This is a genomic window from Kocuria sp. ChxB (assembly GCF_044359605.1).
Taxonomy (GTDB): domain Bacteria; phylum Actinomycetota; class Actinomycetes; order Actinomycetales; family Micrococcaceae; genus Kocuria; species Kocuria rhizophila.
Window position 1 is genome coordinate 632,964 of record NZ_CP121123.1, and the last position, 230,686, is coordinate 863,649.

Genomic DNA, 230,686 nt, shown 5'->3' on the forward strand with positions numbered 1-230,686 from the left:
CGGCGCACGTGATCACCAGCCCGCCCACCGACACGAGCTCCACGTTGAGCTCGAAGCGCAGCAGCACGGCCACCCACAGCGCCAGGATCCACGCGGCCGAGTCCAGGATCATCTGGATCCACAGCCATGCGACCGGTTTCTCGGCTCGGGGGGTGGGACTGAGGGGGTTGACCATGGGGCCGTTGTCCTTTCGGGTGCGCGCGGGTCAGCCGTTGCGGTGGCCCACCATGAGCCGGTAGGCCGTCTCGCGCACCCGCAGGGGCACGAACCGGTAGCCGCCGCGCACCATGACGTTCACGGCCCATTGTAGGAACCCCACGTGCCCCAGGGCCCGCAACCTGGCCTGCAGCGCGAGCTCCGCCTTCAGGACCCGGTACCCGCCGCGGCGTTCGTAGGACCCGGAGGAGACGCGGTACCCGACCAGCGGCTCACCCACGTTGCGCACGTCCGCCCCCGCGTGGAGCATGCGCGCCCACAGCCAGTAGTCCTCCGCCATGGGCACGTCCTCGTAGCCTCCCACGGCCTCCACGGCGCTGCGGCGCAGCACCACCGTGGGGTGGGACAGCGGGTTGCGGCGACGGCTCACGGCCGCGATGCGTTCCGCGCCCACGGGTGCCGCGCGCAGTGCCACGGGGTTCTGCTCGTCGTCCCCGATCTCGTGCATGGACGCGCCCACGACGTCCGCGCCGTCCTCGATCAGGGGAAGCTGCTGCTCGAAGCGCCGGGGGTAGGCGACGTCGTCCGCGTCCGCCCGCGCCACGACGTCGTGCGCGCACCGCGGCAGGGCGGTGTGCAGGGCGCGAGCCAGACCGCCGTTCTGGGCGAGCCGCAGCACACGGACCGGAATCTGCGAGTCCGCCTCGAGACGGCGCAGCTCGGTCTCCAGCGGGGGCGACACGGGGCCGTCCTGGACGAGGACCACCTCGGCCGGCGGCCGGGTCTGGTCCACGGTGTTGGACTCCACCGCGCGCCGCAGCCGCTCGGGCGTGTCCCCGTGGTAGACGGGGAGCAGGACCGAGAACGGGACGGGGATCCCCGCAGCGTCCAGCGGCTCAGCGAGGGCCACCGAAACCCCGCCCGCGCATGCCGTCGGTGTAGAGCCGCGCCCACGTGCGCAGGCCCTTGAGATCCCTGGTCTTGATGTAGTGGGCCGGGTAGCCGATCGCGTCCGCCCCCAGCTGCACCACGCGCTTGTAGTGCCACGAGACGTACCCGCGGTTGCGGAAGAAGTGGCGCTGCTTGAACTCCCCCGGCGGGATCAGCACCTGCAGCTTGCCGGGAACCACCACGTGCTCCTCGTCCCACCCCGGGGGGTGGGAGACCGCCGTGGTGGTCACGGTGCCGAACGGCAGACCGCTGCGGCGAAGCCGCACCAGGAAGTCCACCTCGTCCCCGCGCAGGAACAGCTTGAGGTCCGGCAGCCCCACGCGGAAGAACACGGACTCGTCCACCAGGGCGCCGTTGAAGAAGTTGGCGTAGGAGTCGAGGAAGCCCAGGGGTTCGAGGTCCGCCCGCCGGTGCGTGATGCCGCCCTCCAGCCGGTACGGGAAGGAGAGCAGCGAGTGATCCTGCGGTGCCACGATCAGGGGTGAGACCACCGCGAGGTCGCGCTCCCGCGCGGCGGTGCGCAGCACGGCGAGGCACTCGGGGTCCTCGGGGTGGGCGTCGTCGTCCATAAGCCAGACCTGCTCCGAGCCGGCCGCGAGCGCCGTGAGGATCGCGAGCGCGAAGCCGCCCGCGCCACCCAGGTTCGCCTCCGAGCGGCGGTAGTGCAACGCGAACGCTCCCCCGATCCGCTGGCGCAGCCGGTCCTCGTCCAGAGCGGCGCGCCCCGCGTCCACGAGGCACAGGCTCGCCACGGGCTCGGTCTGGACGCGCAGCGCGTCGATCAGGGTGTCGACGTCGCCGGGCCGGTCCTGCGTGACGCACGCCACACCCACGCGCGCGCCCTCGTGGTCGGTGGCCCTGGCACTGTTCTCCGTCATTGACGCCCCCGAGACGACTCGTGATTCTGGCGGTGTTCGCTCACCCCGTGCCGGAGAGCGTCGCGGCAGCGGCACCCGGGCGCGGATGAACTCCCGGAGTCTATCAACGCCCACCCGGACGACGCCTCGGTGTCCGCTGGACGCCCGCGGCTCGGTCACGGCATCCACCCTGCCCGGCCGGGCGCTACCGTACGATGGTCGAACCACCATGGGAGGAGACACACAGTGACGGTTCACAGCTGGCGCGTTCTCGGGGCGACGGGTTTCATCGGCTCCGCGATCACCACGGCCCTGCAGGCCCGGAGCATCCCGGTCACGCCCGTGGCCTCACCCCGCCTGGCCTCCCCGGCCACCACCGTCCACCACCTCGTGGAGCACGCCCAGCGGCTCGAGTCCGTGATCGACTACCTGGCCGACTCCTTCGCCGGCGCAGACACCGTGGTCAACGCGGCCGGCCTGGCCGCACCGGACCAGACCCACCAGCAGTCCCTGACGGGTGCCAACGCCCTGCTGCCGGTGCTGGTGGCGCTCGCGGCGCACCGCACCGGTGTCCGGCGGGTCATCCACATGAGTTCCGCGTCCGTGCAGGCGGACGCCCCCGTGCTGGACGAGTCCATCCGCACCGCGCCGTTCTCCCCGTACTCGTTCTCCAAGGCGCTCGGAGAATCCGCGCTGTACCGGCTGCACTCCGAGTGGCGCTCCGAGAAGGGCGCACCCCAGCTCACCGTGATCCGCGCCACGTCCGTGATGGGCAGCGAGCGGCGGACCACGCGCAGGCTCGCGCGCTTCGCCTCCTCGCCGCTGAGCTCGGTGGCGGGGGACGGCTCCGCACCCACGCCCGTCACCTCGGTGACCGCGCTCGCGCAGTTCACCGTGGCCGTGGGCGAATTCCCCCGGGCCCTGCCGCCCGTGATCCTGCAGCCCTGGGAGGGCGCCACCACCGGCTCCGTCCTGCGCGACGCCGGACGCCGGGAGCCGCTGTCCATCCCGCCCTGGCTGTGCCGCGCCGCGATCGCTTCCGCGCGTTTCCTCTCGCAGGCATCGGGGCACCGCTACGCCGGCGCCATCCGGCGGCTCGAGGTCACGTGGTTCGGCCAGCAGCAGGTTCCGGGCTGGGCGCACGAGAACGGTGTGCTGCCGGAGCCGCACGTGCAGGAAGTGCTGCGCCAGGCCCACCTGGCCCTCGGCCGCTGAGACGCGCTCCCGCGCACTCCCCCGCGACGACGCCGCCCGGCCCGCACCGCCGCGCCGAAACCGTCGGCGCCAGGGACGGCCTCCGGGCGAACTGCGCCTGCGCCGCGCGCTTGCGGGGGTGCCGGGGCAGGGTCAGGCCTGCGGGTCCTGGGTGCCGTCGGCCACGAGCCGTTCGGCGTCCGCCATGCTCAGCGCACTCGTGCCACCCCAGCGGGGCTCGTGCCGGTGGTTGCGGTCCCGCACCTGGTCCACCGGGCGTGCATCCTGTGACGGGCCGTCCCACACCATGGCGGTGATGAGCTCCTCGTCGGACGTCTCGTCACCCTCCTCGGCGTCTCCGTTCACGGGAGCGGGCCGGCCGGTCCGCACGGCGCTGCCCGCCAGGCCGGCGGCCACCGCGCCAGTGGGCTCCACGCCGTTCTGCTTGGCACGTTCTTCACAGTCCCGCGCGGACGACGCCGCCGCTGCCGTGCCAGCACCGCCCGTTGCGCCGTCCTCGTGGGCACGGCCGTCCCCGGCCGACGCGGAGGGACGCTGCGAGGTGGTCTGGGCCGCGGCGTCGTCGAGCCCGCCGCCGTGGACCGCGGGGACGACCTCGCGCAGCCGCTGCAGGGGGATGGCGCCGTGGCGCAGCACCACCGGCGTCTCCCCCGTGCAGTCGACGATGGTGGAGGCGGTGTCCCGTGCGTCCTCCGCGGGCTCCTCGACCGGCCGGGGACCGTCGTCGAGGTAGAGCGGCACCCGGTCCTGGAGCATGTCCTGGGCCGCCTGCGCCGTGCGGGCGGCGGGCATCCCTGTGCGGTTCGCCGAGGAGACCGCCATGGGACCCACCCGCTCGAGCACGGCCCGCGCGGCGGCGTCGTCCGGCACGCGCAGCGCCACCGTGCCGTGCGTCTCGCCGAGGTCCCAGCCGAGGGACGGCTGGGCCCAGCACACCAGCGTCAGGGCCCCGGGCCAGAAGGCCTCGGCGAGGGCGCGGGCGTCCTCGCTGACCTGGTCCGCGAGTGCCTCCATGACCTCGGGGCGGGCGATCAGCACCGGCGGCGGCATCTCGCGGGTGCGGCCCTTGGCGCCCAGCAGGCCCTGCACGCCCGGTGCGGAGAAGGCGTCGCAGCCGATGCCGTACACCGTGTCCGTGGGAAGCACGACGCACTCGCCGTCGGCCACCACCTCCGCGGCCCGCGCCACAGCGGTCTCCCGCTCCTCCTCGGTCCCGCAGGGCAAGATCTCGCTCACGAGCAGCTCCTCAGCTCATCGTCCGGGTGTGCGTCCGGCACGCGGGCCGTGGTGGCCCGGGGCCGGTCGGTCAGGTCGTGGTGGACGCGGACGTCCTGGAACCCGCGCTCGGTCAGAGCCAGCGCCACGGGCTCCACCTGGGACTCCGCGTGCTCCATGATGAGGGATCCCCCGGGTCGCAGCACCCGCAGAGCCGTCTCCATCACGGCGATCGGGTGGCGCATCCCCGCCCGGTCACCACCGTAGAGCGCGGTGGGCGGGTCGTAGTCGCGCACCTCCGGGTCCCGGGGAATCTCGCCGTCCGGAACGTAGGGCGGGTTGCTCACGACCACGCAGAAGCGCCCGGCAGTGTCCGGGGTGACGTCCCGGTAGTCGCACTCCAGCAGTCGCACGCGCGAACCGGACAGGTTGCGGCGGGCCCACTCCAGGGCACCGGGTTCCCGCTCCACGGCGGTGACCCGGCACGCGGGGTCCTCGCTCGCCACGGCCAGGGCGATCGCCCCGGTGCCGGTGCCCAGGTCAATCACGGCAGGGCGGGTCTCGCCCGCCTCGCGCCAGAGCCGCGCGTCGTCGAGCGCGAGCTGCACGAGCAGCTCCGTCTCGGGACGGGGCACGAAGACCCCGGGGCCCACGGCGAGCTCCAGATCGCGGAAGGGCGCGGTGCCCGTGATGTGCTGCAGCGGTTCCCGGGCGGCCCTGCGCCGGACGAGGTCGCGGTAGCCCGTGGGCTCGGGGGCCCCCAAGATGGCGCGGGCCTCGGTCTCACCGCGCGATAGCCCCAGCGCGTGGGCGGCGAGCAGAGCGGCGTCGGCGTCCGGGGACGCGACACCCGCGGCGGCGAGCTCCGCTCGACCCCACGCGATGGCCTGCGCCAGAGTGCTGCTCACCGGGCTCAGCTCTTCCGGCCCGCGGACCCCTGCTCCGCTGAGTCCTGGCCCAGCTGCTCCAGGCGGGCCCTCTCGTCGAGCTCGACCGCCGAGGCGATCACCGGTTCCAGCGCGCCGTCCAGGACGTGGTCCAGGTTGTAGGCCTTGTAGCCGGTGCGGTGGTCCGCGATCCGGTTCTCCGGGAAGTTGTAGGTGCGGATCCGCTCCGAGCGGTCCACGGTGCGGACCTGGGACTTGCGGGCCGCGGCGTTCTCCGCGTCGATCTGCTCCTGCTGGTGCGCGAGCAGCCGGGCGCGCAGCACGCGCATGGCCGCCTCGCGGTTCTGCAGCTGGGACTTCTCGTTCTGCATGGAGACCACGATCCCCGTGGGGACGTGGGTGATGCGCACGGCCGAGTCCGTGGTGTTCACGGACTGACCGCCGGGACCGGAGGAGCGGTAGACGTCGATCTTGAGGTCGTTCTGGCTGATGTCGATCTCGTCCGGCTCGTCCACCTCGGGGAACACGAGGACACCCGCGGCGGACGTGTGCACCCGACCCTGGGACTCGGTCACGGGAACTCGCTGCACACGGTGGACCCCGCCCTCGTACTTGAAGCGGGCCCATGCCCCCTCGGACGGGTCCGAGGAGCTGCCCTTGACGGCGAGCTGGACGTCCTTGTAGCCGCCCAGCTCGGTGGGGGTCGAGGAGAGGATCTCGGTCTTGAGACCGGACTGCTCCGCGAAGCGCACGTACATGCGCAGCAGGTCCCCGGCGAAGAGCGCGGACTCGTCCCCGCCCTCCCCCGCCTTGACCTCGAGGATCACGTTGCGGCCGTCGTCCGGGTCGCGCGGGACGAGCTTGCGGCGCAGCGCCTCACGGGCCTCCACGAGCTCGTCCTCGAGGGGCTTGACCTCCGCCGCGAGCTCGGGATCCATGCTCCCGAGCTCGCGCGCGGCCTCGAGGTCCTCGGACAGCCGTTCCACCCGACGGTGTGCCTCCACGATCCCGTTGAGCTCGGAGTAGCGCCGCCCGAGCTTCCGGGCCCGGCCCGCGTCCGCGTGCACGGCGGGATCCGCCAGTTCGCGCTGCAGCTGAGCGTGCTCATCCAGCAGCGGCTGAACGGGGTCGGACATGTGGGGCACTCCTTGATCGACGGGTGGAACGAGCGGACCGCGGGTGCGGTTCCTAGTGGCCGGCCAGCGTGGTCTTCTGGACCTGCATCAGGAACTCGGCGTTGGACTGGGTGTCCCGCAGCTTGCTGGTGAGCAGCTCGAGCGCCTGCTGCTGCTCCAGACCGGAGAGCACGCGGCGCAGGCGCCACATGATCTTGATCTCCTCGGAGGACAGCAGGTTCTCCTCGCGGCGGGTGCCGGAGGAGTTGACGTCCACGGCCGGGAAGATGCGACGGTCCGCGAGCTGGCGGGAGAGCCGCAGCTCCATGTTGCCCGTGCCCTTGAACTCCTCGAAGATGACCTCGTCCATCTTGGACCCGGTCTCCACGAGCGCGGTGGCCAGGATGGTGAGCGAGCCGCCATTCTCGATGTTGCGGGCGGCGCCGAAGAACTTCTTGGGCGGGTACAGCGCCGCGGAGTCGACACCACCGGACAGGATGCGCCCGGAGGCGGGGGCCGACAGGTTGTACGCACGGCCCAGACGCGTCATGGAGTCCAGCAGGACCACCACGTCCATGCCCATCTCCACGAGGCGCTTGGCGCGCTCGATCGCGAGCTCCGCGACCGTGGTGTGGTCGTCCGCGGGACGGTCGAAGGTCGAGGCGATGACCTCGCCCTTCACCGTGCGCTGCATGTCGGTGACCTCCTCGGGGCGCTCGTCCACGAGCACCATCATGAGGTGCACCTCGGGGTTGTTGGTGGTGATCGCGTTGGCGATCGACTGCAGCATGAGGGTCTTGCCCGCCTTGGGCGGGGAGACGATCAGGCCGCGCTGGCCCTTGCCGATCGGTGCCACGAGGTCCACCACGCGGGGACCGATCTTCTTGGGGTCGGTCTCCAGGCGCAGCCGCTCCTGCGGGTAGAGCGGGACGAGCTTGTTGAACTCCACCCGCTCCTTGTTCTCCTCGGGCGTGCGACCGTTGACCGAGGTCAGCTGCACGAGCGCGGAGAACTTCTGGCGGGAGCTGTTGTGCTGCTCCCCCTCGCGCGGGGCACGGATGGCGCCCACCACGGCGTCGCCCTTGCGCAGGTTGTTCTTCTTGACCTGCGAGAGGCTCACGTAGACGTCCGAGGGACCCGGGAGGTAGCCGGAGGTGCGCACGAAGGCGTAGTTGTCCAGCACGTCCAGGATGCCCGCCACGGGCAGCAGGACGTCGTCCTCGGTGATCTCCACGTCGTCCACGTCCGGGCCGTTGTTCCGGTTGCGGCGGTTGCGACGCTCGTTGCGGTCGTTGCGGTCCCCGCGCTCGCCGCGGTCATTGCGGTCGTTGCGGTTGCGGTTGCGCCGGTTGCGGCGCGAGCCGCCCTCGCCGTCCCCGCCGTTGTTGCCGCGGTCGTTGCGGTTGCGGTTGCGGTCGTTGCGGTTCTGGCCGTCCTGGCCGTTGCCGCCGTCCCCGGACCCGTTGTCCTTGGACCCGTTGTCCTTGCCGCCGCGGCGGTTCCCCTGGTCCTGGCCGTTGTCCTTGGCATCGCCCTGCTGGCGCTGACGGCCGCCCTCGGAGCGGTTGTCCTGGCCGGACTTCTGGTCCTGCTTGCCCTCGCGGGACTTCTCGTCCTGCGAGGAGGCGTCGCGGTCCTGCGGCGAGGACTTCTCGTTGCGGTTGCCGCGGCCGCGCTGGTTGCGGTTGCCGCGGCCGTCCTTGGACTCGTCGGACTGCTGCTCGGAGCCGTCCTGGGCGGAGCTCTGCTCGGCCGACTGCTCCGCATCGTTCTTGTCCTGGCCGGAGCGGGCGCCGTGGCGGTCCCCGGAGGCCGTGGCGCGGCGGGAGCGCCGCGAACCGGACTGGCGCTTGCCGCCCTGGTCCCCGGACTCGTCCTCGGCGGACTCGGTGGACTTCTGCTGCGAGCCCTCGGCGGGCTCAGCGGCGTCGTCGGAGCCGGTGTGGCGCTGGGAGGCCTTGCGGGCGGTCTGCTGGATCTTCTCCTCGACGGCCTTGTCGCGCTCGGCGACGGCGCCGCCGCGCTGGTGGGCCTCGATGGCCTCCACGAGGAGGGACTTGCGCATGCGGCGCGCGCCCGTGATGCCGAGCTGCGCGGCGAGCGCCTGCAGCTGGGCGAGCTTGAGACCGGACAGTCCGGTGCTCTGCGCGGTGGAGGATTCCGTTCCCTGTTCGGGGGCGGTGGATTCTGTCACGAAGGTTCCTTCTGACTCGGTGGGGGCTGCGGCATTCAGATCGCCGGCAGCCCGGCGTTGTGGGTGTGGGCCGCGCGCGGCGGGCCACGAGAGGCACGCGCGGTGAGCACGCGTGATCAGCAATGAAGTCCCCCGAATCCCCCGCTCGAGCGAACTGCCACATCACAGAGGTGGCGGGGCTTCACGGGAGAGGATCGCAGAGAGGCGACGCCTTCGAACACCTGCGGTGGGTCACTGCGCACGGGGCTCAACTGCGGGGCTGCGTCATCCGACAGGCGGACGCTCACCCGGGGCCTATTGCGTGGATGCCTCCACTTTAGCACCCTCGCCGGGCACCCGCAGGGCAAGCACCCGCCACGACACGGGCTCGCCCCCGTGGCGGCGGGTCGACGACGCCGGGTCCGCGGTGATCTCCCCGATCGCCTCCTGCGCCGCTCGCGCCCGCTGCCCACCGTTCGCGAGCGTCAGCACCGTGGGGCCCGCACCGGAGATCAGAGCGGCGTGACCGCGCTCGCGCAGCCCGGTCACGAGCTCCCAGCTGGGCGCCATGGCCTGCGCGCGGTAGGGCTGGTGGAGCAGGTCGTGCGTGGCGTCCAGCAGCAGCTCGGGGTGCTGCCCGAGGGCCGCCACGAGCAGCGCGGCCCGGCCCGCGGTGACCGCCGCGCTGCGGTGGGCCACGGTCTCGGGAAGCAGCCCGCGTGCCACCGCAGTGGCCACCTCGAAGTCCGGAACAGCCACCACCGGCACCACGTCCGGGTGCACGGCCATCGGAACACTGTGGAAATGCCCTTCCGTCTCCCAGGAGATCGTCAGACCGCCCAGGAGGGTGGGGGCCACGTTGTCCGGGTGTCCCTCGAGCCGCGAGCACACCTGCAGCAGGGCGTCGTCGGAGAGCCGCGCGGATGCCGGCAGCAGGGCGTTGCCCGCGAGCACACCCGCCACCACCGCGGAGGCGGACGATCCCATCCCGCGCCCGTGCGGGATCACGTTGTGGGCCGTGAGCCGCACCGGGGGCAGGACGCCGGCCCCGGCGGCGTCGAACGCGGCCTGCGCGGCACGCAGCACCAGGTGCTCGCCCGTGCGCGGGACGTCCTGGGAACCCTCGCCGTGCAGCTCGAACTCCAGGCCCTCGCGGATGCGGGTGAGGCTAACGGTGTCACGGTGCTCCAGTGCGAGGCCCAGGGAGTCGAAGCCGGGACCCACGTTGCCCGTGGACGCCGGCACCGTGACGCGCACGGTGGCGCCCACCGGTGCCACGCCGCCGTCCACGCGCCCTGCCCCGTGGGCCGCCGGGCGCGCCGATTCCCGGGCGCTCACGCGAGACCGAGGGCCGCCGCGACGGACACCACGTCGAAGGGAACCCGCGTGGGCTCCGCCGCCTGCGGATCCTCCGCCTCGGCACCCTTGACGGCCCACTGCGGGTCCTTGAGCCCGTGGCCCGTGACGGTCGCGACGATCGTCGCACCGGAGGGCACCTCCCCCGCGCGCGCCTTCTTGAGCAGTCCCGCGACGCTCGCGGCGGAGCCCGGCTCCACGAACACGCCCTCGCGCGAGGACAGCCAGCGGTGCGCCTCCAGGATCTGCTCGTCCGTGACGGCGTCGATGAGTCCGCCGGACTCGTCCCGGGCCGCGACCGCCGTGTCCCACGAGGCCGGGTTGCCGATCCGGATGGCCGTGGCGATGGTCTCCGGCTCCGTCACGGGGTGGCCCAGCACGAGGGGCGCTGCGCCCTCCGCCTGGAAGCCCCACATGGCCGGGGTGCGCGTGGCCACGGCGGGCAGCACCTCACCGGACGTGGCCGGGGTGTCCTGCGCGTACTCGCGGTAGCCCTTCCAGTACGCGGTGATGTTCCCGGCGTTGCCCACGGGCAGCACGTGGATGTCCGGGGCGTCGCCCAGGGTGTCCACCACCTCGAACGCCGCGGTCTTCTGGCCCTCGATGCGGTACGGGTTCACGGAGTTCACCAGGAACACCGGGTAGGACTCGGAGAGCTTGCGGGCGACCTCCAGGCAGTTGTCGAAGTTGCCGTCCACCTGGATGATGTCCGCTCCGTGGGCCACGGCCTGGGACATCTTGCCCATGGAGATCTTGCCCTCGGGCACCAGCACCGCGCTGCGCATCCCGGCCTGCTTGGCGTAGGCGGCCGCGGACGCGGACGTGTTGCCGGTGGACGCGCACACCACGGCCTGCGCCCCGGCCTCCTTGGCCTTGGTGATGGCCATGGTCATGCCGCGGTCCTTGAAGGAGCCCGTGGGGTTCATGCCCTCGAACTTGAGCCACACGGTGGAGCCCGTGAGCTCGGACAGCGCCCGCGCACGGATCAGCGGGGTGCCGCCCTCCCCCATGGTCACGACCTCGGTCTGCTCCGTCACCGGCAGCCGGTCCCTGTACTCGTTGATGACGCCCCGCCAGACGTGTGCCATGCCGTGTTGCTCCTCGGGTCAAGTGCTTGCAGTTCAGCTCGTGCTCCGACCGCCTCCGGGCGGTCACCGGTTGCCGGGCGACGACGCCGCCGCCCGGTTCGCGCTCTATTCTCCCGTCTCCACCGGGGTCACGGACACCACGTCCCGGACCGCGTCGAGGCCGCGCAGCGTCTCGACCGTGGCCATGAGGTCCTCGTGGCGGCCCTCGTGCGTGACCAGGCGCAGCATCGAGGTTCCGGTCACCCGGGGGTCCTCGCTCTGCTGCATGGTGGAGATGGAGACCCCGTGGTCCGCGAAGACCTGGGCGAGCCGCGCGAGCACACCCAGCCGGTCGGACACGGCCAGGGTCACGGCCAGCCGGGTGCGGACGTCGGCCATGCTCACCGCGGGCAGTCCCGCGTGGTCCGCGAGCGGGATCCCCTGGGCCCCCAGGGCGATCGCGCGTGCCGCGGAGACCAGGTCCCCCAGCACCGCGGACGCCGTGGGCTCACCGCCGGCACCCTGTCCGTAGAACATCAGGGACCCGGCCGAGGCCGCCTCCACGAACACCGCGTTGTAGGCCCCGCGCACCCCGCCGAGCACGTGCTGGCGCGGGATCATCACGGGACTCACGCGCAGGTTCACGCCCTCCCCGCAGCGCTCCCCCACCGACAGCAGCTTGATCACGTACCCGGCTTCCCGTGCGGCCGCGACGTCCTCCGCCGTGACACCCCGGATGCCCTCGCAGTGGACGTCGTCGATCGTGTAGCTGGAGTGGAACGCCAGGGACGCCAGCACGGCGGTCTTGGCGGCGGCGTCGTGGCCCTCCACGTCCGCGGTGGGGTCCGCCTCCGCGTAGCCCAGGCGCTGGGCCTCGGCCAGGGCGTCGTCGAACGCGGCACCCGTGGTGTCCATCTGGTCCAGGACGAAGTTGGTGGTGCCGTTCATGATGCCCAGGAACCGGTCCACGCGGTCGCCCGCGAGCGAGTCCCGCATGGGGCGCACGATCGGGATGGCCCCGGCCACCGCGGCCTCGTAGGACAGCTGGGCGCCCGAGGCACCCGCGGCGTCCTGCAGCTGCCGTCCGGACTCCGCGAGCAGCGCCTTGTTGCCCGTGATCACGGACTTGCCCGCGTCCAGAGCGCGCAGCACGCGCGTGCGGGTGGGCTCGATCCCGCCCGTGAGCTCCACGACGACGTCCGCGGCGTCGATCACGGCATCCGCGTCCGTGGTCAGCAGCTCGGCGGGCAGCTCGACGTCCCGCGGGGCGGCCGTGTCCCGCACCGCGATCCCGCTCAGTTCCAGGCGCACCCCGCTGCGCAGGGCCAGCTCGTCCCCACGCGTGAGCAGGACGTGGGCCACCTGGGAGCCCACGGTGCCCGCGCCGAGCAGGCCGACCTTCAGGACGGGAGTCTCGTGGGTGGTCGTCGCAGTGGTGGTCATGGCTCCTGTGCTCCTCCGTGGTCTCACGGGTGTCGGTGACATGGGGTGGGCCGCCGCCGTGGTGCGCTGCGGCCCCGGGCGGGCTGCCCGCGCCGTGCTCCGGCCGGGCGGTGGTCCAGCTGGGCAGGGCGGGTGTTCGCGGGATGCCCGCCCCATCATGGCAAGGACGACGACGCCGCGCAGGTTCGTGACGGCTGCCCGCGGTTGGTGCGCACGCCGTCGTCGTCGATCTCGCCGAGCGGTCAGATTTCGCAGTCCCGGGCCAGCAGATCCGCCACGGACTCGCGGCGCACGATCTCCCGGGAGGTGCCGCCCTCGCCCACGGCCACGATGCCCGGGCGCGGGAGCCAGTTGTAGTTGCTCGACAGGGACCAGCAGTAGGCGCCGGTCACGGGCACCACCAGGAGGTCGCCCCGCTGGACGTCCCCGGGGAGGTAGACGTCCTTGACCACCACGTCACCGGACTCGCAGTGCTTGCCCACCACGCGGGACAGCACGGGGGCCTCGTGGGAGACCCTGTTGGCGAGCACCGCGGTGTAGTCCGCCCCGTAGAGCACGGGACGGGCATTGTCGCTCATCCCGCCGTCCACGGAGACGTAGCGGCGCTGCACACCCTGCTCGACCGTCACGGTCTTGACGGTGCCCACGGTGTACACCGTGCAGCCCGCGGGCCCCGCGATGTATCGACCGGGCTCGAAGGACAGGTGCGGTGCCGGCAGCGCGGAGGACTCCAGGACGGCCGGGAGCAGGGCGGCGAGGTCCGCCGCGATCTCCTCGACACCGCGCGGGGAGTCCGCGGCGGTGTAGGCGACCCCGTGTCCTCCGCCGAGGTCCACCTCGGGCAGCACCACGTCCCAGCGGGAGGCCACGGCCTCCCGCAGCGCCAGGACGCGCTGGGCCGCCTGGGCGAATCCCTCGGCCGCGAAGATCTGGGAGCCGATGTGGCAGTGCAGACCGCGCAGGTCCAGGGCGTCGGCGGCGTCGAGGCACGAGACCACCGCCTGCAGGGCCGGGGAGTCCTCGCCCTCTGCGCCGGCGGCGAGCGAGAGACCGAACTTCTGGTCCTCGTGCGCCGTGGCGATGAACTCGTGCGTGGAGGCGTGCACCCCCGGGGTCACGCGGACCATCACGGGGGCCCGGGTGCCGAGCTCCCGCGCGAGCGCGGCCACCAGCTCGATCTCCGCGAGGGAGTCCACCACGATGCGCCCCACACCGGCGCGCAGCGCGGTGGTGATCTCCGCGGCGGACTTGTTGTTGCCGTGCAGGGCGATGCGCTCACCGGGAACCCCGGCTGCGAGTGCAACGGCCAGCTCCCCACCGGAGGCGGTGTCGATGCTGAGTCCCTCGGCCAGTGCCCAGCGGGCCACCGCCGAGGTGAGCAGGGCCTTGGACGCGTAGTACACGGCCACGTCCACCCCGAGCGGTGACAGGGCGCGTTCGAACGCCTCCCGGAAGCCACGGGCACGGGACCGGAACGTGCGCTCCGAGACCACGTACGCCGGGGACCCGTGCCGCCGCGCGAGCTCCGTGACCGGGACCCCGTCCACCGTGACGCACCCGGAAGCGTCCCGGGCGTACTGGGACGTGAAGACCACGGGATCCAGAGTGGCGGCGTCCGGCGGGACGGGCAGCCATGCGGGGGCGAGCGGGTGGCCGCTCACGCTCTGCTCGGGCACCGGATCACATCCGCTCGGGAGCGGAGACGCCAAGCAGGTCCAGCCCGTTGGCCAGGACCTGGCGCACGGCGTCGTTGAGCCACAGCCGGGTGTGGTGCACGAGTTCCACCTCGCCGTCGCCCTGCGGGGTCACGCGGCACGCGTCGTACCAGCGATGGTACGCACCGGCCAGCGCCTCGAGGTGCCGGGCCACGCGGTGCGGTTCACGGAACTCGGCGGCCTGCGCGACGACCGACGGGTACTGCCCCAGGGCCGCGAGCAGGTCCGCCTCGCGGGGGTGCTCCAGCAGGGCGGCGTCGAACTGCGGGGCCCCCGCCTCGTCCAGACGACGGACGCCGGCGGCCTCCGCGTTGCGCGCGACCGCGCACGTGCGGGCGTGCGCGTACTGCACGTAGAACACGGGGTTCTCGTTGGACCGCTTGGTGAGCACGTCCAGGTCGATGTCGATGTTGGAGTCCACCGAGTAGCGCGTGAGGGAGTAGCGGGCGGCGTCCACGCCCACGACCTCCACGAGGTCCTCCATGGTCACCACCGTGCCCGCACGCTTGGACATCCGCACGGCGGTGCCGTCCTTGACAAGGTTGACCATCTGGCCGATCAGCACCTCCACGGCCTCCGGGGAGTCCCCGAGGGCGGCGGCCGCGGCCTTGAGCCGGGCCACGTAGCCGTGGTGGTCCGCACCCAGCATGTAGATGCACAGGTCCGCGCCGCGGTCCCGCTTGTTCTTGAAGTACGCGATGTCACCGGCGATGTAGGCGGCGTTGCCGTCCGACTTGATGACCACGCGGTCCTTGTCGTCCCCGTGCTCCGTGGAGCGCAGCCACCACGCGCCGTCCTCGAAGTACAGCGAGTCCGAGGAGCGCAGCTGCTCCAGCAGGGTCTCCACCTGACCGCCCTGGAACAGGGAGTCCTCGTGGAAGAAGACGTCGAAGTCCACGCCGAACTCGTGCAGCGAGGACTTGATCTGGGAGAACATCAGCTCCACGCCCGCCGCGCGGAAGACCTCCTGCGGATCCTCCGCCTCCAGCGCGTCCGGGTGCAGCGCCAGGACCTCCTGGGCGATGTCCGAGATGTACTGCCCGCCGTAGCCGTCCTCCGGGGCGGCCTCGCCCCGGGCACGGGCCAGCAGGGACCGGGCGAAGCGGTCGATCTGGTTGCCGTGGTCGTTGAAGTAGTACTCGCGCACCACGTCCGCGCCCTGGGCCTGCAGCACGCGCGCCAGCGAGTCCCCCACGGCGGCCCAGCGGGTGCCGCCCAGGTGGATGGGGCCCGTGGGGTTGGCGGAGACGAACTCCAGGTTGATGGTGGTTCCGGCCAGCGTCTGCCCGGTGCCGAACGCGCGGCCCTGCTCCACGACCGACTGCGCCAGCTCACCCGCGGCGGCGGCGTCGAGCGTGATGTTGAGGAAGCCCGGCCCGGCGATGTCCACGGCCTTCACACCGGGTACCCCGCACAGGTGCTGCGAGAGGATCTGGGCGACGTCCCGCGGGGGGCGCCCGACCTTCTTGGCCACCTGCATGGCCACCGTGGTGGCCCAGTCCCCGTGCTCGCGGTTCTTGGGTCGCTCCACCCGCGCCTGCGGGAGGTCGACGCCGTCCGCCACGGTGAGCTCACCGGCGGTCACGGCGTCCTGCAGACATGCGGACACAGCGGAGGAAAGTTCTTCAGGAGTCACCGTGCCAGTGTAGCCGGGCGGGTTCTGCCGCACCGACTCCCGCTGATTGGTGCACCCGCGCAACCTGGTAGTATCGTCGAGTTGTCGTCGCGAGCCGAGCAGTTGGTGAACGGCACGGCACGCCCGCGTAGCTCAGTGGATAGAGCGTCTGCCTCCGGAGCAGAAGGTCGTAGGTTCGAATCCTGTCGCGGGCACCCTGAAAGCTCCACCCGTTGACGACGGCCCCGGTGACCCCGGGGCCGTTGTCATGTCCGGGCCTGTCGTCCTGTCCGGGCCCGCAGCACCTCTCAGCGCCGACCGCGCCGCTGCTCGCGGATCCTGTAGTTCGGGTTCAGCTCGAGCGGGTCGTACTCGTTCATGACGGACTCGGAGCCGTACTGCTCCTCGAGCAGCGCGTCCTCCGCCACCGGCTCGGGCGGCGCGGTGCGCCGCAGGACGACCCCCACGATCGTGAGGATCCCTCCCACGAACAGGGTGCCGAATCCCACGATGGTCATCACCCAGCCGCGCTCGGTGAGCGGCTGGCCCCCGTGGTCCGCGGCCGCCTGGCTGAGCGCCGCGAGACCCTCCGGCAGGGAGAAGCAGCACACGAAGAGCAGAATCAGCCCCACCGCAGTGATGACGGACGTCATGCGCTGTCTGCGGCGGGGCTGACTCATGGTGATCACTGACCTTCCGGTGCCACCTCCGCGGCGGAGGAGCCACCCGTGGGAGCGCCACCGGCGGGGACGCCCCGGGAGGGGGCGGCCGACGGTGCGGCGCTGCGAGCTGTTTCCAGAAGCGTAGCGTCATCCAGTGCCGGCTCGCCCGTGGCCGCCTGCAGCTTGCGGAACTCGGCCAGCAGGTCCGCCACGGTGGCCTCCGCCTTCTGCTGGGCGTCCAGCTCGAAGAGGATCCGGCCCTCGTGCATCATGATCAGCCGGTTGCCCAGGCGCAGGGCCTGCTCCATGTTGTGCGTGACCATGAGCGTGGTGAGGTGGCGCTCGTTCACGATCCGCTCGGTGATCTCCGTGACGTGCTGCGCCCGCTGGGGATCCAGTGCGGCCGTGTGCTCGTCCAGCAGCAGGATCTCCGGGGCGGAGAACGTGGCCATCAGCAGCGACAGCGCCTGGCGCTGACCACCGGACAGCAGACCCACCTTGGCGCCCAGCCGGTTCTCCAGACCCAGCTCGAGGGTGGCCAGCTCCTTCCTGAACTCCTCCCGCCGGGCGCGGGTGACCCCGCGGGACAGCCCGCGGGAACGGCCACGCCGCTGGGCGATCGCCATGTTCTGCTCGATGGTCAGGGTGGGTGAGGAGCCCTTCATGGGGTCCTGGAACACACGCGAGATCCACCTGGCCTTGCGGTGCTCCGGGAGCCGTGTGACGGTGCGCTCCCCCACCCGGATTTCCCCGCTGTCCGGGATGATCGTCCCGGACACCGTGTTGAGCAGCGTGGACTTGCCCGCACCGTTCGACCCGATGACCGTGACGAAGTCGCCCTCGTTCACCGTGAGACTCACCCCGTTCAGGGCCACGCGCTCGTTGACCGTCCCCGCGAAGAACGTCTTGCGGACGTCGTCGACTCTCAGCATGCGATCACGCTCCCTTTCCGGCGGAGGTGGTGGCGATGCTCGCGGTCACGGGGTGCTCGGTGCTGCTCCCCACGTCCGCCTGCACCTCCTGGGCGGCCTTGAGCGTGCGACGCCGCTTCCAGCGCTTGAACACGGCCATCTGGGGCAGCACGAGCGCCACCACCACGAGCACGGCGGAGATCAGCTTCATGTCCGAGGGGTTCAGCCCGGCCTGCAGCGCCACCGTGATGACCAGGCGGTACAGCACGGAGCCCAGGATCACCGCGAACGTGGCGATCACCACGGTGCGGTGGCCGAAGATGCCCTGGCCCAGGATCACGGAGGCCAGGCCCACCACGATCATGCCGATGCCCATGCCGATGTCCGCGAAGCCCTGGTACTGCGCGATCAGCGCGCCCGCGAGACCCACCAGGGCGTTGGACAGGCACAGCCCGAGGATCTTCTGCGCGTCCGTGTTGACCCCGAACGAGCGGATCATGTCCGGGTTGTCACCCGTGGCCTGCATGGCCAGACCGGCGTCCGTGTACAGGAACCAGTCCAGCACCACCTTGACCAGCAGCACTCCCACGAGCAGGAGAAGGACACCGGTGACCGTGCCCTGCAGCCCGGCCTCGCGCAGCGGCGTGAACACGGTGTCCTCGCGCAGCAGCGCAAGGTTCGCCTTGCCGCCCATGAGCCGCAGATTGATGGAGTACAGCGCGGTCATGGTCAGAATGCCCGCGAGCAGCCCGTTGATCTTGGCCTTGGTGTGCAGCAGCGCGGTGATGAGCCCCGCGAGGCCGCCCGCCACGAAACCCACCATGGTGGCGATCCACGGGCTGCCGCCGTTGAGGATCACCATGGCCGAGGTGGCGGCTCCGGTGGTGAACGACTGGTCCACGGTGAGGTCCGGGAAGTCCAGCACGCGGAACGTGAGGTAGACCCCCAGGGCCATGACCGCGTAGATCAGCCCGAGTTCGATTCCAGCGATCACCGGTTCTACTCGATGACCTGGTCGGCCTTGTCCCGCAGGCTCTGCGGGATCTCCACGCCCATGGCCTTGGCGGCCTTGGCGTTGACGATGAGCTTGGTCTCCTTCTGGGACTCCACGGCCATCTCGCCGGGCTTGGCGCCGTCCTTGAGGATCTTCACCGCCATCTCACCGGTCTGCTTGCCAAGGTCCTTGTAGCTCAGACCCTGGGTGGCCAGCGCACCGCGCTCCACGGAGTCGCCCTCGCCCGCGATGAGCGGGATCTTCTTGGCCTCGGCCGCGGAGATCACGGCCTCCAGCCCGGCCACGACCTTGTTGTCGGTGGGGACGTAGATGGCATCGGTGTCGAAGGACTCCGCGGCCTGGGCCACCTCAGCCGTGGTGGTGACGGTCTTCTCCACGACCTTGAGGCCCTCGGCCTCGGCGGCCTTCTTGGCCTCGTCCACCTGGATCTGCGAGTTGGTCTCACCCGAGCTGTAGATGATGCCCACGGACTTGGCGCTCGGCTTGAGCTGCTTGACCAGCTTGATCTGATCCGCCACGGGGTTCATGTCGGTGGTGCCCGTGACGTTTCCGCCCGGGGCCTCCGCGGAGTCCACGAGGCCGGCGTCCACCGGGTCCGTGACGGCGGTGAACAGCACGGGCTTGTCCGTGACGGCCTGGGCCAGCGACTGTGCGGACGGCGTGGCGATGCCCAGGATGAGGTCGTCCCCTGAGGACGCGAAGTTGGAGGCGATGTTCGTGGCGGTGGCCTGGTCCCCCGAGGCGTTCTGCACGTCCAGGGTGAGATTCTCGCCCTCGGTGTAGCCGCCGTCCTTGAGAGCCTCCACGAAGCCCTCCCGCGCGGCGTCGAGCGAGGGGTGCTCCACGAACTGGGAGATGCCCACGGTGACCTTCTTGGTCTCCTTGCCGTCGCCCGACTGCTCGCCGGCGGAGCCGCAGCCGGTGAGCAGCAGGGCGGCCGTTGTGGCCGCCGCGGCGACCGGGAGTAGACGCTTCATGGGGTGGTTCCTTCCATCACGGATCAATGATGAGTGGATGCTACCTGCCGATCGGTCGAAAATGAGACGCAGCTCACATGTAGGGACAATGTCGCGTGTCACCTGCGCGGGAACGCGCGGCCCTGCGTGTGTCGGGGGAGGCCCGTAGACTGCACGGTTGTCATGACTGAGCCCATCACCACGCCCCGCATCGTGTACCCGGACAACCTCCCCGTCTCCGCGCGCCGGGGGGACATCATGTCCGCCGTCCGGGAGAACCAGGTGGTGGTGGTCGCCGGTGAGACCGGCTCCGGCAAGACCACCCAGCTGCCCAAGATGTGCCTCGAGCTGGGCCTGGGTGAGCGCGGGCTGATCGGGCACACCCAGCCGCGCAGGATCGCCGCCCGCTCGGTCGCCGAGCGGATCGCCCACGAGCTCGGCGAGCGCGTGGGCGCCACCGTGGGCTACCAGGTGCGCTTCACGTCCGAGGTGGGCAGGGACTCCAGGATCAAGCTCATGACGGACGGCATCATGCTGGCCGAGATCAGCCACGACCCCACGCTCTCGCGGTACAACGCGATCATCATCGACGAGGCCCACGAGCGCTCGCTCAACATCGACTTCCTGCTGGGCTACCTCCGCCGGCTGCTGCCCCAGCGGCCGGACCTGAAGGTCATCATCACCTCCGCGACCATCGACCCGCAGCGCTTCGCCGAGCACTTCGCGCAGCCGGACCCCGAGCACCCGGATGCGGATCCCTCCCCCGCGCCGATCATCGAGGTCTCCGGGCGCACCTACCCCGTGGAGATCCGCTACCGCCCGCTCACGCAGGAGCGCAGCGGGGACGGCGGTCCGGACGAGGAGGACACCGGGGACGGCCTCGCGGACGAGGACCGGGACCCGATCGACGCGGTGTGTGACGCCGTGGTGGAGCTCTCCCGCGAGCCGCGCGGGGACATCCTCGTGTTCTTCGCGGGCGAGCGCGAGATCCGCGACGCGCAGGACGCGCTGCAGAAGGTCATCGACTCCCACCGTTCCCTGGCCGGGACCCAGATCCTCCCCCTGTTCGGGCGGCTCTCCATGGCGGAGCAGAACCGCGTGTTCTCGCCGTCCTCCCACCGCCGCATCGTGCTGGCCACCAACGTGGCGGAAACCTCCCTCACGGTCCCCGGCATCAAGTACGTGGTCGACCCCGGCACCGCGCGCATCTCGCGGTACTCGGCGCGCACCAAGGTTCAGCGCCTGCCCATCGAACGGATCTCCCAGGCCTCGGCCAAGCAGCGCTCGGGCCGCTCCGGGCGCACCTCGGACGGCGTGTGCATCCGGCTGTACTCGGAGGAGGACTTCGAGTCCCGCCCCGAGTTCACGGATCCCGAGATTCTGCGCACCAACCTGGCCGCGGTGATCCTGCAGATGATCTCCGTGGGCGTGGTCCGGGAGCCCGGTGACATCCTGGACTTCCCGTTCGTGCAGAAGCCGGACCCGCGCGCGGTCAAGGACGGCGTGGTGCTGCTGCGCGAGCTGGGCGCCCTGCGCGGTCCGGGCGGTGCGGCGGACGGCGACGACGCGGCGTCGCGCCCCGCACGCAGGTCCCGTGGCAGCCGCCGGAACCGTGGCCGGCGGGGCGGACAGCGGGGCCCGCTGACCCGCACGGGTGAGATCCTCGCGGCCCTGCCCGTGGACCCGCGTCTGGGCCGGATGATCGTGGAGGCGGACCGCCGCGGCTGCGCGCGCGAGGTGCTCGTGCTCACCGCCGCCCTGACCGTCCAGGACCCGAGGGAGCGCCCCCTGGAGAAGCGCCAGGCCGCGGACGAGTTCCACGCGCGGTTCAAGGACAAGACCAGTGACTTCCTCTCCTACGGGCTGCTGTGGCAGTACCTGCAGGAGCAGCAGGAGGAGCTGTCCTCCTCGCAGTTCCGCAAGCTGTGCAGGCGCGAGTACCTGAACTTCCTGCGCATCCGCGAGTGGCAGGACCTCTACGCGCAGCTGCGCCAGATCGCCCGGCAGTCCGGCATCGACGTGGGCGGCTCGCGGGAGATCGACGTGGCCGCCCACCAGGACGACGTCCACAAGTCCCTGCTCTCCGGGCTGCTCAGCAACATCGGCGTGCGGGACGAGCGCACCCGTGAGTACCGGGGCGCTCGCGGCACCCGGTTCGCGATCTTCCCGGGCTCGGCCCTGTTCAAGAAGTCCCCGGACTGGATCGTCTCCGCGGAGCTCGTGGAGACCTCCCGGCTGTGGGCCCGCACGAACGCCGCGATCCAGCCCGAGTGGGCCGAGGAGATCGCGCCGTCGCTGGTGAAGCGCTCCTACTCCGAGCCCCACTGGTCCCGCTCGCGCGGCGCCGTGATGGCCTCCGAGAAGGTCACCCTCTACGGGCTGCCGCTGGTCAGCGAGCGCTCCGTGCTGTTCTCCTCGATCGACCCCGAGCTGTCCCGGGAGCTGTTCATCCGCCACGCGCTCGTGGAGGGCGACTGGCAGACGCGGCACACCTTCGTCAAGCGCAACCGCAAGGCGCTCACGGAGGTCGAGGAGCTCGAGAACCGCATGCGCCGCAAGGACCTGCGCGTGGACGACCAGGTCCTGTTCGACTTCTACGACGCCCGGGTCCCCGCGCACGTGGTCTCGCAGCGACACTTCGACGCGTGGTGGAAGAAGGCCCGCCACGAGGACGAGCACCTGCTGGACCTCACCCCCGAGGACCTCATCGCCCCGGAGGCCCCGGCACTGGACACGGACTCGTTCCCGCGCTCGTGGCACGTGCACTCCCCCGAGGGGGACCTGAGCCTGGACCTGGACTACGAGTTCGCCCCGGGCACGGACACCGCGGACGGCGTCACGGTGCGGATACCCGTGCTGTTCCTGGACCGGCTCGCCCCCGAGCAGTTCGAGTGGCACATCCCCGGCCTGCGCGTGGAGCTGGTCACCGCGCTGATCAAGTCCCTGCCCAAGGCCGTGCGCCGCAACTTCGTGCCGGCCCCGGACACCGCGGCCGCGGCCGTGCGCCGGCTGGACGAGGAGTTCGACCCGCCCTCGGGCTCGCTGCTCGACGCCCTCGCCACCGTGCTGCGCCGGATGCGCGGACACCCCGTGCAGGCCTCCGACTTCCACCCCGAGACGCTGCCACCGCACCTGCGGATGCGCTTCGAGGTCCGGGACGCCCGCAACGCGGTGCTCGGCCGCGGGGACGACCTCACCGAGCTCAAGCAGCGGCTGCGCCCGAGGGTCCGTGAGGCGCTCGCGCAGTCCCTCGGCCAGGCCGCCGCCCAGCTCTACGACGCCGCGGGCACCTCCGCGAGCGCGGCCTCCGGCGGGGACGACGACGCCGCCGCGCCCGGTTCGCGGCGCGGCCGGCGCTCCGGTCGCGACGACCGCAAGGGCCGGGGAAGTGCGCGCCCGGACGAGCGGGCGGCGTCGAGCGCGTCCCTGGAACGCACCGACCTGGGCGCGTGGCCCGAGCCGGATCCGCCCCGCAGCGTGGAGACCACCGTGGCCGGCCAGACGGTCACCGGCTACCCCACGCTCGTGGCCGCGGCGCCGGAGAAACCGGGGAGCACGGAGCTCCCGCGCGTGGACCTGCGGATTCTGAGCGACCCCGAGGAGCAGCGCGCGGCCCAGCGCGACGGCGTGATCGCGCTGCTGCAGCGCGTGCTGCCCTCCGTGCACCGCTACGTGGTGGACCACCTCAGCCAGCGCGAGCGGCTGGTGTTCACCCAGAACCCCCACGGTTCCGTGGAGGCCCTGATCCACGACTGCACGGGCGCGGCGATCGACCGGCTCGTGCCCCACGACCCCCCGTTCACACGGGCCGAGTTCGACCGGCTGGCCGAGCACGTGCGGGCGGAGCTCATCGACACGGTCTTCGCGGTCACGGCGCTCGTGACCACCGCGCTGAGCGAGGCCACCACGGTGCGCAAACGGCTGAAGAAGCCCGGCTCACTGGGCGCGGTGCCCGCGTTCACGGACATGGCGGAGCAGGTGGACGGGCTCATCCACCCCGGATTCGTGGCGCAGACCGGGTGGCAGGCCCTGCAGCACCTGCCCCGCTACCTGGCCGGGGTCAACGCCCGGCTGGACAAGCTCTCCGGGCACCTGCAGCGCGACGCCGTGGCCATGCACACCGTCCACGACCTCGAGGCCGAGTACCGTGCGGCCCTGGACGCAGTGCCGCCCACGGTGCCCACGCCCGCGGCGCTCAGGGCAATCCGGTGGGACCTGGAGGAGCTGCGGGTCTCGTTCTTCGCGCAGGAACTGGGCACCGCGCACACGGTGTCGGAGAAGCGGCTGCGCAAGAAGCTGCGCGAGCTGGGCTGAGACCCAGCGCGCGACGGACCATCACCCAGTTCACGGGGGCATGGCCCAGGAACACGAGTGACAGCCGTGGCGGGGGCCCAGGAGGCGCGCCCCTCAGTGCGCGAGTGCGGCACGCCCCGCACCGAGCGAGGAGGGCACCCCCTCCTTGGGTGAGGACCACGCTTCCGAGACCGGGAGCGTGAGTGCGCTCAGCCCTGCGACGGCACCGTGTCCTGGTGCCCCTGGGAGACGAGTGCCTCGCGGATCCGCCGGGCGGACTCGTCCATGACGGCGGCGTCCGGGTCCTGGTCCACGTTCGCGAAGTCGAACTCCTCGATCGAGTTGGTGGGCCACACGTGCAGGTGCGTGTGGGGCACCTCGAAGCCCTGGATCATGAGGCCCACGCGCTTCGGGGAGAAGGCGGCGTCCACGGCCCGGCCGATGGCACGGGACACCGTCATGAGATGGGTGGCCAGCTCCTCGGGGAGGTCGATCCACGCGTCCACCTCCCGGCGCGGGACCACGAGCACGTGGCCCTGGGCGAGCGGCTGGATGGACAGGAACGCGACGCACTGCTCGTCGGCCCAGACGAAACGACCGGGCAGCTCGCCCTCGATGATCTTGGTGAACACTGAGCTCACGGTGGAGTCCTCTCCTCGGTGGGTGGCCGACGGTCCGCCGGCCGGGTCAGCTGGTGGTGATCTCCACGCTCTCGCGCGGGGACAGGTGGCGGTAGCTGGTTCCGTAGAGTCCGGCGAAGTGGGCGACCTGCGTCTCGACCACGCCGAAGCCGTTCTCCGAGAGGAGGGCGTCGTGGATCTGGAACGCGGTGGTGGCCCGGGTGGCGATCATGAAGTCGATGACCTCGGACATCTTCGACCACGGCGCGTGCAGGGGCACCAGGACGGTGGGAACCGTGACCCCGCGTGGAACCGTGAACGAGTCGCCGGGGTGGAACACGGCGTCGTCGACCACGTACCCCACGTTGGCCACGGTGGGGATCAGGGGGTGGATCAGCGCGTGCTGGCCGCCGTGGGTGGTCACCGAGAACGGGCCGGCCTCGAACGCCGTGTCCGCGGTGACGGCGTGCAGGCGCGAGGTGTCCGTGACGTGCTGGGAGAGCTCCTCGACCACGGCGGCCGGGGCGTGGAGCGAGTGTTCGGGTGCCGACTCCAGCACGGCCGAGACACGGGGGACGTCGCAGTGGTCCGGGTGCACGTGCGTGACGAGCACGGTGTCCGCTCCGTCGAGTGCCTCCTCGACCTCCGAGAACGTTCCGGGGTCGATCACCAGCACCGCGCCGTCCTTCTCGAGCCGCACGCACGAGTGGGAGAACTTGGTCAGCAGCATGGTGCCACCCTAGCGGCCCGCCGGGGCTCCGTGGAGGTCTCCGCGACCCACGGGCGGCCCCGGCGCACCCGACCCGTGCAGGTGATCCCCCGGGCCGGACCCCGTGGTCGGGCACCGAGGACCACCCGCACGGGGACCGTCTCGCCGCGCATGTCCGTGCCGCGCGTTAAGATGACCCGGACGACCGCTCGCGGAAAGGACGCCAGGGTTGAGCACCAAGACCACCGAACCCGCGGAGGTTCGCAACACGAAGCAGCGCCGTGCGGTGACCGCCGAACTGCACCGGCTGGAGGACTTCATCTCCACGCAGGACCTGCACCGGCGGCTCCAGGACCAGGGCGAGTCCGTGTCCCTGGCCACCACCTACCGGATCCTGCAGTCTATGGCGGAGCTCGGCCAGGTGGACGTGCTGCGGACCGCGGAGGGCGAGGCCATCTACCGCCGCTGCGAGGCCCAGCACCACCACCACCACCTGGTGTGCCGCTCGTGCGGGGCCACGGTGGAGCTGGAGGCGCCGGACATCGAGGCCTGGGCCGAGAACACGGCGCGGCGCCACGGCTACACGGACGTGGACCACACCGTGGAGATCTCCGGGATCTGCGAGCAGTGCGCCGCCCGGCTCGAGGCCGAGGACACCCCCGGCAGCGAGGACCGCGGCGCAACGCTGCCCGGTGCCGGTTCCCCGGAGGCCGCGCAGCGCCCGTCGAGCTCTCCGAGCACCTCCCGCCCCGGTCGAGGATCCTCGGGGCCCACGCGGTGACCACCGGCCCACGCGACATCCTGCTGGTCCACAACGGCTCCTCCCCCGCGTCCCGCGATGCCTGCGAGCGCGCCGCAGGCATCCTCCGGGCGGGCGGATACCGAGCCCGCCCTCTGGCATCGGCCACGGCCAGAGGGCTCTCCGAGCTGCTCACGGACACCCTGCGCAGGGAGAGCCAGGCTGTTGCCGCCGTCGTGGCCGTGGGTGGGGACGGGATGGTCCACCTGGTGCTGCAGTGCCTGGACGCGCTGAACCGGCAGGGCGTGGACCTGCCCTTCGGACTGGTGCCGGCGGGCTCCGGCAACGACCTCGCACGCCACCACGGTGTGCCCTCCCAGGACGTGGAGCGTGCCGCGGGTCGCGTGCTCCGTGGTCTGGAATCCGCGCCGCGCCGCACGGACCTGCTCCGGGTGGAGTGTGCGGACGGAACCCGTCACGTGTGCGCCACGGCCGTGTGCCTGGGCCTGGATGCCCGCATCAACGCGCGCGCCAACCGCTGGTCCCGCGTGCGCGCGTCCGCCAAGTACGTCGTCGCCCTTGCCGTGGACCTCGTGAGCCTGCGGGCCCGCCCCTACCACTTGAGCTGGACCTCCCCGGACGGCAGCGAGCACACCGCCGGCCGGGATCTCACGCTGCTCACGCTCGCGAACACGTCCTCGATCGGCGGGGGCCTCACGATCGTGCCCGCCGCAGACGCCGGGGACGGTACCGCGGAGCTGTTCATGGTCTCGGACGTGGGGCCCGTGAAGTTCGTGGTGTCCCTGCCCCGGTTGTGGCTCGGCAGCCACGTGACCCTGCCCGAGGTGGCGGTGGAACCGGCGGTCTCGGCGAGCGTGGCCGTGAGCGCGCACGCCACCGGGCATTCCCCGGGCGGGGACATGGCTTTCGGCGACGGCGAGCGGCTCGGCCCCCTGCCCGTGACCCTGCGGGTACTCCCCGCGGCCGTTCAGATCCTGTTCTGAGCCGGGCCCGTCCCTGCGCCGGCGCCCGCTCCGGGTGAGCCCTGCCCGAGTGCGCCTGCCGTGTCCGCGGCGACCGGTGTGGCCGTGGAAACCGGCGCCCCCGCGCCCACCGGGCCGCGCCGCGTCGTCGTCCGGCGGTGGGAGGACGAGCGTTCACGCACGGCGCGCACCAGGCGGGAGACCAGCCACAGGGTGAACGAGATGGTGGTGACGTACGGGCTGATGGGGATGTTCCCGCCCAGCGCGAGCAGGATCCCGCCCACCATGGCCAGTTCCGCGAAGAGCACCGAGAGCACCACCGTGCGCACGGGACTCACGGTCAGGTTCATGGCCGCGGCCGCCGGGGTGATGAGCAGGGCGAGCACCAGCAGCGAACCCACGATCTGCACGGACAGCGCCACGGTGATCCCCAGCAGCACCATGAACGCGATGGAGAGCCCCCGCACCGGCAGGCCCTTGGCCTGGGCCACCAGGGGGTCCGTGCTCGCGAACGTGAGGGGCCGCCAGACACCCACGAGCGTGATCACCACCAGCGCCGAGAGCAGCACCATGGAGGTCAGCTGCACCGAGGAGACCGACACGATCTGACCGGTCAGCAGCGAGAACTTGTTGGACGAGCGGCCCTCGTAGAGGGACAGGAACAGGATACCCAGCCCCAGCCCGAAGGGCATCAGGACCCCCACGAAGGAGTTGCCCTCCCGCGCGCGCAGCCCCGCGAACCCCATGATCAGGGCGGCGAGGATCGAGCCCACGAGCGAACCCGTGATCACGTCCGCTCCGATCAGCAGCGCGGCGGCGGCCCCGGCGAAGGACAGCTCCGCGATGCCGTGCACGGCGAACGCGAGGTCCCGCATCATCACGAACGTGCCCACGAGCCCGCCCACGAGCCCCAGCACCGCCCCGGCCCACACCGAGTTGCGCAGCAGAGAGAGCAGCTCGGCGTAGTCCTCGAAGACGAACACGGAGCTCAGGAAGGAGTTCCAGTCGATGGCTGCCGTGATCACGGGACGGTCTCCTCCGGGGAGTCGGTGTGGTGGGCACTGTCCGGGCTGCCGGCCACCAGGATCCGGCCGTTGGCGCGCAGCACCTCGATGGGGCTGCCGTAGAGCTCGGTGAGCACGTCCGAGCGCAGCACCTCGTCCGGCGTGCCGATCCGGAAGGAGCCGTTGGCCAGGTACAGGATCCGGTCCACGTGCTTGATGATCGGGTTCACGTCGTGGGTCACGAACACCACGGCGCAGCCGGTGCGCTCACGCTGCTCGTGCACCAGCTCGCTGACCACGTGCTGGTGGCGCAGGTCCAGGGAGAGCAGCGCCTCGTCGCACAGCATGACCGTGGGCTCCGCCGCGAGCGCCTGTGCGATCCGCAACCGCTGCTGCTCGCCCCCGGAGAGCAGCCCCACGGGGGCTTGCGCATAGTCCGTGGCGCCCACCCGCTCGAGCAGCTCGTCCACCCTGCGGTGCACCCGCCGCGAACGCAGACGCATCCCCCACCGGTGTCCGTCCACGCCCTGGGCCACGAGGTCGCGGGCCCGCAGCGGGGTGCGCTCCGGGAAGCCGCGCTGCTGGGGGACGTATCCCACGCGGGAGGCTGCCGTCCGCGGACGCACACCGTTGACGCTCACCGTCCCGGCCGTGAGCGGCAGCAGCCCCAGGAGCACCTTGAGCAGGCTCGTCTTGCCCGTGCCGTTGGAACCCAGCACGGCCAGGTACTCCCCGGGGCGCACGTCCAGGTCCAGACCGGACCACAGGGTGCGCTCCCCGAAGGAGAGCTCGGCGCCGCGCAGCCGGATCACCGGGTCGTGCCGTTTTTCCGACTGGTTGCCAGGAGCACCCGCCGTGGAGCCCGCGGAGCCGGGAACGCTGTGCCCCGCAGCCGTGGTGGGCCCCGCCGCCGTGGTGGGCCCTGCCGCGCCGTCACGTGTTCTCTCGGATGCCACGGGCTACTTCTTCACGGCTTCGGCCACGCGGTCCACGTTCTCGCCCATCCACTGCTGGTACGTCCTGCCGTCCGGCACGGTCTCGGTGAACTCCACCACGGGTGTGCCCGCTTCCTGGGCGGTCGTGCGCAGCCGCTCGGTCTGCCCCGTGGAGGTCTGCTGGTTGAACGCGAGCAGCGCGATGTGCTCGTCCGCCACCAGCTTCAGCGTGTCGTTGAGGGCGGCCGGCGGCGCGTCCGTCTCGGCGTCGATCGCCTCGGCGAACTCCGCGGGGGTGTCGTCGTGCAGACCCGCGTCCTCCAGCAGGTAGCCGGGCACCGGTTCCGTGGCCACATAGCCACCGCCCGCACCGAGGCCCCCGAGACGCGCGTCCAGGGCGGTCAGCTCCTGCCCGACCCGTGCGGCGTTGTCCGTGTAGTAGCCCGCGTTGGCGGGATCCACCTCCCCGAGCTGGCCGGCGATCTGCGTGACCACTTCGGTCATGGTCTCCAGGTCGTACCACACGTGCTCGTTGAATCCCCCGTGGTGGTGGTGGTGCTCCCCCGAGCCGTGGTCGTGGTCGTGCTCCTCGGCGGCCTCACGGTCCTGCTCGGACTGCAGACCCGAGACCTCCACGGCGTCCACCACGCGCGCGCCCTCCGGCGCCAGATCGGTCATGAACTGGTCGTACCCGCCGCCGTTGCGCACCAGGAGGTCGGCTTTTTCCACGGCCAGCCGGTCCTGCGGCGTGGCCTCGTAGGAGTGGGGGTCCTGGGCTGAGGAGTGGATCACCGGCGTGGCCTCCACCTTGTCGCCACCCACCTGGGCCGCGAGGTCCGAGTAGACGTTGGTGGAGGTGGTCACCCGGATCTTCCCGGAGTCCTCCGATCCGGATCCGCCCTCCTGCGCCGATCCGCCCGAGCAGCCCGTGAGGGCCAGCGCTCCCAGCAGCCCCAGGACTGCTGCGGCCCTGGCTCCGTGGCGGTTGGTGCGGTCACTCACGCGCATCGTCTCCCTGCTCGGCGTCCCCCCGCACCACCCGGGGTGCCGATGAGAACGGATGTCATCAAATCAGAGCGCGAGCATATCATGAACCATTCTCATGTAGCGGCGTGATGAGAACGGGCGGATCAGGACCAGGACTCGGAGCGTGGCCTGCCCTCGTCGTAGCCCGACTGGGACTGGATGCCCACCACGGCGCGGGACGCGAACTGCCGCAGCGTGGTGGCCCCGGCGTAGGTCATGGAGCTGCGCACCCCGGAGGTGATGTGGTCCAGCAGGTCCTCCACCCCGGGTCGCTGGGGGTCCAGGTACATGGTGGAGTTGGAGATCCCCTCCTCGAACAGCGCCTTGCGGGCCCGGGAGAACCGGTCCTCTCCCAGGGTGCGGTGCTTAACGGCACGGGCCGAGGCCATCCCGAAGGACTCCTTGTAGGCACGGCCGTCCGCGTCCACGGTGATCTCCCCCGGCCCCTCGTGGGTGCCCGCGAACCACGAGCCCACCATGACCTGGCTCGCCCCCGCGGCCAGGGCGAGGGCGACGTCGCGCGGGTGCTTGACCCCGCCGTCCGCCCAGATGTGCGCACCGAGATCCTGCGCGGCTTCCGCGCACTCCACGACCGCCGAGAACTGGGGGCGCCCCACCGCCGTCATCATGCGGGTGGTGCACATGGCCCCGGGGCCCACGCCGACCTTGACGATGTCCGCGCCGGCCGAGACGAGGTCGCGCACGCCGTCGGCGGTGACCACGTTGCCGGCCACCACCGGCACCTGCGGATCCAGGGCGCGCACGGCGGCCACGGCCTCCATGGCCTTGAGCTGGTGGCCGTGGGCGGTGTCCACCACGAGGACGTCCACCCCGGCCTCGAGCAGCCGGGCGGCCTTGGCCCCCACGTCACCGTTGATGCCCACGGCGGCGCCCACGCGCAGCCGGCCCCGCGCGTCCACGGAGGGGGTGTAGATGGTGGAGCGCACGAGACCCTGGCGTGTGATGATCCCGGCGACGTTCGTGCCCCGCAGCACCGGAGCGGCGCTCACCCGGGCGTCGGCGAGGCGCTCGTAGAGCGCACGCAGCGCCGCGGAGTCTGCCTCCGCCGGAAAATCGGCCTCCTGGAACTGCGGGCCGTCGCTGCGGGCCAGATCGCCCAGCTGGGTGAAGCGGTCCACGTCCCGGCAGTCGGACTCCAGCACGAGGCCCAGGTACCGGCGCTCCTCGTCCACCACGACCACCAGTCCGTGCGGGCGCTTGTGGATGATCCCGAGCGCGTCGTGGACCGTGTCCGTGCTCCGCAGCACCACAGGGGTGTCCCAGCGCGGGGAACGGTTCTTGACCCAGGACGTGACCTCCGCGATCACGTCCAGCGGGATGTCCTGCGGCAGGATGCCGAGCCCGCCCCGACGGGCCATGGTCTCGGTCATCCGGCGCCCGGTCACCGCCGTCATATTCGCGGCCACGACCGGGATCGTGGAGCCCGTGCCGTCCTGCGGGGACAGGTCCGCGTCGAAGCGGGATGTGACCCTGGACATGGAGGGCACCAGGAAGACGTCGTTGTAGGTCAGGTCCGTGGTGGGATTCGTGAGGAAGCGCACAGACGCACAGTCTACTGTCCACCGTCACGCTCCGGGCCCGACGCCGCCCGGTCGCCCTGGGCGGCGTCCGCCTGGGTGACGTTCCCCGCAGCCGGCGTCGTGGTGGCCCCGCACGCGGGCGGCGTCGGCGTGTTCGTGATCATCGAGGGCCCGGCCATCGGCCGTGGCCCCGCACGCGGGCGGCGTCGGCTCCGGAACACGGTGCGCGGAGCACGGCGAGGGGCCCGTGCGACGGGTGGCACGCGTCCTGCCGCCTCACTAGACTGAAAAACCGGATCCGGCTTTGCATGCGCGAAGCCCGTCGAGGGCGCCCACGGCCGGTAAACTCCGTGGGAGCCGCACAGGGGCCGCGAGGACCAGCTCGCCACCCGGGACACCCAGCACAGATGGAAGAGGCGTATCACTCGTGCCAGACCAGCCGCACCACCTTATCCCCGAAGAATTTGCCGGCAACGAATGGCTTGTGGACGAGCTCTTCGAGAAGTACCAGGCGGACAAGAACTCCGTGGACAAGAAGTGGTGGCCCATCTTCGAGCAGATGGCGGACGAGGACAAGGCCTCCGCCCCCGGTGGCACGAACTCCGCTCCCGCCGGCAAGGCCTCCGCGACCACCGCCGCGTCGGCTCCCGCCGCGAAGAAGCCCGAGGCCTCCCCGGCCCGCACCTCGGAGCCGGCCGCCCGGAAGCAGACTCCCCAGACCACAGAACGTGCGCAGTCCCCGGCACCCGCCGCGACCGGCGCCAAGGCGAAAGGACGGCCCGAGGGCGTGGACACCGAAGCGGACAGCAGCGAGGGAGCAGCCTCCAAGCGACCCATCCGGGCGCAGCCTGAGGACCGCAAGGAGGACGGCCCGGCCAAGGAGAAGCCCGCGGAGGACACCGTGGTCAAGCTGCGCGGTCCCGCCAAGGCCGTGGCCGCCAACATGGATGCCTCGTTGAGCGTCCCCACGGCCACCACGGTGCGCGCCGTGCCGGCCAAGCTGCTGATCGACAACCGCCTGGTCATCAACTCCCACCTCTCCCGCAACCGGGGTGGCAAGGTCTCCTTCACCCACCTGGTGGGCTACGCCGTCATCCGGGCGCTGGCCAACTTCCCGTCCATGAACGTCATCTACGACGAGTCGGACGGCAAGCCCGCGGCCATCCACCCCGCCCACGTGAACTTCGGCATCGCGATCGACATCCCCAACAAGGACGGCTCGCGCAACCTGGTGGTGCCCAGCATCAAGGCCGCCGAGACCATGTCCTTCCAGGAGTTCTGGACCTCCTACGAGGACATCGTCAAGCGCGGCCGCAACGGCGCCCTGACCATGGAGGACTACTCCGGCACTACGGTCTCCCTGACCAACCCGGGCGGGATCGGCACCGTGCACTCCGTGCCGCGGCTGTCCAAGGGCCAGGCCTGCATCATCGGCGTCGGTGCCCTGGACTACCCCGCCGAGTACAAGGGCGCCTCTCCCCGCACGATCGCTCACAACGCGGTCTCCAAGGTCATCACCCTGACGTCCACCTACGACCACCGCGTGATCCAGGGTGCGGGCTCCGGCGAGTTCCTGAAGCTCGTGGAGCACTACCTGCTGGGCGGGGACGACTTCTACGACCACATCTTCGAGGCGCTGCGGATCCCCTACGAGCCCGTGCGCTGGGCCGTGGACAACCAGGTCAACCCCGAGATCCAGATCAACAAGGTCGCCCGGATCCAGCAGCTGATCCACTCCTACCGCGTGCGCGGACACCTCATGGCGGACACCAACCCGCTCGAGTACGTGATGCGCAAGCACCCGGACCTGGACATCCGCACCTACGGGCTGACCCTGTGGGACCTCGAGCGGGAGTGGCCCACCGGCGGCTTCGGTGGCCAGAGCCTGCTCACCCTGCGCGTGATCCTCGGACGGCTGCGGGACGCGTACTGCCGCACCGTGGGCGTGGAGTACATGCACATCCAGGATCCGGAGCAGCGCGAGTGGTTCCAGTCCAAGCTGGAGCGCGACTACCAGAAGCCGTCCCGCGAGGAGCAGTTCCACATCCTGGAGCGGCTGAACGCGGCGGAGGCCTTCGAGACCTTCCTGCAGACCAAGTACGTGGGACAGAAGCGCTTCTCCCTGGAGGGCGGCGAGTCCCTGATCCCGCTGCTGGACGCGATCATGTCCGAGGCCGCGGACGCCTCGCTGGCCGGCGTGGGCATCGCCATGGCCCACCGTGGCCGTCTCAACGTGCTCACCAACATTGCGGGCAAGTCCTACGCCCAGGTGTTCCGCGAGTTCGAGGGCAGCCAGGACCCGCGCGCCTCCGAGGGCTCCGGCGACGTGAAGTACCACCTGGGCACCGAGGGCGTGTTCACCTCCGACAACGGCAACGAGACCCAGGTGTACCTGGCCGCAAACCCCTCCCACTTGGAGGCCGCGGACCCCGTCATCGAGGGCATCGCCCGCGCCAAGACGGACGTGCTCGGCGCAGGCCCCGAGGGCAACGGCGAGTTCCCCGTGCTGCCCATCCAGGTCCACGGCGACGCCGCCATGGCCGGTCAGGGCATCGTGTACGAGGTCATGCAGATGTCCGGGCTGGAGGGCTACAACGTGGGCGGGACCATCCACGTGGTGGTCAACAACCAGGTGGGCTTCACCACCGCTCCCTCCGCCGGACGCACCTCCACGTACTCCACGGACGTGGCCCGCACGGTGCAGGCCCCGATCTTCCACGTGAACGCGGACGACCCCGAGGCCGTGGTCCGCGTGGCGCAGCTCGCGTTCGAGTACCGCCAGCGCTTCCACCGCGACGTCGTGGTGGACCTGGTCTGCTACCGCCGCCGCGGCCACAACGAGGGCGACGACCCCTCGATGACCCAGCCGCTGATGTACTCCCTGATCGACGGCAAGCGCTCCACGCGCAAGGTCTACACCGAGAACCTCGTGGGCCGCGGGGACATCACCCAGGAAGAGGCGGACCGGGCACTGGAGGACTACCAGGAGCGCCTGGAGCGCGTGTTCGCGGAGACCCACGAGGCCCAGAACTCCACGGTCCCGCTGGTCACCGGGGACGCCGCTGCCATCGCCAACATCGAGCGCCCGTCCGCGCAGCAGGCGGACTCGGGCGTCTCCGTGCCAAAGACCACCGCGATCTCCCCGGAGACCGCGCAGCGCATCGGCGACTCCTACGTGGAGATGCCCGAGGGCTTCACCATGCACCGCAAGCTCAAGAAGCTCGCGGAGAAGCGCCGGGACATGACCCGCGAGGGCGGGATCGACTGGGGCATGGGCGAGCTCATGGCCTTCGGCTCCCTCCTCATGGACGGTGTGCCCGTGCGGATGTCCGGGCAGGACGTGCGCCGCGGCACGTTCACCCAGCGCCAGGCGGTGTTCTTCGACGCCGAGAACGGTGCGGAGTGGACGCCGCTGAACAGCCTGTCCGCGGACCAGGCCCACTTCTCGATCTACAACTCCCTGCTCTCCGAGTACGGCGTGCTGGGCTTCGAGTACGGCTACTCCGTGGAGCGTCCCGAGGCGCTGACCGTGTGGGAGGCGCAGTTCGGTGACTTCACCAACGGCGCACAGACCATCGTGGACGAGTTCATCTCCTCCGCGGAGCAGAAGTGGGGTCAGCGCTCCAACCTGGTGCTGCTGCTCCCCCACGGCTTCGAGGGCCAGGGCCCGGACCACTCCTCCGCACGCATCGAGCGTTTCCTGACGCTGTGCGCGGAGAAGAACATGATCGTGGCCCAGCCCTCCACCCCGGCCAACCACTTCCACATGCTGCGCCGCCAGGCGTACTCGCGTCCGCGCCGGCCCCTGATCGTTGCCACGCCCAAGCAGCTGCTGCGCCTGAAGGCCGCGGCCTCCCCCGTGGAGGACTTCACGCAGGGCACGTTCCAGCCGGTGATCCCGGACGTCGCGAACCTGGACGACTCCAAGGTCACGGACGTGATCCTGGTGTCCGGTCGGCTGTACTACGACCTCGAGGCGCAGCGGAAGAAGTCCGACGACCACTCCACCGCGATCGTGCGCGTGGAGCAGCTATACCCGCTGCCCGCGGACGAGATCAAGGAGCAGCTGGCGCGCTACCCGCAGGCCCGTGTGATCTGGGCCCAGGACGAGCCCGCCAACCAGGGTGCGTGGCCGTTCATGGCCGTCAACCTGGTGCCGCAGCTGGACCGAGCGGTGACCCTGGCGTCGCGCCCGGCCTCCGCCTCCCCCGCCAACGGCTCGGCCAAGCGCCACGCCGCGGAGTTGGAGACCCTGGTGCAGCAGGCGTTCGACCGCGGGGAGTGATCCCGCACCGGGTGCGTCCCACCGTCCCCCACGGTGAGCGCACCCGCCGGCCCCGCACGCCGGACCCGACCTGCCCGGGGGCCGTCACCTGACGGCCCCCGGGCCACGCAACAACCCGAAGGATGTCGAGAAGAGTGGACCAACGCAGGATCCGCATTGTGGCCGTGGGCGACGAACTGCTGGCCGGAGTGGACGACCCCCGCGCCCTGGGCTGGTTCGGTCGCGTCCTGGCCCGCACCCCCCGTGACGTGGTCCCCGTGGACGCCTACAACCTCGCCGCGCCGGGAGAGGGCAGCGAGACCCTCAACGAGCGCTGGTTCGACGAGGCGGTCCGCCGCTTCGATCCCGCGTGCGACAACCGTCTGGTCATCGCGCCGTCCGCCCTCGACATCGACCTGGGCATCACCTCCGCGCGTTCCCGGCTGAACATGGCGAACATCGTGGACCAGGCCACCCAGAACAACGTCAAGGTGCTGGTGGTGGGCCCGCCGCCCACGCTGGACCCGCAGCGCAACCGCAAGATCGCGGACCTCTCCGCGGCGTACGGGGATGTCACCACGCGCCGCAACCACGTGTACGTGGACACCTTCAACCCGCTGCAGCACCACGAGCAGTGGCGCAAGGACCTGGCCGCCAACCACGGCAACCCCGGCCAGGCGGGCTACGGCCTCATCGCGTGGCTCGTGCTGCACCGCGGCTGGTACAACTGGTTGCAGCTGCCCGAGCCCCGCTGACGCCGGTTCCGAGAACGGCACTCGTCCCGGCCTCCCGTTCCGGCAGGCACCCTGCTCCCCCGCAGGGACGGTCCGGGAACCTTGGTGGCTCTGGGACCACCGCAGATGTGAGATACTGACGGACGATGTTCCAGCCAATCACCACAGGAGGTACATCATGAGCAAGCGTGGACGTAAGCGCAAGGATCGTCGCAAGAACTCGGCAAACCGCGGCAAGCGGCCCAACTCCTGAAGTTCTGCGCACGAACCACGGAACGCCCGCAACCATCATGGTTGCGGGCGTTCTGCATGTCCGGAGTCCTCAGGCCGCGGGGTGCTCGCCGCACTGCGCGTCGATGCGCTCCAGGATCGAGCGCTTGAGCTGCTCGGGGGCGCTCTCGCAGCACGAGCGCTTCATCACGGAGCGGATGACGCACTCCAGGTTGTACTCGCGCTCGCACTCGGAGCACCCGGTGAGGTGGGCGTGGATCTCCTCAAGGTCCTCGGTGGTCAGCGCGCCGTCCAGGTACTCGTAGATGCGCTGGATGCGTTCGTCGGTGCAGCCTCCGCTGCAGGGGTTCTGCGTCATGTGTCAGCCTCGATCCTTCGCCGGTGCCCCGCCCTTGGCCGGCCTGCCGGCCTTGGACGTGTCGAATCCTCGTTCCTGGGCGTAGTCGCCCAGCTTCTCGCGCAGGAGCTTGCGGCCGCGGTGCAGCCGGGACATCACGGTGCCGATGGGCGTGTCCATGATCTCGGAGATCTCCTTGTACGCGAATCCCTCCACGTCCGAGAAGTAGACCGCCAGGCGGAACTCCTCGGGCAGCTCCTGCAGCGCCCGCTTCACGTCCGAGTCCGGGAGGTGGTCCAGTGCCTCGACCTCCGCGGAGCGCAGCCCCGTGGAGGTGTGGGACTCGGCCCGGTGCAGCTGCCAGTCCTCCACGGTGTCCGTGTTCGCCTGGCGGGGTTCACGCTGCCGCTTGCGGTAGAGGTTGATGTACGTGTTGGTGAGGATCCGGTACAGCCAGGCCTTGAGGTTGGTCCCGGGCTTGTACTGGTGGAACGCGGAGAACGCCTTGGTGTAGGCCTCCTGCACGAGGTCCTCGGCGTCGGAGGGGTTGCGGGCCATCCGCAGCGCGGCCGCGTAGAGCTGGTCCACGTACTGCATGGCGTCGCGCTCGAAGCGTTCGCGCCGCTGCTGGGTGGACTCCTCACCGGCCGGCACCTCTTCGGGGTGCTCCACGGCGTGGGATTCGTGAGTTCGCTGATCGTTCATCACGCCCAAGTCTAAGGCGGGGGCCGTCATCTCTGGACCGTCACCTGCCTTCCCGCACGCCTTCTGCCTCACCACACGTGTGGTGCTTCCGTTCATCCGGCACAACACACGCTGCTCGCGCGGGTATTCCCGGGGGAGCCCCGGCCGCGGGCCGATAGGATGACGTTCGTGCCTTCCCGGAGATGCCGGGACCCTAAGGAGGAGAACCATGAGCATTGTTCGTCGTCTCGCCCGCCCGCTGCTCGCCACCGGCTTCATCGCCGGAGGTGTGGACGCGTTCCGCAACTCGTCCACCACGGCCCGGCAGCTGGACCCCGTGCTGAAGGCCGTGGAGAGCGCCGCGCCGCAGCTGCGCCCCGTGACCGCCAACCGCGCCGTGGTGGCGCAGGGTCTCGCCGCCGCCCAGGTGGCCGCCGCGTCCCTGCTGGCCGTGAGCAAGCTGCCCCGGCTGTCCTCCACCGTGCTGCTGGGCACCACCGCCCTCAACGGCTACGCCCAGTACCGCTCCGCGGACGCGAGCACCACCGAGGGCAAGGAGGCCCGCCGCTCGGGCCTGCTGAAGAACGTGTCCCTGCTGGGCGGCGTGATGATCGCCGCCGTGGACACCTCCGGCAACCCGTCCCTGGCGTGGCGCGCGAGCCACCTCGCGGACGACGTCCGCAAGAACGCGGTCAAGGTCAGCAAGGACACCAAGAAGAAGCTGACGGAGGCCGAGAAGGCCGTGCAGAACGCCGTCTCCTTCTAGTCCGCCGCACCACGTGACGCGCAACGGCTTGACGCACCCCCGGGACCCCGCCCACTGGCCCGCCCCCTCCGCCCACGGCTCGCCCGTGAGCGGCACCGTGGCGGTGCCAGGGTCCAAGTCCCTGACCAACAGGTACCTCGTGCTCGCCGCGCTGGCGAGCGGGGCCTCGGTGGTGCGCAAGCCGTTGCACTCACGGGACAGTGCCCTGATGGTCACCGCGCTCGAGCAGCTGGGCGCCGCGGTCACCGAACTTCCCGATCCGGGCCCGTTCGGCCCGGACCTGCGCATCGACCCCGTGTCCCCGGGCGCCGTGCTGGACGGGCCCGTGACCGTGGACTGCGGACTCGCGGGCACGGTCATGCGCTTCGTGCCCCCCGTGGCCGCCCTGTGCTCGGGCACGGTCGTCCTCGACGGCGACGACGCCGCCCGGGTGCGTCCCATGGCTCCCGTGGTCGAGGGGCTGCGGCAGCTCGGTGTCCGGGTGGAGGACGGTGGTCGGGGCACCCTGCCGCTGAGCGTCGTCGGCACCGGCACCGTCCCCGGGGGGACCGTGACGATCGATGCGAGCGGCTCCTCCCAGTTCGTCTCCGCACTGCTGCTGGCCGCGGTGCGCTTCGAATCCCCCCTCGTGCTGCGCCACGACGCCCCCGGCGGGGTGCCGTCCCTGCCGCACGTCGAGATGACGCTGCAGGTGCTGCGTGACGCCGGCGTGAGCGCCGAGCGCGTGAGCGAGCGGGAGTGGCGCGTCGAGCCCGGGGCCGTGGCCGGCCTGGACGTGACCGTGGAGCCGGACCTCTCCAACGCCGGGCCCTTCCTCGCCGCGGCCGTGGCCACCGGCGGCACCGTGAGCATTCCGGACTGGCCGGCGCACACCACGCAGGGCGGCGACCACTGGCGCCACATCCTGCCCAGCTTCGGAGCGCGCGTGACCGTGCGGGACGGAGTCTTCACCGTGACCGGTCCGGACGAGCTGCAGGGCGTGGACCTGGACCTCTCCGAGGCCGGTGAACTGGCCCCCACCGTGGCGGCACTGTGCGCCCTCGCCACGGGGCCCTCCCGGCTGCGGGGCATCGCCCACCTGCGCGGGCACGAGACCGACCGGCTCGCCGCGCTGAGCACCGAGCTCAACGCCCTGGGAGGCCGCGTCCGCGAGACCGAGGACGGCCTGCAGATCACCCCCGCGCCCCTGCACGGCGGCGAGTTCCACACGTACCACGACCACCGGATGGCCACCGCCGGCGCCATCCTGGGACTCCGCGTCCCGGGGATCCTGGTCGAGAACATCGCCACGACCGCCAAGACGCTGCCGGAGTTCCCACAGCTGTGGGCCGCTCTGCTGGGCACGGGGGCCTGAGCGGTGGCACGCAGGACGTGGGACGAGTCGGACGTGCGGGTGCGCGCAAATAAGCGTGGCTCCCGACCCCGCACCAAGCAGCGCCCGTCCCACGAAGACGCCGTGGTGGCCCGCGTGGTGGCCGTGGACCGTGGCCGGTACACGTGCGTGGTGGACGAGGACGGCCCCGATCCCGTCACGGTGCTGTGCGTGCGCGCCAAGGAGCTGCGCCGCCGCCCCATCGTGCCCGGTGACCTGGTGGGAGTCGTCGGGGACGTCTCCGGCGCGCCCGACACGCTCGCCCGGATCGTGCGGATCGAACCACGCGCCACGGTGCTGCGCCGCAGCGCGGACGACACCGACCCCGTGGAGCGGGTGATCGTGGCGAACGCCGACCGTCTGGTCCTGGTGCTCGCCGCCGCCTCCCCCACTCCCCGCACGGGATTCGTGGACCGGGGCCTCGCGGCCGCGTGGGACGCGGACATCACCCCCGTGGTGTGCATGACCAAGTCCGACCTCGCGGACCCCACGGAGTTCCTCGACTACCTGCACGACCTCGACGTCCTCACCGTGACCACCCAGCGCGCCACGGACCGGGGCCAGCGACCGGAGGCCGGGCTGCACGAGGAGTCCCTGGCCGTCTCTGAGGACTCCCTCGCCCGGCTGCGGGAATTGCTGGACGGGCACGTCAGCGTGTTCCTGGGCCCCTCCGGCGTGGGTAAGTCCACGCTGGTCAACGCCCTCACCGGAGCCGAGCGGGCCACGGGCGGCGTCAACGACGTCACGGGGCGCGGCCGGCACACGTCCTCCTCCGCCCGGGCCCTCACGGTCCCGGGGACCAGCCCGGGCACGTGGGTCGTGGACACCCCCGGCATCCGCTCCCTGGGACTCGCGCACGTGTCCGAGGAGAACCTGCTCGACGCCTTCACGGACCTCGTGCCCGCCACCGCCCACTGCCCGCGGGGCTGCCGGCACACCGAGGACTCCCCCGGCTGCGCCCTGGACGCCTGGGTGCACCGGCCGGAGGCCTCCCCCGCCGCGCCGGAGCGGCTGGAGTCGCTGCGCAGGCTGCTGGCGGCGTCGCGCGGGGAGACCCAGCAGGGTGACAGCGAGAAGCAGCTCGGACAGGCGATAACGTAGGGGCATGCGCGCACCGAGCAACCACACGGACGACCTCCGCCTGGCCCACATCCTCGCGGACTCCGTGGACGGCCTGACCATGAAACGGTTCAAGTCCCAGGACCTCACCGTGGAGACCAAACCGGACCTGACCCCCGTCACGGACGCGGACCGTGAGGCCGAGCAGGTAATCCGCGGCCAGCTGGGACGGGTGCGCAACCGGGACGCCGTGATCGGCGAGGAGTTCGGCGCCACGGGCTCGGGCGGGCGGCAGTGGATCATCGACCCCATCGACGGCACCAAGAACTACGTGCGCGGTGTCCCCGTGTGGGCCACACTCATCGGCCTGGTGGAGGACGGCGAGGTGGTGGTGGGCGTGGTCTCCGCGCCCGCGCTGAACCGCCGCTGGTGGGCCGCCGCCGGCTCCGGGGCCTTCACGGGCCGCTCGCTCTCGCAGGCGCAGCGGCTCTCCGTCTCCTCCGTGGCCACGCTCGACGACGCCTCGCTCTCCTACTCGTCGCTGTCCGGGTGGCAGGAGCTGGGCGTCCGGGACCGTTTCCTGGACCTCACGGACCGGGTGTGGCGCACGCGGGCCTACGGCGACTTCTGGTCCTACTGCCTCGTGGCCGAGGGCGCGGTGGACCTCGCGTGCGAACCCGAGCTGAACCTCCACGACATGGCGGCCCTGGTGCCCATCGTGACCGAGGCCGGAGGCCGCTTCACGTCGCTCGCGGGACAGGACGGACCGTTCGGACCGAACGCCCTGGCAAGCAACGGCGCTCTGCACGACGCCGCCCTCGACGTTCTCGGCACCCGTCAGGACAGCGCTGGCTGAGCCCCCACGGTGCCCCTGGGCCCCGGCGCGACGCTCGACCCGCCCCGTCTCGGCCCGGCCCGGCCCCGCCCAATGATCAGCCGGCACCCATCCGGTGCAGAAACGCCCGGCACCTTCCGCTGGGGAGGTGCCGGGCGTCGTCGTCCCGTTGCCGAACGGCAGACCCCGGAACGTGCCCCGGATCCGCCGGACAGGATCAGGTGTTGGGAGTGTTGCCCTCCAGCGAGTCCGTGAGGCACTGGTTGTACCTCGCCTCGTCCCCCTGGGTCGCGTACTCCATGCAGTCGCTGACGGAGCTGAACGCCCAGGCGAAGACCACGGCCATGAGGATGCCGCCGATCACCGCAAGGGACGAGAGCACCACGCCCACGACCGCGAGCGCCGGGGACTCCCGGCGGGACTTGCGCATCTTGACCAGGCCCACGATGCCGAGCACCAGACCCACGAGCCCGATCAGGCCACCCAGACCGCCGAACCAGAAGGTCAGGATGCCCAGGATGCCCAGGACCAGCGATGCGATGGCCAGGCCCTTGCCCGGCGTCGGAGCCGTGTTCTGGCCGTACGGATCCTGCCCGTTGTAGGGCTGCTGGCCGTACGGCTGCTGGGAGTAGCCGTCCTGGTAGTGCGTGGGATAGCCGTCCGAGTTCTGGGAGTCGTAGCCCTGCTGCACCCCGTAGCCCTGGGTGCCGTAGCCCTGGGTGCCGTACCCCTGGGTGCCGTACTGCTGCCCGCCGTAGCCCTGGTTCCCCGGGTCCTGCACACCGTACTGCTGCCCGGAGTAGCCGTGGCCCCCACCGGACTGCTGGCCGTACTGGCCGCCGACACCGTACTGGGAGTCACCGTACTGGGAGTCGCCGTAGCCGCCGTACCCCGAGCCACCGTGCTGCGAGCCCGAGGACGCGGAGTCGCCGTAGCCGGCCGCGCCGAAGCCCTCCTGTCCCGCGCCCGTGGCCTGTGCCGAGGAGTCCTGGCCGTACCGGTCCTGCCCGGCCGCAGAGGTCTGAGCCCGGTCCGCCGAGTACTGGCCGTACTGCGGCTGCTCGCCGTTCGAGGCCGAGGAGGAACCCGAGTTCTCGGGGAAACGCTCGCTCATGGAGGCGCCTGCCTTTCGGTCGTGGTGAATCGTGTCGTGAGCCAGTCTCCCACACGAGCTGCACCCGCTTCTCGGCGGTCCCTCCGCGGCCCGCACCGGGCGAGGCATGAAAAAACACCCCGGACCGCAGGGTCCGAGGTGTTCTCGATGTCCGTGGACATCACGGGTGGAGATGGGGGGAATTGAACCCCCGTCCGATGCAGCATTGTCAGGGCTTCTCCGGGCGCAGTGTGCTTGCAGGTTTCTCAGTCCCGGCCATCTCGCACACGAGTGGCCGCCGGACTCAGTCACGTAGAAGTCCCCTGGACGTCCGTGACGTACGTCCAGAGCAGTGACCTTCTAGCTGATGTCAGATTCCAGGTCGAAGGTGAACCTGGGCTGACAGACTGCTCGGGCTACTTACGCAGCGAGAGCGAAGTCAGTGCGCTTGGATTTGGCACTTATATTTTTTGCAGAGAGCGTTGACGAGATGACTCTGCATCCTCGGCCCGCTTCCCCTGTCTCAACTCACATCGTCGAAACCGATCATCCCCGTATTCATTTTTCAATGAGCACCACGTCACCGCGCAGCGCGCCGTGTCGTAGACACACAAGACTACGTCCGCACGTCCTCGCGCGTCAACAGCACACGGCCTCGCCGCAGGGCCGTGCCGACGATCCCGGAGGAGCAGGGCCGAGCGGAACGGCGCCGGTGGTGCGGTCCTCGGTGGACCAGCCCTTGTCCTCCCCCGTCCAGTGCCCTACGGTGGGGGCCATGTCCCGATGAGTCCTTCCTGAATCCCCGCGTCCGAGGCCGCTGCCCGGCGGGGACCGCGACCATCAGAGGACCTTCGTGAACCCCTCCCCCATCCCCTTCCCCGCGTCCGCGCGCGCAAGCACAGCGTTCAGCACGTCCGGCGCCACGGGCACCCACGTGACGGTGGACGGGGTATCCGCCTCGTTCGGCACCCACCGCGTCCTCACGGACATCACCTTCACCGTCACCACGGGCCGCCCCGCCGGGCTGATCGGCGAGAACGGCTCCGGCAAGAGCACCCTGCTGCGCATTCTGGCGGGTCTGCGCGCACCCGATGCCGGCACCGTGCGCGCCGTCGGTCCCGGCGGTGGGCCCGTCCGCGTGGGCCTGCTCCACCAGGAACCGCCCTTCGCACCGCAGGACACCGTGGCCCAGGCCGTGGCGGCAGCGGTGCGCCCCGTACGGGACGCGGCCCGCGCCGTGGACGACGCCGCCCGCGCCCTGGCCGCCGCCCCGCACGATGAGCGCGCGGGCACCCGCTACGCCGACGCGCTGGAGACCGCGGAACGCACCGGCGCGTGGGACGTGGACACGGCGATCGGTGCCACGCTGGACGGCCTCGGGCTGGGCGGCGTCGCCCGCGACCGGCGCACCGCGGAGCTCTCCGGTGGCCAGCGGGCCTGCTTGTCCCTCGCGTGGACCCTGCTCCGTGCTCCGGACGTGCTGCTGCTGGACGAGCCCACGAACCACCTGGACGACTCCGCCCTCGACTTCGTGTCAGCCACGCTGCGTTCGTGGCACGGACCGGTGCTGCTCGCGAGCCACGACCGGGCGTTCCTGGACGCCACGGTCGGATCGCTCGTGGACCTCGACCCGGCCCCACGCCCCCATGCCGCCACCGCGGACCTCGTGGCCGACGGCACGGGCACCGGAATCGGCGTGACCCGCTTCAGCGGCACCTACTCGCAGTACGTGCTGGCCGGGCTGGACGCTCGCGAGCGCTGGGAGCGCACCTACCGGGACGAGCAGGAGCAGCTGAAGAAGCTGCGGGCCACGGTCCAGGAGCAGCAGAGCGTCGGGCACTCGGGCAGGGCCCCACGGACGGAGGCGCGGGCGGCGAAGAAGTTCTACGCGGACCGCAACGCCACCGTGGTCTCCCGCCGCGTCAACGACGCCCGGACGCGCCTGGCCACCCTCGAGCGGGAGCAGGTGCGCAAGCCCACGCAGGAGCTGTTCTTCCGCGGTCTGACGGCCGCGGACCACGACGCCGCGCGCTGCCTCCGTGCCTCCGGCCCGGTGCTCACCGCTTCCCGCGCCACCGTGGAGCACCGCCTCGCCCCGGTCTCCCTGACCGTGGGGGCGGGTGAGAAGTGGCTGCTCACCGGGCCGAACGGTGCGGGCAAGTCCACCCTGCTGAACCTCCTGGCGGGCCGTGCGGAGCCCACGGGCCGCAGCGTGCACCGGGCCCCGGGAGTGCGCGTGGGACTGCTCGGCCAGGAGGACTCCGTGGCCCACGCGGACCCGGAGCGCACCGCAGTGAGGGTCTACCTGGACCTCGTGGGTGAGGAACTCGCGGAGACGGTGCCGCTGGGCACGTTCGGGCTGCTCGCGGGGCGGGACGAGAACCGGCGCGTGGGTGAGCTCAGCGTGGGCCAGCGGCGTCGGCTGGCCCTGGCCGCCCTGCTCGCGGACCCGCCCCACGTGCTGCTGCTGGACGAGCCCACCAACCACGTGTCCCTGGTGCTGGCCACGCAGCTCGAGGCGGCCGTGCCCGAGTACCCGGGGAGCGTCGTCGTCGCCTCCCACGACCGCTGGCTGCGACGGAACTGGAACGGCCGGCACCTCCGTGTGGAGGCGCCGGCCGTGTGAGGCACGCGGAGCTCAGCCGCGCATGTTGCGGTAGCGCATGGCGCGCTGGGCCTCGCGGTTGTCCTGCTTCTCGCGCAGGGTCTGGCGCTTGTCGTACTCGCGCTTGCCGCGGGCCACCGCGATCTCCACCTTCACGCGCTTGCCGTCCACGAAGTACAGCGACAGCGGGATGATGGTGTAGCCAGCCTCGCGCGTCTTGCCCGCGATCTTGTCCAGCTCCGCGCGGTGCAGCAGCAGCTTGCGGCGGCGCCGGGCCGAGTGGTTGGTCCACGAGCCCTGCAGGTACTCCGGGATGTGGGCGTGCTCGAGCCACAGCTCACCGCGGCTGTCGAACTGGCAGAACGCGTCCACCAGGGACGCCCGCCCCATGCGCAGGGACTTCACCTCGGTGCCCATGAGCGCCAGTCCGGCCTCGTAGGTGTCCAGGATGGCGTAGTCGTGCCGCGCCTTCTTGTTGTTGGCCACGATCTGGCGGCCGTCGTCAGCGTTCTTCTTGGCCATCGGCCTGTTCTTCCCTCACTGCTGCCCCGCTCTCCCGGCGCCACCGTGGGTGGGCCGGGCGGTGCGGTGCAGACTCAGTTCTCGTCGTCGCGGCGCGCCCCGGCGCGCCAGCGGATGCCTTCGTCGATGAAGGAGTCGATCCCGCCGTCGAACACGGAGCTGGGATTGCCCTCCTCGTAGTTGGTGCGCAGATCCTTGACCATCTGGTACGGGTTCAGCACGTACGAGCGCATCTGGTCGCCCCAGGACGCCTTGACGTCCCCCGCCATCTCCTTCTTCTTGGCGTCGGCCTCCTCCTGGCGCTGCAGGAGCAGCCGGGACTGCAGGACGCGCAGCGCGGCGGCGCGGTTCTGGATCTGGGACTTCTCGTTCTGCATGGACACCACGATGCCCGTGGGGATGTGGGTCATGCGCACCGCGGAGTCCGTGGTGTTCACGGACTGGCCACCGGGACCGGAGGAACGGAACACGTCCACCTTGAGCTCGGACTCCGGGATCTCCACGGTGTCGTCCGACTCGATGAGCGGGATGACCTCCACTGCCGCGAACGAGGTCTGGCGCCGCCCCTGGTTGTCGAACGGCGAGATCCGCACCAGGCGGTGGGTGCCCGCCTCCACGGACAGCGTGCCGAACGCGTACGGAGCCTTGACCTCGAACGTGGCGGACTTCAGCCCGGCCTCCTCCGCGTAGGAGGTGTCCAACACCTTGGTGGGGTAGCCGTGGCGCTCGGCCCAGCGCAGGTACATGCGCATGAGGATCTCCGCGAAGTCCGCGGCGTCCACGCCACCGGCACCGGAACGGATGGTGACCACGGCCTCGCGCTCGTCGTACTCGCCGGCCAGCAGGGTCTGGATCTCCAGCTCGGACAGAGCTTTCTGGATGGACGTCAGCTCCGTGGCGGAGGCGTCCCGGGTCTCCTGGTCGTCCTCGTCCTCGGCGAGCTCCACCATGACCTCGAGGTCGTCGATCCGGCTCTCGATCTTGCGCAGCCGGTCCACCTTGGACTGCTTGTGGGAGAGCTGGGACGTGACCTTCTGGGCCTCGTCCGGGTTGTCCCACAGGTCCGGCGCGGCGGCCTGCTGCTCGAGCTCCGTGATCTCCTTCAGCAGCGTCTCGGCGTCGCTGACCGCGGCCACCGAGTCGTAGGTGGCGCGGAGGGCACGGATTTCTGCAGCGTAGTCAATGGTGGCCATGACAGACCACTTTACGTCATGGTCTCCCGGCCCCGTGAGCCGCTAAACTCGGTGGAACCCACGAACACCAAGGAGACTGACGATGCAGCGCCCCACCGTCCTCGCACTGGTCCTGGCAGGGGGCAAGGGCTCGCGCCTGGGAGCCCTCACCGACACCGTGGTCAAGCCGGCCCTGCCCGTGGGCGGCACCTACCGGCTGATTGACATCTCGCTGTCCAACCTGGCGCACTCCCACGTCCCGGACGTGTGGATGGTGCAGCAGTACCTGCCCCACGACCTCAACTTCTACATGGCCAACGGGCGGCCCTGGGACCTGGACCGCTCCCACGGCGGGCTGCACATCCTGCCCCCGTACCAGGGCGCGGAGGGCGAGGGCTTCGCCTCCGGGAACTCGGACTCCATCTTCCGCCAGGCGGAGCTGATCCGGGAGGCGAACCCTGACCTGGTGCTCGTGCTCTCCGCGGACCATCTCTACACCATCGACTTCCGCAGCGTGATCGACACCCATCTCACCAGGCGCGCGGACCTCACCATGGTCACCACGGAGGTCTCCGAGGACGCCTCCCGGTACAGCGTCGTGGAAACCAGCGAGTCCGGTGAGGTCACCGGCTTCGAGTACAAGCCCGAGCACCCGCGCAGCAACCTGGTGGCCGGGGAGATGTTCCTGTTCTCCACGGCGGTGCTCCTGGACGCGCTGAACCACCTGCAGGACACTCTGGGCGAACTGGGGGACTACGGCGAGGACCTCATCCCCCACGTCCTGGAGCACCACACCGTGGTGGAGCACCGTCACCTGGGGTACTGGATGGACCTCGGCACCATCCAGTCCTACTGGACCGCGCAGCAGCAGCTGCTGGACGGGGACGGCGCCACCCTGGACGATCCCGCGTGGCCCATCTGGAGCGGCCAGGCGCCCCTGCTGCCCGCGTTCATCGCTGACGACGCCGCCGTGTCCCGTTCCCTGGTGGCCCCCGGTTCGCGCGTGGCCGGCACCGTGGAGCACTCCGTGATCGGCGAGAACGTGACGGTCGAGGCCGGCGCGGTGGTGCGCAACTGCGTGCTGCTCGACGGCGTGCACGTGGGCTCCGGGGTGGAGCTGCTCAACGTGGTCGCGGATTCGGACGCCCACATCACGGGCGGCTCCCGGCGGGGATCGCCCCAGCACGTCACCGTGATCGACCGCCACGGCGTGGTGAGCGAACGGGAACCGTTCGACACCTCCGCGGTGCTACCCCGAGACTGGGAACAGTACTGACCAGTCTCCACCTGGAACCCACCCCCATCCGAAAGGACCGATCCACCATGTCCCGCTCGTCCCGCAAGACCCTGGGCCCCGTGCTGCGCGCCGAACTGTGGCGCGCCGTGCGCCACGTCGGAGCCCGCAAGGCGTTCCGCCTCCTGCTGCTCCTCCCCCCGTTCCGGTGGGCCAACCGGGCACTTCGTACCCTGCGGCTGGTGCGCGGGCACTGATCCGCGCCACGTGAGAAGGCCGGGGGCGGCGTCGTGGATGCACTGATCCGCCCCCGGCTTTCTTCGTGCCTGTTCCGGCCCGGTCGAGCACCGGTGGTCAGCCGTCCCGTCAAGTTTCGGACGGCGCGCCCTGCCGGCGGGTTTGGTCGGAGGCATTGTTCGCCCGTTGCGCTGCCCGGGACGGTGCCGAGCCACCATGAACCCGGCCGCGCGGATCTCTGGCGGTCCACCGGTGGTCACCGGCGCATCACGGCGCGGGCGTCCCCGGTGGCGCTGATGGGCACCCCGGCCGGGACGATCACGTTGACCACGGGAGGGTGAACCACCGCCGTGAGGGTGACCTGCGCCGTCGTGCCGTCGGGTGAACCAGTGGGGGTGCCGACGGACAATCCGCTGACGTCCTGGAACGCTCCCACCGTGCCCAGGTAGCTCGCGGCGGAGGTCGCCACCGCGTCGTCCGTCAGGATCGCCGTGGGAGGCCCATCACCGGAGCGGTCCACCGTGGTGAAGGTGTCCGCGGCGGCGCCGGCGGCCCGGTCCGCGAGCGACTGCAGCTGTCTCTGCCCCACGTAGACGCTCGTGATCGCCAGGACAGTGACCACGAGCAGCAGGGTGACCAGGGCGAAGCCGATCAGCACGATGGTGGTCTGACCGCCGTCCGGATCAGCATCACCGTCTGCCGCCGCGGACCGTCGTGCGGCCACGTGACTCATGATCCTTCCCACCGAGCCGCAGCCGGCGTGGACCGGTGCACGGAACGAGGTCTTTCCTCGAGTGGGACGCACGCTGCGAGCACCTCTGGCGCACGCGGAAATCCGTGGCGTCACGAGTACCTCCCGGAGACCACCGTGACGTCGGAGGTCAGGGTGGCGACCGTGGCCGTGAGGAACCCCGGCATGCCGGGCAGCTGGACGGTCAGGCTGGCATGGACGGTGGTCACCGCGCCCGGGGACGCACACGAGCCATCCGAGCACGAGACGGTGACCGCGAGGTCCTGCGGCGCAAAACCGTGGTCCTGGGCGGCCACGGCCGCGAGGTCGTGGACCCCGGCGCGGTCGAGGTCCTCGGCTTCCGCCACGCTGATGGCCTGTCCGGCCTGTTCCGCGGCGGCCACCACCGCGAAGGAACCCGCCTGGACACGGGACACCGTGATGACGAGGTAGATGATCGGGATCAGCAGCAGCAGACCCAGACCGATGAACTCGATCACCGCGCTGCCCCGATCCGGGTCCTCCGGCTGCCCGTGGTCGGGAGACCCGTCAGGCGTCCATGTCCACCGCATGCCCGCTCACCTCCAGAGCATCGGATGGGCCGAACGTGGCCACCACGGGCAGCGGTGCAACAACGTGCACCTCGATGGCCGGCAGCTCTCCCACCCCCGTGCGGGACACCGTGATGTCCTGTGCGTACCCCGCTCCCACGGCGTCCGTGATGATCGCCCGGGTGCGCTCGGCTCCGTCCGCGTCCGTGCGGTCGGCCAGGCTCGCGTACCGGGCGCCGGCGGCCGCAGCGTCGATGAGCGTGTTGCGCACGTGCAGCGTGAAGCCGAGCTGCAGGATCATGCCGAAGAGCACGACCGCCAGGGCCAGCACCATGACGTACTCGGCCACCGCGTTGCCCGCGTCCGGATCGCAGGAGACCTCAGAGTCCCGAGACGCGGTTGATGGCATCTTGGAACAGTCCCTCCAGCGCCGGCCGGGCAATCAGCAGCAGCCCGGCCACGAGGACCGCGGACATCAGGGTGAGCATGACCCAGCCGGGGACGTCCCCGCGGTCGGGGTCGTCCTCGGTGGGGGCCAGTCGCGCGGGAACGGCAACGGTCAGCAGCCACAGCAGTCCTGTGTGGCAGCGCATCAGGTGTTTCATGGTCGTCTCCTTCTCGGGGTGGATTCGTGGGGTGGGAAGCATGGGACGTCAAAAGCCGAGGTTGAGCACGGCGAGTCCGGGGAACACCGCGAACACGACGCTCAGCGGCAGGATGAAGAAGACCACGGGAACCAGTGCGCCGGTTCCGGTGTTTCGGAGAAGGCAAGGCCATCCGCTTCGAAGGTCACCGCCAGCCCCACCGGGTAGCCCCGGTACACCCCCTCCACCGTCACGCGGACATCCAGCAGGCGCACCACCTCGGCCCGCTCCTGCGGTCCCATCCCGGCCAGCCGCTCATGAGCCTGGGCCACCACCGCCAGTACGTCACTAACCTGGGCGCGGCGCTGTTGTCTCTCCTGCTGAGTGGCCTGCGCCCCGGCGATCTGCGAGCGCAACTGCCCGATCTGCTCGTCCAGCTTCCCCACCCGCCCGGTGAGGGTCTCGGTCAGCTGAGGGGACTCCAACAGCAGGTCCACCGCGCGCTCGCGCTGGGCAGTCAGGCGCGCCAACTGTTGCTCCAAGTGCGCCAGCTGGGTGGGTTCGACCTCCTGCGCGGCCAACCAGTCCCGGCCCATGGCCTCCAACCGATCACGGTCCCCCAGGAACCCCACGACCTCCTCCCAGACCTTCTGGTCCAGCAACGGCCCGTCCAGCTGGGAATGGGAGCACCGTTGCTCCTTCGGCAGTGAGGTACGACGACCCCCGCACCGGTAGACGTGCGATTGCCGCCCCTTGGTGGCCTTCCGCAGGTCCACCCCGGTGTAGGTCCGGTCGCAGTCCACCGCGCGCACCCGGCCCGTGAGCAACTGCGCGGTGCGGCTGTACTCCCCCGCCGGGTTGTATTTGGCCTGCTTGCCGTCCAGCGCGGCCTGTAGTGCCTCCCACTCCTGCCGGGAGAACATCGGGTTCCCGTAGGTGACCTTGATCGGTTCGCCGTAGGCCGGGGTGCCATCGGCGGTCACCTTCGTGTCACGACCGGAGGCCCGGGCAGTGTCGTCCTGCTCGGCGGGCAACCCCCACCAGTTCTCGCCCGTGACCAGCACCCGGTGGCGCAACGCGCGACGCAGAACCTGCGGCGACCACCGCGCGGCCTTGCGTGGCCGGTACCCCAGCCGGTCCAGCTCCTCGCAGACCTTTGGGGTGCTCACCCCCTGGTTCACGATCCGGTCATAGGCCAGGGCCAGCACCTCACGTTCCCGGACGCTCGGGACCACGCGAGACTCGCGCCCCTGCCCCGCCACCTCATAGCCGTACGGCACATCACCACCGGCATAGGAACCCCCGTTGCGGAGCTTGGCACGACGGCCCGAGTTGGTGCGCCGGAAGGTCAGGCGACGTTCGTAGCCGGAGATGGTGCTACTGATCCCCAGCATCAGGGAACCCTCGTCGGTGGTGTAGTCCATCCCACCGTCCACCGAGACCACGTCCACGCCCAGCGCGATCAGCCGTTCGATCTCCCCGGCGAAGGCGGTGCCGCGTCCGAAGCGGTCCAGGCGCAGGATCAACAGGACCTCGAACTCACCGGCAACAGCGGCGGCGAGCATCTCCCGCCACTGTGGGCGGTCCAGGGAAGCGCCGGACAGCCCCGCGTCGCAGTAGTCCCGCACCACGGTGAGGCAGTTCTCGTCGGCGTAGGTCTGGCACCGGGCCAGCTGCTCCCCCAGGCTGGTGCTCTCTATCTGGCCCGTGGTAGATACCCGGCGATAGATGACAGCATGGCGCTGGTTTTGGGTTCCGGTTGGGTTGAACATTGCTCCTCGCGTTCTGCATGTCTGAGGTGGTAGTTACCTTGATCACATACCGCTGTGGGACGGTCTCACGGGCAGGTATTAGGAGAGCGAAATGCTGTACATGAGGTTCAACGGGCTCAACTTCTCCATCAATGAAGAGACCAGGGAGAGGGTCATGCGGGAGATGAAGGACTCCGTCACCAAAGGTGGCTCGGCGCTCCTGACCATCACTGAGCAGGTCAACGGGGAAGATTACAAGTCCGAAATCATCCTTACCCCTGCGGCTCAGATTTCGTTCCATCACTGGAACATGTCGCCCCAGATCTGAGGGTTATCAAGATCCGATATCCAAAACTGCCTTGACTGGGTTCCCTGACCCCCGGTTCTGATTCGCTGCCCAGGCCTGGGCTTCGGCCTTGGCCTGGGCACGCGCGGCGGAGGCGCGGAACTTAGCCATCAGCGCGGGGCTCAGGACCTGCGACGCACGCTCGGCCACCATCACACGCTGTGGTGCGCTCGCGGCCTCCCACTCGCGGAACAGCGCCGAAGCGTGCCGCGCATCATGGCCAGGCTTGTAACGGCGGGTGACCTCCTGCCCGCACCCGCACAGACAGTGGGCGACCGTGCTCGCCTCGGTGGTCGGCTGTGTGCTGCGCTTCTTCGTCATGATTCCTCCGGGTGCTCCTGGTGGTCGGTGCGCGGCGCGTTCGCCGCGTTAGTTTCCATGGAAATATTCAGGTTTGCCCTCTGGCAAGAACCTTTGGCGGGTGAGCCTCCCCACACCGGTGCCCGTGACCACGACAAACGCCACGGCCACGGACACCAAGGGGAGTTCACGAATCTGAGAGAAAAGCTCACGGACTATTCCTGGGCGGCCCCTGGGTCTCTCTCTCCAACAGCTGACCCCATACCCCCACGAGGGCTCAGGCGCTCTGGCCTCGGCTCTGCGTGACCGCACGCAACTTCGCGGACCCCTTGGCCACGGGCGACGGTGGCGGGGCGGTGCGGGACCGGACCTCGGCGGCGTTCGCCCGGACCTTCGCGATCTCCTCCCGGCCCATGGGATTGAACCCAAGCATCCGGCAGGCGTTCACGAAGTGCGGGAGCACGTGCAGCGCCTTCACACGCTCCCCCGGGGTGGCATCGGGATCACCGAGCACCGCGTCTACTTGGGTGGCGTAGGCGCGTGCGGCCGCGATGGTGGGCACGTCACGTTCACTCAGGTCCTCCCCGGCGTCGCGGACACCCTTGTCGAGGGCGGCCACCAGGGATTTCGGTCGTGTGGTTCGGGTCATGATTTGCGCTCCTTCTTAGCTGTCTTCTGTCGTCTCGTGCGGGCCTGTTGGCACACCAGGCACACCCATGTGATGCTCGCGCCGTTCGACTGGGCGCGTGAGTTCGCGGCGGTCATCTCGTGGCCGCTTCGGCAGGTCCCCGACGGCGGCGGGGTGTCCTGTGTGCGCGGGTTCTGCGCGGTGGGCCAGGGCTGGCCGTGCCACCGGTACGCCATCAGCCCTCCCGCTTCCGTGCCCGGTACGCGGCCTGGTAGCCCCGGCGACACGCTCGGCACTCGCGGCGACCATCAGGCCGGACGTAGCAGGTGGCGGCGTCTTGCGGGTGACCGCGCCGACACCGCGTCAGCTCGTCACGCACCCGATGCTCTGCGGCCCACTGACGTGCGGCGGCGAGTCTGCGGTCCCGTGCCGGCCCCGGTTCGTTCCGCTTCCGCCTCACCGACGCGTTGTAACGCTCGCGGTTCTTGATCCGCCACCGCTTCTGCGCGGCGACGTAGCACGGCTTGCACTGCCGGGCGAGGTGGCCCCCGGGGTTGACCTTGTACCGCACGTTCTCCCCTTCTAGCCGGTGCAGTCCCCGGCGGCACATGTCGGGGAGGCGCTCGGTGGGGTCTCCCTGGACCTCGTGGGCGTCGGGGGCACTGGTGGCGGGGTGCGGGGTCCCGAGGCTCTCGGAGGCGCTTCCGTGGGCCGTCATGCGCCCACCGCCACGGCAACACCGGAGACCTGCAAGGCCACATCCTGGGTGGCCAGCTCGGCACCGTCCTGCAGCACCAGGGTGGGCACGTCGGGGAACCCCAGGTGATCGGGCCAAGCCTCGACGCACAGGCCCTGCGGGCACCAGACCAGGTACTCGGCCACGGGGTAGGCCGTGATCCGGTCGACGTAGTCCCCACACTGCCCGTCCCTACGAAGATCCAAGGCCAGCCACGAACACTGCCGCCCGGTCGTGATCCGGTACAGGTACGTCGTCTCCTCCCAGATCGGGCACGTCTCTGGCAGGACCGGCAGGGAGAGGACCAGCGAGCGGGTCAGAGGGCGCGAAGGGAACCACGCGGTCACCAACGCGGGAGCGTAATCATCAGCGCCCCCCTGCGTGATGACGCGCTCGGAGATGCCCAGCTGCCGTAGGACCTCGCCGCGCTGTGCCGCGTGGTCTCGCGGCTCGGCCTTGGGGCTGGGGTGGGCGGGGGTGTTTTCGGTGATTCGCACGATGCTTGTGCCTCCTATAGGCGTTGCGGGTGATCGCCGGTCCGGGTGGCCCCGGCGCGGGTTAGTGGGTGGGGTGCTTCTGCCCCGTCGTGACGGGGGTGGCACGGGCAGGCACGGGGTCTTCGGCCTGTTTTTTACGCGGGGAACCAGAGGACAACCGAGAACCCCGTGCCGATCCGTGCCATGTGCCGTGGGGCACATCAGCAGAGGGGCTCGTCTTCAGACCCCTGGGTGCGGTAGGCGAGGTTCCGCCAGGCCCTGATCTGCTTCTTTTTCGGTTCTGGTTCCCTCAGCCGCACGGGCCGAGTGCACGCTCCTCCCCTTTTAGGGGGGGAGGAGCGCGTGCACTTCCGGGAGACCCCCTGTCGCGTGCACTTGCGTGCACTTCACGTGCACTTCTCGACCGCGTCGTGACGCGGCTTAGGCCCGGCGGCGTGCACTTGCGTGCATTTCGCGTGCACCGGCATGTCCGGAAATATCGCGTGCACTTCGCGTGCACTTCGCGTACGCCCGGTGGCGTGCTCACAGGACCATCCCCGGCGTCTTGCGAGCGGCCATGAGGCCGGTGTCCGTGATCCGATACACCTTCACGGGCTGGCGTTCCCCGTCACGCTTCTGAGTGCCGAGGTCCTCCGCCTTGCCCTCGTCCACCAGGCGATTCAGGTCCCGTCGCTTCTGCTCCTTCGAGCTACGGTCGTCCCCGCTGTCCATGGCCAGCGCTAGTTCCTTGGCGGTCATGCCGCGCTCCCCCGCCGAGGCCAGCAGGGACAACGGCCCCGACCCGGTCACGACGAAGGAGTAGCCATGGATGTGGTCGTGCCGCACCTTGAACGGCCCCACCATCTGCATGGGTTGCTTCAAGTGCACGAAATCAACCTGTAGGTCCCCGGCCTGTCCCCACAGCAACACCACCGAACCGGCACCGGAGGTCAGCCAGGTTGACCCGTACACCGACGGCAAGTCGTTGGGCTTCGCGCCGTCGCCGTTACCGTTCTTCTTCTGGTGGTGCAGTTCCAGCACCTCAATCCCGTGGGCCAGCAGGAACTGGCGTGCACGGTTGTACGACGCGCCGATCTCGTCCTGAGACAACCCGACTGCGGCGTCTTTCAGCGAGTCAATGATCACCGTGTCCGCTCCGGCCTTCTCCGCTAGCCACAGCAGGGTGCGCGGTTCGGCGGCAACATCCGCCGGAGGTGGGCCCTGGTGGATCACCAACCGTTGCTCCACGGTCTCGCGTTCGGAGGGGACAAAGTGACGGCCCAGCGAGCGCGCGATCTGCTGAGGGCGGTCCATGGCCATGTACAGGACTTTGGATTTGGTGGGCGCGACCGGGAACCCAAGGACTTCGCCGTCGCCCAGCCCGATACGTGCCCGCACGATCTGACCCGTGAGGGTGGTCTTGCCTACCCCCGGGGGTCCGACGATCATCAGGGCCTCGCCCTCAGCCCATAGGACCTTGTCGTCAACGCCCCAGACACCGCCCTTGACCTCAGGCTGATCGAAGATGAAGGACCCTGCGTCAACCACCTGCCCGGTCTCGATCTGGTTGTCCTGGTTGATCCGTTGATCGGCGGCGAGGTTGACGCGCTTCTGCCAAACCCGTTCTTGGACCGCACGTTCGAACTCATGCTCCTGGGCTTCTTCCGCATTCCCGAGCGAGCGTGGCTCGCCGGTTCCCTTGGCCCAGCCCGAGTTGAGGGTGGCCAAGAACGCCGGGTAGCCGTCGTCATCGATCAACCCGTTACGACGGCACGCCTCTTCCAACGCGGTCCGGGCCTGCTGTTCGTCGAACGCCGGGTCTTCCCCTGCGACGATCTGCGCCAGGGCCATCGCAGAGAGGTTCAACTGGTTGTTGCGACCCTCCGTGGTGTTCGCAAGACGGTCGTACTCCCGCAGCAGTGCGGTCACCTGGCCCTCCGGGTACAGAGGCAGACCCTCGGAGGTACTCTCCGTGACCTCGGAGCGCTCGCGGGACCTTCCCGCCGTCAGCACCCGCACGAGGTCGGAGGAGGCCGCAGGAAGGTCCTCGACCGGGGGCAGGGGGTCAGCGTCTGCCGGGGTGTAGTAGCCCTCGGCCACATCTCCGGCGGCGACCGTGTAGGAGCCGGGGGCGACGACGTGGCCACCTTCGGAGCGGACATCCACCCCGGGCAGGTTCTCGGCGGTGTTCTTCAGCTGTAGTGCGTCACCCTCGGCGCGGTAGTACCAGTGCTCGCCACCGGAGGGGGTGTGGACGATGACCGGTTCGGGCAGGTCCAGCCCGCGTGTCGCGTCGGCCCAGGACTGCAGGCCGTTGGAGCGCTTCACGTCCAGGTCAACGACCACCATCCCGGAACCACCCGCGCTGATGCCCACGTTGTAGGGCCTGTCGGCCCACCACGCGGCGATCTTCTGAGGGTCACGGGTGGCGGTGCGGTATCCGCCCTTCTCGACGGGACGCTTGGTGCCCTCGACCGGAATTTTTCAAGGTGTTTGAGGCCAGTGGGTGTCAGGCGGCTACCGGTTCGGCGGCGGTTGGTTGGTTGATCCAGGCGTGGGTGGGTAGCGCGAGGATTTTCGGGTCAGCGGTGGTGGAGAAGCGCTCGGGGTGAGTAGCGCGGGCCGCGGCCAGGGCCGCTGAGCGCTGCTGACTCACGGTCGCGGCGTGGCCGTAGTGGACGTCGGCGGGGGTGTGCAGCCCGATCCCGGTGTGACGGTGTCCGTGGTTGTAGGTCTCGACGAAACCGGCCATGAACGCCCGGGCGTCGGCCAGAGAGCCGAAGCGGTCCGGGAAGACCGGGGCGTACTTCAAGGTCTTGAACCACGCCTCGGAATACGGGTTGTCATTGCTCACGCTGGGTCTGGAGTGGGAACGGGTGACGCCGAGGTCGGCCAGCAGCGCGGCCACAGGTTTGGAGGTCATCGAGGTGCCGCGGTCGGCGTGCACCACGGTGGGCACACCGTGAACCCCGAAGATCTCCTTCATCATCTCCTCGGCCAGAGGCCCGGACTCTCGGGCGTGGACGTGGGCGCCGACGATGTAGCGGGAGTAGACGTCGAGCATCACGTAGGCGTCGTAGTAGACGCCCTTGGCCGGGCCGGGCAACTTGGTGATGTCCCAGGTGTAGACCTGACCGGATCCGTCGGCCATCAGCTCAGGGATCGCTCGGGCCGGGTGACGGGCCTGGCGCCGGCGTTCCTTCACCTGCGCGGCGGCTGCGAGGATGCGGTACATGGTGGCGATCGAGCACAGGTACACCCCGCGCTCCAGCAGCGTGGCGTAGACCTGGGCCGGGGGCTGGTCGACGAATTCGTCACTGTTGAGCACCTCCAGCACCCGTTCCCGCTCAACGCGACTGAGCCGGTTGGCCGGCTCCACCGCGGTCCGAGGTCCCGGTGCTGTCCGGGCCCGCCGGCGGGTGGCGGTGGCCCGCGACACCCCGGTCAGTCCCGCTGCGTCCCGGGTGGTCACGCCTGCGGCGGTGAGCTCGGTGTAGGCGCCCATCAGCGCTTCTTGCGCGGCTGCTCGGTGTCCGCGCTCTCGGAAATCTGCTCCAAGAGCGCGTGTGCTTTTCCCATGATGTCCAGGGCGGTCTCGGTGGTGGCCAGCTTCTGCTGGGAGGCGGCCAGCTGGCGGCGCAACCGGGCGATTTCGGCCTGCTCCGCACTCGGCCGGCCAACGGCTTCATCGGCCGCCTTGCCTTCGAGCACGCCAGCATCGCGCATCCGGCGCCATTCGCTGATCAGCGAGGAGTACAGGCCCTCCCGGCGAAGGTAGGCCCCACCCTGCTGCTCCTGGCAGGCCTGTTCGTAGGCGGCCAGATGCGCCAGCTTCTGCTCCGGGGTGAAGCTCCGGCGCCGAGCCGGGCCACCAGCACGAGGGTGAGCGTCACTCATCTGTCCATCATCGGCGATCGCGGACAACGGCGGGGCGAACGTGGAACTACTCATGGTGATCGATCCTGAATCTCGCCCTGCGTCAGGCGGACTTGCTGTGAACCACTGGACTCAACTCACCCTGACACGCAGGGGACCAGCGGGAACACCGCGTAGCCGTCGGCGGCAAGGGCCTGGGCGTTGGCACGCAGCTGGGCGGCGGTGGGTTCCGCCTGGGTGGCTCGCGCTGCACATTCGGAGGGGAGTTTTGGCATCAGCGGCCACCGCCAGTGCTGTCCCACATGATGTAGTTCCGCAGGTCCTCGACCTCGGACTTCAGGGCCTTAGTTTCCTCGGTGAGCGCACGCACGGAGGCGATCAGCTCGGCGTTCTCCTGGTGGAGTTGCTTCCACTCGGTGGGAGATGTCCGGGCCTGGGTGGTCTTACCCCGTTGGCTCGCGGTGGCGGCAACGGAGGCGGCGTACTCCGGGTCGTTGGCGTAGCGGGCCTTGACACTCCGGGAGATTTTGCGGCGGGTCTCGTCGCTCATGGTCATCGCTGACCACCCCGAGACTCGTGCTCGGCGCTGGTGGTGGGCTGACCGTCGAAGATCAGAGACAGCAGGCGCTCGTAGCGTCCGTCTCTGTTGACTGTGATGGATTGATTCACGTCCACTCCTGAGATTGAGGAGGGGACGTACTAAGTGACCCCTCCATTTCTGAAGAGGTCCTCCCTCACGCCGAAGCGCGAGGCCCGTCAGCTGTACGAGCTGAGCGGTGGTTCGTGATCTGCACCGGCAACTTCCATGGACCAATCACCCAGGGTTGCTCTCCGGCCCGGAGGCCGTGTCACGCGGTGGTACTGCGGTTGTAGGTGGGTGAGTGTATCACCCGCTGTACTCCCAGGAAAACACGCCTGAGTTCGTCCACGCAAGTGTGGCACTTACGGCCCATCGCGGCGCACCCGCGTAGGATCAGCCCATGGATGTGGCGCAGATGATCCTCGACTTCGTGGCACGCATGGCGTGGCCCGGCCTCGTTCTAATCCTTGCTTTTACCTTCAAGGGGCCAGTCAAGAAACTACTTGCTGACCTAAACATCGATGGGATGACGGCCACGGTTGCGGGCATCGAAATGTCGATGCTTTTCAATAAGAGAGTAAGCAGTGCCACTCGAAAGATCGAGCAGAATCCCCCTGCTTCCTCGCCTGGGGCGGGCGCCCCAGAGAGGAAGGATGTCAATTCCACCAAACCTTCTAAAAACAGCACTCGCCGCGGCCCAGTAGAAATCACGCCACTACCACGCCCCCGCACAGAAAACTTGAAATTCAAGACTTCAAGCATCCCAGATTATATCAAGAACCTAATTGAAGCGGACCCGCAGACAGCGGTTCGCGAAAGCGCAATGCACCTGTCGGAAGGACTGTCGTCGGCTCTAAATACCCTACACCCTGATGACACCCGCTGGTGGCCTCGGGATCCGGAATCGCCCCGGGGTTTGAGCTACAGGCCCATTTTGGAGGCTGGGAACTCTGGGCTATTGAGTGAAAGTGAGTTGTCTGCCGCAGACGACCTAGTTACGGCATTCAAATTGGTAAATAGAAGCCCGCACAAAATTTTAGTTGAACCGTCGGTGGCAATGGCTTATGCACGCACCGCTACTGCGTTGGTAACTGTTGCCCAGTCACGAGCGCGGATTCACTCGGAGTCTGACCGCACATAATAGCGGACCCCCAGCCCGAGGAGGGTAGCTGGGGGTCCGTTCTCCGAAAGTACAGCGCAGTGAGACGCCGACCCAAAAATCAAAACATGTCGGCTAACCCGGCTCTTCAGAGTTGAGTGTGGGGTGAGGCGTCGAGGCCTCCGGTGATGAGGAGCATTCGGAGGCGATAGTGTTCGAAGTTCCGGAAGCCGCGGGCGATGCGGCGGCCGAGTTCGATGATCCCGTTGATGGCCTCTGTGCCGCCGTTGCTCGCGCCAGCGGTGTCGAAGTAGGCAAGGAACGCTGTCCGCCAGCGGCGTAGGGTCTTCCCGAGCCTGGCGATCTCTGGGATCGGGCAGGACGGCAGCGCAGCGATCAGCTGCTCGGCGAGGCGGCGTCCCTGGGCGGGCGTGGGCTGGTGGAATACGTCTCGGAGGTCCTGGGCGCACTGGTAGGCGACCTCGACTGCGACGTGATCGGGGTGGGCCGCGAATGCGCTGGCCAGACGTGTCTGCTGGCGCGGCGTGAGGCGTTCCCGTCCGGCGCGGAGAACATGACGGATCCCGTAGAGGGGGTCGCCCTTGCGGCCTCGGTGGCCGAGGGTCTCCTGCTGGATCCGGCGGCGGACGTCATCGACTGCAGCCCCGGCGAGCTTCACGATGTGGAACGCATCCAGCACGCAGGTGGCGTCCTCGAGTTGGTCATCGATCGCGTTCTTGTAGCCCTGGAACGGGTCCAGCGTCGCGATCGCGACCCGCTTGCGGAACTCGTCGCCGCGCTCGTCGAGCCAGTCTCGGTAGGCCTTGCCGGATCGGCCGGGGACGAGGTCGAGGAGTCTGGCGGTGGGGTGGGTGCCGCGAGTCAGATCGACCATCCCGGTGAGCTCCTTCGGTCCGCGCCGGCGCGGGTCCCGGTGGTGCCAGATGTGTTCGTCCACGCCCAGGACCTGAACGCCCTCGAACCGGGACGGGTCGTTCGCGGCCTCGATCAGGACTGGTCGGACCTGGGACCAGAGCGTGTTCCAGGTCGTGCCGAGCTGGCGGGCCAGGCCCTGGATCGTCGCTCCCTCGCGCCGGAGTTGGCCGATCGCCCAGCGGATCGCGCGCGTGCTCAGCAGGCCACGCGGTGCACAGACCTCCGGGTCCTGCTCGACGAAGGTCGTCACCGCGCAAACGCTCTCGAGGCAGATCCAGCGGCGCTTGCGCCACCGAATCCGCACCGGTCGGCCAGCCCATGGCGCGTCGATCATCTCGACCACCACTCGGCCGTGACCAGTGGCGATGACACCGCAGCCAGGGCATCCGGTCACTGGATCGCAGGACTCAACCTCAAGCAACAGTCCGGCTCGGGCCTTCGAGACGGCCACCAGATGAAGGCCAGGGAAGTCCAGGAGAACGTCGCATCGGACGCAGCGATCAAGCGCGTCAGGGCATACGCAACTATGGTTGGGCATCGTCGAGGTCCTTGGTGCGAGCAGAGGTAAGAGTCCGCTCATCATCGGGGACCTCGACGTCTATCCCCAGCTACCCCGCATCACCGGCGCGCCCACACTCAACTCTGAAGAGCCGCTAACCCCCGCACAATGGTGGGTACGACGGGACCCCCAGCGCCCGTAAGCACCAGGGGTCCCTGACGTGGCTCAGAAGGTCACACCGTGACCGGGGAACCCTCCGCCAGCGACATCCGCACCACACCCGCCGGACGAGTCACCGCGACCCCGAGACGGGTCTCCATGCGGGTCTGAAGCAGGTTCTTCGAGAAGTGGTCCATGTTCGTGTTGGTGGCCTCCACCATCACGCCCTGGTCCGTCACGTACAGCAGGCTCACCGCGTCCTGAGACAGCAGGAACGCCTCGTCCTTGCCGACCTGGTCCGTCACCACCACCGGGACACCCCAGATCCGCTTGTTGACGCGGTCCACCGGGCCCTCCTGGAACAGGAACTCCCCGTCCGTGGTGCGGCTGGTCTCGATCCGCTCCCAGGCGTCGTGGGACAGCACGAACGAAGTCGGGATGATCCGCATCCGTTCCAGCTGGGTAATCCCCCGGCGCATCGTCAGCAGTTCATCCGTCACGAACTGCTGCACCTGCACGCCGGAGGTGTTGCGGATCCCCGTGAACCCGGAATCTGCATGCCCGTCCATGATCAGCGCCTCAGTGGCAACCGTCAGGTCATCCAGCAGACGAGTGTGCAGAGCCGAGACCAGCTCCACCGAGTCCAGCGCGTCGTACTGCCCGTAGGGGGAGGACATCAGCGCCACGACCGCCATCTTCCCGGACTTGCGGGAGAAGGTCGTGGTGGACTCCGGCTTCGCAGTGCCCGGGGTCCAGACAGCCGCCTTGTTCTGGTAGCCCGCGTTCTCCACGACCCACTCGAAGTTCGGGGACTCGACCTGCTTGATGGGCAACAGCTGGTGCAGGGACCCGACCTCGCCGGACTCCGCCATCTGCGGCTCACCGTTGAACAGGTCCACCGACTGCGGGACCTCGGTCAGCCCGAAGGACTTCTTCTGGACCGTCTCGGTCATCTTGCGGGCCACAACGGGTGCGGCCTTCGCGTTCCAGTGGCGTCGGCGGCCCTGGCCGTCACCGCTCTTTGCGTAGCGCAGGGATTCCAGGGAATCCCCCATCTCGGCACCCTTGATCCGCTCGTTCAGCGATTCGATCTCGGCGTCCTTCGCCTCGATCAGTCGCATCTCGTCGTCGGAAAGTTCGCGGCATGCGGCCTTCGCGCCCTTCGCCATGGACTTGATGTCATCGATAAGGGCATCGCGCTTCTCAGCGAGAGTATTCATTAGGGTCTCCTTGACCTCAAAGACGCTTTCGCGTCGGTATGTGTCAAGGCGCGTGAATCGTGTCTCCCTTGGCCGCATCGTCGGGCCTCGTGATCCCAGGTTCAAAAACCTGTCTGCCACTTACCCGGTCAGCGGCTCCTCGGTTACCGGGAGCGCCTAGGCGGCCATTGTGACCGCATTCCCAAGGAAAACAGGCCGAGCATATCCCCCACAATTTTGCGTCAGGCGGCCCGGAGATTGACCTTGCCGAGCCGAAAACACCGGAACTGGTGTGAGCATGGCGATCTCCTTCTTGCCCGCGACCTCCATGAGCACGCGCTTGTCGTGGTCACGGACGTCCTGGGCCTGGGCACGCAGCACGTCCGCCAGCGGCGTCCCGCGTTCGATGGCCACGACGATGCCGTCCACGAACCGGCCGAGGGCCACCACATCGGTGCGGGCGGAGAAGTCCTGCAGCGCTGTGCTCAGCCCGGCACCCGCCCGGGTCTGGGCGAGAACTGCGCGGAACTCCCCGGCCAGTTCCCCCTCGGCCACACGGCACACGCGCTCGAGCGCTCCCACCGCGCTCTCTCCCGCACCCACGGCGAGTGCCATGAGCTCGGCCACCGCTGGGAACTCGGCGAGCATCAGCTTCTCCCGCCGGTGGATGCTGCGCGTCAGCCACTGGTTGCGCGCCCAGATCCCCGACCCGCCTCCCAGGACAGCGGCAATCGGCACCACGGCCGGGTGGACGTCGGCCCGTACGGCCAGCGCGAGTCCGGAGGCGACTCCCGCCACAGCTCCGACGACGCCGCACAGCACCTGCTCGGCGCGATAGTCCATGAGGTCCTTGCGCGACCCGTCCCGCACCAGTCGCCGCGCCAGGATCTCCGCGTCGGAGAACAGCGGGGCCGCGCGTTCCAGGATCCAGGCCATCACGTGGCTGCCCGCGGTGCCGGTGAGCGCTCTTCCCTGCCTGCGGGGCGCGCCCCACGCAGTGGCGTGGATCCCGCCGCCGAGCTCCACGGCCCGGAGCTGCGGCGCGATCCGGTCCGCGAAGCTCGGCGCTCCTGCGGCCTTCACGGCCACCCACACGAGCCAGAGGCCCCACGCCAGGACAAGTCCCAGGATTCCTGAGGTCACGGGGATGTTCATCGCAGCACCCGCTGTTCCTCGGGGAGCGCGCCGAGGCGCAGCATGAGCTGATAGGCCACCACGGACACGACCAGTCCTCCCAGCAGCACCACGGCACCGGCGGCCGTGTTGTAGGCCTGCACGGCGGCGGGCTGCGTGGCCATGAGAGCCAGGATGAGCCACGGGGCCGCCACCGAGAGCCGCGCGGCGTTGACGGTCCAGGACTGGCGTGCCTCGAGCTCGCTGCGCGTTCGTTCGTTCTCCCGCAGGAACTCCGACAGCGTGCCGAGCAGCTTGCCCAGGTCCGTGCCACCCACCTCGCGCGTGACGCGCAGCGCCTCCACGATGTTGTCCGCTACGGGATCCGCCAGGCGCTGCTTGAGCAGGGTCAGGGAGCCGTGCAGCTGGCCGCTGGCCCGGTAGTCCGCCGCAAACTGCGCGAAGGCGGGCCGCAACGGTTCGGGCCCGCGGTACTGCAGCTGCATGAGGGCCTCGGGCAGGCCCATGCCCGCGCGGATGGCAGACCTCAGGTGGTCCACGACGTCCGGCCACACCTCCCGCAGGACGGCCGTGCGGCGTCGCGCGCGGCGTCGTACGAGCCAGAGCGGGACGCCGAGTGCGACGACGAAGACGCACAGCCCGAACACCACCGCGGAGGTCACGGCGAAGGTGAGCAGCCCCGCGACACCGGCCAGCGCCAGGCTGAGAGCCGCGAAGGTGGCCGGCGCCACCCCCGGCAGCCCTGCCTGCAGCAGGACCGTGCGAAATTTTCCGGCTCCGGCGTGCCTCGTTCTCGTCCCCGTGGGCCGTGTCCAGCACGACCACCACACGAGGAACACCCCCGCGCCCAGCAGGGCACCCACCAGGGCGCTCACGAGGATTTCCTCCGCGACTGCCCGCCGCGGGTGCTCCCGCGATGTCCCGCACGCGTTCTGCCGGACCCGGTGCGGCTCTGCGCCCCGCGGTCGGCCACGCGACCCGTTCCACGGGGCGCAGAAGGTTCCACCGCAGTGGCAGACGCTTCCGGCCCGTCCTCGACCATCCCCGGGGAGGGCGGCGGTGCGTCGTCGCGGATGAGTGCGGCGGGCGCGTACCCCGCGCGCACGAACTTCTCCGAGGACGGGACCTCGGAGGCGACCGCGCGCAGGACCCCGTCCTCGAGCCGGAAGACCGGATAGGTCTCGATGACGCCGTTCTCCACCCTGTTGCCCACCGCCAGGATCTCCGCCACACGCCGGTGGCCCGTGGCGTCTCGCTGACAGTGGACCACCAGGTCGAAGCACGACGCCACGGTGGGGAGCACGAAGGCGCTGCTGATGTTGTCCCCGGCGAGCAAGGGCAGGGTGCAGATCTTGGTGACGGCGTCCCGTGCGGAGTTGGCGTGTAGCGAGCACATCCCCGGCAGGCCCGCGTTCAGGGCGATGAGCATGTCCAGGCTCTCGGCCTCCCGCACCTCCCCCACCACGAGCCGGTCCGGGCGCATGCGCAGCGCCTCCTTCACGAGCCGGCGCAGCGGGATCTCGCCCGTACCCTCGAGGTTCGCCTGGCGGCACTGCATGGCCACGACGTCGCGCAACGCCACCTTGAGCTCGAAGACCTCCTCGACCGTGACCACCCGCTCCCGCGGGCCGATGGCCGCGCACAGGCAATTGAGCATGGTGGTCTTCCCGGCCTGCGTGGCACCGGAGACGAGGATGTTGAGTCCCGAGTCCACCGCGGCGTGCAGGAAGTCGGCCGCCTGCGTGGTGAGCGAGCCCAGCGCGACCAGGTCCTGCAGCCTGCGCGCACGCGCCACGAACTTGCGGATGTTCACGGCCCAGTGGGCGCGGGTCACGTCCGGGATGACCACGTGCAGCCGGGAGCCGTCCGGCAGGGAGGCGTCCACGAAGGGGGAACTCAGGTCCAGGCGGCGCCCGGAGGACTTCAGCATCCGCTCCACGAGCGTGCGGACGTGGGACTCGCTCAATGCCAGACTCGTGAGCTCGGACTCGCCGCCGCGGGCCACGTAGATCTCGGTGGGGCCGTTGATCCAGATCTCCTCGACCTCGGGGTCGTCCAGGTACGGCTGCAGCGGCCCGTAGCCCGCCACGAGGTCCAGCACGGTCTTGCGGGTGGCGTCCAGGTCCTGGATCCGGGGCAGCCCGGCACGGGCGGAGCGGACGTCGTAGTCGGAGACCACCGAGGCCACGATCCGGCGGGTGGGCTCCACCTCGTGCAGCGGGTCCAGTCCGCTGCGGCGGATCTGCTCGCGCACGTCCGCCTCGATCAGTCCGATCGCGTCCTCGGTGACACCCGTGGCCATGGCTCCCCCTGGGGTTCCCCCGAACCCGTTACTGGCTGGTCATCTCTGGAGGGAACGCTAGGGCAAATCAGGCGCGGCGGACACGGTCGCCGACGCGTTCTGTGGATAACCGCGCTGACCTGCACGAATGGAACGCCCTCGGCACGTCATGCTCGGTCGCAGAATGCATCCACATGAATCGTGACACGCGTCACGGTGACGAGCGCGAGGTCAGACCGCCGTGGAACCACCCCGGGCGGCGTCGTGACCGGCGTCCGGCTGGGCGGAGCCCGCACCCGGGCCTGCCGGGCCTGTGTGCGGCTCCTCCGCCGGGCGGGACGTGGGGGACGCCGCGGCGAAGGTGAGCACCGAGGCGCGGTCCACGTGGGCGGCGTCGGGCGCCCAGGGGCGCTCCGCCTCCGAGATGGCGATGTGCCGCGCCAGGCGCGTGATGTTGACCTCGTCCACCCGGCGGCGCTGGGCGGAGGTGTACTGGGTGATCATGAAGAGCACCACGAGCCCATAGAGCACCAGGTCCGTGCCGCGGCCGATGCCGAGGAACCGGGCTGCCTGAGACACCAGGTCCGGGACCAGGATCGATATGGCGGCGAAGAAGAAGAAGGCGACCGCCGCCAGACGGCGGATGGCCTGGTGCTTGGCGTTGGCACCTCCGCGCACGAGCGTGAGTGCGCCGTAGGCCACGGCCAGGATCAGGGCGATCTGAATCAGAATGGTCATCGGTGCGTCTCGCTACTTCACGAACAGTTCGGCCAGGATGTTCACGCCGTTGAGCAGGGACTGGCCCTTGCCGCGTGAGTAGTCGGTGTAGATGATCTCCACGGGGTGCTCCACCCACCGGGGCTTGAGCTCCGCGAACCGGTTGACGATCTCCGAGGCGTGCGCCATGCGGTTCTGCTGCAGGTGCAGCTTGGCGACGGTGGAGCGGTCGATCGCACGCAGCCCGTTGTGGGCGTCGGAGAGGTCCATGCCGCTCGTGAACTTTGACACGAAAGCGGCCGTGCGCAGCACCAGGCGCTTGAGTTTGGACACCTGGGTGCGGTCGTCCAGGAAGCGCGAGCCCAGGACCACCTCGGCCTCGCCGGTGCGGATGCGCTGAACCATGTCGTACGCATCCACCACGCGGTGCTGGCCGTCCGAGTCGAACGTGACCACGCAGTCCATCTCCGGGTCCTGCAGCGCGTACTCGAAGCCCGTCTGCAGCGCGGCACCCTGCCCCAGGTTGATGGGGTGCTGGACCACCACGGCTCCGGCGTCCCGGCAGATCTGTGCGGAGTCGTCCGTGGAGCCGTCGTCAACGCACACCACGTGCGGGAAGGTCCTCCGGAGATTCTCCAGGACCTCACCCACCACCTCGGCCTCGTTGTACACGGGCATCACTATCCACGCTCGACTCACGGGGACCATTGTTCCACAGCGTGCGGCGGCAACCACTCCCCCTCGGATGGCCGGAGCCCTTGCAGAATTCTGCGAGTTCCACCGCGGACCCCGTCCGGGTGCTCGCACCCCGTCCACTAAACTTCCCACGTACCCGCCCCCCGCTGTCTGGAGTCATGGATCCCGTGAGCTGGCTAGAAGCACTTCCCTCGTACGCGCTGGTGGGGATCCTGATGGTCCTTCCGGGCGCGCTGCTCAGCGTGGCCCTCGGTCTGCGCGGGCTCGCCCGCAGCGCGGCGGTGATCCCGCTGTCCGTCGCGGGGTTCAGCGCCTCAGCCGTGATCTTCGGGCTCGCGGGGGTGCCGTGGAACCCTCTCACGGTCGCCCTCGCGTTCGTCGTGGTGGCGCTCGTGCTGTGGCTGGCACTGCTCCCCGCTCGACGCCGCCTCATGGCCGGACCGTGGGTGGGCGCCACCCCCTGGCGGGAGCGCATCACCACATCCCTCGTGGGGCTGTGGTGCGCGGCGGCACTCGGCATCGGCATCGTGGTGCAGCGCCTGCACCTCATCATGCAAACTCCAGACGCCTACTCGCAGACGTACGACGCGAACTTCCACTACAACGCTGTGCGCTACATCCAGGAGACCGGACAGGCCTCCTCACTCACGCTGGGCGGACTGGGAGTGGTAGAACCGACCTTCTACCCGGCGGCGTGGCACGACACCGCAGCGTTCGTGACACAGGTGACTGGCCTTCCGGTGGTCCTCACGGGGAACGCCATGACCATGATGATTAGCGGCGTAGTTTGGGTTCTGGGCTGCCTCTACTTCACCACCCGATTGCTCGGTTCCCGACCCACGGTGTCCGTGGCCGCGGGCTTGATGGCCTCGAGTTTTCCTGCATTCCCCTACCTGCTGAGCTTCTACGGCAACTTGTTCCCCAACGCCATGTCCATCGCCTTCCTCCCTGTATGGCTGGGCCTGCTCACGGACGCGCTGGGCCTCTCTCGGGAGCCATATCTCCGGTCCAAGGCCGCCCTCTGGGTCACGATCCTGGCCGTCACCGGGGCCATGGGACTTGCTCACCCATCCTCGGTGGTGGTGGGTCTGGCCCTGCTGTGGATCATGCTCCTCACGGCGTGGTGGCGCATGGTGCGCCACACCAGACCGTGGTGGTTCAAGGTCCTCACCGGAGTGGGCCTGGTGGCCTGGCTGCCCATCCTGCAGCAAATTTGGTTCGCGGCTCGGGCCAGCCAGACGGCTTCCTCGTGGAAGCCCCATGTCACGGAGGCCCAGGCCCTTGGCGAGGCCCTGGCGACCGTGCACCCCAATGCCCCGCACCTTCCCTGGGCCCTCGTCATCGTGGTGCTCCTGGGCGCGGGCACCCTGTTGCGCCACCGCTCCCGGTGGGTTGTGGGGGCCTGGGCATTCCTGGTGTGGCTCTACGTGCTCGTGGCCTCTTCCAGGAATGCGGAACTGCGCTACGACTGGGGCGGCATCTGGTACAACGACGTGCACCGCATCCTGGCCCTGATCCCCGTGGTGGCCGTTCCCATGGCTAGCGCCGGGGCCGTAGCCCTGGTGCACTGGGTGGTGTCTCGGGCCCGGCGCACGGCGGCCCGGGCTGCCCGCAGCCCGCGGGCGACCCAAGGAGTGCGCGCTGCGGCTACGCGACTCTTGTCCCTGATGCGTTCTCGCGGCACCGCGGTGATCGGCGGCGCGCTGGCCGTCCTTCTCGGATGGCAGCTGCTGCAGGCCCAGGCCATGACGGATGTGGTGAATTACGGCAAAAACCTGTATGCGGGAGCCGGCGACTACCCGTACGCCCTGGTGTCCCCGGAAGAACTCGCCCTACTCGAGGAACTGCCCGAGTACGTGCCCTCCGATGCGGTGGTCTACGGCAACCCGCTCACCGGAACGTCCCAGGCCTACGCGGTCTCGGGCACCGAGGTGCTCATCCCCCACAACGGGCTGGTGGCGGACCCGGGCGTGTCGGTGATCATCCACCACCTGGACGAGTTGACCACGGACCCCGCGGTCTGCCCTGCTCTGAGGGAGCACAATGTCCAGTATGTCTTGGACTTCGGCACTCGGCGGGTGAACCTCTTCGCAGAATTCGACACCACCGGTTACGACCAGCTCACCCCGCAGAACGGCTTCGAACTCGTGGCACAAACCGGCCCTGAGGCCAAGCTCTACAAGATCACCGGGTGCGGGTGACCCCCGCGCCAGAACGACGGCGCCGCGAGAGCAGGACTCTCGCGGCGCCGTCGTTCTCTCACCCGGGCGCGGACCGGGCCCGCTCAACCCGCCAGGGGGCCGTCCAGATCGGGATCGTACTGGGGCACGAAGTCTTCCCCCCGCTCGGCGGCCTCCCGCGCCTGCCACTCCCGCTTCCGGCGCTTTTCCTCCAACGCCCGTTCCAGTCCTTCGACGTGTTCGCGACGGACGTCTTCCTCTGGTTGATTTCGCATGTGCGCCACGGCTCCGTACACGCTGCCGTCGAAGACCTTGGAACCGTGGTCCATGACAATGCCGCGCTCACAGATGTCCATGACCAGGTTGAGGTCATGGCTGACCACCACGAGTGTCTTGCCCCGGCGCACCAGGTCCTTGATGCGGCCGATGCACTTCTTCTGGAACGGCTCGTCGCCCACCGAGAGGATCTCGTCCACGAGGAACACCTCTGGATCGGTGTGGATGGCCACGGAGAACGCCAGACGCAGGTACATGCCCGAGCTGTAGAACTTCACCTCGGTGTCGATGAACTCAGCGATCTCCGAGAACGCCACGATGTCGTCGAACTTGGCATCGATCTCCTCCTTGGTCATGCCCAGGATGGCGCCGTTGAGGTAGACGTTGTCGCGCCCCGTGAGGTCAGGGTGGAAGCCTGCGCCCACCTCGATGAGCCCGGCGACTTTCTCCCGGGTGAGAATCTCCCCCGAGTCCGGGTTCATCACCCCGGAGATCATCTTGAGGGTCGTGGACTTGCCGGAGCCGTTGAACCCCAGAAGGGCCACGGTCTCGCCGTCGTGAATGTCGAAAGAGACGTCGTTGAGCGCGGTGAATTTCGCGGTCAGGTCCCCCTTGCGCCCTTTCACCAGCCACACGAAGGCCTCCTTCATGGAGCGCGTGTGGCGCAGCACGAATTCCTTGGTCATGTGGCTGACACTGATGGCGAGCTCTGCATCCGCGTGTGCGGGTGTGTGCTGAGTGGATGAACTAGACATGATTCACAGCTCCTGCGCGAAGTTGCCCTCTTGGGAGCGGAACAGCTTGTCCGCGAGGAAGTAGAGGATGAGGCTGGTCACGATGGCCACAGGGGTCCACCCCGTGAGGAGGTGGGGCGGCACGTGCCAGGACTGAGGCGTCTCTGTCGTGGAAAACCAGAATCCGTAGTGGAACAGCTCGACCGCCACGGTCAACGGGTTCAGCATGTACACGTAGTACACCCAGCTCCACAGCTTGTCCTGCACCATGGTCCACATGTAGAGCACGGGCGATGCCCAGGTGGACACCATGATGACCAGGTCCACGATGTTTTCTGCATCCCGGAAGAAAACGTTGAACGTGGCAAAAAGCATGCCAAGCGCCAGCGAGAAGAGCGAGATGATGAGCGTGCCGACGATCACGGCCAGAAGCTGCTTTATCCCTGGGCTCCAGCCCGTGAGCAGGCACGCCAGCAACAGGATGACCAGCTGGGGCACGAAGTGCACGAACGCCACCAGCAAATTGGACACTGGAAACAGTTGGCGAGGCAGATAGATCTTCTTGAGCAGTCCACCGTTCGCCACCACGGAGCGCGAGGCGTTGCCAAAGACTTCCCCGAAGAGGTTCATCACCACAATGCCGGAGAACAGGTACACCGCGAAATTCTCAATACCCCGGTTGAGGTCCAGGAACACTCCCATGGCGATGTAGAACACCAAGAACTGCACACCCGGTTTGAGGTAGGACCACAGCAAACCCAGCACGGTCCCGCGATAGCGGATCTGGATCTCCTTGTCCACGATGAGCTTGAGCAGGAACCTGTTCGCGAACACGTCGCGCAGACCACGATCCTGCCCCGGCGGCCGCAAGTGCGTGGGGGGAGTTTGAGTTTCCATCTGCCGTCCTTTCCTGGCACAGTTCGTCCTCCGCGTAGCCGCTTCGGACGCGCCGACGCCGCACACCCAACTGAGCGTGCGGCGTCGAGCGGGTGCGAATTACTGCTCGGAGCCATTCTCCGCGAATGTCCGGGCCCACGCCTCCACCGACGTGATCTCCGGGAGAGCAGCGCGGTACTGCTCGCTCAGGGAGTCCCAGCGCGAGAGCAGCTCGGCGTGAAGCTTCACACTTTCGGCCATGAGCTCCCGGACCTGCGCGGGATCACGGCGGTACCAGGATGCTCCTGTGCCGTCTGCGTTGGAGACCACGGCAGAGTCCAGCGTCGCCAGGTACGACCAGTGCCCATCCATGTGCGCCACGCTGGCCTCGGGGTACTCCTTGGCCATGCTGCGCACCGGACGCAAGGTCTGCTTGAGCACGGTGCGGACGGCCCACGGGATCAGCTGTGCCTTGGTCGGGGACTTCGGCGCCTCCATGGTCTTCGGCGGCTTGGCCCGCCGTACAGGCGGCAGTTCAGAGGGGTCCTGGACCACACGAGCATCCGAGTACTCGTCCTTCATGGCGCGAATCTGGGGCATGCGGGTGGGCAGCATCTCGTGGAGCCGGTCGGGGCCGTCCAGTACGTCCTGGATGGCGAGCAGCACGGATTTCGCCGGGTAGTACTGCATGGAGACGACGTGCTTGGTGTCCGTCGTGAGAGACTCCCGCAGCATGCGACCACCCTTGGCGAACGGCGAGTGCAGCAGGGCGGCGATCAGCCGGTTGCGCTCGTGGAAGTAGGCCTGCCAGTCCACGGCGTCGTCCTTGTCCGCCCAGGAGACGTGCCACACCGCAGCGCCCGGCAGAGAAATCGTGGGATGGCCGGCTGCCTTGGCTCGCAACGAGTACTCGGAGTCATCCCACTTGATGAACACCGGCAGGGACAGCCCGATCTCCTCGAGGATCACGCGCGGGATGAGGCACATCCACCAGCCGTTGTAGTCCGCGTCCCAACGGCGGTGCAGTTTGGGGCGGGAACGCAGACCCCGTTCCGCGAAGTCCACGGCCCCCAGACCCTCAACCGGGCCCCAGAGGAAGCGGTAAGGATTCACGACCTCGGCGTACGCGTTGAGCAGCGGCTTGTTGTACATGTCGAACATGTGCCCGCCCACGATCGACGGGGTGTGGCACATGTCCGCGAATGCGGCCGCCCGCAGGACACCTTCGGACTCCAAAAGGATGTCGTCGTCCAGGATGAGAACATAGTCTGACTTCTCGACTCCTTGCGGAGTCTGTCGGCCTTCCACGACCTCGAACATGTTGCGCGCGAACCCGCCCGAACCACCCATGTTGCCCTGGCGGATCATGCGCAGCTTTCCGCGCATGGCCTTCTGCGCCTCCGGGAAGTCCTGCTCGTCCTGGACCAGCTTGTTGCCCTGGTCCACGATGATCAGCTCGTCCAGGACCTCGTCCAGCCCGTCCGCCTGTGCAATGGTCTTGATCGTGTTCACGCAGTAGTCGGGACGGTTGAACGTGGTCACGCCCAGCGTCACACGACCCACGGGACGGCCGTGGGAAGGCACGAGCCAGGACGCCGAGTCCAGGACCATGCCCTCCTCGTCGGAAATCAAGTCGAACCAGTACCAGCCACCGTCGCCGAACGGTGCGAGGGTGAGTTCGAACTCGCACGTGGTGGACCCGTTCACGCGTCGATCCTCCACGCGTTGGGACACCCCACGGGCATTCGAGCGGTAGACGATCAGGGAACCGGCCCCTGAAGTCCGGACCCGCAGTGTGACGGAATCCGCCACGGTCCAGCGCCTCCAGTAGGAAGCGGGAAACGCATTGAAGTACGAGCCGAAGGACACGCGACGTCCCGGCCGGATGCGGACCGAGCGACGGGAAATGATGTCGTCCGGGTGCTGATTGGCAGTGTCTGCGCCCACGGAGGAGGGGCCCTCCACGTTGATGGGGCCGTCAATGTAGAGCGGCAGGGCGTCCAGGTCCTTGTCCGCAGGGAACACAACGCGTGCCACCTCGCGTAGATCCTTGTCTCCGCGGGGTTGCGTGTTGATCTTGGCGAGATATTCCTGGCCTTCGCCGGACGAGGTCTGAGCCTTCTCCGCCTGGTTGGCGCGCTCCATGCTCATGCGTCCACTCCTCCGCTGGTCAGGGGCGCACCCGAGGTGAAGTGCGGTGCGATCTTGTTGTCCACCATGGACAGCGCCGAGCCGATGGCCATGTGCATGTCCAGGTACTTGTAGGTTCCCAGGCGCCCGCCGAAAAGCACGGAGGACTCGCCCTGCGCGAGGTCACGGTAGGCCAGCAGCTTCTCGCGGTCCTCGGAGGTGTTCACCGGGTAGTAGGGCTCGTCGCCCTTCTCCGCGAAACGGGAGAACTCCCGCATGATCACGGTCGCGTCCTTGGTGTAGTCCCGCTCGGGGTGGAAGTGGCGGAACTCGTGGATGCGGGTGTAGGGGACGTCCGCGTCCGGGTAGTTCATCACGGAGGTGCCCTGGAAGTCCTCGATGTCCAGGACCTCCTCCTCCAGATCGATCGTGCGCCACGAGAGGTCGCCCTCGGCGTAGTCGAAGTAGCGGTCCACGGGGCCCGTGTAGATCACGGGGACCTGGCCCACCACGTTGGACTTGGAGAACTCCTGCGAGTCGTCGAAGAAGTCGGTGTCCAGGCGGACGTCGATGTTCGGGTGGTCCGCCATGCGCTCGAGCCACGCGGTGTACCCGTCCACGGGCAGGCCCTCGTGGGTGTCGTTGAAGTAGCGGTTGTCGTACGTGTAGCGCACGGGCAGCCGGGAGATGATCGACGCGGGCAGGTCCTTGGGGTCCGTCTGCCACTGCTTGCCGGTGTAGTGCTTGATGAACGCCTCGTAGAGGGGGCGCCCGATCAGCTGGATGCCCTTGTCGTTGAGGTTCTGCGGATCGGTGCCCGCCAGCTCACCGGCCTGCTCGCGGATCAGCTCGCGGGCCTCGCCGGGCGAGTACGCGGCACGGAAGAACTGGTTGATCGTGCCCAGGTTGATGGGCATGGGGTACACCTCGCCCTGGTGGCGGGTGTACACGCGGTGCACGTAGTTGGTGAACTGGGTGAACCGGTTCACGTACTCCCACACGCGCTCGTTGGAGGTGTGGAACAGGTGCGCGCCGTAGCGGTGCACCTCGATCCCGGTTCGCTCCTCGTTCTCGCTGTAGGCGTTGCCGCCCAGGTGGGGCCGCCGGTCGATCATGGTGACCTTCAAACCCAATTCGCGTGCCGCTCGTTCTGCCACGGTCAAACCGAACAGTCCCGAGCCCACGACCACCAGATCAGTGTTCATGTGTCCCTCCTAGGGTTCTCCGTGATCCATGCACGGACATCGTCCTGCCTAAAAATACCGGACGCCGCTGGCTCCACCCCGTGTGACGCGCACTGCGCGCCAGCGTGGGAAGCATCACGGCCGTCGGACGGCCCCGGTCCGGGGAGCACCCAGCCCTGACCCTGGACCACCGGCCCCAACCTCGACTGCCCCGCGAGAGTCTGCCGCGCGGGAGGTCTCAGTGAGCAGAGCGTTCGAATCCGCTGAGCACCCATGCCGCAGCGGCACGCCCGGAGGCCGCGAGAGATGCGTGCTGGCGGGCCCACTCGCTGACACGGTCGCTCGTCGTCCGACGGTCCTCGCTGCGGGCCGCGGCGAGCGCGTCCTCCATGGCTCGGGCAACGGCCTCCGGTGTGAAGTCCACAGGCGTCCCGAGCTGGTGGTCGCGCACCATCTCGGCGGCGGCACCCACGCCCGCGTAGATGGACGGCGCACCGCACGCTGCCGCGGCGTAGAGCTTGGTGGGCTTGGAGAAGTCGTAGCCCTTGTACGGAATCACGGAGGCTAGAGATGCCACGGAACCGCGCAGGAACGATGCTGTGCGTGCCGGGCTCTGCACGCCGTGGAACACCACGTTCTGCGGGGTCAGGCGCGCGGCGACCTCCTGGACCCGGTTCAGGTCGGGTCCGCGTCCCAGCACGTGCAGTGTCACTTCCGGGTGACGGGGCAGAATCTGGGCAAGGGCCTCGACGAACACGTCCACGCCCTGCCACTCCGAGATCGAGCCCGTGTACACGAAGTACGGCGCAGGCTCGTCTGCCGCCGGGCCGTCGGGCGTGAAGGTGTCGGTGTCGATGCCGTTCTCCGCCACGAACATCCTGCTCCACGGAGTTCCGGTCACACGATGCAGTTCTTCGCCCATGGACTCCGACACGGTGATCACTCCCCCGGCACGGCGGGACGCGATGGTCTCCGCCGCTCGCATCAGCTGTGTGACGACACCGGGGACATCCATGTTGACCGTCGCCGAGGTCCACACGTCCGGGTTGTACCAGATGTAGGGACGACGCCTCAGGGCGCTCGAGAGCCACACGGCGAGTCCCGTGGTGGGCGGCGGCTCGCTGACCACGATGTCCGCGTCCATGACGAGAAGGCGTGCGAACGCCTGGACGTCGAAGCTCAGGTACTGCACCACGCCCCGCACATAGTCCTCGCTGTTGCGAAGCACGGGAACACGCACGATGTCGTACGGCTCCTTCACCGAGTCCGCGTCCATGGCCTTGGGTGGACGCGTGGTGAGGACGGTGACCTGTGCCCCTTCTGCGGCGAAGCCGCGTGCGAGCGCCGCCAGACGAAATGACGCGGCGGCTGGTTCGGGCAGGAAAATGCGACTGACGATCACGACCTTGCGGGGTTTCATGTCCCACACTGTCTCACGAACGTGCCACGGAGGCTCGCTCGTGCGAGATCCGCGGAGGTGGGGCCGTTCCGTCGCGGGGGGAGCTCCCGCGGGGGCACCGGGGCCGCGCACGGCAATCCCCCTGCACCACCTCCCCTCAATGGGCCTTGGACAGCCGACATCCCACGCCACCCGCCCGACGTCCTCCTGGGCCCTGACCCGCACGGTGTACTGCCGCCATGCACCTGACTCTGCACATCGTCTGGAGCGGGACGCGCACCACCCACACCGCGACCGTCACCGCCGCCCCCGCCAGCGACGGCGCGCAGCTGGCTGCCGAGCTTGCCCGGCTGGTCGGCACCGAGCACCGCGCCACGGTTGAGGGCCGCGACCTGGCCCGGCTGACGGTCGGGGCCACCCCGCTGGTGGACGGCGCCACGGTCGTGCTGCTTCCCGTGACGGACGACCGGGATACCGCCGCCACCGGGCGGCCGGAGGGAGTCGCACGGTGGCACGGACCTCTGTCCACGGTGTCGCCCGGTGCCTCGGACACGGCCACCACGACGCCGGGTGGCGGCGAAAACACGACCACGGTCGAGGTCGTCGAGGGCACCGGGGCGGGCACCCGCTTCTTCCTGACCAGGGGCCGCTGCGACATCGTCCTCCAGGACGACGGGCCGGTCCTGCTGCCCCCGGGCAGCCGCGCCACCTCCGGAGCCGATCTCTCCCTGCTGCTCGACGGCACCGGTCTCAGTGTTCTTCCCACCGGGACCCGCCTCGATTCCGGGGACCGGGTGCGGCTGCGCCGCGGTGGTCGTCTCAGCTGGCTCCGGGTGGAACTGCCCGGAGCGCCGGGGAGCTCGCCGTCCTGGCCCGGGGAGCAGCAACTGCCCCCGGGCATCACCGCGCGGGAGGCGGATCCAGCCCGTCCTCTGACCGTGGACGCCCCGTCCCGCCGCCGTGCCAGGCTCACCATGATCACGGGTGCGCTGCCCCTGCTCGCGGGGATCGGCATTGCGGTGGTCACCCACTGGTGGTTCTTCCTGGTGTTCAGCGCGCTCGGGGCCGTCACGACCGTCGTGGGATGGGTGGGCGAACGGGGCGTTCGCAGGGACACGGGGAACCGGCTGCGGGCCGCACTGGACCGCGATCTCCGCCGGTGCGCGCACGCCGCGCCCTCGGCCGCCGAGGTCCTCCACCGCTGCCGCGCGCTCGCTCCAGACCGTCGTTCCTCGCCAGCAGCCCCCACCGGCTCCGTCACGGGAGGCGCGTTCGCGCCTCGAAGGGCGCCAGGACCCGTGGTGCCCGGCGCCGCCACGGGGGCGGGACACCCGGTGAGCAGTCGTCCGATAGGAGAGCCGGACCGGGCGGCCGCGGCACGCTGGGTCCGCCTGGGTCACGGGGCGCGGGCCGGCAACGTGTCCCGGGCGCAGGGTGTACGCGTGCGGGAGGTGTGGCACCCCAGCGCACCCGTGATCGTGGACCTCGCGGCGCTCCCGTCACTCACCCTCGCCCTGGAGCACCCACGGGCCGTGGGGGTGCTCAACGCCCTGGCGGTCCAGCTGTTCACCGGCCCCGGTGCGTTGGGCCGCCTCGTCGTGTCCCCGGGCCTCGGCTGGCAGGCCCCTCTACGAGCGGAGACTCCTGCCGAGTCGGATTCCCCGCCGCAGGACGACCCACCGGGCACCGCAGGCCTGGAGGTGCTCACGGCGGACGACGCCCGCACGCGCCCGCAGCACCCCGATCTGCTGCGCGTGGTCGTGGCCCGCGCGAGCGCGCACGACGACGGGGAAGCCGTCCTCGCCGGAGCAGGTGCGCAGCTGCGCCTCACCACCCGCAGGTGCGACGCCGTGCCGGGGCTGTCCGGGGAGGACCAGCGGTTCAGCATCGATCTCGTCCCGGACACGGTGGGCTGCGAGCAGGCCGCCCGCGCGGTGGCCGCCTGGAGTCGCGTGTCGAGCGCGGGGGCCGGAACGGCTGGCGGCCGGTTGCCCCGCCGTCTCGGATCGCACGAGCTCCTGGCTCTCACGAACGACGCCGCCACCCTCCCGGCGCCGCGCGGCTCGGTGCCGCACGGATCGGTGCCGCACAGCCCGGGCGCGCAGCGTGGCGCCCAGACGCACCCCCTGGGCTCGGACGAGTCGCACGACGCTGTCTCCGCGAACACCTCGTGCACGAGGGCGGGGCGCTCGCTGGCGGCGGCACGCCCGGCGAACGTGCTGGGAACCGCTTTCGGTGTGTCCAGAGCGGGGGTCGAGCGCATCCAGCTGAGCGATGAGCACCCCCACATGCTGATCGCCGGAACCACGGGATGCGGAAAGTCCGAGGTGCTGCGCACGATCGTGGTCGGCCTCGCCGCGCAGTGCCCACCGCACCGGTTGGAGTTCGTCTTCATCGACTTCAAGGGCGGCGCCGCCCTGGCACCCCTCACCGGGCTGCCCCACCTCACCACACTGCTCACGGACCTGGGTGCGGACGAGATCCGGCGGGCGCTCGTGTTCCTGCGCTCCGAGCTGCGACGCCGCGAGCTGGTCCTCGCAGCGCACGGGCTGCGGGACATGGCCGAGGTGCTGGGGCGGGGCGCCGACACCCCGGCGATCCGGGAGCTGGTCGTGGTGGTGGACGAGGCCAAGATGCTGACGGATGCGTTTCCGGAAGCGGCACAGGAACTCGCGGTCGTCGCGACCGTGGGACGGTCCCTGGGGGTCCACCTGGTGCTGGCCACGCAGCGACCCCAGGGTGCCCTGCCCGCGGACGTCCGCGCCAACGTCACCCAGGCGCTCTGCCTGCGCGTGCGCACGGAGCAGGAGTCCGTGGACGTCATCGGGGGCACCCAGGCGGCCCGCATCCCGTCCGGGCTGCCCGGCCGGGGATACCTCGACCGCGGAGACGGACCCGCTGTCGAGGTGCAGGCAGCCGTGCTGACTCGAATGCGGCCACCCGCTCCCCAACCCCCTGTGATCACGTTCACGGCCTCGGCGCCCGACCACGGGCCGCCGCAGGTGGCTCAGCCTGCGAGTCCTGCAGCCTCCGGGCCGGCTCCGGATGTGGCGGCAGCAGTGCGTGACGTGGCCGATTCCTGGGCCTCGGCGAGCGCGGACGGGGCACTGGCGCACCTGCCCGACGATCCGCAGGGTGCTCCAGGCGGCAGCCGCGCGGTGCCACCGACCCTGCCCGCGACCGCGAACGCGCTCCCCAGCGGCGTCGGTGACGCCGTGGACCTGGGTCCGGCGGAGGACCCCGCGGAGCACTGGAGCGGGCGCGCCGCGTGGCGGCCGTGGGAGGACGGGGCCCTCGCGCTCATCGGCCGTCCTGCCGCCGTGCACGGCTGGTTCTCGGCTCTGCTCCGGCGCTGCGCCGCGCTCGCTCTGCCCGGCGCCTCCGCTGCGCACCCCGTGGCGCTGTACGTCATCACGGCGTCGGATCAGGCGCTGTACGGGGTGGCCAGCGCGGAGGGCGTGGCCGCGCACCCGGCGCTGCGGGGATGGGCACGAGCGGACGAGCCGGGTGACGTGGCGCACCTGCTCGAGATGCTCCGCGCCGGGCTGGGCGGGCAGCACGGATGCGTCCCGGGCACCCGGCCCCGCGCCGTGCTGGCCGTGGAGGACTGGGACCGCTGCTGCCAGCACTTCCGGGCGGGGTCCTGGGCGCATCTGGAGGACGACGTCCTCGCCCTCGTCTCCACCGGCACGGCCCGAGGGCTCTCCGCACTGGTCACCGGCGACCGGGCCCTCGCGGCGGGCAGGGCCTCCCACGTCGGCCCCAACCGGCTGCACCTGCCGGAGGGGCAGAGTCCGGATGCGCTGCTGCACTGGCCGCGCCTGCCGCCGTTCTCGGCGCGTCCGGGACGCGCCGCACTGAGCGGGCCGGTCGCGGACCGGTGTGCGCCGGGGTCCGCTGCTCCCCGCGCGGAGCGGATGGCCGTGGTGCAGCTTGCCGGTGGCGACGACGCCGCATCGGCCGGTCCCGCACGACGACCGGATCCGCGCCCGACGACGACCGCGGCGTCGGACCCCGCCCTGGCGGTCGAGCCACCTGGCGCTTCCCACCCGTGGCCGGCCGCGTTCCCGCTGCCGAGCTCGTGGACCCCTCCCGTCCCGCGTTCCACGGGTCTCGTGCTGGGCGTCACCCGCGACGGGTCCCCGCGCTGCCATCCGTGGGGCCCGGGGTCCACGCTCGTCGTCGCGGGCCCGGCGCGCAGCGGACGCAGCAGCTTCCTGGCCGCCGCCCACGCGCACCTGGACCCGGACACCGCGGACGCCGGGGCCGCGCACCACCGACCGAGCACGTTGCGCCACGACGTGCTGCGCCCGGTGCTGCACAGCGCGGAGGACGTCCATGCCCTGCTGCGTCGCCTGGAGGGGGTGCGGGGCCCGACCACCGTGGTCCTGGACGACGCCGACCGCCTGGCACCCGACGTCGTGCGGGCGCTCGCGGCGGCATGGACAGGGAGACCCGACACTGGCTCCGCGTCCCGAAAGGCTCACCCGGCACCGTCGAGACCCACGGCAACGGCTCCCCGTGCGGAGGCATCCGGTTCCGGCGGATCCGCACGAAGTTCCCGCGCGGCGGAGGCTGACGGGGACGGCCTCCCGCTCCACGGTGCGGACTCCGCGCCCCCTCCCGCCGAGGAGGCCTGGCTGCTTCCGGGTGTGCGGCTGATCGTGGGCATCCAGCTCACGGACTCCCCCGCGACCACGTTCCCACCGCTGCTGACGTGGCGGCACAACGCAGACGCCCTGGTCCTGAGACCCCGCCGCAGCTTTGACGGGGACACGTTCGGGGCCTCCTTCACCGGACAGTCCTTGGGTGGGCCGCCGGGACGGGGGTTCTGGGTGCACCGGGGCACCGTGACCCCCCTGCAGTGCCCCCTGCCGCCAACCGGTTCTTGAGTGAGGGGGCGCACCTCCGACTCTTCCCGGTGACGACGCGGGCCGGACGAACGTCGTGGCGTGCCACCACGTCGTGCCCGGCGGACCTGGGGCGGTGACTCACCAGCGCCATCCGGCAGCTGGGGCGGCACCCAGCCCCGGACAGCCCGGTGGGCAGGCACCGACAATCGCGGACGGGGGATGCGACCCTGGCCGCGCACCGGGATCTCAGCGGGCGGCGTCGTCCCGGGTGCGGTGCATGAACGCGACGGTGGGCGGGGCGAACAGGCACAGGATCGTGACCACGGCCACCACCGCGAGCGCGATGCCCCACCCGCCCAGTGCCACCTGCAGCAAGGACAGCCCCACGACGAGCAGGAATGCCTGGGAGACCAGGACGGCCGCGCGCGGCCAGCGCAGACCGCCGAGCACCCCGCGTGCCGCCGCGGCGAGCCACAATGCTCCACCCACCAGGACCACGGACGCGAAGACGATGCCGGCAACCGGCAGGACGTGGCCCGTGAAGAGCGACACGACGAGACCCACCGCCATCACGAGCAGCGCGAGCGACTCCAGCGCCACCAGCACGGCGATGACCGTCGCGGTCCAGGGTCGGGGGCCGGGTGCCTGTGTGGTGGAGCGGGACACCGGGGGGTTCATGGCGGGCCTTTCGGAAGGGGAGCTGGACACGTCCACTGTAGTGAGAGCACCCCCACCGGTGCCCCGGCATGCCCCGGGCAGCCACGGAACCGGGCGGATACGGGCCCCGGGTGTGATGTAGCGCTCAGACTCTTGTTTACGCTGTGTTTACGTGGGAAAGTAGTGACAGATCCCCAAAGGCCCGATCTCACGGGCCTTTTCTGTGTCATGGCCAGGTTCCCCCACGCGGCTGGTCGCCGCGCTCCCCCCGGGTTCCCGCGGACCGGCACACCACGAATTCCTGAAAGGAGCGGTGTCATCGTCATGGACTGGCGTAGTCGCGCAGCTTGCCTGGAGAAAGACCCCGAACTGTTCTTCCCCGTGGGAAACACGGGCCCTGCCCTCCTGCAGATCGAGGAGGCCAAGGCCGTGTGCCGCACCTGCGAGGTCATGGACACGTGCCTGCAGTGGGCCCTGGAGTCCGGTCAGGACGCCGGTGTGTGGGGCGGGATGAGCGAGGACGAGCGCCGGGCGCTCAAGCGCCGCGCCGCCCGCGCCCGTCGCGCTTCCTGAGGTCCGCACGCACGTCCAACGGCCCGTGATCCGCCACCCGGTGGAACACGGGCCGTTCGCGTATCCGGCCGCAGGTGGGCCCCGTCATCTCCGCCCGGACGCTGGCTGGCGGAACCGGGCCGTGATGACCACACTCGTTCCGCCCTGCTCCGCGGACTGCCACCGGATGCTGCCGCGCAGCTCACTGGCCACGAGGGTCCGCACGATCTGCATGCCCAGCCCCTCGCCCTCGGCAGGGGGACGATAGGCGCTCACGCCGGACTCCTCGATGACGGTGGCCCCCATTCCGCTGCCGTCGTCCTCGATGGCGATATCCAGCACGCGATCGGTCTCCCCCGTCTCCGTGGTCTCGTCCTCGAGGTGGCGCACGGACAGCGCCACGGTGCCGTCCCGGTCCCTGAGCCCGTGCTCCACGGCGTTGGCCACGAGTTCGTTGACCACGAGGGCCACGGACGTCGCGCTCTTCGAGGGCAGGCGGCCGAACGAGCCGTGGACCTCCGTGCGCACGCGCTGGCCCGCGGAGGCCGTCTCCACCGCGAGCTTCACCTGGTGGCGCATGAGCTCGTCGAAGTCCACGTCCTCGGAGATCTCGTGGGAGAGGGATTCGTGCACCCGGGCGATCGAACTGACCCGGCGCATCGCCTGCTGGAGCCCGTTGCGTCCCTCCTCCGAGTGCATGCGGCGCGACTGCAGCCGCAGCAGTGCTGAGACCGTCTGCAGGTTGTTCTTCACCCGGTGGTGGATCTCACGGATGGTGGCGTCCTTGGACACGAGCTGCAGGTCTCGCCGACGCAGCTCGGTGACGTCCCGGCACAGCAGCAGCGCCCCCGTGCGCTCCGAGCCCTGGCGCAGGGGGATGGCACGCAGGGTCGCCGAGGCCTTGACCCCCGAGAGCTCTGCCCGCCACGGCATGGTGCCCGCCAGCACGGGCGCCAGGGTCTCGTCCACCCCGGGGGCCGTGAGCGGGAGCTGACGAGCGACCCCCAGCAGGTTCTGCCCGGTGAGGTCTCCGCGAAAGCCCAGGCGCCGGAACGTGGAGAGACCGTTGGGTGAGCAGAACTCCACCACTCCGGAGGCGTTCAGCCGCAGCATGCCGTCCCCCACGCGCGGGGCTCCCCTGCGGGAGTCGCTGCGCACCGCGAAGTCCGGCCACGTCCCCTGGTTCGCCATGCGCAGCAGGTCGGCGGCCGATTCCCGGTAGACCAGCTCCATGCGGGAGGGCAGCCGTTCACGCTGCGGATCCGTGGTCAGGCTGACCACGGCGATCGTCCGCTTGTTGCGCACCAGTGGGACCAGCGTGACGGAGCGGGAAGCGAGGTTCGACCACTCCGAGGGCCCGGTGCGCTCGATCCGCCGGTCGATCCACGCCCGGCGCAGGGTGCCCGCCGCCGGCCCGTCCACGAGCTCCCCGACCAGGTCCTTCTGGTAGGCGGTGGGTCCCGTGGTCGGTCGGGCGTGGGCGAGCACCAGGAAGTCCGTGCCCTCCTTGGGGATCGGCTGGCCCGTGGGGCTCTGAGCGGCGGCCACCACCTCCTGGGGGAAGCAGAGCAGCAGATCCCCGAAGCCCAGGTCCGCGACGAGCTGCCAGTCCCCCACGAGCAGGTGGAGCCACTCGGCGTCACCGGCGTCGAAGTCCGCCACGCAGCGCAGCGGATCGGTGAATGCCATGTGCGGCCGCCTCTTCTCTCAGTCCCGGCGCAACCACGCGCCCATCCGACGCCCCAGCCTAGTGCCCGTCCCACCGGAGGTCGCCGCGCCCGATGACGCGGCGGACACGGTCTCGCCCCGGCGCACCGCGAGCGCGAGCGCGGTGATCTCCTGGCGCAGTGCACTGCGGGGCGCCGTCTCGGCGAGCACGGCTCCCGCAAGCAGGGCGGCGTCGCACACCGCGGGGTCCCACGGCAGCGTGTGGGCGATCGGGTGCCCCGGGGAGAAGCGCTCCCACGCCTCGGTCACGGCGGCGCGGGCGGCGCGCCCGGTGGCCGCGGGACGCAGCTTGTTCATCACCACCAGCACCGCCGCCTCGGGTGCCGCATCCTCGAGGTCCGGGAGGGCCTTCACCAGGCGGGGGACCCCGAGGGCGTCGGCCGCGCCCAGGGCGAGAACCGTGTCCGCCGCCGCCACGGCACTCAGCGCCCCGGCATTGCGGCGCGGAGCCAGGAAGTCGGTGCTGATCTCCTCGTCCGCCTCCAGCGGGGAGGAGACGTCCACGACCACGAGGTCCCAGACCTGGCGGGCGCGTTCGAGCACGAGCTCGAGCGCCGACGCCCTCAGCTCGGGCCACCGGTCATGGCGCGTGAGACCGCTCAGCACCGCCACGGATCCGCCGGCCACGGAGACCGGGGTGGCGCAGCGGCGCAGGGCGTCGGCGTCGAGCCTCCCCTGGTCCGCGAGCCGGCAGGCCTGTGCGAGCCCCGCGGCCTCGTCGAGCATGCCCAGACTCGCGGCCACCGACGCCGCGTAGGTGTCCGCGTCGACGAGCAGCACGCGCGCGCCGTGCAGGGCAGCCTCGGCCGCGAGGTTGATCGAGACCACGGTGCGCCCCGGCGCCCCGGCGGGTCCCCACACCACCACGAGGCGTGGCTCCTCCTCGTCGTCGCCCGGCGCCGCACCCGGGTCCCCCGCCGGGTGCCACGGCTCGCTCTCCCCGCCGTCGTCGGCGCTCTCCTCGGCACCGTCAATGGCGGTGGGCGGCACCGGACCGGTCCCGCGACCGGCTCCCTCGGCGTGGCCCCGGGATCCCCGGGCGCGGGCGACGTCGCCCTGCCGCACCTCCACGGTCCGCGCGTCCTTCCCACCCGGTCCTGCGGTCCGGGACCCGTCCGCGGCACCGGGGTGTCTCGGCGGCTCCGAGCCGGGAGCGCCCGCTTCGTCCCGGGCCTCGTCCCGGAGCTCTTTCCGGCCGCGGGGCCGCGGTGGGTCCTGCATGGCCCCGAGGATCCGTGCCGTCAGCTCGGACCCCGTGACCACCGCGGGCACGGACCCCACGCCGAGCTGGGACAGCCGCAGGTCGTCGTGGCCCTCCACCACCAGTACCCGCAGGCCGCTGCTCGCGAGCTGGTCGAGCAGCGACGCCGTGAGGTCCTCGGCGCCCTCCGCCACGAGCGCCAGCTGCGCCATGCCCGTGTGCGCGCACGCGAGCAGCTCGGAGAGCTCGAGGCAGCGCCGGACCACGGTCACCTCCCCGTGCAGCCGCTCGAGCCGCTCCACCAGCTCCCACGTGCCGGACCCGAGGGTCACCACGGAGATGCTCACGAGCCGCTCCCCGCGGTGTTGGGCACCAGGGTCACCTTCGCGTCGTTGCCGAGGGCGTCCACGAGCGGTGCCACCTGCGACGGGGTGACGAGCACGTGCACGGTGACGCCCCCGGAGCCGCCCAGTGCGGTGTCGGTCGTCTCGACGCGCGCGATCTCCGCCGCGGTGACGAGCTTCTTCGGCTCCACGTACCCGCGTCCGCTGGGCTTGGGCTTGGCCACCCAGACGTCCACGTGCGCCCCCGGATCGGCCTGGGACGGAAGCGGAGTCTGCAGGGCGATGCCCACGGAGGTCCGGTCCAGGTGGTCGGCCGTGCCGATGGATGCGGCGGGGACCAGCTGCCCCCGCGACACCCGCTGGGTGACCACCGCGTCCTCGTGCAACGGCTGCGTTCCCGGGATGTACTGGGAGGAGGTCTCCTGCAGGTGCGCGTCCACGGTGGTGAGATCATCGGCGGTGACCCGCTGGCCCACGGCAAGGTCGGTCGCGGCGGCGTAGTAGGGCTCGTTGCGGTTGGCGGCGGCCACCAGGAGGATCACCCCCAGCACGGAGAGCAGCACCAGCAGCATCCCCACCAGAAGCCTGGGATCCCGCCACGACGGCTTGCGGAAACGGGCGGCCGACGCACTCGAGTGCGCGGACCGCTCCGGTGTTGCCTGACGTCCCATGCTCCGTGTCCTTCCCCGTGCCCGGCCCCGCCGGTTACCCACGAGTGTGCCGCGCCGGGGCCTCGGGCAGAAGCATGACGCGCGTCATGTGGACACAGGAGGCCACGGCTCCATTCCTCGCTCCACATGTTGACAAGCAGCTCCTGCCCTCATCTCGTGGGACACTGGGAAGGGTAACCACCTCATCTCGCAGTATCCCGCCCCAAAGGACGTGAAGCACGACCATGTCGCAACAACGATTCCTCACCCTCGCGGACGTGGCCGAGATCCTGTGCATCTCCGTTCCGCAGGCCAGGGCCATGGTGCGCTCCGGAGAGCTGCCCGCCATCCAGGTGGGTGGCCGCGGCCAGTGGCGCGTGGAGAAGGCCAAGCTGGAGGAGTACATCCAGCAGGGGTACGAGCGCACCCAGCACGCCGTCCGAGAGGGCACTCTGCAGTGACGACCTCAGCCCGGGTCCACTGACGAGACCAGTGCCACGGCCTGGAACGGGACGGTCCGCACTCCCGTGACCGCCGTCCGGCGGCGGAACTGGTCCTCGGGGTGCACCGCCAGGTCGAAGAAGTCCTGGCCCACCGCGTCCACCGTGCCCTCGAGCTCGCCCTGGCTGCCCCGTTCCCGCAGCGCCACCCGCACGTGCACGCGAGCGGTGCTCAGGGCCCGCAGCACGTGACCCATGCCGAGCCGGCGGACGGTGGACTTTTCGGGGAGCACCTCGAACCGTCGCGGCAGCCCTTCCCACCACACCACCGAGTGCAGCGGCACCAGGTGCTGCTGGTGGCGTTCGCGCACCACGGCCCAGCCCGCGCCGACGTCCACGAGCTCGCCCTCGAGCGTCTCCCCGTGGGCCGGGCGCAGCCGCACCGTGGATTCACGGTGCGCGGCCAGGCGCTCCAGCAGACTGAGCCTGGCCAGCTCGGCGCGCGCCGTTTCCACGGCCTCCTGCTCCACCTGGCTCATCCGGGCCCGTTCCAGCTGCGACTCCATGTCCTGGAACAGCTCGTCCCACCGCATGCTGATCTCCTTCCCATGGCCGCCGTGGGCGGCGCTCGGTGAGCTCTCGCGAACCGGCATCGCACCGGCGACTCGCCCGCGAGCTGCGCCATCGCCCCGATTCCGAGGCTCTGCCGGCACCGCGCCACACACTACGGGGGCGTGACGTCGCCCCACAGCCGCACTCCGGCCGGGTTGCATCCGTATTCATGGGTCATTGACTCGAGGCCTCGGGCACCGGATGATCTAAAAATGTCAAACGACATCAAACAACACGTTTCGGAGTCAAATATGAGACTTCATTCCCTCAGCCCCTCCACGACCTCCCGCCGGTCAGCCGTTCTGTGGTCCGGCGTTCCCGTGCTGGCCGCCGTCACGGGTGTGCTGGGGCTGCGCTGGAGCGCGCAGCTGAGCGCCGCCGGGGCCCTCGATGCGCAGGAACTGTCCCTGGCCGTCACCGCGGCGGCAGCCTGCCTCGCGGTGGCCGCCTGGTGGCTCGGTGGTCTGGTCATGGCCGGGGTGGCCCTGGTGGCGCACCGGCTCCGGTGGCGGGGCGCGGAGCGCTGGGCGCGGCGCCTCACCCCCGCGCTCATCGCCCGCACCACCGCCGCCCTCGTGGGGGTCCAGCTGGTCACGGTCGTCCCCGCCCACGCCGCAGACGCCCCCGTGGACCCGTTCTGGGGTCCACCGACCACGGGCACGGAGCAGCTCGCGCCGGTCGACGACGTCGTGCCCGCACCGGGCGACGCCGCCGTGCAGCCGGACGTCCCCCCGGTCCCGCAGCCCGAGTCGGCCAGCGGAGCCCCGGGCAGCCCCGATACCGGTGCGGAGGGTCCGGGCTCCTCCGGGTTTCCACACTCGCCGCACCCCCCGCGCACGACGACGCCCGCTCCCCTGCCGGAGCGCGCACCTGCACCGGAGCGGGTGGTCGACGGCTCCGTCACCGTGGTCCGCGGCGACACCCTGTGGGACCTCACGGAGCAGCTGCTGGGTGCGCGGGCCACGGACGAGGACGTGTGCCGGCACCTGGGCTCCTGGCTGGAGCTCAACGTCCTGGAAGCAGACGGGGACCTGATCCGTCCCGGGCAGCAGCTGCGGGTACCACCGCAGCTGCTGGGAAGCGCGGGAGTTCCCGGATGACCGCTTACCCCGCAGCCCCGGGGTCCGGGCAGCGCCGCCGCGTGCCGCCCCGCTCCGTCCCAGCCGCCCGCGAGATCCCGGGCCGACAGCCGGGGCACTCCGACCTCTCGACCGAATGCACCGCCCCACCCACCAAGGAGCACGCCATGAGCATCACCGTCCCCGCATCGACACCCCGCACCTCACCGGGCGGCTACACGTGGCGGCAGGACCGTTCGGCCGCCGCTCTCACCGGGCGCAGCGAGAGCGAGCGCGTGGGCGCGATCGCCCGCAGCATCGGTCAGGCCGCGGTGGAGATCCTGGCCGGAACCCGGCCCGCTTCCCAGTTGTCCCGGTGGACCGAACCCAACGTGGTCGAGCGGTTCACGCAGCGTGCCGCAATGCTGAAGCTCGTGCAGGAGCAGTGCCCCGAGCGGCGGGACCTCTTCGAGGTGCACCGTGCCGCCCGCGTCCGCCGGGTCCGCGTGTGCAGCCCGGCCCCCGGCTGCTACGAGGCGTCGCTCGTGGTGGAGGAGTCCACCCGCGCTCGGGCCGTGGCGCTGCGCATCGAGCGCTCGGCACGGCAGTGGCGGGTCACCCACCTCGAGGTGGGGTGACCCGCCACGGCGGCACCGGTCTCAGCGGCGCTTGCCGCGCCTGGCCTTGGAGCTGCTCTTCGCCGATTTCCCGCGACGCTGCGCCCGGTTGGAGGCAACCTCCTCGGAGTTCTCCGAGATAGCCGCGGTCGCGGTCTCGCCCTCCGCCGCCGCGGAGCCTGCGTCGTCCACGGAGTCCGCGTCGTCCTGCGAGCCGGTGGCGTTCGAGGAACCGGCACCGAGAGAGCCTTCCCGCTCCACGGCTGCCGTGGGCGTGCCGTCCTCGTCCGGGGCGGTGTACTTCAGGAACGCCGGGCGCTGGGGGGCGCTCAGCTGCACGGCCCCACCGTCCGCTCCCGTGCGCTGCTTGCGGACCTCCAGGTGGAACAGAGTCACCACCGTCTGCTCACGGATGGCTGCCATGACGTCCTGGAACATCGCGTGGCCCTCCCGCTGGTACTCCACCAGGGGGTCGCGCTGGGCCATGGCCCGCAACCCGATACCCTCCTTGAGGTAGTCCATCTCGTAGAGGTGCTCGGGCCAGCGCTGGCCGATGACCGACAGCAGCACCCGGCGCTCCAGGTTGCGCATGGCCTCGGAGCCGAGTTCCTCCTCGCGCTCCTGGTACATCACCCTGGCGTCCGAGAGGATCTGCTCCTGCAGGAACTCCGTGGTCAGTCGCGGGAGCCCACCCGCCTCCTCCGTGACCTCCTCGGGGCTCAGGGACACGGGGTAGATGGCCCGCAGTGCCTCCCAGAGGCCGTCCAGGTCCCAGTCCTCGGGGTGGCCCTTGCCGGTGCGCTCCAGGACCACGGAGGAGATGACCTCCTCCGTGAACTGTCGGATCTGGTCCTCGATGTCGTCGCCCATGAGGATCCGCTTGCGATCCTTGTAGACCACCTCGCGCTGGCGGTTCAGGACGTCGTCGTACTTCAGCACGTTCTTGCGCTGCTCGGCGTTGCGCCCCTCCACCTGGTTCTGGGCGTTCGCGATCCCGGAGGTGATGAGCCGCCCCGTGACGGGGACGTCGTCCGGTGCGATCGCCATGAGCCGCTGGGCGGCACCGGGGTTGAACAGGCGCATGAGGTCGTCGGACAGCGACAGGTAGAACCGGGACTCCCCCGGGTCACCCTGACGCCCGGAGCGCCCGCGGAGCTGGTTGTCGATGCGGCGGGACTCGTGGCGCTCGGTGCCCAGGACGTAGAGCCCACCGGCCTCCAGAACCTCGTCGTGCTCGGTCCGGGTGGCCTCCTCGCAGGCCTCGAGCACCTCGGGCCACCGCGCCTCGTACTCCTCGGCGTCCCGCTCCGGGTCCAGTCCCAGCTCCGCCATCTTCTCCACGGCGTTGAACTCCGCGTTGCCGCCGAGCATGATGTCGGTGCCGCGCCCCGCCATGTTGGTGGCCACGGTGACCGCGCCCTTGCGCCCTGCCTGGGCCACGATCGCGGCCTCCCGGGCGTGGTTCTTGGCGTTGAGCACCTCGTGGCGCACTCCGCGCTTGGCGAGCAGCCGGGAGAGGTACTCGGACTTCTCCACCGAGGCCGTGCCCACGAGCACGGGCTGGCCCTTGCCGTGGCGCTCCTCGATGTCGCGCACCACGGCCGCGTACTTGGTGGCCTCGTTCTTGTAGACCACGTCCCGCTTGTCCTCGCGCGCGATGCCACGGTGCGGGGGGATGGCCACCACGCCGATCTCGTACGTGTTCATGAACTCCGCGGCCTCGGTCTGGGCGGTGCCCGTCATGCCGGAGAGCTTGTCGTACAGGCGGAAGTAGTTCTGCAGGGTGATGGTGGCCATCGTCTGGTTCTCGGGCTTGATGTCCACGCCCTCCTTGGCCTCGATGGCCTGGTGGACGCCCTCGTTGTAGCGCCGCCCGGCGAGCACACGCCCCGTGTGCTCGTCCACGATCTTCACCTCGCCGCCCGAGACGATGTAGTCCTTGTTGTTGCGGAACAGCTCCTTGGCCTTGATCGCGTTGTTGAGGAAACCGATCAGCGGGGTGTTCCGGGACTCGTACAGGTTGTCGATGCCGAGCCAGTCCTCGACCTTCTCGATGCCCGGTTCGAGCACACCCACCGTGCGCTTCTTCTCGTCCACCTCGTAGTCGGTCTCCGGGGAGAGGGTCTTCACCACGGTCGCGAACTCGCGGTACCAGCGGTTGGCCTCCCCCGAGGCGGGGCCGGAGATGATGAGCGGGGTGCGGGCCTCGTCGATGAGGATGGAGTCCACCTCGTCCACGATCGCGAAGTGGTGGCCCCGCTGGACGAGCTCGTCCTTGGTCCACGCCATGTTGTCACGCAGGTAGTCGAAGCCGAACTCGTTGTTGGTGCCGTAGGTAATGTCCGCGGCGTACTGCTCGCGGCGCACCGAGGGTTCCTGACCTCCCAGGATCACCCCGGTCTCCAGGCCCAGGAAACGGTAGACGCGGCCCATGAGGTTGGCCTGGTACTCCGCCAGGTAGTCGTTGACCGTCACCACGTGGACGCCCTTGCCGGAGAGCGCGTTGAGGTACGCCGGGGCCGTGGCCACCAGGGTCTTGCCCTCACCGGTCTTCATCTCCGCGATGTAGCCGAGGTGCAGCGCCGCGCCGCCCATGATCTGCACGTCGAAGTGGCGCTGGCCCAGGGTCCGGGACGCCGCCTCGCGCACAGCGGCGAACGCCTCGGGCAGCAGCCGGTCGAGCGACTCGCCGTCCGCGATGCGCTCCCGGAACGCGTCCGTCTCTGCCCGCAGCTCCGCGTCCGTGAGCTCCTTGAACCCGTCCTCGAGGCTGTTCACGGCGTCCGCGTACGTCCTCAGTCGCTTCAGGACGCGCTTGTCGCCCGTGCGGAGAACCGTTTCCAGGAATGACGCCACGTGTGTTCGCTCCTCAGAGATCATTGGTGGGCACCGGGCAGAACTGAGGGTGCACCGCCGAACAGTGTACGTGAGGGAGTCCGAGCGGTCCCTCACAGCGGAGCGGGCCCCGCGACGTGGTAGCAGGGCCCGCTCGTGACTTGGTGCGCGTGTGGACGCGCGTCAGGGGTGGCTCAGGAGTCCGCGGTGGAGGTCTCGGACTGGTAGGCCCGGACCTTCTCCTCCTCGGCCCGTCCGTCCTGGCTCAGGCTGATCACACCGTACTCCCAGCCCTTGCGGCGGTAGACGGCGGACGGTTCCCGGGTCTCCCTGTCCACGAACAGGAAGAAGTCGTGGCCCACCAGCTCCATCTGGTCCACGGCCTCGTCCACCGTGATCTGGTGGGCGGGGAAGCGCTTGCGGCGGATCTCCACGGGGGTGGGGGTGTCGCTCAGGGGGTACTCGGTGTCGAAGGCCTCGTCCTCCGCGGCGGACAGCGCCTGCGGGGACTCGAAGCCCGTGAACGATCCGGTGGTGGGAACCACGGGCAGCGATCCCGTGGCCTCGTGCACCGCGACCGGCTTCTGGTGCCCGGCGCGGTGGATCTTGCGGCGGTCCCGGGCCCGCCTCAGCTGCTCCACGAGCTTGCCGTAGGCCTCGTCGAACGCGGCGAACTTGTCGTCACTGCGGGCCTCGGCCCGCAGCACCGGTCCGCGGCCGACCACGGTGATCTCCACGCGCATGCCCTGGTGGCCGGAGGCGCCGTTGTCCTTGGTGACTTTGACCTCGATGGATTGGACCTTGTCGCCGAGCTGCTGGAAACGCTCGCTCTTCTCCTCGGCGTACTCCTTGAATCGGTCCGGCAAAGTGACGTTGCGGCCCTGGATGTTCAGTTCCATGAGACCCTCCACATCTTGAGGATGACGCGGGATGTGCTGCTCTCCCACACGGGACACCTTCATTGCTTCCCGTGGTCCAACGCTAGATGAAACCTCAGGGAAATTCACGGACAACGGTGTCCGACGTCTGGGAGTTCTCCCGGGGTGAACGCCCGGCCCGCACCCCGGCGAGCGTGACCACCGCGGGCACGTGCGCGCCGGCCCGGGTGAGGCACCGGACGGCTTCTGCCATGGTGGCTCCCGTGGTGAGGACGTCGTCCACGACCACGCAGGTGCGTCCCCGCACGTCCCGGGCGCGCATCGAACCCCTCACGGCCCGCGCCCGCTGCCTCCTCCCCCTGCCCTTCTGCGGTCCTGCCGCACCGCGAACCGCGCGTCCCCTGTGGCGCAGCGCGTGGCGCACGCGGGTTCCGGGAGGCAGCGCGGCGGCGTCGAGCAGGCAGGCCACGGGGTCGAACCACCGACGACGACGCGCGCGGGCACTCGTGGGCACGGGCACCCACAGCAGCGGGCCCCGGCCCGGCTCCGCCACGTCCCGCGCCGCGGTGGCGAGGACCGCCCCGAGCACAACCCCGAGGACGGGCGCCAGATCGGTGCGACCACCGTTCTTGTACGCCAGCAGGCACGCCGCGAGTTCGTGCTCGTACTCCCCCGCCGCGAAGACTCTCACTCCCCGCTCCCGCAGCACCTCCGGCGCCGTGACCCGCCCGGGGGTGGCGGTGCAGCGGCGCAGCACGAGACGGCACGGTCGGCACAGGGTGCGACCGGGCTCCCCGCACACCGCGCACGAGACGGGCAGGAACAGTTCCACGGCCTGCGCGCACCAGTCGCCGAGGCGGGCGGCCACGGCGTCCCAGCGCGCCCGGGTGTCGGCGGTGAACCACTGCGGTGCAACGGCCCCGCCCCACCTGCCCGGCCGGGCGGCGTCGGCGGCTTGACGTGGTCGCGCGGGCTGCCGACGTGGAACGGGAACCGGCGGCGAATCGGAATCGTGCGGGTGAGCGAGTCCCTGCGGCCGACGAGGGCCCGGAGGTGGCGCCGGGCGGTGAGAACGCACCGGCTCGCTCCCCGCGGCCCCGCACCCCTCGCGGCCCGAGGGAACGGGACGGGGCAGGGGTGCCCGAGACGGGCCGGAGGGCATCGTCGGCGACGATTGGCGGACGCGGTCGGCTGTCATCCGTCCATTCCAGCTCGTGGGCCCCGAAGCCGCGACCCCGGGCCGGTGCTGGGCAGTGCCCAGCGCACGGTGGCGCCGGTGGTGTCCCGGGGGCGCGGCACGCCGCGCGGAGACCCGCCCGCGCACGGCGGCGCCGTGCCGCAGCGGACCCCGACGGAGGGCGCCCGGTGCAGAGGTGGGAGGGAGCACCGTTCCGGGCCCTCGGGGGCCCGCCCGCCCAGGGTCGTCAGCCGGGCACCCGAGCGCGTCCCGGCGACACCGGGCCCGGCGTCGGTGCGCTCACCCCGCGAAGGAGGTGTCCGTGACGTCCTCGCTCTGCAGGGCCCACGAGCTGCCGGTCAGCATGTAGAGCTTGCCGTCCGATGCTCCGTAGACGGCCGTGGGTCCGTTGCCACCCGTGATGGACGTGACGCCGGTGAGGGAGGGCAGGTCCTCGTAGGTTCCCGCCACCGAGTACCGGCGGGGCTGGGCGTTGCTGTCCTGGTTCAGCGCCGTGGTCACGAACTCGTCCGAGCCGATCCACTGCGCCGTGTTCACGTCCACGTCCGCCGCCACGGGGTTGCCCTTCTTCAGCTCAACCGGCTGGCCGGAGTCATCGCGCACCACGCCGGAGATCCAGAGGGTGGAGCGCTGGGCGGACTCGTCGGTGGTGACCACCAGGGCGCGGTTGCCCTCCCGGGAGATGCGCAGTGACGCCACGTGCTGGTTCTTCAACCAGTCCGCGGTGACGGTGCGCCCGGCGCCCTCCGCGGCCGTCGGCGCGGCGTGGACCGTGCCGGAGCGGTCGGATCCCCAGACCCAGCCCTGCCGGTCGAAGCTGGGGCGGGTGAGCGAGGCGCCCGTCCAGCGGCGCTGCGCCTGCTCACCGGAGGACACCGTGTACATCGCACTGCTCGCGGAGTCCACGAACCCGAAGGTCGAGGCCTCGGTGTCCATCCCCGGCTTGGTGACCTTGGCCCCTTCCGGCAGGGAGACACCGGGAACGAGCTCCGTCTGTCCCCCCTGGTAGAACGCCAGCTGGTTGTCCGAGACGCCGATCTGGCGGTTGGGCACGGTCACGGACCGCGTGGGATCGGCTCCCTCCCGCCCGGAGGTGTCCACGGGTGCGTCGTTGACCGTGAGGTCCACGTCCTCCACGGACGGCACGGACTGCAGGGTGGCGCGCAGCTGCTGGTCCATCCGCTGGGCCTGCTCCACGTCCGCGGGATCGAAACCGGACATGCTGAGGTCCACGGCCGCGGTCCCACCGGACACCGGGACCGAGGACTTGGACAGGGTGGCACTCTGCGGGAGCGCGCTGGAGACGGCGTCCTCAAGGTAGGACGCGGGTCCGCTCAGCAGCGCGCGCACCGCGGCCGTGGACGCCGTGGGCCGCTTGGCGAACCAGCGCGGATCGGGGACCAGGGTGGTGCTGTCGTTGGCCGAGTAGAAGTACAGGTCCACTGGTGAGAAGATCTGCTCGAAGTCCGTGTCCGGGATGATCACGCCGTCCGGGGCCTGCGAGATGCGCCACTGGCCGTCCACCGAGGTCAGCGCGAAGTCCAGCACGCGTGTGCTCCCCCGGGGCTGAGCCGTGCGCACACCCTCGGCGTCCAGGATGGCACCCACTTCGATCGTGGTGCGGAACTCCCCCTCGTTCAGCCGCGGCACCGTGGTGGGCTCACCCGAGTGGATCAGCACCCGGGCATCCGGCTTCCACGTGGTCGCCAGCTGCGGGGTGAGGTACTGGCGCGCCACCGAGTAGTCGTCCTGAGCACCCACGCCCGCCGCCAGGAAGCCCTCAACGACCTCCTGGGCGGACGCCCCGGGGCGGGGAGCCTGCGGGTTGTACGCCATGGCGCTCTGTTGGGACTGCTCGGTGGGTTCCACCACCTTGTGCACAGGCCCGGAACGGGGCATGGCCCCGCACGCGGACAGCGTCAGCGAGAGCCCCACGGCGAGGGCGGCTGCGGCGCACCGTCGACGGCGCGTGGTGCCGCCCACGGTGTCCGGGCGCCGGGGTGTGGTCCACCCGTGGTTCATGGTTTCTCCGTCCCGTCGCTGCGGCCAGCCGCCGTGGATCCGCTCCGTGGCCCGTCCTCGGTCCGGCCACCGTTCTCGTCCGGCGTGCTCCCGGCGTCGGACGACGTCGCCCGCTCGCCCCCGGAGCCGGCCCCCGGTGCCGGCGGGAACGCGATCAGCATCTGCCCCGTGTCCGGCTCCATGGCGGGCTGCACGGCCGGGGCCGTCAGCTGCAGCGATCCCGTGTCGGTGACCCGGGCGGTGGACTCGGTGAAGCTCTCGGCGGGCGGCATGTCCAGCGGGTTGGCCAGCTCGGGGTCCAGGGGCTGGGTGCGCAGCAGCGGCAGCGTGAGCCGGAAGCACGCCCCGTTGTCGGGCTCGGCCCACACCTCCAGCCGGCCGCCGTGCAGCCGGGTGTCCTCCGTGGCGATCGCGAGCCCCAGACCGGTGCCGCCCACGGTGCGCGCCCGCGCGGGGTCCCCGCGCCAGAACCTGTTGAACACCTTCGCGGTCTGCTCCTCGGTCATCCCGATGCCGTGGTCCCGCACCGCGACAGCCACGCAGTTCTCATTGGCGGCCACGTAGATGTCCACGGGTCGGCTCTCCCCGTGCTCCAGGGCGTTGGTCACCAGGTTGCGTAGGATCCGGTCGATGCGGCGCTGGTCCATCTGCACCACGCACCGGGTGAGGGTGGAACGCACGGTGAGCTCGGAGCCGGACCGCAGCACGATGGGGGCCGCGGCCTCCACCACGTCGTAGATGACGGAGAAGATGTCGGTGGAGGCCATGTCCAGGCGGGCGGCGCCGGCGTCGAAGCGGGAGATCTCGAGCAGGTCCGAGAGCATGGAGTCGAACCGGTCCACCTGGTTGTGCAGCAGCTCAGCGGAGCGGCGGTTGACGGGGTCGAAGTCCTCGCGGGCGTTGTAGAGCACCTCCGCGGCCATCTTCACGGTGGTCAGGGGCGTGCGCAGCTCGTGGGAGACGTCCGAGACGAAGGTCTGCTGCATCGAGGACAGCTGCTCCAGCTGCGTGATCTGGGTCTGGATGGAGTCCGCCATGCGGTTGAAGGAGCGGCTCAGCTGCGCCACCTCGTTGGCCCCCCGCACCTGCATGCGCACGTCGAGGTCTCCCTCGGACAGCCGTTGGGACACCCGCGCCGTGTTGGACACGGGGCGGACCACCTCACGGGTGACGTACCAGACGATGGTGCCCACGAGCAGCAGCAGCGCCACCATGGACAGCAGCAGCACCGCGTGGATCGAGTCCAGCGTGGCCTGCGGATCCGAGAAGTCGTACACGAAGTACAGCCCGTAGCGCGAGTTCTGGTTCAGCTGCACCACGTCCCCCACCACGATGACGGGCTGCTCGGCACCGTTCTCCGTCATCCGGGCCGAGGCCGGCTGCCAGTAGGTGCCGTCCGCGTTGGCCACGCGCTGCTGCAGCTGCTGCGGAACGGTGGCCGAGGTCATCCAGGAGCTCTCCGCCTGGACCCCCACGAAGGACTGCCCCGAGCCCTGGTCCAGGGGGATCAGGATCCACCGGTGGTCGGCGGCGTCCGTGTCCTGGCTCAGGCTCCCCATGGTCGAGTTGATCAGCGCCTGCACCTCGGTGCGGTCCGAGGCGTCCGAGGCGTCGAAGCTCGCCTGGGCCACGCTGATGTCCGTGCGCGCCTCCTCGAGCACCTGGTTCAGCCGGTCCGTGAACAGCCGGTCCGCAATCTGGTGGGAGAGGAAGCTGCCCGTGGCGAGGAACGCCACGGAGGTCAGCGTGAGGGCGATCGCGATGGCGCGGAACTGCAACGACTGCCGCCAGCGGCGGAACAGCACGCGGCGCCCCAGGCGGATCCTGCGGAACCTCTTGGGGCGGCGGCGCGGTGCCGGGGTCGACGCCGGCGGTGCTGCGCTCGCCGTCATTTATGCGGGTGCCCGCCGGCCTTGTACCCGATGCCGCGCACCGTGAGCACCACCTCGGGGTTCTCGGGGTCGCGCTCCACCTTGGAGCGCAGCCGCTGCACGTGCACGTTGACCAGCCGGTTGTCCGCCGCGTGGGGGTAACCCCACACGTCCCGCAGCAGCTCGTCGCGGCTGAAGACCTGGTGCGGCGAGCGCGCGAGGGTGGCGAGCAGGTCGAACTCCAGCGGCGTCAGGGAGATCTCCTCCCCGCCCCGGGTCACGGTGTGGCCGGTGACGTCGATGACGATGTCGCCGAGCGTGATCTCCTGGGTGGCCCCGCGGTCCATGGGACGCAGCCGCGCCTTGACCCGCGCCACGAGCTCGGCGGGCTTGAAGGGTTTGGGGACGTAGTCGTCCGCGCCGGCCTCGAGCCCGCGCACCACGTCCGCGGTGTCGGACTTGGCGGTGAGCATCACGATGGGCACGTCCGACTCCGCGCGGATCTGCTGGCACACCTGGATGCCGTCCATTCCGGGGAGCATCAGGTCGAGGAGGATCAGGTCCGGCTCCGACGAGCGGAAGACCTCACGGGCGCTCGAACCGTCGTAGCAGTACACCGGCTCGAAGTCCTCCGACGCCAGGATGATGCCGATCATCTCGGACAGCGCGGCGTCGTCGTCCACCACCAGAATTCTCGCCTTCATGGCCTGCCTTCGCCCTCGTTCCTGCTCCGGGGTCGGCCGCGGCCGACGACCCGCGTCCTGTGTGCCGATTCTACGGCCTGAGCGGGGTCAACCCTCGTTGCACGCCTCCGTGAGCGCGCCGCACGCCCCGGTCACCCGCCGCAGCGCGTCGGGCAGCTGCGGGGGCGCCAGTTCACTGATCCGGGACGACGGCGCCAGGATGGTTCCCAGCAGAGCCGCCGGTTCCATGCCCAGCTCGTGCCACGGACCGAGCAGCCGATCGACGACGGCGCGCGCCGGGGTCGGTGCGGCTGTCCCCGCGGCGTCGAAGCACAGCCGCAGTCCCGCCTCGCGCAGGCCCGCCAGGGGCTCCCACTCCCGCGTGCTCCCCGAGGGAAGGGGCACCACCACGGTGTCGGCACCGCAGCGGGGTGCCCAGTGCACGCCGGCCGCTCCGGCGTCGAGCACGACCGACGCGGCGCCAGCGTCACGGCACGCGCCGACCGCCGCGGTCAGGGCGGCCCGGACCTCCGGGCGGGGCACGGCACGCAGGGTCCGGTAGCCGCTCGCGGTGGGGATGGTGCCCTCCAGAACCCTGTCCAGCTCGGGTTCCGAGAGCACGAGCACCGCGCCGCGGCCGTCGGTGTTGCGCCGGAGCGCAGCCATCAGACCAGCAATCCCCGCGCACCAGGACTCCGTCAGGTCGCGCCGCGCCCCGGGGTCCGACTGCAGCTTCTCACCGTTGCGCACGTGGACGGTGGCCGCGAGCGACACCGGCCCCAGGAGGGTGAGCACCACGGGTGCGGAGTCCGCCCCGGACTCCGCACCGAGCACGTCGGCCACCGCGTTGAGGTCGCTCGCGAGCAGTCCGCGGGCCTGGCGGGAGTCGTCCCCGGCGACGCCGGTCACGCGCCAGCCGTGCGGCTGCCGGTCCGCGTGCAGGGACTCCAGGACCGCGCACGTGCGCGCCGCGAGCTCCGCGTGCGGCCCGCGGTCCGGTAGAAGAGGGACGGCCGCGCGGTGCGGGGCCCCGAGCTCGCCCCGCAGCACCGTGAACGTCTCCACGAGGTCCGTGCCGCGCAGGGGCCGGGTCAGGGTGGCGGTGACGGCGTCCGTGGCGAACCCGCTCATGCGTCCGTTCCGCGCTGGTGGTCCTCGGAGATGGCCTCGTGGTGGCGGATGACCTCGCTGATGATGAAGTTCAGGAACTTCTCCGCGAACTCGGGATCCAGGTGGGCGGCCACCGCCAGACTGCGCAGCCGCTCGATCTGGGCCTTCTCCCGCTCCGGGTCCGAGGGCGGCATGTCGTTCTCCGCCTTGAGCGTGCCCACCCGCTGGGTGGCCTTGAAGCGCTCGGCGAGCAGGTGGATCAGCGCGGCGTCGATGTTGTCGATCGTGCCCCGGATCGCGTCCAGCCGCTGCCGGGCGGACGCGGTGTCACCGAGCCCCGCCCCGCCCGCGGCGGGATCGAGGGGTGCGTGGTCTGCGGGATCGGTCGCGGAACTCATGACCACCACTCTAAACGGGGTCGCGGACCCGACCCCGCGCGCTCTTCGCTGGGCACCCGGCACCCGCCCCGGAGGGCGGGCGAGCCCTGGCACACAGCCCCGCGGCGTCGTCGTGACCGCCCCGCCGGCGGTGAACGGACTCCGCTCAGACGGACGCGTGGTGGGCGCGGTCCGCGAACGCGGCGTCGATCGTGGCCTGGCCGAGCACGCGGGTGCCCTGGTAGAGCACCATGGTCTGACCCGGGGCCACACCGCGCTGGGCCGTGTCCAGACGGACGTGCAGCCGCGGGGTTCCCTCGGAACGCGTGAGCCACGCGCGGGCCGGTGCGGGATCCCCGTGGGCGCGGACCTGCACGGTCACCTCGAACTCCTCGGAACGGGCCTCGGGGTCGTCGCCGAGTGCCGCGACCTCCCGCGGGGGCAGCCCGGCCCAGGAGGGACGGATGCCCTCCATGACGTCGATCGCGAGCAGCTGCTCGGGACCCACCACCACCTCGTTGGCCTTGGGGCGGATCTCCAGCACGAACCGCGGCTTGCCGTCCGGAGCCGGGCGGCCGATGTGCAGGCCGCGGCGCTGACCCACGGTGTAGGCCTGCGCACCCCGGTGCTCCCCGAGCTCGTTGCCCTCGGTGTCCACGATCCGCCCGGGGTCCAGATCCATGTGCTCCGCGAGCCAGCCGCGGGTGTCCCCGTCCGGGATGAAGCAGATGTCGTGGGAGTCGGGCTTCGTGGCCACGGACAGCCCGCGCTCCTCCGCCTCCGCGCGCACCTGCGCCTTGGAGGGGGTCTCGGCGAGGGGGAAGATCGCGTGCTCGAGCTGCTCGGCGGTGAGCACGCCCAGCACGTAGGACTGGTCCTTGGCCCAGTCCGCGGCGCGGTGCAGCTCCTTGTGGCCGTCCGCGTCCTCCACGACCTTCGCGTAGTGGCCGGTGCACACGGCGTCGAAGCCGAGCGCCAGGGCCTTCTCCAGCAGTGCCGCGAACTTGATCTTCTCGTTGCAGCGCATGCACGGGTTGGGGGTGCGTCCGGCGGCGTACTCGGCCACGAAGTCGTCCACGACGTCCGCCTGGAAGCGCTCGGAGAAGTCCCACACGTAGTACGGGATGCCGAGCTTCTCCGCCGCGCGCCACGCGTCCCGGGAGTCCTCGATGGTGCAGCAGCCGCGAGCGCCCGTGCGCAGCGTGCCCGGGGTCCGGGACAGGGCGAGGTGCACACCCGTGACGTCGTGCCCGGCGTCCACCGCACGGGCCGCGGCCACCGCGGAGTCCACACCGCCACTCATTGCTGCCAGAACGCGCACGGGGTCCCCTTCGGAAGGTTGTGGTTGGACGAGACGCCTTAACAACCCGCACCCCGGGGCGGCTATTCCCCGCGGCGCAGCGGCTCAGGACGTGAAGGACGCCGGCACGTGTCCGGACAGCCCTGCCGCGCGGGCCCGGGCGTGGACGTCCACGAGGGCGTCGAGGACGGTGTCCACGTCCTGCGACGTGCTGGAGTGGCCCAGGGAGAAGCGCTGCGCCCCGCGGGCGGTCTGCTCGTCCACGCCCATGGCGAGCAGCACGTGCGAGGCCCGGGGCACCCCGGCGCTGCACGCCGAGCCGGTGGACAGGGCCACCCCGGCGGCGTCGAACAGGAACAGCATGGAGTCGCCCTCGCACCCGGGGAACGTGACGTGTGCGTTGCCGGGCAGCCGGGTGGGGTGCTCCCACTCCTCGGCCGGGCTGCCGGGCTCTGGTCCGCGCAGCACCGCCTCGGGGACGCGTTCCCGGATGCCCGCCACGAGGGCGTCGCGCAGGGTGGCCCGGCGCAGGAACTCGTCCCGGAACCCGCGCTGCGCGGCCTCCACGGCCGCGCCGAAGGCCGCCGCGCCGGCGGCGTTGACGGTGCCCGAGCGGACGCTGCGCTCCTGTCCGCCGCCGAAGCTCGTGGCGGCGAGACGCACGGTGCGCGGCGCGTAGAGGGCGCCCACCCCCATGGGCCCGCCGAGCTTGTGCGCGGAGACCGCGAGCGTGCTGATCCCGGGCAGGTGGGCGTCCACGGGAACGGCGCAGAACGCCTGGACCGCGTCCACGTGGAAGGGCACCCCGGCGGCGTCGCACAGGGCGGCCAGCTCGGCCACCGGCTGCACCGTCCCCACCTCGTTGTTGGCCCACATCACGGTGACCAGCGCAACCTCCGCCGCGCGCTCGGCCAGCAGCCGTTCGAGCTGCCCGGGGTCCACACGTCCCGTGGCGTCGACGTCGAGCCAGACCAGCTCCGCGCCCTCGTGCGCCGCGAGCCACTCCGCGGCCTCGGACACGGCGTGGTGCTCCACGGCGGACAGGACGATCACGGTGCGTCGTGGGTCCGCCTCACGGGCGGCGCGGAACAGGCCGAGCACCGCCATGTTGTCGGCTTCGGTGCCCCCGGAGGTGAGGATGATCTCCACAGGTTCCGCGTTCAGGGCGGCCGCGACGGCGTCCCGCCCCGTCTCCAGCGCCATGCGCGCGGACCGCCCGCCGGAGTGCAGGGACGCGGGGTTGCCGCCCCGCCTGGCCTGCTCCAAGTAGGCCTCCACGGCCTCCGGCAGCATGTCCGTGGTGGCGGCGTGGTCCATGTAGACGCGGGGTGTGGGCATGGGCCCATCCTACGACCGGCGCCGCGCCGCCCACGGCCGGTCAGGCATCCTCAGGGGGCCGGGACCGCCGCGTGCGGGGCGCAGACGGGGCCTAGACTCGCAGCCATGCTCCACTTCGTCTTCCACACCCCCGAGATCCCCGGCAACACCGGCAACGCCATCCGGCTCGCCGCGTGCACGGGGGCCCGTCTGCACCTCGTGGAGCCGCTCGGCTTCAACTTCGACCACGCCAACCTGCGCCGCGCGGGCCTGGACTACCACGACCTCGCGGTGATGGACGTCCACCCCACGGTCGAGGCACTGTGGGACGCCCTCGGCGACGCGCGGGTCTTCGCGTTCACGTCCCACTCGAGCACGCGCCACACGGACGTGGCCTACCGGGACGGGGACGTCCTGCTGTTCGGACGCGAGTCCACGGGACTGCCGAACGAGGTGCTCGCGGACGAGCGCGTCCACGAGCGGGTGCGGATCCCCATGCTGGCGGGGCGCCGCTCCCTGAACCTCGCAAACTCGGCCTCGATCGCCCTCTACGAGGCGTGGCGCCAGCTGGGCTTCCCGGACGGGGTGTGATCCACGGGGGACGACGCCGCCCGGCCCGTTCCCTGCCGCCGCGCACCGTCCCTGGCGTGGCACCTGATGTGACGCGGCCCCTGCGGTGACGGACCGGTGGCTGCCGGCCCGTCACCGCAGGGACGCGGCTACTTCTTCTGGTCCGCGGCGTTGCCCACGGTCACGGTGGCCTTCTGCTCGTCGTTGCCGCGCTTGAAGACGACCTCGGCCTCCGAGCCCGCGGCGAGCTCGCGCACCCCTGCCGTGAGGGCGTCCGCGTGCGTGATCGGCTTGCCGTTGAAGGACGTGATCACGTCGTCGGGCTTCAGCCCAGCGTCCGCGGCGGGAGATCCGGACTCCACCGAGCGCACCTTGGCGCCGGAGGAGAACTGGTCCGAGGAGCTGCCGGAGGGCACGTACGGGGAGACCGAGGCGCCCAGGTAGCCGTGCGTGGCCTTGCCGTCCTTGATGATCTCGTCCGCCACGCGCTTGGCGGTGTTGGACGGGATCGAGAAGCCCACGCCGATGTTGCCGGACGCCGATGACTCGCCCGAGGAACCTCCCGCGGAGGCGATCGCTACGTTGATGCCGATCACCTCACCGGCGGAGTTCACGAGCGCGCCACCGGAGTTGCCGGGGTTGATGGCCGCGTCCGTCTGGATCACGTTCAGGTACACGCTGGACTTGGCGGACTGCGAGCCGGACTGCCCGTTGTCCGGGAAGTTGAAGAAGAAGTCCTGCGGACCGCCCGGGCTCTGCTGGGAGTCGTCCGGGGTGTCCTCGGCGGCCGAGGACGCCACGGCGATGGTTCGGTTGAGCGTGGAGACGATGCCGTCCGTGACGGTCCCGCTCAGTCCCAGCGGCGCACCGATGGCGATCGCGGCGTCTCCCACGTTGAGCTTGTCCGAGTCCCCGAGCACCGCGGGGGTCAGACCGCTGGGGTCGATCTTGATGACCGCGAGGTCGGACTCGGGGTCGGTGCCCACCACGGTAGCCTTGCGCACGGAGCCGTCAGCGGCCTGCACCTCGATCTTGGCGTCCGAGGCGGCACCGTCCAGGGTGACCACGTGGGTGTTGGTCAGCACGTGGCCCTGGTCGTCCAGCAGCACGCCCGAGCCCGTGCCGGCCTCGTTGCCGGACGCCGCGGAGATCGTGACCACGGACGGGGAGGCCTTCTGGGTGGCGGCGGTGATCTCGTTGACGGACTCGGTGTCGTTGACGATCACGGGCGAGCTGCTGGTGCCGCCGGTGGCGTTGTTGTCCCCCACCGCACCGGCACCGACCGCCACACCCGCACCGAGCAGCCCGGCGAGGGCCATCCCGGCGATCATGGTCCCTCCGGAGAACTTCCGCTTCGGTGCCGCCGCCCCGTCCTGGGCGGGATAGGCACCGCCTTCCTGCCCGTCCCATCCCGACCCCCCTGCCGCGGGCGGGTAGCCGGCCCCGGAGCCGTCGTCGTACCCCCCGCCGCTGTACGCTGCGCCGCTGTACCCCGCGCCGTCGTACGGTCCGCTCCCGTAGTGGCCGTCGGCGGGCGCGCCGTCGTACGAGGCGCCGCCGTACTGGGGGGAGCCCTCTGCCCCGGCGGGCGGGATCGGCCGGGTCTCCTGGGACTGCCACCCCGAACCGTCCTGGGGGTTCGTGGCACCGCCCTGCTGGCCCGCGCCGTACTGGCCGTACGGGGGCACCGGTCCCTGGGGATCGCCCCCGGTGCGCGGATCGTGGGAATCAGCCATATTCTCTCCTCGTAGAGCGGGGTACCGGTGACCGGCCCGACAGGTTGCGGACCACCAGTATGCCCGGTTCGACTGGGGCGGCGCTGGACGTCCTCCGCGAAGGTGCCACGACAACGCCGAGGGGTCCCGGACCACCGGCGTGTGACCCCGCTGACACCGACGCGTATCCTGTGAACCGGACGGCGGGACCTTCCCCGGGCGCACCGGGCGCCGCACGTCCACCGGGCTGACATCCAATCGGAACGAGGGTCATGACACCACGCACCGCCTGGCACCGCACGATTCCCGCCGCTCTGCTCACGGGCGCCTGCCTGGTGGCGGGCCCGGCCGCGCACGCGGAGCCGCCCTCCCGGGTGGATCCCGGCCAGCGCGTGGTGGACACCAGCGGCGCACTCGGGGACACCTCGGGCCTGCAGAACGACATCTCGGAGCTGGCGAACGAGCACAGCATCACCCTCTACGTGGTGTACGTGGACACCTTCACGGATCCCACGGACCCCGGTGAGTGGGTCCAGAAGTTCGCGAGGACCAACGGCTTCGGGACCAACGACGCCGTCCTGGCCGTGGCCACGCAGTCCAAGCAGGCGCGCTTCGTGGCCAACTCCTCCGGCCCGCTGTCGCGGTCCGAGCAGCAGAAGATCTACGACGAGCACATCGCGCCCGCGCTGCGCACCGGAGACTGGGACGCTGCCGCCCAGGGCGCCGTGGACGGGATCGACCGGGAGCTCGGCGGGGCGGGCGCCGGCGGCGCCGTGACCGGCCTGCTGCTGGCGGGCGGTGTGGCGGCCGCCGGGGTGGGTGCCGCAACCGTGATGCGCTCGCGGCGGCGTCGTGCGCAGGGCGGGCAGCCGGGCCCCGGCGGACCGTCCGGGGGCGAGGGCCCACGCGGTGGCGCGGCACCCCAGCGCCCGCTGGTCCCGCTGCCCGAGCTGCACAAGCAGGCCGGGTCCGCGCTCGTGGAGGCGGACAACGCCATCCAGCACTCGGAGCAGGAGCTCGCGTTCGCGCAGCTGCAGTACGGCAGCGAGCAGACGCGCCCGTTCGAGGAGGCGCTCGCGCGGGCCAAGGAGCACATGCGCGCCTCGTTCGAGCTGCAGCAGAAGCTCGAGGACCACATTCCGGACAGCGAGGCGGACCAGCGCGCGTGGCTCGGGGAGATCATCGAGCGCACGCGGCAGGCCCGCGCTCCCCTGGCCGAGCAGGAGCAGAACTTCGCCGGGCTGCGCCAGCTGGAGACGCGCGCCCCGGAGGCGCTCGAGCGCGTCCGCTCCGCGGTGGCCGCCACGGCGCCGCGGCTGCGGGACGTCGAGGCCCAGCTCGTCTCGCTGCACGGCGAGTACGACGACGCCGCTCTCGCGTCCGTCCGCGACAACGGCGAGCAGGCGCGGGAGCGGCTCGAGTTCGCCGAGGATGCCACTACCCGGGCGCAGCAGCACCTGGACGCGGGGCAGGTCTCCGAGGCCGTGCTGGACATCCGCGCGGCGGAGGAGGCGCAGGGGCAGGCCGCCCGGCTCGTCGACTCCGTGGACAACGCCCGCCGGGAGCTCGCCCGCGCGGAGGAGTCCCTCAAGGACGCCGTGAGCATCGCGCAGCGGGACGTCGCCGAGGCCGAGGGCCTCGTGCGGCAGGGCTCCCGCCCCGAGCTCGCGGGCGCCGCCGCCGGCGTGCGCTCCGTGCTGGAGACGGTCACGCAGCAGATGGCCACGGGCCGCTACGACCCGATCGGCTCCACCCGCCGGCTCGCGCAGGCCAAGGCGGAGCTGGACAAGGGACTGCAGGACGTCCGCTCCGCGAACGACCGCGCCCGCTCCGCACGGGAGACGCTCTCCCACGCCCTGGTGAGCGCCCAGGCCAGCCTGACCACCGCGTCCGACTACGTGTGGGCGCGCCGCGGTGGAGTGGGAGCGCGGGCCCGTACCGAGCTCGCCGAGGCCGAGCGCCACCTCGAGATCGCCCACGAGCTGCAGAACTCCGACCCCGAACGCGCCCTCAACGAGGCCAACCAGTCCATCCGTCTGGCCGACGCCGCCCAGCGCGCGGCGCAGCAGGACGTGGACCAGTTCACCTCCCCCATGGGCTACGGCGGCCCCGGGTACGGCGGAGTCGGCTACGGGCGCCGCAGCAACGGCATGGGCGGTGCGATGCTCGGCGGGATCCTGCTGGGCGGCATCCTCAACGGCGGGGGCGGCGGCTACGGCGGCGGCTTCGGTGGAGGCGGCGGTTTCGGCGGCGCAGGAGACTTCGGCGGCGGGGGCGGCGGCTTCGACGGCGGGGTGGGCGGCAACTTCTGACCCGCCCCGGGCCCGCGGCGCCCCACAGATTTCAGCTCCAGTCCAGTGACGAGAAGAGGAGAACACCATGACCAAGCAGTCCATCTTCGGCCGGATCGCCCAGCTGGCGAAAGCCAACATCAACGCCATCATCGACTCTGCGGAGGACCCGCAGAAGATGCTCGACCAAATGGTGCGCGACTACACCGAGAACATCCGCGAGGCCGAGTCCGCCGTGGCCCAGACCATCGGCAACCTGCGGCTGCTCGAGAAGGACCACGCCGAGGACCTGCAGGAGGCCCAGCAGTGGGGCGCCAAGGCGCTCGCCGCGTCCAACAAGGCGGACGAGTTCCGCGCGGCCGGCAAGGCCGGTGAGGCGCAGAAGTTCGACGACCTCGCCAAGGTGGCGATCCAGCGTCAGATCCAGTCCGAGAACGAGGCCCGCGGCGCCGAGCCCCAGATCGCGGCGCAGACCGAGACGGTCGCCAAGCTCAAGGACGGGCTGAACACCATGCGCGGGAAGCTGCAGGAGCTCTCCGCCAAGCGGGACGAGCTCGCCGCCCGGCAGAAGACCGTCCAGGCGCAGTCGCAGGTGCAGGACGCGCTGAAGTCCTTCGACGTGATGGACCCCACGAGCGAGGTCTCCCGCTTCGAGGACAAGATCCGCCGCGAGGAGGCCCGCGTGGCCGGTCAGCAGGAGCTCGCGGACTCCTCCCTGGACCGCCAGTTCGAGGCCCTCGAGTCCATGGGCCAGCAGACGGAGATCGAGGCCCGGCTGGCCGCCCTCAAGAACGGCGGCTCCCCCGCCAACGGCGAGAACATCGTCTCCGCGGAGGAGGTCTGAGAATGGCCGAGAACCCCACGGGGGCGCAGAAGCAGCTCGAGGCCGTCCGCTCCGGCTACGCGTGGGAGGCACCGTGCCTCGACCTCGGGGCGGCACTGGACGAGTCCGGTGCGCACGCGGACGCCCCGGTGCGGGTCCCGCTGGCCACCCTCAACCGCCACGGACTGGTGGCCGGGGCCACCGGTACCGGCAAGACCAAGACCCTGCAGGCGCTCGCCGAGCAGCTCAGCGCCCAGGGAGTTCCCGTCTTCCTCACGGACGTCAAGGGTGATCTCAGCGGGATCTCCCAGCCCGGCGAGGACAACCCCAAGGTGGCCGAGCGCGCACAGTCCGTGGGCCAGGCGTGGACTCCCACCGCGAGCCCCACGGAGTTCTACAGCCTGGGCGGTCAGGGACCCGGTGTGCCGGTGCGCGCCACGGTGACCTCCTTCGGGCCCACTCTGCTGGCCAAGGTGCTGGGGCTCAACGCCACGCAGGAGTCCTCCCTGGGCCTGGTGTTCCACTACGCCGACTCGAACGGGCTCGCCCTGCTGGACCTCAAGGACCTGCGCGAGGTGATGGTTCACCTGACCTCCCCGGAGGGCAAGGAGGAGCTCGCGGGCATCGGCGGGCTCTCCAAGCAGACCGCAGGGGTGATCCTGCGCGAGCTCACCACGTTCGCGAACGAGGGGGCGGACGTCTTCTTCGGTGAGCCCGAGTTCGACACCGCCGAGCTGCTGCGCACCACCGAGGACGGCCGGGGCGTCGTCTCGTGCCTCGAACTGGCCGCGGTGCAGCAGCAGCCGCGGGTGTTCTCCACGTTCCTGATGTGGCTGCTCGCGGACCTCTTCCAGGACCTCCCGGAGGTGGGGGACGCCGAGAAGCCGAACCTCGTGTTCTTCTTCGACGAGGCGCACCTGCTCTTCGAGGACGCCTCCAAGGAGTTCCTGGACTCCATCGAGCAGACCGTGCGGCTGATCCGCTCCAAGGGCGTGGGCATCTTCTTCGTGACCCAGTCCCCCAAGGACATCCCCACGGACGTCCTGGCGCAGCTGGGCAACCGCGTGCAGCACGCCCTGCGCGCGTTCACTCCCGACGACGCCAAGGCCCTGAAGGCCGCCGCCCGCACCTACCCCCGCAGCGAGTACGACCTCGAGCAGCTGCTCACCCAGCTCGCCACGGGTGAGGCGGTGGTCACGGTGCTGTCCGAGAGCGGTGCCCCGACCCCGGTGGCGTGGACCCGGATGCGGGCCCCGCAGTCCCTCATGAAGCCCGCCCCGGTGGCGGACGTCGAGGCGGCCGTGAGCGCCTCGCCCCTCATGGGGACCTACGGCCAGCCGGTGGACCGTGAGTCCGCCTACGAGCTGCTGCGAGCACGTCTCGACGGGCCGCAGGGCCACTCGGGCGCGGCTGAGGACCACTCGGTGGAGCACCCGGACGAGCCGCGGCAGCGCCGCGACGAGGAGCCGGACGAGCGGCGTCGGCCGGAGGAGGGCCAGCGGCGCACCCGCCAGGACGAGGGCGGCTTCCTGGGCTCCGTGATGGACAACCCCGCCGTGCGCTCGATGATGCGCTCGGCGGGGACCACCCTGGGCCGGGAGATCACCCGTTCCCTCTTCGGCACCTCCCGGCGCCGCCGCTGACGGGCTGCCCCGCCGCCACCCACGACGCCGCCGGCGCCCCACCCGGGGCGCGGCGGCGTCGTCGTACGCGGGCCGTGACTCGCGGGAGCCGGACGCTCCGTCCGTCACGGCGGACGGAGGTGTCCCGCACTCGATTACTGTGGTCTGACATGGGACTTCCTGAAAAACTCGTGGCACTTCGCAAGCACCGCTGGGCGCGTCTGGCGCTGCTTCCCCTGAACATCTCCATCCCCGCGGGGGTGCAGGGCGGCAAGGACCTGCGGCTCGTGCACTACGGCATGGGCAGCGTGGTCTACCCCGAGGTCACCCTCGGCGAGCGGGTCCGGATCTACCAGAACGTGACGGTGGGCCGCAAGGACGCACACCTGCCCCGCAAGGACTCCCCGTTCGAGTGGCTGCACGTGGGGGACGACGTGGTGCTGTTCCCCGGCTGCGTGGTGCTCGGAGGCGCCGGAGTCACCCGCATCGGCAACGGCACGATCGTGGGCGCCAACTCCGTGCTCATAAACTCCACCGGGGAGAACGAGATCTGGGCGGGAAACCCCGCGCGCCTCGTCGGCCACCGTCGCGACCTCTGAACGCCCCTCCGGGTGGTTGCCGTGCCCGCTCGAGGCGCTGCGGCGGCCACTGCGCCGGACACGCGGCCCGGCGTGTCACCCGGGGCACGCGAAGATGTCCGGACAGCAAGAAACCCGGTTCCTTGCGGGACCGGGTTTCTTCGTGGTTGCGGGGGCAAGATTTGAACTTGCGACCTCTGGGTTATGAGCCCAGCGAGCTACCGAACTGCTCCACCCCGCGGCGACATCGACAACTATACGCAGGCCGTGGGGGTCGTGCAAATCGAGGGGCGGCCCCCGGGAACTGCTCCCGGGGGCCGCCCCTCGCGTGCGGTGCCGGCCGTGCTACTGCGTGGCGCCGTCCTGGGCCATGGCGTCCTCGATGGCCCGCTGCAGCCGGTCCTGGGCCTCGCCGTACTTGGCCCAGTCCCCGTCCTTCATGGCCTGGTCCGAGTCCTGCATGGCCTTGTTCGCCGAGTCCAGCGCCTCCTGGAGGGAGGATGAGCGCGGCGCCGGGGTGCCGGACGGCGAGGGGCTCGGCGACGAGGAGTCGTCCTTCTTCCCGGCCCCGCCACCGCCCTGGGCGGCCTCCGCCGCCTTCTCGCTCACACCGGCGCCGGTGTCCGTGGTGGCACCGGAGTTGCCCCCGAAGACCTCGTCCAGGGCGCCGTCGAGCGTGGGAGCGAAGCCGACCTGCTCGCCGAAGCCCACGAGCACGCGGCGCAGCGTGGGGTACGCGGCGTCGCCCGAGGACTGCACGTAGACCGGCTGGACGTAGAGCATGCCCCCGCCGGCCGGGAGGGTCAGCAGGTTGCCGTTGATGACCTCGGACGCGCCCTGGCGCAGCAGGTTCAGCTCCTGGGACACGTCCGTGTCCGAGTTGAACTGGTTCTGCGCCTGGCCCGGGCCCGGCACCACGGAGGAGCGCGGCAGCTCCAGCAGCCGGAGCTTGCCGTACTCGTCGCTCTTCTGACCGTCCTTGCCCGTGCCGGCGTCCGCGTTCGCGGAGAGGTAGCCGTACATCACGTTGCGGGTGTTGCCCGTCTCGTTCTGCTGCGGGATGAAGGAGGACGTGAGCGAGAAGTTCGCCTCCTTCTCCCCCGGCATGCGCATGGAGAGGTAGTACGGCGGCTGCGGGACGTCCTGGTTCTGCTGGGTGGGATCGTTCGGCACGGACCACACGTCGTCGCTCGCGTAGAAGCTGTTCGCGTCCGTCACGTGGTAGCGGTTGAGCAGCTCGCGCTGGACCTTGAACATGTCCTCGGGGTAGCGCACGTGGGCCATGAGGTCCGCGGACATCTCCGAGTAGGGCTTCACGGTCTCCGGGAAGACCTTCTGCCACGCCTTCAGGACAGGGTCCTTGTCGTCCCACGCGTAGAGGTCCACGGAACCGTCGTACGCGTTGACCGTGGCCTTGACCGAGTTGCGGATGTAGTTCACGCGCTCGTTGGGAAGTGCTGCGGCCGTGCCCTGCGCCGTCTGCGTGTCCTGCGTGGCCTCCTGGAGCACGGAGGGCGAGGAGTACGGGTAGGACGCGGCGGTGGTGTAGGCGTCCACGATCCACACGACCTTGTTGTCCACGATCGCCGGGTAGGGCTTGCCGTCCACCGTGAGGTACGGTGCGACCTTCTCCACGCGCTCACGGGGGTTGCGGTCGTAGAGGATCTGCGACTCGGGGCGCACCGCGTCCGAGAGCAGCATGTCCGTGGACTGGAACTTGATCGAGTAGGCCAGCTTGTTGAACCAGTTGCCCACGTTGGGCCCGCCGTCCCCGGTGAAGGTGGTCTTCGCGTCCGCGGCGTCCCCCTCGTTGGTCTGGGGGCGGTCCAGCTCGAGGGGCTCGTCCTCCGGGGAGCCGCCCACGATGGAGTAGTTCGGGGAGTTCTCGCCGAAGTAGATGCGGGGCTCGTAGTCGTCGGAGATCTCGCCCTTGGACGGGATGCCGGACTGCATGAACTGCGGCTTGCCGTCCTCCTGCACACGGGAGCCGTATGCGGCCACCACGCCGTAGCCGTGGGTGTAGACCACGGACTGGTTGTACCAGCCCTGGATCTGGTCCGGATTCAGCTCACGCGGAGCGATCACCGTGTCCTGCATCTGGCCCTCGATCTTGTACCGGTCCACAGCGAGCATCTCGGGGAACTGGTAGTACGGGCGGAACTGCTGCAGCTGGGCGAACGCGGGTGAGACCACGTTGGGGTCCAGCAGACGGATGTTGGAGGTGGTCTCCGTGTCCTGGCGCAGTGCGCCCTTCTCCGTCTGGGTGGTGGCGTCGTACGGGGTGACCTCGGTCTCGTCCAGGCCGTAGGCCTGGCGGGTCATGTCGATGTTGCGCTGGATGTACTCGTTCTCGAGCGCCTGCTCGGTGGGGGTCACCTGGAAGCGCTGGATGGCCCACGGGTAGAGACCACCGGCCACCACGGCCACGACCACCAGCATGGCCAGCCCGATCAGGGGAAGCTTCCAGCGGCCGATGATCCCGGCCACCACGAAGAGGATGGCCACGAGCAGCGCGGCCACGGCCAGGATGCCCTTGGTGGGGATCACGGCGTTGACGTCCGTGTAGAGCGCGCCGGTCCACTTGCCGGAGTCGGAGATCAGGGTGGAGTAGCGGTCCAGCCAGAAGTTCACCGCCTGCAGGGCGAGGAACGCCGCGACGATCGAGCCCAGGTGGACGCGGGCGGCGCGCGTGGTGCTGATCCCGCGCTCGTGGATGCGGATCCCGCCGTAGACGTAGTGCATCAGCAGACCGGCCACGCCGGCGAGCAGCAGCGCCGTGACCAGGAACCCGATGAGCAGCCGCAGGAACGGCAGCGTGAACACGTAGAACGCGAGGTCCAGGTTGAACTCGGGATCGGTCTGGCCGAAGGGCTCCTGGTTGAAGAACAGCAGGACGGTCTGCCACTGCGTGGCGACCGTGGAGGCAGCGAAGAGGCCGAAGATCACGGGCACCGCGATCATCACGACCTTGCGCACCGGGTCCAGGGCCTGCTGGTACTTGCGCATGGTGTCCGTGACCTCACCGCCCCGGGGGCGGTGACGGTACGCGAGCCACAGGCTGAGGAACATGAGACCCGCCACGATCAGGGCGGAGACCACGAACAGGCCGATGGCGGCGAGGTTCTGGGTGATGAACACCTTCAGGTACCCGAGCTGCTCGAACCACAGCACGTTGGTGTAGACCTGGGTGGCGGCCACGAACAGCGCGATGAGGACCACCACCGCGATCACGGTGGGCAGCAGGGCCCCGCGCTTGGGGCGGCCCGCTGCGGACCTCTCGGACGGGCGGGGAGACGTGGATCCGGCGGTCACTGCTTACCTCTGAATTCCCTGGGCGCGGACGATCACCTGAGGATGATCACAGTCAACCTTATGGTGTCGTGGACCCCGCGGGCGGACATTTCAGGGCCGGGGTGTCACCGCGTTCCGCAGCTGGGGAGCCCGGAGACGTTGCCCGCCGCCGCCTGCTCCACCGCGTTCACCGCCTCGCCGAGCGTGGCGACCTCGACCACCGTGAGTCCCTCCGGGACGTGCCCCGTGACCTCGGAGCAGTTCTCGGTGGGTGCCAGGAAGTACGAGGCTCCGGAGTCGGCCGCTCCTTCGAGCTTCTGGCGGATCCCGCCGATGGGTCCCACGGCGCCGTCCGCGGTGATGGTGCCGGTCCCTGCGATGTGCTCGTCCCCCGCCATGGATCCCGGGGTCAGCTCCTCGATGATCCCGAGGGCGAACATCATGCCCGCGCTGGGCCCGCCCACCTGCTCCAGCTGGAACTCCACGTCCACGGGGAAGTCGTAGCTCGGGACGAGGTACACACCCAGCTGCCAGCTCGTGCCGTCCTCGCCGCGGGTCAGCTCCACGTGCTCCGTGGTGGTGGCCCCGTCCCGGCGCACGGTGACGTCCGCCCCCTCGGAGCCCGCCTCGTCCAGGTGCGAGCGCAGCTGCCCCAGGGAGGTCACCGGGCTGCCGTCCACGGACACCAGCTCGTCCCCCGCCCGGAGCTTGCCCTGCGCGGGCCCGCCCTCGACCACGGCGTGGACGCTGAGCGTGGTGGTGTACGGGGTGCCCAGGTAGTCCAGGGCGGCCGCGACCGACTCGTCCTGGGACGAGGCCATGGCCGCGGCGTTGGAGTCGTCCACCTCCTGACCCGTGGTCTCGGGCGGGTACAGGGTGTCCTCGGGGATCACGGCATCGGAGGGGTCCAGCCAGCCGAGCAGGGCGTTGATGGAGTTGATCCGCCCGGACGGCCCACCTGTGACGTACACGGTGGTGAGGTCCAGCTCGCCGTCGCTGGGATACGTGGGGGCGCCCTGGATCTCCACGAGCTGCTTGTCCTGGTGCGCACCCACGGTGTTGAAGGTGGGCCCGGCGGCCTCGATCACGTAGGGCGCGGGCAGCACGACCCCCGTCACGAGCAGGGCGGAGGTGGCCACGAGCGAGACCGTGGGCAGGGACCACCGGCGTGGCCGTCCCCGGGCCGCCGTGGTTCCGGCCGTGGTCTTCCCGGTGCTCTGCGTGCGCTTCACGAGGGCCCAGCGTACCCGTCCCGTGGCCGGCCCACGACGACGCCGCCGCGCCCGGGCGTCGTCGTGCCCCGGGCGCAGGAACCTGAGCCATCAGCGAACTGTGGGTCGGCGGGATGGTGGGGCCCAGGGGCCGCCCGATATCCTGGACGGCAGTTCCAGCACTCCTTTCTTCACGACGATTGGCGGTCCCATGCCCTCGAATCCTCCGAACGACGAGAACGGCGAGAACCCCAAGGACCCGTTCCAGGAGATGTTCGAGCGTCTGCTGGGGTCCGGGGCCATGAAGCCCGGCGACATGCCGGCCGGGATGCCCGTGGACCCGCAGACCATGTCCATGATGTTCCAGCAGATCCAGTCCATGATGAGCTCCTCGTCCTCCGACGAGCCCGTGAACTGGGATCTGGCCAACCAGCACGCACGGCAGGTGGCATCCCAGAAGGGCGACCCCTCCGTGACTGAGAAGCAGAAGGGCGCCGTGAGCGACGCCATGAAGCTTGCTGACCTGTGGCTCAAGGACAACACCGCGTTCGACGAGGCCCCCGTGATGCCCGCCGCGTGGGCGCGCGCCGAGTGGATCGAGGCCACGTGGGAGACCTGGAAGGAGATGTCCGCACCCGTGGCCGCCTCCGTCTCCCAGGCCATGTCCGAGGCGCTCACCCAGCAGCTGCCGCCCGAGCTCTCCCAGGCCATGGGCGGGGCGGACCTGTCCGGGATGCTCTCCGGGGCCGGATCCATGATGTTCGGCATGCAGCTGGGGCAGGCCGTGGGCGGGCTGTCCTGCGAGGTGCTCTCCTCCTCGGACGTGGGCATCCCGCTCGCGGCGAAGCGCACCGCTCTGGTCCCCTCCAACATCGCCGAGTTCAGTGAGGGGCTGGACCTGCCCGCCTCGGACGTCCTGCTCTACCTGGCCATCCGTGAGGCGGCGCACGCCCGCCTGTTCCACGGCGTCCCGTGGCTGCGCCAGCACGTGCTGGATCTCATCACGGCGTTCGCCTCCGAGATCCACATCGACATGGAGCGCATCGAGTCCATCGCCAGGGATTTGGACCCCACCGACCCCTCCGGCGTCCAGGACGCGCTCGCCTCCGGTGTGTTCAGCCCCGAGATGACCCCGCAGCAGGAGGCCACGCTCGCCCGGCTGGAGACGGTGCTCGCCCTCGTGGAGGGCTGGGTCAACAGGGTCACGGTGGCCTCCACCGTGAACATCCCGTCCGCCCCGGCGCTCACCGAGATGATGGCCCGACGCCGCGCGGAGGGCGGGCCCGCCGAGCGCACCTTCGGCTCCCTGGTGGGTCTCGAGCTGCGGCCCCGCCGGATGCGCGAGGCTGCCACGTTCTGGGACTACGTGGCCGAGCAGCGCGGGATCACCGAGCGGGACAGCCTCTGGGAGTCCCCCGAGCTGCTGCCCACCAATGAGGACCTCGACGACCCCCAGGGCTTCGAGGAGCGCCGCGGCCTGCTCACCGCCAGTGACGAGGAGATGGACGCCGCGCTCGAGAAGCTGCTGGCCGGCGGCTACGAGGCCGGCCAGGAACCCGGCACGGACTCCCCCGCCCAGGGCGACGACGATCCGCGGGGAACCTCCCGGAATCCGGACGCGGACGGGAGCGCCGGCCACGCGGGTGACGACGACCAGGACGACCCCGGCACCACCCCGGACGAGAACTGACCCCGGTCAGGAGGTCCTGACCCCCACGGGGCCCGCCCACGGGGCGCCTCACCCCCGGTCGGGATCCTCTGCGGGGTGGCGCTCCGCCCATGCGACGCCGTCCAGGAACTGGGCGGCGTCGTGCGCTCGCGGGTGCCGTCGGGCCATCTCCCAGAAGCGGTCGTTGTGGTGCGCCTCGAGGAGGTGGACGAGCTCGTGGAGCACCACGGTCTCCAGGACCCACTCGGGCGCGTCCGCGAGGCGGCGGGAGATCCGGATGCTCCCGGTGCTCGGGGTGGCCGATCCCCAGCGGGTGTGTTGACGCGTGGACCACGTGATGCTCGTGGGCCGGGCGCGGCCCTCCAGGTGGGTGCGGGACAGCCGCTCGGCCATCTGGGCGAGCGCCTCGTCCGAGTGCCGGGTGCGTGCGGCCGCCTCCGCCGCCCGGCGCTTGGCCACCACGCGGGGCACCAGGGTCGCGCTCCAGTGCGCGATCTGGGCGCGGGTGGCCCGTTGGGGCACGGCGAGGACCACGGCGTCCCCGCTGAAGTGCGCGTTCACGGTCTTGGTGCGGCGGCTGCTGCGCTGCACGATGATCTCCGGCAGGTCCTCAGGGGGCTGACTCGCTCTGGCTCGTGGTCGGGGCATGCTCCCAGTTCACCACTGTGGTCCCGCGGCGGGCGAACCGGCACCCGCGCTGTGGATTCCGTGGACCGCCCGGCGGACGGCGGCCGCCACGAGCACCCTGGGAGGATGACCCGTCCACCCGTTCAGACCGTCGTCCCGGCCGCAGCACCGAGCGCTCCCCCCGGGCCGGGGCGCGCGCCTGCGCTCCGCGTGCGGGGCGCTTCCGGGTCCCCCACCACTGGCCGGCGGCCGGCAGGACGTGAGCACCCGCCGGAGCTCTGCTCCCCTCCGGCTGTCGACGAGGTGCACGTCTTCGTCTCCGGTCTGGACCCCCTGGCAGCTGCCGTGTGCCTCCGGCTCGCGGAGGCGGGCGTATGCCTGCTCAACATTCACGACCCCGCACCCGTGTCCGTCGCGGACATCCGCCACGGTCCGTATCCCGCAGAGTCGGAGGGGCAGCCGCGCGAGCTGGTGCTGCGCCGGGAGCTGCGCCGCCGAGCCGCCCGCTGCGTGCCGCTCAGCGCACCGGAGCTCTTCCCCTCCGCGGCTGTCCCCGCCGCCGTCGTGCTGCGCGCGGGCGCCGTGGCCGGTGACCTCGTGACCGACCTCGTGGAGCCGGAGGATCCCCCTCTCGACGGCGCCCTGACCTCCCTGCACCTCGTGACGGACGGCGCGAGCGCCGTGACGTGGCCGGCCACGGACTGGGCCCACCGCCCGTGCCGCGGGTGCCTGGTGGCGGCGGCCCGCGAGTCACGGCGTCTGGTCCGTCGTGCCGCACCCGAGGGTGCGGATCCGATCCCGCCGGGGGCGAGCTCGGCCCTGGCGGCGATCACGCGCACCGTGGTGGCCGGCGAGGTCGCCGGGCAGCTGCTTGGTCTGGCCCTCGCGGGCGACGCCGCAGCCGCACCCTCCCTGGCGGCGGACGGCCACCCGTCGGACATGCTCGTGCTCCGCAGAGGCCTCGCTCGGACCCGTCTGGCGCCCGACCCCGGGTGCCTGTGCGCCCTCGCGTTCACGGGTGGCTGAGACCACTCCGCCGCTCCGGTCCGCACGCGTTCAGCAGTGGCTCAGCCCACCGCGGGGCACACGGCCGCAACACCCCCACCCGAGCGCCACGTCCCCACGCGCCCACGGGCGACTGAGTTGCAGGCCGCCGGCCGGCCCGGAGCATCGCACCCGCCCGTGTCCGCGGACGTTGTCAGACCGACTCGCGGTCCACGATCGACGCCCCGCCCGTGGGTGGTGCGGGAGGCTCCGGCTCTCCCCGGACCAGCGCGGTGATCACGGCCACGATGTGCCGGGCCGTGACGTCCGTGTCCAGGGCCACCATGGTGAGCGGCGGATCCGCGAGGGCGGCGGCCGGGGAGTCGTTGACCCCCACGATCCCCAGGTCCCGGGGCGCGGACCAGCCCAGCGCGCGCATCCCGGCCAGGACGGCGAGTGCGGCGGTGGTGTCGTGCGCGCACACCCCGGAGGCCCCGGGATCCTCGGCCCGCCAGGCGCGCAGGACCTCGGCGGCGCCCCGGGGATCGGGCGGAACGGGGAGAAGCCGCGGTCCGGGCAGCCCCTGGGCCTCGCACTCACGGCGCAGCACGGCGTAGCGCCACTGGGAGACACCGTGCATGTGGTCCCCGCCGGTCACCGCGTACCCCAGGTGCTCATGGCCGGCGGCCCTGAGGCGACCGACCTGGGCCCGGGCGATGTCCTCCTCGCGCGGACCCGTGATCCACCGGCCCATGCTGTCCGAACCGGTCCAGGAGACCACCCCGCGGACGCCGTTGCGGCGCATCCGCTGCGCGTCGTCGTCCGCGAGGTCCCACGCGAGCACGGCCGCCGGGGTCACGGAGGACCACACGTGCGTGGCGGGGCGGCGGGTCCACGCGTGGATCACCATGGACAGGCCCGCCTCCTCGAACAGCACGGACAGCCGCTCGATGATGTCCCCGATGTCCTCGGACAGGGAACCCGCGGGTGGCAGGTACAGGAGCACGGACGTGGAGCGCCCGCTGCTCAGTGCGCGGGCCTCCGCGGACGGTGCGTAGAAGAGGCTGTGGGCGGCGTCGAGGACGCGACGCCGGGTCTCGGCGGAGATGGACTGCGCTGGAGTGTCGTTGAGCACGAAGCTCACGGTGGTCCGCGAGACCCCGGCGAGACGCGCCACGTCCGCGCTCGTGGCCCGCCGTGCGGGGGTGCTGCCGCCGTCCATGCTGATGTGCTCTCCGTGGGTGTCGATGCCCACATGCTAGTGGCCGGCCGGTTGGCACCGGCCCTGCCAGGCCGGGGATGTGAGCTGTTACACTCGACGTCCACGACACTAACGCGCGTTAGTACCCATCGTGAGGCTCCGGCCCGGCGGGCGGGAGCGGGTCACCGGCCGGTGCTCGACGAGGCCACCCCGGAGCCGCGGGGCGGGGCCCACGCGCCGCGGCGTCGTGCCACACCACAGCACAGGCAGTTGGAGGACGGCATGAGCACGCACGAGGTCGACGTCATCATCGTCGGCGCGGGGATCTCCGGCATCGGGGCCGCGCGGGAACTGGCCGGGACGGGCCGCACCGTGGCCGTCCGGGAGGCACGGGACGACATCGGCGGGACCTGGGACCTCTTCCGCTACCCCGGTATCCGCTCGGACTCGGACATGGCCACGTTCGGCTACCGCAGCCGCCCGTGGACCGGCGAGCGCAGCCTGGCCACGGGAGACACCATCCTGGAGTACGTCCGTGCCGCCGCCGAGGAGGCCGGCGTCCTGGAGGACATCCGGTTCGGGCAGCGTGCGCGGCGGGCCGAGTGGTCCTCCGACACCCACACCTGGACCGTGACGCACGAGGACGTCCACACGGGCGAGATCTCCCGGCTGCGCGGGCGGTGGCTGTTCATGGCCACCGGCTACTACCGCTACGACGAGGGCTTCACACCGGACTGGCCCACCCTCCCTGAGTTCCGGGGCACGGTCGTCCACCCGCAGCACTGGCCCGAGGACCTGGATGTGGCGGGCAGGCGCGTGGTGGTCATCGGCAGCGGCGCCACGGCCATCACCCTGGTCCCCTCGCTCGTGGACCGCGGTGCCCGGGTGAGCATGCTCCAGCGCTCCCCCTCCTACGTGGCCTCGGTGCCGGGCCGGGACGAGGCGGGCATCAGGCTGCGGCGCCGCCTGCCTCCCCGCCTGGCCGGCGCGGCCAACCGCTGGCGCAACATCGCCCGCGGCATGGCGGTCTACGAGTTCAGCCGACGCCGCCCGCAGGCCATGCGCGAGCTGCTGCACCGCGGTGCGGTGAAGCACCTGGGCCCCACCTTCCCGGTGGACGAGCACTTCACGCCGGAGTACGACCCGTGGGACCAGCGGCTGTGCGCCGCACCGGACGGGGACTTCTTCCGCGCCGTGCGCGGGGAGGACGCGGAGGTCGTGACGGACACCATCGAGCGCTTCACACCGGACGGGATCCAGCTGGCGTCCGGGCGCCACCTGGACGCGGACGTGGTCGTGACCGCCACGGGGCTCAACGTGCAGTTCCTGGGGAACACGGAGCTCGTGGTGGACGGCGAGACCGTGGATCCGGCCCAGCACGTGAGCTACCGGGGCATGATGCTGGACGCAGTGCCCAACATGGCCTTCGCGATCGGCTACACCAACTCCTCGTGGACGCTGCGCGTGGACCTCGTGACCGAGTACTTCCACCGCGTGCTGGACCGCATGGACCGCGCGGGCGCAGTGGCCGTGACGCCCCGGTACTCGGGGCCCCGGAGCGGGCTGCGACCGCTCATCGACCTCGCCTCGGGGTACATCCAGCGCGGCGCGCACCTGCTCCCCCGCCAAGGTGCCGACGGCGCCTGGAACGTGCGGCAGAACTACCTGCGGGACAAGGTCCTGTTCCGCCCCGGCACCGAGCGGGACGACCAGCTGGAGTTCACGTTCGCCCCCGCCGCGGACGGCGAGCAGACCGACCTGCAGCACTGGAACGGGCTGCAGTACCGGGACACCGGCGCGGGAACCCCCGTGCTGCTGATCCACGGCATCGGCCGCAGCCTGAAGGACTGGAACGAGCAGCACGAGCTGCTGAGCGCCGGGCACCGCGTGGTGAGCGTGGACCTCCCGGGCTTCGGCGGCTCCGAGGTCCCGCCCGAGGGGATGCGGCTGGAGCACCTGGCCGCCCGGGTGGCCGGGCTCGTGGAGACCCTCGGGATCGCACCGGCGCACGTGGTCGGCAACTCGCTGGGAGGGGCGGTGACCATGCAGCTCACCGCGGACCGCCCCGACCTCGTCCGCAGCCTCCTGCTGGTCGACTCGGCGGGCTTCGGCCGCGGCGTGAGTCCCGCCCTGCGGCTCGCGAGCATCCCCGGAGTGGGCGAGCGGGCCCTCGCGCCCAGCCGCAAGGGCGCCCTGCGCTCCGAACGGGCCATGTACCACGACCCGCGCTTCGCGACCCCCGAACGGGTAGCGCACAACCACCGGCTCTCGCAGCGGCCCGGGGGCTCCGAGGCCATGCTCGAGATGCTGCGCTCCGTGGGCACGCCCGCGGGGGTCAGGATCGGGTGGCGCGCGGCCCTGGTGCCTCGTGTGCGTGCCACGGGACTGCCGGTGTTCATCGTGTGGGGCGACAAGGACACGGTGCTGCCCTTCCGTCACCTCGCCCGTGGGGCGAAGGCCCTCGGGGCCCGCACCCACCGCTTCCGGAACACGGGTCACGGGCCCATGATCGAGCGGGCGGACGAGTTCGCGCGCCTGGCCACCGAGTTCTGGGCGGACGTGGACCGCGCCTGACGACGCCGCCCGGGCCGGTCCCGGCCCACGATCACCGGGCGCACCTCGACCGCGGGACGCGCCGGGAGGTGCAACGGGGCCGGACGAGCCAGCGACGCAGGGAGGCGGCCGACCCGTTCAGCGGCCGCCGCGGCGTCGTGCCGGGGTGCGCGGCTCCGGTGGCAGGACGGCGTCGAGGAACCGCGAGCGCGAGCGGTTGGGGCGCCCGCCCGGCGTGCGCGAGAGCGACCACGAGAACACGAGGTGCTCCCGCGCGCGGGTGATCCCCACGTAGAGCAGGCGCCGCTCCTCGTCCATGGCGTCCGGGGTGTCCGCGAAGGAGATGGGCATGAGCCCCTCGGACAGCCCCACCAGGAACACGGCGTCCCACTCCAGGCCCTTGGCCGAGTGCAGGGACGCCAGGGTGACGCCGTCCACCACCGGCGCCTCCTGGGTGGCGGCGCGGCGCTCGATCTCCTGGGCGAACCCCGCGAGTGAGAGCGTCTCGCCGTCCTCCGCCGCGCGGCGGGCCATGGTGTCCGCGAGGGAGACGAGCGCGCGCAGGGACTCCCACTTGGCGCGGGTGGCGCTGTCGGAGCGCGGGGCCCGCTCGATATAGCCCAGGGAGCCGAGCATGTCCCGCACCTGCCGGGGCACGTCCGCGCGGTCCGCGCCCGCCGTGCGCGCGGCGGAGCGGATCTGCACGATGGCCTGGCGGATCTCCGGCCGGTTGAAGAACCGCTCCGAGCCGCGCAGCTGGAAGCCGATGTTCGCGTCCGCGAGCGCCGCCTCGAAGGCCTGCGACTGTCCGTTGGTGCGGAACAGGACGGCGATCTCGTGCGGGGCCACACCGTCGTCGATGAGGTCCTGGATGCGTACGGCCACACCCGCGGCCTCGGCCTCGTCGTCCGGGTACTCGTTCCAGGCGGGCTCCGGGCCAGCGGGCCGCTGGGAGACCAGCCGCAACGGGGTGGCCCAGGTGTCCGGGGTGGAGCCGAGGGAGGGGCGGCGCGCGGCCAGCAGCTTGTTGGCGGTGTTCACCACCTGCGGGGTGGAGCGGTAGTCGCGGATCAGCTCGACCACCGAGGCCCCCGGGTAGCGCGCGGGGAAGTCCAGCAGGTGCCGGGACGTGGCGCCCGTGAAGGAGTAGATGGTCTGGGAGGCGTCCCCGACCACGCAGAGATCGTCCCGCGAGCCGAGCCACGCATCCAGCAGCCGCTGCTGCAGGGGCGAGACGTCCTGGTACTCGTCCACCACGAAGTGCCGGTACTGGGCGTGGACCGCCGCCGCGATCCGCTCGTCCTCCTCCAGGATGCCCACGGTGATGAGCAGGACGTCCTCGAAGTCGATCAGGTGCCGGTCCGCCTTGAGGTCCTCGTAGGACTGGTAGAGCCGCTGCATGGTGCGCGCGTCCCAGCCCGCGGGCATGTCCCGCTTCTCCGCGGCCTGGCCGTAGGTGTCCGGGGTGAGCATGGAGACCTTGGCCCACTCGATCTCGGCGGCCACGTCCCGGACCGTGGCCCGGTCCGTGGACAGGCGCATGGCCTGGCCCGCCTCCGTGATCAGCCGCGCCTTGTGGTTCACCAGCCCGGGCGGGGGCCCGCCCACGGCCTGCGGCCAGAAGTACTGCAGCTGGCGAAGGGCTGCGGAGTGGAAGGTCCGCGCCTGCACGCCGGGGGCACCGAGCGCGCGAAGCCGCTGGCGCATCTCGTTGGCGGCACGCGCGGTGAAGGTCAGCGCGAGCGTCTTCTGCGGGGTGTAGACCCCCGAGGCGATCCCCCACGCGATGCGGTGGGTGATGGCCCGGGTCTTGCCGGTGCCCGCACCGGCCCGCACGCACACCGGGCCGCGCAGCGTGGTGGCCACCACCCGCTGCTCGGGGTCCAGTCCCCCGAGGATCCGCTCCTCCGCGGTCTGCTCCCCCACCGCGTCCGCGCTCACCACGCGGTCTCCGGCAGCTCCTGGCCCAGCCAGCTGGCGATGAGCGCGTGGGCGATGGACACCCGGCTCGGCAGAATGACATCACCCCGGCGGGCCGCGTGGAGCAGCTGCTCGCGGGTGAACCACTGCACGTCCAGGATCTCCTCGCCGTCCGCGTGCACCCGCGCGGTGTGGGCCACCGCGCGGTAGCCCAGCATGAGCGAACGGGGAAACGGCCACGGCTGCGAGCCCTGGTACTGCACGGTGTCCACGACGACCCCGGCCTCCTCATCCACCTCCCGCACCACGGCCTGTTCTGCGGACTCGCCGGGTTCCACGAAACCGGCAAACGTGGAGTACCTGTTGCCGCTCCACAGGGACGAGCGTCCCAGCAGGATCCGCTGCTGAGCGGGGTCCGGGTGGTCGTCCACCACGGCCACGATGATCGCGGGATCCGTGCGGGGGAAGTGCAGGGAGTCGTCCTCGGGGCAGCGGCGGGCCCAGCCCGAGCGCACCACCTCCGTGAGCGCACCGCACCGGGGGCACCGGGGGTGGTCGCGGTGCCACAGGGCGATGGCCTGGCCCGTGACCAGCAGCGCCGTCAGCTCCGGGGCCACGGTGGTGGCCAGGCTGCGCAGCCCCTGCCAGGCCACGGCCTCGAACCCGGGCAGCTGGGCGTCCTCCGGGAAGGTCCGCAGAACCACCCGGGTCCCGTCCGCGGTGCGGCCCAGGTACACATCCGGACGCGCCGGGTCCCCGGTGGCGGCCGGCGCCTCGGTGAGCAGCGGCAGGAACGGCCCGTGCGGCGTCGTGGGCACGTAGGACCCCCGGAGCACCAGAACCCGTGCGCAGCCCGACTCCTCTGCCGCGGCCACGAGGTCCCGGTGCTCGCGCTCCACCGCATCACGGTCGAACGGCCGGCCGGCGAAGGGCAGGTCCTCGGGGCCGAGCGGCGGCGCGGGCGGGGTGGCAGGGTCCTGGGATGAGATCACCGCACCACTGTAGACCCGGCCCCGGACACCCACACGGGCCGTGTGGACAGCCTCCGCCGAGGGCTCGGACGGTAGGGTGGACGGGGTGAGAACGACCCCCGAATTGCTAGCCGCCATTGCCGCCGCAGCCGTGCCCGGAGTGGCCCCCGTGGCCACCGGTCCTTCTCCCGACGACGCCGCGGACTTCCGGTCCTGCGTGGTCCAGGACGCCGCCGGGAAGCGCTGGCGCGTCCGCAGTCCCCTGACCACCGAGGCGAGCATGCGCCTGGAGACCGAGCACCTGGTGCTGCAGGCCTTCACGCCCTCCATCCGCTGCCACCTGCCGTTCCACCTGCCCTCCGTGGCCGGGTCCGTGGCCCGGGGCGAGCTGCGCACCTTCGTGTACTCCCACCTGCCCGGTGCCACGCTCAGCCTGGCGGAGCTGCAGCGGCAGAACACCCACCCTGAGCCGCCCCTGCACGCTCCGTCCCCGAGTGCCACGCCGCGCGCGCCGATCGCCGTGCAGATCGGCCGGGCCCTGGGCGCGTTGCACTCGTTGCCCCGCGCGCTCGTGATGGACGCGGACCTGCCCGCCTACAGCGCCGAGCAGTGCCGCAAGCGCATGCTCCACGACCTCGACCGCGCCGCCACCACCGGTCAGATCCCCGGCCAGCTGCTGCGCCGCTGGGAGGAGGCCATGGAGGACACCACCCTGTGGCAGTTCTCCACCCGCGTGGTGCACGGGGACCTGCACGAGGACAACATCACGGTGAACCACGGGTCCCTGGCCTCTTTCACCGGGTGGAGCGACCTGCACGTGGGAGATCCCGCCGAGGACTTCTCGTGGCTCGTGGGCATGAGCGACTCCACGTTCGCGGACACCGTGCTGGAGGCCTACTCCGTGGCCGCCGTCCAGCCGCCCGACCGCCACCTGCTGCGCCGCGCGCACCTCAAGGCCGAGTTCGCACTGGCCGAGTGGCTGGTGCGCGGCGTGGACCGGGACATCCCGTCCATGGTGGACAACGCGCGCCGCATGCTGGACACGCTGGCGCGCGACGTGCGGGCCAGCGAGTCCCCCTCCCCGGGGGTTCCCGGTCCGCTCGACGAACCAATCCCGTCCGGGGCCGGCTCGAGCGCCCTGGACCCGCCGCAGACCGGCACGCACGTCCCCGCGGACGAGTCCGGGCCCGGCGAGGAAGCCACCGGTGAGGAGACCAAGGGCGCGGAGGCCACCTGCGAGGGTGCCCCTGAGGTGGAGGGCTCAGCCCTCGGTCACGGTGACGGTCACGGAATATCGGGCGACTCGTCTGACGCGGGCGCTCCTCCCCGACGGTAGATGGACGCCACGATGCGCTCGAGCTGCTCCTCGTCCGCGAGGTCGTGGGGGCGCACCACACGGTCCTCCGCCACGTAGTAGAACGCTGCCGAGACCCGTTCCACCGGGACGTCCTGCCACCGTGCGAACGCGAGCCGGTAGAGGGCGAGCTGGTCGGACTTCTGCCGCAGGTCCCGGCCGTGCGGGACCCGCCCGGTCTTCCAGTCCACGAGTTCCCACCCGTCCTGGGTGCGGAACACGGCGTCGATCCGCCCTCGCACCGTGAGCGAACCCACCGGCGTCTCCACCGGCAGCTCGATCGCGAAGGGCTGCAGCGTGGCCCACGGGCTCGCCCGGAACGTCTCCGTCAGTCGTGGAAGGTCGAGGTCCTCGTCCACGTGGTCGTCCGCGCCGGGCAGCTCGTCCAGGTCGAAGATGGCGGCGTCCCCGTAGAAGTTCTCCACCCACGTGTGGAACGCGGTCCCCGCCCGGGCCGCTGATCCCGGTTTCCGGGGCATTGGACGGCGCAGCCCGCTGACGAACCCCTCGGGATCGCTGTCCATGGCCACGAGTGCGGATGCCGAGACGTGCGAGGGCATGTGCACGGTGCGCGGGCGGTCGGGGTCGGCGCGTCGCGCGAGCAGCAGCTCGGCCTCGTGCCGCCACCGCCGCACGGTGGCGCCCTCGGGTCCAGAGGCAAGCTCCTCGTCCGAGAGCTCGCGCAGCTCCGGGAAGCCTCCCTCCCGCACGGCCTGCGCGGCCGCCTCCGCCCGTGCGCGGCGGCCCGCGTGTGCCGGTGGCAGAACCGTTTCGGTGAGCCTGCCGTCCGCGTCCCGTGAGGTGCGGGTGATTGTGGGGCCCTCCAGGGGGTCGTAGGGCCAGAGGGCGCTGACCCGGGTGTCGAGCTGGGGGTTGCCGTCCGCCTCGGAACCGTCAGCCCACGGTCCTTCCTCGAACCCCGGGGTGGCGGCCTCCGCCATGTCCCTGGCCTCCTCCAGGAACGGCGAGACCGCCTTGGGCTTCTTGCCGGTGCCGCGGTACACCGAACCGGAGAGTTCCAGCAGCGTCTTGGCGCGGGTGAAGGCCACGTAGGCCAGGCGGCGTTCCTCCCCCAGGTCGTGCTCGGCCACGTCCTCGGTGAACTCCGCGAACGACGCCTCGAGCTCCCGCACGTCATCCACCCGCGGTGCCCACTCCGGCAGCTGCGACGCGTCGCCGCGCAGCGGCCAGGGGAGCTTGGCGGCGTCCCCCGTCCACGCGGAGGAGTTCTTGGACGGGAAGTCGTCCTGGTTCAGCCCCGGAACGTAGACGTGGTCCCACTCCAGGCCCTTGGAGGCGTGGACCGTGAGCAGCTGGACGGCGTCGTGCCGGGTGTGGGAGGGCGGCAGGTCCAGACCGTTCTCCTCCCGGGACGCGGCCTCGAGCCAGGCGAGGAACGCCGCGACGTCGTGGGTGCGCGTGGTGGCCGAGAACTGCACCGCCTGGTCCGTGAAGGCGTCCAGGTTGCGCCGCGCGGTCGCGGGATCCTCCCCGGGCAGCGCGGCCAGCTCGATGTCCAGCCCGAGCACCGTCTCCACCTCGTGGATCACGGTGGTCAGCTCGTCCCCGAGCACCTCCCGCAGGGCCTTGACGTCCGCAAGCAGCGACCGGAGCCGACGCATGCCCTCCGGGGTGATGCTGCGGCCCCGCGAGGACACCCAGCCGTCACGCGGGAGGGTCTCGAGCGCCTCGATCAGGCTGGAGCCGTCCACGGCATCGGCCATCACCACGTCGCCGGCGTCCTCGCCCGTGGGGGTGTCCCGGGTTCCTGGGGCCCCGGTCTCCGAGGGGGTGGGCTCCTCGCCTCGCGCGGCGCGTTCGTGCCGCCGTTCCAGCTCGGCCGCCCAGTCCCCCAGCGCGGCGAGGTCCCGCGCGCCGAGACGCCAGCGCGCCCCCGCGAGCAGTCTGGCCAGGGCGTCCGAACGGCCCGGGTCCGTGAGCACGTGCAGCATGGCCACGACGTCGCTGACCTCCGGCGTGTGCAGCAGCCCGCCCAGCCCCACGACCTCGTAGGGGATGTCGAGAGCCTCGAGCTCCAGCCTCAGGGGCTCGAACTGCGCCCTGCGGCGGCACAGCACGGCCATGGTGGGCATCTCCTCGAGAGGCTGGCCCTCGTGGGCGGCCCGCTGCTCGTGGATCAGCCCGGCGGTGGCCTGGGCCTCCTCCGTGTCCGTGAGGTAGCGGCTCACCCGCACGCGTCCGCGGACCGCGCCGGGGGCGGGATCCAACGGGGGCACCTCCACGGACGCGGCGGACCGGCTCCAGGACGGTGCCGTGCGCAGCGGGGCGGCCACGGCGTTGGCCACGTCCAGGACGGCCAGGCTGTTGCGCCACGCGGTGGTGAGGAAGCTCGTGGGGGCGTACCGGGAGTGACCGTCCGCCCCGCGGAGCGGGAAGTTCTCCACGAAACTGAACAGCTGCCCGGACGAGGCGCCGCGGAAGCCGTAGATCGACTGCTGCGGATCGCCCACGGCCATGACGCAGTGCCCGTCCCCGTAGAGACCGGAGAACAGCGCCAGCTGGGCGTGCGAGGTGTCCTGGAACTCGTCCAGCAGCACGACCTTGAAGCGGTCCCGCTCCACGGTCCGCGCGTGCGGGTCCACCCGGACGATGCGCGCCGCCAGGGACAGCAGGTCGCCGTAGTCCAGCGCCGACTCCTGACGCTTGACGGCGTGGAAGCGTTCCACCAGCTGCGCGAGGACATCCGTCTGCTCCATGCGGGACAAGGCCTTCACCACCTTGTCCCCCGGGGACTTCTTGCGGCCGTCCGGCGGGACGTCCTGGCACGCCACCCGGAAGCGCTGGACGAACTCGCGGATCCGGCGGGCCTCCACCAGGTGCTCGGAGGCCTCCGACGACAGGGTGATGAGTCCCCCGGTCAGGGTGTCCACGGCGGGGACCGACTCGGGCAGGGGACCGTCCCAGCCGCGCACCAGATCGCTCGCCAGCTGCCACGTCTGGGCCTGCCCGAGCAGCACCGTGTCCGACTCGATGCCCAGCCGCAGCCCGTAGCTGCGCACCAGGGAGTTCGCGTAGGAGTGGTAGGTGCTCACGGTGGGCTCCTGCACGGCCCCCGGAGCGTCCTCGTCCTCCTCGGGCTCTGCGAGCAGACCCGTGCTGCGCAGCCTGCGGATCTTCGTGGCAATCCGCTGCGAGAGCTCACCGGCGGCCTTTCGGGTGAAGGTGACGCCCAGGATCTCCTCGGGACGCACCAGCCCGTTGGCCACCAGCCAGGTGACGCGGTCGGACATGGTGGTGGTCTTGCCGGAACCGGCACCGGCCACCACGAGCCGCGGTGTGAGGGGCGAGGCGATGACCTCGGCCTGCTGCTCCGTGGGCGGGTGCTCCCCGAGGGCCTCGGCGATGTCCTGCGGGGAGAACCTGATGTCCCCCGGGGTGAAGTCCTGCATGGTCATTTCTCCGTCACCTGTCTGCCCTGCGCGCACAACGGGCACAACCACGGCACCGCGCACGATCTGCCGTGGCCGCCGTTCTCCTGCTCCGCGGTGTGGCGGGCCTCGAACTGGGTCCCGGCCATCAGCAGCGCCGCCTGGGCGATGAGTTCCCGGGCCCACTGGTGGTCCTCGTCCAGCGGGTCCTGCTGCTGGACGCCGGGCCTGGCGGCGGCGTCACCGAGCTGGACGAGCAGCGCTCCTCCCGGCTGCGTGAGCACCGTGCCCTCGGGCAGCTCGATCCGCTCGGGACGGTCCGTGCCGTGCAGGTCCTCGCTCTGAACGCTGTCCTGCATGGCCTGCCCGGCACCGGCCTGGAGTGCCACCTGGTAGGCGGCGAGCTGCGGGTGCTCGGGGATGTCGTCCTTGGTGGGCTTGTGCTTGCCGGTCTTCAGGTCCACCACCACGTGGCGGCCGTGGGCGTCCACCTCCAGGCGGTCCACCCGCCCCGTGAGCAGCGCGTCCCGCGCGGGGTTGCGCACGAGAACTTGGAAGCTCCCCTCCACCGCGACCAGCTCGCGCTCGTGCTGCGTGCGCATCTCCCGGGCGTACTGCGCGAACTTCCGCAGCATGGTCTCGGCGCGTTCGAGCTCCTGCGCACCGGTCCACCCCTCGGGCATCCCGAGGGAGGGCCACCGGCGACGCAGTTCCGCGATCAGCTCCACGGCGTCCGCGTCCGGCATGTGCTCGGCGATGTCGTGCACGAGAGTGCCCAACCCGCGTTTGAGGTCCGTGGTCTCCGTGGCGCGGGCCTCGCTCACGAACCAGTCCAGGGGCGAGCGGTGCACGGTCTCGATCTTGGAGGGTGACACCCGGACGGCCTCCTCGGGGTCGAACAGCGCATCTTCCGTGGTCAGGGGGTTCACTCCCCACCACTGCTCGGGTGCGGCGCCCGCCACGGGGTCCTCGGCCGTGGCGAACTCGTGGAGCAGCCGCGCGGCCGCCTCCCGGTGGATCTTGGGCACGTCCTCCGCGTGGAGGGTCCGCCGCAGGGTGCCGGTCAGCTGGCGCAGGGTGAGCGGTTCCGGAGCGTCGAGCGCCTCGACGGCGATGCCCGTCTCCTCACCGCGGCCCAGTGCCACGAGATCCACGAACTCGGACGGCTGCTCGTCCTGGGTGGCCACCGCCGTGACGGTGAGACTCGTGCGGGCGCGGGAGACGGCCGTGGCGAACTGGCGCAGCTCGTCGAAGCGCACCTGGCGCAACCGGTCCACGGCACCGAGCCGCGTGGCCTGCTCGGGGCCGTGGTCCAGCGCGTCCGTGAGGACCTCCGTGCCGAGCAGCTGCCCGCGCAGGGCGGTGTTGGGCCACACCCCCTGCTGGACGCCGGCCACGACCACGTGCGCCCATTCCCTTCCCGCGGCCCCGGCGGGGGTGGTGACGGACACGTTGTCCTCCGCGGGTGCCCTGGCCGCGAGGGTGTCCATGGGCAGCTCCTGGTGGTCCATGTAGTCCATGAACGCCCGAGCGGTGGCCCCGGGAACCTGGTCCACGAAGCGCTCGGCGGCCTCGAACAGCCCGACCACCGCGTCCAGGTCCCGGTCCGCCCGCACGGCCTCCGCTCCCCCGGCCAGCGCACGACGCCGCCAGCGCGGCCCCACTCCCGAGGCCTCCCACAGCGCCCACAGCACGGACTCCGCGGTGGCACCGGGAGCGTCCAGCGCGGCCTGCCCGGCCTCGAGCATGTCGGCGACCCGAGCGGCGGCGTCGGAACGGACCTCGGCGAGCTCCAGCAGGACGCCGTCCCCGAGGGCCTGGACGAGGAGGTCGTCGCTCGTGCGCCCCCCGCCCGTGCGCAGCTCGTAGCCGCGCAGCCGCTGCCGGATGCGGCGCACCTCCATGGGGGAGGCGCCACCGATCCGCGAGGTCAGCAGGGAGACCGCCGTGGCAGCGGTGAGCACGGTGCGCGGGCTCGTCTGCTCGTCGCGGGCGGCTGACTCCTCGTGCGGCGTGTCTGCGTCCCCGGTCTGGTCCGTCTCCCGCGGTGGTGAGTCGTCCGCCCCACCGGACGGGGATGGGCCCTCAACCTGGTGATGGTCGCCGGGCAGCTCCTGCGCCGCCAGGAGCAGCCGGAGGGCGTCCAGCAGCGGAATCACCGCGGGCTCGTCACGCAACGGGGTCTCCGCGGCGGACGTGGTGGTGGGAACACCCAGGGACGAGAGCTGCCGGGTGAGCGCGGACAGCTGCGGGCCGCTGCGCACAATCACCGCCATGTCCCGGTAGGGGACGCCGTGCAGCACGTGGAGCCGCAGGAAGTGGTCCGCGCACCAGCGCGACTGGGCCGTGGGCGACTCGAACGTGGCCACCCGCACCCCGTCCGGTGCGACCGCGCGTGCGGCCGTAGCCGCGGGGGCCACGGATGCGGCGACGCCGGCGGCGTGCTCGTCCGGAGGACCGGCGGGGGGATCAGCTGAGGGTTCGGCTTCCGGGTCGGCCGGTTGCTCCGGTGCTCTGTCGGTGCGTGCTCCCGCCACAACGGGAACGGCCCGCGCCACGCGCTGCCACGCCTCATTGACGGCACGGGACATGCGGTGGCTCGTGTGCAGGTGCAGGCGCTGGACGGGGCGAGCGGGTGTCCCCACGCGGTCCTCCAGGGTGCGCAGCGCCTCGGGGCGTGCCCCGCGGAACCCCTGCACCGTGGTGTCCGGATTGGCGGTGAGCACCGCGTCCTGACCGCGGCACAGCACGCCGATCAGCCGGTGCACGGAGCGGGTGGCCTCCTGCAGGTCGTCCACCACGACCACGTCCAGGCGCTGCTGCTCCCGCGCAAGGAACTCGGGGTTCTCCTCGAGGACACGGGCGGCGCGGTCCACCAGTTCGGAGGGGTCGAAGACGTTGGGCATGCGCAGCGCCCGGACCTGCTGGTACTCGGTGCGGAACGCGGCCGCGGTGCGCCACTCCGGGTGGCCGAGGGGCTCGGCCCACGCGGCGAGCTGCTCGGGTTCCACGCGGTACTCGTTCATGCGGTCGAACAGCTCCCGCAGCTGACCGCGGAATCCCCGCGTGCCGAGCGCGTCCTGAAGGTCCGCGGGCCACACCACGGAGCCGCCGAGACCAGCGGCGTGACCGCGCATCATGTCCGCGAGGAAAGCGTCCTGCTCCGGCCCGGACAGCAGCACCGGGGGGAGGTCGATGCCCGGCATGAGCCCCTCCGACTGCGCGCGACGCAGGACGTCGAAGGCGTACGCCTGCCAGGCCCGAACCAGCGGGGTGCTGATGGTGGCCGCGGCCCGGCGGCTCACGAGGTCCCGCAGCGTGGCCGCGGACTCGCGGGAGGGAGTCAGCACGAGGATCCGCTGGGGGTCCGTGCCCGCGGCGATCCGACGCGCCACCCCCTCGACGACCACGGTGCTGCGCCCCGTTCCGGGCGCTCCGAGCACCAGCACGGGGCCGTGCCCGGCCGACAGGTCCACCACCGTCCGCTGCGCGGGGTCCAGCTCCACGGGCACCTGGGCGGTGTCCGTGCCGCGTGGCGGGAGGACACGCCAGGAGGCTTCTCGCTGCGTTCGCATGGGCTCATCCCACCACGTGCCTCCGACACGCATAAGGGCGTGGGTCACACCCAGTACCGTGGTGCCATGTCCTCCCCGAACCACTCCGACGACGCCGCCCAGCCCGCCCTCTTCGACGCCCCGGAGCCGCCCGCCGCCCCGGGTGCCGCCGCTGGCGCCGAACCGGCGCCCGAGCAGCCCTCGCTCTTCGATCCGGTCCCCGGAACCACCGAGGATCCCCGTGACGGATCGACCGGGCCAGCACCACACGGGTCGGGATCAACCGGGCCGGGCCCGTCAAAGCCGGGTGCGGCCCCCGCATCTTTGGAGACGCCCACGTCCGCGGGGATGGTGACGCGAGCGGCACCTGCTCCGCGGTGGTCCGTTCCCGGCGCCCCCTCCACAGGGGCCCAGGCACCAAACTCCGCGAACGTTAGGGTCGCGAACGGTACGGTCGCGAACGGTGCGGTCGCGAGCGGCGTCGTGGCGGCGGGCGGCCCGTGGCACGAGGGCCCCCGCGCGTGCTTCGACCTGGAGACCACCGGGCGTGATCCCCAGCAGGCGCGCATCGTGACGGCCTCCGTGGTGCTGGTCTCCCCCGCGGGAGAGGTGCAGCAGGAGTGGGAGTGGCTCGCCGACCCCGGCATTGAGATCCCGGAGGAGGCCGCGGCCGTGCACGGGGTCAGCACGGAACGAGCGCGGGCGGAGGGCCGCCCGGCGGCCGAGGTCACCTCCGAACTGGGCGCGGTGCTGGCCGGTTTCTGGCGTGCCGGGATCCCCGTGCTGGCATTCAACGCCGCGTACGACCTCACGGTGCTCACGCGCGAGACCGAGCGCCACGGCCTGCCCGCCCCCGAGCCGTTCCCCGTGCTGGACCCGTTCGTGCTCAACAAGCAGGTGCACCGCTACCGCCGCGGCAAGCGCACCCTGGGTGCGCTCTGCGAGGAGTACGGCGTGGTGCTCGACGCCGCTCACACCTCCGCCGCGGACGCCCTGGCCACCGAGCGGCTCGCCGCCGCCCTGGCCGATCGTTTCGCGGAGCTCCGTCAGCCCGCCGCCGCGCTGCACGGGGCGCAGATCGGGTGGGCGGCCGAACAGGCCGCGTCCCTGCAGGAGTACTTCCGCCGCAAGGATCCCGCCGCGGTCGTGGACGGCACGTGGCCCGTCCACCCGCGCCCGTAGACCACTCCCCCGGAACGACGGCGCGGCACCCCTCTCAGGGTGCCGCGCCGTCGTCGTCCCGCGCGTGCGTGCCCGCCCCGGACACCCGGTCCGGGCACAACCGGAAATGCAGGACCGGGTCAGGCCTGCGGGGGCTGTGCCTCCGCGGCGGCCCGCGCCGCGGCCGGCAGCGCCGAGAGGATCCGGTCCATCGCGGAGTCGTCGTGCGCCGCAGAGAGGAACCACGCCTCGAACACGGAGGGCGGAAGGTAGACGCCGGCGTCCAGCATCGCGTGGAAGAACGGGGTGTACCGGAAGGCCTCCTGGCCCTTGGCGTCCGCATAGTCGTGCACGCCCGTGGCGCGGGTTCCGAACGCCACCGAGAACAGGTTGCCGGCCTCCTGGATGGAGTAGTCCACCCCGGCGGCGTCGAGGGCCTCACGCAGTCCGGCGCGCAGCTGCTCGGAACGGCGGTCGATGGTCTGGTAGGCCACCGCGTCCGCGCACTTGAGAGTGGCGAGACCCGCGGCCATCGCCACCGGGTTCCCGGACAGCGTGCCCGCCTGGTAGACCGGCCCGTTGGGGGCCAGGTGCTCCATGATGTCCCGGCGGCCGCCGAGGGCCGCGGTGGGCAGCCCGCCGCCGATGACCTTGCCGAACGTGAAGAGGTCCGGCGCCCAGCTCTCGCCCGCCGCGTTGCTGAGACCCCAGTACCCGGCCTCGTGGACGCGGAAGCCGGTGAGCACCTCGTCCAGGATCATGAGCGCGCCGTCCGCCTGCGTGATGCGGCGGATCGCGGCGTTGAAGCCGTCCTCGGGGGTGACCACGCCCATGTTGCACGGTGCGGACTCGGTGATCACCGCGGCGATCTGGCCGGGGTGCTCGGCGAACGCGGTCTCGAGCGCGGCGACGTCGTTGTAGGGCAGCACCAGGGTCTGTGCGGCGGTCGCCTCGGTGACACCCGCGGAGCCCGGCAGCGCGAGCGTGGCGAGACCCGAGCCGGCCTCGGACAGCAGCGAGTCCACGTGGCCGTGGTAGCAGCCGGCGAACTTCACCACGAGGTCACGGCCGGTGAAGCCGCGAGCCAGGCGCAGGGAGGTCATGGTGGCCTCGGTGCCCGTGGAGACCATGCGGATCTCCTCGAGCGGTGCCACGCGGTCCACCACGAGCTCCGCGAGCTCGGTCTCGCCGCGCGTGGTGGCGCCGAAGCCCAGGCCGCGCTCCACGGCCTCGTGCACGGCCTCGGTGACCACGGGGTGCGCGTGCCCGATCAGGGCGGGGCCCCACGAGCACACGAGGTCCACGTACTCGCGGCCGTCCACGTCCGTGAGGTACGGGCCCTTGGCGGCCGCGATGAACGGCGGGGTGCCGCCCACGGAGTTGAACGCGCGCACGGGCGAGTTCACACCCCCGGGCATCACGCGGCGGGCACGGTCGAACAGTTCTTGCGAAACACTCATGAGATCACGTCATTCCTTTCGCCGGGACCGGGTCCCGGGCACCGCGCGGGCGCGGCGGGTGGGCAGTTACCGGCCGTTCTCCTGGCGGAGGCGGCGGGCGAGTTCAGCGGCGTAGTAGGTCAGGATCGAGTCGGCGCCGGCGCGCTTGATGGAGAGCACGGACTCGCGGATCGCGGCCTCGCGGTCGATCCACCCGTTGGCGGACGCGGCCTCGATCATCGCGTACTCCCCCGAGATCTGGTACGCGGACACCGGCACCGGGGAGGCGTCCGCGACCTCGCGCAGGATGTCCAGGTAGCTCATCGCGGGCTTGACCATGACCATGTCCGCACCCTCGGCGAGGTCCGTCTGCAGCTCCAGCAGGGCCTCGCGCCGGTTGGCGGGGTCCATCTGGTAGGTCTTGCGGTCCCCGGTGAGCGTGGAGTCCACGGCCTCGCGGAACGGACCGTAGAACGCCGAGGAGTACTTGGCGGTGTACGCGAGCACGGAGACGTCCTCGCGGCCTGCGGCGTCCAGCGCGGCGCGGATCACACCCACCTGCCCGTCCATCATCCCGGACGGGCCCAGCATGTGCGCCCCGGCCTCCGCCTGGGCCACGGCCATCCGGCCATAGATCTCCAGCGTGCGGTCGTTGTCCACGCGGCCCTGGGCGTCCAGCACGCCGCAGTGGCCGTGGTCGGTGAACTCGTCCAGGCACAGGTCCGCCATCACGACGACGCCGTCCCCCACCTCCTCGCGCACCGCACGGATGCCGCGGTTCAGGATCCCGTCCGGGTCCAGCGCGGCGGAGCCCTCGGCGTCCCGGGACTCGGGCACGCCGAAGATCATGAAGCCACCCAGACCGAGCTCCACGGCCTCCGCGGCGGCGCGCCGGAGCGAGTCCATGCTGTGCTGCACCACACCGGGCATCGAGGACAGGGGCTGCGGTTCGCCGATCCCCTCCTTGACGAACACCGGCAGGATCAGGTCGGAGGGGTCCACCCGGGTCTCGGCCACGAACCGGCGCATGGCCGGGGTGCTGCGCAGCCGCCGGGGGCGGGACACGAGGTCGTACGAGACGTCGTCGTTCATCTGCAGGTCTCCTGGTTCATCGAATCGTTGCGTCATGAGAAGTCGTTGCGCCCGGCCGTGCCGGGCGTTCCGAGCGCATGCACCACTGCGTCGGCGAGCGCCTCGGGGGTGGGCTGCCCGGCGGTCACGGGGGTCAGGCCGCGTTCACGCAGTGCGCGGGCAGTGGGCTCACCGATCGCGATCCACGCGGTGCCCGCCGACGGACGGTTGCCGTCCAGCAGCTCCGCCGCCCGCGACGGCGCCGTGACCACCACGGCCGCCAGCTCACCCGAGGCGCACGCTGCCCGGGCGGCCGTGCGATCGAGCTCCGGGGCGTCGTCCGGCTCGGACGCGATCCTGCTCAGCGGCCGCGGGGCGGGGGCGGGCACCATGTCGTAGGCGCAAGTCCGCCAGACACGGTACCCCTTGGCCCGCAGGCCCTCCTCGAGAGTGGTGGAGGCCAGCGCGGACACGGGCAGCAGGGCCCGTGGTGCACCGGACGCGGCGGGGGACTGCCTGCCCTCGAGCCCCGGCTCCTCGATGCGCTCCGGCCACTCCTCGAGCATGCCGACGGCGCTGGAGGTCTCGGCGGGCACGAAATCCACGCCCACACCGTGCTCGGCGAGGGCCCGCGCGGTCGCGGCACCCACGGCGGCGATCCGCAGCGGGGCGGGCCGGGCGGCGTCGAGATGCGCGCTCCAGTCCGGGGAGTCCGCGACCGCCGCGAGGGCGTGGACCGCGGTGGCCGAGGTCAGGCACAGCCACGTGGGAACAGCGGGTCGAGCCGCCTCGCGCAGCATCTCGCGCAGGGGCTCGGTGTCGAGGGGCAGGGAGGCCTCCAGCAACCGGACGGTGCACGGCTCGTACCCGCGCTCCCGCAGCAGCGCGGCCAGAGGGCGCGCGGCGGCGGGATCGCGGGTCACGAGCACGCGACGGGGTGTCACAGGCTCAGCCGCGCCAACCGGTCGGCGCCCTGGGAGAGCAGGTCGTCCGCGACCCGGCGCCCGAAGGCCTCGGCCTCCTCGACGGACGGCGCGGGCACGGACTCGCTGCGGCGCATCACCTCGGAACCGTCCGGGTTGGCCACGACCACGTCGAGCTCCAGGACGTCCCCGGCCACGCGGGCGAACGTGCCCACGGGCGCGGCGCAGCCAGCCTCGAGCTGGGCGAGCACGGCCCGCTCCGCGGTGACCGCGAGCCGGGTGGGCAGGTGGTCGACGGCCTCGAGACCCCTCATGAGCGGCCCGGCGGGGTCCATCTGGGCACTGACCTCGAGTGCGAGCGCGCCCTGACCGGGCGCGGGCAGCATCATGTGGGGGTCCAGGTACTCCGTGATGCTGCCCTCGAGCCCCAGCCGCTTGAGACCGGAGGCCGCGAGCACCACGGCGTCCAGGTCCCCCGGATCACCGGGAGCCACCCGGTTCAGGCGGGTGCCCACGTTGCCGCGGATGTCCACGATGCGCAGGTCCGGGCGCAGGGCCCGCAGCTGGGCCACGCGCCGGGGTGAGCCCGTGCCCACGGCCGCACCCTCGGGCAGCTCGGCGAGCGTGAGGCCGTCCCGGGCGCACAGGGCGTCCCGCGGGTCCTCACGCTCGGGCAGGGCAACGATCCGCAGACCCTCCACGGGGGCCGTGGGGAGGTCCTTGAGCGAGTGCACCGCGAGGTCCACCCGCCCGTCGAGCACCTGTGCCCGCAGCGCGGTGGCGAACACCCCGGTACCGCCCATCTGGGACAGCGGCCCCGTGAGGACGTCCCCCTCGGTGCGCACCGTGACGAGCTCGTGGTCGATGCCCCCGGCACGGGAGACGGCCTCGGCCGCCCACCGGCTCTGGGTCATGGCCAGCTGCGAGCCACGGGTGCCCACCCTGAACACGGGTCCACTCACCGGTGGATCACCTCGCCGTTCTCGTCGAGGCCCACGGGGATGGGCTCGCCGACGGGCCGCTGGGCGATCGTGGGGCGGGGTTCGCTCTGGCCGCGCAACACCTTCACGCAGCAGTCCGGAGCGCACGTGTCGAACCACGTGCCCTGGGCGCACGCGGAGACCCGCGGGGGCGCGGTGGGCGTGCCCAGCCGCTGCTCCACGAGGTCCGCGAGCGCGGCCACGAACTTGGGATCGGTGCCGGCGGTGGGGATGCGCTCGAACTCCAGACCGGCCTCGGCCGCGGCGTCACGGGCCTCGGTGTCGAGGTCCCAGAGCACCTCCATGTGGTCCGAGACGAAGCCCAGGGGCACCACAGCCACGCCGGTGACCCCCTTGCCGGGCAGCTCCTCGATGACGTCGCAGATGTCCGGTTCGAGCCACGGGACCTGCGGGGGCCCGGAGCGGGACTGGTACACGAGCTCCCACTCCACCCCGTTCATGGGCTCGCCCACCTGCTCCACGATCCAGCGCGCGGCCGCGAGGTGCTGCGCCACGTAGGCGGAGTTCCCCTCGAAGCTCATCCGCTGGGAGCCGGCCGCGTTGGCGTCCGTCATGGGCACGGAGTGGGTGGTGAACAGCACGCGCACGGGTCCGTCAGTACGCTCGCGCAGGGCGAGCAGCGAGTCCCGCAGCTTGGTGGCGTACGGGCGCAGGAAGCCCTCGGAGTCGTAGTACTGCCGGATCTTCTCCACGTGCAGCTCGTCCTGCAGCCCCGTCTCCTCCAGGCCCACGCCGTAGTCCTCCCGGTACTGGCGGCAGCTGGAGTACCCGGAGTACGCGCTCGTGGCGAGCACCAGCAGGTCCCGGTACCCGCGCTCGTGGCTCTCGCGCAGCACGTCCGCCACGTACGGGTCCCAGTTGCGGTTGGCGAGCAGCACCGGCAGCTCCACACCACGGCGCCGCAGCTCGGCCTCGAGCGCATCGCGCAGCGCCCGGTTCTGGGCGTTGATGGGGCTCACGCCGCCGTTCGCACGGTAGTGGGTGGCCACCTCCTCGAGCCGCTCGTCCGGGATGCCGCGGCCGCGCGTTACGTTGCGCAGGAACGGGATCACGTCCTCCTGACCCTCCGGCCCACCGAACGACGAGAGGATCAGGGCGTCGAAAGTGTGCGGCGCGTTGGCGCGCTCGGCGCTCAAGGCATTGGTCTCTCGGGTGTCAGTCATCTCAGTCGAGCACCTCGGCAATCTCGTGGGTGGTGATCCGGCGCCCCGTGTAGAACGGGGTCTCCTCGCGCACGTGCAGGCGTGCCTCGGTGTTGCGGAAGTGGCGCATGATGTCCACCAGGTCCACGAGCTCCGGGGCCTCCAGTGCCAGCAGCCACTCGAAGTCGTTGAGCCCGAAGCACGCGATGGTGTTGGCGAGCACCTGCGGGTACTCGCGGGCCTTCATGCCGTGGTTCTTGAGCATCTCCCCGCGGCGCTGCGGGTTCATGTAGTACCACTCGTAGGAGCGCACGAACGGGTAGACGCACACCCACTTCTGGGCCTCGGCACCACGTGCGAACGCGGGCGAGTGGTTGGACGTGAACTCCGCCTCGCGGTGCACGCCCATCGCGTTCCATGCCTGCCGGGTCCCGGCCAGCAGGGGCTGGCGCCGCAGCTCGCGGATCGCGGCCTGCAGCACCTCCGGCTCCTTGCCGGTGAGCCACACCATGAGGTCCGCCCCGTCGCGCATCCCGGAAACGTCGTACACGCCGCGTACGGTCACGTCCCGTTGCTCGAGGTCCGCCACGAGGGCGTCGAACGCCTCCCGGTTGGCCGGTGAATCGGCGTCCTGCGGCCGTTGCCCCGTGCGCTCCAGCACCGTGTAGCCGGCCCAGTACAGGGTCTCGCCGCCCTCTCCCGCGGCGCCCTGTGCGTCTGTTGCTCCGTGCTCAGTCATCGTGCACTTCCTCTCGCCGTCTTCTCTTCTCGTTCGCTGCACCCGCGCGGCTCCCGGTCACCGGCCACGGCGTCCACGACGCCGCCCGTGCCGCTCCCGTGGGCGACGTCACGTGGCGACGTCGTACCCGTGGCGGGCGAGCAGGTTCCTGACCTGTTGCCGCGTGTCCGTGACCACCGCTGCGAGCCCCGTCCCCGACAGCCACGCGCCGACCGCCACCGCGTCCGGGACGTCCTTCAGCGCGCGGCGGAAGCCCGCGGCCCGGGCGCTGTGCCCCGCGTCGGTGCGGGGCAGTGCCGCGTGCCAGCGGACCACGTCCGCGCCCACCAGCTGGGCGGGCTCGATGGGCACGCCCAGCAGCGTGCTCGCGTCCCCGAGGGCCAGCGAGATCAAATGCCGGTCCTCGAGGGCGACCTCCGGCGAGGCGCCGGTGCCCTTGGGGGTCGTGCGCCCGTAGGAGAGCCGCACCACGTGGCGGTGCTCCCCCGCCTCCCGAGCCACCCACGCCCACTTGGCACTCGAGTGGGTGAGGGCCTTGGCACGGACCTCGCGGACGTCGTCGCTCACGAGCACGCCCGTGCCGCGCGGCGCGTCGTCCAGGGCGGGGCAGTCCAGCACGAGGGTCGCGAGCGCGATCCGCGGACCGGAGCGCGGTGTGAAGTTCTGTGCGTCCGTGATGTGCGAGCCCATGAGCCGCACGGACGTGGGGCCGTCCGCGGCCAGCACGAGCAGCTCGCCGCGGGCCACCGCGGTCTTGTCCCCGTCCGTGGGCTGTCGCTGGATGACCATCCACCCCGGTCGGCGGGGATCACGGTCCAGGGCGATCACGTCGTAGCGGGCCACCAGCTTGACGCCCAGCCGCTCGGCGTCGTCCACGAGCCGCTCGCTCAGCAGATTCATCCCGCCGTCGATCCCGGCGACGTTCGCCCCCGCTGGGCTCGCCTCCCGCAGTGCGCCCGCGGCGGCACCCAGGCTGCCGAGCTCGCGCATGCGTGCGCGCAGGCCCGGGGCCACGGCGTCCACGTCCAGCTGGTCGGGGTGGGTGGAGTAGACGCCGGAGACGAACGGTGCCACCAGCCGATCCACCACGCGCTGGCCCATGCGGGCCCGCACGAGGGCACCCACGGTGCGTTCACCCGCACCCATGCGGGAGGGAAGCACCTTGTCCATCCGCGCGCGTGACACGCCGGAGCGCCCGAGCGCCGCGCGCAGCTCCGGCGCGGTGGGATCGGCCGGGATTCCGAGCACCCCGGAACGCGGTGCCGGCACCGCACCCTCGGGCAGGTGCAGCCAGGAACCCGCGGGATTTGGGGTGACCATCCGCTCCGAGAGACCGAGCTCCGACATCAGCTCGGGCACGGCCGTGGAGCGGGTCGCGAAGGACTCCGCGCCGGAGTCCAGCACGAGCCCCGCGACCTCGTGGGCGCCCACGGCGCCTCCGAAGTGGTCCGAGGCCTCCACGAGCGTGACGCGCAGCCCGGCGGCGGCCAGGTCCCGCGCCGCCGTGAGGCCAGCCACTCCCCCGCCCACCACCAGCGCGGTGCGAGGACGCCGGGAAGAGGACGGCCGTGTGTCTCGGGGGGAGGGTGTCACCGGGTCTCCTCGTGGATGAAAGTCACCAGGTCGCTCAGCACGTCCGGGTCCGTGTCCGGCGGGACACCGTGGCCCAGGTTGACCACGTGGCCAGGAGCGCTCTCGCCCCGGCGCAGGACGTCACGGGCGTGCTCGTGCAGCACGTCCCGTGGCGCGCAGAGCAGAGCGGGATCGATGTTGCCCTGCACCACGGTACGCCCGCCGAGGCGGTGCGAGGCCACGTCGAGAGGAATGCGGTAGTCGACGCCCACGGCGTCCGCGCCGGCGTCCCGCATGGCGGCGAGCAGCTCCCCCGTGCCCGTGCCGAAGTGGATGCGGGGCACCCCGAGGTCCGCCACCGCCCCGAGCGCCTCCGCGGAGTGGCGCTGCACGTGGGCCTCGTAGTCCCCGAGCGAGAGCGAGCCCGCCCAGGAGTCGAAGAGCTGCACGGCGGACGCCCCCGCCTCGACCTGCGCCCGGAGGAAGGCGCCGGAGGTGCGGGCGGCCCACTGGGCGAGCGCGTCCCAGGACGCCGGGTCCGCGTGCATCATGGTGCGCGGACGCAGGTGGTCGCGGGAGGGACCGCCCTCCACCGCGTAGGCGGCAATGGTGAACGGTGCCCCGGCGAAGCCGATGAGCGGCGTGTCCCCCAGCTCCGCGACCGTGCGCTGCACGGCCTCACGGATGGGGTCCAGGGCGGCGTCGGGAAGCTCTGGCAGAGCGGCGACGTCCGCGGCCGAGCGCACGGGGTGCTCCAGCACCGGTCCGCGCCCTGCCACGATGTCCACTCCGACTCCCGCGAGCTTCATGGGCACCACGATGTCGGAGAAGAAGATGGCGGCGTCCACACCGTGGCGGCGCACCGGCTGCAGCGTGATCTCCGCGGCGAGCGCCGGGGTCAGGCACGCCTCCAGCATCCCGGTGCCCTCCCGGGCCGCCCGGTACTCGGGCAGGGATCGGCCGGCCTGGCGCATGAACCACACGGGGCGGTGCTCGGCGGGCAGCCCGCGCAGGGTGCGCACGAGCGGCGACTCGGCGGTGCCGACGCGCAGCGGGTGGGCTTCGGGCAGAGCGCCGAGGCGGCGCTGCCACGCGGCGGCCTCGGCCTGGGGATCCAGGTCCGGTCGGGCCGCCTCGTGGGCCGTGGCGGCGGACCCTGCCGGACGGGGCTCGGAGGACTCGGGGATGCGCGCGTTCTGGGAAGCCATGATGGTCCCATCATGCCAAAGGACTCCGACGCGTTTTGGTGACGATCCGTCCGCACGGGTGGGACCTGAACCGTGCCGCGCGCTGGTGGCTATGCTGGGCGGAGCAGAACGACTTCGTCTAGGATGGCGGGATTGTGGTTCTTTTCTGTCTTGTCGCATCGCACCGCACCGTTGACCTCAACACTGTGGCCAGGTTGAGCACCGGGGCCCTCGGCGTGGCCGAGGACGCCGTGTCCCGCGGTGCGCTGGCGGGAGCCATCACCCTCTCCACGTGCAACAGGCTCGAGCTCTACGGTGAGCTGTCCGAGCACGACCCGCGCAACGTGGCCCGCGCCCAGCAGGAGCTTGCGGAGAGGATCGCGGAGCGTGCCGGCCTGGACGAGCGGTTCGTGCTCGAGACCATGGACGCGTACCAGGGGCCCGAGGTCCCCCGTCACCTGTTCACCGTGGTCTCCGGGCTGGAGTCCGCCGTGGTGGGCGAGCGCGAGATCACGGGCCAGGTCCGCCGGGCCCTCACCCAGGCCCGCCAGTCGGGCACCGCCTCGGGTCACCTCGTGCAGCTGTTCGAGGCCGCGGCCCGCACCGCCCGCGAGGTGGGCGCCCGCACGGGGCTCGGCGAACGCGGACGCTCCATCGTGTCGGTGGCGCTGGACCTCGCCGACGACATCACCCCGGGCGACTGGCCCGGACGCCACGCCCTCGTGTTCGGCACCGGGGCGTACGCGGGTGCCACCATGGCCGCCCTGCGGGACCGCGGGTGCGCGGACATCGAGGTCTACTCCGGCTCCGGACGTGCCGAGCAGTTCACGGACCAGCGCGGAGGCTCCCCCGTGACGGACGCGGGCCTTCCTGCGGCCCTGCGCCGGGCGGACGTGATCATCGGGTGCTCCGGCGGCTCCGCTCCCATGCCCGCGGCCGCCTTCCCGGACGGGCCTCGCACCGTGGTGGACCTCGCGCTGGCCCGAGACTTCGACCCCGCCGTGGCGGACCTGCCGGGCGTGGAGCTGATCACCCTGGAGTCCGTGCGCGTGGCCGCGCCCGAGGAAACCAGTGAGTCCGTGAGCGCCGCGCGCGAGATCGTGGAGCGCGCCGCCCGCGGGTTCGAGACGTCCCAGAACGCGCGCAGCATGGACCAGGCGATCGTGGCCCTGCGCAAGCACACCATGGCGGTGCTGGACTCCGAGCTGGACAAGGTCCGCGCCCACCACGGCTGCACCGGCGCCGAGGAGCAGATCGAAATGGCCATGCGCCGGATGGTCCGTTCGCTGCTGCACACCCCCACGGTCCGGGCCCGCCAGCTCGCGGCGGAGGGCCGCGCGGACGAGTACATCACCGGCCTGGAGGCTCTCTACGGCCTGGAGGTCGCCGTTCCGGAGGCCTCCGACGCCGCGCAGGAGCCTCCCGCCGAACAGTCCCCCTCGGACGCCCCGCGCCCGCGCGCGGTCGGCTGAGACCATGTCCGACCGCTCGTCCTCGGAGGAGGGCCACATGACAGCTTCCGACGCCGCCGGCGCTCCCGCGCGCCCCGCTCACGTCCGCGCCCGGCGCATGAGTCGGGACCAGCGCCGCGAGCAGCTGCTGGACACGGCACTGCGGGTGTTCTCCGACGGCGGCTACCACGCCACGTCCATGGACGAGATCGCGGCCGCGGCCGGTGTGTCCAAACCCGTGCTGTACCAGCACTTCCCGGGGAAGCGGGAGCTGTTCCTCGCCCTTGTCGAGCACACGCTCGCGGATCTCTCGCAGCGCATCGGCGACTCCCTGGCCACCGCGGACTCCAACCGCGCGCAGGTGCGCAACGTGATCGACACGCACTTCGAGTTCGTGCACTCGTGCCCCCAGGCCCACCGCCTGGTGTTCAGCGCGGACCTGATGTCCTTCCCCGAGGTCGCCGCGCAGCTGGACGAGTTCTACCAGGAGGTCGCCCAGACCGTGGCGGCGTTCCTCGGTCCGCGGACCGGCGCGCCCCCGGCCCAGGCCATGCTGCTGTCCCGGGGTCTGGTGCACCTGGTGGAGACCTCCGCGGTCTTCTGGACCCGGCACCCCGAGGCCGGCACGCGCGAGGAGGTCCAGGACCGGCTGTTCCGTTTAGCCTGGGGCGGAATCAAGTCCCTCAACGAGGAGCACGCGGAGGCGGCTCCTAGACTGAGCGGCGACGACCAGGACTGACCCGCCGGACGCGGACACCCCGCGCGACCGGTCCGCCGCACAGCGTTCGACCCGCGAGCACCGCGGGGAGACCACCCCCGCAGGAGGTACCCATGGAAATCAAGATCGGCATCCAGAACGTGGCCCGTGAGCTCGTGGTCCACGCCGAGATGACCGCCGACGAGGTGCAGGCCAAGGTGGCCGAGGCACTGAGCTCCGGCGCTCCCCTCGTGCTGCAGGACTCCAAGGGCGGCACGGCCGTGGTTCCGGCCGCGAGCATCGGCTACGTGGAGACCGGGCAGGAGACCAAGCGCAAGGTCGGCTTCACTCCCCTGCCGCTGGGCTGAGCCCCTCTGGGCGGGACCGCCACCGGCACTCCCGCCCACCCGCGCCGACGTCCCCGGAGCACACGCCCGGGGGCGTCGGTGCGTTTGCGGGTACACTGGGGGTGTTTCAGCAGGATGACCGGTCGTCCCAGGACACCGTCACGTTCAGTCTTCACCCGCTCCGGCACCGCGCCCGGATGGTCGTGCACCGTTCCGATGAGCGCCCGGGTGGGTACGTTCCACGATCGGCTTCCTCACACCCGCGCGGTGGCCCCCGGCCCGCGTCGAGAGCGCCCCACCGCGGCGATCCCGGCACGGGCGCCGGTGACGGTGCCCCGCGCCGACACCCGTGAAGGACCGTTTTGACAGACATCACCGCAACACCCGAGCAGGACGCCCCGGAGCTCGACGAATCTGGCGCGCAGGCCATCGAGACCGCCGAGCCGGTGGAGGAGTCCTCGTTCGCGGACTTCGGGGTCCGCCAGGACATCGTGGACGCCCTCGCCGCCCACGGCATCACCTCCCCGTTCCCCATCCAGGCCATGACCCTGCCCATCGCCCTGTCCGGGCAGGACATCATCGGCCAGGCCAAGACCGGCACCGGCAAGACCCTGGGCTTCGGCATCCCCGCGCTGCAGCGCGCGGTGGGCCGGGACGACGAGGGCTGGGCGCAGCTCAAGAAGCCGGGCGCCCCGCAGGCCCTGATCGTGGTCCCCACCCGCGAGCTCGCGGTGCAGGTGGGCAGCGACCTCTCGATCGCCGCCAGGACTCGCAACGCACGCGTGGCCACCATCTACGGCGGACGCCCGTACGAGTCCCAGATCGCCGAGCTCGAGAAGGGCGTGGAGGTCGTGGTGGGCACCCCCGGGCGCCTGATCGACCTCAACCGCCAGCACTTCCTGGACCTGAGCCACGTGCGCATGGTCGTGCTGGACGAGGCGGACGAGATGCTGGACCTGGGCTTCCTCCCGGACGTGGAGAAGCTGCTCTCCACGGTTCCGGCCGTGCGCCAGACCATGCTGTTCTCCGCCACCATGCCCGGCCCCGTGGTCGCGATGGCCCGGCGCTACATGACCCGGCCCATGCACATCCGCGCGGCCGCTCCGGACGAGGGCACCACCAAGAAGGACATCCGCCAGGTCATCTACCGCGCCCACCACCTGGACAAGGACGAGGTGGTCGCGCGCATCCTGCAGGCCGAGGGCCGCGGACGCAGCATCATCTTCACGCGCACCAAGCGCGCCGCCGCCAAGCTCGCGGACGAGCTAATCCACCGCGGCTTCGCGGCCGCTCCCCTGCACGGCGACCTCGGCCAGGGCGCGCGCGAGCAGGCGCTGCGCGCGTTCCGCAACTCCAAGGTGGACGTGCTCGTGGCCACGGACGTCGCGGCCCGCGGCATCGACGTGGAGGACGTCACCCACGTGATCAACTTCCAGTGCCCCGAGGACGAGAAGACCTACCTGCACCGCACCGGGCGCACCGGCCGCGCGGGCAACAAGGGCACCGCCATCACGTTCGTGGACTGGGACGACGTCCCGCGCTGGCGCCTGATCGACAAGGCCCTGGAGCTCGGCATCCCCGAGCCCGTGGAGACCTACTCCTCCTCCGACCACCTGTACTCGGACCTCAACATCCCGCGCACCGCCAAGGGCAAGCTGCCCAGGGCCCAGCGCACGCTCGAGGGCCTGGACGCCGAGGAGATGGAGGACCTCGGGGACGCCCGTCCCCGCCGCGACGACAAGCGATCCTCGGGCGGGTCCCGCAACAACTCCGGCGGACGACGCCGCTCGGGGGCCTCGGGCTCCGACGGCCGCCGTTCCGGTGGTTCCGGCTCCCGCGAGCGCTCGGGGCAGTCCTCCGAGAGCCGGGAGAACGGCCGCGAGAAGACCGCGCACGCCCCGCGTGAGAAGTCCGTGGAGACCTCGGGTGAGGGCGGCGCCAAGCGGCGCAGGCGGCGTCGTCGTCCCTCGGGGCAGAACAAGGGCGGCAGCGGGCAGAACGGCCAGCAGTCCCCCGCCGCGGGAGAGTAGGGGCGGTGGGCGCGCGGGAGCCCTTCGTGTTCGACCCGGAGGGCACCAGCGCCATCGTGCACGGTGAGAACCTCACCGTCCTGGAGTCCCTGCCGGACGAGGCGTTCTCCCTGGTGTACCTGGACCCGCCGTTCAACACGGGCAGGGACCAGGTGCGCCGCACCACCCGCTCGGTTCCCGTGGCCCACGGCGAGGGGGACCGGGTGGGGTTCGCGGGCCGTTCCTACGAGACGATCATGGGCTCGCTGCGCCGCTACGAGGACTCGTTCGCGGACTACCTGGGGTTCCTGGAGCCCCGGCTGGCGCACGCCCGGCGCGTGCTGGCCCGCCACGGCACCCTGTACGTGCACCTGGACTACCGCGAGGTGCACTACGTCAAGGTGCTGCTGGACGCCATGTTCGGCCGCGAGTGCTTCCTCAACGAGATCGTCTGGGCCTACGACTTCGGCGGGCGCACCACCCGGCGCTGGCCCGCCAAGCACGACACCATCCTCGTTTACGTGAAGGATCCCACCGCGTACCACTTCAACTCGCAGGACGTGGACCGCGAGCCCTACATGGCCCCGGGGCTCGTGGGTCCGGAGAAGGCCGCGCGCGGCAAGCTGCCCACGGACGTGTGGTGGCACACGATCGTCTCGCCCACCGGGCGGGAGAAGACCGGCTACCCCACCCAGAAGCCCGCGGGCGTGCTGCGGCGGATCGTCACGGCGTCCTCGCGGCCCGGGGACTGGGTGCTGGACTTCTTCGCGGGATCGGGCACCACGGGAGCGGTCAGCGCCGAGCTGGGCCGCCGGTTCGTGTGCGTGGACAGCAATCCCGAGGCCGTGGAGGTCATGCGGCTGCGTCTGCCGGACGTGCCCGTGCGCACCGTCTGAGCACCCGGCTCAGGGCCAGCGCACCTCCACGCCGGAGGTGGCCTGCTCGCAGATCCGGGTCAGTGACCGCGCGGACGTGGAGTTCTCCCCCAGCCGGTTGGGCTTGCCCTCCCCGTGGTAGTCGCTGGAGCCGGTCACGATCAGGTCGTGCTCGGCGGCCATGGTCATGAGGATCGCGCGGGACTCGTCCGGGTTGTCCCGGTGGGCCACTTCCAGCCCGCCCAGCCCGGCGTCGATCATGGCCCCGAAGTCCGCGGCACTGGCCACACGGCCCCGCAGCGGTGCCATGGGGTGCGCGCAGACCGGAACCCCGCCTGCCGCGCGCACCAGCTTGATGGCCTCCACGGGGTCCAGGGCGTCGTGGCGCACGTAGTACTTGGAACGCCCGGACAGCAGGTCCGAGAACGCGTCCGAGCGCGTGGGAACCACGCCCAGCGCCACGAGCGCGTCCGCGATGTGCGGGCGGCCCACCGTGGCGCCGGGGCCCACCTGGGCGGTGACGTCCTGCCACGTGATGTCGTAGTCCTCCCCCAGCAGCTCCACCATGCGCCGGGCCCGGGTGAGCCGGTTGCGGCGGCACTCCTCGATCCGGTCCACGAGCGGCTGGTGCGTGGGATCGTGCAGGTAGCTCAGCATGTGCACGGAGATGCCGTCCGGGGTGGTGCAGGTGATCTCCATGCCCGGCACGAACGCCACCCCCAGCCCCACCGCGGTGTCCCCGGCCTCCTGCCACCCGGCCGTGGTGTCGTGGTCGGTGAGCGCGAAGACGCTGAGCCCGGCCGCGTGGGCCGAGCGGGCGACGTCGGCGGGGGTCTCCGTGCCGTCCGAGGCGATCGAGTGGGTGTGCAGGTCGATTCTCACCGCCCCCACGATACCCGCGGGCGTCCGCGCGGTTGACCGGCGTGACACCATGGACAGGACAGATCCCGACCCCACCGAGCGCGAGCGATCGCGCCGCGAAGGAGATGACCGCGCCCATGAGCCAGGGCTCAGAACACACCGCCGTTTCCCACCACGCGAGCGAGGACGCCGCGCAGCCCATGGACGAGCGGGTGGACAACCGCTCCCAGCGCCCGGACAGCGACCAGTTCCGCGAGTTCATGGCCTCGGGCTGGGCCCAGCCGGAGCACACGACGACGCCGCGCGCCGAGGTCGCGGAGTTCGCCGCCGCGCGCCGTGCCCGGCTGTCGCGCCTGTTCCCGGGTGAGCGCCTGGTGATCCCGGCCGGTGCCCCCAAGGTGCGCTCCAACGACACCGACTACCGCTTCCGCCCGCACTCCGCGTTCGCCCACGTCACGGGCATGGGCGTGGACCACGAGCCCGAGGCCGTGCTGGTCATGGAGCCCACCGAGCCGGGCCAGGGGGACGACGGCAGCGACCACGTGGCCACGCTGTACTTCCACCCCATGGCGGGGCGGGACACGGACGAGTTCTACGCGGACGCCAAGAACGGCGAGTTCTGGGTGGGTTCCCGCCCCACGCTCCAGCAGCTGCGGGACGAGTTCGGACTGCCCACGCAGGACCTCTCCGCGCTGGAGACGGCCGTGACCAAGGATGCCGGCAACGCCGCCCTGGGCGGGCTGAGCATCCGCCTGGTGCGGGACGTGGACCTGAACATGGACGCCCTCGTGGACACCTCCCGGATCAACACGGGCGTGGACCTGGAGCAGTCGGACAGCAAGGACGCCACGCTCACCGAGGCGCTCAGCGAGCTGCGCCTGGTCAAGGACGAGTACGAGATCGGTCAGCTGCGCGTGGCGGTGGACGCCACCATCCGCGGCTTCGAGGACATCGTCTCCGTGCTGCCGCGGGCGATCGGCGGCGAGCGCGGTGAGCGCGTGGTCGAGGGTGCGTTCTTCTCCCGCGCCCGCCTGGAGGGCAACGACCTGGGCTACGACACGATCGCCGCGTCCGGCAACAACGCCACCGTGCTGCACTGGATCCGCAACAACGGCTCGGTGAAGCCGGGCGAGCTGATCCTCGTGGACGCGGGCGTGGAGGCGGACTCGCTCTACACCGCGGACCTCACCCGCACCCTGCCCGTGGACGGCACCTACACCGAGGTCCAGCGCCGGATCTACCAGGCCGTGCTCGACGCCGCGGACGCCGCCTTCGAGGTGGCCGTGCCGGGCAACCGTTTCCGGGACGTCCACGCGGCCGCCATGAAGGTCCTGGCCCAGCGCCTGGACGAGTGGGGGCTGCTGCCCGTGTCCGCGGAGGTGTCCCTGTCCGAGTCCGGTCAGCACCACCGCCGCTGGATGCCCCACGGCACGAGCCACCACCTGGGGCTGGACGTGCACGACTGCGCGCAGGCCAAGCGTGAGCTGTACCTGGACGCCGTGATCGAGCCGGGCATGGTGTTCACCATCGAGCCCGGGCTGTACTTCAAGGACGAGGACCTCGCGGTCCCGGAGGAGTACCGCGGGATCGGTGTGCGCATCGAGGACGACGTGCTGATCACCGAGCAGGGCAACGAGAACCTCTCCGCCGCCCTGCCGCGGCGCCCGGAGGACGTGGAGGCCTGGATCCAGGGCATCTGGAACCGGGACGAGAACGTGGGCCCCTCGGCCGGCCCGGCGTCCTGACCCGACCCCGCGCGTGAGAACGCCCCGCACTGCAGTGCGGGGCGTTTCTCGTGAGCGGCTGACGGCTACCGGCGGTCCTCCGGAGCGGCCGGGCCCGGGGCACCGTGCGTGTCCTGGCTCGCCGCGGAGTCCTGGCCCGCCGCGGAGGTCTGGCCCGTGGGCCCACCGGTCTGCGTCCACGGCGCGGAGCGCTCGTTCTGCTCCGGCTCCACGCGGATGCCGTACTGGGGACGTCCGTCCGGCAGGTCCGGGAACGCCGCCGAGCGGGTGCTCTCCTGCTGCGGGGCCGCCTGCGAGGGATCGGCTCCCTGGGCGCTGCTGCCGCCCTGGGCCGCGGGGTGGGGCCGACCGCCCGCCGGGCCCTGCTGCGGGCCGGTCTGCTGCGGGCCTCCCTGTGGGTGGGCGGCACCCGGGTTCTGGCCGTGGCCCGGACCCCACTGCTGGGCCTGCGGGGCCCCACCCTGGCCACGCGCACCCACGGGTGCACCGCCGTACTGGCCGGGCCCCTGCGGACGGGGGCCCGGGCCACCCTGCATGCCACCGAGCACCTGGCGGGCCTGACCGGCCACCTCCGGTGCCGCGAGCACCTCGTAGCTGCCCGCCACGATCCTGCTGGTGGACGTGAAGTCCCGCTTGCCGCGGGACATGGCGTAGGTGATGGTGGCCATCAGCATGAAGAACGCGCCACCCAGCAGCATGGTGGGCACGATGGAGGCGGCCATCTCCGGGCCGCCGAACATGGTCAGGATCAGGCCCAGGAACGCGCCGAAGAAGATGCCGTTGAGCGCACCCTGCAGGGCCACCCGGGGGTAGGACAGCCGCCCGGTCACCTGCTCCACGGACTTCAGGTCGCTGCCGATGATGGACACCATGGCCACGGGGAAGTGCTCGTCGGACATGTAGTCCACGGCCTTCTGGGCCTCGGCGTACGTGCGGTAGCGGCCCACCACTTCGCCGCGTGGCATCTCCGGTGCGATGGACAACTGGGACGGGGCGCGATTCGGGGTGCTCATGCGCCCCATTGTTCCCCACCCACCCGCAAGCTCCCAGGGAGGATCCTGAATCATCGCAGCGGGTGAACACGGTGGCTGCGGTGACCATCGCCGCGGGCGACGGGGCGTCCGGTCCGCACCGAGTGGGCCCATTGACCCCGGGTCACTAGGCTGGGCGGGTGAGCACAAACCTTTCCAAGATCTTCGTGGCCCGGCTGATCGGCCTGGACGTCTTCGACCCCCTGGGCGACCGCCTGGGGCGGCTGCGCGACGTCGTGGTGCTGCTGCGCCCCGGCAGCCGACCGTCGTTGAAGACCCGTCCCCTCGTGGTGGGGCTCGTGGTGGAGGTCCTCGGAAAGAAGCGCGTGTTCGTGCCCATGACCCGGGTGACGAGCATCGACGCGGACCAGATCATCTCCACGGGGCTCGTGAACCTGCGCCGCTTCGAGCAGCGCGGCGCGGAGACCCTCGCGGTGGGTGAGCTGTTCGACCGCACGGTGGTGCTGCTGGACGGCTCCGGCACGGCGACCATCGAGGACGTGGCCATGGAGAAGTCCAACAACCGGGGGGACTGGGTGATCTCGCAGCTGTTCGTGCGCCGCTCCCAGTCCACCGGCGGACTGATCCGGCGCCGCAACCAGACGCTCATCGTGGACTGGGAGGACACCGACGACCCCTCCAGTGCGGGCCACCAACCGGCCACGCAGTGGATCGCGCGGCACGAGGAGGACCAGGCGGCAGACCTCGCGGACGAGCTGCGGGACATGCCGGACAAGCGCAAGCTGGAGATCGCCGCCGAGCTCCAGGACGAACGGCTCGCGGACGTGCTCGAGGAGCTGCCCGAGGACGACCAGGTGTTCATCCTCACGCACCTGGACAACGAGCGCGCGGTGGCGCTGCTCGAGGAGATGGACCCGGACGACGCCACGGACCTGCTCAACGAGCTGCCCGAGGCGGAGGCCGAGCGGCTGATCACCATGATGGAGCCCGAGGACGCGGAGGACGTCCGGCGGCTGCGCGAGTACGAGGAGGGCACCGCGGGCTCTCTCATGACCCCCGTCCCCATCGTGCTCTCCCCCGAGGCGACCGTGGCGGAGGCGCTGGCCCACATCCGGCAGGAGGAGATCATCCCCGCCGCAGCCTCCGCCGTGCTGGTGTGCCGCCCTCCGCTGGAGACCCCCACGGGCAAGTACCTGGGCTTCGTGCACACGCAGCGGCTGCTGCGGTATCCCCCGCCCGAGGCCATCGGCAACCTGATCGACCGCTCCATCGAGCCGGTCTCGGACCAGGCATCCCTGGCGGACGTCGCACGCGAGCTGGCCACGTACGACCTCACCATCCTGCCCGTGGTCAACGACCAGGACCGGCTCGTGGGCGCCGTGACCATCGACGACGTCCTGGACGCCCTGCTGCCCGAGGACTGGCGCACGTACGACGACGGCACCCCGGTGCGGAAGGTGGGCAAGCGTTATGAGTAGCCCCCGGCAGAACCCCTCCTCGCAGTACTCCCCCGGTCCACTGGACCAGCCGCGGGAGAAGCGACAGGGGTACCTCACCAGGTTCCGCCCCAACCCGGACGCCTTCGGGCAGTCCACCGAGGCGATCGCCCGGTGGATGGGCACACCGCAGTTCCTGCTGTGGATGACCGTGTTCGTGGCGCTGTGGCTCGGCTGGAACACCCTGGCCCCGGAGGAGATCCAGTTCGATCCACGGGCCCTGAACTTCACCCTGCTGACGCTGATGCTGTCCCTGCAGGCCTCCTACGCCGCGCCCCTGCTGCTGCTCGCGCAGAACCGGCAGGACGACCGTGACCGCGTGGTCGCCGAGGAGGACCGCAAGCGCGGCCAGCAGAACCTCGCGGACACGGAGTACCTCACCCGGGAGATCGCGTCCCTGCGCATCGCCCTGCGCGAGGTAGCCACGCGCGACTACGTCCGCTCCGAGCTGCGCAGCCTGCTCGAGGAGATCCTCGAGGCCCAGGACCGCCGCGACGAGACCTCCGAACCCGGCCCCGAGACCAGACGCTCCGACGGTGGCAGGCGGTCGGAGAGTGGCAGGCGGACCGAGGGCGGAAAGGACCAGCGACGGTGAGCGAGAACCGAATGGACCGCACCATCGACCCGCGGCTGCGCGGCGCGCTGGACAGCGTGATCGACCCCGAGCTGCGCCGCCCCGTCACGGAGCTCGGCATGATCCCCGAGGCCTCCCTGGAGGGCGGCACCGCCCGGGTGTCCGTGCTGCTCACGATCTCCGGCTGCCCGTTGCGCGGAACCATCGAGGCGGATCTGCGCACGGCGCTGGGAGCGCTCCCGGAGGTCTCGGACGTGGTGGTGGACCTGGGGGTCATGACGCCCGCGCAGCGCCAGGAGCTGCAGGAGCGGCTGGGCCACCACCGCAGCAACCCCTTCGCGGATCCGAACTCGCTGACACGCGTGCACGCGATCACGAGCGGCAAGGGAGGGGTGGGCAAGTCCAGCGTGACCGTGAACCTCGCGGCGGCGCTGGCCGCCATGGGCCGCACCGTGGGCATCGTGGACGCGGACGTGCACGGCTTCTCGGTCCCCGGGCTGCTGGGCATCACGCAGTCCCCCACCCGCGTGGGAGACATGATCCTGCCTCCCGTGGTGGAGGTTCCGGAGGGTGTGGACCACGCCTCCGGCGACGGTGCGGCCGGGGTCGGTCACCGCTCCCGCGGGGTGGTCAAGGTGATCTCGATCGGCATGTTCGTGGATCCCGCCCAGCCCGTGGCGTGGCGTGGCCCCATGCTGCACCGCGCGGTGGAGCAGTTCCTCACGGACGTCCACTTCGGGGACCTCGACCACCTTCTCCTGGACCTGCCGCCGGGCACCGGGGACATCGCCATCTCGGTGGGCCAGCTGCTGCCCCGCTCCGGCGTGGTGGTGGTCTCCACCCCGCAGCACGCCGCGGTCAGCGTGGCCCAGCGCTCCGGAACCCTGGCAGAGCAGACGGAGCAGAGGGTCACGGGCGTGGTGGAGAACATGTCCGCCATGGTCATGCCGGACGGCTCCACCCTGGAGGTCTTCGGCGCGGGCGGCGGGGAGACCATCGCGGCCTCCCTCACCGAACGGCTGGGCTACGACGTCCCGCTGCTCGGCAGCGTGCCCCTGGACGTCACGGTGCGCGAGGCCTCGGACCGCGGTGTGCCCGCGGTGTGGGCCCACCCGGAGTCCCCCGCGGCCGCGCAGCTGTGGCGGATCGCCCGGGAGCTGGACCGGCAGGGCCGCGGTCTCGCCGGGAAGTCCCTAGGCATCACGCCCCGGGGCTGAGGCGCGCGGCGGGGCGGGAGCCGGCCGAGCGGCGTCGTCGGGCGGGGCAGGGACGCGGGGTCGGCTGCTGCGCTCCGTGGACGGCGCGTGCTCGCGCCCGTGACGGCGACGCCGCTCAGGTGGCCTCGGTGTCGAAGGGCGCCCGTTCCCCGCGGGCCAGGCGACGCACGGTGGGCGCCGCCACGGAGGTCACCGCGGTCGAGGTGGTCGAGCCGCCGGCCCGCTCCTGGTCGTCCTCCATGAGGGCCTCGCGCACGATCACGCGGGGGTCGTACTGCCGGGGATCCAGCTTGCGCCAGTCCATGTCGGAGAACTCCGGACCGAGGGTCTCCTTCAGGTCCTCCGTGGCGCCCGTGGCGTAGCCCCGGATGGTCTTGACCAGTTCCTTGAACTTCTGTGCGTACTCGGGAACCCGCTCGGGGCCGATGATCACCAGAGCCACGATGAGAATGATGATGGCTTCCCCGCCAGTAATCCCGAACACGGGTCGAGCCTACCAACGTCGGAGGGCACCCGGGCGGGGTGTCACCCGAACATCACCCGAAGCCCGTCCTGCACGGTGGCCCCGAAGCTGTCGTCGGTCTCGGAGGGCAGGCTGACCCGGCCGCGGTCCTCGGCCAAGATCGCGCTCACGGTCTGGGCCATCGTGGCGGGAGGGGTGTCGGAGGTGACGGTGTACACGGCGTCCGGGCGCACCATGACCGCGCGCCAGGGCTCTCCGCGCTCCACCCACAGCCGTGAGCCGGAGACCGCGGACTCGTGCATCCCCTCGGCGCTCACGGGAAGCTGGGAGACGCCGTCCACGGGATTGTCGGGGTTGACCTGGCCGCGCTGCTCCACGATCTCCACGGTGCCGTGGTCGTTGCGCAGCGTGACCGTCACGGTGGGCTGGCCCGCCGAGACCGCCTGACGGACGTCCACCACCCGGTAGCCCTCCGCCGCCAGGACGGGCACAGTCCAGCCCTGGGCGTGCAGGGCGTGGATGTCGGCCCGCGAGGCCGTGTCCATCATCGCCCGTGGCCCCGGGTTCCACGTGGCCTCCGCCTGCGCACCGGCCCGGTGCTCGTACTGCGTCTGCCGCCCCACACTCCACGCGGTGGTCGTCAGCGCGGCCACGCACAGGCACGCCGTGAACGCCGAGACGAGCCCGATGGTGCGTCGGCCCGGTCGCCGCGTCCGCCGCGCGCGGTGCTCAGACACCCGTGTGGACACCCTGAGTCCTCTCCTCGTCGGTCCGGTTCCGCGGGCGCACCAGGGGGTGCGGTGCCGCTGTCGGCTCCATTCTGGGACAGGAGCCTGACAGCGCTCTGGGCGGCCACAGGGCGTTTCCCCCGGCCCCCTCACGGACCGCGATAGGCTGGGCCCGGAAACGACCGGCACCGCGCCGGACCCGTCAGAACGACGTCCCGGGGACCACCGGTCCCCGGAGCGCACGGCAGCGAAGGACACCCCGCGTCCATGACCACGGACAAGACCACGAGCTGGGCCTACTGCGAGGCCTACGCCACGGAGGACGAGACGGCTCTGCGTGCCCGCGAGCGCTCCCTGGCCCTGCGGCTGGACCCCGTGACGCCCGCGGCCGCCGCGCTGCTCACGGTGCTGGTCTCCGCGGCCCGCCCGGCCACCGTGGTGGAGGTGGGCACCGGTGCAGGCGTCTCGGGCCTGGCCCTGCTGCGCGGGATGCCCTCGGACTCCGTGCTGACCACGATCGACACCGACATCCGCGCACTGCGGGCGGCGCGGGACACCTTCCGCGAGGCGGGCTTCGAGACCAAGCGCACCCGCACCATCTCCGGCGCGGCAGGTCTCGTGCTGCCCCGGCTCACGGAGAACGCCTACGACATGGTGTTCGTGGACGCGGACATCGAGAACACGGCGGACTACGTGATCGAGGGCGCCCGGCTGCTGCGCCGCGGGGGCATGCTCGTGGTCAACGACGCCCTGCACCAGGACCTCGTCCCCCAGCCCGCGCAGCGCCAGGAGGAGACCGTGATCATGCGGGAGGTCGTGCGCACCCTGCGGGACGAGCCGCGACTGTCCACCGCGCTGCTCCCCACCGGCACGGGGATGCTGCTGGCCGTGCGGCGATGACGCGCTCGGTCGTCACTGACGTGCTGCTCGTCGCCGTGGGTGGTGCCGCTGGCAGTCTTCTGCGCTGGGGTCTGGGGCACGTGCTGCCCTCCGGTTCCGTGTGGCACTGGTCCACGCTGACCGTCAACGTGGTCGGTGCCCTCCTGCTGGGCCTGCTGCTCGAGGCCCTCACCCGCCCGGGGGTCGAGTCCCGCCGTACGCACACGGCACGGTTGCTGCTGGGCACCGGGCTGCTGGGGGGCTTCACCACCTACTCCACCTTCGCCCAGGAGCTGTGGGAGCAGGTGCGCTCTGGGGACACCACCCAGGCCCTCGCCTACGCGGCCGTTACCCTGGTGGCGGGTCTGCTCGCGGCCGCGGCCGGTATGGCGCTCGGAACGCGCCTGGGCCACCGCGCGTCGTCGCACGCACGCGGCGTGGTGGAAGGCGCGCAATAGTGATCGCGGCTCTCGCGGTGGCGGTGGGCGGCGGGCTGGGCGCCGCCCTGAGGTTCTTGGTGGACCGGTTCGTGACCTCGCACCAGCGGAGCTCGCTCCCCCTGGGAACGGTCCTCGTCAACGTGGTGGGTTCTTTCGGCCTGGGAGTGGTGAGCGGGCTGGGGATCCTCCTGGGCCCGGAGTGGACCCTCGCCCTGGGGACCGGCCTGTTCGGCGGCTTCACCACGTTCTCCACGGCCATGGTGGACGCGGTGCGCCTCGCCCGCGAGCACCGCGGCGGAGCCGCCGCGGCGGTGGTGCTGGGCACGCTGCTCTGGAGCCTGCTGGCGGTTGCCGCGGGCATGACGCTCGCAGCGAACTGGGCCTCCTAGCACTCGGGTCACGGGCCACGACCTCATCCCGGAACGGCGCGAGAGCCCCTCACCGGAGTGAAGGGCTCTCGCGCTGGTGGTGCGGGGACCGGCAACTACTGGGTCACGCCCGCGAGGCATTCCCGCAGCTCGGCGGCCTCGTCCGCCTTGAGCTCGACCACGAGGCGTCCGCCGCCTTCCAGGGGGACCCGCATGATCAGGCTGCGTCCTTCTTTGGTGACCTCCATGGGTCCGTCACCCGTTCTCGGCTTCATGGCCGCCATTTAAGAGCTCCTCTTCGTGTGTGCTGACCGCACCATCTTACCGAACCACAACCCCCGGCCGTGACCCCGCCCACGCCCCCGGACTCACGGCGGGAAGTCCCCACCACCGGGCAGTTGCTTCCAGTGCCACAGCCACCCCACCCACACGATCTGCAGGACGGCTCCCGTGACCACGAGCAGCGTGCGGTACGCCCTGGACCCGCTCACGTGCACGAGGGCCGCGGCCAGTGGCGCCCACGGCAGCAGCAGCCGGAACGTGGAGGTCTGCGGGTTGAGCACGAGCAGCAGGTAGCACCCGTAGGCGGCGATCCACACGCGCACGAAGAACGGCAGGGCCCGGCGCACGGGAGCCGAACGCAGCATGAGCACCACCGCGACCACGAGCGCCACGGGAGCGAGCAGCCCCACGACCGGGCCGAGCAGCACGGTGGCCTGGTGGAACCACGGGAGCACGGGAATCACGTCCGAGGCACCGCGCCACGCGGCCTCGGTTTCGGTGTACGCCGTGGGCTCCCCCGTGACGGCCCACGCGATTGCCGGCCACGCGAGGGCCGCGGCGCACGCGGTCAGCGCCACGGCGAGCCACCGGTCAACGCAGCGGTACCAGGGACGACGCCGCGCGCGCACGTCCGCTACGCTGCGCCACAGCCACCACACGCCGAGGGCCGCCGCGAGGGCCACCCCGGTGGGACGGGTCAGGGCCTGCAGCACGGTGAACACCACGGCCCAGGCGGGCCGCTCACGCACCACGCACAGGATCGCGCTGAGCAGGATCAGCATGCTCAGGGCCTCCGCGTACGGGGTCTGCAGCACGGGCGCCACGGGGTTGAACGCGAACACCGCCACCGTCCACAGGGCGGGCACCGCCGCTCCCCCGCGCGTGCGCGGGGTGCTCATCACCGGGGCCGTGCACGTGAGGCGGTACAGCACCAGCGCCGCCCCGAACCCCGCCAGCAGGGACACCGTGGCCGCAGTGACCGCCCACCCGGTCCCGGTGACCTCCGCGATCCCGCGCACCAGCAGGGGGTGGACCGGGTAGAACGCCCAGGGGTTCTCGCTCACCGTGCCCAGGGAGTCCCGGGGCAGCTCCGTGGGATACCCCTGCTCGAAGATGGTGCGGTACCAGTCGGAGTCCCACGTGGCCACGAAGTCCAGGTAGCCCAGGGCGCCGTCGCCCCACGGCCCCGGGCCCTGCTGGCCGCCGACCACGCTGAAGACCGCCCACCCCCACACGCGGGAGAGTCCGTAGATCGCGAGCACCGCGAGCCACCACGGGCTCCGGGCCCACGCGCCACTCAGGGCAGCCCGCCACGGACGACGCCGCGCGGTGAGGGCGTCCTCGGCGGTCACCGTTCCGGCGGCGCGCGATGCGCCGAGCGCCCCGTCGTTCACGGTGGAGGGGTGCCCGGGGCCCGCCCGGTGCTCCGCGTCCGCGGGGCGCCGCGCGTCGTCCGATCCTGCGGCGGCGCCGGACCCGGGGGCCACGCCGCCGGGCGCGGCCGCGTCCCTGCGGTCCCGATCCCCCGAATGCCTCCGCCCCGTGTCCCGGGACCGGCTCATGCCTCGGATCCGGGAGCGGTTTCCCCTGGGAGGTCGTGGTCCGGGGTGACGTCGGGGGAACCGGGGCGGGCCGCAGAACGGGGTGCGGCGGCGTCGTCCACCGGAATCCCGGGGTCCTCGGCGTGGACGGACGTGAGGATCTCCAGGACCTCCTCGGCGGTGTCCACCACGCGCAGCAGGTCGAGGTCCGCCTCGCCCACCTTGCCGCCGGCCACGAGGGTGCCCGTGATCCAGTCCAGCAGCGGACCCCAGTACTCGGTGCCCACCAGGATGACGGGGAAGCGGGTGATCTTGCCGGTCTGCACCAGGGTCAGCGCCTCGAACAGCTCGTCCAGGGTGCCGAAGCCACCGGGCAGCGCCACGAAGCCCTGGCTGTACTTCATGAACATGGTCTTGCGCGCGAAGAAGTACCGGAAGTTGATGCCCAGGTCCACCCAGTGGTTCAGGTGCTGCTCGTGGGGCAGCTCGATGCCGATGCCCACGGAGTGGGCGCCCACGTCCACGGCACCACGGTTCGCGGCCTCCATGACACCGGGGCCACCACCCGTGATCACGGCGTAGCCCGCGGCGCCGATCTGCCGCCCGAGCTCGCGGCCCAGCTCGTACTCGGGGTGCCCGGGGGCGGTGCGCGCGGAGCCGAACACGGTGATCGCGGGGCCGAGGTTCGCGAGCGCGTCGAAGCCCTCCACGAACTCCGCCTGGATGCGCAGCACGCGCCACGGGTCCGTGCGGGTGAAGTCGTCCGGCTCCGCGGGGCGCTGGTCCAGGAAGCGCTGGTCGGAGGTGCGGCGCTGCAGCTGGCCGCGGCGCAGCACCACGGGGCCCTTGTGGCGCTCGGCGGGACCGGCGGACGGCGTCTGGGGATCGGTGGTCGTGTGCTGGGAAGTCATGGGCTCAGGCTACGTGGCGGATCAGGACAACCACTGGGACAGGGCACGGTGGCACGCGCGCACGGCGTCGTCGACCACGTGCTCGTCGTCCGTGTGGGCCAGCAGGGCGTCCCCGGGACCGAAGTTCACGGCGGGCACCCCGGCCTCGGAGAACCGGGCCACGTCCGTCCAGCCGTACTTGGGCATGGGCTCCTGGCCCACCGCCGCCACGAACTGCGCGGCTGCCGGGCGGTCCAGTCCGGGCCGCGCCGCCGGGGAGAGGTCCTGCCACTCGATCTCGTACCCCTCGAACACCTCACGGACGTGCTGCTGCGCCTGCTCCAGCGTCTTGTCCGGGGCGAAGCGGTAGTTGACCTCCACCCACGCGGTGTCCGGGATGACGTTGCCGGCCACTCCCCCGCCGATCCGGATGGCGTTGAGCCCCTCGCGGTAGTCCAGCCCCTCCACGGTGATGGTCCGCGGTTCGTAGCGCGCCAGCCGCTCCAGCAGCTCCGCCTGCTTGTGGATCGCGTTGTCCCCGATCCACGCGCGCCCCGAGTGCGAGGCCTTGCCGTGGGTGGTGATCCGCAAGCGCATGGTGCCGTTGCACCCGCCCTCCACCGTGCCGTTGGTGGGTTCCAGCAGCACCGCGAAGTCCGCCTCGAGCAGCTGCGGCGCGTTGCGCATCACGCGCCCCAGACCGCTGGCGTCGCTGGAGACCTCCTCGTGGTCGTAGAACACGTACGTGACGTCCCGGTTCGGCTCCCTCAGCTCGTGGGCCAGCGCGAGCTGCACGGCCACCCCGCCCTTCATGTCCGTGGTGCCGCGGCCGTAGATCACGTCCCGGTCTCCTTCACGACGCCGCACGGACGGCACCGCGCCCAGGGCACCCTCCACGGTGGGCAGGGGCACGGTGTCCAGGTGCCCGGCCAGGATCACCCGTTCCGCACGCCCCAGCTCGGTGCGGGCCACCACGGTGTCCCCGTCCCGGTGCACCGTGAGGTGCGGCAGCTCGCGCAGGGCCGCCTCCACGGCGTCGGCGAGCGGCCCCTCATGGTCCGAGACGGACTCCACGTCCACGAGCGCGGCCGTGAGGTCCGCGGGGTCCATGCTGAGGTCGAGTACGGGTGTCTGCTGATCGGCTGCCATGGCGGCCAGCTTAGTCACCGGGGCCCTGGGGCCCACCGCGAACGACCCGGCTACCGCCCGGCAGGCTGGTGCGGCGGCGTCGGGCACAGAGGCCCTGGCAGGAAGGTGCGGCACGCCTACCCGCTTAGGATGGAGCCATGACTTCAACGAGCAAGAGCACCGTCAACTCCCGCGTCGCCTCGGGCGTGGGCCTGGCCACCGTGGTGGACGCCGGCGAGCGCGCGGGGACCGTCCTGGACGTCTTCTACCCCGCCCCGGCCCTGAGCGCGAACCCCGATTCCAGCTACGAGGCGGACCTGCGCGTGGCCGCGACCACGGACCCGGACCGCAACGTGCGCTCCGAGATCGTGACCACGGTGATCGACCTCGACGAGGCCCCCCGCGACACCGCCGACGCCTACCTGCGGCTGCACCTGCTCTCCCACCGGCTCGCGCAGCCCAACACGCTCAACCTGGACGGGGTGTTCGGCCTGCTCGCCAACGTGGCGTGGACGAGCCGCGGTCCGGTGCTCGCCGAGGAGCTGACCCGGTCGTTGCTGCGGTTGCGCGCCGGCGGGGCCGTCACGGTGTTCGGCGTGGACAAGTTCCCGCGCATGGTGGACTACGTGGTCCCCTCCGGTGTCCGCATCGGGGACGCGGACCGCGTGCGCCTGGGGGCGCACCTGGGCGAGGGCACCACGGTGATGCACGAGGGCTTCGTGAACTTCAACGCTGGCACCCTGGGCGCTGCCATGGTCGAGGGCCGGATCTCCGCGGGCGTGGTGGTCCACGACCACACGGACATCGGCGGCGGCGCGTCCATCATGGGCACCCTCTCCGGGGGCGGGAAGCAGCGCATCACCCTGGGCGAGCGCTGCCTGCTGGGCGCGAACGCGGGCGTGGGTATCTCCCTGGGAGACGACTGCGTGGTCGAGGCCGGGCTCTACGTCACCGCGGGCACCCGGGTCTCCCTGCTCGACGCCGCCGCGGAACCCCGCGTGGTCAAGGCCTCGGAGCTCTCGGGCGTCTCCAATCTGCTGTTCCGCCGCAACTCCACCACGGGCGCGGTGGAGGCCCTGCCCCGCCGCAACGGCACCGTGGAGCTGAACGCGCAGCTGCACGCGAACTGACGCGGGCGGCGTCGTCCGCCGGCAGGTGGCCGGGTTCCCGGGAGACGGGGAGCCCGGCCACCCGTGTTTCCCGGGTGCACTGGATAGGGTGGAGCCCATGAAGATTCTTGTCACCGGGGGAACCGGCTACATCGGCTCGCACACCGTCCTCGCCCTGCTGGAGGCCGGCCACGACGTGGTCGTTCTGGACAACCTCTCCAACTCCTCCCGCGCGTCCCTGGACCGCGTGGCCGAACTGGCCGGTCGTGACGTGGCGGCGTTCGAGCAGGTGGACCTGCTGGACCGCTCCGGCCTGGACACGGTGTTCCGCGACCACCACCCGGACGCGGTGATCCACTTCGCCGGGCTCAAGGCCGTGGGCGAGTCCGCACAGAAGCCCCTGTGGTACTACACCAACAACGTCTCCGGCACCGTGAACCTGCTGTGGGCCATGGAGGAGAACGACTGCCGCAGCATCGTGTTCTCGTCCTCCGCCACCGTGTACGGCGCGCCGGAGACCATGCCGCTGACCGAGAAGCTGTCCATGGACGCCCAGAACCCCTACGGGCGCACCAAGGAGCACATCGAGGACATGCTCACGGACCTCGCGGCCTCGGACGAGCGCTGGTCCGTGGCGCTGCTGCGCTACTTCAACCCCGTGGGCGCCCACGAGTCCGGTCGGATCGGCGAGGACCCCTCGGGCATCCCCAACAACCTCATGCCGTTCGTCGCCCAGGTGGCCGTGGGGCGGCGCGAGAAGCTCATGGTCTTCGGGGACGACTACCCCACCCCGGACGGCACCGGCGTGCGTGACTACATCCACGTGGTGGACCTCGCGGACGGGCATCTGAGGGCCCTGGACCGCATCAGCGAGGACCCCGGGGTGCACGTGTGGAACCTGGGCACCGGCCGCGGCTACTCGGTCCTGGAGGTCCGGGAGGCGTTCCAGAATGCCTCCGGCCGGGAGATCCCCTACGAGATCGCCCCGCGCCGCCCCGGCGACGCCGCCGTGTCCTACGCGGATCCCGCGTCCGCCCTCGCGGAGCTGGGCTGGTCCGCGGACCGGGACATCGACACCATGTGCCGGGACCACTGGAAATGGCAGAAGAACAACCCCAACGGCTACGAGGGCTGAGACCCTCCCCCGGTCCCGGGCCCGACGCCGCCCGCGCGCCGGCCCGGGTCAGGGGCGCCTGGACGCGCAGCAGAGCCGCACGGCACCCCTGCGACCGCCTCCGTCCCGGCGTCCGCGCCGGGCCCCACGAGAACGCCGCCCCGGTCACCGAGAAGGTGACCGGGGCGGCGTCGTACCGGCAGTGCCGGCCGGCTCAGTTGGCCGTGGGGTAGTGGCGCTCGCCCTCGCCCACGTAGAGCTGGCGGGGACGGCCGATCTTGGTCTCGGGGTCCTCGATCATCTCGCGCCACTGGGCGATCCAGCCGGGCAGGCGTCCGATCGCGAAGAGCACCGTGAACATCTTCTCCGGGAAGCCCATGGCCTTGTAGATCAGGCCCGTGTAGAAGTCCACGTTCGGGTAGAGCTTGCGCTCCACGAAGTAGTCGTCCGCGAGCGCCTTCTCCTCCAGGCCGATGGCCAGGTCCAGCAGCTCGTTGTTGCCGCCCATCTTGGCCAGGACGTCGTGCGCGTAGCCCTTGATGATGCGGGCGCGGGGGTCGTAGTTCTTGTAGACACGGTGCCCGAAGCCCATGAGGCGGACGCCGTCCTCCTTGTTCTTGACCTTCTCCATGAACTCGTCCGCGGAGAGCCCACGGTTCTGGATCTGGTCCAGCATGGCCAGCACGGCCTCGTTGGCGCCGCCGTGCAGCGGGCCGTAGAGGGCGTTGATGCCCGCGGAGACGGACGCGAACATGTTCGCGTGGGAGGAGCCCACCAGGCGCACGGTGGAGGTGGAGCAGTTCTGCTCGTGGTCCGCGTGCAGCATGAACAGGATGTCCAGGGTCTTGGCGACCACCGGGTCCACCTCGTACTCCTCGGCGGGCACGCCGAAGCACATGCGCAGGAAGTTCTCCGCGTAGTTGAGGTTGTTGTGGGGGTAGAGCTGCGGCTCGCCCACGGACTTCTTGTACGCGTACGCGGCCAGGGTGGGGACCTTGGCGAGTAGGCGAATGGTGGAGATCTCCACGTGCTCCTTGTTGAACGGGTCCAGGGAGTCCGAGTAGAACGTGGACAGCGCGGACACGGCCGAGGAGAGCACGGGCATGGGGTGCGCGGAGCGCGGGAAGCCGTTGAAGAACAGCTTGATGTCCTCGTGCACCATGGTGTGCGTGGTGATCCGGTGCTGGAAGTCCTCGTACTGCTCACGCGTGGGCAGCTCGCCGTAGATCAGCAGGTAGGCGGTCTCCAGGAAGTTGGAGTGCTCCGCGAGCTCCTCGATCGGGTAGCCGCGGTAGCGCAGGATGCCCTGGGCGCCGTCGATGTACGTCACCGAGGAGCGGGTGTTCGCGGTGTTGACGAAACCGGGGTCGAAGCTGACGTTGCCGGTCTCCTTGAGCAGCGAGCCGATCCCGTAGCCCTTGTTGCCCTCGGTCACCTCCAGCACGGGGAGGTCCAGGGTCTTGTCCTTGTCGTAGCTCAGTTCCACCTTGCCGGTGTTCTTCTTGGCCTCTGCCATGGTGAGTCCTTCACGGTTTTCTCGGGTGTTCCGCTGATCGGTGCGTCCTCGCATGCCGCCACACCGTCGTGGCGGCGGGAGGGCACGGGCACCGGGCGGGACACGGTGTGATCCTGCACCAACCTACTCGCTAGTGCGAGCGTGATTCCACTTGCCCCGGTGCACGGGGTGCTGTCAGACCGCCCCTTCCAGGCGCTGCACGGCCGCGGCCATGCGCTCGTCCGTGGCGGTCAGGGACAGCCGGACGAAGCCGTGCCCGGCCTCGCCGTAGAACGTCCCGGGGCCCACCACGATGCCCAGGCGGGCGAAGCGCTCCACGGTGGTCCAGGTGTCCTCCCCCGCCGCGCCCCACAGGTACAGCCCCGCCTCGGAGTGCTCGATGCTCAGCCCGAAGGCCTCCACCGCGGGCTTCAGGGCGGCACGACGCTGCCGGTACAGGCTCTTCTGCGCGGCCACGTGGGCGGTGTCCCCCAGGGCCACGCGCATGGCCTCCTGCACGGGGTAGGCCACGATCATCCCCGCGTGCTTGCGGGAGTTGATCAGGGACGGCATGAGCGCGGGGTCCCCGGCGAGGAACGCCGCGCGGTAGCCCGCCAGGTTGGACTGCTTGGACAGAGAGTAGGCACTGAGCAGCAGGGACATGTCCCCGCCGCTGACCCGTGGGTCCAGCACCGAGGGCACGGGCTCCCCGCCCTCGGCGGGATCCCACGCTCCCCAGCCCAGCTCGGCGTAGCACTCGTCGGAGACCACCACGGCACCCTGCGCGCGGGCCTGGTCCACCAGTTCACGCAGGGAGGCGGCGTCGCGCACGATGCCCGTGGGGTTGCCCGGGGAGTTGACCCAGACCATGCGCACGCGTGCGCGCACGGACGGTTCCAGCTCATCCAGGGAGTCGGCGGCCACGGACTCGGCACCCGCGAGCCGCGCCCCGATGTCGTAGGTGGGGTACGCCACCACGGGGCGCACCACCACGTCGCCGGGACCGAGCCCCAGCAGCAGGGGCAGCCACGCCACGAGCTCCTTGGAACCCACGGTGGGCATCACGGCCTCCGGGTCCAGTCCGGGAACACCGCGCCGCTCGGCGTACCACGCGACCACGGCCTCCCGCAGCGCGGGCGTGCCGTGCGTGGTGGGGTAGCCGGGGGCGTCCGCAGCGGCCGCGAGGGCGTCCTGGACCACCAGCGGCGTGGGGTCCACGGGGGTGCCGATGGACAGGTCCACCACACCGTCCGGGTGCTGCTGCGCGAGCTCCCGGTACGGGGCCAGCGCGTTCCACGGGTAGTCGGGCAGGTCCAGGCCGAAGCCGCGCCGCTCGCTCACCCGATCAGTCCTGGTTCTGCGGGGGCAGAGCGGCGATCAGCGGGTGGTCCTTGTGGGTGTTGCCGAGCTTCGCGGCACCGCCCGGGGAGCCGAGGTCGTCGAAGAACTCCACGTTGGCCTTGTAGTAGTCCGCCCACTCCTCGGGGGTGTCGTCCTCGTAGTAGATGGCCTCCACGGGGCACACCGGCTCGCACGCACCGCAGTCCACGCACTCGTCCGGGTGGATGTAGAGCGTGCGCTCACCCTCGTAGATGCAGTCCACGGGGCACTCCTCCACGCACGCCTTGTCCTTGACGTCCACGCAGGGCTGAGCAATCACGTAAGTCACGGGTGACGGACCTTTCCTTCAGTTCCCAAGTTGTCGTTCATTCTAGCGACGGGCTCCCGACGCTACCGCGCCCGCAGGCGCACGAGCCAACGGCCCGTCACAATCACGGAGCACATGACGGCCGCGAAGACCACCACGAACCACAGGATCCCCACCACGCCGATCGGGGCCTGCCACGTGGTGACCACCAGTGCGGAGCCCTCTCGCAGGTACGCCCCGGCCCACGCGATCACGTAGGTCACGAGTCCGGGCACCGCCGCCGCCCACACACGCTCAGTGGACGTGCCGCACCACACGCTGGCACTCAGCAGCAGCGCACCGGAGAACACGAGACCCCACGGCAGCCACCAGCCGTCCAGGTACCAGATGTTCCCGTGCATGGCCGTGGCCACCGCGCCGACCAGCAGCCCCGTGAGCACGGCGGTCAGCACCGACGACGCCGTTCCCGGCCGCTCGCGGGCCGCGACGGTCTCTGCGGTGTCACCGTGCGCGACGGTTTCCGCGTCGGAGCCGACCCCGGAAGTGCGCTCGGCGGAGGTGTCGTGCCTGGACACGGATGCCACGCCGTCCACGGGCCCCGTGGCGGCACGCTCCGAGGACCCGGCGGGCGCCTCGTCAGTGGACCCGGTGCCCGGGACGGAGGAGCCGGCCGCCCAGGGGGCAGCGCGGCGCGGGGTGTCCTGCCCGCTCATCCCCGGTCCCCTCGGAGCAGCCGGAAGGTCTCCGTGGAGTGGATCGACTGCGGCACGCCGTTGGACATCGTGTACGAGGGATCGGCGGGGTCCTCCGCGAGCACGATCTGCGTGGCGTGCGCGGCCATGGCGGCGCGCTTGACCGCGAGGTCCCCGTGGATCGCGGCCTGGGGACGCGTATCCGTCGGGTCCACCTCGGACTCGATGCCCCACGTCAGGGGCACGTCCCACGCGGGGTCCTCGGCGTCGTCGGACGCGGCGGCCGCCTCGACCGCGCGCACGGTGATCCGGTGCGTGGCCACGTGGTCGGGGTGGCCGTAGCCACCGTCGTCCGCGTACGTGACCACGGCGTGCGGGCGCAGCGCACGGATCGCGGCGGCTACGTGGGCCGCGGCCTCGTCCGGGTCCGCAGCCGTCAGCGCGGCCGGGGAGACGTCCGCTGTCGGCTGGGCGAAGCCGTCGGGGCCCCAGCTCATGCCGGAGTCCACGTACTTCCCCGCACCGTTGGCGAAGCCCACGGAGGCGTCCAGGGCGGGAGGCTCCCCCGCGTAGAACCGGTCCGTGAGACCCATGGCGGCCGCGGCGGCGTCGAGCTCGGAGATCCGGTACAGCCCCAGGGCGGTGCCGTCCGTGTCCGGGCAGCCCGGCTGGCCCACCTCGAGGTGGCGCAGCGCGGGCGGGATGACCTCCCCGCGCTCACCGCGCGTCATGGTCAGCAGCACCGTGGTGGCGCCCAGGCCGCTGTAGTGGCCCATGGACGCGGCGGTGTTGATCGCCTCGTCGTCCGGGTGGGCGTGCACGAACAGCAGACGCGCCCGGGCGGGGTCCACACCCGCGGGCAGCAGCGTGTTCGCCGCGCCCGCGATGGCGTGTCCCCCGCCCGGGTACTTCGGGTCGACCACGATCAGGCGCGGGCCCGCTGACGGGCGACCTTGAGCCGCTCGTTGGCGTCCAGGACCACCTTGCGGATGCGGATGGCCTCCGGGGTGACCTCCACGCACTCGTCCTCGCGGGCGAACTCGAGGCACTCCTCGAGCGTGAGCTTGCGCGGCGGGGTGAGGTTCTCGAACGTCTCCGAGGAGGCCGCACGCATGTTGGTGAGCTTCTTCTCCTTGGTGATGTTCACGTCCATGTCGTCCGCGCGCGAGTTCTCGCCCACGATCATGCCCTCGTAGACCTCGGAGGTGGGCTCCACGAAGAACGAGCCGCGCTCCTGCAGGTTGATCATGGCGAACGGGGTCACCACGCCGGCGCGGTCCGCGACCATGGAGCCGTTGGTGCGGTACTCGATCTCCCCGGCCCACGGCTCGTAGCCGTCCGCGTAGGAGGAGGCGATGCCCGCGCCGCGGGTGTCCGTGAGGAACTTGGTACGGAAGCCGATCAGACCGCGGGAGGGGACCTTGAACTCCATGCGCACCCAGCCGGTGCCGTGGTTGCTCATGCCCTCCATGCGGCCCTTGCGCCCGGCCATCAGCTGCGTGACCGCACCCAGGTACTCCTCGGGGACGTCGATGGTCATGTGCTCGTAGGGCTCGTGGACCTTGCCGTCCACGGTCTTGGTGACCACCTGGGGCTTGCCCGCGGTGAGCTCGAAGCCCTCGCGGCGCATCTGCTCCACCAGGATGGCCAGGGCCAGCTCGCCGCGGCCCTGGACCTCCCACGCGTCCGGACGCTGGGTGGGGAGGATCTTCAGCGAGACGTTGCCGATCAGCTCCTTGTCCAGGCGGTCCTTGACCTGGCGCGCGGTGACCTTGGCACCCTTGACGCGCCCGGCCAGCGGGGAGGTGTTGATGCCAATGGTCATGGAGATCGCGGGATCGTCCACGGTGATCAGGGGCAGCGGCTCCGGGTTCTCCAGGTCCGTGAGGGTCTCGCCGATGGTTATGTCCTCGATGCCCGCCACGGCCACGATCTCACCGGGGCCGGCGCTCTCCGCGGGCACGCGGTCCAGGCCTTTGGTGGCGAGCAGCTCGGAGATCCGCACGCTCTTGATGGTGCCGTCCTGGCGCGCCCAGGCCACGGTCTGGCCCTTCTTGAGGGTGCCGTTGAAGATGCGCAGCAGCGCGAGACGGCCCAGGAACGGGGAGGCGTCCAGGTTGGTCACGTGGGCCTGCAGCACGCCCTCGGGGTTGTAGGACGGCGCTGGGATGTGCTCGATGATGGTCTTGAACAGCGGCTCGAGGTCCTCGTTGTCCGGCAGCTCGCCGTTGGCGGGCTGGTCCGTGGAGGCGCGCCCGGCCTTGCCGGAGGCGTAGACCACGGGGACGTCCAGCACGGCGTCCAGGTCCAGGTCCGGGTTGTCCTCGGCGATGTCCGAGGCCAGGCCCAGCAGCAGGTCCATGGTGTCAGAGACGACCTCTTCGATGCGGGCATCGGGGCGGTCCACCTTGTTGACGACCACGATCACGGGCAGCTTGGCCTCGAGGGCCTTGCGCAGCACGAAGCGGGTCTGGGGCAGGGGGCCCTCGGAGGCGTCCACGAGCAGCACCACGCCGTCCACCATGGACAGCCCGCGCTCCACCTCGCCGCCGAAGTCCGCGTGGCCCGGGGTGTCGATCACGTTGATGGTGATGGTCTCGCCGTTCGCGGCGGGCCCGTCGTAGAACACCGTGGTGTTCTTGGCGAGGATCGTGATGCCCTTCTCGCGCTCCAGGTCGCCGGAGTCCATGACCCGCTCCTCGACCTCTCCGTGGCTGGAGAACGCGTGCGTCTGCTGGAGCATGGCGTCGACGATGGTGGTCTTGCCGTGGTCAACGTGGGCCACGATGGCCACGTTGCGCAGATCGGCGCGCTGGGCGGTGTTTTCAGACATACACGAGTCTCTCTTCGCAGGTAGAGGCAGAGGGGAATCGTAGCGATTCTACTCCCCTCCGCCCACGCACCCGCACACGCGTGACGGATCTCTCCGCTCAGCCCAGCAGCTCGGGCCGCTCCTTCTCCTGCCCCAGCACGTGCTCACCCACGAACGCGAGCACGGTCTCGTACCACGTGCGCGCGTTGGCTGGCTTGAGGATCCAGTGCCCCTCGTCCGGGTAGTACAGGAAGCGGTGCCCCTCCACCCCCGTGCGCTGCTGCAGGTCCGCCCACAGCTCGATGCCCTGGGAGATGGGCACGCGGTAGTCCTTGTCCCCGTGGATCACCAGCAGCGGCACCTCGATGTCCTCCGCGAACCGGTGCGGGGAGTAGGTGCCCGCCTGGGAGGGCCCCATGGCCTCGCGCCACAGGGTGTTGTCCGTGGTGGCGCCCATGGTGTCCAGGTTCCACAGGGACGCGTGCGTGACGATGCACCGGAACCGGTCCCCCGTGTGGGTGGCCACCCAGTTGGCCATGTACCCGCCGTAGGACCCGCCCATCAGGGCCTGCCGCTGCCGGTCGATGTCCGGGCGCGCGGTGGCGGCCTCCGTCAGGGCCATGACGTCCGTGAACGGCGCGCCACCCAGTTCCTGCTGACCGCGGTCGATCATCGTCTGTCCGTAGCCCGTGGAGATCGCTGGGTCCGGCAGCAGCACCGCGTAGCCCTGGGCCACGAACGGCCACGGGCTCCAGCGCCAGCTCCACTGGTTGTTGGAGCCCCACGGCCCGCCGTGGACGGACACGAGCAGGGGGTGCCGCGCGGCGTCGTCGGCGGGGTGCGGCAGGGCGAGCCACGCCCGGATCTCCGTGCCGTCCTCCGCCGTGGTGGTGACCTCCTCCAGGCGACCGGGGACCTCGTGCTCCGGGACGAGGCCCGCCACGGGTGCCGGCTCGGCCGAGCCGGTCGCGGCCGTCACAGGCCACCGGACGAGCTCGAAGGGGTGGGCGTAGCTCGCGCGCAGCCCCACCAGCTGGTCGCCCGCGACCTGCACCGAGGAGTAGGTCTCGTCCTGGTCCGGGCCGCCGGCGGCGGTCTCGACCACGCTCGCTCCGCCACGCGGGCAGCGCACGCGCAGCACGATGCCGCGGCCGCGGTGGTCGGCGGTGCACACGAAGGTCTCGTCGTCCACCCAGTGCGGGTCCTGCGCCCAGTGCTCGTCCGCGGGGACCACCTCGGTCTCCTCGCCGCTCGCGAGGTCGTGCACCCACACGGACACGGCCATGCTCACGCCCTCGCGCCACAGCAGCTGGCGCCCGAGCAGCGCCCGGGTGCCGTCGGGGCTGATCTCGGCGGGAGCCCACATCTGCGCCTCGTCCGTGTCGTGCAGCAGCACGGCCTCGTCACCGTGCTCCGCGGCCACCGGCAGCCGCCACAGCTGCGAACGCTGCGTGCCCTCCGGCAGCAGGGTGGACACGGTGGCCAGCAGCCACGTGCCGTCCGGGGCCACGGTGTACTGGCCCAGCCGGCCCTCGGGCAGCTCCACCCGCCGCACGGCCTCCACGGGGTCGACGCCGCCCGCCACGGCGGCGGTGTCCAGGAACCACAGCGCGTCCTGCGCGGCGGGGAGGTCGTGGTCCCAGAAGCGCATGGGCGCGCTGTCGTAGAGGATCCCGCTGACCCCCGTCTCGTCGCGGCGGTCGTGGATCTCGCGGTTGCGCGCGAACTCTTCCCGGGCCCCGCGGGCCGCGGGAAACAGGCCGGAGACGAAGAACAGCCGGTCACCGCCGAGCTCGAGGTTCGACACCCCCTCCGGGGCGTCCAGGACCATGCGCGCCTCGCCGTGCTCGGGGAGCAGCCACAGCCGGGTGCGCTTGGCGTCGTCCCCGGCCACGGGCCGGCCTGAGGTGAACCACACGGATCCCGAGGACGTGGGGCGGACCTCCTGGACTCCGTGGTCCCCGTGGGTGAGCTGCACCGGCTCTCCGTGACGGGGCACGGCCCACGCGTGCTTCACGTAGCGCTTGGCGTCGGAGGAGAGCTCCTGCCGCAGGGCCACCACGGGCCCCGCGCGGTGGGTGGCCAGACCGGAGAGCCGCGGGACGGTCACGAGCTGTTCGGGAATCGAGTAACCGGAAGTCATGTGTCGTACATTACAGACGGCCTCGGCCACCCCGGGTCCGTGACAGGGCGCCGTCCGCGCTACCGTGACCCAGGATCCCCACCGGTCAGCAGCAAGGAGTGCCCGCATGACCTCCGCGAAGGGCAGCCTCGCCTGGGCCCTGCGGGTCACCGTGCCCGTGGCCATGGGGTACCTGCCCCTGGGCATGGCCTTCGGCGCCTACTCGGTGTCCCTGGGTTTCGCGCCCTACCTCGCACCCCTCACCGCCCTGGTGGTCTTCGCAGGGTCCATCGAGTTCCTGCTCGTGGGCCTCGTGGCCGCCGGCGCGGGACTCGCACAGATCGCCGTGACCACCCTTTTGGTCAACGCCCGCCACGTGTTCTACGGCTTTTCCTACCCCACACACCTGCTGCGCACACCGTTCGCCAGGTTCTACGGCCCCTACGCGTTGACCGACGAGGCCTACGCGCTCATCACCAGCGGCGTGCGCCCCACCACCGAGCGCGAGCTGATGCTGATCCAGGGCGTCTCCCACCTGTACTGGGTGCTCGGCGCGGCCGTGGGCGCTGTGGCCGGCGGGCTCGTCCCCGCCTCGTGGGACGGATTCGACTTCGCCCTCACCGGACTCTTCTCCCTGCTGTTCATGGGCGCCATCACCGCGGCCGCGCAGCGGACCAGGATCTTGGCGGCCGCCCTCGCCTCCATCGGCGTGGGTCTGCTGCTCCCCCGGGACCTGTTCCTGCTCGGCGCCATGCTCTGCTACGCCCTGCTGTGCGTGCTCATGGTGAAGAGACCGCGCTCCGGCCACGGTGTGCCCACCCCCGAGAGCGGGGTGTGAGATGCTCGCCGCCATCGCAGTGTGCGCCGCCGTCACCTTTGCGCTGCGATTCATTCCCGTGCAGCTGGCGCACAGATACCGCGACCGCGAGGACCTGCAGGAATTGTCCGCGCTGCTTCCGGCGGGACTCATGCTCATCCTGGTGGCCTACACGCTGCTGGAGGCGGATTCCGGGGTGCAGCTGTCCCGTCTGGTGCTCGCAGCGGCGGTGTCCGTGCTGGTTAACCTGGCCTCGCGCAACTTCCTGATCGGCTTCATCGCGGGTTTCGCGGCGTACTCCCTGTCCGGTCTGGTGCTGACCTGATTAAGAAACAATGCGTTTTCCTAATCTGCTGAGTCCTGCCTGAATTTACTGGGGCAACCCACGGCGGTATTAGAAAACAATGCCGTACCCTAAGGTTTTGCTTACTAGCCGAATTCTTGGAATGCCCATATTCTTCTTTCACGACCACCGGGACGGGCACCGCCCACCCGCACCAGAAGGAGAAGATCATGGCAACTCTCACCGCTGTTTCCACCTGCACCGCCGCCGGCTGCGCCTTCAACGACAACGGCTGCACCGCCCCCGCCATCACGGTGGGCGGCCAGGGCGCCGCTGCGTCCTGCACCACGTTCATCTCCCTGGACGCCCGCGGCGGGCTCCCCACGGCCAACGGCCAGGTGGGTGCGTGCCAGCGCCTCGAGTGCACGCACAACAAGGACCTGATGTGCACGGCATCCTCCATCGAGGTCACCGCGGACGCGGACTGCAGCAGCTACGAGGCTGCGTAAGCCCCCCTCTGCGGCGGCCCATCGGCCACCGCAGCGATTCCCGGGCCGTTCCAGCGGGCACCGCGGCCCACCCACCGGAGCACGTGCACCGCGTCCGGCCCGAACCCTCACCCATGACGAAGACCGCGAGTCACCCGACTCGCGGTCTTCGTCATTCGCTGCGGGGCCGGCACCCGCTGGCGGCTCAGGCCGCGACACGCGCCCCCAGCAGCTCGCGCAGATTGTCGGTGAGATCCGCCGCTCCGGTGCACTCCGAGACGAACGGGACGAAGTAGACGCTCGTGAGCCGCGCCCCGTGGCGAAGGATGGTGACCCCCGTGAGGTCCACGTCCACCACGAAGTCGCGCTCGACCGTGTGCGCGCACCCACCCTCGGACGGCTTGCGGGTGAGCAGGTGGGACGGCACCCAGCCCTGCTCCGCGGCGTCGCACACGCTGGCCAGGTCCAGCCGGTCCACGTCCACCACCACGTCGAAACCCGCGGCCTCGATCTCCTGCGCGGTCCCGGCGCACCCGCTGCCGTGGTGCTCCAGCAGGGCGCCGTACCCGATGGGCGTCACGCCCGAGCCGTCGTGCAGCAGCACCCGCTCCACGTCCAGGACGGCGAGCATCCCGCGCGGTGCCGCGGCCACGGCGGCCACCAGCTCCGGCACCTCGCCGGTGCCCACCAGGAGCTCGGCGTCCAGGGGGTCCAGCCACTCCAGGCGGGCCAGCATGTGGGCGGTGGCGGCGACGATCCGGACCCCCGGCTCGGGAGCCACCTTGGTGATGTCCATCCGCACGTCCAGGGACTCCCCCGTGACCAGCAGCTCCGGCTCCACCGATGCGGGGTCCACGGTGGCGGCCAGCACCAGCTCCCCGCTGGCCGTGAGGCCGTGCGCCACGGAGGTCAGCACCGGCTGACCGGGCATCCGGTATGCCACCACAGTGGCCTGCCCGGCACCGGACAGCATCCGGTGGGCCAGGGACACCGCGCGGTCCGCCACGCAGGCCATCCCGTGGTGCCGCCCGCTGGTGCTTCGATCCACGACCGTCCCCGCTCACTCGACTTCAGAACTTAGGGAAGCCTAACCTCTTGAGGAGCCGAAACGGAAGCCGAAACAGCAATTTCGTCAGATGTGCATGACCTAAATGCTGTCGTGTCCGTGTGCGACCCCTCAGGGGTGGTCCCCGTCACCCGCGTTCGCGATAGCATCGCCGGATGGCCGATCTCTCCCGCCCCCGTTCATCGCCGCGGCTCGCCCTGCGGACCGGCGTTGCGGTCCTCTGCGCGGGGGCGCTCCTGCTGACGGGGTGCTCCGCGCCCCGGACGACCCCGGACCCCGGGCAGAGCGGCGGCCCCGCGGCGTCGTCGACCCCCGAGGAGACCACGTCACGGGCCACCGGACCCGGCAAGGGACCCGAGTGCCCGGAGGACACCTGCATGAGCCTGGCGGTCTCCGGTGACCTGCTGCTCCACGAGGGGCTGTGGAGCCGGTTCGCCGTGGACCCCGCCACGCACGGCGGCGCGAACTTCGACTTCGCTCCCCTGTTCGCGCAGCAGAAGCCCTACCTGGACGAGGCGGACGTGGCCGTGTGCCAGGCCGAGACCCCCGTGGCAGAAGCCGGCGGGCCGTACTCGGCCTACCCGGAGTTCAACGTGCCCCCGGAGATCCTGCGGGCCGCGAAGGACGCGGGATACGACGCCTGCACCTCTGCGAGCAACCACGCGGTGGACCAGGGGGTGGCGGGAGTGGAGCGCACCGTCTCCGCGCTGGATGCCGCCGGGCTGCAGCACACCGGGACCTACGCGAACGAGCAGGACGCCGGGCAGCCCATGATCGTGGACACCCCCACCGGGCGGATGGCGATCGTCACGGGCACCAACAGTCTCAACGAGAAGCCCCAGGACACCCCGTGGCGGATCGACCGCCTGCGGGACGGCGCGGACCCGCGCGTGGGCGAGGACACCGCAGCCCAGGACGTGGCGCACGCCGTGGCGCAGGCGGAGAAGGCCCGCGAGCAGGGTGCGGACGTGGTGGTCGCCGCAATGCACTCCATCACGGAGTACACGGACACCGCGGACGCCTACCAGCAGCGCACCGCTCACGCCCTCGCGGAGTCCGGGGCCTTCGACGCCGTGTACGGCCACGGTTCCCACAGCGTGCAGCCCATCGAGAACTACCACGGCACGTGGATCGTCTACGGAGTGGGCAACAACGTCACCGAGTCCGCACCGCCCTCGACCGAGAGCAACAACCAGGGGATCGTGGCCCGCTTCCAGTTCGCCTGCGGAGCAGACGGGCAGTGGCGGGTGAGTGACCTGGCGTGGGCGCCGAGCTCCAACACCCGGGGCGGGGCGTACACGTGGTGCCCCGTGGCCTCGGACGCCCCCGCCGGTGTGTGCCGCTCGGACGCGGAGGACCGTGCCATCCGCGAGCGCATCGACGGGATCGTGAGCACGGACTCCGCGAAGCAGAGCGGGCTGCACGAGTGGAGACTCAGCGAGGACCGCACGGGCTGAGCCCCGGGCACCCTGGGCCCCGTCGGGCGGTGTCCGGGCCCCACCAGCACCCGCTGGTTCGCTGGCCATGCACCTTTGGGTCCGCCCCCGAGCACTGCACACCATCGGCGCGGTCCCCGCCGGTCGGCAGGGGATGCGTGGCGCTCGCGAGACCGCAACGGCCCGGCCCCCCGTTCGGGGAGCCGGGCCGTTGCCGACAGAAGCGCGAGGGCGTCAGCCCTGCACGCCCAGCTTCTCCAGGATGATCTGCCGCACGCGAGCCGCATCCGCCTGACCGCGCGTGGCCTTCATGACGGGGCCGATCAGGGCGCCCACGGCCTGCACCTTGCCGCCCTTGATCTTCTCCACGACGTCCGGCATCTGGGCCATGGCGTCGTCCACGGCCGTGGAGAGCGCGCCGTCGTCGGAGACGACCGCGAGACCGCGGGCCTCGACGATCTCCGCCGGGGTGCCCTCACCCTCGACCACGAAGCCCAGGACCTTCTTGGCGAGCTTGTCGTTGATCTTGCCCTCGGAGATCAGCCCGTCCAGCTCCACCACGTGCTCCGCGGTCACGGGCAGCTCCGCGATCTCGACCTCGCGCTGCTTGGCGAGGCGGGCGATCTCGCCCATCCACCACTTGCGCGCGGTGGCCGGCGAGGCGCCCGCGGCAATCGTGCGCTCGATCTCGTCCAGCACGCCGGCGTTCACGACGTCCCGGAACTCCTCGTCCGAGTAGCCCCAGTCCGCCTTGAGCCGCTTGCGGCGCTCGGCGGGGGGCTCGGGCAGCGTGGCCCGGATCTCCTCGATCCACTCCGCGGTGGTCACTACGGGCACGAGGTCCGGCTCGGGGAAGTAGCGGTAGTCGTCCGCGTCCGACTTGGGGCGGCCCGCCGTGGTGGAGCGGGTGTCCTCGTGCCAGAAGCGGGTCTCCTGCGTGACCTTCTCCCCGGCGGAGAGCACCGCGGCGTGGCGCTGGATCTCGTAGCGCACGGTGCGCTCGACGGCGCGCAGCGAGTTCACGTTCTTGGTCTCCGAGCGCGTGCCGAACTGCGTGGCGCCCTTGGGCATCAGGGACACGTTCGCATCGCAGCGCACGTTGCCGCGCTCCATGCGGGCGTCCGAGATGCCCAGGTTCTTCACGATCTCGCGGATGGCCGCCACGTAGGCGCGCGCCAGCTCGGGAGCCCGCTCCCCCGCCCCCACGATGGGCTTGGTGACGATCTCGATGAGCGGCACACCCGCCCGGTTGTAGTCCACCAGGGAGTACTGCGCGTTCTGGATGCGCCCGGCGTCACCGCCCATGTGGGTGAGCTTCCCGGCGTCCTCCTCCATGTGCGCGCGCTCGATCTCCACACGGAACTCGGTGCCGTCCTCCAGCTCCAGGTCCAGGTGCCCGTCGAACGCGATGGGCTCGTCGAACTGCGAGGTCTGGAAGTTCTTGGGCGTGTCCGGGTAGAAGTAGTTCTTCCGGGCGAAGTGGCACTTGTCCGCGATCGAGCAGTTCAGCGCGAGCCCCAGCTTGATCGCGGACTCCACGGCCTTGCCGTTGACCACGGGCAGCACACCCGGCAGCCCCAGGGACACCGGGGTGACGTTGGTGTTGGGCTCGTCCCCGAACACGTTGGGCGCGGCGTCGAACATCTTGGTCTTCGTGTTCAGTTCCACGTGCACCTCGAACCCCAGCACGGGGTCGAAGCGCTCGAGGGCCTCCTCGAAGGACAGCACGTCCTGGCTCATCACTTGCCTCCCTGCGCGGCGGTGGCCGCAAAGTCACGAACGGTCCCGGCCACGTCCCCGCGGTGCTGCCACAGCGGGCCGCCCCACTGCTCGGCGAGCAGCCGCTCCAGCCCGGCTCCGGCGCGGTACACGCGGGCGTCCTCGCGGGCCGGTGCCATGAACTGGATGCCCACGGGCAGCCCGTCCTCGGGTGCCAGTCCACCGGGCAGCGAGATCGCGGGGATGCCCGCCAGGTTGGTGGGGATCGTGGCGATGTCGTTGAGGTACATCTGCATGGGGTCCGCGGACTCGTCCACGCCGCCGATGTCGAACGCGGTGGTGGGGGCGGTGGGCGAGATCAGCACGTCGGCCTTCTCGAACGCCGCGGCGAAGTCACGCTGCACGAGCGTGCGCACCTGCTGGGCGGAGCCGTAGTAGGCGTCGTAGTACCCGGCGGACAGGGCGTACGTGCCCAGGATGATGCGGCGCTTGACCTCGTCCCCGAAGCCCGCGGCGCGCGAGGCGCCCATGACCTTCTCGATGGTCGGGGTGCCCTCGGGCGTGACCCGCAGACCGAAGCGGACGCCGTCGTACTTGGCCAGGTTGGAGGAGACCTCGGAGGACATGATCAGGTAGTAGGCGCCCAGCGCGTACTGGAAGTTGGGGGTCTCCACCTCCACGATCTCCGCACCGGCCGCGCGCAGCAGCTCGAGGGACTCCTCGAAGCGCTGCTGCACACCGGCCTGGAAGCCCTCTCCGGTGAGCTGCTTGACCACGCCCACGCGCAGGCCCTTGAGCCCGCCGTCCGCGGCGCCGGCCCGCGCGGCCTGTGCGTAGCCGCCCACGGGATCCGTGAGGGAGGTGGAGTCCGCGGGGTCGTGGCCACCCACGACCTCGTGCAGCAGGGCGGCGTCGAGCACCGTGCGCGAGCACGGGCCCACCTGGTCCAGCGAGGACGCCATGGCGATCACGCCGTAGCGGGACACCGAGCCGTAGGTGGGCTTCACGCCCACGGTGCCGGTCACGGCCGCGGGCTGGCGGATGGAGCCGCCGGTGTCCGTGCCCAGGGCCAGCGGGGCCTGGAACGCGGAGACCGCCGCGGCCGAGCCGCCGCCGGAGCCGCCGGGGATCTTGGTGAGGTCCCACGGGTTGCGGGTGGGACCGAACGCGGAGTGCTCCGTGGAGGAGCCCATGGCGAACTCGTCCAGGTTGGTCTTGCCCAGGATGGGCATCCGCGCCGCGCGCAGCTTGCGGGTCACGGTGCCGTCGTAGGGGCTCATGAAGCCCTCGAGCATCCGGGACGCCGCCGTGGTGGGCTGGCCCTTGGTGACGATGAGGTCCTTGACCGCGACCGGCACACCGGCCAGCTCGGGCAGTTCCTCGCCCCGGGCGCGGGCCTCGTCCACCTCGCGGGCGACGCGCAGCGCCTCCTCGGTGTTGCGGTGCAGGAAGGCGTTCAGCCCGTCCGTGCCGCGCGAGCGGTCGGAGGCGTCCAGCGCCGCGCCGTCCGTGGCCTCGATCTGGTCCAGGTGCGCCTGCACGGCGTCCACGGAGGAGACCTCGCCGGCAGCGAGCCTGCCCGCCAGCTCAGCGGCGGAGAGTTCGATGATCTGCTCGCTCATGCTCACTCACCGTCCAGGATCGCGGGAACACGGAACTTGCCGTCCTGGCCGTCCGGGGCGTTCAGGAGGGCCTCCTCCTGGGTGAGCGTCTGCCCCACCACGTCCTCGCGGAAGACGTTCTGCAGCGGCAGGGGGTGGCTCGTGGCGGGGACGTCGGGTCCGGCGGCCTGGCTGACGGAGGCCACGGACGAGACGATGAGTTCGAGTTCCCCGGCCACCCGGGCCAGTTCCTCGTCCGTCATCTCGATCCGTGCAAGCTCCGCCAGGTGCGCCACCTGTTCGCGATCGATCGCAGACATGCATGCTCCTGGGATTGGCTTCAGCGGTTCCGATCCAGTCTAGCGAGCGCCTACCCTGGACTGAGCACACCCCTGTCTTCCGAAGGAGTCCTCCTCCGTGGCCCAGTCCTCCGCACACTCTTCACGACGCCGCTCCACGCCGTCCCGGGGCACGTCCCGGATGACCAAGGCGGAGGCCGCCCGCGCCCGGGCCGATCACGACAACGCCTGGCGGCAGTGGGTCTCGGACTCCGCCGTGGAGTCGGTGGACACCGCGCTGAGCCACGTGCAGGCGGTCGTGGAGGACCAGGTCTCCCAGTTCGGCGGGTTCCCGGCCTTCCTGGTCACGGGCGGCAAGGACGGCGAGTTCGAGCTCGACTCCGTGGACCCCGAGGGCCTGTCTCCCGAGGAGATCCTGGACTCCCTGCGGGCCACCGCCCGGGAGAAGGCCCCGACCACTCTGGTGGCCGCACTGGCCTACCCGGCCACCCTCCCCGACCGCTCCGGCGCCTCGGCCGTGATCGCCGAGGTCGAGCACCGCGAGCGCCTGAGCCTGGAAGTCGTGCAGGAGTACAAGGCCGTGGAGGCCAAGGGCCGCACGTTCGTGAACTTCGACGACCCCCACACGGACCGCGCCGAGCCCTGGCTGTTCGGCGTGCGCGACTGAGCGCACTCGCACGCCGGGACACGGGACGACCCGTACCCCGCACTGTCTGACACCACCTGGGGACGACCCCGCGACCGGGCCCGCCCACGCGGGCCCGAGGAACGAGGTCCCTCGTGAAGACCACCCTGCACCACGTCCTGGCTCCCACGGCCATTGCGCGCCTGCTCACCGGGTGGGGCGCCGTCCTGGTCCTGCAGCTCGTCGGGGACCTCCTGACCCCGCCCGTCCCCGCCGGGCGGCTGGTCACCGCTCTCGTGCTGATCGTGGGCGTGATCCTCGTGGCCGCCGGCGGCGTGGTCCACCAGGCCGAGCGGCTCGCGGACCGGCTGGGTGACCCGTACGGCTCCCTGGTGCTCACCCTGTCGATCGTGGTGATCGAAGTGGTGCTGATCTGCGCGGTCATGCTCGGCCCCGGCGAGCACGCCACGATCGCCCGGGACTCCGTCATGGCCGTGTCCATGATCATCCTGAACCTCGTGATCGGCGTGTGCCTGCTGGTGGGAGGACTGCGGCACGGCCACCTGGAGCACCACCGCGCGGGGGTCTCCGTCTACCTGAGCCTGCTCACGGTGCTGGGCGCGCTCGCCTTCGCGCTGCCCGCGGCCATCGGCACGGACGGTGCCTACCGCACCTGGCAGGAGATCCCGGTGGTCGCGCTCACCGTCGGGACCTACGCGTTCTTCCTGGTCCGCCAGACCGGCGCGCAGGCGGCGGACTTCACGGAGGTGGACCCCCGTTTCCGCTCGGAGCCGGTCCCGGCTGCGCGGGAGACGGACCGCACGGGCTCCGACACGGGGCCGCGCGGCGAGGTGGCCGTGCGGCTCGTGCTCCTGGTGGCGACCGCCCTGCCGGTGGTGCTGCTCTCGCACGAGATGGCCGCCCTGCTCGACGACGGTCTGGGCCGGCTGGGTGCCCCGCCCGCCCTGGCCGGGGTGCTGATCGCCGCCATCGTGTTCCTGCCCGAGTCCATCACCTCGGTGCGCGCGGCGCGGGCCGGTCAGATGCAGCGGGTCAGCAACCTGTGCCACGGGGCGCTGGTCTCCACCCTGGGGCTGACGATCCCGGCGGTGCTCGTCATCGGCCTGCTCACGGGCCAGCCCGTGGTGCTCGCCGAGAGTCCCGTGAACCTCATGCTGCTGGGGCTCAGCCTGCTGCTCTCCGCCCTCACGTTCGCAGCACCCCGGGTCACGGCCGTGCACGGGGCGGCCCACCTGGTGCTGTTCTCGGTCTACGTGCTCACGCTGTTCTCCTGAGCGGACCCGGTCCGGGGACGGTTCACCACTCGGGCAGCTCCGGGAGCGGTCCCTCGGAGGAGACACCCTGCGCGTCGCCGCGGGCCAGCCACATGACCATGCCCACCCGGTCACCGGTCACGAGCTGACCGCCGTCACCGAGGATCCACTCGTCGTGCTCGGTGGTGCGCAGCGTCATGCCCGGTGCGCCCTTGGCGCGCATGGCACGGACCGCGCCCTCCAGGGCGTTGAGCTGGGACTCGGGCTCCGCCTGCGCCACGGTCCACCCGGTGTTCAGGTCCTGGTGGTGCAGCACGAGCTCCGAGATCCACACGGTGGGAATCCCCACGGAGGGAACGGTCTTGCCGTTGAGGTCCAGCTCTTCCACCTCGAGGGGGTCCCTGAGCCGCTCGCACTGCTCGGCCAGGTACTGGCTGTTCTCCACGAAGGTCCGCAGCAGCTGCTCCGGGGGCAGCTGCGCGAGCTCGTCGGTCTCGCGGTTGCGCTCGTCCCGCGACGAGTAGATGGGCTTGGGCTCTCCCGAGGTGGCCCAGTCCACCAGGTTCACGAGGGCCCGGGAGTTGGAGGCCAGGTGGGCGACCACGTGCGCCCGGTCCCAGTCCTCGCACGCGGACGGGCCGCGCAGCTGCTCGGGCGAGAGCGCCTGCGCGGACGCCAGGAAGGAGTCCCGCTCGCGGAGCAGGCGGTCGAGGACGGCGGTCAGACGTGTGGTGTCAGTCATGCTGGGCAGTCTAGGTGCCGCGGCAGGGAGCCGCGTGGGTGTCCTGGCGCGGTGCACACTGGGCCCCCGCCGGGCCGGCCGAGCAGGCAGGCAGGGCCACGGCACGACGCGGCCCGGTCCACCCCTGGGGGCACGGACCGGGCCGCGGGAACCTGCGGTGCTCAGGACACGTGGTGTGCCATCTGCTGCCGCAGCTCGCGGCGCACACGCTGCGCCTCGGGCGAGGGCACCGGGACGGCCGCGAGCAGCCGCTTGGTGTACTCCTGCTCCGGGTGGCGCAGCACGGCCTCACGCGAGCCCTGCTCCACGATGTGCCCGTGCTGCATGACCACGATCCGATTGGCCAGCCGGTCGATGACCGCGAGGTCGTGGGTCACGAACAGGCACGCGAAGCCCATCTCCGCCTGCAGCTCCTCGAAGAGGTCCAGCACCGTGGCCTGCACGGACACGTCCAGCGCGGACGTGGGCTCGTCCGCCACGAGCAGCTTGGGCTTGAGGGACAGGGCCCGGGCGATGCCCACGCGCTGCTTCTGACCGCCCGAGAGCTCGTGGGGGTAGCGGTTGCGGTAGTTGCGCGGCAGGCGCACCTGGTCCAGCAGCTGCTCGATCCTGGTCTGCAGCTGCGCACCCTTGGCCACGCCGGCCAGGTACATGGGCTCGCCGATGGACTCGCCGATGGGCAGGCGCGGGTTCAGGGACGAGGACGGGTCCTGGAACACCATGCCCACGTCCTTGCGCACCTTGTTGAGGGTCGAGCGCGACGCACCGGCCAGCTCCACGCCGTCCACGATCAGCGAGCCCTCGACCACGGGCAGCAGCCCCACGGCCGCGCGGCCGATCGTGGTCTTGCCCGAACCGGACTCGCCCACCAGCCCCACGGTCTCACCCGAGGCCACGGTGATGCTCACGCCTTCCACCGCGCGGAACGCAGGGTTGCGCCCCTGCTTGGGGTACTCGATGGCCACGTCCTTGAGCTGCAGCACCGGGGCGACCACCCGCTGCGCGAGGGTGTCCATGGAAGCTTCCTCCGCGGTGCTGCGGTCCACGATGGTGGGGGACGCAATGGACTGCTCGAGCACGGCCGCCAGGTCCACGGACTCGTCCGACTCGCCGCCCTCGCCCAGGTGCGGCACCGACTCGAGCAGGGAGATCGTGTAGGGGTGCTGGGGGGAGCTGAAGATCTGCTCCGCCGAGCCCTGCTCCACGATCACGCCCTTCTGCATCACGGCGATCTTGTCCGCGAGGTCCGCCACCACGCCCATGTCGTGGGTGATGAGGATGACCGCGGAGTCCAGCTGGTCCTTGAGGTTGCGGATGAGGTCCAGGATCTCGGCCTGCACGGTCACGTCCAGGGCGGTGGTGGGCTCGTCCGCGATCAGCAGCTTGGGATCGCAGGACAGCGACTGCGCGATCATCGCGCGCTGGCGCTGACCGCCCGAGAGCTGGTGCGGGTAGGAGCGGAAGGCCTTCTCCGGATCCGGCAGCTCCACCATGGTCAGCATCTGCATCGCGCGCTCGGTGGCCTCCGACGGCGAGAGGTCCCGGTGCAGCCGGATGGTCTCCACGATCTGCTGCCCCACCGTGTACACGGGGTTCAGCGCGGTCATGGGCTCCTGGAAGATCACGGCGATCTCCTCGCCGCGCACACGCCGCAGCCCGCTGCCACGCAGTCCGATCAGCTCCGTGCCACCGAGCTTCGCGGAGCCGCTCACGCGGGCGTTGGAGGGCAGCAGCCCGAGCATGGACATCGAGCTCGCGGACTTTCCGGAGCCGGACTCGCCCACGATCGCGAGCACCTCGCCTGCGGCCACGTCGTACGTGAGGTCGACCGCCGCGGGAACCCATTCACGGTCCACGCCGAAGTCCACGGACAGACCGCGCACGCTCAGCACGGGCTCACCGCGCGCCACGGTCGTCCTCGACCTGCTCCGCCGCGTTCCGGGCTCGCTGCGCTGGGCACGCCGGCCCCGCTTCTTCTCGGCACCCGCCGCAGTCGCACCGGCCACGACCGCGCTCTGCCCCGTGACAGGGGCGGCGTCCGGGGACGCCACACGGCCGTCCCCGGCCTGCGCATCGTTCCAGGGTGCGTTGTGCTGTGCCGCGGTGACGTCACCGGGCGTGGACTCGGCGCCACCGGGCGTGGACTCGGCGCCACCGGTGGACGACGCCGCCGGGCCGGCCTGCGCGCCCGCGGTCCGGGCGTCGTCGTGCCCGGAGGCCGCAGGGTTCTCGGGGGTGCCGTGCGGCTCGGGAGTGCCCTCGGGGATGCCGTCGGGCTGGTGCGAGGTGCTCATCGTGTGTGCTCCATCGTGTCGAGAACTGGGCGCGCGGCCGTGGCTCGCGCGCATTGCCTAGCATGGTGGCCATGCCTGAAAGCGACGGACCCGCCCCTGACCACGAGACCTTCCGCGCGTCGTCGACGCCGTGGCTGACGGGATTCCTGGTGGTCCTGGGAGTCCTGGTGCTCGTGGGCGGCTGGGGCCACACCGCCGCCCAGCACGCGGGAGCGGTGTGCGGTGGTCTCGCGCTGGTGGCGCTCGCCCACGCCCTGTACTGGCGACCCCGGCTGGAGGTCCACGAGAGCGGGGTGCGGCTGGTCAACCCCGCGCGCACCGTGGGCATCCCGTGGGCGCGCATCGTGGACGTGCGCACCCGGTTCGCGGTGACCGTGGTGACGGACCAGGGCTCGTACTCCAGCTTCGCGCTGCCCTCCGCCGGTGCTGGGGCGGCGTTCCGCTCCGACGCCGACGCCGTGAACCGCAACCACCCCATCGCCCGCCCCGAGGGGGCGGTGCGCGTGGGTGACCTGACGTCCACCGCGTCCGGTGCGGCGGCCCACCGCGTCCGCATCCAGTGGCAGCGCCGCGTGGACTCCGGCGAGCTGGACGTCTTCACCCGGCAGGGCGAGCCCGAGCCGGTGACCACCCACCTCGTACCAGGCCCGCTCGCGGCGGTCGTGGTGCTGACCGCCGCGAGCGTGGTCCTGTACTCGGTGTGAGCGCACGCGGGTCACTGCGCCGCCTGCGGTGACGCCGCGGGAGCTGCGCCGCGGGCCGCACCCGTCTCACGGGCCCGCTTGGGGTTGAACTTGCGCTGGCGCGGGTCGAAGGCGTCACGCAGACCGTCACCGATGAAGTTGATGGTCAGCGCGATGGCCACGATGAACACACCCGGCCACCAGAACAGCCACGGCCGGGTGGCGAACGCCGTCTGGTTCTCGTTGATCAGCCGGCCCAGGGACCAGTCCGGGGCCTGGATGCCCAGGCCCAGGTAGGACAGCGAGGTCTCCAGCAGGATCGCCGAGGACATCAGCAGCGTGATGTTCACGGTGATCACGCCCACGGTGTTGGGCAGGATGTGCTTGAAGATGATCCGGCCGCTTGAGGCCCCCGCGAGGCGGGCGGCGTCCACGAACTCGCGCTCGCGCAGGGACAGGAACTCGCCGCGCACCAGGCGGGCAAGGCCCGGCCACGCCGCCAGGCCGATCAGCAGACCCAGCGCGATGACCGTGGCGAAGGACGGCAGGCCGTGGGCGCGGACCCAGGAGATGGCCATGCGGCCCAGCAGGGCGGCCATGATGACCAGCGGGATGATGATGATGACGTCCGTCAGGCGCATCAGCACGGCCTCGACCCAGCCGCGGAAGTACCCGGCCAGGCCGCCGATCACGGTGCCCACGATGCCGGTGATGAGGCCCACCACGAGCATCACGATGAGCGAGTACTGCGTGCCCTGCATGACCATGGCGAAGAGGTCGCGGCCCAGGTTGTCCTGACCGAAGGGGTGGTCCCCCATGCTCGGAGGCAGCAGGCTCAGGGTGGGCTCGCCGCCGTCCACCACGGGCCCCGTGGTGTCCGGGTCCCACTTCCACCAGCCCGGGATGGGACCGATGCCGATGGACGTGACGGACAGCAGCACGATGAACAGCAGGACCACCAGTGAGATGACCGCGCCGGTGTTGCCGAAGAAGCGTCCGCGCACCAGCTGACCCTGGCTCTTGCCGCGCACGTCCTGGGGCTTCTGACCCGCCTCGGGATGCTGCTCCACGGTCTGCGGGATGTCGATGGGTTGGGGCTGGCTCATGATTTCACCCTCACGCGCGGGTCGAGTACGGAGTACACCAGGTCGGCAATCAGGTTGAAGACCATGGCGACGATGCCGGTGACGAGGAAGACGCCCATCACCGGGTTGGGATCCACGTTGCGCACCGCATGGACGAACAGCTGCCCCATGCCGGTGAACGCGAACACGGTTTCCGTGATGATCGCGCCGCCGATCAGACCGCCGATGTCGAAGGCCACCAGGGTGGCCAGCGGGATCAGCGCGTTGCGGAAGGCGTGGCGCATGACCACGGTGCGCTCGGACAGACCCTTGGCACGTGCCGTGCGGATGTAGTCCTGGCCCATGATCTCGAGCATCGAGGCCCGGGAGTACCGGGAGTAGGAGGCCAGCGCCAGCAGCGTCAGACAGATGGTGGGCAGCAGCAGGTGGGTGAACCGGTCCAGTCCGGTGGTCCAGAAGTCACCGGTGAAGCCCGGGGTGGCCGAGTTGGCCGTGGCGATCGGACGGCCGCGGATGTGGCTCGAGTTCACGTAGTCCGGCCAGGACTGCATGAACCGGTCCAGGACGATCAGCAGCGCCACGAAGAAGCCGGTGACACCGGCCACCCGAGCGCCCTGGCCGCGGTCGTAGCCACCGGCCAGGAAGCCGGCTCCCACACCCACGCCGATCATCACCACGGTGAGGAGCAGCACGGTCAGCAGCCCGCCGTCCGCGAACAGGTACTGCACCGGGAAGTAGATGATCAGGCCCACCACCACGGTGCCCAGTGCCGCGTAGAGGGCGCGCTTGTTGCGCAGCCCCGAGATCAGCACGGTGGCGATCACCGCCACCAGGATGCCCGTGAGGGCGATCAGCGGGATGCCCAGGAACGGGTGGTTGAGCCAGTTGGTGGCCAGCACGAAGTAGATGATCCCGAAGGTCACCGCGAACCCGAGCAGGCCCATGAGCAGGCGGGTGCGCATCTGCCCGAACGAGACGAGGAACCAGATGGCTCCCGCCACGAGCGATATCAGCGCGATCGTGCCCATGGACATCACGGGGTCCTGCAGGAAGTCGTTGAACTGGATGGCCACGATCTCCTTGAGCAGCACCGCGAGCCAGAAGCTCGGCAGTGAGAAGCACAGGAAGGTGAAGAACGTGATGCCGTAGTCCAGCCCGGAGTACTGGCGCAGGGCGGAGACGATGCCCAGGGTGATGCCCACCACGATGGCCAGGATGGTGCCCACCGTGACCAGCATGATGGTCTGGGTCATGGCGAAGGCCAGCAGGTCCGTGACCTCCTGGCCGTCCCGGCTCACGCCCAGGGAGCAGGTGTCCGCGAAGGGCACCAGGCACCCGGCCGCGCCGCCGAGCCACGTGAAGTAGCGCAGCACGGGCGGGGTGTCCAGGTTCAGGGCCTCCACGCGCGCGGGGATCAGCTGCTGGGCGTTGGGGTTGCCGTAGAGGTCCCACAGGGGATCTCCGGACGCCGCTGTCATGAGGTACACGATGAACGATGCGCCCAGCAGGATGAGGACGGCGGTGACGAGCCGTCTGAGAATGTAAGAAATCATGTCGCAGCCTCTGTACGAGTGGTGGTCACGACACTGCGCGGGCGCAGCAGATCCGCGCCCGCGCAGTGCTCATGAGGGGAGTGCCTCGGTCAACAGGAGCTCGGCAGTCCTACTTGCGGCTCCACTCGGAGACGTTCCAGAACACACCGGTCTGGTTGGGCTGGTAGGTGTCCACGCCGGCGATCTTGTCCGAGGTGGCCACGTAGCCCACGGACTGGAACAGCGGCAGACCGTACCCGTCCTCGAAGGTGTGCTTGTCGATGTCCACGATCTGGTCCACGCGCGAGTTCTCGTCCAGGTTCGTGCGGGCCTCGTCCACGAGCTTGTCGACGTCCTTGTTCGAGTACTTGGTGTAGTTGCCACCGCCGCCGGTCTTGAAGATCTGCGAGAGCATCTCGGTGCCCACGCCCGGGGAGACCCAGCCGAACAGGGAGGCGTCGTAGTCGCCGTCCGCGAGCTTCTCGGACCAGTTGGGGTCGCCCATGTCCGAGACCTTGAAGCCGGCCTTCTCTGCGGACTCCTTGATGAGCTGGAAGGTGTCCACGCGCTGGGGGTTCTGGTTGTTGTAGAGGATCCGCACGGTGGGCGTCTTGCCGCCGAGCAGCTCCTTGGCGCCCTCGATGTCCACGTCCCCGTACATGGACTCGGCCTCGTTCTTCTCCACGGCCTTGCCGTACTCGTCCTTCTGGCTGGACACGTACATCTGGGAGTTCAGCACGGAGGCGTCGTCCTTGACCGGCTTGATGAGCTGGTCCACGATCTGCTGGCGCGGAATCGTCTTCAGGAACGCCTCGCGCACCTTCTGGTCCTTGAACACGTCCGAGCCGAAGTTCAGGTCCAGGTGGTCGTACGCGAGCTGGTCGCCCTTCTGCACGTTCACGTTCTCGATCTGCTGGACCTGGTCCAGGGTGTCCTTGTTGACGTTGCCCGGCTGCATGATGTCCACTTCGCCGTTGCGCAGCGCCTGGATCTGGGCGGTGGGATCGGAAATGGTGCGCACCGTGATCTCGTCCAGCTTGCCGGGCATCTCGCCCGTGTAGTTCTCGTTCTTCTTCACCGTGACGGAGTTGTTCTCCACGATGTTCTCGATCTTGAACGGGCCGCTGGAGACCAGGAGGTCCTTGTCGTCCGGCATGGAAGTGAAGTTGAAGGCGGTGTCCCAGGCCTTGCCGATCTTCTCCAGCTCCGGCTGCTTCTGGGGCTTCTTGGGATCGCCCTTCTTCTGGTTCTCGAGCACCTTGAGCAGCTCGTCCTCGGTCATGCCGGCCTTCTTGGCGACCACGTGGGCGGGCTCGGTCACGCCTCCGAAGCCGATCTCCCAGTCCGCGTTGGGCTTGCCCCACGTGAGGGTCATCTTCTTGCCGTCCTCGGAGAACGTGGGCATCTCGGTGGTGCCCAGGATGTCCGTGGAGCCGGCGATCGAGAAGTAGTCCTTGCCGGTCTTGCCGTCCTCGCTGGAGTCGTTGGCGTAGCCGGAGAGCATGCTCCACTCGAGCAGCAGGTCCGCCTTGTCGATCTTGTTGCCGTCCGACCACTGCGGGTCCTTGAGCTCGTACTCCACCGTGAGCGGGTCGTCCGAGATCTTCTTGTAGGTGCCGAAGCCCTCGTTGGGCTGGATCTTCTGCTCCGTGTCCACGGTGTAGAAGCCCTCGCGGGTCATCTGGGCGATCTTGTTGTTGATGTCCAGGTTGGTCTTGGTGTAGCTCGGGTTGGCGCCGGAGAACGCGTTGGTCTCCGCGACGGTCACGACGCCGCCCTCCTGGCCTGCCGCGCTGCTCTCACCGCCGCCCTGGTCCCCGCCGCCGCCCACGCTGGCGCAGCCGGTCAGGGTGAGTGCTGCGATCGCCGCGACGGAGACGGCGGCCTTGCCCTTGAAGGTGTACTTGCCCATGTCGTTTCCTCCTGATGTGGTGCCCATGGAATGTGCGTTGCACCCTCGGAAGTGGTCACCCCGAGCCGTGACTGGCGTCACCGTTGATTGTGGTGCGTCTCACAATGAACGAAAGGTTACCCAGCGATAACCGATTCCGTGCGACATGTCAGCAGATTGCAAGCGTGTCGTGATTTTCCGGGCGTGTCGTGCCGCTCCGCCCCGCCCCTGTGCTCGGAGCGCACCTGGCCTACGCTGGACCCACCACCACGCGACCCCCGGGAGGCACCCAGTGAGCAACACCCCGCACGAACGTTCCGCCGCACCCCGCGTCACCGCCGACGACGCCGCTGCCGTCCCCGCCGGCGGCGGTCCCGTCCCCGGCGGGCTGCCTCCGCAGAGCCCCGGGCCGGTGCGCGGCGACCACGCGGACGGTGCCCTCGACCAGCATGCGGTCACGGGGTCCGGCGCACACCAGACGGGAACCGCGGGTGCCGCGCCCACGGGAGCCGGGCGGGCGGCGTCGCCCACCGGAGGCACCGCGCGTGGCGAGGAGACGGGCACGAGCGAGTACGCGGGCACCTACGACCCCGTGGTGGACCCCGCCCTGGACACCCCCGCCAAGCGCGGCGTCTCCGGGACGGTGTGGGCCGCGCTGATCGTGGGCGTGGTCGTGCTGATCCTGCTGCTGGTCTTCATCATCCAGAACAACGTGGCCACCCAGTTCGAGTTCCTCGCCTGGAGCTTCTCCCTGCCCCTGGGGGTGGCCATGCTGCTCTCGGCCATTGCGGGCGCGCTCATCATGGCGCTCGTGGGCTCCGTGCGGATGTTCACGCTGAGCCACCGGCTGCGCAAGCTCGAACGGGAGCGCGAGCGGATCAAGCACGCCCTGCAGGGCTGACCCCGCGCGGCGGCCACTGCCGACCACGGCGCACGGCGACCGACCCCCGGGGCGGTGCCGTGCGCCGTCGTCATCCCGGCGGCGGGCACCGCAGCGGCACGGCGGCGCCCGGCAGCGTGGGCCCGCCAGCCGATCACGGCCCGTCCCGGCAGGGTTTGCGGGGCCCCACTGCGGGTAGGCTGGAGGGCAGCCCCAGTGACCGTCGATGCAAGGAGTCATTGTCCATGCCCAAGATCATCTACACCGAGACCGACGAAGCGCCCATGCTGGCCACGTACTCGTTCAAGCCCATGGTCGAGGCGTTCGCGTCCACCGCCGGGGTGGAGGTCGAGACCCGGGACATCTCCCTGGCCGCCCGCATCCTCGCGCAGTTCCCCGACCGGCTCACGGACGAGCAGCGCGTCCCGGACACCCTCGCGGAGCTCGGTGAGCTCGCGAAGACCCCGGAAGCCAACATCGTGAAGCTTCCCAACATCTCCGCCTCCATCCCGCAGCTCAAGGCCACCATCAAGGAGCTGCAGGCGGACGGCTACGACCTGCCGGACTACCCGGAGGACGCCTCCTCGGACGAGGCCAAGGACATCCGTGCCCGCTACGACCGCGTCAAGGGCTCCGCCGTGAACCCCGTGCTGCGCGAGGGCAACTCGGACCGCCGGGCGCCCAAGGCCGTCAAGGAGTACGCCAAGAAGCACCCGCACACCATGGGCGCGTGGTCCAAGGACTCCAGGACCAACGTGGCCACCCTGGGCCACGACGACTTCCGCACCAACGAGCAGTCTGTGGTGATGCCGGCGGACGACACCCTCACCATCCAGCTGGTCGGCGACGGTAAAACCACCGTGCTGAAGCAGTCGGTGCCCGTGCTCGCCGGTGAGGTGGTGGACGCCACGTTCATGAGCGCCACCGCCCTGGACGAGTTCCTGAAGGCCCAGGTGGCCCGCGCCAAGGAGGAGGGCATCCTGTTCTCCGCCCACCTCAAGGCCACCATGATGAAGGTCTCGGACCCCATCATCTTCGGCCACGTGGTCAGCGCGTTCTTCCAGGACGTCATGGAGCGCTACGGCGCGGACCTGGCCAAGGCCGGGCTCTCCCCCAACGACGGACTGGCCGGGATCCTCTCGGGCCTGGACGCCCTCGAGAACGGCGCCGAGATCAAGGCCGCGTTCCAGGAGGCCATCGACAACGGCCCCGAGCTGGCCTACGTGAACTCGGACAAGGGCATCACCAACCTGCACGTGCCCTCGGACGTGATCGTGGACGCCTCCATGCCCGCCATGATCCGCACCTCCGGCCAGATGTGGGGCCGCGAGGGGGAGCAGAAGGACACCCTCGCCGTGCTGCCGGACTCCTCCTACGCCGGTGTGTACCAGACCGTGATCGACGACTGCCGCGAGAACGGCGCGTACGACCCCACCACCATGGGCACCGTGCCGAACGTGGGTCTCATGGCGCAGAAGGCCGAGGAGTACGGCTCCCACGACAAGACCTTCGAGATCACCGAGGCCGGTACCGTGCAGGTGGTCAACTCCGCCGGGGACGTGCTCATGTCCCACGACGTCCAGCCGGGTGACATCTGGCGTGCGTGCCAGGCCAAGGACGCCCCCATCAAGGACTGGGTGCAGCTGGCCGTGCGCCGCTCCCGCGAGTCCGGGATGCCCGCGGTGTTCTGGCTGGACGAGTCCCGCGCGCACGACCGCAACCTGATCGAGAAGGTGAACACGTACCTCGCGCAGGAGGACACCGACGGGCTGGACATCCGCGTCCTCTGCCCCGTGGAGGCCACCAAGTTCACCATCGAGCGCATCCGCCGCGGCGAGGACACCATCTCGGTGACCGGCAACGTGCTGCGTGACTACCTCACTGACCTGTTCCCCATCCTGGAACTGGGCACCTCCGCCAAGATGCTGTCGATCGTGCCGCTCATGAACGGCGGCGGCCTCTTCGAGACCGGTGCCGGTGGCTCCGCCCCCAAGCACGTGCAGCAGCTGCAGGCGGAGAACCACCTGCGCTGGGACTCCCTCGGTGAGTTCCTGGCGCTCGCGGCGTCCTTCGAGCACCTGGCCACGCGCTTCGACAACGCCAAGGCACAGGTCCTCGCGGACACCCTGGACCGGGCCACGGGCACGTTCCTGAACGAGAACAAGTCCCCGTCCCGCAAGGTCAACGAGCTGGACAACCGCGGTTCGCACTTCTACCTGGCCATGTACTGGGCCGAGGAGCTCGCCCAGCAGACCGAGGACGCCGAGCTGGCCCAGGCCTTCCAGCAGGTCGCCTCCGAGCTGCGCGCCAACGAGGAGACCATCAACGCCGAGCTGCTCGGCGTGCAGGGCTCCCCCGCGGACCTGGGCGGCTACTACTGGCCCAAGCCGGAGCTGGTCGCGGGCGTCATGCGCCCGTCCGCCACGCTGAACCGGATCGTGGACTCCCTCACGGCCTGATCCGCTCCGCACACGACGACGCCGCCGCGTCCCCTTCCCGGGGGCGCGGCGGCGTCGTTCGTCAGTCGGTGTGAAAGGCGCGGGTCAGGACAGGGCGGCCACGGCGGCGTCGTAGTCCGGCTCCTGCGAGATCTCCGGGACGAGCTGGCTGTGGACCACCTGACCGTTCTCGTCCACGACCACCACGGCGCGGGCGAGCAGACCCTGCAGCGGGCCGTCCTTCATGGTCACGCCGTAGTCCTCACCGAAGGACGAGCGGAACGCGGAGGCGGTGACCACGTTGTCCAGGCCCTCGGCGCCGCAGAAGCGCGCCTGGGCGAACGGGAGGTCCTTGGACACGCACAGCACGGTGGTGTTCTGCAGCTCGGACGCGCGCTGGTTGAACTCCCGCACGGACTGGGCGCACACGCCAGTGTCCAGGGACGGGAAGATGTTGAGCACCATGCGCTGGCCGGTGAACTCGTCCGAGGCCACGGGCCCCAGATCGGCGCCGACCAGGTCGAAGGAGCGGACGGACGTGCCCTCGGCGGGCAGCTCGCCCACGGTGTGCACGGGATTTCCTTGCATTGCGGTTTCAGCCATGACCCCATTCTGACCGGGCGCGGCACACGCCGACAGGAGCTTCCGCCGTGCGCTGAACAGGTGCGGTTGGTAGCCTCGGAGCCACCGCACCCCCGTGTGACGCACCACACAGGCGTCACCCGTTCCAGGAGGAAAACCCGTGAGCCTCACACCCGTCACCGTGGCCGTCACCGGAGCCGCCGGCCAGATCGGCTACAGCCTGCTCTTCCGGATCGCGCACGGAGACCTCCTGGGCCGTGAGCGCCCCGTCCGGCTGCGGCTGCTCGAGATCCCGTCCGCACTGCCCGCTCTGGAGGGCACGGTCATGGAGCTGCAGGACTGCGCGTTCCCGCTGCTCGCAGACGTGGAGATCGGCTCGGACCCCCGAAAGGTGTTCGACGGCGCCCAGCTGGCCCTGCTCGTCGGCGCCCGCCCGCGTGCGAAAGGCATGGAGCGGGGTGACCTCCTGGAGGCCAACGGCGCGATCTTCACCGAGCAGGGCAGGGCCCTGAACGACGTGGCGGACCACGACGTGCGCGTGGTGGTCACCGGCAACCCCGCCAACACCAACGCGCTGATCGCCCAGCGCAACGCCCCGGACATTCCCGCGTCCCGGTTCAGCGCGCTCACCCGGCTGGACCACAACCGGGCCGTGGCCATGCTCGCGGCGAAGACCGGGGCTGCGGTGAACGACGTCAAGCACCTGTCCGTGTGGGGCAACCACTCCGCCACGCAGTACCCGGACCTGGACCACGCCAGGGTGGCCGGTCGCCCGGCCCTGGACCTGGTCTCCCGCGAGTGGGTCGAGGACACGTTCATCCCCACGGTGGCCACGCGCGGTGCGGCGATCCTGGAAGCCCGCGGGGCGTCGTCGGCAGCATCTGCGGCGAATGCCACGATCGACCACGCCCGGGACCTGATGCTGGGCAACCACCGCGGAGACTGGACCTCGATGTCCGTGGTCTCGGACGGCTCCTACGGTGTGCCGGAGGGGCTGGTCAGCTCCTTCCCGGTGACCACGTCCGGTGGGGACTGGTCCATCGTGCAGGGCCTGGAGATCTCCGAGTTCTCGCGTGCGCGCATCGACGCCTCCGTGGCGGAGCTGGAGTCGGAGCGCGCCGCGGTGCAGAAACTGGGCCTGATCTGATTAGCCGCGCCGCCGGGGCCGCACCGCTCGTGGACGCCGCATCCTCCCAGGAAAAAGTGCAGATTGTGCCGAAACTGGGTCGAATTTGGGCACAAGCTGCACTTAAGCCTGTGTGGTGCGGGCGCGGGGGCCTTGCAGCAGTCCCCTACTGCTTCCCTCCGTCGTCCTCCCAGCGCAATAACTCCGCCAATGCTGATGTGGGCTCGCCCATCCGCATTTACTCCACACGAGAGCTGGTCGACCCGTTCATGACCGCCCACGCCACCATCTGTCCTGCATGATGTCGTGGACCGAGCAAGCCACCGGAGGGGTGCCAGGTGAGTGACCACAGCATGAAGCGCGCCGAGCAGCCAGAGCTGGAGCCGGAGCCCGATGAGATATTCATCCGGCCTGCGTGTCCAACGGACGACAGGATTCTGGCCCATATCGACCATGCCGGATGGTCTCCGCGCACCGATCCCGGTGAGCACTGGTGTGCCGACCGGCCGTTCTTCGGAGCGCCCACGGGAACCACGGTGCAGGACGTGCTGGTGGCCTGCCGGTCCGGGAGCATCGTGGGCTACATCAAGATTCGCCCCGAGTCGGGGCCGTTCGGCGACTGGTACATCGCCGGACTGGCGGTGGCTCCGGCAGCACGCAGAGAGGGAGTGGCTCGCCAGCTCGTGCGCAGTGCGATGGATCGGGCCGCACGGCACGACGGCCACCAGGTGTGGCTGAAGGTGCTGTCCACCAATGTCCCCGCCATCCGGCTGTACTTGTCCCTCGGCTTCGTGGAACTCTCAAGGACCCGAGGGAGCTTCAGGCAACGACCGGGCGCGGATGACCTGCGGCTCGCGCGGTCATTGCGGGGTCTTCCCACGGAATTCGTCGGTTGAGAATCCCGCTCCCTGCCCTGTAGAGCTGGCATCTCCTGAGTGGATATCCCCGCCCTTGTCAGGTGAGCTTCGCGCGCGAGATGTCCTGACGCTCGGTGCATTGCGGAACCCGGAGCGACACCTCCTTCGTCTCGGTCACCGGCGGGAATCGGCTCTGAAACGGAGGAGTCCACGGTACCGGCACCGCTCAGCCTTTCTTGCCGCCAGCGGCCCTAGAAAAAAGTGCAGATTCTGTCGAAACGGGGTCGAGTTTCGGCGAAAGCTGCACTTAATCCTGGGTGGTGCGGGCGTGAGGGTGTAGCGGCGGGTCAGTCGTGCCGCGGCGCGTCTGTTCCGCGCGGCGGGTCAGGCTCGCGCGGCGGGTCAGGCCTGTGCGGCGTCGAGGGCTGCTCGGAAGGCGGTTTCCGCGTCAGCCGAGAACGGCACGAAAACCACGGTCTCCACCTTCGTGTCCGTGTCCAGCACCGTGTTCACCGCGATCTGCGTGGCACTGTCCATGGGCCAGCCGTAGATGCCCGCGGAGATGGCGGGGAACGCCACGGACGTTGCGCCGATCTCGTCCGCCACGCGCAGCGACTCCCGGTAGCAGGACGCGAGGATGTCGCTCTTGTCCTTCGTCTTGGCGTAGACCGGGCCCACCGTGTGGATGACCCAGCGCGCGGGGAGGTCGTAGCCGTCCGTGGCCACGGCCTGACCCGCGGGCAGACCGTCCTTGAGCGTGGTCTCCCGCAGGTGCCGGCACTCCGCCAGCAGCTGCTTGCCCGCCGCCCGGTGGATCGCGCCGTCCACTCCCCCGCCGCCGAGCAGCTTGGAGTTGGCGGCGTTGACGATCGCGTCCGTCTCCACCGTGGTGATGTCGCCCTTGCGGATCTCGATGTTCATGGGCCAACCCTACTGCGCACGAGGACGGCTGCTCCCCGCCACGACGCCGCTCACTCGTACGCGGGGCCCACGTACATCCAGCGCTTCGCGCGCCTGGCGAACTCGGAGACCTCGTGCAGCTCCAGCGACCGCCCCTCGCTCACGTGGGCCGCGGTGAACTCCACGATCCCGTGCTCGTCCTCCGGCCCGCCGTCCACGGTGCTGTCCACCCGCAGACCCATCCACCGGGTCTCGGGGTCGATGGAGATCTCCGCCGGGCGGGTCAGAGGGTGCCACGTGCGGAACAGATGGTCCTTCGCACCCATGGCGTAGGCCGTGTACCGCGAGCGCATCAGCGCCTCAGCTGTCTCCGGCCACGTCTCGTTGCTCAGCGCAGGACCGCAGCACTCGTTCAGGGACGCACCGGCAGGCAGGCCACCGCAGGGACACACGTTCATGGTCCCCGAGAGTACCCCCACCCGCTTCCTGCGCAGAGCGACCGTTGCCGCCGGGCACGGACCGGCCGGCGGGGCATCCCACCGGGCAGTCGAGTTCCCGTGGTCGCGCCTCGGGCGGGTCCACACGCCGGAGCACGACCGCCCCGTCGGGGCCAGCGGTGGGCGACACCGGTGGGGCCCGTGCTCAGGCAGGCGGCGCGGCGGCCAGCGCCAGGGCGTCGTCGAGCATCTGCTCGGTGAGCAGGCCCGTGAAGGTGTTGCGCTGGCTCACGTGGTAGCAGCCCACGAGCCGCACGTCCCGGCCGTCGGAGGTGCGCAGGGGCACGACGACGCCGTGCCCGAACTTGGGGCGCGGCCGGGGCACCTCCCAGCCCATCCGCACGGCCGCGGCGAGCACCGTCTGCCACGCGATGCCGCCAAGGGCCAGGACGCCGCGGAGCTCGGTGAGCAGGGCGATCTCGCGGTCGAACCAGCCACCGCACGCCGCCTTCTCGTCGGGGGTGGGCTTGTTGGCGGGCGGGGCGCAGCGCACGGGGGCGACCATGCGGACCCCGTGCAGGGCCTGGCCGTCACCCGCGGTGCTCACGGTCTCGTGCTCGGCGAATCCGGCGCGGTGCAGCGCCGCGTAGATCCAGTCGCCCGCGCGGTCCCCGGTGAACATGCGCCCGGTGCGGTTGCCTCCGTTGGCGGCGGGGGCCAGCCCGATGATGGCGATGCGCGCCCGCGGGTCCCCGTAGGACGGCACGGGCCTGCCCCAGTACGGCTCGCCCGCAAAGGACGCGCGCTTGGTCTGCGCCACGTCCTCACGCCACTCCACGAGGCGCTCGCACGCACGGCACACGCTGGCCATCCCGTTGAGCTGGTCCACGTCCGAGGCAGTGGCCGCGAGCTCACGCACCGCGGCGGCGTCGTGGGCCACGGGGGCGTCCGCCGGTGCGGGGTCCTCCGGCCACCCCGAGCCGGGTGGGACCGGGGACGGGAACGGCTGCCCGGTGAGGGGGTGCGGCAGCTGGGATGCGTGGTCATGGCTCATGTGGCGTCATCCTCGGGATTCAGTGTCGTGACTCGGTGGTTGCTCACCGGGTTGCCGTCGCCTGCGGGCCCGGACGGCTGCGGCGTCGTGCGCTCACAGCAGACCGTCCTCCCCCAGCCGGCGCAGGATCTTGCGGCGCCACTGCTCCGGGAACTCGGGCGCGGACGCCAGACCGCGGTACGCCTCCCGGTCCGCGGGTCCGGCGGCCATGATGCGCACGACGTCGCCCACGGACACCGCGCCCGAGGGTCGGCTCACGAACTCGAACGTGTCCCCGGCGCCCACGTGGCCCTCGCGCAGGACCCGCAGGTAGAAGCCGGTGCGGGCGGTCCGCTCCATGTCCCGCGGCAGGTCCCAGTCCGACCAGCGGCGGGAAATGGTGTTGCAGGGGGTGCGCGGCTGGGTCACCTGGACCAGCGCGGTGCCCACCTGGAACGTGTCGCCCAGGAACACGCGGTCCTCCGTAGCGCCGCGCAGGGTGAGGTTCTCCGAGAACGCCCCGGGGCCGAGGTCCCGCCCCTCTGCACGCCACGCGTCGTAGTTCTCGGCCGCGTAGCAGCACACCGCCTTGTCCGGGCCGCCGTGGTTCTTCAGATCGCCCTGCTCGTCCCCGATGAACCCGGTGCCGCTCAGAAAAACCTTTCCGGCGCACGGTGACTTCTCCGCCGCAGTCTCCAGCTCCCGGCCGTCCCAACGATGACGGCGCACCTCGCCGGTGTGCAGGGCGGTCACCGCGGCGTCGGTGACGGTGGGCTGAGGGTTTTCCACGGTGGTCTCCTGCTCTCGAGGTGGGCGGCGCCGGACGCCGCCACGGGGTGTTGCGAGCGGCTGGTGGGTCAGACGGTCACGGGAACACAGTCCGTGCACCGGGTCCGGGCCGCGGTGTCCGTGCACGTCTCGCAGCACAGGAACAGCCGCCGGCACTGCTGGTTGGCGCAGTTCACGTACCGGGGTGTGGCCTCCCCGCACTGCACGCACCGCCCCAGGGACCTGGCCCCGGGAGAGAACTCCATGTGCCGGCGCTCGTCGAAGACGTAGAGGGACCCGTGCCACAGACCGCGGTCCCCGTAGGCCTCCCCGTAGCGCACGATCCCGCCGTCCAGCTGGTACACGTCCTGGAAGCCGCGGTTGCGCAGCAGCACGCTCAGCACCTCGCAGCGGATCCCACCGGTGCAGTACGTCACCAGGGCCTTGTCCTTGAGGTGGTCGTAGGCGCCGGAATCGAGTTCCCGCAGGAAGTCCCGCGTGGTCTCGGTGCGGGGCACGACGGCGCTGCGGAACCTCCCGATCTCCGCCTCCAGCTGGTTGCGGCCGTCGAAGAACACCACGTCCTCACCGCGTTGCTCCACGAGCTCGTGCACCTCGTGGGGCTTCAGGTGCGCGCCCCCACCCTCCACGCCGTTCTCCGAGACCCGGATGACGTCCGGGGCGTCGAAGGTCACGAGCTCCGGGCGGACCTTCACGCTCAGCCGCGGGAAGTCGTCCCCCGCGCCGTCGGACCACTTGACGTCCGCGTGCTTGAACGGGGCATACTCCTTGAGCCCGCGGACGTACGCCTTCACGTCCTGGATGTCCCCGCCCACGGTGGCGTTGATGCCCTGCTCCGAGACGATGATCCGGCCCTTGACCCCGGTGCGCCGCGCGAGGTTCAGCTGCCACAGCTTCACGGCCTCCGGGTCCGCCAGAGGGGTGAACACGTAGAACAGCACGATCTTGGGGAGGGACATGGGTCCAGCGTAGTAGGGGTCCTTGCGGCGGGCCGCGTGGTGTGCACCCCACGGACCCCACCGGGGCCGGCACGGGGAGGCGCGCGCACCATGTGCGCAACGCGGGGTGTTGTCTCCCATCTCGCCCACAGGCCCGGCTAGTCTTCGACCGTGTCCCCACCTCCCCCCGGTGCCCGAGCGCGCACCGTCCAGGCCCTCCCCCGTCCGGCACGGGCCACGCTCGGAGACGAGCTCGGAAACCACGACAACGCCCTGACCTTCGTCCGGCTGCTGCTCGCCGTCGTCGTGATCATCGTGCACGCCGCACCCCTCGGCGGGTTCCCCGACCTGCCGTGGCACTTCCTCAGCGGCACGGCGGTCGACGGATTCTTCGCCATCTCCGGGTTCTTCATCGCGGGATCACGCGTCCGGACCTCTCTGCCCGCGTTCGTGTGGCGGAGGCTGCTGCGGATCTTTCCCGCCTACTGGACCACGCTGGTGCTCACAGCCTTCGTCATCGCACCTGTGGCCGGGGCCGTGGATCACGAACGGTGGGACGGTGGCAGCGCGGTCAGCTACGTGGTGGACAACGCCGCCCTGCGCATCCACCAGTGGCACATCGACGACCTGCTGCGCAGCGTTCCCTATCCGGAGGCGTGGAACGGTTCACTGTGGTCTCTCGAGTTCGAGGGACTCGCCTACATCGCGGCCGGGCTCCTGCTCGGAGTGGCCGTGGTCCGCCGCCGGCCTCTCCCCTGGCTCGCCGCACTCCTGCTCGCGGTTCTCTGCCTGCAGGTGCTGGCCTTCGGGCCGCTGGACATCGGCTCCTCGCACTACCTCCTGGGTCTGCGCCTGGCCGGGTTCTTCCTGGCTGGCATGGTCCTGTGGGCCGCCCGCCACCACGTCCGCGTGACATGGTGGCTGGCCTTGCCGGCCATGGTCATCGTGTGTGCCGGTCGCTGGATGGCTGAGCCCTGGGGCTGGACCCTGACCGCTCTGCCGCTGGCGTACGCGGTGCTCTGGCTGGGATCGGTGCTCCCCCTCCGCATCGGCGCGCGCAACGACCTCTCCTACGGCGTCTACATCTACGCCTTCCCCCTGCAGCAGCTGCTGGTGGTCTCGGGTGCCACGTCGGTTCTCGGGTACTGGGGATACTGTGCGGTGTCCGTGGCGGTGACCCTGCCCGTCGCCTGGCTCTCGTGGACCCTGATCGAGAGGCCGGCGTTGAGCCTCAAGGGGCTGGTCCGGTGACGGCTCGTCCCCCCGGGGGTTCCACCCGCGGCGACCGGTCCACTGAGGGCTGCCAGCGCGCCACCCTGGGCTCCCGCCTGTCCTCGCACGCCAACGCCCTCAACGCCATCCGCCTCCTCCTGGCGGCCGCGGTGATCCTGGGTCACACGGTTCCCGTGGGCGGCTACCCGGAGAGCGCGTGGCAGAACGCGAGCGGCACCGCCGTGAACGGGTTCTTCGCGATCTCTGGGTACCTGATCGCGGGATCCCGGATGCGCCTGTCCCTGCGCGCGTTCCTGTGGCGCCGGGCCCTGCGCCTCTACCCCGCGTTCTGGGTGTCCCTGGCCATCACGGCCGCCGTGATCGCCCCGGTGAGCGCGCTCCTCAGCGGGGAGACGGTCGTACCGGGCAGCGCCCTGGCCTACGTGGTGGCCAATGCCACGCTCTACATCACGCAGTGGGACATCCAGCACCTGCTCACGGGTGTGCCGTACCCCGACGTCTGGAACGGCTCGCTGTGGACCCTCTGGTACGAGGCCGCCGCCTACATTGCCGCGGGGCTGCTCCTCACCCTCCCGTGGGCACGACGCCGCCCACTCGCCTGGATCTCGCTGGCGTTCGTCATCGTGTCGCTCCTGCAGTTTGCCACCTTCGACCCCGTGGACCTCAGTGCCACCAAGCTCTTCCAGGGGTTCCGCCTGGGCGGCTTCTTCCTGGCCGGCATGCTGCTGTGGGCCGCCCGCAACCGTGTCCCGCTGCGGTGGTGGCTGGCCGTCCCCTCACTCCTGCTGACGTACGCGTCCCAGACCTGGCCGGAACCGTTCGGGTGGTTCGCGGTGGCCATCCCGTTCGCCTACGGCCTGCTGTGGCTGGGCGCGGTGCTGCCCGTGCGCCTGGGTTCGGTCAACGACCTCTCCTACGGCACGTACATCTACGCGTTCCCCGTCCAGCAGCTGCTCGCCGTGGCAGGAGCCCACACCGTGCTGGGCTACTGGGGGTTCGCCACGGTGGCGCTGCTTGTCACCCTGGTCCTCGCGTGGCTCTCGTGGCATCTCGTGGAGAAGCCCACCCTGCGGCTCAAGTCCGCAGTGAGGTGACCACAGGGCCGCGTATCGAGACCGCACGACGCCGCACGGTCCGGCACCGCACCCAGGGCACCTCACCGTCGCGGCGCCTCCCTGCCACGGCCTGCCACCCGGGGTCGGAGTCACGGCGCGGCCCCGCGCACGGCACCTCCACCCCGGGAACGGGACCCAGCGGCGTCGTGCCCGGCCACCGGACCCGGCGAACGGTGTGCGGCATGTCGGAAGAGAACCGCGGTGCTGGGAACCAGCCGTCACTCGCGCCGCGTGCGCCTGCCCAGGACCGGACGCAGGCGCAGCTTCTTCAGGGCACTGGGGCTGAGGTTCGCCGGACCCGGAAGGCGCCAGCCGAAGCGCCGCGCGGACACGCTGACCACGGCGCTGAGCACGATCGCCCCGGCCATGCCCCACGTGGGGTGCCCGAGCTCGGAGAGCAGGGCCATCAGCGCGCTGGCCAGCAGGGCGCTCGTGGCGTAGAGCGTGTTCCCGCCGAAGATGGCGGGCAGCCGGCCCACGGCGATGTCGCGGATCATGCCGCCGCCCACCGCGGTGACCACCCCGAGCAGGATGGCCGGTGGCCACGCGAGACCCGAGCCGAGCGCCTTGACGGTGCCCGTGGCGGCCCAGCAGCCCACCGAGAGACAGTCCGCCACGAACAGCGCCCGGAAGGTCCACTTGCTGTCGAACACCAGGAGGTAGGCGATCAGGGCACCGGCGAGCGCGGAGGTGAGGTACGCCGGATTGGTCAGTGCCACGGGAAAGCCCTGCTGCAGGAGCGTGTCCCGGAGCATGCCCCCGCCCAGACCGGAGACGATTGCCAGGACCACGAAGCCCACGAGGTCCATGCGCAGCTGCCGCGCCACCACACCGCCCAGGATGCCGTTGGTGAGCACCCCCAGCAGGTCCACGAGGTCGAAGACCACCTCAGCCTGGATGTCCACCGGGTGCCTCCTCCTGTGCCGTGTCCGCCGAAAGTCCGGGAACAAGCATAGGGTCCGCAGATGCGGGTCGGCCCCCCTGCACATGTCGGACGGAGCCGTCAGACTGGTCACATGACAGACGTGCGTCCGGGATACACCCTGGTGGACTCCCCACCCTCCGTGGCCGACTACCTCGCTCTGCGCCGGGACAGCGGCATGCACCCCAAGACCGAGGAGCAGGCGGAGGCCGGGATCCACGGGGCGTGGGCGGCCGTCCACGTCCGCCACGAGGAGACCGGCGCAACGGTGGGCATGGGCCGAGTGATCGGTGACGGTGGATGGTACTTCCACGTGATCGACATGGCGGTGCTGCCCGAGCACCAGGGGCAGGGGCTGGGCAGCGCGGTGCTGCAGCGGTTGCTGGACACCATCCGCGCGGACGCTCCCCCGGGCGCCTACGTGAGCCTCATGGCGGACGGCCCGGGCCAGGCCCTCTACGCCCGCCACGGATTCCAGGACAGGGCGCCGCACACCATCGGCATGAGTCTGCGCCTGGAGGGCCCCCGTGGCTGACACCTCCGGGACCGCCAGACCAACGGGCGCACAGGCACCTCGCTGGGATGCTCCCTGCGGCACCATCATCGGGCGGCGGGACGACGCCGTGGACCGGGCCACCGGCATCCGGTACGCCCATGCGGACCGCTACGAACGGCCGCGGCCGGTGGCGGCGGCGTCGGCCCCGGTCCTGGCCACCGAGCCCGCACCCGCGTGCCCCCAGCCGCCCATGCCGTTCCTGGACGACATCGTGGGCAGCAACATCGGGGACCTGCCCCAGGACGAGGACTGCCTGCGGGTGTCGGTGACCGTTCCCGCCGACACGCCGGTGGACGCGCGGCTGCCCGTGATGATCTGGATCCACGGCGGCTCCTATGCGGCCGGCGGCGGGGACGCACCCTTCTACGACCCCGGTGCGCTCGTGGCCGAGCAGAACGTGGTGGTGGTGGCCGTGACGTACCGGCTGGGACTGCTGGGGTTCCTGGGCGACGGCAAGGAGATCCCGGCCAACCTGGGGCTGCTGGACATGGTCGCGGCGTTGCGGTGGACCGGCGAGAACATCAGCGCGTTCGGAGGGGATCCCGAGAACGTCACCCTGTTCGGACAGTCCGCTGGCGGCGACGCCGTGGCGCACCTCATGCTCGTTCCGCAGGCCCGGGGCCTGTTCCGGCGGGCGATCATCCAGAGCGCGCCCTTCGGGCTGCTGGCCGGCCGCGCGAAGATGAGCGCCCTGATGGCCACCACGGCAGCACCCCTGGCACGCGATGCCCCACTGGAGGAGGTGCGCGCCATGCAGCGGCGGGTGGCCCAGGCCGCCGTGCGCCACGGCCTCAAGGGCCAGATGCCCTTCGGGCTGCAGTACGGTCACGATCCCCTGCCCCCGGAGAATGAGCTCGACGCGGCGTGGCGGACGGCCGCACCGGACGTCGAGGTCCTGGTGGGCAGCACCACCCGTGAGGCCGCCCTGTTCACGGCCCGCATTCCGCCCCTGCTCTCCCGCATGCAGCATCCGCGCAGGGCCGGGCGCGTGGAACGGCTGCTGATCTCACCGTTCACCCAGCGCCTCTACGGGAAGGGCGCCGTGCGCTTCGCGCGGCGCCACGCAGAGGCCGGCGGCATGGGTCGGCGCTACGAGTTCTCGTGGGGCGTGGGCCGCAACCCCGTGGCCGCCGCGCACATCTCCGAGCTGCCCCTGCTGTTCCCCGGTCACGACGTGTGGGAGCACACGCCGCTGGTGGACGGCCACACCTGGGCCCGGGTGGTGCACGACGGCGCCCGCTTGCGCCGCGCGTGGGCGGACTTCGCGCGCGGTCAGGCCCCGGACAGCGATCCGCAGGCCGGGCTGAGGGTCTTCCCGCTGGAGTAACGCCGGCGCAGTCGGTGCACCCGCTGCCTGGTCAGTCGCGCTGGGCGTCCACCACTCCGGCGGCTCGCGCGATCTCCCCGTACACCCGGGCCAGATCGTCGAGGGACGAGTGGGCGTTGAGTCCGCTCGGATTGGGCGCCACGAACAGCTCGGTGCCCGGCCACGGTGACTCCTGCCACCCCACCGTGGCCTTCGGACGGTCGAAGGCCGCCCGGTAGGCGGTGATCCCCAGCACCGCAACCACGGCGGGACGCTCCCGCCGGATGAGCCGGTCCAGGCGTTTCGCCCCCTCGTGCAGCTCCTCCGTGGTGAGCTCATCCGCCCGAGCCGTGGCACGCGGACACACGTTGCTGATCCCGATGCCCCGGTCCGTCAGCTGAGCGAGCTCCGCGGGGTCGTACCCGTCTGCGGCGTCGATCCGGGTGCTCGTGATGCCCGCCCGGTGCAGCGCGGGGTAGAACCGGTTGCCGGGGCGGGCGAAGTGCGCCCCGGTGGCCGCGGTCCACAGCCCCGGGTTGATCCCCACGAACAGCAGCCGCAAGGGGTGCGGGATCAGGTCCGGCACGGTGCGGTCCCGGTAGGAGTCCAGTTCTGCGCGTGTGAAGCCCATGGCATCCGAGGATAGGGCCCGGCGCGGACACGAGCTTCTACGGCTGCCGGGTTCACGGCGCGGGCGGAGCGAGGGCCTCGGGCTGACGGGACGGCGGCCTGCGCCCGGACCGTACGGTGGCGGCGCTCGCCACGATCACGAGCCCCATGCCCGCGATCTCCCCCGGTCCCATGCCCTGCCCGAGGATCAGCCACCCCACGAGCGCGGCCACCGCGGGCGCCATGCTCACGAGGATCGAGAAGGTCTCCGCGGGAAGCCGCCGCAGTGCCGCGAGTTCAAGCGCGTACGGCAGCGCCGAGGACATGAGCGCCACGGCCACGCCCACGAGCAGCACGCGTGGCTGCAGCAGTGCCGCACCGCCGCTCACGATCCCGAACGGTGCCGCGAGCACCGCCCCCACCACCATGGCCAGGGCCAGTCCCTGGATGCCGGGGAAGGACCGCCCCGCCTGCCGGGACAGGAGGATGTAGCACGCCCACATCCCCGCCGCGGCGAGCGCGAACAGCACTCCCGCAAGATCGGGGATCTCCGTTCCCGGGCCCACACCGCTGAGCAGCAGCACCCCCGCGAGCGCGAGCCCCGCCCACAGCAGGCCACTGAGCCTGCGGGACAGCACCACGGAAAGCACCAGCGGCCCGAGCAGCTCGATGGTGACCGCCACCCCCAGCGGCAGCCGGGCGATGGCCTGGTAGATGAGCATGTTCATCCCACCCAGCGCCACCCCGAATCCGAGCACCACACCCACGTTCTGCCGGGTCACGGCACGCAGTGGCGGGCGCACGACGGCGCACAGCAGCACCGCGGCCAGCGCCAGTCGCAGGAAGACCGCCCCCAGGGCACCGACCTCGTCGAACAGCCCCACGGCGATGGCCGCACCCGTCTGGGTGACGAAGGCCGCCGCCACCACCAGGGCCACGCCCTGCCCCGTGCCGTCAGGCCGTGGGGAGCCGTCCGGGCCGGCCACGGCTAGCGGTCCTTGAGGAGGAAGGTCCGCAGGGCCATGATGAACTCCTCCGGGCGGTCCGCGTGCACCCAGTGGCTGGCGCCGCGCACGGTGATCCGCACGGTCCGGGGAAACAGCGCGCGCATGGCGGGCGCGTCCTCAGCCCGGATGTAGGGCGAGTTCTCCCCCGCAACCCACAGCACGGGCCCCGTGTAGGTGCGCCCCGCGACGTCATCCGCCGGCCACGCCCCGATGTCCCCGAGCTCGGAGTGCAGCAGGTCCAGGTTGGGCTGCCAGCCGAACCCGCCGTCCCGGTGGCGGAGATTCTGCAGGAGGAACCCGCGGACGGTGTCGTCCGGGATGTCGGCGCGCAGGGCGGCGTCGGCCTGGGAGCGGTGGGTGATGCCGGTGAGGTCCAGGCGCTTGAGGGAACCGAGCAGGTGCTCGAAGTTGCCGCGCGAAGAGGTGGTGTCCGCCTCCTGGGAGTCCACGGGGGCGATGTCCTCGACCACGAGCCGGTGCACCAGCTCCGGGTGCCGCAGGGCGAGCACCATGGCCACCTTCCCGCCCATCGAGTGCCCCACCACGTCCACGGGGCCCGCGGCGGCGAAGTCCGCGCGCAGCTGCTCGGCCACGGTGTCCGCCATAGCGGCGTAGCCGAAGGACTCCGTCCACGCGGAGTCCCCGTGGTTGGGCAGGTCCACGAGCAGGCAGCTGAACTCGGGCTGCAGCCCCTTGGCGATGTTCGTGAAGTTCTTGCCGCGTCCGAACAGCCCGTGCAGGAACACCACGCGGTGCTCCCCGGAGCCGATCAGCGTGGTCTTCAGTGTGGGCTTGGAATCCTGAGGCACGGGCGTCAATCTACTGCGCCGCGCCAACCCGCACCAAAGCCGCCGACGCCGCCCGGCCCGCCCCGCCGTCGCACGCCCGGGCCTCCCCTGGCCCGGACCCCGGTACCCAGGTCGGGGCTCGGGGCTCGGGGCTCGGGGCTCGGGGCTCGGGGCGGAGTAGAACAGGGCGTGGGCGGCGCGGAGACAGAACGGGCGGCGGCGCCGGCGCGGACACGTGCGGGTCAGTTGGGGAAGTTCCCCCACACCAGCTGCGCACCGGCGTGGCCCGTGAGCGCCACCATGACCAGGGAGAAGACCGCGGCGAGCACCGCGAGCGCCCGCAGCGCCAGCAGGAGGGTCTCCCGGCGGGTGAACCGGTCAGTGGTGAGCCAGCGCTGCGCCGCGTAGAGCAGCACCGAGATCCCGAGGCACAGCCCCACCGCCACCACCAGCAGGTCCGCGTACTGCGCGTGCGGACCCACCTGACCGGGGGCGTGCTCACTCAGACCCATGGCGGGCAGCAGAGCCTCGCCCGTGCTCTTGGCAAGCAGGGAGGCGGCGAAGGCCACGGTGCTGACCCCCACCGTGACGGCCCCGAGCCGGGCACGCCAGCGCGGCACGGTGGCCCAGAGGAGGAGAAGGATCGCACCCACGGGAGCAGCGACGACGGACAGGTGGACGAGGAGCGGATGGGCGGGCAGTCCCGCGATCGATGTGAACACGCGAACATCATCGGCCCGGAACCGGTTGCCCACAAGCAAGTTGAGGCTTTCCTGTCTCGGTGAACGTCCAGGTTGGCCGTCCAGTCCGGGTGAGGCCGTTAACTGCATGGGAAACGCCCCGCGGCAGCCTGGACATCAGGCGCACACGGGGCGTGGTTCCCGGGAGCGGGGTCAGTTCGAGGAGCCCTTGAGCCGCTCGATGTGCTCCGAGGCCTGGGCCTTGGTGAGGTCCGCGGGCAGCTCCTCGCCGGCCTGCTTGGCGAGGGTGTCCAGGTAGGACTTCTGCGCGCCGGTCATGGGTTCGTCGCCGCTGACCCAGTCCGAGGGGTCCTTCTCCAGCGTGGAGTCCTGGGCGTCACCAGTGGCGCCAATGGTCTCGCCCCGCGGTGCACCGTTCTGCGGGGTGGCGTCCTGGGGTGCCTGGTTCTGCGGCGCGCCGTTCTGAGCGGCACCGCCCTGCGGCACGGAGCCGTCCGGGGTGCCGTTCTCGAGCGGGGGCTGCTCGTTCTGCATCTGGGGGTCCTGGGCGGGGGTGTCGGTCATGGTGCTCCTCCATCGTCTCCTGGGCCGGTCTGCTCCGGTCCCGGTCTCACGGGAACGCGCCGCGGACGGTGCCGCACGGTGCCGCGCGGGCACGTCCGGCTCTGCGTCGCCCGTTGTCGTGTCCCCGAGGTTAGTGCTCCGCGGCCACCCCGGGGAGGGGGTTTCGCTCACGGCGCGCAGCCCGGGCCCGTCCGACGATCCGCACCGTTCAGCGCACGATGCTCCGGCGGTTGCCGTCCTCCCGACGGGTCCACCCCTTCGCATCGAGGTGCTCGAGCAGCGGGATCGCCACCCGGCGCGTGGTCCCCCACGCCTGCCTCGCCTGGCTCGCGGTGAAAGGCTGCGGGAGGCGGGCGAGCTCGCGCATCGCGAGCGCGGGCGCGGTGGGCAGCAGCACGACGTCGCCCGGCAGCCGCAGCAGCCGACCGAGCCGCTGCGCCGCGGCGAGTTCACGCGGACCGAGCCGCAGGGTGTCGAGGTCGTGGGCCTCGGGGGCCGCGAAGGGCTGGGCGCGCAACCGGGCCTCCAGGGCGGCCACACCCTGCTCCGCGGCGCCGAGTCCGCCCTGCCGGCCGGGCACCGCAAGGTACCCGTCTCGCTCGTCGAGCCCCGCGCGGTCGACCACGGCGGCCAGGACGCTCGCCCCGGGCTCACCGAGCACCGTGCGCGCGGCCCCGCGGGACAGCCCCGGCGCCAGCGGCTCCCGCTCGTGGCTGGCCTCCACCGCCGCGCGCAACCGGGTGGCCCACTCGTCCAGGCGCGGGGCGTGGATCCACCACTGCCCGGTGGACACCACGTCAGCCGGCGAGGCCCCGTCCGTGGGGAACCCGAGCAGCCGCAACCGGTGCAGCGGGACCGCCCCGTGCTTGACCGTCTCCGCCGCCGGGTCCCCGAGATCGGGGATCCGGGCGAGCCGGGCGGCCTCGCGGGCGCCGTCGCCGCGGCGGGTCAGCGCGGGCGGGTCCACGTCCAGCACCCGGGCACCGCCCACGACCACGCGGGCACCCGGGTAGCGCAGCACGAGCCTGTCGCCCGGCACCAGGGTCAAGCAGTGGTCCAGCTGCAGCCGGGCGTGGTCCGCGTCCAGCGGCCGGATCCTCGCGCCCACGCCCGCGGTGCCCGCGTGGACCACGAGCTCCTCGGGGACCTCGGTGAACGGCGCCCCGCGGTCCCGGCGCACCTCCAGGACCTCCGTGGCGGGCCAGGACTCGGGGGTCAGGAGCACGTCACCGCGGTGGATCGCGTCCCGGCCGGCCCCGCGCAGGTTCACGGCCACCCGGGCCGTGGGCCCGATCTGCGTCACGGAGCGGTTCTGGCTCTGCAGCGAGCGCACGGTGACGGCCTGCTCCCCCTCCACCCCGCGCAGCACCATCCGGTCCCCCGTGCGCAGCGTCCCCGCCGTGAGCGTGCCGGTGACCACGGTCCCGGCCCCCGAGATGGTGAAGGCGCGGTCGATCCACAGCCGCACGCGCGCCGTCGGGCCCGGCTCCGGCACGTCGCGCAGCACGGCGTCCAGCGCGTCGCGGAACGCCTCCAGTCCCGTGCCCCGCTGCGCGGAGACGACGACGGCGGGTGCCTCCGCGAGGCCCGTGCCGGCAAGTTCGGAGCGGGCACGGGAGATGACGGCGTCGACCCGTTCCGGGGCACGGTCCGCCTTGGTCACCACGATCAGCCCGTGGGTGATCCCGAGGGCGGCCACGGCGTCCCGGTGGTCGCCGGACTGCTCCTGCCAGCCCTCGTCCGCGGCCACCACGAAGCACACCACCGGCGCGGGCCCCACCCCCGCGAGCATGTTGCCCAGGAACCTCTCGTGGCCTGGGACATCCACGAACGCCACGTGCGTGCCCGAGGGCAGCTCGGTCCACGCGAAGCCGAGGTCGATGGTCAGCCCGCGCTGCTTCTCCTCGTCCCAGCGGTCCGGTTCGATGCCGGTGAGCGCCCGGACCAGAGTGCTCTTGCCGTGGTCCACGTGACCGGCCGTCGCCACCACGTGCATCAGCGGATCTCCTCGAGCGCTGCCGCCACGGCGTCGGTCAGCTCGTGGTCCCGGGACTCGGGCACGCAGCGCAGGTCCACGAGGCACGCGCCGTCGTGCACCCGGGGCAGCACGGCCGGGCGCCCGAGGCGCAGGGGGCGGGCGACGGCCTCGGGCAGCCGCACGGCCCATCCGTGCAGCGGGACCCCCGGGGCGCCGCCGCCACCCACACGACCGTCGTGGGGCACGACCTCCGCGTCCACCGCGGCGGCCAGGGCCTCCGCGCGTTCCCGCAGGCGACCGGGTTCCGCGTGCAGGGCGACGTCGACCGGCGGTCTGCCCCCGCGCAGGGTCGCCTCGAGGGCCGCGAGCGTGAGCTTGTCCGCGCGCACGGCCCGGGCCAGGGGGAATCGCGCCAGACGCCGAACCGTCTCGGTGCGCCCGAGCAGCAGGCCCGCCTGGGGGCCGCCGAGCAGCTTGTCCCCACTCGCGATCACCGCGTCCGCCCCGGCCTCCAGGGCCTCAGCGAGACTGGGCTCGTCCGGCAGTGCGGGGTCCGGGCTCAGCAGACCGCTGCCCACGTCCACGACGAGCGGCACGCCGTGCTCGTCCGCGAGGGACCGCAGCTCGCGCAGCGGCACCGAGGAGGTGAATCCATCCACCCGGAAGTTGCTGGGGTGGACCTTAAGAATGCAGCCCGTCTCCGGGCCCAGAGCGGCCTCGTAGTCGCCCAGGTGGGTGCGGTTGGTGGTGCCCACCTCGCGCAGCCGCGCCCCCGTGGACTCCATGAGGTCCGAGAGCCGGAATCCGGCGCCGATCTCCACGAACTCACCGCGGCTGATGACCACCTCCCGGGCACCGGCCAGGGCCGTGGTGGCGAGCACCAGCGCGGCGGCGCCGTTGGTGACGACCAGCGCGTCCTCCGCCGCAGGGCACGCCTCCAGCAGCGCCTGCCGGGCACCCGCGCCGCGCGCGGAGCGCTGCCCGGTGGCCAGGTCCAGCTCCACGTCCACGTAGCCGGCGGCGCCGAGCAGAGCCTGCCGCGCGGCGTCGGACAGCGGAGCCCGGCCCAGGTTGGTGTGCACCACCACGCCGGTCGCGTTGAGCACCGGGGTCAGGGAGCTCGCGCCGCGCGCGCTCAGGCTCGCGACCACCGTGTCCACCACGGCCTCCGGAGCGATCTCCCCGCCCCGCGCGCGGTCCTGGGCGGAGACGACGGCGGCCTGCACGGCGGCGTCGCCCAGTCCTCCGGCCGCCGCGCGGACCCGCGGGTCCGCAAGCACGCGGTCCGTGCGGGGGATGCGACGGCGGGGGTCCTCTGTGCTCACGGTGCTCCTCGGATGGTTGGCGGAGGCGGACGGGAATCGAACCCGCCAGACCGAGGTGCTCGGTCTCACCGGTTTTGAAGACCGGGGCGCCCACCAGGACACGTACGCCTCCGCGGCCGAATGTATCACCGCCCGGGGACCCGCATGCTCAGCAGGCTGTCGGAGCGCGTTCCTACACTGGCCCCATGAGTGAACGCCCCGCGGACTCCCCCGCCCAGGACCCCGCGGCCGATCTCGGCCGCCTCACGAGCTACGCCCACGGCGGAGGCTGCGCGTGCAAGATCCCCCCGGGAGAGCTGGAGGACGCGGTCCGCGGTCTCACGGGCCAGAACGCGCCGGACGTCCTGGTGGGCCTGGACGACGGCGACGACGCCGCGGCCGTGCTCGTGCGCCCGGACCTCGCGGTGGTGTCCACGGCGGACTTTTTCACCCCCGTGGTGGACAGCGCCCGCGACTGGGGCCGGATCGCCGCGGCCAACGCCCTCTCGGACGTCTACGCCATGGGCGGCACCCCCGTGGTGGCCATCAACCTGGTGGGCTGGCCGCGCGAGCTGCTGCCCATGGAGCTGATGTCCGAGGTGCTGCAGGGCGGGCTGGACGTCGCCGCGCAGGCGGGCTGCCCGGTGATCGGCGGGCACTCGATCGACGCCCCCGAGCCCACGTACGGCATGGCGGTCACGGGCACCGCGGACCCGCAGCGCCTGCTGCGCAACGACGCCGCCCGGCCCGGTCTGCCGATCACCCTCACCAAGCCGATCGGCGTGGGGCTGCTCAACAACCGGCACAAGTCCACGGGCGAGGTCTTCCCCGCGGCGATCGAGACGATGACGGCTCTCAACAGGGACGCCTCTCGGGCCGCACTGGCGGCAGGGGTCGAGGCGGCCACGGACGTGACGGGATTCGGCCTGCTGGGCCACCTCTACAAGATGTGCCGCGCCTCGGGCGTGGGCGCCACGATCGACGCCGCCGCCGTACCCCTCGTGGACGGAGCGGCCGACGCGTTGCGGGACGGATTCGTCTCGGGCGGCACGCGGCGCAACCTGGACTGGGTGCGACCCCACCTGGCAGCGGGCCCGGGCGTCACGGAGGACACCCTGCTTCTGCTCGCGGACGCCCAGACCTCGGGCGGGCTGCTCGTGGTGGGCGAGGTCCCGGGCTACCCGGTGATCGGCGAGACCACCGCGCTCCCGGAGACCGCGGACACCCTGGTCACCGTGCGCTGAGCCGGTCCTTTTCACGGCATGACCGGGGCGGCCGTGCGCGGCCACCCCGGATCACGCCTCGACAGTGTGGCCCAGTGGGTCAGCCCGCTGTGGTGATCGAGTCGTCCGTGATGCCCGCCGCGCGGCGCTTCTCGAGCCGGTTGCGCTGCGGGATCACCGTGTACTTGGGGTCCTTCACGGACTCCTTGCCGCCCCAGAACACGCCGAAGCGGGTGAGGGCCGAGGACGAGACCAGGGCGAGTCCGGAGGCCGCGGCGACCCAGCGGCGTCGCCCGCCGAGCAGCGCGCCCAGCCCGCCGGCGATCGAGAGGCGCTCGCTCCACTCGAGCCACTGGCCGGGCCTGCCCTGTTCGAGGGGCTCCACGGTCACGGGGTCCATGGCGTCCTTCATCACGCGCATGGCCACGAGTTCCCCGGCAACGCCCGCGACCGCGAAGAAGCGGGCGGGCCCGGCCTGCTCCACCGGCGTGGTGAGCATCGCCAGCCCACCGGAGGCCAGGGACGCCGAGCTCGCGAACACGAACGCCAGGTGCCCGTGCATCTCGTGCCACGTGGGCACGGCCGTGTCGCTGAGCAGCATGGCGGTGTAGGTGGCCATCGGCGCCCCGAGCACACCTGCGGCCACGCTCGTGGGCAGCTCCGCAGCGTGCAGCACGGGACGCAGCGGGCCGAGCGGCAACCGCTCCCCCGTCATCCGGTCCACTTCCACCGCCGCGGCAACCCCCGCGTTCGTGGAGAACGTCGCCAATACCCACGAACCGATGCTCATGGGCGAGGTGGGCTTGAACGTGCGCATCATGTGGAGGAAGCGCTCCGGGCGGCCGAGATCCGCCACGAGGAGAACTCCGCCGAGACCCGCCGCCGTGAGCGCGGACAGCCGGGCGTTGCGGCGCAGCGCGGGCTTCCCGGTCAGGTACCCGCCGAGGGCGAGGATCGCCGAGCCCCCGGACAGCCCGCCCAGGAACAGGTAGGTGGCGATCTTGGAGTCCCACGGCGGCGCCTTGACGATCGGGCGGCCGTAGTAGGACGTGAACTCGGTGTCCGGCACCATGGGCATCTCGCGGGAACCGTCCCCGCCGCGGCGGAACGCTCCGCCGCCCGGTCCACGGTTCCGGCGACGCCGCTTGCGCCGCGGTTCCTCGGGCGGCCGGTAGCTGTCGTACGGGGAGAGGCTCATGAGCGCTCACCCACCGTGAACGCCGCCGCGCCGAGGGCCAGCATGCCCATCACGGCCATGCCCGCGCGCTTGTACATGCGGTGCAGGTCCTTGGTGGGAACCTGCGGGTCCGGCGGCAGCCCGTAGACCTCCGGCTCGTCGAGCAGCAGGAAGATCGAGCCCGTGCCACCCACGCCGTCCTGGGGATTGGCGCCGTACAGCCGCGCCTCGGTCCTGCCCTGCTCGTGCAGCTGGGCCACCCGCTGCTGCGCCGTGGCGAGCATGCTCTCCCGTTCCCCGTACTTGATGGACGTGGTGGGGCACGCCTGCGCGCACGCGGGGGTCTGGTCGTTCTTCATGCGGTCGTAGCACAGCGTGCACTTCTGGGCGATGCCGTCCTGCGGGACCTTCACGGTGTCCGGCATGGGCGGGGCGCCCCGCTGGGTCTTCGGCTCCACCAGCCCGTCGTTGCGGCGCTCGATCACCCCGAACGGGCACCCGGCCACGCACGTGCCGCAGCCGTTGCAGATGTCCTCCTGCACCACCACGGTGCCGAACTCGGTGCGGAACAGCGCACCCGTGGGGCACACGTCCAGGCACCCGGCATGGGTGCAGTGCTTGCACACGTCCGAGGACATGAGCCAGCGGAAGTCGGGGGTGTCCAGCACCGGGGAGTCGTCCCCACCGGTGGCCGCCACAGGGGCCGCCCCACCCTCCGCAGAGCAGCCGCAACCGCCCGCCGATCCGCAGCCCGCCGGCGCGGTGACGCCCGGTGTGGACTGGGACGAGCACGCGCAACCGGGCCCAGCGGCGTCGTTCACCGGGGGCGCCCCGCACGCACGCCCGCCCGAATCCGGAACGGGAACGGCGGCGGAGTCCGCCGCAGCGGGGGCGGAGCCGCACGCGCACCCGCCCGCGGCAGGAGCCGGCGACGCCGCCGGCGGACCCACGCGCGGCATGCCCAGGCTCACGAGGGCGCGGCCGGACTCGCGGGCCTGCTCGATGCGCTCCTGGGACTGCTCGATGAACGCCACGTGGCGCCAGGTGTCCGCACCCAGACCACCGGTGTTGTCGTAGGAGGAGCCCAGGATCTCGTAGTCCGAGTCCACCGGGTTGCGATTCCACTCCTTGCACGCCACCTCGCAGGCTTTGCAGCCGATGCAGATGGACGTGTCCGTGAAGAACCCGCGCCGGTGGTGCGGGTGCTCCCAGTAGGTGTCGTCCGCGAAACTGGGGGTGGGTGTCAGGTTGTCCGTGCTCACTGCTCTTCTTCCTGGTCCGTCGCGGGGGCGCCCGGCCGCCAGGCGGTGGACTGCCCCGCGATGTCCCCGCTGTCGCGTCCTCGCAGCGGATCCTGGTCGAGCTCGCGCTCCGGATCCGTGATGCGTTCCATTCCCGTGCGCACGGTGAGCCCGGCCCGCTCCTGGTACTCGCGCACCAGTTCCATCCGCGCCGCACCGCGCGGCCGACGGCCCGGGACGATGTCGCACGAGCCCGTCTTGAAGTTCTGGATCTGCACGTTGGGGTCCAGCGTGATGCCCAGCAAGTCGTTCGCACCGTCACCCGTGACCACCGCGTCGGAGCCCGCCCCCCAGTGGTACGGCAGACCGATCTGGTGGATGGTCCTGCCCGCCACGGTGAGCGGTGTCATGCGGTCCGTGACCAGCACCTTGACCTCGATCGCGGAGCGCGGCGAGATGATGGTGGCCCACCCGTACGGTTCCAGCCCCTTGAGCTCAGCGAGCTCCGGGGAGATCTCGCAGAACATCTCGGGCTGCAGCTCGGACAGGTACGGCAGCCACCGGCTCATGCCACCGGCCGTGTGGTGCTCCGTGAGCCGGTAGGTGGTGAACACGAACGGGTAGACCCCGGTGCCCGGCGCCTCCCCGCTGGGCGCGGACAGGTTGTCCTCCCGCGGGAACATGATCCGCGCGGGATTCTGCTGCTGCGCGTACAGCGGGTTGTCCACCGGGGACTCCTGCGGCTCGTAGTGCGTGGGCAGGGGCCCGTCCATCATGCCCTTGGGCGCGAAGAGCCAGGCCTTGCCGTCCGCCTGCATGATGAAGGGGTCGTCACCGGCAAGGGCGTCCGGCCCGGTTGCCTCCGGGCCCGGCCGCGCGGAGGGCTCACGATCCAGCGGGAAGTCCGGATTGTCCTTGCCGGTCCACAGCCCCTGCTCCTGGTCCCACCACACGAGCTTCTTGCGCTCGCTCCACGGCTTGCCCTCGGGGTCCGCCGAGGCGCGGTTGTAGAGGATGCGGCGGTTCGCGGGCCACGCCCACGCCCACTGCGAGGCGATCTCGTCCTGCTGCCACCCGGGCACGCGCATGGCCGCCCGGTTGACGCGGTCCGCGTAGATGCCCGTGTAGATCCAGCAGCCACCGGACGTGGAGCCGTCCGTGCGCATCTGGCCGTAGTTGCTGAGCGGCTCACCCGCCTGCTCCCCGGTCTCGAAGCGGCCGTTGATCTCGGCCAGCACGGACACCGGGTCCACCTCACCCTGCTCGTCCAGCGGGTAGTCCCACGTGAGGTCCAGCAAGGGCCGGTCCCGGGGGTCCGTGGAGTCCGCGAGGCGTTCGCGGATCCGGTTGCCGAGCTCGAAGAAGAACTCGAGCTCGCTCTGGGCGTCCCCCGGCGGTGCCACGGCCTGGTGGCGCCACTGCACCAGACGCTGGGTCTGGGTGAAGGAGCCGGACTTCTCCACGTGCGTGGCCGCGGGCATGAAGAAGACCTCGGTGTCGATGTCCTCGGTCTTCAGCTCGCCCGAGGCGATCTCCGGACCGTCCTTCCACCACGTGGCGGACTCGATCATGTTGAGGTCCCGCACCACGAGCCATTTGAGGTGGGACATCCCCATGCGTTGCAGCCGCCCGTTGGCCGAACCCACCGCGGGGTTCTGCCCCAGCAGGAAGTACCCCTCCACCTGGTCCTTGAGCATGGACATCAGCGTCTGGTAGGTGCCGTGGGCCCCGTTGATCCGCGGAATGTAGTCGTAGGCCCAGTCGTTCTTGGCGGTGGCGGCATCCCCCCACCAGGCCTTCAGGAGGTTGACCGAGTACGCCTCAGCATTCGCCCAGTAGCCCTTCTGGCTGGTGGTGCGGATGCCGTCCACGTACTCCGAGAAGCTCTGCGCGGTGACCGAGGGCATGGGCAGGTACCCGGGCAGCAGGTTGAACAGGGTGGGGATGTCCGTGGAGCCCTGGATGGTCGCGTGCCCGCGCAGCGCCATGATGCCGCCGCCCGGGCGGCCCATGTTGCCCAGCAGCAGCTGCAGGATCGAGGCCGTGCGGATGAACTGCGCACCCAGCGTGTGCTGTGTCCAGCCCACCGCGTACGCGAAGCACGTGGTGCGCTCCCGCCCGGAGTTCTCCGTGACGGAGCGGGCGAGGTAGTCGAAGTCCTCCTCCGAGATGCCGCAGGTCTCCCGCACCATCTCCGGGGTGTACCGGGAGAAGTGGCGCTTGAGGATCTGGAACACCGTGCGCGGGTGCTGCAGGGTCTCGTCCCGCACCGGCGTGCCGGAGCCCACGGGGGCGCCGCCGCTGCCGTACTGCTGACCGCCGGCCTCCGCGCGCTCCTGACCCCCCTGGTTGCCCTCCTCGTCGGCCCGCTCCCCGTGGTCCTCGCCCTCGGTCTCGTAGCCCCAGGACTTCAGGTGGTAGGTGCCGGTCTCGGGGTCGTAGCCCGAGAAGATGCCGTCGAGGTCCTCGGCGTCCTCGAAGTCCTCGCTGACGAGGGTGGCGGCGTTGGTGTAGTGCAGCACGTACTCGTGGAACCAGAGGTCGTTGCTCAGGACGTGGTTGATCAGCGCCCCGAGCAGCACGATGTCCGAGCCCGCACGGATGGGCAGGTGCTTGTCCGACACGGCAGAGGTGCGCGTGAACCGCGGGTCCACGTGGATCACGCGGGCGCCGCGTGCCTTGGCCTCAGTGACCCACTGGAAGCCCACGGGGTGGCACTCGGCCATGTTGGAGCCCTGGATGACGATGCAGTCCGCGTTGGCCATGTCCTGCAGGGACTGGGTGGCGCCGCCGCGCCCGAAGGAGGTTCCCAGACTGGGAACCGTGGCGGAGTGTCAAATCCGGGCCTGGTTCTCGATCTGCACGGCCCCCGCCGCGGTGAACAGCTTCTTGATCAGGTAGTTCTCTTCGTTGTCCAGGGTGGCGCCGCCCAGGGACGCGATGCCCATGGTGCGCCGCAACGGCCGCCCCTGCTCGTCCGCGTCCTGCCAGCCGCGGCGTCGGGACTCCAGGAAGCGGTCGGCGATCATGTCGATGGCCGTGTCCCGGTCCAGGGGCTGCCAGTCGGCGGCGCCGGGCGCACGGTAGAGGACCTGTGTCTGGCGGCCCGGGGAGTTCACGAGCTGCTCACTCGCGGAGCCCTTGGGGCACAGGCGACCACGCGAGATCGGCGAGTCCGGGTCACCCTCGATCTGGATGACGCGCTCGTCCTTGACGTAGACCTTCTGTCCGCAACCCACGGCGCAGTACGGGCAGATGCTCTGCACCACGCGGTCCGCCGTGGCGGTGCGCGCGGTGATCTCCTGGGTCCTGCGGGACTGCACCGCACTGCTGCGGCCTGAGTGGTCCCCGGTGCGGAGCTGGCGGATGACCGGCCACTCCAGCGGGCTGAATCTGGACATGCGCCCAGGATAGACCCGTGGTCCGACAGTCACAGGTACCACGTGTGTGCCATGGTCAAAACGCCCCCGGCGCGTACCCCGGCCACTGCCTGTCCCACGGTGCACACCCGTGGCGGCCGGGGGTCGTCCCGGCCACCACGGCCGTCCCGTTCGGGGCCCGCGGCGGCGTCCTCCCGGGGTGGAGCCGGCGGGCATCTACTCCATGGGATCGGTGGGATCCTGGGCACCGTCCTGCAACGAGCGCTCGACCTCGCGGTCCGCCTGGGGGTCCGCCACGAGGGCCTCCACCTCCGGGTCTTCCGTCCCGAGCGCGGCCCCGGGGTCGGAGTCCCCCACGGCGATCTGCTCGATGTCCGCCTCTTCGGGGTGCTTCAGGGGATCCGCGTCCTCACCCCACTGGGCGTCGTCCTCCTCCCATGCGGAGTCCTCGGCACCCGTGGTCTCGATCAGGTCGTCCTCGCGGAACGTGTCCCCTGCGGCCTCCGGGTTGTCCAGAGGATTGGGATCCGGGATGGGCTGCGTCATGCGGTGCTCCTTGCCAGGTTCTCGTCCGACGCGCTGTCACGCGCACCGTCAGACTACGGCGCCACCGGGGCCGCGCTCCACCCGCTGCCGCCCCGCCCCGGGGGTGGGCCTGCCTGGGCCGGCGACGCCGCTCGGTGGCCGATCTGCCCGGCAGCCGCCCGGACCTCGTCGCTGTCCACGAACGGAACCCGTGCACCGGGCGGGCCGATCTCCATCCAGCGCTCGTGGCCCTTCCCGTACAGGGCCACGGTGTCCTGCGGGCCCGTGAGTTCCAGAGCCGTCCGAATCGCGTCCCGACGGGTGGGCGCCTCCACGACGTACGGTACGGGCTTCCCCGCGGCACGCAGCCGTTGCACTGCGGCGTCGACGCCCCGCATCACGGCCGCACGGATCGCTGCGGGATCCTCGGAGCGGGGGTTGTCGTCCGTGACCACGACGACGTCCGCGCCGGACTCGACCACCGCTCGCCCGGTGAGTTCGCGCTTGGACGTGTCCCGGTCCCCGCCGCTGCTGGCGGTGACCACGAGGCGGCCCCGGGTCCTGGCGCGCAGCGCGGACACGGACTTGGCGGTGGCATCGGGCGTGTGCGCGAAGTCCACCAGCACCGTGGGCCATCCAGGCCCCAGGTCCACCCGTTCCATGCGGCCGGGCACGCTCACCGGTCCGTCGAGCGCACGGGCCACCTCCTGCAGCGGGTGCCCGGCACCCAGGAGCATCAGCGCGGCCAGCGCGGTGTTCACGCGGTTGTGCTCCCCGGGCAGGGGTGCACGCAGCCGCATGGGGCCCCGTGGACCGTGCAGCTCGAACCCGTCCGCGCCCTCGACGCCGGCGAGGTGCCAGGTGGCGGCGCCCCCGGGCCGGGTACCCAGGGTCACGGTGGGCAGTCCTCTCCGGCGGGCCAGGCGGTCGAGGCGCCGCCCGGCGTCGTCGTCCACCACGATCACCGCGCGTGCCGCGAACTCCGGCGTGAACAGCCTCGCCTTCGCGTTGAAGTAGGACTCCATGTCCCCGTGGTAGTCCAGGTGCTCATGGGTCAGGTTGGTGAAGGCCACAGTGTCGAAGCGCACGCCGTTGACGCGCTCCTGGTCCAGGGCGTGGCTGCTGACCTCCATCACGGCCGACCGGTTGCCCGCCGCACGCATCCTGGCCAGCAGGTCCTGGACGTGCGGCGCCGAGGGTGTCGTCATGCGACTGGGCCCTCGCTGCGTGCCCACCACGGTCTCCGGGGTGCTCACGAGCCCGGGATGCTGCTCCAGACGTCGCAGGGCAGCTTCGAGGATGTAGGCCGTGGTGGTCTTGCCGTTGGTTCCCGTGACACCGAAGACGGGCAGGTGGTGGGAGGGGTGGCCGTTCAGGAGCGAGGCGAGTGGTCCCAGCACGGCACGGGGATGCTCGGCGACCAGCAGCGGAACCCCCGGGTCGCGGCCGATGGACCGCGCCCCTGCGGCGTCGGTGAGCACCGCGCCCGCTCCTGCGGCCACTGCCTCCGCGACCTTGCTTGCCCCGTGGTGGTGGCGTCCCTGCAGCGCCACGAAGAGATCCCCCGGGCGGACCTCCGTGTGGACTTCCGAGACGCCGAGGATTCTGACGTTCCCGGCCTGCTCCGCGGCACTGTCGCCCGCACGCAGCTCGGCACCCGCACAGGCCGTCAGCTCCGCAACGGTCCGGCCGTGCACCCCGCACGTCCCCATGGCACGGCTCCCCTCTCGACGGTGGTGGACCCGGCACCCGCCGGATCATCAGACTACTGATGGAAGCGCGGGAAGGGCCCCGGGATATTCCAGGACCGCGCTGGCACGGCGCGGTGACCCCGCGGGGCCGACATAATTCCATGCAATGACATGTGGAGATTGCACAAGCGAACGAAAGCGGGCACCCTGATCCTGACCGTGAGAACACGGGTCCAGGACTGCTCAAGGGGCCACCATGCAACGATTTCGGACACTCACCGCGGCATCGGCGCTGCTGATTCTCGGGGTCGGTTCACTCACCGCGTGCGGGTCCGACTCGTCGAACGAGCCGCAGTCTGCTGCCACCAGCGCACAGGTGGCAGGCCCGACGTCGGGCATTCGTTCGCAGGCGGCGTCGCCAGCACCCGAGGAGTCGTCGGAACCAGCCGGGCAGCCGACCCCGGAGCGCACCACGGAATCCGCGCCAGAGCCGACCAAGGAGTCTGGCGCGAAGAGCGCCTCGGCAAGCGCTCCGGCCGGTCAGGAAACGTGCGGTGCGAGCGGCGCCGAGGCCGCCGTGAGCGCGCATCTGGCGGATGTGCCGGGCGTCGCCGATCCCTCGTCCTGGACCGTTGAGGACAGCGATGGCTACGATCCGTGCGCAGATCTCTCCTGGATCACCCTGATCGGCGGCGGAACGGGCTCGTCCCCGCGGCAGCAGATGCTCTTCCACCAGGGCGACTACCTGGGCACCACCACGTCCAAGCCCATCGGCTTCCACCCCGCCACTCAGCGGCTCACCGACTCCTCCATCCAGGTCACCTACACGTACGTGGAGGGGGACGAGAGCAACGCAGAGGCCCGCGGCCGAGCCGTCTCCACCTACACCTGGAACCCGGACACCGAGTCCATCGACCACGCCGGCGAGTGGCCCCCGGGCATCGGCTGACGCCCGGTGACGGGCCACCGTCCAGAAGTGTGATCCAACCGTGATCTCGACTGGAACCGCCGCCTGACGTGCGGCGACACAGATCCCGCCCCGTGGCGGACAGACGAAGACCCCCCGGTCTTGGCGTTTGCTATTGCACATCCAGCGCCGAACTCCCAGTGCGGAATTCGAGCCGAAGGTGGCACGCGTGGACGACGCCAACCTCAGGGTCACCTACCGGTACCCGCTCGAGGGAGACGCCAGCGCGGCGCCCCGGGGCCAGGCTGTCTCAGAGTTCTACTACGACGAGGAATCCGGCACCGTGGTGCACACCGGCGAGTTCCGCCGCAGTAACTCCAAGAAGGCGCGTGCCAGTCACGCACCCGGGCCCCCTGGGGCGACGGGCGAGCCGCTCTCACGCGTGCAGGGCCGCCCACCCCACCGGTGGGCGGCCCTGCACACGTGTGGAGGGGAAGTTCACCCTCCCGGGCGGGTGCGGGTTCGCCAACGGGCTGCGGCTTCTTTCACGCGCCCTCGCGCCACCCTCAGGGCCACCAGAGCGTCCACGGGGCGGTGCCACCACCGGGAGCCATACATGTCCCGCACGTACTCCTGTGCGCGTGAGCTCTCTTCACCCAGCATCTGCTGGAACTGCCCCTCAGAGCTGGTCACACTCACCTCGCTGCGCACTCGGGGTCCCATGAGCGCCCAGTTGGGCCACGGCTGGTGGAAGAAGAGCCAGTCGTCCCCGCCCCACACCTTGAGGTCCTCGGGGATGGGCACGTAGTTCTCCCTGCGCAGGCACATGAACATGCCGAAGCTGTTGCCGATTAGGTTGCTCCCGGCCACCCGCAGCCTGGGGCGCGTGGCGTGCTCGCGGTTGAGGAAGGTCCCCTCCAGGGCCAGGATCCCCCGGCGCGGCTTCACCACGAATTCGGCGGCGACGTCGAGGACCACGGGGTCGAACAGGACGTCGTCGTTGATGATCGCCAGGAACTCCGCCCGCGCCTCCCGCGCCCCCAGGTTCCACGCTGGGTTCACGTAGATGTTCCGCTCCTGCTGCAGCACCCGCACGTTCTCGTACCTGAAGTCCAACGGGTCCGGGTGGTTGTTGACCACGATCACCTCACGGACCGTGGGGTGCGTGGCACACAACGCCACCAACTCGTGCAGCTCTCGCGAACGCTGCAGGGTGGGAATGATCACGGAGAAGATCTGTGCGGGGGCCACTCATCCCACCTCAGTGCCGGGTGCCTGCTCCCCGCCGGCCGGATCCAGGTGTCGAACTCGACCACCACGACCCGCAAGACGATGTCGCAGCCTGCGGATGGCCAGCACCCACTCCTCAGGGCGGTGCCACCACCGCCATCCCACCTCGTCACGCAGATAGCGCTCACAGATCCGCCCGTCGTGCTCCAGGAACGGCGAAAAGGTCGCGTCGGACGATGTGGTCCCCACCTCGGAGCGGATCCACGGGCCCATGATCACCTTGTTCGGCCAGCGCTGACTCATGTAGAGGACGTCGTCCCCGCCCCAGATCTTCATCTCCTCCGGGATCGGCACGTAGTTGCTCTTGGGCATGCACATGAACATGCCAAATCCCGAGCAGATCAGATGGTGCGAGGCGAGGCGGATCTTGGGCGGGAGGGACTCGGCCCGGTTCATGTGCAGTGGATCGATGCCCACGAGGCCGGTGAACGGCGCTGTCACGGCTCGAGCCGCAAGGTCCAGGAGCGCCGGGTCGAACAAGACATCGTCGTTGATGATCGCCAGATACTCCGCCCGCGCTTCCCGCACCCCCAGGTTCCAGGCCGGGTTCACGTAGATGTTCCGTTCCTGCTGCAGCACGCGCACATTCTCCCGGCCGAAGTCCAGCGGGTCCGGGTGGTTGTTGACCACGATCACCTCGAGGACCGTGGGATGCACGGCGCACAGCTCCACCAACTCGGGCAGCTCTCGCGAACGCTGCAGGGTGGGAATGATCACGGAGAAGATCTGTGCGGGGGCCACGCCCCGATCGTAGTGCTTGCTTCCCGCAACCCCGAGGCTCGTAGCGCCGTGAGGCGCGCCGCGACCGCTCCCACACGGTGGCCCCAAGTCCCCGGGCTCCGGGTCACTGCGTCCCCGGGCGGCGCCGTGACCTGTGACACGATGGCCAGAAGGAGCACGCCGTCGTGAAGGAGAGCCATGGACCCGGTGAGAACGCTCGTCACGGCCGCGGCGGCGTCGTACACGGCGAACTGCGCCCTGGGCGGCTCGGTGGCCCTCGGCCTGCTCGACACCTCGAACGTGCGCTGGGTCCACCACGGCCTGTACATCGCCACCTCGTCGCTCACTGCGGCCGCGTGCGCCGCCGGGCTGAGGGCGCGTTCGACGACGCCGCTCGCGCTGGCCCCTGCCCTGGCTCCCCTGTTCCTGCTGCAGCGCCACGGCGCCCGTCCGCTGCGGCGACACACCCGGGACGCCATCGCGGCGGCCCCCTGCTACGTGGCCGGTCTCGTGCTGGCCTGGAGGTGAATCGTGGAATTCCTGGATGTCGTGTTCAACCGGCGGACCACCAACGGTCCGTTCCGACCAGACCCGGTGAGCCCCGGGCACCAGCAGCTGCTGATCCGTGCGGCCGCCGCCGCACCGTCCCAGTTCAACAGCCAGCCGTGGCGGTTCGTGCTGATCGAGGACCGGGACACCATTGAGACGGTCGCCCGCATCAGTGGCGAGAGCATGACCGAGGTGATGGGCGCGGGCACGTTCTTCGACCGGTACAAGAAGTACTTCCGGTTCAGCCAGAAGGAGATGGACACCCTGCGCAGCGGCATGCTCTTCGACAAGCTGCCCGCCCTGCTGCGCCCGTTCACCTCCCGGGCGTTCACACCGTCCGGGCAGGCCCTCATGAACAGGCTGCGCGTCCCGCAGACCCTGGGTGAGGAGAACCGCAAGCTCGTGGCGGGCTCACCCCTGCTGATCGGGGTGATGCTCGAACGCGGCGAGTACCGCCCGGAGGAGCTCTCGGGGTTCTACTCCGTGTTCAGCATGGGCGCGGCCATGGAGAACCTGTGGCTGACCACGGTGGAGCTGGGCATGGGCATCCAGTTCGTGTCCTTCCCCATGGAGGCCCCGCACCAGTGGCAGCGGATCGTGGACATGCTGCACGTCCCGGACGACCTGGAGCTCATGGCCGTGTACCGGCTGGGCTACGTGCCCGAGCGCACGCACCGCCCCGCGATCGACTGGTCCAGCCGCGAGCGCAAGCGCCCCTCCCAGTTCGTGTTCCGTGAGACCTGCGACACCCCGCAGCAGGGCTGGGACCAGGACGTCCGGCCCGGCTCCGCCTGAGTCCTGCCCGGTGGCACCGGCTACGCGCGGCCCCGGCCCGTCCGGGGCGGCATCGTCTCCGGTGCGCGGTGCACCGCGAGCAGCCGGAAGAATCGCTGCCCCACGGCCTGCCAGCCAGGGGGTAGAGCCGTGGCCAGCTCGGCGGGAGTGTGGCTGCGCCGGATCGAGAGCAGCCCGTCGAAGCGCACGAAGGTGCGGGCGCGGGCCAGGGGCAGCGTGGCCACCCAGTAGATGAGCCACGCCGTACGGCTGCGGCGCAGGTCGTTGTGCACCGCCACCCCGCGGGCCAGTGCCTCGGAGTCGGAGAGCACCCCGGCCAGTTCCCCGGGGGTGAGGTGATGCAGCATGTGGTTGGAGATCACCGCGTCGTAGCTCTCCCCCGCCTCCACCAGCGCGCCACTGGCCACCGTGCGGTAGGTGATCCCGGCCCCGCGGTCGTGGGCCGCGGCCCACCGGGTGGCCCGCTCATCGGGGTCGATGCCCGTGACCCGCACGTCGAGTCCGTCCCGATGAGCCCAGCGCGCAACGGCCCGGGCGACGTCCCCGCCCCCGCACCCCACGTCCAGCACCGTGGCCGGGCGCCCCTGTCGCGCGGCCGCCCGCAGAGCGGGTCGCAGGTGCCGGCGGTACACCGGCCGCCAGGACGCTACGAGCGGATTGATCACCCCGAACAACCGGTAGGTGTTGTCCAGGGCCACGGGATCGCACGCGGGGTCGTCCATGAGCTCGGGCTCGCCCACGGACCGGCGGCGCAGGAGGAGATCCATCAGCGCTGCGCGGCGGGGAGCAACCGGAGCAGGGCGGACTCGATGCTCAGGCCCGGCCCGAACGCCATGGCCGCCACGTGCCCGGACATTCCGGTGTGCAGCAGGCGGGCCAGGACGAAGAGGATGGTCACACTGCTCATGTTCCCCGCATCGCGGAGCACCGCACGCGAGGGCGCCATCTGCTCGGCGCTCAGCCCCAGCCGGGACTCCACCTTGTCCAGGATGCTGCGCCCGCCCGGGTGAACGGCCCACTGCGGGATGTCCTCCACAGCGAGACCCGTGCGCCGGAGCAGGGGCGCGAGGGCGTCCGTCACGTGGTCGTCGATGATGCGGGGCACGTAGGTCCCCAGGATCATCTCGAAGCCCTCGTCCCCCACGCTCCACGCGAGCTCGTCCTCGCCCACGGGCGCCAGGGTGGTCTCGAAGTCCACGAGCTCGAGTGCGGCGCCGGGGACGGCGACGTCGCGCGCGGTCACCACAGCAGCGGCCGCGCCGTCCGCGAACAGGGCGTTGCCCATCACGGTGTCGGGATCGTTGCGCACGTGCAGGTGCAGGGTGCACAGTTCCACGCACACCACGAGCACCACGGCGTCCGGGTCCGCGCGGCACGCGGTCGCCGCCGTCTGCAGCGCGGGGAAGGCCGCGTTGCACCCCATGAATCCCAGGTGCACACGTTTGACGTCCGCGGGCAGCCCCAGGTCCTTGGCCACACGCACGTCCGGGCCCGGCGCGAAGAACCCGGTGCAGGACACCGTGACCACGTGGGTCACGTCCGCCGCGGTGATCCCGGGGCCGACGCCGCTCAGCGCCGCCCTGCCCGCGGCCACGAACAGCTCCCGGGCGTTCCGCGTGTAGATCTGGTTCCTGGCGTGGGTGCCGGGTGAGAGCAGGTGACCGGTGACGGGATCCACGAACGGCGACGCCGCGGCGTCGTCACCCGGGGGTTCCCCGTGCGGCGTCCGCGGGGGCGTCAACTGCCCCCGCTCCCGGTCGTCCTCCGGGCCAGCGGTGGGAGCGTGCGACGCGCGGGCGGTGGCCTCCGCCAGCTCGGGGAGCACGGTGTGGCGCGTGGCCACCCCGGCGCCGTCGAACGCGGAGCGTACGAGCCGCGAGCCCAGGCGCGTCATACCCGGCTGCCCCGCGAACAGCCGGGTGACGTCCTCCTGCCGGATGACGGTCTCGGGGACCACGGTCTCGATCGACAGCATGCGAACAGTCATGCACCATGGTAGGCACCGCTCAGGCCCTGCGGCCTAGGGTGGCCCCATGACTGGTGAGCCCGTGTCCCCCTCCCACGCTTCCGCTCAGCGCGTCGGGCCCGATGCGCAGACGCGGACGTGCCGCCGATACGCAGGAGTGGACCTCGCGGCGGACCCCGCGCGCACGGGCATCGCCGTGATCCGGGAGGAACCCGGCCGGGTGGTGGTGGAACGGGTGGACCTCGGTGCGACGGATGACGACGTGCTGGCCGTGGTCCGCGACGCGCACCGAGCAGGGATCGACGTTCCCTTCGGCTGGCCCTCACCGTTCGTGGACTACATCTGTGCCCAGGCCGCCGGGCAGGTGACCGCTCCGCCCTCGACCGATTCGGCGTGGCGCCGCAGCATGGCCCAGCGCACCACGGATCTCCACGTGCGCTCTCGCACAGGCCTGATCCCCCTGAGCGTCTCCACGGACCGGATTGCGTATCCCGCGCTGCGCTGGGCCGCTCTGGAGAGCCGCCTTCTCGATGCCGGACTCGACGTCCCCCGGGACGGTTCGGGGCGCGCGTGCGAGGTGTACCCGGCGGCCGCGCTGGCCCGTTGGGGACTCCCGCACCGTGGCTACAAGGGGAGCAAGAACGCGATCCACCGTCACGACCTGGTAACGCGCCTGGTGAAGCACCTGCCGTGGTTCGAGTGGTCGGGGCACGAGTCGATGTGCCGGGCGGACGACAACGTGCTGGACGCCGTCGTCGCCGCCCTGGTGGCACGAGAGGTGGATCTCGGCAGTTGCGAGCCCTCGCCACCTGAGCTGGCGTCCGTCGTCGCCCGCGAAGGGTGGGTGTGGCTGCCGACGGACACACCAACGCCGCCACGTGACCGCCCCTGATCACCGGGACGCATCAGCACCCCCCGGCGCGCGAGCCGGACAACGCAGTGTGCCCCGCGCATCTGCACGGGGCACACGGTGAACTGGTCACCCGCCGAGGTCGACGGGCCCCACGTGCTCAGCCGAGGACGGAGTGGGCGATGAGCTGGTCCAGTGCAACGACGTCGATGCCGCGGCCCACGTTGATCTTCATGACGCCGGCGCGCGTCCAGAGCTGGATCTCCGCGTTGAAGTCCAGGGTCCCGGCGTTCTCCGTGGACCACATGCTGATGCTGGAGTAGGGAATGGACACCGTCTCGATCTTCTTGCCGCGCAGCCCCTGGGCGTCCCGCACGATCAGACGGCGGTTGGTGAACGTGGCGGTGTCCCGCACGGTCTTGAAGGAGGCCACGGGGACCTCACCGGCCACCAGGAACGGGGCCATCTCGGCGGGGAACTCCACGTGGGAGAGGAAGGTCCACACACTGTTCGGGGTCGTCTCCATGATGATCGGGCTCCTCTTCTCGGCCCGTTCGGGGCCGGTCACTGGTGCGGTCGGGGTGAGCGGGTCCTGTGGCTCGCCCTCATGGGAATCGTCCCACGGGAGCCGCCACGGCACCTGGTGGCCAGCTGGATGCCACCTGGTGGTGCGGCGAACCGTGGAACGGCAACGGGCCGCGCCCGCACGGTGCGAGCACGGCCCGGTCAGGTCCGCAACGACGTCGCTGCGATCAGAGATCCACGACCTCGTTCTCACCGTCCACGGTGTTGCCGGTGACCTTGGCCTTGATCAGGTTGGCCACCTGGGTGACCTTGCTGCCACCCGGAGTGTCCCAGTACTCGGCGGTGTCCGCGTCAATCTCGATGAGCACGTTGTTGGGGTTCTCGGGGCCGCCCTCCAGCCAGGAACCGGTGAAGGAGCTCCACAGCTCACGCAGCTTGTCCGTGTCGTTGACGATGCGCGCCGTGCCGCTCAGCGACACCCAGGCACCGTTGCCCGAGTAGGCCACGTTCACGTTCGGGTTCTTCTGGATGTCCATGCCCTGGTCGGAGGCGCGCTCCGCGATGAAGCGCACTGTGCCGTCGAAGTCGACCTCCTGCGTGGCCATGGGCTTGGAGACCAGGCGGCCGTCCTCGTCCACGTGGGTGAGCATGGCGACGCGCGTGCCCTTGATGATGTCGCGGACCTTCTGGATGTTCTCGTTGCTCTCTGCCATGGCACTGCCTTCCGTCGTGACCGATCAGTTGGACCGCCG

General features: G+C 71.1%; 195 protein-coding genes, 3 tRNA genes, 1 other RNA gene and 2 pseudogenes (1 of these 201 running past the window's edge). 67 read left to right on the forward strand and 134 right to left on the reverse strand.

Features of this window, described 5'->3' with window-relative positions; genetic code table 11:
* The 3 genes in view from P8S73_RS02725 to P8S73_RS02735 are tightly spaced (at most 30 nt apart) and all read right to left on the reverse strand, a layout consistent with a single transcriptional unit that may run on beyond the window.
* Nucleotides 1-175 carry the beginning of a nucleoside-diphosphate sugar epimerase/dehydratase gene (locus P8S73_RS02725; protein WP_019309357.1) on the reverse strand. It extends 1,877 nt beyond the left edge of the window, so 175 of the gene's 2,052 nt are visible here — the first part of the coding sequence; it begins with the start codon at nt 173-175; its stop codon lies off the left edge, out of view.
* A 30-nt stretch (nt 176-205) separates the two neighbouring features.
* Nucleotides 206-1,066: a glycosyltransferase gene (locus P8S73_RS02730; protein WP_239355903.1), complete on the reverse strand. Its 861-nt coding sequence runs from the start codon at nt 1,064-1,066 to the stop codon at nt 206-208.
* Nucleotides 1,053-1,985, reverse strand: a complete 933-nt coding sequence (locus tag P8S73_RS02735) for a glycosyl transferase (protein WP_019309359.1) — start codon at nt 1,983-1,985, stop codon at nt 1,053-1,055. The genes P8S73_RS02730 and P8S73_RS02735 overlap by 14 nt, the downstream gene beginning before the upstream one ends.
* Before the next feature lie 225 nt (nt 1,986-2,210).
* On the opposite strand from P8S73_RS02735, the gene P8S73_RS02740 reads away from it, so the two are divergent.
* Nucleotides 2,211-3,179: an NAD(P)-dependent oxidoreductase gene (locus tag P8S73_RS02740; protein ID WP_047978489.1), complete on the forward strand. Its 969-nt coding sequence runs from the start codon at nt 2,211-2,213 to the stop codon at nt 3,177-3,179.
* Nucleotides 3,180-3,311: 132 nt separating this feature from the next.
* On the opposite strand, the gene P8S73_RS02745 is transcribed toward P8S73_RS02740, so the two are convergent.
* The 9 genes from P8S73_RS02745 to argS form a co-directional block, all read right to left on the reverse strand.
* Nucleotides 3,312-4,415 (reverse strand): L-threonylcarbamoyladenylate synthase, encoded by a 1,104-nt coding sequence (locus P8S73_RS02745; RefSeq protein ID WP_047978488.1) that lies wholly within the window; start codon nt 4,413-4,415, stop codon nt 3,312-3,314.
* The gene (gene prmC / locus P8S73_RS02750; protein WP_082698336.1) at nt 4,412-5,302 is read right to left on the reverse strand and encodes a peptide chain release factor N(5)-glutamine methyltransferase; all 891 of its coding nucleotides are present in this window, start codon (nt 5,300-5,302) and stop codon (nt 4,412-4,414) included. The genes P8S73_RS02745 and prmC overlap by 4 nt, the downstream gene beginning before the upstream one ends.
* A 5-nt stretch (nt 5,303-5,307) precedes the next feature.
* The gene (prfA, locus tag P8S73_RS02755) at nt 5,308-6,417 is read right to left on the reverse strand and encodes a peptide chain release factor 1 (protein ID WP_019309363.1); all 1,110 of its coding nucleotides are present in this window, start codon (nt 6,415-6,417) and stop codon (nt 5,308-5,310) included.
* A 52-nt stretch (nt 6,418-6,469) separates the two neighbouring features.
* Complete coding sequence (rho, locus tag P8S73_RS02760; RefSeq protein ID WP_059281182.1) at nt 6,470-8,590, reverse strand: transcription termination factor Rho; 2,121 nt, start codon at nt 8,588-8,590, stop codon at nt 6,470-6,472.
* Between the two features lie 294 nt (nt 8,591-8,884).
* Complete coding sequence (thrB, locus tag P8S73_RS02765; protein ID WP_082142012.1) at nt 8,885-9,847, reverse strand: homoserine kinase; 963 nt, start codon at nt 9,845-9,847, stop codon at nt 8,885-8,887.
* Between the two features lie 56 nt (nt 9,848-9,903).
* Entirely contained in the window at nt 9,904-11,013 is a 1,110-nt protein-coding gene (gene thrC / locus P8S73_RS02770; protein WP_039101955.1) for a threonine synthase, read from the reverse strand.
* A gap of 105 nt (nt 11,014-11,118) precedes the next feature.
* On the reverse strand, nt 11,119-12,435 hold the full coding sequence (locus P8S73_RS02775; protein WP_070638435.1) for a homoserine dehydrogenase: 1,317 nt from the start codon (nt 12,433-12,435) through the stop codon (nt 11,119-11,121).
* A 242-nt stretch (nt 12,436-12,677) separates the two neighbouring features.
* On the reverse strand, nt 12,678-14,111 hold the full coding sequence (gene lysA, locus P8S73_RS02780) for a diaminopimelate decarboxylase (protein WP_047978485.1): 1,434 nt from the start codon (nt 14,109-14,111) through the stop codon (nt 12,678-12,680).
* Between the two features lie 4 nt (nt 14,112-14,115).
* Nucleotides 14,116-15,786, reverse strand: coding sequence for an arginine--tRNA ligase (argS, locus tag P8S73_RS02785; protein ID WP_047978494.1), 1,671 nt, complete (start codon nt 15,784-15,786; stop codon nt 14,116-14,118).
* A gap of 121 nt (nt 15,787-15,907) precedes the next feature.
* On the opposite strand from argS, the gene P8S73_RS02790 reads away from it, so the two are divergent.
* Nucleotides 15,908-15,980, forward strand: a tRNA-Arg gene (locus P8S73_RS02790).
* Nucleotides 15,981-16,073: 93 nt separating this feature from the next.
* On the opposite strand, the gene P8S73_RS02795 is transcribed toward P8S73_RS02790, so the two are convergent.
* The 4 genes from P8S73_RS02795 to P8S73_RS02810 are packed head-to-tail and all read right to left on the reverse strand — an operon-like array spanning nt 16,074 to nt 19,330.
* Nucleotides 16,074-16,445 carry a hypothetical protein gene (locus P8S73_RS02795; RefSeq protein WP_223110293.1) on the reverse strand — a complete coding sequence of 124 codons (372 nt, stop codon included), beginning with the start codon at nt 16,443-16,445 and terminating at the stop codon, nt 16,074-16,076.
* A 5-nt stretch (nt 16,446-16,450) separates the two neighbouring features.
* Nucleotides 16,451-17,359 (reverse strand): ABC transporter ATP-binding protein, encoded by a 909-nt coding sequence (locus P8S73_RS02800; RefSeq protein WP_396350485.1) that lies wholly within the window; start codon nt 17,357-17,359, stop codon nt 16,451-16,453.
* A gap of 4 nt (nt 17,360-17,363) precedes the next feature.
* Nucleotides 17,364-18,332, reverse strand: coding sequence for an ABC transporter permease (locus tag P8S73_RS02805; protein WP_259901514.1), 969 nt, complete (start codon nt 18,330-18,332; stop codon nt 17,364-17,366).
* Between the two features lie 5 nt (nt 18,333-18,337).
* On the reverse strand, nt 18,338-19,330 hold the full coding sequence (locus P8S73_RS02810) for an ABC transporter substrate-binding protein (RefSeq protein WP_396350486.1): 993 nt from the start codon (nt 19,328-19,330) through the stop codon (nt 18,338-18,340).
* A 162-nt stretch (nt 19,331-19,492) separates the two neighbouring features.
* On the opposite strand from P8S73_RS02810, the gene hrpA reads away from it, so the two are divergent.
* Nucleotides 19,493-23,623: an ATP-dependent RNA helicase HrpA gene (hrpA, locus tag P8S73_RS02815; protein WP_396350487.1), complete on the forward strand. Its 4,131-nt coding sequence runs from the start codon at nt 19,493-19,495 to the stop codon at nt 23,621-23,623.
* A gap of 188 nt (nt 23,624-23,811) precedes the next feature.
* On the opposite strand, the gene P8S73_RS02820 is transcribed toward hrpA, so the two are convergent.
* Nucleotides 23,812-24,243 (reverse strand): HIT family protein, encoded by a 432-nt coding sequence (locus tag P8S73_RS02820; protein WP_019309375.1) that lies wholly within the window; start codon nt 24,241-24,243, stop codon nt 23,812-23,814.
* A gap of 46 nt (nt 24,244-24,289) precedes the next feature.
* Nucleotides 24,290-24,952 carry an MBL fold metallo-hydrolase gene (locus P8S73_RS02825; protein ID WP_396350488.1) on the reverse strand — a complete coding sequence of 221 codons (663 nt, stop codon included), beginning with the start codon at nt 24,950-24,952 and terminating at the stop codon, nt 24,290-24,292.
* A gap of 208 nt (nt 24,953-25,160) precedes the next feature.
* Between P8S73_RS02825 and P8S73_RS02830 the strand changes: the two are divergent.
* Nucleotides 25,161-25,571 (forward strand): annotated as a pseudogene (locus P8S73_RS02830) (Fur family transcriptional regulator); the annotation flags it as partial.
* A 137-nt stretch (nt 25,572-25,708) separates the two neighbouring features.
* Complete coding sequence (locus P8S73_RS02835) at nt 25,709-26,674, forward strand: diacylglycerol/lipid kinase family protein (RefSeq protein ID WP_396350489.1); 966 nt, start codon at nt 25,709-25,711, stop codon at nt 26,672-26,674.
* Here P8S73_RS02835 and P8S73_RS02840 read toward each other — a convergent pair.
* From P8S73_RS02840 to P8S73_RS02855, 4 genes are all read right to left on the reverse strand, one after another.
* Entirely contained in the window at nt 26,659-27,663 is a 1,005-nt protein-coding gene (locus P8S73_RS02840) for a metal ABC transporter permease (RefSeq protein ID WP_396350557.1), read from the reverse strand. The genes P8S73_RS02835 and P8S73_RS02840 overlap by 16 nt on opposite strands.
* An 11-nt stretch (nt 27,664-27,674) precedes the next feature.
* Nucleotides 27,675-28,613, reverse strand: a complete 939-nt coding sequence (locus P8S73_RS02845; protein ID WP_082142074.1) for a metal ABC transporter ATP-binding protein — start codon at nt 28,611-28,613, stop codon at nt 27,675-27,677.
* Between the two features lie 3 nt (nt 28,614-28,616).
* Entirely contained in the window at nt 28,617-29,600 is a 984-nt protein-coding gene (locus P8S73_RS02850) for a metal ABC transporter solute-binding protein, Zn/Mn family (RefSeq protein WP_047979022.1), read from the reverse strand.
* 122 nt (nt 29,601-29,722) lie between these two features.
* Nucleotides 29,723-31,180 (reverse strand): GuaB1 family IMP dehydrogenase-related protein, encoded by a 1,458-nt coding sequence (locus P8S73_RS02855; protein ID WP_144801838.1) that lies wholly within the window; start codon nt 31,178-31,180, stop codon nt 29,723-29,725.
* Between the two features lie 406 nt (nt 31,181-31,586).
* On the opposite strand from P8S73_RS02855, the gene P8S73_RS02860 reads away from it, so the two are divergent.
* The 3 genes from P8S73_RS02860 (at nt 31,587) to P8S73_RS02870 (ending at nt 36,410) form a co-directional block, all read left to right on the forward strand.
* Nucleotides 31,587-35,444: a multifunctional oxoglutarate decarboxylase/oxoglutarate dehydrogenase thiamine pyrophosphate-binding subunit/dihydrolipoyllysine-residue succinyltransferase subunit gene (locus tag P8S73_RS02860; RefSeq protein WP_047979020.1), complete on the forward strand. Its 3,858-nt coding sequence runs from the start codon at nt 31,587-31,589 to the stop codon at nt 35,442-35,444.
* Between the two features lie 134 nt (nt 35,445-35,578).
* Complete coding sequence (locus P8S73_RS02865; RefSeq protein WP_019309384.1) at nt 35,579-36,178, forward strand: GDSL-type esterase/lipase family protein; 600 nt, start codon at nt 35,579-35,581, stop codon at nt 36,176-36,178.
* 157 nt (nt 36,179-36,335) lie between these two features.
* Nucleotides 36,336-36,410 carry a 50S ribosomal protein bL37 gene (locus P8S73_RS02870; RefSeq protein ID WP_098054049.1) on the forward strand — a complete coding sequence of 25 codons (75 nt, stop codon included), beginning with the start codon at nt 36,336-36,338 and terminating at the stop codon, nt 36,408-36,410.
* Between the two features lie 69 nt (nt 36,411-36,479).
* On the opposite strand, the gene rsrA is transcribed toward P8S73_RS02870, so the two are convergent.
* On the reverse strand, nt 36,480-36,746 hold the full coding sequence (gene rsrA, locus P8S73_RS02875; RefSeq protein ID WP_019309385.1) for a mycothiol system anti-sigma-R factor: 267 nt from the start codon (nt 36,744-36,746) through the stop codon (nt 36,480-36,482).
* A gap of 3 nt (nt 36,747-36,749) precedes the next feature.
* Nucleotides 36,750-37,430, reverse strand: a complete 681-nt coding sequence (locus tag P8S73_RS02880) for a sigma-70 family RNA polymerase sigma factor (protein WP_019309386.1) — start codon at nt 37,428-37,430, stop codon at nt 36,750-36,752.
* Nucleotides 37,431-37,638: 208 nt separating this feature from the next.
* Here P8S73_RS02880 and P8S73_RS02885 point away from each other — a divergent pair, with 208 nt between their 5' ends.
* From P8S73_RS02885 to hisN, 4 genes are read left to right on the forward strand one after another with little or no spacing between them, the layout of a single operon-like run.
* The gene (locus P8S73_RS02885; protein WP_019309387.1) at nt 37,639-38,175 is read left to right on the forward strand and encodes a hypothetical protein; all 537 of its coding nucleotides are present in this window, start codon (nt 37,639-37,641) and stop codon (nt 38,173-38,175) included.
* A gap of 13 nt (nt 38,176-38,188) precedes the next feature.
* Nucleotides 38,189-39,529, forward strand: coding sequence for a 3-phosphoshikimate 1-carboxyvinyltransferase (gene aroA, locus P8S73_RS02890; protein ID WP_396350490.1), 1,341 nt, complete (start codon nt 38,189-38,191; stop codon nt 39,527-39,529).
* A 3-nt stretch (nt 39,530-39,532) separates the two neighbouring features.
* Nucleotides 39,533-40,648, forward strand: a complete 1,116-nt coding sequence (gene rsgA / locus P8S73_RS02895; protein WP_019309389.1) for a ribosome small subunit-dependent GTPase A — start codon at nt 39,533-39,535, stop codon at nt 40,646-40,648.
* A 4-nt stretch (nt 40,649-40,652) separates the two neighbouring features.
* Nucleotides 40,653-41,462: a histidinol-phosphatase gene (gene hisN, locus P8S73_RS02900; RefSeq protein ID WP_396350491.1), complete on the forward strand. Its 810-nt coding sequence runs from the start codon at nt 40,653-40,655 to the stop codon at nt 41,460-41,462.
* Nucleotides 41,463-41,658: 196 nt separating this feature from the next.
* Here hisN and P8S73_RS02905 read toward each other — a convergent pair whose 3' ends face one another.
* Together P8S73_RS02905 and ssrA are read right to left on the reverse strand one after the other, a co-directional pair.
* Nucleotides 41,659-42,555: a DUF4190 domain-containing protein gene (locus P8S73_RS02905; RefSeq protein WP_396350492.1), complete on the reverse strand. Its 897-nt coding sequence runs from the start codon at nt 42,553-42,555 to the stop codon at nt 41,659-41,661.
* Nucleotides 42,556-42,719: 164 nt separating this feature from the next.
* Nucleotides 42,720-43,088: a transfer-messenger RNA gene (gene ssrA / locus P8S73_RS02910) on the reverse strand.
* A gap of 299 nt (nt 43,089-43,387) precedes the next feature.
* Between ssrA and P8S73_RS02915 the strand changes: the two genes are divergently transcribed.
* Nucleotides 43,388-45,160: an ABC-F family ATP-binding cassette domain-containing protein gene (locus P8S73_RS02915; protein WP_019309391.1), complete on the forward strand. Its 1,773-nt coding sequence runs from the start codon at nt 43,388-43,390 to the stop codon at nt 45,158-45,160.
* 12 nt (nt 45,161-45,172) lie between these two features.
* Here P8S73_RS02915 and smpB read toward each other — a convergent pair whose 3' ends face one another.
* On the reverse strand, nt 45,173-45,661 hold the full coding sequence (smpB, locus tag P8S73_RS02920; protein ID WP_019309392.1) for an SsrA-binding protein SmpB: 489 nt from the start codon (nt 45,659-45,661) through the stop codon (nt 45,173-45,175).
* 74 nt (nt 45,662-45,735) lie between these two features.
* Entirely contained in the window at nt 45,736-46,854 is a 1,119-nt protein-coding gene (gene prfB, locus P8S73_RS02925; RefSeq protein WP_019309393.1) for a peptide chain release factor 2, read from the reverse strand.
* Between the two features lie 82 nt (nt 46,855-46,936).
* On the opposite strand from prfB, the gene P8S73_RS02930 reads away from it, so the two are divergent.
* On the forward strand, nt 46,937-48,109 hold the full coding sequence (locus P8S73_RS02930) for a glucose-1-phosphate adenylyltransferase family protein (protein WP_019309394.1): 1,173 nt from the start codon (nt 46,937-46,939) through the stop codon (nt 48,107-48,109).
* 47 nt (nt 48,110-48,156) lie between these two features.
* Nucleotides 48,157-48,324, forward strand: a complete 168-nt coding sequence (locus P8S73_RS02935; RefSeq protein WP_019309395.1) for a hypothetical protein — start codon at nt 48,157-48,159, stop codon at nt 48,322-48,324.
* 236 nt (nt 48,325-48,560) lie between these two features.
* Here P8S73_RS02935 and P8S73_RS02940 read toward each other — a convergent pair whose 3' ends face one another.
* The 5 genes from P8S73_RS02940 to P8S73_RS02960 form a co-directional block, all read right to left on the reverse strand.
* Complete coding sequence (locus tag P8S73_RS02940; protein ID WP_029603136.1) at nt 48,561-49,037, reverse strand: pilus assembly protein TadG-related protein; 477 nt, start codon at nt 49,035-49,037, stop codon at nt 48,561-48,563.
* Nucleotides 49,038-49,147: 110 nt separating this feature from the next.
* A complete protein-coding gene (locus P8S73_RS02945; RefSeq protein ID WP_237573756.1) occupies nt 49,148-49,606 on the reverse strand; it encodes a hypothetical protein in 459 nt (152 codons plus the stop codon).
* Nucleotides 49,584-49,994, reverse strand: coding sequence for a TadE/TadG family type IV pilus assembly protein (locus P8S73_RS02950; RefSeq protein ID WP_192807214.1), 411 nt, complete (start codon nt 49,992-49,994; stop codon nt 49,584-49,586). Before P8S73_RS02950 ends, P8S73_RS02945 begins: the two co-directional genes overlap by 23 nt.
* Nucleotides 49,966-50,190 (reverse strand): hypothetical protein, encoded by a 225-nt coding sequence (locus tag P8S73_RS02955; RefSeq protein WP_019309399.1) that lies wholly within the window; start codon nt 50,188-50,190, stop codon nt 49,966-49,968. The genes P8S73_RS02950 and P8S73_RS02955 overlap by 29 nt, the downstream gene beginning before the upstream one ends.
* A gap of 101 nt (nt 50,191-50,291) precedes the next feature.
* The gene (locus P8S73_RS02960) at nt 50,292-51,941 is read right to left on the reverse strand and encodes a recombinase family protein (RefSeq protein WP_396350493.1); all 1,650 of its coding nucleotides are present in this window, start codon (nt 51,939-51,941) and stop codon (nt 50,292-50,294) included.
* A 91-nt stretch (nt 51,942-52,032) separates the two neighbouring features.
* Between P8S73_RS02960 and P8S73_RS02965 the strand changes: the two genes are divergently transcribed.
* A complete protein-coding gene (locus P8S73_RS02965; RefSeq protein WP_396350494.1) occupies nt 52,033-52,248 on the forward strand; it encodes a hypothetical protein in 216 nt (71 codons plus the stop codon).
* Between the two features lie 6 nt (nt 52,249-52,254).
* Here P8S73_RS02965 and P8S73_RS02970 read toward each other — a convergent pair whose 3' ends face one another.
* The 6 genes from P8S73_RS02970 to P8S73_RS02995 all read right to left on the reverse strand — a co-directional run bounded on the left by P8S73_RS02970 (nt 52,255) and on the right by P8S73_RS02995 (nt 58,832).
* Nucleotides 52,255-52,587 carry a hypothetical protein gene (locus P8S73_RS02970; protein WP_396350495.1) on the reverse strand — a complete coding sequence of 111 codons (333 nt, stop codon included), beginning with the start codon at nt 52,585-52,587 and terminating at the stop codon, nt 52,255-52,257.
* Nucleotides 52,588-52,843: 256 nt separating this feature from the next.
* Nucleotides 52,844-53,215 (reverse strand): hypothetical protein, encoded by a 372-nt coding sequence (locus tag P8S73_RS02975; RefSeq protein WP_396350496.1) that lies wholly within the window; start codon nt 53,213-53,215, stop codon nt 52,844-52,846.
* 693 nt (nt 53,216-53,908) lie between these two features.
* Nucleotides 53,909-54,427 carry a hypothetical protein gene (locus tag P8S73_RS02980; RefSeq protein WP_396350497.1) on the reverse strand — a complete coding sequence of 173 codons (519 nt, stop codon included), beginning with the start codon at nt 54,425-54,427 and terminating at the stop codon, nt 53,909-53,911.
* Nucleotides 54,428-54,949: 522 nt separating this feature from the next.
* Nucleotides 54,950-56,887, reverse strand: a complete 1,938-nt coding sequence (locus P8S73_RS02985) for a bifunctional DNA primase/polymerase (protein WP_396350558.1) — start codon at nt 56,885-56,887, stop codon at nt 54,950-54,952.
* A 28-nt stretch (nt 56,888-56,915) separates the two neighbouring features.
* A protein-coding gene (locus tag P8S73_RS02990) for an IS3 family transposase (RefSeq protein ID WP_370518181.1) occupies nt 56,916-58,303 on the reverse strand; the annotation gives its coding sequence in 2 pieces (ribosomal slippage) (nt 56,916-57,955 and nt 57,955-58,303; 1,389 coding nt in all).
* A 253-nt stretch (nt 58,304-58,556) separates the two neighbouring features.
* A complete protein-coding gene (locus P8S73_RS02995) occupies nt 58,557-58,832 on the reverse strand; it encodes a hypothetical protein (RefSeq protein ID WP_396350498.1) in 276 nt (91 codons plus the stop codon).
* Nucleotides 58,833-59,262: 430 nt separating this feature from the next.
* Between P8S73_RS02995 and P8S73_RS03000 the strand changes: the two genes are divergently transcribed.
* Nucleotides 59,263-60,003: a hypothetical protein gene (locus P8S73_RS03000; RefSeq protein WP_396350499.1), complete on the forward strand. Its 741-nt coding sequence runs from the start codon at nt 59,263-59,265 to the stop codon at nt 60,001-60,003.
* Nucleotides 60,004-60,109: 106 nt separating this feature from the next.
* Here P8S73_RS03000 and P8S73_RS03005 read toward each other — a convergent pair whose 3' ends face one another.
* The 7 genes from P8S73_RS03005 to P8S73_RS03035 all read right to left on the reverse strand — a co-directional run bounded on the left by P8S73_RS03005 (nt 60,110) and on the right by P8S73_RS03035 (nt 67,564).
* Entirely contained in the window at nt 60,110-61,435 is a 1,326-nt protein-coding gene (locus P8S73_RS03005; RefSeq protein WP_396350500.1) for an ISL3 family transposase, read from the reverse strand.
* 194 nt (nt 61,436-61,629) lie between these two features.
* Nucleotides 61,630-62,775 carry a phage major capsid protein gene (locus tag P8S73_RS03010; RefSeq protein ID WP_396350501.1) on the reverse strand — a complete coding sequence of 382 codons (1,146 nt, stop codon included), beginning with the start codon at nt 62,773-62,775 and terminating at the stop codon, nt 61,630-61,632.
* Nucleotides 62,776-62,931: 156 nt separating this feature from the next.
* Nucleotides 62,932-63,897 (reverse strand): type II secretion system F family protein, encoded by a 966-nt coding sequence (locus tag P8S73_RS03015; protein WP_396350502.1) that lies wholly within the window; start codon nt 63,895-63,897, stop codon nt 62,932-62,934.
* Nucleotides 63,898-63,905: 8 nt separating this feature from the next.
* Entirely contained in the window at nt 63,906-64,763 is an 858-nt protein-coding gene (locus tag P8S73_RS03020) for a type II secretion system F family protein (RefSeq protein WP_019309401.1), read from the reverse strand.
* Complete coding sequence (locus P8S73_RS03025; RefSeq protein WP_019309402.1) at nt 64,760-66,190, reverse strand: CpaF family protein; 1,431 nt, start codon at nt 66,188-66,190, stop codon at nt 64,760-64,762. The genes P8S73_RS03020 and P8S73_RS03025 overlap by 4 nt, the downstream gene beginning before the upstream one ends.
* 210 nt (nt 66,191-66,400) lie before the next feature.
* The gene (locus tag P8S73_RS03030) at nt 66,401-66,907 is read right to left on the reverse strand and encodes a DUF2304 domain-containing protein (RefSeq protein WP_019309403.1); all 507 of its coding nucleotides are present in this window, start codon (nt 66,905-66,907) and stop codon (nt 66,401-66,403) included.
* Between the two features lie 12 nt (nt 66,908-66,919).
* Complete coding sequence (locus tag P8S73_RS03035) at nt 66,920-67,564, reverse strand: glycosyltransferase family 2 protein (RefSeq protein WP_035885049.1); 645 nt, start codon at nt 67,562-67,564, stop codon at nt 66,920-66,922.
* Between the two features lie 176 nt (nt 67,565-67,740).
* On the opposite strand from P8S73_RS03035, the gene P8S73_RS03040 reads away from it, so the two are divergent.
* Nucleotides 67,741-69,783 (forward strand): DUF6541 family protein, encoded by a 2,043-nt coding sequence (locus P8S73_RS03040; RefSeq protein ID WP_019309405.1) that lies wholly within the window; start codon nt 67,741-67,743, stop codon nt 69,781-69,783.
* A gap of 248 nt (nt 69,784-70,031) precedes the next feature.
* Here the strand turns inward: P8S73_RS03040 and P8S73_RS03045 are convergent.
* From P8S73_RS03045 to P8S73_RS03065, 5 genes and pseudogenes are all read right to left on the reverse strand, one after another.
* Nucleotides 70,032-70,793: pseudogene (locus tag P8S73_RS03045) on the reverse strand (ABC transporter ATP-binding protein); the annotation flags it as partial.
* Nucleotides 70,794-70,796: 3 nt separating this feature from the next.
* Nucleotides 70,797-71,669 carry an ABC transporter permease gene (locus P8S73_RS03050; RefSeq protein ID WP_019309407.1) on the reverse strand — a complete coding sequence of 291 codons (873 nt, stop codon included), beginning with the start codon at nt 71,667-71,669 and terminating at the stop codon, nt 70,797-70,799.
* A gap of 99 nt (nt 71,670-71,768) precedes the next feature.
* On the reverse strand, nt 71,769-73,799 hold the full coding sequence (locus P8S73_RS03055; protein WP_019309408.1) for a glycosyltransferase: 2,031 nt from the start codon (nt 73,797-73,799) through the stop codon (nt 71,769-71,771).
* Nucleotides 73,796-74,983: a UDP-galactopyranose mutase gene (glf, locus tag P8S73_RS03060; RefSeq protein WP_019309409.1), complete on the reverse strand. Its 1,188-nt coding sequence runs from the start codon at nt 74,981-74,983 to the stop codon at nt 73,796-73,798. The genes P8S73_RS03055 and glf overlap by 4 nt, the downstream gene beginning before the upstream one ends.
* Before the next feature lie 217 nt (nt 74,984-75,200).
* Complete coding sequence (locus P8S73_RS03065) at nt 75,201-76,382, reverse strand: glycosyltransferase family 4 protein (RefSeq protein ID WP_029603138.1); 1,182 nt, start codon at nt 76,380-76,382, stop codon at nt 75,201-75,203.
* A gap of 218 nt (nt 76,383-76,600) precedes the next feature.
* Here P8S73_RS03065 and P8S73_RS03070 point away from each other — a divergent pair, with 218 nt between their 5' ends.
* On the forward strand, nt 76,601-81,253 hold the full coding sequence (locus P8S73_RS03070; RefSeq protein WP_039101780.1) for an FtsK/SpoIIIE domain-containing protein: 4,653 nt from the start codon (nt 76,601-76,603) through the stop codon (nt 81,251-81,253).
* Between the two features lie 207 nt (nt 81,254-81,460).
* Here the strand turns inward: P8S73_RS03070 and P8S73_RS03075 are convergent, their stop codons facing one another.
* Complete coding sequence (locus P8S73_RS03075; RefSeq protein WP_019309412.1) at nt 81,461-81,892, reverse strand: hypothetical protein; 432 nt, start codon at nt 81,890-81,892, stop codon at nt 81,461-81,463.
* A gap of 303 nt (nt 81,893-82,195) precedes the next feature.
* On the opposite strand from P8S73_RS03075, the gene P8S73_RS03080 reads away from it, so the two are divergent.
* A complete protein-coding gene (locus P8S73_RS03080) occupies nt 82,196-82,444 on the forward strand; it encodes a WhiB family transcriptional regulator (RefSeq protein ID WP_019309413.1) in 249 nt (82 codons plus the stop codon).
* 84 nt (nt 82,445-82,528) lie between these two features.
* Here the strand turns inward: P8S73_RS03080 and P8S73_RS03085 are convergent, their stop codons facing one another.
* From P8S73_RS03085 to P8S73_RS03095, 3 genes are read right to left on the reverse strand one after another with little or no spacing between them, the layout of a single operon-like run.
* The gene (locus P8S73_RS03085) at nt 82,529-84,112 is read right to left on the reverse strand and encodes a sensor histidine kinase (protein WP_019309414.1); all 1,584 of its coding nucleotides are present in this window, start codon (nt 84,110-84,112) and stop codon (nt 82,529-82,531) included.
* An 18-nt stretch (nt 84,113-84,130) separates the two neighbouring features.
* Complete coding sequence (locus P8S73_RS03090; protein WP_019309415.1) at nt 84,131-85,699, reverse strand: hypothetical protein; 1,569 nt, start codon at nt 85,697-85,699, stop codon at nt 84,131-84,133.
* Nucleotides 85,696-86,367 carry a hypothetical protein gene (locus tag P8S73_RS03095; protein WP_029603139.1) on the reverse strand — a complete coding sequence of 224 codons (672 nt, stop codon included), beginning with the start codon at nt 86,365-86,367 and terminating at the stop codon, nt 85,696-85,698. The genes P8S73_RS03090 and P8S73_RS03095 overlap by 4 nt, the downstream gene beginning before the upstream one ends.
* A gap of 224 nt (nt 86,368-86,591) precedes the next feature.
* On the opposite strand from P8S73_RS03095, the gene P8S73_RS03100 reads away from it, so the two are divergent.
* Nucleotides 86,592-86,807 (forward strand): helix-turn-helix domain-containing protein, encoded by a 216-nt coding sequence (locus P8S73_RS03100; RefSeq protein ID WP_019309417.1) that lies wholly within the window; start codon nt 86,592-86,594, stop codon nt 86,805-86,807.
* Between the two features lie 5 nt (nt 86,808-86,812).
* Here the strand turns inward: P8S73_RS03100 and P8S73_RS03105 are convergent, their stop codons facing one another.
* Nucleotides 86,813-87,379 (reverse strand): hypothetical protein, encoded by a 567-nt coding sequence (locus P8S73_RS03105; RefSeq protein WP_019309418.1) that lies wholly within the window; start codon nt 87,377-87,379, stop codon nt 86,813-86,815.
* 270 nt (nt 87,380-87,649) lie between these two features.
* On the opposite strand from P8S73_RS03105, the gene P8S73_RS03110 reads away from it, so the two are divergent.
* Together P8S73_RS03110 and P8S73_RS03115 are read left to right on the forward strand one after the other, a co-directional pair.
* Nucleotides 87,650-88,498, forward strand: coding sequence for a LysM peptidoglycan-binding domain-containing protein (locus tag P8S73_RS03110; protein WP_158217860.1), 849 nt, complete (start codon nt 87,650-87,652; stop codon nt 88,496-88,498).
* Nucleotides 88,499-88,644: 146 nt separating this feature from the next.
* Nucleotides 88,645-89,094 carry an Rv3235 family protein gene (locus tag P8S73_RS03115; protein WP_019309420.1) on the forward strand — a complete coding sequence of 150 codons (450 nt, stop codon included), beginning with the start codon at nt 88,645-88,647 and terminating at the stop codon, nt 89,092-89,094.
* Nucleotides 89,095-89,115: 21 nt separating this feature from the next.
* On the opposite strand, the gene secA is transcribed toward P8S73_RS03115, so the two are convergent.
* The 10 genes from secA to P8S73_RS03165 all read right to left on the reverse strand — a co-directional run bounded on the left by secA (nt 89,116) and on the right by P8S73_RS03165 (nt 102,685).
* Complete coding sequence (secA, locus tag P8S73_RS03120; RefSeq protein WP_019309421.1) at nt 89,116-91,929, reverse strand: preprotein translocase subunit SecA; 2,814 nt, start codon at nt 91,927-91,929, stop codon at nt 89,116-89,118.
* A 173-nt stretch (nt 91,930-92,102) separates the two neighbouring features.
* Nucleotides 92,103-92,807: a ribosome hibernation-promoting factor, HPF/YfiA family gene (hpf, locus tag P8S73_RS03125; protein WP_019309422.1), complete on the reverse strand. Its 705-nt coding sequence runs from the start codon at nt 92,805-92,807 to the stop codon at nt 92,103-92,105.
* Nucleotides 92,808-92,901: 94 nt separating this feature from the next.
* The gene (locus P8S73_RS03130) at nt 92,902-93,654 is read right to left on the reverse strand and encodes a ComF family protein (protein WP_019309423.1); all 753 of its coding nucleotides are present in this window, start codon (nt 93,652-93,654) and stop codon (nt 92,902-92,904) included.
* A 609-nt stretch (nt 93,655-94,263) separates the two neighbouring features.
* Nucleotides 94,264-96,006, reverse strand: a complete 1,743-nt coding sequence (locus tag P8S73_RS03135; protein WP_396350503.1) for an LpqB family beta-propeller domain-containing protein — start codon at nt 96,004-96,006, stop codon at nt 94,264-94,266.
* Complete coding sequence (mtrB, locus tag P8S73_RS03140; RefSeq protein ID WP_102613148.1) at nt 96,003-97,898, reverse strand: MtrAB system histidine kinase MtrB; 1,896 nt, start codon at nt 97,896-97,898, stop codon at nt 96,003-96,005. The genes P8S73_RS03135 and mtrB overlap by 4 nt, the downstream gene beginning before the upstream one ends.
* A complete protein-coding gene (gene mtrA, locus P8S73_RS03145; protein WP_039101770.1) occupies nt 97,895-98,581 on the reverse strand; it encodes an MtrAB system response regulator MtrA in 687 nt (228 codons plus the stop codon). The genes mtrB and mtrA overlap by 4 nt, the downstream gene beginning before the upstream one ends.
* An 87-nt stretch (nt 98,582-98,668) precedes the next feature.
* Entirely contained in the window at nt 98,669-99,691 is a 1,023-nt protein-coding gene (locus P8S73_RS03150; protein ID WP_102613149.1) for a hypothetical protein, read from the reverse strand.
* Complete coding sequence (locus P8S73_RS03155; RefSeq protein WP_102613254.1) at nt 99,688-100,068, reverse strand: chorismate mutase; 381 nt, start codon at nt 100,066-100,068, stop codon at nt 99,688-99,690. Before P8S73_RS03155 ends, P8S73_RS03150 begins: the two co-directional genes overlap by 4 nt.
* A 145-nt stretch (nt 100,069-100,213) precedes the next feature.
* Nucleotides 100,214-101,368 carry a tRNA 2-thiouridine(34) synthase MnmA gene (gene mnmA, locus P8S73_RS03160; RefSeq protein ID WP_102613150.1) on the reverse strand — a complete coding sequence of 385 codons (1,155 nt, stop codon included), beginning with the start codon at nt 101,366-101,368 and terminating at the stop codon, nt 100,214-100,216.
* 84 nt (nt 101,369-101,452) lie between these two features.
* Entirely contained in the window at nt 101,453-102,685 is a 1,233-nt protein-coding gene (locus P8S73_RS03165; protein ID WP_102613151.1) for a cysteine desulfurase family protein, read from the reverse strand.
* A gap of 105 nt (nt 102,686-102,790) precedes the next feature.
* On the opposite strand from P8S73_RS03165, the gene P8S73_RS03170 reads away from it, so the two are divergent.
* The gene (locus P8S73_RS03170; RefSeq protein ID WP_039101766.1) at nt 102,791-103,255 is read left to right on the forward strand and encodes a tRNA (cytidine(34)-2'-O)-methyltransferase; all 465 of its coding nucleotides are present in this window, start codon (nt 102,791-102,793) and stop codon (nt 103,253-103,255) included.
* 128 nt (nt 103,256-103,383) lie between these two features.
* Here P8S73_RS03170 and P8S73_RS03175 read toward each other — a convergent pair whose 3' ends face one another.
* Nucleotides 103,384-104,970 carry a S1C family serine protease gene (locus tag P8S73_RS03175; protein WP_396350504.1) on the reverse strand — a complete coding sequence of 529 codons (1,587 nt, stop codon included), beginning with the start codon at nt 104,968-104,970 and terminating at the stop codon, nt 103,384-103,386.
* Nucleotides 104,971-105,221: 251 nt separating this feature from the next.
* Here P8S73_RS03175 and P8S73_RS03180 point away from each other — a divergent pair, with 251 nt between their 5' ends.
* The 4 genes from P8S73_RS03180 to P8S73_RS03195 all read left to right on the forward strand — a co-directional run bounded on the left by P8S73_RS03180 (nt 105,222) and on the right by P8S73_RS03195 (nt 110,284).
* Entirely contained in the window at nt 105,222-107,261 is a 2,040-nt protein-coding gene (locus P8S73_RS03180) for a TPM domain-containing protein (RefSeq protein ID WP_102613153.1), read from the forward strand.
* A gap of 67 nt (nt 107,262-107,328) precedes the next feature.
* Nucleotides 107,329-108,084: a PspA/IM30 family protein gene (locus tag P8S73_RS03185; RefSeq protein WP_102613154.1), complete on the forward strand. Its 756-nt coding sequence runs from the start codon at nt 107,329-107,331 to the stop codon at nt 108,082-108,084.
* A 2-nt stretch (nt 108,085-108,086) separates the two neighbouring features.
* Nucleotides 108,087-109,706: a helicase HerA-like domain-containing protein gene (locus P8S73_RS03190; protein WP_102613155.1), complete on the forward strand. Its 1,620-nt coding sequence runs from the start codon at nt 108,087-108,089 to the stop codon at nt 109,704-109,706.
* 149 nt (nt 109,707-109,855) lie between these two features.
* The gene (locus P8S73_RS03195) at nt 109,856-110,284 is read left to right on the forward strand and encodes a hypothetical protein (RefSeq protein ID WP_124109274.1); all 429 of its coding nucleotides are present in this window, start codon (nt 109,856-109,858) and stop codon (nt 110,282-110,284) included.
* A 143-nt stretch (nt 110,285-110,427) separates the two neighbouring features.
* On the opposite strand, the gene P8S73_RS03200 is transcribed toward P8S73_RS03195, so the two are convergent.
* The 3 genes from P8S73_RS03200 to P8S73_RS03210 form a co-directional block, all read right to left on the reverse strand.
* Nucleotides 110,428-110,504: transfer RNA gene (locus P8S73_RS03200), tRNA-Met, on the reverse strand.
* A gap of 104 nt (nt 110,505-110,608) precedes the next feature.
* Nucleotides 110,609-113,575 carry a UPF0182 family protein gene (locus tag P8S73_RS03205; RefSeq protein ID WP_102613157.1) on the reverse strand — a complete coding sequence of 989 codons (2,967 nt, stop codon included), beginning with the start codon at nt 113,573-113,575 and terminating at the stop codon, nt 110,609-110,611.
* 104 nt (nt 113,576-113,679) lie between these two features.
* Nucleotides 113,680-114,786: a PDZ domain-containing protein gene (locus tag P8S73_RS03210; protein ID WP_039101759.1), complete on the reverse strand. Its 1,107-nt coding sequence runs from the start codon at nt 114,784-114,786 to the stop codon at nt 113,680-113,682.
* A 190-nt stretch (nt 114,787-114,976) separates the two neighbouring features.
* On the opposite strand from P8S73_RS03210, the gene P8S73_RS03215 reads away from it, so the two are divergent.
* On the forward strand, nt 114,977-116,455 hold the full coding sequence (locus P8S73_RS03215) for a zinc-dependent metalloprotease (protein ID WP_102613158.1): 1,479 nt from the start codon (nt 114,977-114,979) through the stop codon (nt 116,453-116,455).
* Between the two features lie 48 nt (nt 116,456-116,503).
* On the opposite strand, the gene P8S73_RS03220 is transcribed toward P8S73_RS03215, so the two are convergent.
* Entirely contained in the window at nt 116,504-117,082 is a 579-nt protein-coding gene (locus P8S73_RS03220; protein WP_223246043.1) for a M48 family metallopeptidase, read from the reverse strand.
* 282 nt (nt 117,083-117,364) lie between these two features.
* Here P8S73_RS03220 and P8S73_RS03225 point away from each other — a divergent pair, with 282 nt between their 5' ends.
* Nucleotides 117,365-118,087, forward strand: a complete 723-nt coding sequence (locus tag P8S73_RS03225) for a hypothetical protein (RefSeq protein WP_102613159.1) — start codon at nt 117,365-117,367, stop codon at nt 118,085-118,087.
* Nucleotides 118,088-118,259: 172 nt separating this feature from the next.
* Here P8S73_RS03225 and P8S73_RS03230 read toward each other — a convergent pair whose 3' ends face one another.
* Complete coding sequence (locus P8S73_RS03230; protein ID WP_222707517.1) at nt 118,260-119,300, reverse strand: LacI family DNA-binding transcriptional regulator; 1,041 nt, start codon at nt 119,298-119,300, stop codon at nt 118,260-118,262.
* 228 nt (nt 119,301-119,528) lie between these two features.
* On the opposite strand from P8S73_RS03230, the gene P8S73_RS03235 reads away from it, so the two are divergent.
* Entirely contained in the window at nt 119,529-121,820 is a 2,292-nt protein-coding gene (locus tag P8S73_RS03235) for an alpha/beta fold hydrolase (RefSeq protein ID WP_187162167.1), read from the forward strand.
* Nucleotides 121,821-121,937: 117 nt separating this feature from the next.
* Here the strand turns inward: P8S73_RS03235 and P8S73_RS03240 are convergent, their stop codons facing one another.
* Both P8S73_RS03240 and nudC read right to left on the reverse strand, forming a co-directional pair.
* Nucleotides 121,938-123,743, reverse strand: a complete 1,806-nt coding sequence (locus P8S73_RS03240; protein ID WP_102613160.1) for an ATP-dependent helicase — start codon at nt 123,741-123,743, stop codon at nt 121,938-121,940.
* The gene (nudC, locus tag P8S73_RS03245) at nt 123,737-124,711 is read right to left on the reverse strand and encodes an NAD(+) diphosphatase (RefSeq protein WP_102613161.1); all 975 of its coding nucleotides are present in this window, start codon (nt 124,709-124,711) and stop codon (nt 123,737-123,739) included. Before nudC ends, P8S73_RS03240 begins: the two co-directional genes overlap by 7 nt.
* Nucleotides 124,712-124,796: 85 nt before the next feature.
* Between nudC and P8S73_RS03250 the strand changes: the two genes are divergently transcribed.
* Nucleotides 124,797-126,026: a macrolide 2'-phosphotransferase gene (locus P8S73_RS03250; protein ID WP_223246044.1), complete on the forward strand. Its 1,230-nt coding sequence runs from the start codon at nt 124,797-124,799 to the stop codon at nt 126,024-126,026.
* Here P8S73_RS03250 and P8S73_RS03255 read toward each other — a convergent pair.
* Complete coding sequence (locus P8S73_RS03255; protein WP_102613163.1) at nt 125,975-129,460, reverse strand: ATP-dependent DNA helicase; 3,486 nt, start codon at nt 129,458-129,460, stop codon at nt 125,975-125,977. The genes P8S73_RS03250 and P8S73_RS03255 overlap by 52 nt on opposite strands.
* Entirely contained in the window at nt 129,457-133,008 is a 3,552-nt protein-coding gene (locus P8S73_RS03260; RefSeq protein ID WP_396350505.1) for a PD-(D/E)XK nuclease family protein, read from the reverse strand. The genes P8S73_RS03255 and P8S73_RS03260 overlap by 4 nt, the downstream gene beginning before the upstream one ends.
* 462 nt (nt 133,009-133,470) lie before the next feature.
* Between P8S73_RS03260 and P8S73_RS03265 the strand changes: the two genes are divergently transcribed.
* Nucleotides 133,471-134,169 (forward strand): 3'-5' exonuclease, encoded by a 699-nt coding sequence (locus P8S73_RS03265; protein ID WP_102613164.1) that lies wholly within the window; start codon nt 133,471-133,473, stop codon nt 134,167-134,169.
* Nucleotides 134,170-134,288: 119 nt separating this feature from the next.
* Here P8S73_RS03265 and hemL read toward each other — a convergent pair whose 3' ends face one another.
* The 8 genes from hemL to hemE all read right to left on the reverse strand — a co-directional run bounded on the left by hemL (nt 134,289) and on the right by hemE (nt 143,243).
* A complete protein-coding gene (gene hemL, locus P8S73_RS03270) occupies nt 134,289-135,608 on the reverse strand; it encodes a glutamate-1-semialdehyde 2,1-aminomutase (RefSeq protein ID WP_102613165.1) in 1,320 nt (439 codons plus the stop codon).
* Between the two features lie 66 nt (nt 135,609-135,674).
* The gene (hemB, locus tag P8S73_RS03275; RefSeq protein WP_102613166.1) at nt 135,675-136,679 is read right to left on the reverse strand and encodes a porphobilinogen synthase; all 1,005 of its coding nucleotides are present in this window, start codon (nt 136,677-136,679) and stop codon (nt 135,675-135,677) included.
* 32 nt (nt 136,680-136,711) lie between these two features.
* On the reverse strand, nt 136,712-137,602 hold the full coding sequence (locus tag P8S73_RS03280) for a uroporphyrinogen-III synthase (RefSeq protein ID WP_396350506.1): 891 nt from the start codon (nt 137,600-137,602) through the stop codon (nt 136,712-136,714).
* Nucleotides 137,599-138,543, reverse strand: coding sequence for a hydroxymethylbilane synthase (gene hemC / locus P8S73_RS03285; RefSeq protein ID WP_102613168.1), 945 nt, complete (start codon nt 138,541-138,543; stop codon nt 137,599-137,601). Before hemC ends, P8S73_RS03280 begins: the two co-directional genes overlap by 4 nt.
* Nucleotides 138,540-139,745, reverse strand: coding sequence for a ferrochelatase (locus P8S73_RS03290; RefSeq protein WP_102613169.1), 1,206 nt, complete (start codon nt 139,743-139,745; stop codon nt 138,540-138,542). The genes hemC and P8S73_RS03290 overlap by 4 nt, the downstream gene beginning before the upstream one ends.
* A 1-nt stretch (nt 139,746) precedes the next feature.
* Nucleotides 139,747-140,463 carry a hydrogen peroxide-dependent heme synthase gene (hemQ, locus tag P8S73_RS03295; RefSeq protein WP_019309454.1) on the reverse strand — a complete coding sequence of 239 codons (717 nt, stop codon included), beginning with the start codon at nt 140,461-140,463 and terminating at the stop codon, nt 139,747-139,749.
* Between the two features lie 108 nt (nt 140,464-140,571).
* Complete coding sequence (hemG, locus tag P8S73_RS03300) at nt 140,572-142,056, reverse strand: protoporphyrinogen oxidase (protein WP_047978032.1); 1,485 nt, start codon at nt 142,054-142,056, stop codon at nt 140,572-140,574.
* Nucleotides 142,053-143,243, reverse strand: coding sequence for a uroporphyrinogen decarboxylase (gene hemE, locus P8S73_RS03305; RefSeq protein WP_019309456.1), 1,191 nt, complete (start codon nt 143,241-143,243; stop codon nt 142,053-142,055). Before hemE ends, hemG begins: the two co-directional genes overlap by 4 nt.
* 134 nt (nt 143,244-143,377) lie before the next feature.
* On the opposite strand from hemE, the gene P8S73_RS03310 reads away from it, so the two are divergent.
* The 5 genes from P8S73_RS03310 (at nt 143,378) to P8S73_RS03330 (ending at nt 148,622) form a co-directional block, all read left to right on the forward strand.
* Nucleotides 143,378-144,694 (forward strand): glutamyl-tRNA reductase, encoded by a 1,317-nt coding sequence (locus tag P8S73_RS03310; protein ID WP_102613170.1) that lies wholly within the window; start codon nt 143,378-143,380, stop codon nt 144,692-144,694.
* 37 nt (nt 144,695-144,731) lie between these two features.
* On the forward strand, nt 144,732-145,412 hold the full coding sequence (locus P8S73_RS03315; protein WP_029603142.1) for a TetR/AcrR family transcriptional regulator: 681 nt from the start codon (nt 144,732-144,734) through the stop codon (nt 145,410-145,412).
* A 92-nt stretch (nt 145,413-145,504) separates the two neighbouring features.
* Complete coding sequence (locus P8S73_RS03320; protein WP_019309459.1) at nt 145,505-145,738, forward strand: DUF3107 domain-containing protein; 234 nt, start codon at nt 145,505-145,507, stop codon at nt 145,736-145,738.
* 341 nt (nt 145,739-146,079) lie between these two features.
* Nucleotides 146,080-147,747, forward strand: a complete 1,668-nt coding sequence (locus P8S73_RS03325) for a DEAD/DEAH box helicase (RefSeq protein WP_039101747.1) — start codon at nt 146,080-146,082, stop codon at nt 147,745-147,747.
* Nucleotides 147,748-147,752: 5 nt separating this feature from the next.
* Nucleotides 147,753-148,622: a site-specific DNA-methyltransferase gene (locus P8S73_RS03330; protein ID WP_047978038.1), complete on the forward strand. Its 870-nt coding sequence runs from the start codon at nt 147,753-147,755 to the stop codon at nt 148,620-148,622.
* A gap of 9 nt (nt 148,623-148,631) precedes the next feature.
* On the opposite strand, the gene P8S73_RS03335 is transcribed toward P8S73_RS03330, so the two are convergent.
* Nucleotides 148,632-149,483: a PHP domain-containing protein gene (locus tag P8S73_RS03335; RefSeq protein ID WP_102613257.1), complete on the reverse strand. Its 852-nt coding sequence runs from the start codon at nt 149,481-149,483 to the stop codon at nt 148,632-148,634.
* Nucleotides 149,484-149,599: 116 nt separating this feature from the next.
* On the opposite strand from P8S73_RS03335, the gene P8S73_RS03340 reads away from it, so the two are divergent.
* On the forward strand, nt 149,600-151,207 hold the full coding sequence (locus P8S73_RS03340) for an aminopeptidase P family protein (RefSeq protein WP_396350507.1): 1,608 nt from the start codon (nt 149,600-149,602) through the stop codon (nt 151,205-151,207).
* A 65-nt stretch (nt 151,208-151,272) separates the two neighbouring features.
* Here P8S73_RS03340 and P8S73_RS03345 read toward each other — a convergent pair whose 3' ends face one another.
* On the reverse strand, nt 151,273-152,220 hold the full coding sequence (locus P8S73_RS03345; RefSeq protein ID WP_223246047.1) for a general stress protein: 948 nt from the start codon (nt 152,218-152,220) through the stop codon (nt 151,273-151,275).
* Between the two features lie 158 nt (nt 152,221-152,378).
* Between P8S73_RS03345 and P8S73_RS03350 the strand changes: the two genes are divergently transcribed.
* Genes P8S73_RS03350 through P8S73_RS03360 form a run of 3 tightly spaced genes read left to right on the forward strand, consistent with a single transcriptional unit; the run spans nt 152,379 to nt 155,486 of the window.
* Nucleotides 152,379-153,677, forward strand: coding sequence for a magnesium transporter MgtE N-terminal domain-containing protein (locus tag P8S73_RS03350; protein WP_396350508.1), 1,299 nt, complete (start codon nt 152,379-152,381; stop codon nt 153,675-153,677).
* On the forward strand, nt 153,670-154,290 hold the full coding sequence (locus P8S73_RS03355) for a DUF1003 domain-containing protein (protein WP_102613173.1): 621 nt from the start codon (nt 153,670-153,672) through the stop codon (nt 154,288-154,290). The genes P8S73_RS03350 and P8S73_RS03355 overlap by 8 nt, the downstream gene beginning before the upstream one ends.
* Nucleotides 154,287-155,486, forward strand: coding sequence for a P-loop NTPase (locus tag P8S73_RS03360; RefSeq protein WP_372747625.1), 1,200 nt, complete (start codon nt 154,287-154,289; stop codon nt 155,484-155,486). The genes P8S73_RS03355 and P8S73_RS03360 overlap by 4 nt, the downstream gene beginning before the upstream one ends.
* 115 nt (nt 155,487-155,601) lie before the next feature.
* On the opposite strand, the gene P8S73_RS03365 is transcribed toward P8S73_RS03360, so the two are convergent.
* Nucleotides 155,602-155,970, reverse strand: coding sequence for a twin-arginine translocase TatA/TatE family subunit (locus P8S73_RS03365; protein ID WP_070636745.1), 369 nt, complete (start codon nt 155,968-155,970; stop codon nt 155,602-155,604).
* 41 nt (nt 155,971-156,011) lie between these two features.
* The gene (locus P8S73_RS03370) at nt 156,012-156,686 is read right to left on the reverse strand and encodes a hypothetical protein (protein WP_223246048.1); all 675 of its coding nucleotides are present in this window, start codon (nt 156,684-156,686) and stop codon (nt 156,012-156,014) included.
* 258 nt (nt 156,687-156,944) lie between these two features.
* Here P8S73_RS03370 and P8S73_RS03375 point away from each other — a divergent pair, with 258 nt between their 5' ends.
* Genes P8S73_RS03375 through crcB form a run of 3 tightly spaced genes read left to right on the forward strand, consistent with a single transcriptional unit; the run spans nt 156,945 to nt 158,385 of the window.
* Nucleotides 156,945-157,577 (forward strand): O-methyltransferase, encoded by a 633-nt coding sequence (locus P8S73_RS03375; RefSeq protein ID WP_019309470.1) that lies wholly within the window; start codon nt 156,945-156,947, stop codon nt 157,575-157,577.
* A complete protein-coding gene (locus P8S73_RS03380; RefSeq protein ID WP_102613175.1) occupies nt 157,574-158,014 on the forward strand; it encodes a CrcB family protein in 441 nt (146 codons plus the stop codon). The genes P8S73_RS03375 and P8S73_RS03380 overlap by 4 nt, the downstream gene beginning before the upstream one ends.
* Nucleotides 158,014-158,385 carry a fluoride efflux transporter CrcB gene (gene crcB, locus P8S73_RS03385; RefSeq protein ID WP_102613176.1) on the forward strand — a complete coding sequence of 124 codons (372 nt, stop codon included), beginning with the start codon at nt 158,014-158,016 and terminating at the stop codon, nt 158,383-158,385. The genes P8S73_RS03380 and crcB overlap by 1 nt, the downstream gene beginning before the upstream one ends.
* A 95-nt stretch (nt 158,386-158,480) precedes the next feature.
* Here crcB and P8S73_RS03390 read toward each other — a convergent pair whose 3' ends face one another.
* From P8S73_RS03390 to dapE, 4 genes are all read right to left on the reverse strand, one after another.
* Nucleotides 158,481-158,648: a DUF3117 domain-containing protein gene (locus P8S73_RS03390; protein ID WP_012397900.1), complete on the reverse strand. Its 168-nt coding sequence runs from the start codon at nt 158,646-158,648 to the stop codon at nt 158,481-158,483.
* 84 nt (nt 158,649-158,732) lie between these two features.
* Entirely contained in the window at nt 158,733-160,133 is a 1,401-nt protein-coding gene (locus P8S73_RS03395; RefSeq protein WP_223246049.1) for a hypothetical protein, read from the reverse strand.
* Between the two features lie 71 nt (nt 160,134-160,204).
* Nucleotides 160,205-161,098 carry a TIGR00730 family Rossman fold protein gene (locus P8S73_RS03400; RefSeq protein ID WP_102613178.1) on the reverse strand — a complete coding sequence of 298 codons (894 nt, stop codon included), beginning with the start codon at nt 161,096-161,098 and terminating at the stop codon, nt 160,205-160,207.
* Between the two features lie 21 nt (nt 161,099-161,119).
* Nucleotides 161,120-162,226 (reverse strand): succinyl-diaminopimelate desuccinylase, encoded by a 1,107-nt coding sequence (gene dapE / locus P8S73_RS03405; protein WP_039101739.1) that lies wholly within the window; start codon nt 162,224-162,226, stop codon nt 161,120-161,122.
* Nucleotides 162,227-162,363: 137 nt separating this feature from the next.
* Between dapE and dapD the strand changes: the two genes are divergently transcribed.
* Entirely contained in the window at nt 162,364-163,335 is a 972-nt protein-coding gene (gene dapD, locus P8S73_RS03410) for a 2,3,4,5-tetrahydropyridine-2,6-dicarboxylate N-succinyltransferase (protein WP_102613179.1), read from the forward strand.
* 97 nt (nt 163,336-163,432) lie between these two features.
* A complete protein-coding gene (galE, locus tag P8S73_RS03415; protein ID WP_102613180.1) occupies nt 163,433-164,449 on the forward strand; it encodes a UDP-glucose 4-epimerase GalE in 1,017 nt (338 codons plus the stop codon).
* Nucleotides 164,450-164,642: 193 nt separating this feature from the next.
* Here the strand turns inward: galE and P8S73_RS03420 are convergent, their stop codons facing one another.
* The 7 genes from P8S73_RS03420 to P8S73_RS03450 form a co-directional block, all read right to left on the reverse strand.
* Nucleotides 164,643-165,944 carry a citrate synthase gene (locus P8S73_RS03420; protein ID WP_102613181.1) on the reverse strand — a complete coding sequence of 434 codons (1,302 nt, stop codon included), beginning with the start codon at nt 165,942-165,944 and terminating at the stop codon, nt 164,643-164,645.
* A gap of 174 nt (nt 165,945-166,118) precedes the next feature.
* Complete coding sequence (dapC, locus tag P8S73_RS03425) at nt 166,119-167,264, reverse strand: succinyldiaminopimelate transaminase (protein ID WP_102613182.1); 1,146 nt, start codon at nt 167,262-167,264, stop codon at nt 166,119-166,121.
* 4 nt (nt 167,265-167,268) lie between these two features.
* Nucleotides 167,269-167,592: a ferredoxin gene (gene fdxA, locus P8S73_RS03430; RefSeq protein WP_019309481.1), complete on the reverse strand. Its 324-nt coding sequence runs from the start codon at nt 167,590-167,592 to the stop codon at nt 167,269-167,271.
* 62 nt (nt 167,593-167,654) lie between these two features.
* Nucleotides 167,655-168,284 carry a hypothetical protein gene (locus tag P8S73_RS03435; protein ID WP_102613183.1) on the reverse strand — a complete coding sequence of 210 codons (630 nt, stop codon included), beginning with the start codon at nt 168,282-168,284 and terminating at the stop codon, nt 167,655-167,657.
* Nucleotides 168,281-169,186 (reverse strand): PIG-L family deacetylase, encoded by a 906-nt coding sequence (locus tag P8S73_RS03440; RefSeq protein ID WP_124109261.1) that lies wholly within the window; start codon nt 169,184-169,186, stop codon nt 168,281-168,283. The genes P8S73_RS03435 and P8S73_RS03440 overlap by 4 nt, the downstream gene beginning before the upstream one ends.
* A gap of 2 nt (nt 169,187-169,188) precedes the next feature.
* Nucleotides 169,189-171,096 carry a translational GTPase TypA gene (gene typA, locus P8S73_RS03445; RefSeq protein ID WP_102613185.1) on the reverse strand — a complete coding sequence of 636 codons (1,908 nt, stop codon included), beginning with the start codon at nt 171,094-171,096 and terminating at the stop codon, nt 169,189-169,191.
* A 97-nt stretch (nt 171,097-171,193) separates the two neighbouring features.
* On the reverse strand, nt 171,194-173,218 hold the full coding sequence (locus tag P8S73_RS03450) for a prolyl oligopeptidase family serine peptidase (RefSeq protein WP_102613186.1): 2,025 nt from the start codon (nt 173,216-173,218) through the stop codon (nt 171,194-171,196).
* A gap of 106 nt (nt 173,219-173,324) precedes the next feature.
* On the opposite strand from P8S73_RS03450, the gene P8S73_RS03455 reads away from it, so the two are divergent.
* The 3 genes from P8S73_RS03455 to P8S73_RS03465 all read left to right on the forward strand — a co-directional run bounded on the left by P8S73_RS03455 (nt 173,325) and on the right by P8S73_RS03465 (nt 174,806).
* Nucleotides 173,325-174,035, forward strand: coding sequence for an AzlC family ABC transporter permease (locus tag P8S73_RS03455; protein ID WP_102613187.1), 711 nt, complete (start codon nt 173,325-173,327; stop codon nt 174,033-174,035).
* 1 nt (nt 174,036) lies between these two features.
* A complete protein-coding gene (locus tag P8S73_RS03460) occupies nt 174,037-174,339 on the forward strand; it encodes an AzlD domain-containing protein (RefSeq protein ID WP_019309487.1) in 303 nt (100 codons plus the stop codon).
* Nucleotides 174,340-174,527: 188 nt separating this feature from the next.
* The gene (locus P8S73_RS03465; protein WP_039101730.1) at nt 174,528-174,806 is read left to right on the forward strand and encodes a DUF1540 domain-containing protein; all 279 of its coding nucleotides are present in this window, start codon (nt 174,528-174,530) and stop codon (nt 174,804-174,806) included.
* 184 nt (nt 174,807-174,990) lie between these two features.
* Here the strand turns inward: P8S73_RS03465 and P8S73_RS03470 are convergent, their stop codons facing one another.
* Nucleotides 174,991-175,833 carry a hypothetical protein gene (locus P8S73_RS03470; protein WP_223246050.1) on the reverse strand — a complete coding sequence of 281 codons (843 nt, stop codon included), beginning with the start codon at nt 175,831-175,833 and terminating at the stop codon, nt 174,991-174,993.
* 173 nt (nt 175,834-176,006) lie between these two features.
* Between P8S73_RS03470 and P8S73_RS03475 the strand changes: the two genes are divergently transcribed.
* Nucleotides 176,007-177,308, forward strand: a complete 1,302-nt coding sequence (locus tag P8S73_RS03475; RefSeq protein WP_102613189.1) for a CapA family protein — start codon at nt 176,007-176,009, stop codon at nt 177,306-177,308.
* 213 nt (nt 177,309-177,521) lie between these two features.
* Here P8S73_RS03475 and gatB read toward each other — a convergent pair whose 3' ends face one another.
* The 3 genes from gatB to gatC are packed head-to-tail and all read right to left on the reverse strand — an operon-like array spanning nt 177,522 to nt 180,927.
* On the reverse strand, nt 177,522-179,027 hold the full coding sequence (gene gatB, locus P8S73_RS03480) for an Asp-tRNA(Asn)/Glu-tRNA(Gln) amidotransferase subunit GatB (RefSeq protein WP_102613190.1): 1,506 nt from the start codon (nt 179,025-179,027) through the stop codon (nt 177,522-177,524).
* Nucleotides 179,027-180,628 (reverse strand): Asp-tRNA(Asn)/Glu-tRNA(Gln) amidotransferase subunit GatA, encoded by a 1,602-nt coding sequence (gene gatA, locus P8S73_RS03485; RefSeq protein WP_223246051.1) that lies wholly within the window; start codon nt 180,626-180,628, stop codon nt 179,027-179,029. The genes gatB and gatA overlap by 1 nt, the downstream gene beginning before the upstream one ends.
* Nucleotides 180,629-180,630: 2 nt before the next feature.
* A complete protein-coding gene (gene gatC / locus P8S73_RS03490) occupies nt 180,631-180,927 on the reverse strand; it encodes an Asp-tRNA(Asn)/Glu-tRNA(Gln) amidotransferase subunit GatC (RefSeq protein WP_019309493.1) in 297 nt (98 codons plus the stop codon).
* 97 nt (nt 180,928-181,024) lie between these two features.
* Here gatC and P8S73_RS03495 point away from each other — a divergent pair, with 97 nt between their 5' ends.
* Complete coding sequence (locus P8S73_RS03495) at nt 181,025-181,573, forward strand: hypothetical protein (RefSeq protein ID WP_223246052.1); 549 nt, start codon at nt 181,025-181,027, stop codon at nt 181,571-181,573.
* A gap of 113 nt (nt 181,574-181,686) precedes the next feature.
* Nucleotides 181,687-182,826 (forward strand): calcium:proton antiporter, encoded by a 1,140-nt coding sequence (locus tag P8S73_RS03500; protein ID WP_102613192.1) that lies wholly within the window; start codon nt 181,687-181,689, stop codon nt 182,824-182,826.
* Nucleotides 182,827-182,848: 22 nt separating this feature from the next.
* Here the strand turns inward: P8S73_RS03500 and P8S73_RS03505 are convergent, their stop codons facing one another.
* Both P8S73_RS03505 and P8S73_RS03510 read right to left on the reverse strand, forming a co-directional pair.
* Nucleotides 182,849-183,547, reverse strand: coding sequence for a maleylpyruvate isomerase family mycothiol-dependent enzyme (locus P8S73_RS03505; protein WP_102613193.1), 699 nt, complete (start codon nt 183,545-183,547; stop codon nt 182,849-182,851).
* Nucleotides 183,548-183,708: 161 nt separating this feature from the next.
* Nucleotides 183,709-185,841 carry an ABC transporter ATP-binding protein gene (locus P8S73_RS03510; protein WP_223246053.1) on the reverse strand — a complete coding sequence of 711 codons (2,133 nt, stop codon included), beginning with the start codon at nt 185,839-185,841 and terminating at the stop codon, nt 183,709-183,711.
* 71 nt (nt 185,842-185,912) lie between these two features.
* Here P8S73_RS03510 and P8S73_RS03515 point away from each other — a divergent pair, with 71 nt between their 5' ends.
* Nucleotides 185,913-186,545 carry a PH domain-containing protein gene (locus P8S73_RS03515; RefSeq protein ID WP_039101723.1) on the forward strand — a complete coding sequence of 211 codons (633 nt, stop codon included), beginning with the start codon at nt 185,913-185,915 and terminating at the stop codon, nt 186,543-186,545.
* A gap of 11 nt (nt 186,546-186,556) precedes the next feature.
* On the opposite strand, the gene P8S73_RS03520 is transcribed toward P8S73_RS03515, so the two are convergent.
* The 3 genes from P8S73_RS03520 to P8S73_RS03530 all read right to left on the reverse strand — a co-directional run bounded on the left by P8S73_RS03520 (nt 186,557) and on the right by P8S73_RS03530 (nt 191,053).
* Nucleotides 186,557-187,630 (reverse strand): ABC transporter permease, encoded by a 1,074-nt coding sequence (locus P8S73_RS03520; protein ID WP_039101722.1) that lies wholly within the window; start codon nt 187,628-187,630, stop codon nt 186,557-186,559.
* Nucleotides 187,627-189,162 (reverse strand): ABC transporter permease, encoded by a 1,536-nt coding sequence (locus P8S73_RS03525; RefSeq protein ID WP_019309500.1) that lies wholly within the window; start codon nt 189,160-189,162, stop codon nt 187,627-187,629. Before P8S73_RS03525 ends, P8S73_RS03520 begins: the two co-directional genes overlap by 4 nt.
* Before the next feature lie 109 nt (nt 189,163-189,271).
* Nucleotides 189,272-191,053, reverse strand: a complete 1,782-nt coding sequence (locus tag P8S73_RS03530; protein ID WP_039101721.1) for an ABC transporter family substrate-binding protein — start codon at nt 191,051-191,053, stop codon at nt 189,272-189,274.
* Between the two features lie 271 nt (nt 191,054-191,324).
* Between P8S73_RS03530 and P8S73_RS03535 the strand changes: the two genes are divergently transcribed.
* Together P8S73_RS03535 and P8S73_RS03540 are read left to right on the forward strand one after the other, a co-directional pair.
* Entirely contained in the window at nt 191,325-191,933 is a 609-nt protein-coding gene (locus P8S73_RS03535) for a lipopolysaccharide assembly LapA domain-containing protein (RefSeq protein WP_039101720.1), read from the forward strand.
* 224 nt (nt 191,934-192,157) lie between these two features.
* Complete coding sequence (locus P8S73_RS03540) at nt 192,158-194,371, forward strand: NADP-dependent isocitrate dehydrogenase (RefSeq protein WP_039101719.1); 2,214 nt, start codon at nt 192,158-192,160, stop codon at nt 194,369-194,371.
* 84 nt (nt 194,372-194,455) lie between these two features.
* Here the strand turns inward: P8S73_RS03540 and tpx are convergent, their stop codons facing one another.
* Entirely contained in the window at nt 194,456-194,953 is a 498-nt protein-coding gene (tpx, locus tag P8S73_RS03545) for a thiol peroxidase (RefSeq protein WP_102613196.1), read from the reverse strand.
* 139 nt (nt 194,954-195,092) lie between these two features.
* On the opposite strand from tpx, the gene P8S73_RS03550 reads away from it, so the two are divergent.
* Together P8S73_RS03550 and P8S73_RS03555 are read left to right on the forward strand one after the other, a co-directional pair.
* Entirely contained in the window at nt 195,093-196,079 is a 987-nt protein-coding gene (locus tag P8S73_RS03550) for a malate dehydrogenase (protein WP_102613197.1), read from the forward strand.
* A gap of 317 nt (nt 196,080-196,396) precedes the next feature.
* The gene (locus P8S73_RS03555; protein WP_396350509.1) at nt 196,397-196,954 is read left to right on the forward strand and encodes a GNAT family N-acetyltransferase; all 558 of its coding nucleotides are present in this window, start codon (nt 196,397-196,399) and stop codon (nt 196,952-196,954) included.
* A 363-nt stretch (nt 196,955-197,317) separates the two neighbouring features.
* Here P8S73_RS03555 and P8S73_RS03560 read toward each other — a convergent pair whose 3' ends face one another.
* The 5 genes from P8S73_RS03560 to P8S73_RS03580 all read right to left on the reverse strand — a co-directional run bounded on the left by P8S73_RS03560 (nt 197,318) and on the right by P8S73_RS03580 (nt 201,033).
* A complete protein-coding gene (locus tag P8S73_RS03560) occupies nt 197,318-197,836 on the reverse strand; it encodes an O-acetyl-ADP-ribose deacetylase (RefSeq protein ID WP_102613199.1) in 519 nt (172 codons plus the stop codon).
* A 50-nt stretch (nt 197,837-197,886) separates the two neighbouring features.
* Nucleotides 197,887-198,273 (reverse strand): YchJ family protein, encoded by a 387-nt coding sequence (locus tag P8S73_RS03565; RefSeq protein ID WP_102613200.1) that lies wholly within the window; start codon nt 198,271-198,273, stop codon nt 197,887-197,889.
* A 184-nt stretch (nt 198,274-198,457) separates the two neighbouring features.
* Nucleotides 198,458-199,306 (reverse strand): uracil-DNA glycosylase, encoded by an 849-nt coding sequence (locus P8S73_RS03570; protein ID WP_396350510.1) that lies wholly within the window; start codon nt 199,304-199,306, stop codon nt 198,458-198,460.
* 93 nt (nt 199,307-199,399) lie between these two features.
* Complete coding sequence (locus P8S73_RS03575) at nt 199,400-200,074, reverse strand: MOSC domain-containing protein (protein ID WP_396350511.1); 675 nt, start codon at nt 200,072-200,074, stop codon at nt 199,400-199,402.
* 68 nt (nt 200,075-200,142) lie between these two features.
* Nucleotides 200,143-201,033 (reverse strand): rhodanese-related sulfurtransferase, encoded by an 891-nt coding sequence (locus P8S73_RS03580; protein WP_396350512.1) that lies wholly within the window; start codon nt 201,031-201,033, stop codon nt 200,143-200,145.
* Between the two features lie 150 nt (nt 201,034-201,183).
* Here P8S73_RS03580 and P8S73_RS03585 point away from each other — a divergent pair, with 150 nt between their 5' ends.
* Nucleotides 201,184-202,263 carry an acyltransferase family protein gene (locus tag P8S73_RS03585; RefSeq protein ID WP_396350513.1) on the forward strand — a complete coding sequence of 360 codons (1,080 nt, stop codon included), beginning with the start codon at nt 201,184-201,186 and terminating at the stop codon, nt 202,261-202,263.
* Complete coding sequence (locus P8S73_RS03590) at nt 202,260-203,339, forward strand: acyltransferase family protein (RefSeq protein WP_396350514.1); 1,080 nt, start codon at nt 202,260-202,262, stop codon at nt 203,337-203,339. Before P8S73_RS03585 ends, P8S73_RS03590 begins: the two co-directional genes overlap by 4 nt.
* A 239-nt stretch (nt 203,340-203,578) precedes the next feature.
* Here P8S73_RS03590 and P8S73_RS03595 read toward each other — a convergent pair whose 3' ends face one another.
* Entirely contained in the window at nt 203,579-204,265 is a 687-nt protein-coding gene (locus tag P8S73_RS03595; protein ID WP_039101713.1) for a trimeric intracellular cation channel family protein, read from the reverse strand.
* A 111-nt stretch (nt 204,266-204,376) separates the two neighbouring features.
* Here P8S73_RS03595 and P8S73_RS03600 point away from each other — a divergent pair, with 111 nt between their 5' ends.
* Entirely contained in the window at nt 204,377-204,817 is a 441-nt protein-coding gene (locus tag P8S73_RS03600) for a GNAT family N-acetyltransferase (RefSeq protein ID WP_102613207.1), read from the forward strand.
* Nucleotides 204,810-206,165 carry a carboxylesterase family protein gene (locus tag P8S73_RS03605; RefSeq protein ID WP_102613208.1) on the forward strand — a complete coding sequence of 452 codons (1,356 nt, stop codon included), beginning with the start codon at nt 204,810-204,812 and terminating at the stop codon, nt 206,163-206,165. The genes P8S73_RS03600 and P8S73_RS03605 overlap by 8 nt, the downstream gene beginning before the upstream one ends.
* Nucleotides 206,166-206,196: 31 nt before the next feature.
* Here the strand turns inward: P8S73_RS03605 and P8S73_RS03610 are convergent, their stop codons facing one another.
* From P8S73_RS03610 to P8S73_RS03645, 8 genes are all read right to left on the reverse strand, one after another.
* Entirely contained in the window at nt 206,197-206,775 is a 579-nt protein-coding gene (locus tag P8S73_RS03610; RefSeq protein WP_102613209.1) for a mismatch-specific DNA-glycosylase, read from the reverse strand.
* 52 nt (nt 206,776-206,827) lie between these two features.
* Nucleotides 206,828-207,739: a DMT family transporter gene (locus tag P8S73_RS03615; protein ID WP_102613210.1), complete on the reverse strand. Its 912-nt coding sequence runs from the start codon at nt 207,737-207,739 to the stop codon at nt 206,828-206,830.
* Between the two features lie 2 nt (nt 207,740-207,741).
* Entirely contained in the window at nt 207,742-208,569 is an 828-nt protein-coding gene (locus P8S73_RS03620; RefSeq protein ID WP_121241082.1) for an alpha/beta fold hydrolase, read from the reverse strand.
* A gap of 221 nt (nt 208,570-208,790) precedes the next feature.
* Nucleotides 208,791-209,270, reverse strand: a complete 480-nt coding sequence (locus P8S73_RS03625; RefSeq protein ID WP_144802276.1) for a DUF2231 domain-containing protein — start codon at nt 209,268-209,270, stop codon at nt 208,791-208,793.
* 171 nt (nt 209,271-209,441) lie between these two features.
* Nucleotides 209,442-209,813: a DUF3072 domain-containing protein gene (locus P8S73_RS03630; RefSeq protein WP_047978062.1), complete on the reverse strand. Its 372-nt coding sequence runs from the start codon at nt 209,811-209,813 to the stop codon at nt 209,442-209,444.
* A gap of 208 nt (nt 209,814-210,021) precedes the next feature.
* Entirely contained in the window at nt 210,022-211,809 is a 1,788-nt protein-coding gene (selB, locus tag P8S73_RS03635; protein ID WP_144802280.1) for a selenocysteine-specific translation elongation factor, read from the reverse strand.
* Nucleotides 211,809-213,116: an L-seryl-tRNA(Sec) selenium transferase gene (selA, locus tag P8S73_RS03640; RefSeq protein ID WP_144802283.1), complete on the reverse strand. Its 1,308-nt coding sequence runs from the start codon at nt 213,114-213,116 to the stop codon at nt 211,809-211,811. The genes selB and selA overlap by 1 nt, the downstream gene beginning before the upstream one ends.
* A gap of 17 nt (nt 213,117-213,133) precedes the next feature.
* Nucleotides 213,134-213,228 (reverse strand) — tRNA-Sec (locus P8S73_RS03645).
* 73 nt (nt 213,229-213,301) lie between these two features.
* On the opposite strand from P8S73_RS03645, the gene selD reads away from it, so the two are divergent.
* Nucleotides 213,302-214,339, forward strand: a complete 1,038-nt coding sequence (selD, locus tag P8S73_RS03650; protein ID WP_396350515.1) for a selenide, water dikinase SelD — start codon at nt 213,302-213,304, stop codon at nt 214,337-214,339.
* A 79-nt stretch (nt 214,340-214,418) separates the two neighbouring features.
* Here selD and nrfD read toward each other — a convergent pair whose 3' ends face one another.
* The 5 genes from nrfD to P8S73_RS03675 all read right to left on the reverse strand — a co-directional run bounded on the left by nrfD (nt 214,419) and on the right by P8S73_RS03675 (nt 222,338).
* Nucleotides 214,419-215,516: an NrfD/PsrC family molybdoenzyme membrane anchor subunit gene (gene nrfD / locus P8S73_RS03655; RefSeq protein ID WP_039101706.1), complete on the reverse strand. Its 1,098-nt coding sequence runs from the start codon at nt 215,514-215,516 to the stop codon at nt 214,419-214,421.
* The gene (locus P8S73_RS03660) at nt 215,513-216,757 is read right to left on the reverse strand and encodes a 4Fe-4S dicluster domain-containing protein (RefSeq protein WP_039101705.1); all 1,245 of its coding nucleotides are present in this window, start codon (nt 216,755-216,757) and stop codon (nt 215,513-215,515) included. Before P8S73_RS03660 ends, nrfD begins: the two co-directional genes overlap by 4 nt.
* Nucleotides 216,754-220,137, reverse strand: coding sequence for a formate dehydrogenase (gene fdh / locus P8S73_RS03665; RefSeq protein WP_396350516.1), 3,384 nt, complete (start codon nt 220,135-220,137; stop codon nt 216,754-216,756). Before fdh ends, P8S73_RS03660 begins: the two co-directional genes overlap by 4 nt.
* Before the next feature lie 195 nt (nt 220,138-220,332).
* Nucleotides 220,333-220,662 carry a hypothetical protein gene (locus tag P8S73_RS03670; RefSeq protein ID WP_039101703.1) on the reverse strand — a complete coding sequence of 110 codons (330 nt, stop codon included), beginning with the start codon at nt 220,660-220,662 and terminating at the stop codon, nt 220,333-220,335.
* A 53-nt stretch (nt 220,663-220,715) separates the two neighbouring features.
* Nucleotides 220,716-222,338, reverse strand: a complete 1,623-nt coding sequence (locus P8S73_RS03675; protein WP_396350517.1) for a Mur ligase family protein — start codon at nt 222,336-222,338, stop codon at nt 220,716-220,718.
* A 571-nt stretch (nt 222,339-222,909) separates the two neighbouring features.
* Between P8S73_RS03675 and P8S73_RS03680 the strand changes: the two genes are divergently transcribed.
* Entirely contained in the window at nt 222,910-223,281 is a 372-nt protein-coding gene (locus tag P8S73_RS03680; RefSeq protein WP_052239318.1) for an LppP/LprE family lipoprotein, read from the forward strand.
* A 456-nt stretch (nt 223,282-223,737) separates the two neighbouring features.
* On the opposite strand, the gene P8S73_RS03685 is transcribed toward P8S73_RS03680, so the two are convergent.
* Nucleotides 223,738-224,490: a glycosyltransferase family 2 protein gene (locus P8S73_RS03685; protein WP_070636776.1), complete on the reverse strand. Its 753-nt coding sequence runs from the start codon at nt 224,488-224,490 to the stop codon at nt 223,738-223,740.
* Complete coding sequence (locus P8S73_RS03690) at nt 224,491-225,270, reverse strand: glycosyltransferase family 2 protein (protein ID WP_052239317.1); 780 nt, start codon at nt 225,268-225,270, stop codon at nt 224,491-224,493.
* 177 nt (nt 225,271-225,447) lie between these two features.
* Here P8S73_RS03690 and P8S73_RS03695 point away from each other — a divergent pair, with 177 nt between their 5' ends.
* Together P8S73_RS03695 and P8S73_RS03700 are read left to right on the forward strand one after the other, a co-directional pair.
* A complete protein-coding gene (locus P8S73_RS03695; protein WP_019309534.1) occupies nt 225,448-225,777 on the forward strand; it encodes a hypothetical protein in 330 nt (109 codons plus the stop codon).
* A 3-nt stretch (nt 225,778-225,780) separates the two neighbouring features.
* A complete protein-coding gene (locus P8S73_RS03700) occupies nt 225,781-226,593 on the forward strand; it encodes a nitroreductase family protein (protein ID WP_396350518.1) in 813 nt (270 codons plus the stop codon).
* Nucleotides 226,594-226,613: 20 nt separating this feature from the next.
* On the opposite strand, the gene P8S73_RS03705 is transcribed toward P8S73_RS03700, so the two are convergent.
* Both P8S73_RS03705 and P8S73_RS03710 read right to left on the reverse strand, forming a co-directional pair.
* Nucleotides 226,614-227,360, reverse strand: coding sequence for a class I SAM-dependent methyltransferase (locus P8S73_RS03705; RefSeq protein WP_259906291.1), 747 nt, complete (start codon nt 227,358-227,360; stop codon nt 226,614-226,616).
* A complete protein-coding gene (locus tag P8S73_RS03710) occupies nt 227,360-228,580 on the reverse strand; it encodes a type III polyketide synthase (RefSeq protein ID WP_039101699.1) in 1,221 nt (406 codons plus the stop codon). Before P8S73_RS03710 ends, P8S73_RS03705 begins: the two co-directional genes overlap by 1 nt.
* A gap of 46 nt (nt 228,581-228,626) precedes the next feature.
* On the opposite strand from P8S73_RS03710, the gene P8S73_RS03715 reads away from it, so the two are divergent.
* Nucleotides 228,627-229,451, forward strand: coding sequence for a DUF429 domain-containing protein (locus P8S73_RS03715; protein WP_348614348.1), 825 nt, complete (start codon nt 228,627-228,629; stop codon nt 229,449-229,451).
* Nucleotides 229,452-229,569: 118 nt separating this feature from the next.
* Here the strand turns inward: P8S73_RS03715 and P8S73_RS03720 are convergent, their stop codons facing one another.
* Both P8S73_RS03720 and P8S73_RS03725 read right to left on the reverse strand, forming a co-directional pair.
* Nucleotides 229,570-229,935 carry a PH domain-containing protein gene (locus P8S73_RS03720; RefSeq protein ID WP_019309538.1) on the reverse strand — a complete coding sequence of 122 codons (366 nt, stop codon included), beginning with the start codon at nt 229,933-229,935 and terminating at the stop codon, nt 229,570-229,572.
* Nucleotides 229,936-230,161: 226 nt separating this feature from the next.
* On the reverse strand, nt 230,162-230,647 hold the full coding sequence (locus P8S73_RS03725; protein WP_249494025.1) for a pyridoxamine 5'-phosphate oxidase family protein: 486 nt from the start codon (nt 230,645-230,647) through the stop codon (nt 230,162-230,164).
* Between the last annotated feature and the right edge of the window lie 39 nt (nt 230,648-230,686).

Coding starts and splice junctions, on each gene's coding strand:
- P8S73_RS02905 (WP_396350492.1), bottom strand. CDS start 42,555: ATGAGCGAGCGTTTCCCCGAGAACTCGGGTTCCTCCTCGGCCTCGAAC.
- P8S73_RS03050 (WP_019309407.1), bottom strand. CDS start 71,669: ATGGAAACTCAAACTCCCCCCACGCACTTGCGGCCGCCGGGGCAGGAT.
- P8S73_RS03520 (WP_039101722.1), bottom strand. CDS start 187,630: ATGAGCCAGCCCCAACCCATCGACATCCCGCAGACCGTGGAGCAGCAT.
- P8S73_RS03400 (WP_102613178.1), bottom strand. CDS start 161,098: ATGACTTCCCAGCACACGACCACCGATCCCCAGACGCCGTCCGCCGGT.
- P8S73_RS02775 (WP_070638435.1), bottom strand. CDS start 12,435: ATGACCACCACTGCGACGACCACCCACGAGACTCCCGTCCTGAAGGTC.
- P8S73_RS03235 (WP_187162167.1), top strand. CDS start 119,529: ATGAGCACGCACGAGGTCGACGTCATCATCGTCGGCGCGGGGATCTCC.
- hemE (WP_019309456.1), bottom strand. CDS start 143,243: ATGGCTTCCCAGAACGCGCGCATCCCCGAGTCCTCCGAGCCCCGTCCG.
- hemL (WP_102613165.1), bottom strand. CDS start 135,608: ATGAGTGTTTCGCAAGAACTGTTCGACCGTGCCCGCCGCGTGATGCCC.
- P8S73_RS02885 (WP_019309387.1), top strand. CDS start 37,639: ATGAGCATTGTTCGTCGTCTCGCCCGCCCGCTGCTCGCCACCGGCTTC.
- P8S73_RS03565 (WP_102613200.1), bottom strand. CDS start 198,273: ATGAACGTGTGTCCCTGCGGTGGCCTGCCTGCCGGTGCGTCCCTGAAC.
- P8S73_RS02940 (WP_029603136.1), bottom strand. CDS start 49,037: ATGAGTCACGTGGCCGCACGACGGTCCGCGGCGGCAGACGGTGATGCT.
- P8S73_RS03190 (WP_102613155.1), top strand. CDS start 108,087: ATGGCCGAGAACCCCACGGGGGCGCAGAAGCAGCTCGAGGCCGTCCGC.
- P8S73_RS03450 (WP_102613186.1), bottom strand. CDS start 173,218: ATGACTTCCGGTTACTCGATTCCCGAACAGCTCGTGACCGTCCCGCGG.
- P8S73_RS03580 (WP_396350512.1), bottom strand. CDS start 201,033: ATGTCCCTCCCCAAGATCGTGCTGTTCTACGTGTTCACCCCTCTGGCG.
- P8S73_RS03435 (WP_102613183.1), bottom strand. CDS start 168,284: ATGAGCGGGCAGGACACCCCGCGCCGCGCTGCCCCCTGGGCGGCCGGC.
- tpx (WP_102613196.1), bottom strand. CDS start 194,953: ATGGCTGAAACCGCAATGCAAGGAAATCCCGTGCACACCGTGGGCGAG.
- dapE (WP_039101739.1), bottom strand. CDS start 162,226: ATGGCAGCCGATCAGCAGACACCCGTACTCGACCTCAGCATGGACCCC.
- P8S73_RS03610 (WP_102613209.1), bottom strand. CDS start 206,775: ATGGGCTTCACACGCGCAGAACTGGACTCCTACCGGGACCGCACCGTG.
- P8S73_RS03175 (WP_396350504.1), bottom strand. CDS start 104,970: ATGGCTGATTCCCACGATCCGCGCACCGGGGGCGATCCCCAGGGACCG.
- P8S73_RS03525 (WP_019309500.1), bottom strand. CDS start 189,162: ATGATTTCTTACATTCTCAGACGGCTCGTCACCGCCGTCCTCATCCTG.
- P8S73_RS03025 (WP_019309402.1), bottom strand. CDS start 66,190: ATGGCCACGGGTGTCACCGAGGACGCGATCGGACTGATCGAGGCGGAC.
- P8S73_RS03505 (WP_102613193.1), bottom strand. CDS start 183,547: ATGACTGACACCACACGTCTGACCGCCGTCCTCGACCGCCTGCTCCGC.
- glf (WP_019309409.1), bottom strand. CDS start 74,983: ATGAACACTGATCTGGTGGTCGTGGGCTCGGGACTGTTCGGTTTGACC.
- P8S73_RS03345 (WP_223246047.1), bottom strand. CDS start 152,220: ATGAGCACCCCGAATCGCGCCCCGTCCCAGTTGTCCATCGCACCGGAG.
- P8S73_RS03010 (WP_396350501.1), bottom strand. CDS start 62,775: ATGAATACTCTCGCTGAGAAGCGCGATGCCCTTATCGATGACATCAAG.
- P8S73_RS02950 (WP_192807214.1), bottom strand. CDS start 49,994: ATGCCATCAACCGCGTCTCGGGACTCTGAGGTCTCCTGCGATCCGGAC.
- P8S73_RS02960 (WP_396350493.1), bottom strand. CDS start 51,941: ATGTTCAACCCAACCGGAACCCAAAACCAGCGCCATGCTGTCATCTAT.
- prfB (WP_019309393.1), bottom strand. CDS start 46,854: ATGGCCACCATTGACTACGCTGCAGAAATCCGTGCCCTCCGCGCCACC.
- nrfD (WP_039101706.1), bottom strand. CDS start 215,516: ATGAGCCTCTCCCCGTACGACAGCTACCGGCCGCCCGAGGAACCGCGG.
- P8S73_RS03030 (WP_019309403.1), bottom strand. CDS start 66,907: ATGACCATTCTGATTCAGATCGCCCTGATCCTGGCCGTGGCCTACGGC.
- thrC (WP_039101955.1), bottom strand. CDS start 11,013: ATGGCACACGTCTGGCGGGGCGTCATCAACGAGTACAGGGACCGGCTG.
- gatC (WP_019309493.1), bottom strand. CDS start 180,927: ATGTCTGCGATCGATCGCGAACAGGTGGCGCACCTGGCGGAGCTTGCA.
- P8S73_RS03600 (WP_102613207.1), top strand. CDS start 204,377: ATGACAGACGTGCGTCCGGGATACACCCTGGTGGACTCCCCACCCTCC.
- gatA (WP_223246051.1), bottom strand. CDS start 180,628: ATGAGCGAGCAGATCATCGAACTCTCCGCCGCTGAGCTGGCGGGCAGG.
- P8S73_RS03170 (WP_039101766.1), top strand. CDS start 102,791: ATGCTCCACTTCGTCTTCCACACCCCCGAGATCCCCGGCAACACCGGC.
- P8S73_RS02800 (WP_396350485.1), bottom strand. CDS start 17,359: ATGCTGAGAGTCGACGACGTCCGCAAGACGTTCTTCGCGGGGACGGTC.
- selB (WP_144802280.1), bottom strand. CDS start 211,809: ATGCACGTGGTGGCGACGGCCGGTCACGTGGACCACGGCAAGAGCACT.
- hemQ (WP_019309454.1), bottom strand. CDS start 140,463: ATGACTGAGCACGGAGCAACAGACGCACAGGGCGCCGCGGGAGAGGGC.
- hrpA (WP_396350487.1), top strand. CDS start 19,493: ATGACTGAGCCCATCACCACGCCCCGCATCGTGTACCCGGACAACCTC.
- P8S73_RS02930 (WP_019309394.1), top strand. CDS start 46,937: ATGCAGCGCCCCACCGTCCTCGCACTGGTCCTGGCAGGGGGCAAGGGC.
- P8S73_RS03570 (WP_396350510.1), bottom strand. CDS start 199,306: ATGAGCCATGACCACGCATCCCAGCTGCCGCACCCCCTCACCGGGCAG.
- P8S73_RS03005 (WP_396350500.1), bottom strand. CDS start 61,435: ATGCCCAACCATAGTTGCGTATGCCCTGACGCGCTTGATCGCTGCGTC.
- P8S73_RS03420 (WP_102613181.1), bottom strand. CDS start 165,944: ATGGCAGAGGCCAAGAAGAACACCGGCAAGGTGGAACTGAGCTACGAC.
- P8S73_RS03725 (WP_249494025.1), bottom strand. CDS start 230,647: ATGGCAGAGAGCAACGAGAACATCCAGAAGGTCCGCGACATCATCAAG.
- P8S73_RS03510 (WP_223246053.1), bottom strand. CDS start 185,841: ATGAGCACCTCGCACCAGCCCGACGGCATCCCCGAGGGCACTCCCGAG.
- P8S73_RS03560 (WP_102613199.1), bottom strand. CDS start 197,836: ATGAACATCGAGATCCGCAAGGGCGACATCACCACGGTGGAGACGGAC.
- P8S73_RS03035 (WP_035885049.1), bottom strand. CDS start 67,564: ATGCCCGTGTACAACGAGGCCGAGGTGGTGGGTGAGGTCCTGGAGAAT.
- P8S73_RS03355 (WP_102613173.1), top strand. CDS start 153,670: ATGAGTAGCCCCCGGCAGAACCCCTCCTCGCAGTACTCCCCCGGTCCA.
- P8S73_RS03065 (WP_029603138.1), bottom strand. CDS start 76,382: ATGAAACCCCGCAAGGTCGTGATCGTCAGTCGCATTTTCCTGCCCGAA.
- P8S73_RS03340 (WP_396350507.1), top strand. CDS start 149,600: ATGAGCCAGGGCTCAGAACACACCGCCGTTTCCCACCACGCGAGCGAG.
- P8S73_RS03380 (WP_102613175.1), top strand. CDS start 157,574: ATGACGCGCTCGGTCGTCACTGACGTGCTGCTCGTCGCCGTGGGTGGT.
- P8S73_RS03165 (WP_102613151.1), bottom strand. CDS start 102,685: ATGCCCACACCCCGCGTCTACATGGACCACGCCGCCACCACGGACATG.
- prfA (WP_019309363.1), bottom strand. CDS start 6,417: ATGTCCGACCCCGTTCAGCCGCTGCTGGATGAGCACGCTCAGCTGCAG.
- P8S73_RS03150 (WP_102613149.1), bottom strand. CDS start 99,691: ATGAGCGGGTTCGCCACGGACGCCGTCACCGCCACCCTGACCCGGCCC.
- mtrB (WP_102613148.1), bottom strand. CDS start 97,898: ATGACGGCGAGCGCAGCACCGCCGGCGTCGACCCCGGCACCGCGCCGC.
- P8S73_RS03260 (WP_396350505.1), bottom strand. CDS start 133,008: ATGCGAACGCAGCGAGAAGCCTCCTGGCGTGTCCTCCCGCCACGCGGC.
- P8S73_RS03095 (WP_029603139.1), bottom strand. CDS start 86,367: ATGGGACGTCAGGCAACACCGGAGCGGTCCGCGCACTCGAGTGCGTCG.
- hisN (WP_396350491.1), top strand. CDS start 40,653: ATGCGCGCACCGAGCAACCACACGGACGACCTCCGCCTGGCCCACATC.
- gatB (WP_102613190.1), bottom strand. CDS start 179,027: ATGAGCCAGGACGTGCTGTCCTTCGAGGAGGCCCTCGAGCGCTTCGAC.
- P8S73_RS02970 (WP_396350495.1), bottom strand. CDS start 52,587: ATGACGAAGAAGCGCAGCACACAGCCGACCACCGAGGCGAGCACGGTC.
- P8S73_RS03320 (WP_019309459.1), top strand. CDS start 145,505: ATGGAAATCAAGATCGGCATCCAGAACGTGGCCCGTGAGCTCGTGGTC.
- P8S73_RS03085 (WP_019309414.1), bottom strand. CDS start 84,112: ATGGCATTCACCGATCCGCTGCGCTGCGTGGCGGACTTCGACGCCGGT.
- P8S73_RS03515 (WP_039101723.1), top strand. CDS start 185,913: ATGCCTGAAAGCGACGGACCCGCCCCTGACCACGAGACCTTCCGCGCG.
- P8S73_RS02975 (WP_396350496.1), bottom strand. CDS start 53,215: ATGACCCGAACCACACGACCGAAATCCCTGGTGGCCGCCCTCGACAAG.
- P8S73_RS03075 (WP_019309412.1), bottom strand. CDS start 81,892: ATGAACCCCCCGGTGTCCCGCTCCACCACACAGGCACCCGGCCCCCGA.
- P8S73_RS03055 (WP_019309408.1), bottom strand. CDS start 73,799: ATGAGCATGGAGCGCGCCAACCAGGCGGAGAAGGCTCAGACCTCGTCC.
- mtrA (WP_039101770.1), bottom strand. CDS start 98,581: ATGAAGGCGAGAATTCTGGTGGTGGACGACGACGCCGCGCTGTCCGAG.
- P8S73_RS03465 (WP_039101730.1), top strand. CDS start 174,528: ATGGCAACTCTCACCGCTGTTTCCACCTGCACCGCCGCCGGCTGCGCC.
- P8S73_RS02880 (WP_019309386.1), bottom strand. CDS start 37,430: ATGAACGATCAGCGAACTCACGAATCCCACGCCGTGGAGCACCCCGAA.
- selD (WP_396350515.1), top strand. CDS start 213,302: ATGAGTGAACGCCCCGCGGACTCCCCCGCCCAGGACCCCGCGGCCGAT.
- P8S73_RS02825 (WP_396350488.1), bottom strand. CDS start 24,952: ATGCTGCTGACCAAGTTCTCCCACTCGTGCGTGCGGCTCGAGAAGGAC.
- P8S73_RS03460 (WP_019309487.1), top strand. CDS start 174,037: ATGCTCGCCGCCATCGCAGTGTGCGCCGCCGTCACCTTTGCGCTGCGA.
- P8S73_RS03185 (WP_102613154.1), top strand. CDS start 107,329: ATGACCAAGCAGTCCATCTTCGGCCGGATCGCCCAGCTGGCGAAAGCC.
- P8S73_RS03375 (WP_019309470.1), top strand. CDS start 156,945: ATGACCACGGACAAGACCACGAGCTGGGCCTACTGCGAGGCCTACGCC.
- P8S73_RS03040 (WP_019309405.1), top strand. CDS start 67,741: ATGGATCCCGTGAGCTGGCTAGAAGCACTTCCCTCGTACGCGCTGGTG.
- P8S73_RS03080 (WP_019309413.1), top strand. CDS start 82,196: ATGGACTGGCGTAGTCGCGCAGCTTGCCTGGAGAAAGACCCCGAACTG.
- galE (WP_102613180.1), top strand. CDS start 163,433: ATGAAGATTCTTGTCACCGGGGGAACCGGCTACATCGGCTCGCACACC.
- P8S73_RS02795 (WP_223110293.1), bottom strand. CDS start 16,445: ATGAGTCAGCCCCGCCGCAGACAGCGCATGACGTCCGTCATCACTGCG.
- P8S73_RS03710 (WP_039101699.1), bottom strand. CDS start 228,580: ATGACTGTTCGCATGCTGTCGATCGAGACCGTGGTCCCCGAGACCGTC.
- P8S73_RS02850 (WP_047979022.1), bottom strand. CDS start 29,600: ATGCGCGTGAGTGACCGCACCAACCGCCACGGAGCCAGGGCCGCAGCA.
- P8S73_RS03695 (WP_019309534.1), top strand. CDS start 225,448: ATGGACCCGGTGAGAACGCTCGTCACGGCCGCGGCGGCGTCGTACACG.
- P8S73_RS03115 (WP_019309420.1), top strand. CDS start 88,645: ATGAGCATCACCGTCCCCGCATCGACACCCCGCACCTCACCGGGCGGC.
- hpf (WP_019309422.1), bottom strand. CDS start 92,807: ATGGAACTGAACATCCAGGGCCGCAACGTCACTTTGCCGGACCGATTC.
- P8S73_RS03195 (WP_124109274.1), top strand. CDS start 109,856: ATGGGACTTCCTGAAAAACTCGTGGCACTTCGCAAGCACCGCTGGGCG.
- rsrA (WP_019309385.1), bottom strand. CDS start 36,746: ATGACGCAGAACCCCTGCAGCGGAGGCTGCACCGACGAACGCATCCAG.
- P8S73_RS03290 (WP_102613169.1), bottom strand. CDS start 139,745: ATGACTGACACCCGAGAGACCAATGCCTTGAGCGCCGAGCGCGCCAAC.
- dapD (WP_102613179.1), top strand. CDS start 162,364: ATGACTTCAACGAGCAAGAGCACCGTCAACTCCCGCGTCGCCTCGGGC.
- smpB (WP_019309392.1), bottom strand. CDS start 45,661: ATGGCCAAGAAGAACGCTGACGACGGCCGCCAGATCGTGGCCAACAAC.
- P8S73_RS03390 (WP_012397900.1), bottom strand. CDS start 158,648: ATGGCGGCCATGAAGCCGAGAACGGGTGACGGACCCATGGAGGTCACC.
- P8S73_RS02965 (WP_396350494.1), top strand. CDS start 52,033: ATGCTGTACATGAGGTTCAACGGGCTCAACTTCTCCATCAATGAAGAG.
- P8S73_RS03315 (WP_029603142.1), top strand. CDS start 144,732: ATGACAGCTTCCGACGCCGCCGGCGCTCCCGCGCGCCCCGCTCACGTC.
- P8S73_RS03715 (WP_348614348.1), top strand. CDS start 228,627: ATGACTGGTGAGCCCGTGTCCCCCTCCCACGCTTCCGCTCAGCGCGTC.
- typA (WP_102613185.1), bottom strand. CDS start 171,096: ATGTCTGAAAACACCGCCCAGCGCGCCGATCTGCGCAACGTGGCCATC.
- P8S73_RS03155 (WP_102613254.1), bottom strand. CDS start 100,068: ATGAGTTCCGCGACCGATCCCGCAGACCACGCACCCCTCGATCCCGCC.
- P8S73_RS03255 (WP_102613163.1), bottom strand. CDS start 129,460: ATGACCATGCAGGACTTCACCCCGGGGGACATCAGGTTCTCCCCGCAG.
- P8S73_RS03630 (WP_047978062.1), bottom strand. CDS start 209,813: ATGACCGACACCCCCGCCCAGGACCCCCAGATGCAGAACGAGCAGCCC.
- P8S73_RS02810 (WP_396350486.1), bottom strand. CDS start 19,330: ATGAAGCGTCTACTCCCGGTCGCCGCGGCGGCCACAACGGCCGCCCTG.
- P8S73_RS03670 (WP_039101703.1), bottom strand. CDS start 220,662: ATGACGCAGCCCATCCCGGATCCCAATCCTCTGGACAACCCGGAGGCC.
- P8S73_RS03220 (WP_223246043.1), bottom strand. CDS start 117,082: ATGCCCCGACCACGAGCCAGAGCGAGTCAGCCCCCTGAGGACCTGCCG.
- P8S73_RS02955 (WP_019309399.1), bottom strand. CDS start 50,190: ATGAAACACCTGATGCGCTGCCACACAGGACTGCTGTGGCTGCTGACC.
- P8S73_RS02995 (WP_396350498.1), bottom strand. CDS start 58,832: ATGAGCGACGAGACCCGCCGCAAAATCTCCCGGAGTGTCAAGGCCCGC.
- P8S73_RS03720 (WP_019309538.1), bottom strand. CDS start 229,935: ATGGAGACGACCCCGAACAGTGTGTGGACCTTCCTCTCCCACGTGGAG.
- P8S73_RS02935 (WP_019309395.1), top strand. CDS start 48,157: ATGTCCCGCTCGTCCCGCAAGACCCTGGGCCCCGTGCTGCGCGCCGAA.
- P8S73_RS03530 (WP_039101721.1), bottom strand. CDS start 191,053: ATGGGCAAGTACACCTTCAAGGGCAAGGCCGCCGTCTCCGTCGCGGCG.
- P8S73_RS03475 (WP_102613189.1), top strand. CDS start 176,007: ATGGCCGATCTCTCCCGCCCCCGTTCATCGCCGCGGCTCGCCCTGCGG.
- P8S73_RS02735 (WP_019309359.1), bottom strand. CDS start 1,985: ATGACGGAGAACAGTGCCAGGGCCACCGACCACGAGGGCGCGCGCGTG.
- P8S73_RS03540 (WP_039101719.1), top strand. CDS start 192,158: ATGCCCAAGATCATCTACACCGAGACCGACGAAGCGCCCATGCTGGCC.
- P8S73_RS02945 (WP_237573756.1), bottom strand. CDS start 49,606: ATGCGGTGGACATGGACGCCTGACGGGTCTCCCGACCACGGGCAGCCG.
- P8S73_RS03135 (WP_396350503.1), bottom strand. CDS start 96,006: ATGAACCACGGGTGGACCACACCCCGGCGCCCGGACACCGTGGGCGGC.
- P8S73_RS03110 (WP_158217860.1), top strand. CDS start 87,650: ATGAGACTTCATTCCCTCAGCCCCTCCACGACCTCCCGCCGGTCAGCC.
- P8S73_RS03215 (WP_102613158.1), top strand. CDS start 114,977: ATGCCCTCGAATCCTCCGAACGACGAGAACGGCGAGAACCCCAAGGAC.
- hemB (WP_102613166.1), bottom strand. CDS start 136,679: ATGAACGACGACGTCTCGTACGACCTCGTGTCCCGCCCCCGGCGGCTG.
- P8S73_RS03105 (WP_019309418.1), bottom strand. CDS start 87,379: ATGCGGTGGGACGAGCTGTTCCAGGACATGGAGTCGCAGCTGGAACGG.
- P8S73_RS03180 (WP_102613153.1), top strand. CDS start 105,222: ATGACACCACGCACCGCCTGGCACCGCACGATTCCCGCCGCTCTGCTC.
- P8S73_RS03070 (WP_039101780.1), top strand. CDS start 76,601: ATGCACCTGACTCTGCACATCGTCTGGAGCGGGACGCGCACCACCCAC.
- P8S73_RS03100 (WP_019309417.1), top strand. CDS start 86,592: ATGTCGCAACAACGATTCCTCACCCTCGCGGACGTGGCCGAGATCCTG.
- P8S73_RS03455 (WP_102613187.1), top strand. CDS start 173,325: ATGACCTCCGCGAAGGGCAGCCTCGCCTGGGCCCTGCGGGTCACCGTG.
- P8S73_RS03000 (WP_396350499.1), top strand. CDS start 59,263: ATGGATGTGGCGCAGATGATCCTCGACTTCGTGGCACGCATGGCGTGG.
- P8S73_RS03705 (WP_259906291.1), bottom strand. CDS start 227,360: ATGGATCTCCTCCTGCGCCGCCGGTCCGTGGGCGAGCCCGAGCTCATG.